Below are 230,686 nucleotides of genomic sequence, written 5' to 3'. Positions count from 1 at the left end.
AGCGGCCGTACCGGCGCTCGATGCCAATGATCCATCACTGGCGACGCGCAACGACTTGCCGCCCCAATCGTCATCGCTCTCGAGCAATGGATTCTGGGCGACAGCGGTGGCAACTTCCTGTTGCAATTCCAGCGTCGACAGTTGCAGCAATCGAATGGATTGCTGCAACTGCGGCGTGAGCGCGAGGTGTTGAGAGAGGCGTAACTGGAGGCTGGCTTTCATAATATCGCCAACCATTGTAGTGGCTTTGCTGACGCGGCGAAACCACTAGATTGCGTTTGATACGTAACATGGCCCGGTAATTGCAGCGCGCCCCGGGCAACGTAGGTCGACCGGGGCGCGGGAATGTAGAAAAAGCGATGTGACGCGGTTGACGGATCGGTTTTTGGCCGTGTATTACATCCGGAAATGTTCGCCGAGGTACACCCGCCGCACGTTTTCGTTGGCGATGATGTCGGACGGCGCGCCTGCGGCGAGGACATGCCCGTCGCTGATGATGTAGGCGTGATCGCAGATACCCAGGGTTTCGCGTACATTGTGATCGGTGATCAGTACGCCGATATTGCGGCTTTTCAGAAACCTTACGATCTTCTGGATCTCGATCACCGCGATCGGGTCGACGCCGGCGAACGGCTCATCCAGCAGAATGAAACCGGGATCGGTCGCGAGTGCCCGTGCGATTTCCACGCGTCGCCGTTCGCCACCAGACAAGGACAGTGCCGGATTTTGACGCAGATGCGCAATCTGCAATTCTTCGAGGAGCGCCGTGGTCCTGTCTCCCAGTTCCTGGCGCGACAATTTGCGGCCGTCCGGGTGATGCTGCAATTCCAGCACCGCGCGGATATTCTGCTCCACGCTCAACTTTCGGAACACGGACGCTTCCTGGGGCAGATACGACAGGCCCAGCTTTGCGCGCAGGTGAATCGGCAGCTTCGAGATAACCTCGTCGTTCAGCTCGATTTGCCCAGCGTCCAATGGCACCAGACCAACGATCATATAGAACGATGTCGTTTTGCCCGCGCCGTTCGGACCAAGCAGACCGACGACCTCGCCACTTGATACGTCCAGGGACACGTCCTTGACGACGGTACGCGCACCATAGCGTTTTTCCAGGTTGCGCACTTTCAGCGTGCGGCGCTCGCCGGCATGCTGCAATAATCCGCTGCTTTCGTGCGCTGTCGCCTGGTCGTTCATTGCTGCGATGACCGTGTCCGTCATTGTGCATCCTCCAACTGACGCGCGGGTTCCAGCGGCGTGGCGCCCGATGTGGTGGATGCGCCGTCCGTCGCCGCCGGCGACAGGTTGCTTCGCGCCTTGCCTGTCGTGGCGGGGGGCGGCGTTACGTCGCTGCCATCGCTCGGCGTCAACACGGCGCCGCCCGACGTATTGGTCGTCGGTGCGATCATGCCACGCACGCGACCACCGGGCGTACCCGTCTTTGTGCCGCCATTCGATTGCGCCGTGTAATAGCCCGTCTGACCATCGTAGCGGATGACACTGCCGTGTACCTCGTCGATAGGCGTGGTCAGACCTGACAGGCGTCGCGCGACGGCCTGGCCAGTCAGTGTCGAGACGTCGTTCTTGCCGTCATAGTCGATACGCTTGCCCTGTCCCTCGAAGTATTCATTGACCCCATCGCGCTTCTCCCGGATGTAGGCGAGCCCCTTGTCGGACGTGGCCGTGGCGTAGGAATAGCCTTCCGGGTCCTGGTGAATTTCAGCCCGGTCGCCGCGAACGATGATCGTACCTTTCGTCAGTTCGACATTGCCGGTCAGGATGGTCGTCTGTTTCAGGTCGTCGTAGGAGAGATGGTCAGCCGAATAGACCAGCGGCTTGTTCTTGTCCGCTTGCTCGGCATGCACGGTCGACGTGATCAACCCGCTCAACAGGGCTGTGATCGTTGCCAGCGCGGCCGTCACGCGCCGCGCGAGGATACGAGGCTCTTGATACATGAATGTCATCTGGTCGTTCTAATTCAGCGCGACCCGCCGTTCAATTCCTGTGCCGCGATGGAACCGCGTACATTACCGAACAATTGGGCCGCGCGGGTCGTGTTGATATATGTCATGCCTTGCGTGGACGTCGCAACCGACGGGCCGCGGGTCAGCTTGACGGGTTTTTCTGTCCGAATCGTGTCGTCGTTCACCAGTACTTCGAAATGAGATGAATCGGCTTCCATTGGCGGGTCCGCGGGCCCTGGTGCACGGACGATCTTCGCATCATCGTACAGGTTCACGATGGAGCCATCGCTATTGACCACGCCCCATTTGGACGTGGCGGTGATGATCGGCGAGCCCGGCTTGAACGAGCGCAACGCGGGCTCGGTCAGGAAGCTCGTCTGGTCGTCTTCAAAATGCTTCATCGTTTTCGCATTGAGCCGGTACTGGACGTTGCCGGTATCGTCCAGCATCGTCACGGATAGGTCGTTGCCAAAATAATCCGGCGTATGTTCAAGCTTCTTCGTGACCGTTTCTTCAGCAGGGCGCAGCGATGTCTGAAGCACCCAGTACGTCCCGGCAGCCAGAATCGCCATGATGATGATCGGCAGGAACGGCGCGACGCGCTGTGTCCATTTCACCTGATGCGCACGGCGCGGGCTGGGTGGCGGTGGCGGGGTGGGCGTGCCGCCGGCGGAAGCGCTGGAAGTCATCACATCAGCTCCGGCATTGCTGTGCCAGCAGCGCGTCGTAATGTCCGGTGGCCCGCAGGATCAGATCGCACACTTCCCGTACCGCACCCTCGCCGCCACGCGCTTGCGTCACGACATGCACACGTGCCTTGACGTCCGTGTGCGCGTTCGCCGGCGCGCAGGCAAGACCGACACGGCATAGCACCGGCAGATCCGGCCAGTCATCGCCCATGTAGCCGATGTGCATGTCTTGTAACTGCAATTCGGCCCGCAGCGCCGCCAGGACATCGTCTTTTTGCTTGACGCCCTGGAATACGCGCGTGATGCCGAGTTCGCGCGCCCGGGAGGACACGATGCCGGACTCCCGGCCCGTGATGATGGCTACCTCGATGCCACACCGGGCCAACTGCTTGACGCCATGGCCATCGAGCGTATGGAACGCCTTCAGCATTTCACCATCGGCCCCGTAGTAAATCTCGCCGCTGGTGAATACGCCGTCTATGTCGAACGCCATCAACCGGATACCGGCGGCGCGGCGTGCCACGTCGTCGGCGTCGAATGGCGCAGGAAGCGGCGCTGCCGCATTGGCGAGGGCGGTCTGCCGGGTCATCAGATTACCTTCGCGCGGAAGAGGTCATGCAGATTCAACGCACCAACCAACGTGCCGGCGGGTTCGACCACCAGAATCTGGGTGACGCGGTGTTTTTCCATCTGGCTGGCGGCTTCGCTTGCCAGATGATCCGGCGCGATGACTCTCGGCGATGGTGTCATCACATCGCGGATCGGCAGCATATCCAGATTCGAATGGCTCTTCAGCACGCGCCTCAGGTCACCGTCCGTGAAGACGCCGATCAATTTGTCGCCAGCCTCGGTCACCGCGGTCATGCCCAGCCCTTTCGCCGTGATTTCGAACAAGGCGTCATGAACGCTCGCGCCTGCCGAAACACGGGGGACGGCGTCACCGACGCGCATGATGTCGCGAACGTATGTCAGCAGGCGACGACCCAGGGCGCCTCCAGGGTGCGACCGTGCGAAATCTTCAGGGCCAAAACCGCGTGCGTCCAGGACCGCGCAGGCCAGCGCGTCACCGAGGGCCAACGCGGCGACGGCGCTGGCGGTGGGCGCGAGATTCATCGGACACGCTTCTTTTGTGATATGCCCGTCGAGATGCGCATCGGCTAATCGCGCCAGGCTGGACTGCGGATTGCCGGTGATAGCGATCAAGCCGGTATCCATGCGTTTCACCAGCGGCATGATCCGGAGCAACTCATCGGTCTCGCCGGAATACGAAATCACGAGAAACACGTCGTCCGCGGTAATCATGCCGAGATCGCCGTGAACCGCCTCGGCCGGGTGGACGAAGAATGCCGGCGTGCCGGTACTCGCCAATGTGGCCGCGACCTTGCGCGCGATATGGCCGGACTTGCCGATGCCGGAGACGACCACCCGTCCGCGGCAAGCCAGCAGCAACTGGACCGCGTCGACGAATTGCACATCCAGACGCTCCGCGACGCCGCGCACGGCGTCCGCTTCGATGGCCAGGACGTTGCGTGCCAATGACATGGCACGGTCTTGATTGATTTTCGCTATCATTCGCGGAGTATAACAAAAGGCCTGTAATCGGGTATTTCGGGCGCCCGCCGGGAAACGCATTTCCGTTACCGTTCTGTGACGGAACATTACCGGCCGACGACGGAAGGGCACGCGTCGATCTGCCATCGAATTCAGCCTGTTGCAGGCGCTTCCCCGTGGTGAATGTTGGTAGGAAGCGACAGTGTTGTCACAAGATGATGCTATTTTCGAGGTGGTTACCTTTCCTCTTCGAGAGATATGCCGTGCTTGCGGCATCGCCGTTCTGTTTTCTCCTGTTCTTTGCCCGCTGCGCCACCTTATGCCTGATGCCGGATGCCGGATGCCGTGGGCGCCGCGCATGCCTGCCGCCGATGTGTACCGGACCGATCCGGTTCCGTATGGCGACGCTTGACATATTCGATGCGCTCACCGTAGTGCCCGTTCTTACCTGACTTTCCACGAGCAAGACCTGACGATGACGACACCGCTGGAGCTGACCTTGATGCTGTTGCTGGCTGCCGTAGCCGGCGTGGTCCTGTTCCGCAGCTTGAACCTGCCGCCGATGCTGGGGTATTTGACCGTCGGCATTCTGGTGGGACCGCATGCGTTGGGCATTGCGTCCGATGCGTCGCGTGTTGAATATCTGGCCGAGTTCGGGGTTGTCTTCCTGATGTTCTCGATCGGTCTCGAATTTTCGCTGTCACGATTGCGTGCGATGCGTCGCATCGTTTTCGGCTTGGGCGTGGCGCAGGTGGTGGGTACGATCGCCGCGTCGATGCTGGCAGGCGCGGCTATTAATGCGTTCGCGCATTTCAGTTGGCAATCGTCTTTTGCCCTGGGCGCGGCACTGGCAATGTCGTCCACGGCGATCGTCAGCAAGATGCTCGCGGAGAAGCTGGAACTGGAGTCCGAACACGGGCGAAGGATCATTGGCGTCCTGTTATTCCAGGATCTCGCGGTGGTGCCTTTGCTGATCATCCTCGCCGCGCTCGGCCAGAATGCACGGGATCTGGCGGTTTCGCTCGGGCTGGCCGCGGTGAAGATCGGGGTCGCACTGTCGTTGCTGTTGTGGCTCGGACAGCCGTTGATGCGTTTCTGGCTGACGTTGGTCGCGCGTCGCCGTTCGCAGGAACTGTTCATGCTGAACCTGCTGCTGGTGACGCTGGGCGGTGCTTTCCTGACCGAGGAACTGGGTCTGTCGATGGCGCTCGGCGCGTTCATTGCCGGCATGCTGATTGCGGAGACGCAGTATCGGCATCAGGTGGAAGAGGACATCAAGCCGTTCCGCGATGTGCTCCTCGGGCTGTTTTTCATCACCACCGGCATGCTGCTGGACCCGATGATCGTCTGGCACCATCCGATTGCCGTCCTCGTGCTGTTTGTCGTGCCGATGGCGTTGAAGTTGGCGTTGATCACGGGTCTGTCGCGGCTTTTCGGTGCAACGCCCGGTGTCGCGTTGCGTACCGGGTTGGGCCTCGCGCAGGCCGGCGAGTTCGGTTTTGTCCTGATGAACCTGATCAATGACAAGCACCTGCTGGACCCGGTGACCAGCGAGGTGATTCTTGCAGCCATGCTGTTATCGATGATCGCTGCGCCGTTTCTCTTGCAGAACATGAATCGGATCGTGATGCGCGTGTCCTCCAGCGAATGGCTGGTGCAATCGTTGCAGATGACGAAGATCGCCACGCAGAGCATGAAGAACAGCGGTCATGTGATCATCTGCGGTTATGGTCGCTCCGGGCAGAATCTGGCGCGCATGTTGGAACAGGAGGGCGTCGACTACGTCGCGCTCGATCTGGACCCGGATCGCGTAAACGCCGCCGCGTCCGCCGGGGAATCGGTCGTGTTCGGTGATGCCTCCCGGCATGAGGCGCTCACCGCCGCCGGCCTGCAACGCGCCGCGGCGGTGGCCATCACGTATGCGAATGTATCGTCGGCATTGCGGGTGCTGGCGCATGTGCAGGAGTTGAATCCAGGGTTGCCGGTGATCGTACGTACCATCGACGACGCGGCATTCGACAAGCTGACGGCCGCCGGCGCGACCGAAGTGATTCCCGAAATCGTCGAGGGCAGTCTGATGCTGGCGTCGCACACGCTCGTGGTGGTGGGGGTGCCGATGCGGCGTGTGCTGCGGCGCGTGGAACAGATGCGCGACGATCGCTATGGCCTGCTGCGTGGCTATTTTCGGGGTGCCGATGATCCCGACGATGAGAACGAGGACGAGCAGGTCAGGCTACAATCCGTCAAAATCGAACCGCATGCCGATGCGGTGGGCCGGACGCTGGGCGATTTGCGCCTGCGCGAGATCGGTGTGGAAGTAACGGCCATCCGGCGTCGCGGCATTCGGGGAGGGGAGCCGGATGCCGCGGCCAAGGTGATGATAAACGACGTGCTGGTGCTGCGCGGCACGCCTTTGGCCCTGTCGGAGGCGGAGGAAAGGCTGCTCCGCGTGAGCGCCCGCGTGTAGTCCTGTTTGCCGCGCCCGCCGTGCGATGTGGCGCGATCGCGCGGCAGACCAGGGTGGCGGGGCAGGACTGCACGTCAAACGACCTGTCGGCCGACGAATCAACAAGGGTATCCAGTGGATTTTTCAACAAAGACGTTGCCGGCTCCCGGTGATCGGGAGGCCGTCGCCGCCTATCTGCGCGCGCGTGTCAGGACTGTTCCCGACTGGCCGTCGCCAGGTGTGCAATTTCGTGACATCACGCCATTACTGGCCTCCGCCGCGACGATGAACGTCATTGTCTCGGCGTTTGCCGCCCGCTACCAAGAGCAGCGCATCGCGCACTTTGCCGGACTTGAGGCGAGAGGGTTCATCCTCGCGCCACTGCTCGCCCATGCCTTGGGCGCGGGCTTTATTCCATTGCGCAAGCAAGGAAAACTGCCTTACAAGAAGATAAGCGAATCGTACAAGCTCGAATATGGCGAGGCAACGCTGGAAGCCCACATCGATGCGTGCCAGCCTGGCGATCGGGTCGTATTGGTGGACGATTTGATCGCGACGGGCGGTACGTTGCTGGCCGGGCGGGCGTTGTTGCAGCGCCTGGGCGCCGAGGTGGTCGAAGGGGCGGCATTGATCGATTTGCCCGAGTTGGGAGGATCGACGCTGCTGCGTAATGCCGGGTTGCCGTTGTTCACGCTATGTACGTTTGAAGGACATTGATCGGGTGCTCCCGGCAAACCTGGCTTCGCGACCTATGGGGATGGGCGGCATGAATATATCGGACAATACATTGGACGCGGCGCGGGAGCGGTTGACGGGCGGCCCGACGGGTGCGCCGGCATGCATCGCGGACGCGCGTTACTTCGATCCGAGCCGTTTCTGGCGATTCGAGATCAACGGTGTCCGCGTGGGCTGGGTTCGTCACGATGACGTCGCGCGTCTGGCGCGCTGGCCAGGGTATTTCGCTTTCGTGCCGGGGCGGCGTGCGATCGACGGCGGCGCTGAACCGACGCGCGGTGCGGACGAAGGGGGCGCCGTCTTTGACAATACGCAAGGCGCGGGGGTCGTGATGCTGGCGCCGTCGCTTGCCGACGAGCCTGCGCGCACGCGTGCGCTGGGCGAGGTCATTGCCACCTTGCGCGACGACGGCCGAATCACGGGTTGGCGTGACGAGATTTTCGCGATCCGCAATACGTTCGATGATCCGCCGCTGGCATTCATCGAGCGGGCCGCGTCGCGGTTCTTCGGCACGATGACGTATGCGGTACATGTCAACGGGGTGCAAGGAACGCTAGCCGACGAAGCGGGTATGTCGATGTGGATTGCACGGCGCAGCAACGCGAAGGCCGTTGATCCAGGGAGGCTGGACAATTTGGTGGGCGGCGGCATCCCGTGGGGCTGCAGTATTGCCGAGGCCCTGGTCAAGGAGTGCTGGGAGGAGTCGGGTATCGCCGCCGCATTGGCGGCCACCGCAACGCCTGGTGGCATACTTCACGTCTTGACCGAAATCGACCAGGGCGTGCAAGCCGAGCAACTGTTCGTTTTCGATCTGGCGTTGCCGTATGATTTCGTGCCGCATGCCGAGGATGGCGAAGTGGCGGAGCATCTTCATGTCACGCTTGCCGATGTGCTCCTTGCTATCGCACGCGGCGAGATGACGATGGATGCCAGCATCGCCACGCTGGATTGTGCGTTGCGTCGGGGCTGGATCACGGCGCAGCACGCAATGGGATTCGGTGCGCTTTATAGCGCGCCACTATGATACGTTTCAATTTAATCAAGCAATAGTAGAGAGTTGAGGGAAGCATCCTATGTCAGCGCGCCACGATTACATATTGACGCTGGGTTGCCAGGACCGCCCGGGCATCATTCACGCCGTGACAGGGTTCCTGTTCGAGCGTGGCGCCAACGTGCTGGATTCCGCGCAATTCGGCGATGCACACACCGGGCGTTTTTTCATGCGTGTGCACTTCGAGGAGATTGGCGTGGAGGCCGGGCATGCATTGTTGCTGCAGGCGTTCGCGCCGCTTGCCGAGCGTTTTGGCATGCAATGGGAACTGCATGCGATGGCGCACAAACCGCGGGTCATGTTGATGGTGTCGAAGATCGGGCATTGCTTGAACGATTTGCTGTTTCGCTATCGGACCGGTCAACTACCGATCGAGATTCCGGCAATCGTGTCGAATCACAAGGACTTCTACCAGTTGGCGGCGTCGTACGATATTCCGTTTTATCACTTCCCGCTGATGAACGCGACGCCGGAAGGAAAGGCGGCGCAGGAAGCGCGGATCATCGAGGTGCTTGAAGAACAGCAGATCGACCTGGTGGTGTTGGCGCGATACATGCAGATTTTATCGCCGGCACTCTGCGAGAAACTCACCGGGCGGGCCATCAATATCCACCACTCGTTCCTTCCCAGCTTCAAAGGTGCGCGGCCGTATTTCCAGGCGTTTGACCGGGGTGTGAAACTGATCGGCGCAACCGCGCATTATGTAACGACGGATCTGGACGAGGGCCCGATCATCGAGCAAGGCGTGGAACGTGTCGATCACAGCATGAACGCGGAACAACTGACCGCGATCGGTCGCGACGTCGAATGCGTGACCCTGGCACGCGCCGTCAAATGGCACGTCGAGCACCGCGTGCTGATCAATGGGCATAAGACGATCATATTTTCGTAGCAGCACGGCAATCGGCCGCAGCGGTTGATGGCCGTAAGCGCATTATTTCCACCGAAATCGTCCATTCGATCGCCTGCCTTTTGACGCGGCTCGATTCGATTGCCTGACAGCGTTTGGCGGATTGCCGGATGTTGGCCGTGTTCGACCCCGTGGGGCCAAGGTACGCCTGCTTGAACGGCGTGGATGCACCGGCGAGACGTGTGAGGATTGGCCGAATGGCGGAGCCTCGCCTGGGTGCGTCAAAGCAGCAAGTCTGCGAAGCTTTCTGCTTGCACACATTCGGATTCTATCGTGAAAGCCTTGCTGAGCATCGACGCTGCGAACCAATGGACGGAGCGCGCAAGACGCTTGCTCGTTGATGCCGCATGCGATGGGGGACTCCTGGAAGGGCAGGGCGAATCTGTGACTCCGGCAGGCGCTTCGGTGCCGTTGGTTGTTGGTGAGATGCTCCGGCGCACGCGTGATGTCGCGATGCCTGCAAGCGCACCGATGGCGATGACGGAGCGAATCGTCGTGCTCTTGAGCAACGATGGCGTCAGTCAACGTACAGCGGTGAAGGAAGTCATCAATAGCGGGGCGACTTGGCTGGTGGAGGCGCCTGACGGGCAGATCACCGATGCGCTCCGGGTATTTCAGTGGGTGCCGGGCACGGAGGATACCGTGTCGGTCACGCGCCGTTTCGCGCAAGAGAGGCCCGTCGCGCGTAAGCTGGCATCGTCGCAAGCATGGCGAGAACCACGGGTTTGTCGCTTGCTTAACGGGCAATTTCAGAGCGTCTCCAGATCGTGCTACAAGAAAATGTTGTCCGGGACGGATATCCCGTTACGCCTTTATATCGTTGCGCACGGCACGACGCGAGGCGAGTCCGCAGCGGTGGGCGTACGTCGCACGCTGGATCGTGTGGACGCGCCCGACCTGGTGGGTTTCTTGATGCGCAACGTGTTCAGGCATTTGCCGGGCAAGGGAAAATCACACACATCCGGTGTAACCATCGATATGGTGGCATGCGCGTTGTCTGTTCCTGGGGAGTGCTTGACCGATGCTTCCTCCTTCGTGGGTTGCTTTCTGAAGGCACTGGCGGATTGCGACCCTTCGCTGGCGGAGCGATCAACTATTGTCGCCAGCACATTCAAGATCGGCTATCCCGCTCATGGCTTCGAACGTGCGCAGCAGATCACGATCAGCGGGCGCGATTTGATCTTTCCAGAATCCATGTTGACCCAATTTGGCATTTCGCATCGCTTCATGGCGATATTGCCGAAGGCCAGCCTTGGCCGCCGGGAACCGATTCGCATTTCCTTCGTGCAACATGATTTCTTGCAGCAAGAGTTCGTCGTGCTGGATGCCTTCGTAGCCGCGTATGAACATTGGCAACGCGTTGAAGGTTGGCATGCACATGAGCTGTCGAGTCGCTTTGTGCTGTTTGAGTTGATGGCCGATCTCACTTTCACCCTCGATCATCCGTCTGACATCGCCATCGTGCGGACGTTTGTCGAACGGCTGATGATTCGCCGGACGCCATCGATGTCAGTGCCGAGTGAGGGGACGAATGCCACGGTATCCATCGAGGGTGGGACCACGGAAGGGGTTGCGCCAATGAGCGAGGTCTTAAGCGGAGCGCATGATGATCGGTCCGTGTTCGAGCGTACGACCTCATTGCGGATCGACGGGGGAGTGATTCGGTTGTTCGCCGATGCCACCAGTCAAACGCCGCTAGCCGTGTTCGATCTCAAGGATGATATCGGCTTGTTCGGTATTACGCTTTTCAAATATGCAACGTCCACGCATTTGATTGATGAGTTGTCGGATGCGGAGCGACAGACCTTGCGCAGGTACTTGCTGACGCAGGTGCGGTTGTTGGATAACGGTATTTATCGGTGGATCGGGGTCCCCGAGACGGGTCGGGAGTTTGTCGCGCGTTGGCGTGGCCGGTGGGCGGCCGCGCCAGATGACCAGATGGCGCGTACACCGCCTGGTTACATGGGCGGTGAACTGTTCAACGCACTTCTGAAAACGGCGTGGATACACGGACGTACCGATGACGTGCAAGCGCTCGCCGCGCTGACATTGCCGGGAGGGGTGTTCGATGCGTCGTCGGCGGTGATGCGCCTCAACGGGTTCAACGAGCAGGCGGGTCTTCACATCGGACGCACGGGAGGCTGGTACGTACATGCCCGGCATGATGGTGTGCAGGGCTGCCGTGCCATACCCCGATCAGCTGAATGGGAGGTCGTCTTTGGCGAGATTGGGGCGGCGGTAGGTAGCATGATCCGGGCGGACCTGATGAAAGCGGATGATCTTCGGTGGCGGCTGCTGAAGATGGCGCGCGATACCGTTGCAAGCGGTCACCCCAATCCTTTGCTGTCACGGAATGACGGCCTGAGCGTGTCGACGTCCGCAAGTCATGCGGGATCGACGGGGATTGATCCGGCGCTCAGCGCATCGAGTGTCTGGCAGCGCGGCTTGTCAGGACGCGCGTCCTATTTTCCCTGTACGCCGGCACGGCGGTGATTTTTAAAGTCGCGTGATTTCATCGGGACGCATACGTTCCGATGGCAGGGCGTTGGCGGAAATGTCTGCGTTGCGGTGTGCGCGATTTTCTTCGCCAGGCGCGATGGCGAAGTGTGCGTTGCCTTCCTCCATCCGTGCTATTGCGGCGTTCGCGTTTTGTGTTGTTGTATCGTTCCCATTGATTTCCGTTTTTGGTGCTTCAGAAATAGAGAGGCTTGCCGCATTTGCACGTTTCAACATGGCGGAATGGACTTTCTCCGTTTCGAGTAGCGCACCGAAAAGGCTGTTTATGGGCCAGACCCACGTTGCCACGCCATTGTTCTGGGGCATACTGAACCCGAGAAACTTATCGATGCCCAGGTTCGAGTACAGTTCGGCATGCCGTGGCATGGTTTTCATGTAGCGCATGCGCTCACGCGCGAACGCGCTAAACGAGGACCATCGATAGCGGGCGCCGCGGTAGACGAAACTGGCCCCGGCGATACCGTTGCCACCGAGTTGCAGTAGCGGCATCACCCCCCCGAACGCCATCACTTCCGTGAAAGTCTTTGCCGCCCACCTCGAGAAAAACCATGGCACGGCCTGCATGTGCGCGTTCTCGATTGCAAGGAACAATCCGGCACGGGTGTAATGCATCCCGATGAATGTGGTGAAGATCACCGCACACCACGAGAGCACGGTGCGACGCGACGCATTCCCTGGACCGCTTTCACCGGTCAGACCACAGGTGATCAGCATTTCCCACACCTTGTCGACGATGAACCCGACGACTTTCCCCACGGTGCCGGCGCGATCGGCGAGCACGGATAATCCGACACCGAGAGCGTATAAGCCCGCATAGACGGCGTGCTTCAACGGGGTGTCGCGGACGCGATAGTGCCGCAAGTGTCGGACGGCATACATGACCGCGACACACATGCAAAAGATGGCCGTCAACCATGGAAGATGGGGCGCCGCGGAAAAGGGTATCAGATCCCATAACAAGAGCAACGCGCCAGCGCTGATGTTCCGCAAAGCGGCGAGTGCGGCATTGCCGCGCATGGCGGCCCACAGATTGTGCCGATTCAATGGCTGGACGATATTGGCTTCGGTGTCCTTGGCGACGGTTTCATTGGTGTTCTCGGTGGCGGTATCCTCGGAGCGGCCGGGCCGCCGCGATAGCCACTTTACTGCGCTACGTGCCGACGTCGCAAGGCGATGCAAACCACGGTTCACGGCATCCGCGACTGCACCGAGGTCATCGTATATTCCCTCTCGTCCGATGCGCGTATGCAGCGGGCTTTCGCCTTTTTCGGGGCGCGAGAAATCGTGGATCCGGGCGGGGGCGATCGGTTCCTCCACGAACGCCTCGCGGTCGAGTCCTTCGAAAGGCGAACGTACGTCCTGAACGGGTGCGTTTGATATGCGATTGACGGGATTGCGTGCGATCGGCGCTTGCAGGTGCGCCCCATGTCCGCGCTGGGCGACGTCAGGAAACGCATGCATAACGCGGATTTCGATCGGTGGCGGCACATATTCGACGGCATCGCCTTGATCCGCCACTCCCATTGGCGCGACAGGATCACCCTCGGGACGCGTGTCGAAATGGGCCAGGGATGCGACAACTGACTGGAGCAACCCTTCCACCGTGGCCTCGACTTCCGTGGTGAACAACGCATTCGCGGCTGCCGCCATTCCAGGGTCGACGGTAATCGAGGCGCGCATCGGTGTCTCGCCAATCACGGATGTACGGTTTATGGCGCGCGCGACAGTCGCGTGGGCGTCACCGCCCGTTGCCTCGGTTGGCGACGAATTATCTCCATCATGCGATGCCGGGTCTGTCGGCGAAACCATTTCCCACGCATCCAAATTCGCCTTGTCCAGGCGTGCCGTGCCAGGCACCGATAGCGGTTGGTGCCAGCCGCGATGCGCGCCGGTCCGCGACATCTCACGGGCAGGTATCACGCGCTCCAGGTGCGACGGGGTATCCCCCGACAGCGCATCAAATCCTCGCATTATCATCGTCTCCGGTCGCGGGAAAACACGATGCACTATAGCGATGGCGGACAGGCGCGGGCAGTTGGCCAAAAGGCCTTGCCGCGAGATGGCGAGCGCGTGTCGTCTTGGCGATGACGCGCGCCAGCGGCGCGCCGTGCCGGGATCAAACGAGTTGTTTCAGCCGTAGCTCGCGCTTGAGGTAGGCATAGAAGATGGGGGCCGCCACGACACCGGGCAGGCCGAATGCCGCTTCCATCGCGATCATCGCCAGCAGCAGTTCCCACGCTTTGGCTTCAATCTCGCCACCGACGATGCGCGCGTTCAGGAAGTATTCGAGTTTGTGGATCGACACCAGGAACACGAAGGCCGCGATGGTCGTCGGCAAACCGACCGATAAACCGGCGACGATGATCAACGTATTCGAGATCAGGTTGCCGATGACGGGCAGCAGTCCGACGATGAAGGTCACCATGACCAGCGTTTTCGACAAAGGCAGGCGCGTATGAAACAACGGCAGCAGCACCAGCAGGAACAGTCCGGTGAAGAGGGTATTCAGCGCGGAAATCTTGACCTGTGCAAACACGATGCGGCGGAATGCGTCGGCCAGACGCGCGAAGCGCGTCATGAGCAGGGCCGCCAGCGGGCGTCGCGCCGTGGCGTCGGACGCGTCCACGGCAATGATCGCGCCGATGATCATGCCTAGCACCACATGCGCGAACGCACGTGCGACTTCGCGTCCCGCCAATTGCAGCGTTGACATGTGCTCATGCAGCAAACTGGCCGCCGCAAGGCGAATGTCTTCGATATCGTCCGGTAGATAGCCATCGACCCATTCGGGCAAATGATCACGCGCCTGATCGATGACCTGCATTGTCTTATCGAGCAGGTGCGGCATCATGCTGGCGTCCGCCTTGAAATGCGCGATGATCATGAGCGTCAGAACGGTCAATGCGCCGACGATGGCCGCCGACAAGACAGCCAGCGCGAGCAGGCGTGCGCGACGGCCGGACACGCGCCGGGCAAGGACGGGGGCCAGCGTATTGATCAACTGGTAGACCAGCAGGCCGGCGAGCAAACCGCCAAGCAGGTGCAAGAGCAGTACACCAAGCAAACCGGCGCCGACCAGCACGAAACTCACGGCTTCCAGCCAGCGTATTGGTGGTTGAGCAGTAGGCGTTGCGTGCCCGCCGAGGGAGGAATGCATCGGCGCGCCCGCGCCATGACCGCCCTTGGGTCCCGAGCCGGATGTTCCTTTTGGTCCCGCCGTGCCGCGCTTGCCGTCCACTTGTACTATTTCCTTGCCAACAGCGATGCCAGGTATTTACCGGTAAAACTGGCCGGTGTCGCCGCAACCTGTTCAGGCGTGCCTTGCGCGATGATCTGACCACCACCGGCCCCGCCTTCCGGGCCCATGTCGATGCACCAGTCGGCGGTTTTGATGACGTCCAGGTTATGCTCGATGATCACGATCGTGTTTCCCTGCTCGCGGAGGCGATGGATCACCTCGAGCAGTAGTGCAATGTCGTGGAAGTGTAGCCCGGTTGTCGGCTCGTCGAGAATATAAAGTGTGCGGCCGGTATCGCGTTTGGATAATTCCAACGACAACTTCACGCGCTGCGCCTCGCCACCGGATAACGTCGTCGCGGATTGGCCGAGTCTTACATAGCCCAGTCCGACTTCGAGCAGCGTCCTCAGCTTGCGTGCCACCACCGGCACCGGCTTGAAAAAGTCATGCGCCTGCTCGATCGTCATTTCCAGCACGTCGCGGATATTCTTGCCCTTGTATTGAATCTCGAGCGTCTCACGGTTGTACCGGGCGCCGTGACAGACGTCGCAGGGCACGTAGACGTCGGGCAGGAAATGCATTTCCACTTTGAGCACGCCATCGCCCTGGCAGGCCTCGCAACGGCCGCCTTTGACGTTAAACGAGAAACGGCCTGCTTCGTAGCCCCGTTCCTTTGCCGCGGGCACGCCGGCGAACAATTCCCGGATCGGCGTGAAGACGCCGGTGTACGTCGCCGGGTTCGAGCGCGGGGTACGGCCGATGGGAGACTGATCGACCGCGATGACTTTGTCGAAATGCGACAAGCCTTCTATGGCCTCGTGCGGCGCGGGTTCGGCGGCCGACCCGTAAAGATGCTGGGCGATGGCGTTATAGAGCGTGTCGTTGATCAGTGTCGACTTGCCCGAGCCGGATACGCCGGTCACGCAGGTCAGCAGGCCCACCGGCAGGTCCAGGGTGACGTGCTTCAGATTGTTGCCGAATGCATCGACGATACGAAGCTGGCGTTCGGGGTCGGGCGCGCGCCGGACCTTCGGCACGGGAATGCCTAGCTTGCCGCTCAGGTAGCGGCCCGTCGTGGAGTTGTCGTTCGCGACAATTTCGTCAGGGGTGCCGCGTGCCACCACCTGACCGCCGTGGACCCCGGCGCCAGGGCCCATGTCAACGACGTAGTCGGACGCGCGGATCATGTCTTCGTCGTGTTCGACGACGATGACCGAATTACCGAGATCGCGCAGGTGCTTCAGTGTCTCGATCAGTCTGTCGTTGTCGCGCTGATGCAGGCCGATCGACGGCTCGTCCAACACGTACATGACGCCGGTCAGTCCGGAGCCAATCTGCGAGGCGAGCCTGATACGCTGCGCTTCACCGCCTGACAAGGTGTCCGCACTGCGTTCCAGTGACAGGTAATTCAGGCCGACATTATTCAGAAACGACAGGCGTGCGACGATCTCCTTGATGACCTTGTCGCCGATATCGCCCTTTGCACCTTCCAGATGCAGTTCCTGGAAGTAGATAAGGGCATCGCGCAACGGCATCGCGCCGATACTGTAGATCGCACGGGCCTGGTTGCCTTCTCCCACGCGGACAAAGCGTGCCTCGCGCCGCAGGCGCGTGCCGTCACAGCTTGGGCACGATTGGATGTTCTGGTACTTCGCCAGTTCCTCGCGCACGGCAGTCGAATCCGTTTCCCGGAAGCGGCGTTCCAGGTTCGGAATAATGCCTTCGAACGGGTGCGAGCGAACGGCGGCCTTGCCGCGCTCGTTGATATAGGAAAAGGGAATGTCTTGATCGCCCGATCCATGCAACAACATGTCGCGGATAGCGTCCGGCAACTGGTCGAACGGCATCTCGATGTCGAAATCATAGAACGCCGCCAGGCTTTGCAGCATCTGATAGTAAAACTGATTACGACGATCCCACCCCTTGATCGCGCCGCCTGCCAGCGACAGCGACGGATGGGCGACCACACGCTTTGGATCGAAGAACGTCTGTTGGCCCAAGCCGTCGCAGGCCGGGCAGGCGCCCATCGGGTTGTTGAACGAGAACAGCCGTGGTTCCAGTTCCTGTAGCGAGTACGAGCAGATCGGGCAGGCGAATTTCGTGCTGAACACGTGTTCGCGGCCACTGTCCATCTCGATGGCCAGCGCGCGGCCATCGGCCAGCCGGACGGCCGTCTCGAACGACTCGGCAAGCCGTTGCTTGATATCCTCGCGGACCTTCAACCGGTCAATGACGACGTCGATCGAATGTTTTTCGGTTTTCTTCAGCTTCGGCAGGTCGTCGACATCGACGATGCGCGCTTCGCTGTCATGCACCGCCCCGCCGCCCGAGCGCACGCGGAAGCGGACAAAGCCTTGCGCTTGCATGTCGTCGAACAAGTCGGTGTGCTCGCCCTTGCGGTTCGAGACGACCGGTGCGAGGATCATCAGCCGGGTATCCTCGGGCAGCGCGAGCGCTGCATCCACCATCTGGGAGATGCTTTGTGCCCGCAACGGGACGTCGTGGTCGGGGCAGAACGGTGTACCGACGCGTGCAAACAACAGGCGCAGGTAGTCGTGGATCTCGGTGACGGTGCCCACGGTGGATCGCGGGTTGTGAGACGTGGCCTTTTGCTCGATCGAGATCGCGGGGGACAGGCCTTCGATCAGATCGACGTCCGGTTTCTCCATCAATTGGAGAAACTGGCGCGCGTAGGCCGACAGGCTCTCCACGTAACGGCGCTGTCCTTCCGCATAGAGCGTATCGAACGCCAATGAGGATTTGCCAGAGCCGGAGAGGCCGGTGATGACCACCAGCCGGTGCTTCGGCAAATCCAGATCGATGTCCTTCAGGTTGTGCGTGCGCGCACCGCGGATGCGGATTTCTTCCATGAAGCTGGTCAGATCTCGGAAGGAACAAACCTGCTACTATAGCGACTTTTCCGGCACGCCGTAGCGGGATGGTCGTCTCGCGTCTTTTGCCGCCCCTGTTTCGCCGACGGCGCCGTTTTCAGATCAGGGGTGCCCGCGCCCGGATGGCAACGCTTGCGACTGGCTGACAAGCCAGCTTGCAGATGGCTTTCCCAGGGGCTTGCGCGCCTGGCTGGTAACCGCCAGAAAAGAAGAAAGCGATAGCGCCCCACGCTTCCCATAGAGTCAATACGCGACAAATCGTCACCCGGCCATGGACGGCCAGGTGACGTAGCATGCCGATGTACGGTGAGATCATGCCGACGCGCGGCGCCGCGGTCCTGGTTGCCGCCTTGCCCTTTGTGTCTCGCCGTCCCGCGTCATGCAGGCTGTAGACGGTGCCACGGAGGCGAGTCTGTGCGTGGCGTCTCGCCGGTGCGCGCGGGGGCGTCAGCGTCTTTGCCCGCGTTGGTGCGCCTGGAGCCTGGGGCGCCGACCCTTGCCTGAATTGCGGAATTTCCGATGTCACACTCACACGCATCATCCACCGGCATGACCGCGCTGGAACGGCGCGCGACGTTGTCGCTTGCCGCGATCTTCGCATTGCGCATGCTTGGGCTGTTCATGATCATGCCGATCTTCTCGATCTACGCCAAGACGATCCCCGGCGGTGACAATACCGCGCTCGTGGGCCTGGCGATCGGCATCTATGGCCTGACCCAGTCGTTGTTGTATATCCCTTATGGATGGCTGTCGGACAAAATTGGCCGCAAGCCTGTCATCGTCGCCGGGTTGCTGGTGTTTGCGCTGGGTAGCGCCATCGCCGCGCTGGCGCCAAACCTGGAATGGATCATCGTCGGTCGCGCCATCCAGGGTGCCGGTGCCATTTCGTCCGCCGTCACCGCCTTTATCGCCGATTTGACGTCCGAAGCCAATCGGACCAAGGCGATGGCAACGGTGGGGGCCAGCATCGGCGTGTCGTTCGCGGTCGCGATCGTGGCCGCGCCTGTGGTGTATCGCTGGATCGGGATGGAAGGGCTGTTCTCCGTCATCGGCCTGCTCGCGATCGTGGCCATCGCCGTCGTTTTGTGGGTCGTGCCGGATGCGCCGAAGGGGGCGCCGACAGTCCGCACGCCGTTCTCCGAAGTGTTCCGCAACAGCGAGTTGTTGCGAATGAATTTTGGCGTCTACGTGCTGCACGCAACCCAGACGGCGTTGTTCGTGGTATTGCCCCATATGCTCGTGTCGACGGGGCTGCCGGTGTCTTCCCATTGGATGGTGTATCTCCCCGTAATGGGGGTTGCCTTCGTTCTGATGGTGCCGGCGATCATCGTCGCCGAGAAGCGCGGCAAGATGAAGCCGGTGATCAACCTCGCGATTTTTCTTGTGCTGATTGGTCTACTGGCAATGTTATGGGTGCCTGATACGATCTGGTCTATCGCGATCGTGTTGCTGGTGTACTTCACCGGATTCAATATCCTGGAGGCATCGCAGCCGTCGATGGTATCGAAGTTGTCGCCGGGACCGCGCAAGGGCGCCGCCATGGGCGTCTACAACACCCTCCAGGCGCTGGGCTTGTTTTCCGGCGGTGCGCTGGGCGGCTGGCTGGTCAAAAGCCATGGCGATCATGCGGTGTTCCTCGCAACCGGTACTTTGGTTCTGGCATGGCTTATCATTGCAAGCAGGATGAAAGCGCTGCCGGCGACCTCGAAGACACCGGTGGGGCGCGCTTGATCGTTGCCTCGGCACAATTGAGGTGGCACTCAGCCTTTTGAAGCTTGTCGATACCGTTCGACCTATGTATTAGTGAATCAGTGGCATCGATGCGCGACGCCGCCGCCACGCCGGGCTTTTCAGGCCTGGACGTGGCGGGCGGCGTCGTCGCACATCGGGCCCAACCGAACCGCAAGGAGAAAGCATGGCATCGGTCAATAAAGTCATCATCGTTGGCAATCTCGGTGCCGATCCGGAGGCGCGTTCGTTCCCGAACGGCGGCAGCGTGACCAATATTCGCGTGGCTACCACGGAGCGCTACAAGGATCGGGACGGCAATTTCCAGGAAAACACCGAGTGGCATCGGATCTCGCTGTTCAACAAGCTGGGCGAGATTGCGAGCCAATACTTGAAAAAAGGCTCGTCGGTGTATATCGAAGGACGCATTCGTACGCGAAAGTACCAGGACAAGGATGGACGTGACGTGTACGCCACGGAAATCGTCGGCGACCAAATGCAGATGCTTGGTGGCCGGAGCGGTGGCGGTGGTGGCATGGGCGGCGATGAAGGCGGCTATGGCGGTGGCGGTGGCGGGGGAAGCTATGGCGGCGGCCGGTCCGGCGGCGGTGGCGGCGACGGCGGCTTTTCACGTGAGCCGGCTGGCGGTGGTGGTGGTCGGGCAAGCGGCGGCGGTGCCGGCGGTCGCTCGGGGGGATCGGGCGGCGGCTACAACTCGCCGAACCCGGGTTTTGATGCCGATGACGACATCCCGTTCTAATAGCTGAAACGCGTATTTTTGTTGACTGAAGCCCGTCTGCCTGGTGCACGCGGGCTTTTGTTTTGCCATCGCCACCCGCGGCGTTTCTCGGTCGCATCGACGTTTGTATAAGCAGAAACCCGTACTAAAAAATCATGTTATTTTGAAAGAGTAAGAAAAAAATGAGTTAAAAAACGTTAAAAGGGCCTATCTTCTATGGATACTTCCGCACAAACGCAAAGCAATGCTCTGGCGCCGAACGTGTACATGGCCATGGTGGCTTCGGTGTCCGCAATCGCCGGTGGGTTGTACGGTTATGACACCGGTATCATTTCGGGTGCCTTGCCTCAGATCGCGCATGATTTTCACCTGAACTATCGGCAGCAGGAATGGGTGACGGCCGCCATCCTGCTCGGCGCGGTGATCGGAGCGCTCAGCTCGACGAATTTGTCGGCCCGTATCGGCCGTCGCCGCACGATCATGATCGTATCCGCCATCTATTGCGTCGGCGTCGTGGCTGCGGCGCTAGCCCCTAATGTGAGCAGCTTGATGGTGGCACGCCTGGTACTGGGTTTCGCTGTCGGCGGCTCCACGCAAATCGTCCCAACGTATATTGCTGAACTCGCTGAGCCGGAAAAGCGCGGCCGTCTGGTCACGTATTTCAATGTGTCGATTGGTATCGGCATCTTGTTGGCGGCCATTGTCGGGGTCGCGGGGCAGCATGTATTCAACTGGCGCTGGATGATTGGCGTGGCGGTCGTGCCCTCGCTTGCCTTGCTGCTTGGCATGACGAAGTTGCCCTTCAGTCCGCGTTGGCTGGTGACCCAGTATCGGATGGAGGATGCAAAGGTCGAACTGTCGAAGGTGCGTGAGACCGAGCGGGCGGTGCGTCGCGAATTGGACGACATTCGGTCGCTGGTGAAGAAGGAAGAGCAGAACGACGTGAGGGGCTGGCGCGCACTCGGTCAGCCGTGGGTGCGTCCGGCGCTCGTTGCGGGCCTGGGAGTGGCGGCTTTTACCCAGTTGAGCGGTATCGAGATGATGATCTACTACACGCCGACCTTCCTGAAAAATGCGGGCTTTGGCGCGTCGTCGGCGCTATGGGCGGCCTTGGGCGTGGCGTTGACGTACTTGGTGATGACCTGGCTCGGCAAGATGTTCGTCGACCATATCGGCCGCCGCCGGTTGACGCTGTGGATGATGCCCGGCGCCGTGATTGCCTTGCTCGTGCTGGGCGCCGTGCTGCATTTCAATCTGATGGGTGCGGCGCAGTCATGGTGGATCGTGGCATGCCTGATTGTGTTCATGATCTTCAATTCGGGCGGCATCCAGGTGGTGGGATGGCTTACCGGTGCCGAAATCTATCCCGTGGCCATTCGTGACGCGGCAACCGGCGCGCACGCCGCCATGCTATGGGGCTCCAACCTGTTGCTGACCGGCACGGCATTGACGATGACGCATTGGCTCGGCGTGGGGGGCGCGATGTGGGTCTACGCCGGCTTGAATGCAGCAGGCTGGTTGTTCGTCTATTTTCTTGTGCCGGAGACGGGCGGCAAGAGTCTGGAGGATATCGAGCGGGCCTTGAAGCACAACACCTTCCTGCCCGGCCAGCGTACAGCGTGATCCACTCGGATAGCGCTTGTATGCGGCGGTGATCAATCGATAATGCATGACTCATGACTCATGACTCATGACTCATGACGCATGACGCATGACGCATGACGCATGACGCATGACGCGGGATAGGCAAAAACTCCCTGCTCGCTCGTCAGCTCCGCGTCATGGGCCGGCCTTTGCCACTATTTCAACGCGGTCTGCCAGCACTTGCGGCTGTCTGCAGCGCATCCTGGATGCGCGTATCGACGCTGACGAGGCGCGCGAGCGCCAGCCACCGACCATCCGTTTGGGGCAGCGCCGGGCGCTGCGGTGGGGTGAAGTCCGCTTGCGTGCCTGCCGGTGCGCCATCCCGCAACCAACGCGCCGCCGCCCGTAGCATGGCGGCAATGTCATCGGCGTAACGTCGAAGCGCGATGTCATGCTCGTTGGCCGGCGGTACGGCATCGGGCCGGCGCCACGGTTGCAATTCGAGGACGGTCGCGGCAGCGGTCAACGCTTTCATTGCTTCCACCAACGACGCACAGAGGACCAACCGCCGATCGCGCTGTAGCGGCGTCTGACGCAATGCACGCAGCAATACCTGTGCATTGTCGGCAGCCACGCAGGCCTCGCGCCGCAGTCCCGTCGACTTGAGCGCCGAGGGGCGCGGCGGTGGCGTGCCGTCGCTGCGATCGAGCATGCCGCGCAAGACGTCGAGGACATAAGTCGCATGCCGATCAAGCGCATCGGCCACCACGCGGGCGAGCCGTTCGCCACCGCGTTCGGGCCATAGCAATTGGCCGATCGCCAGCCCGAGCAAGCCGCCGTAGATGCTGTTCAAGGCGCGTAACGCGGCCAGTCCGAATTCATGCGCGGCAGGCTGCTGTATTTCCGCGACCAGCACGAACTGCAAGGTGACGAAGAAGGTGAAGAGCGCGTAGTGGACGGTGCGACCGACGAAGGTGCCGATCGCGATAGGCAATACCGCGAGGCCTACCGCCAATGGCGATGGCAGCAGAATGCCGACCAGCGCTGCGCCCACCGCACCGATGACACTGCCGGCGATGCGATCGAATGCCCGCTGCCACGTGGAGGTTAGATAGGGCTGCAGCACGAAGACGACGGTCAGCGATATCCAATAGCCGTGATTCAGCGCGAGGCTCTTACATAGCGCCACCGACAAGGTCGTGGCAATGCCAACACGTAACGCATGACGCGCGATGTGCGTGCGAGGATGCAGCTCGCGACGCGCCACCGCTAGCGCATGTCGCGACATCTCGCCCAATCGCCGCCATAACGCCGGCCCCATCCCCTGATGCCCGGACTGCGGCGCATCGGTATGGTTGGCGTGGGTCGAGGAAGGGGGCGTCGCACGCGATGTACGGTCCGTGCCGCCCCCCTGGATCAGGACGGCAGTCGCGGTCGCGCCGGCATCGAGCAATTGCGTCAGCAGATGCAGGACCGTGTGCAGCGTCGGATCGTCGGCCACGCTGAGCGTCCGCGCGGACGCATGCGCCTGTCGCACTGCTTGATCGACCAGCGCCAATGCCTGTTGCAGGCGTTGGCGTTGTTGCGCGTTGGTCAGGTCGGAGACTTCGGCCACGCCGTCCGCGCATTGCCCGAAACGATAAAGCACCCGCAGGATGCTGGCGTCGGCGATCCGTTCCTGCGCGCTGACTGGCATGTTGCGCGGACGGGCGGCCAGCGTATCCGAAAGCGCCACCAGGACGACGAATCCGGCTTCGGCCGCGTCCAGCAACGCCAGCAGTTGCTGACCGCGCTCGCCCCGCGAGGGGCGGCTGCCCAACACTTCCCGGACGCGGGCTCTCGCGGCTTCGATTCGCGCGCGCAGCAATTGCCGGTGTGTGATGCTCACATCCCGTAGCGCGACGTCGTCTTCGCCGACGATGCCGTCAGCCGCCACGTCGTGGGCGCGGTGTGTGCCGTCCTGAGGCGCGCTTGCCGACGTGGCCGCGTCGCGTGCCTTGCGCCGGGCGTCGCGTCGCGCCTCGCGGGCCGGCGATGGCATATAGCGCAACCCTAGCGCATGCGCGTAATCACCCAGTTCCACAAAGCAGCCCGCCACGGCGGCGGTCGCGTGGCGCCACGGTCGCCGGCGCCACACCAGTGCGGTCATGACGATGGCCCACACGCCGCCGCCAATGAAGAAGATGGCGTACGCCGCGCTCTCGCGAATGTCATGCGTCGGTAGTTCAGTCGAGACGACGAATCCGGCGCAAACCAATGCGCCGACAATGGCATTCGACGGACCGGTCAATTGCGCGAGGCTGGCGATGGTACAGCAGAGGAAGGTCAGCGGCAGCAATAACCACAGCACGTGCTGGGCCGCGCTGCCGAGAAAGCAATAGAGCGCCCCCACCAGTGCGACCGCGGCCATGGTGCCTGTTCGACGCGGCAGTGGTCCGCCCGGATCGGCCAGGCAGGCCCAGAACGCGGCAATCGCGCTCCAGCCAAGGCGCGGTTCACCCAGAAGCACGGCCAGGATGACGGGGACGGCACTGACCACGGCGGCGTGGCCGGCATCGGCCCATGGCAGGCTGCGCCAGGCGGCGCGAGCAGGAAGTCTTGCAGCTGTCCTGGCGCGGACGGAGGAAAAACGCATTGGCGCAAAACGGATTATCGTATCGAGGAGAGGTCATTGTATGCGCCCGGCGTGCCGTTTTAGCGTGCGCGGGGGCGACTTTTTACTTATTTCGCCAGGAGACGTGCTGTGTCAGCAAAACGCAAACTGGGCCGCCAAGGCCTGGAAGTCTCGAAGATCGGCCTGGGTTGCATGGGCATGAGCCAGTCATACGGACCCGCGGATGAAGCGGAGGCTATCGCCACGCTACATCGCGCATTGGATCTGGGGATCACCTTCTTCGATACCGCCGAAGTCTATGGACCTTTCACGAACGAGGCGTTGCTCGGGCGTGCGTTGAAGCCATATCGTAGCAAATGCATTCTCGCCACGAAATTTGGCATGCGGATCGAGGATGGCAAGACCACGGGTCTCAATAGTCGACCAGAACATGTGATCGAGGCGGTGGAGGGGTCGTTGCGGCGCTTGCAGACCGATCATATCGATTTGCTGTACCAGCATCGAGTCGATCCAACGGTGCCGATCGAAGACACCGTTGGCGCGATGGCGCGATTGGTGGAGCAGGGCAAGGTTCGCTTTCTAGGCCTGTCTGAAGCCGGCGAGGCGAATATCCGGAAGGCGCATGCCACCGCGCCTATCTCCGTGCTGCAAAGTGAGTATTCGCTGTGGGAGCGGAATCTGGAGCCGCGCATCATCGGCGTGCTGCGCGAACTGGGTATCGGCCTCGTGCCTTTCAGCCCACTGGGTCGCGGCTTTCTGACCGGAACGGCCAAGCGGGCCGAGGAATATCCTGCCGACGACTTCCGGCATGACGATCCGCGTCTGCAAGGCGATAACTTCGATGCCAATATGCAAGCGGCATCGGTGGTCCAGGATATTGCGCGACATAAAGGCGTGAAGCCGGGGCAGATCGCCTTGGCCTGGGTGTTGCATCGAGGAGATGACATTGTCCCGATCCCAGGAACGAAGCGCCGAACCTATCTGGAGGAAAACGCGGCCGCCATGTCGATCACGCTGTCGGTCGATGAACTGCAGGCGCTGGATCGCGCGCTGCCGCCGAACGTTGTTTCCGGGGCCCGCTATAGCGAAGCGCGGATGAAGTCGATCGATCGTTGAGGGAGGGCGCCGGTGGTTGGCCGAGGTGTTAAGACAGGCGGCGCGGAAGGGGGTGACGATGGGAACTCGGGGCGTGGGCCGGTTACTGAGCGGCTGTGCGGGAACCCAGAGCCGTCCTTTTTCCCGCTTACTCACTCGAGGCCGGAATGAATTTCACCGAATTGCTGGAAGCGCTCAGCGCAGAGACCAAGCTCGATCTAAAGGATGTGAAAAATGGGGAATCGTGCTCGATACGTTTTGATGACAAGGTAGACGTCACCCTGGCGTCCGCGCCGGAGGGCGTGGGCGTCAATTTGTTCGCTGTTCTCGGTACGGTGTCGCAAGAAGATCGGTCGATCTTGTTTCCGGTGTTGATGCAGATCCATTTGCTCGGCCTGGTAACCGACGACGCCTACTTCAGCTTTGACGAAGCCGCGAGCCAGGTCACGCTGTTTCGCACCGTCCAGCTTGCGGGCATGGATCGCGCGGCCGGCATGAAAGCGGTCGAGTCTTTCGTCAATCAAGCCATGCGATGGTCCGCCGCCCTGCCGGATCTGAAAAATATTCCCCTGCATGCCGCCGTCAACGACATGGCGGGCAGTGGCGATCCTGCCGCCGGCTCCGTGTTGCGCCCAGGTGCTTCCACGACGCCCACGGGTTCCGGGCCGAATGCCGCCGGTAATGGCGCGCCTTTTGTCATGCCGGTATAAGGGGATAGAACATGATGCAATATCGCGATCTGCTGCTGGCGTTGGGACTGCAGGAAAAAATCGATATCGACCAGGTTCTGGAGACCGGAAGTTGCCTGGTGCGGATGGACCATTCGGGCGGCAAGGCATTGGAATTGACGCTTGAATGCGACAATGAGCGGCAGGTGGTCTGGCTGTATGCGCCACTGGGACGCGTGAAGGCGGAGGCCCGCGCAGATGTATATGGCATGCTGCTGCGCATGCATCTCTTTGGCCTGGCGACCGGGGGCGCGTATTTCGGTTTCGATGCGCAACGCGATACGATCAACTTGTTCAAGTCGATCCGCCTTGCATCGGCCGTGGCGCCGGACGCGGCACGACAGGTGAAGGCCTTCGTCAACGATGTACAGGCAATGTTGCAGACGCTGCCGGTGGAGCCGGACACGGCCATGACCGGGGCAGGCCTGAACCACATGACGCTGCTCACCGGATCATCGGCGGGCGCTGGCGGCATGGCGTCGCCGCAACAGGTTTGACGTTTGCCAGAACATCGTGACGCATGTGAGGAGCAGGGATGCAGTCGACAACCGGGATGTCGGGGTTGGGTGCGGTGCCAGGCCTGGCGGGGTGGCACGCGGTAAATGTGACGAATGCCGCCGGAGAGGTCGCGTCCGCGTTGGTCACCATGATTCGCGGTGCCCGGGTCAATGCCATGTCGGACGCAGTACGGCAGCACTTCCTGCATGGCGCGCTGATGGCGGGCATATCGGCGATGTCGACCGCGGAAGGCGCGCTGGATTTCCAACGTCGTATCGCTGATCGCCAGGCACGGGAAGTGTCGCCGCGCGAAGGCCACGATGCCGGATTGCGCGACCGCGTCGACCGCGCCAGACGCAGCGGTGCCAACGATGGTGTTGGCGCCGCTTCCGCCGAGCAGGATGGGGGCAGTGCCTTGCACTGGCATGACGCGGACCGGGTGGTGACATTGGGCGCGCATGCCCTGCGCCACCATGTCTGCGTCGCATTGGATGATCTCCAGAATCGGTATGCCGCGGACCAGGGCGAGACCACGGTACCGCTTGCGCTCGCCTACTTTCAGCAGGATCAGGATCTCACCCCGGACGCGGCATTGGCCGTGTCTTTGGCCGCGGCGGCAAGCCCTGCACCGCGTAGTGACACGCTGAGCGATGCGTTGGGCCACATGCTGTCGCTGTCCGCGTCGACGACCCCTGCCACGCGCTCAATGTTGCGCCAGGTGGATGATGGCCGTACCCCTTTCTGGCATGAAGGTGTGGCGGACGCGAGCGCGGTCGCGCACCGGACCTTGCGGCGTGCACTGCAATTGCTGACGGAGCAGCAGGGGTCGGTGCCTGCCGAACGTCATACGCCTTTGCGCGAGGTCTGCGCGGCATTCGACCCGTCGAGAATCGCACCGTTCGAGGGTGGCGTGCGTGTCGGCCTGGCACGCCACTGGAGCGGTACGATCGCGGCGGTGCGCACCGCCTCCTCCTTCACCGCCACGGTGACGCCCGCGGAACACGCGGATCCATTTTTGAGAAATATGCTGGAGCAGTTGCCGCGCGACGCGGCCGCTCGAAGGTCGGCGGTCGGTGGGGGAGCGTTATCACGACGGCTCGATCCGGCATTCGTCGCTGAAGCGGCGTTTGCATCCATTGGCATCCGCGACGGCCAGGATGCGAGGTCTCCGGCGACGTTCGATGCGTGGCCGCCGTCATCGCAGGCGATCGCCTCGCCGATATCCGCCGGGGCGGTGGACGCTCGTGCATCGGCACTGTTTGCCCGACTGCTCGCGCTCTGCGGCGGCGACGAGGCCGTGCTGCAGGTGCTGAGCCATCGCATGCATCAGAGCAGCCTGTTGGCGGCGACGTCGCCGGTCCTCGCGCAATATGCCCATGGTGACGACCCTCAGGTCTTGTTGCTGCCAGGGAGTAGTGGCCCTGGGCGCGATCAATTCGTTGTCCTGGGCGATGCACCGCTGTTTCACGTCGATGTTTGGGCCGATGCGGCCGGTGGTGTATGCGCCGATGGCGAAGTCAAGTGGCCGATTACGCAATATGGTGCGGCGGAGGATGCGTACGGCGCTGGGGCAGGGCGGCGCGCCGTTGTTCCGGCGCTGGCCGAATGGCACGTGCCCAGCGCGCCGAGCTGGCTGCAGATCCGCCGGGTTGTCCATGCAGGGCGTGACGAGGAGCCGGAGGGTATCGCGGCAATGCCGTCCGCCGGCGCGGTCCGCCTGACGTATGGCGTATCGCACATGGTATGCGAGATCGCACACCATATGACGTTCAATGCCGACACCGGCGCGCTGGTCTGAACCCACGGATATCATGGGCCGGGTCCGCGGTATATTTGGTCAGTTGGCGTTTTGCCGGACGACGGGGCCAGTATGCACGTCCCTGCGCCAGATCATCGTCACATGCTTCAAGTCGTTTATTTTTGCGATCAACGACGCCGGTTGCGTGATCGGGATCGGCAACCTGGCATATAAGGTGACGACACCGGTGTCGCGATGCTGCCCGAGGGTGCAGCCACCGGTGCCCGCGCCGTGGTGATTGCCTTCCAGCAATTGCCGGTTCAGTGCAAGGATGTGTTCTTGCAATGGCTTGCCCAATGCGGCGTAGAGGAGGATGTCTCCGTGCGTCGGGTCGCCATCGCACATCATGCCGATGGGCAACCCGTCCACTCGCAGTTCCTCCTGATTCCAGAGTTGATCCACCGTCATGCCGAGCGAGGGGCCGTGCCGCATCAACGCCATGCGCAGCGTGTCATAGGTCCAGGCAATGTCGGAACGGGCCGGCACGACAGGGTCAGTGTGTGTTGCGGGTATCGGGGTCACGATGAATATTCCCATACCAATCGCTTGCAATCGCGTGAAAGGCATCAAGGGCATTTTGCAATGCGTCGGCATCCAGCAGGTCGAGTGGCAAGCGCGCGTAGATGCTGACATTGCCCTGTGCGCTGTCACGTCCCAGCGTACATCCGGATGTTCCAAGTCCCAGGTGATTCGCTTCGAGCAGGCGTTTGTCGACGTCGGCGTCGCGCTCGGGGTGAGGGCGGCCCAACGACGCTGTCAGCATCACCTGGTCGTGGCCGTCATCGGCTTCGTGGAGAATATCGATGAGAAGCGTACCGTGACGGGGGCGAGCGGTTGCACAGTGGTTTTGAATGACGATCTCCATCGAACGGTCATGCAATTGAAGCAATGCGTGCAAAAGGTCGACGAATGCACTGGTCACGGTGTTACGGATACCTCATCGAGGAACAACAACAGGTTCGACACCGTGTCATCGCGACACACCGCCGCGATCACCTGTTCGACCTACCATGTTCAAGCCATCTTCTGGACGATGCCGCCGAAGGCGTCGTACAGATTCTTGATCAGCGTACTGCTCAGGTTCGACATCAGTGACCATTTGCCGATCAGCCCCTGGAATTGCAGCAGTTGCGACGTGCTCAGGTTGGGTTGCGTGATGAAGGTATTCATGTCCGCTTCGGTCGCCGTCAACGTCGAGCCGAGTGAGTTGATGATGCCGTCTGGCGAGAAAGTAGCCATGAGATTGCCTGTATCGGTTTGAATACGGTTGTGGAAGAAAGATCATATTGAGTGACGGAGCGTGCCGTGCCGTTCCGTTCACCCCGTACCGCTTTTCATCAGGCGGTCGTATGCAATGCGCCGGCTTCGTCGCGGACGTCACCGGTTCGGTTTCTCGCGATCCGGGGCCGCCCCATTGGTGTTCGCCGTGGCATCGCCCTCCGATCGTAATGCGGGTGGCGCAGCGGATCGGACGTGCAGCGCATGCGCGGTGTCCGGGCCGATTGACACGCGAAGCGACGACACAAAAGACAGGCCGGCCTCCAATGCCCGCACGCACGCTTGTGCCTTTACGAAGGCATCCTGCGGCAAGCCCGCGACGATCTGGGCGCGCAGGCGTTCACGCATCGCCGTGAGTCTTATCGTCAGCGCATCGCATTCGGCGCGCGTTCGAGGCGCACCGAAGTTGCCGTTCGCGCCATGGGGCGGCACATCGGCCGCGCCGCTTTGCGGCTGGCTGTCGCTTTTGGGCGCGATGCCGGGCGTGGGTGAAAGTGGCGGGGCAGGATGCATGGTGTCGACTCCGATGGCTTGAGCGATGCTTAGCGTTGCAAGACGATCCGCTGTGGTGGCGATGGCGGCGGCGCCTGCGTGCTGGACGCTGTGCGGGCGGTGCCTTGTTGCGCGCGTTGTGGTGGCGCCGTTTCCCGATCAAAGACAACGGTGGCGTCATCGACGAATATCAGACGGAAGCCGCGATACGCGCCACCCGGCAGCAGGCGCACATTCCCATCCACCACCACCGACGGCAGGGGGCCGCTGCTGATCGAGACGATTGCGAACGGCAGCAAGGTTGGGGTGAAACTGGCCCGGCTACCGCCGATCAGTGTTCGAACGGGGACGCGGTCGCCATAGCGCTGGTGGAAGCTGTCGAGCATACTGCGCAGCCGTCCGGCATCCGTCGTGGGGGGGGGCATCCAGCACCAGTTGGCCGAGGCTTTGGGCCGCGCTCGTGCGGGCGCTCGCGACAGTGGGGGCGGTGGCGCCGGCCGGGGCCCAGTGAATGGCGGCTCCGGGCAAGCCCACCGCGCGCATCGCGTCTTCGAGCGCCGTCACCGCGCCGTCGGCGGTCAGCAACGCGGTGTCGGCCAGCGTTGCGTTCGGCACCGCCGAGGCGAAGGCGTCACGCAACATGGTGCGCAGCGATGTCAATGCGGGATCGGTGTCAGTGCCGACTCCCGCTGCCGTTATCGAAGGCATCGCGGACGTTTCCGTCGATGCCTCGGACGCCGTCGGGGATGCTGGCGGGACGATACCGAGCGCATCGGCATCGGACGGCGGCAGGATGACGCCGCGGATGCGTATCTGGCCGCTATTACCGGCATCGACGCTGAGGAAAGGGCCGAAGTGACTTGCCATGTCGCGTGCGGCCTGCACGGCCTCGGCGATGATATCGATTCGCATCGCGGGCATCGGCGTCAGACGCGCCAACGCGTTGGAGAGGCGATCTCGTGCCCCGTCGTCGGCTACCCAGCCGGAGACAACCACGCCGCCGAGCGGATCGCGCTCCGCGCGGATGGCATCGCTCCATCCCCCGGCGCGCAACGCTTGTCGCACCTGCGCGAGGATGTCGTTTGATGGCGGGGGGGAGGGCGTCACCGGGGGCGGTGCGTGGCGCGGCAGGATGACGAACAGCGCAAACAAGGCGGCGATGATCGACAGCGCACCGGCCACCATGATCCAGCGGGTGGGCACGCCCCCCGCTGATGCGGCCACGGGGGTAAGCGCCGTTGCGTCCGTTGCTTCGGTACGGCCCGGGGCACGATGGATATGGCGGCGTAGCGCCCCCCAGGGGCCGCGTTCCACCGCGCGGGTCGGTTGGTTCGTCACAGTGGGTCCCGAAGCTTTCGCCGTCACTTCTTCCGCGTCCACTCGCGCATCGGTGTCCACCGGGTCCAAGGGAGATGCATCGTATGCGTCCGGCGTCGACCCATGGGTTGCCATTGGGGTCTCGATCGTTCCGTCCTGTCCCGAGGGCGTCGCCATATCGCGTGACGGGGATGCCGATAGCGCGGCGCCCAGCTCGGACAGGGTCGCGTCTTCCGGCAGATGTACGGCGGGCCAGGGAGCGTCGGCATGCGCGACGGTCACCGTCAATTGCCCGATGTCGATCGGTGTGTCGATCGGCATGACCGCGTCGTGATCGCGCGTGGCGTCGCGGTTGCCGCCGCCGCTGTCGTTGACGGAATCCGCGTGGTGATGCGCGTCATCCGCCTCATCGGCGCGCGGTGGGTTATCGGCGCCGTCGCGATGATCGTCCTGGTCGCGATCGGCTTCGGCGTCGGTGCGGTGCGATGCGGGACGCGCGTCTTGACGACGCAGGCACCAGCCGGTGACACGGCCGTCTGATGCTTGTGCCAACCGTACGCGCAGCGTCAAGTGAGAGACGGCGTCATCGGTCAGCATGATGTCGCAATCGTCCTGCCCGCCGACACGCAGGGTTTCACCCGGCCCCACGGCAATCTGCGCGCCTGCATGCCAGCCACGCAGTATGCGAAGCGCGAACCTGGCAGGTCCCTGCGATGGCGCAATATCGTGCGGCGCTGAGAAATCCTGAGGTTTCATCGTCTATCTATTTTTAGGATATGAGGCGCAAAGCCCGCCACTGAGGTGGCGTTGGCGGCACATTTGCCGCGACAAACCGGAAACCGAACCATGCAGATCGATCAAACGGAACAAGATGGCTGGCAGGTCATGCACCTCAATGGCAGACTCGACGGGACGGGCGCGCCGCTTCTCGAGCACGCGATCGATGCCTACCTCGGCGACGGGGGGCGTCATCTTGTGCTCGACTTGTCGCGGCTCAGTTACATCAGTTCCATCGGCTTGCGCGTCCTGCTGATGGCGGGAAAGCGGCTGGCGCGTCCGGGCCCCGGCAATACGACGTCCGACGCGCGGCAGTCCGCTTCGGTCGCCGCCGCGGGCGGCGAGGTGACAGCGGAGCGCGGCGCCAAGGGGCAACTCGTGCTGGCTTCGCTTAAGGCGAACGTACGGGAGGTACTCGAGATGAGCGGCTTCATCGCGTTGTTCCCAGTCATCGACGACCTCGCGACCTTGCAGCCGGCAGCGGCGTGATACCGGCACGTCATCATGCAAAAGACCTTCAGGCGCACCGACGGGTTGGCGTGCCTGCCTGTGCTGCCGTGCGTGCATGATCGGCATGGTCCTAGAGCACGATGCGGTCGAGCGGCTGAACATTGATCTCGGGCGTCAACTCCTGGTACGACAGCACCGGCAGTTCGTAAAAGTCGCTCTCGATCAGCTTGCGCATATAGCGCCGGATATCCATCGACGTCAACATCACGGGGGGATGGGCACCCCCGCGCAGATCGCCCACGACGAGCTTGATCGCCGCGATCAGTGATTTCGAGACGGCGGGATCGAGGGCAAGGTAACTGCCGCCGGACGTCTGCCTGATGGCGCTGCGCACCGTATCCTCGATAGCGGGTGCCAGCAGATACGCGGGCAGCACGTTGTGGTTGCTGGCGAACTTGTAGCTGATCTGGCGCTTCTGGCTGATGCGGACATACTCCGTCAGCAAGACGGTATCCTTCTCTTTCTGACCCCATTCGATCAATGCCTCCAGAATGCCACGCAGGTTACGCACCGAGATGTCTTCCGAGACGAGGCGCTGCAAGATCTCCGCGATCTTCTGGATCGGCATCACGCGCATCGTCTCCTTGACCAGGTCCGGAAACCGGCCTTCCATCGACTCGATCAGGAAACGTGTCTCCTGGATGCCGATGAAATCCGCGGCGTATTTTTTCAGTACGAAGGCGAGGTGGTAGGTCAGGATCTGGCTCGGGTCCATCGTCGCGATGCCGACGTTCGTCAAGGTACCCCGCAACGAGGCGTCAACCCATAACGTCGCGATGTTTGGCAGGAAGGGCACATCGGGTTCGAACGGCACTTGCAATGCTTCAAGGTTGCGCTGCGTGTCACGTACCAGCAGATGTGCGGGTCGCAGGCGTCCGCTGGCTACCGGTACCTCGGAGAGCAGTACGCTGTAGCGCTCGTCGGCCAGCGCGTTCGTGAAGCGCAACGCGATGCCAGGGAAGGGCACGCCCAGGTCGGCGTACAGCGCGCGTCGGATCTTGATCAGTTCGCTATTCAACACATTCGCGCTGAAGGTACTTCGCAGTCCCGTGGCCACGTCGACACTCAACGGAACCGTGGGCGAGAATTCCGTATGTTCCTGAGCGGTTTCGGGCGTTTCTTCCCCTTGTCCCGCGGCCCGCAGGCCGGGGATTTCAGAGACCGTGCCCGTCTTCGCGTCCACGACCCGTCGGGTGGAACGCAGCAGCACGAAACCAATCAGGCCGGCGGGAATCGCCAGGCAGATGAACACGGCCATCGGCATGCCCGGAATCATGCCCATGCCCAGCGCCACGCCCGCGCCGATCAGCAAGGCCCGCGGTTGCGACAGGATCTGCATGCCGATGTCGCGACCTACGTTCGACTCGCCTTCGCCGGTTTGGACACGCGTGACGATCATGCCCGCGCAGATGGCGATGAATAGCGCCGGAATCTGCGCGATCAAGCCATCGCCGATCGTCAGGACGGAATAAGTGCTGACCGCCTCCGCCATCGGCATGCCGCGCTGGACGCTGCCGATGATGATGCCGCCGAGCATGTTGACCGCCACGATGATGATGCCGGCGATGGCGTCGCCCTTGACGAATTTCATCGCGCCGTCCATCGAGCCGTACAACTGGCTTTCCTTCTCTACGCGTGAGCGGCGTTTGCGCGCTTCGGTCAGGTCGATGGCGCCGGCGCGCATGTCCGCATCGATCGACATCTGTTTGCCCGGCATGGCATCCAGCGAGAAACGCGCCGCGACTTCCGCGACCCGTTCGGCCCCTTTCGTGATGACGACGAACTGGACGATGGTCAGGATCAGGAATACCACCAGGCCGACGACGAGATTACCGCCGACGACGAAGTTTCCGAATGTCTCGACGATATGGCCCGCATCGCCTTGCAGCAGGATCAGGCGCGTGGTGGATATCGAGATGGCCAGACGAAACAACGTGGTGACCAGCAACACCGACGGGAACGACGAAAATGACAGCGGTGAAGGGAGATACATCGCGACCATCAACAGAATGGCCGACAACGTCATGTTGATCGCGATCAGCGTGTCCACCAGCCAGGTGGGCAGCGGCAGGATCATCATGAACACGACCCCGACCAGGATGAACGCCAGCAGGATATCGTTACGGCTGGTGGCCAGCGCCACCGCGCGTTGCAAGGTCTGGTACATGATCGGGCGTGTGAAGGAGGGTTCGGGGGTCAGGCGTCCGGCACGAATGGCGCCGCATCCTGTGCAGGCAACGGGTCCGCCGCGCGGGCAATCGCGAAGGCCTGCATGGCGCGCGCCGCTTCTTCATGGCGTCCGAGCGCGGACAGGATCTGGGCACGTAACAACTGGTAGGGTGCGCTTACCTGTACCCGCACCGGAATAGCCGAGAGCGTCGCCAACGCCGCCTTCGGCTTGCCGGCGCGCAATTGCGCCAGCGCCAGTACCCCGCGGATCGGGTCGTCGGCGGCGGCATCGTGTGCCAGCAACGCGAGCAGTGCGGCGGCGCGGTCCGCGCGCTCGTGTGACAGGAACAGAAAGGCAAGCTGTTCGATGAAGGCGCGGTCATCGTGGTCGGCCAGCAACATCCGTGAAGCGGTGGGCGTCTGACGCGCGGCGGGTGGAGACGAGGTGTCCAATACGGCGGAGGCCATCTCAACCCGCCACTACCAGGCCGCGATACGTTGCCAGCTCCTGCCGCATTTCACGGGTCGACACGAGCACGCGGTGCGCCGCCCGCATGGTCCTTGCCCCGGTGTCATTCGTCGCGTTGACGTTGTCCGTCCGTCCTGCGTCCTGGCGCACCGCCTTTTCGCGCGCGGCCAGTCCGCGTTCAAGCGATTGACAAGAACGATCGAGTGCTTCGCCATAGCTTTTCGGCGTTGCAAAGGCGCGGGTGGATGCGGCTATTGATGCATCGGCGGGGGCATGTTCTGGCGCAGTACTGCTTTTAACCCCGAGCGCGGCCAGCAAATAAACGTCGAGCCCTTGTTCACGAAACAGCTTTTGTAACGGGCCGCCGGTCGGCGTATCCGATGGCAGGAGCGAGGCGGGTCCGGTGGGTAAGCGCGGTCGATCCGCGGCATCGAGTTGGCTGACGTTCGTCAGGCCGTGGTCCAGTCGATATGGGTGCAGTTCCATCTTTCTCGATCAAAGCGTTTCTTCAGTCCATCGAATGCGGTTGCCACCCGTGCAGGTAACGCAGCGCCGCTTCAGCCTCATCGAGATGCAGCGCACTGCCGTGCAAACGCACCATGACGATCAAGGCGTCCTCACGGGCATGCGCGTCCTGCACCGACTGGGCCGCAACATGTATCGACCAGTGCGGATGCGGCGGATGCAATGCATCGGTGGCGTGGGACGCGTCGCGGTTCCGTCCGCCGAGCATTTCCCGCGATGTGGCGGCCAGACGCTGCATCGCGTCCAGCACATGACTTGGCAACTGCGACGCCACCGGGAAGATGGCTTGCAGCAATAACGTTTCATCAAGCGGTTCGATACCGATCCGCGCGCCGGACGCGAGGCGCAACACCGTGCGCTGACGGCTTTGCGCGGGCTCGGCGGCAAAGCCAAGTCGCACGGCCAATGCTTCCACCAGCGCCTTGACCGCATGGGCGGCATCTGATGAGCCGGATGCACCTACGCCGAGATCAGACATGCGCGTTTTCCTCGTCTATCAGATCGTCCAGCGCATGCTGCACCGCTTCGCGGGCACGCATGCGTTGTTGATCGTCCACGAATACCCGCTCTGGCATGTCTCGCAGCACGGCGCTGAAGCCATGCAGGAAGGGAATGGCGCGCGCCAGTACGACAGGAACGCCTTCCGTTCCGGGCGTCGCGTCGGGGGCCGACGGATCTTGCTCTTGGCCAGCCATTGTGCGCGCGAAGGCCACGAACGCTTCCGGTGTAAAGTACGATTGATCAGTCAGATCAACCGCTTTGCGCATCGTCTGCAACGCAGCCGCGCCCGCATCGGCCGGAGAACCCGGGTGGAGTACTTCGGCCAACGAGTCGCACTGCTGCAGCACGGTGACGGCCGTGGTGACGTGCGATTTTTCCGTCAGCAACGCGTGCAGGTGCGCCCGATCGACCGAGGGACGCAGCGAGTCGATATCGCGCCCCACAGCCAGGATGAATCGTTCGAGCACTGCTTGCACCACGCTACCCGCGGCCTGGGGGGATGTACCGTTCTCCCCTGCTGCCGTGCCGGCGCGGGCAGGACTGTCGAGCAGGGCGGTCACGCCGTCCAGTACCCGATGCAGCACCGAGGCAATGCGCGTGTCGCCTTCCACCAGCGTTGCATAGGACGCTTGCAGCGACACGATTTCAGCCGCATCCAGTCGCCGTCCGTCTCCGGGCGTTTGCCAGACGCCACCGGTATTCAGGTCCGCACGAATCCGCGTGCCGTGCGAGAACTCCAGTTCCTGCGTCATGTCGGCGAGCCGTTCCAGGATTGCCTCGGTGTCTTCACGCCGTCCGCCTCCGCGTCTGCCCGCGCGCTGTCCGGCATCGCTGTCCTGATCCTGATCCGACCCCACCGCACCACGGCGCAGCGCCCCCGCGGCCTGCTGCAACGACACGAAGAGTTTTGTCGGATTGTTGTCGCATCGTTCGCGCAACAACTGCAGCATCGTGTGCGGTGCGCCTTGTTGAAGATCGGCGACCAACGCCTCGCGTGTGCGCTGCGCATCTTCATCCTGCTGCAATGTCTCGGCAAGGAACTCGGCCAGCGCTTCAGGATCGATCCATTCGTGCGTCTCTTCCTCCCGCAACGCGCGATCAGCCTCGTCTTCGCTATCCATTTCGGCCGCGATGTATTCCGCCAGGGCATCGGCTTGCTCGGCCAGACGTTCCCCGTGCTCGATGGCGAGGAGCGCATCGTTCTTGAAGATAGGGGCCGCGCCGTCATGGCTTTGTCCGCCGGGCCGCGCCGTGGTATCAGCGCGCGGGCCGACGGAATCGAACGTACTTGGGGCTTGTTTCATGGGGGTGGAGCCGATGTGAAAAGCGGTCATGGCGGTGCACGCAGGTAAGCGAAATAGCGAAGGAACGAAGAAGCGCGAAGTCATCGGTGCTGCGCGATGTCGATGCATGGTTTGATGGATCGATACAACGCCTCGGTTATTCGTGGTCCAGGAACGTGGCGCCTGTCGAGACGCGGCGCGGCAGCCCGACTGTCTGCTTTTTTTACCGTAAGGAAAGGTTGTCGGGATCTGCTGGTGCACAGTAACGCGGCAGGGGACATGCGTTCCCCGCGCGCGCTGAATTGCCGCGCGGGGTGGTCGCCAGATCGCATGGGTCGGCAAACAATGTGACGGGCGGGCGGGTCGTGCATTCGGAAACGCCGGATTGGCAAAGGGAACCCGAACGAGCCGGAGGGTACAGAGTTGGGACGCCTATATAAAGTCGAACGCGGATCGCGACGATGCAGCCCGCACGAGGGGATTGGGCGACGTTTTCATCTTTTCATATGAAGGAGGGTTTGTGTCCACGCATTCCGAACCTGATGACCGCCATGTTGATACTGCAAATGCGCCGTCGCCCGACGTTGGCAATGCCACGTTGACCCCTGCCGATATTGAATTGGATGCCCGTATCGCCGCCTACCTTGAGAGCGGCGCGGAGACGATCGCGCAAGCCGAGGCGTTGCTGATCGAAAGTCAGGCGCTGTTCGATGAGAGTGGTTTGGATCTGGCGTCCGTCATGTCGCGGTTGTCGCCTGCGGAGCGGGCGCAGCTCAACGAAATGACGGCGGAAGACGAGGCGGAAATCGAGAAAGCACTAATGCAGGCCAAGGCGGCGCAGGCGTTTTCCGTGGCGGATCGCAAGGACGTCGGCGGCATGGCCGGCGCGGTGCGCCGCGGGCGCTTGTTTATTTGATGATGTCGGTTTGCAAGGAGGAATGATATGAGCACTCCCGTTTCTGGTGTCGGCGGTGTAACCGATTTGACCGGGAATTTTGAGACCGATTTGAATCTGGTGATGGCGGCGCGTTTATCGGTCAGTGAGCAAAGCATCCAGGGAAAGCTCACGGCGATGAAAGCGTCCACCACGCAGATGCAGAAGTTGAACGAACTTTCGGGTTCCCTGTCGCGTCTGGCGGCCAGCATGCAAACGAGCAAATCGGAAGATAAGCTCAAATTGACAAACGCCGAGCCGCAGAAAAGCAATATCGAGGAAATCAAGACGCTTTGTAGTCAGACCGGCCTGGATGTGACGTCGATCCTGGGTAATGCGGATTTATCCCAGGTGACGCTTAACCAGTTGACCAGCGCGGCGACATCGGTACGCCAGAAAGCCGACTCGATTGGGAGTACGAGTCAAACGGATCAGCTCATGACGCAGCAGGCGATGAGCAGAATGGGGCAGATTGTCGATCAGTGGTCAAACATGATGTCGAAGATCGCGCAGGCAAAGCAGACCCCCATCTCGAATATGCGTTAACGACCATGAACGATGCGGCCGAAGGGGTCAACGAAAGCAAGGCCACGCCGGATGTCCAGGTGGTCGGTGGCCGATGGGTGGAATGGGTCGCGCAAGGCGGTCTGACGCGTGACTTCGTCGGTATCGATGAGCGGGAAATGGAAACGGCTTATCACTACGCCACGCAGCTTTATCAACAAAAGCGCTATCAGGATGCATCGGTGCTGTTTTTGTTCCTGAGCGCGCATAACCAGTGGGAAAGCCGTTATCTGCTCGGGGCGGCCGGGTGTGCGCAGATGCTGGGCCGCTTCGAGGATGCCCTGTCTTCGTATGGCACGGCCGCCAGTCTCCAGATGTCGGACCCGATGCCGCAATTCCGCATTGCGGAATGCTTGATCGCATTGAACATGCGCGAGGAGGCCGTGGAGACATTGCGCTTTGTCATCGATCTTGCCGATGCGCCAGAGCACGTCGCGCTTCGTGCCCGCGCACGGGCGACGCGGGAGTGGTTGCTGCAGGAGGCCAGGCCATGAGTGATACAGCGTTGCCGTCGAGCGGCGCGTGGTCATCGACGAACGAGACCTACGGGGATGGCCTGGACGGTGGTAACGCCGCGAAGCCCGGTGGCGGTCGTGCGCCGGGGGAGCCGACGTCGACCACGGGCGCGCCGGCCGGCGCACCGCGCATGAACGTGGGCGTTGATCCGACGATAGATCCCCTGCGCGCGCTTCGCGATTACCTTCGTACTTCCAGCGTGTCGGGCGGCAGTGGCGACGACGATAACGGCGCACCCGCGCTGGCGCCGTCACACCTGAGCGGCAACGTCGAGGATATGGCGCTCGCGATGCATTTGATGCAAGCGAGTTTTTCCAATGCCCAGGCTGGCACGGCGCTCGCGGAGATCAAGAACAATTCGGTGAAGCTAAAGGCCAGTCAGGCCGAACAGAATGCGCACTACAAGAAGGCCGTGGAAAGCGGGCGAGAAGCGGAAGCCAAATCGGGCGGCGTGCTCGGATTTTTCAGGAAACTTTTCAAGGCGACTGCGGCGTTGGCCGGCATCGTGTTGTCGGCGATCGCCGTTGCCGCGACCGCGGGCGCCGCGGCACCCTTGCTCGCGTTCGCCGTCGCCGGTGCGATTGGCGCGACCATCAGCCTGGCCAGCGAAATCAGCCAGGCGGCGGGCGGCCCCCCGATTTCCCTGTCGGCGATGCTGACAAAAATGGGTACGGCACTTGCCCTGGCCTGTGGGGCTTCCGAAGAGGATGCGGAGAAGATCGGCAAGGTCGCGGGAAATAGCATGGGTGTCTTGCTGGCCGTGATCGACCCGTCGATATTGGGGGAACTGGCGGGGGGCATCGCTGCGCTGTCGGGCGCTAGTCCCACGGTGATGGGGATCATTACCGTGGTGGCGACGCTCGCGGCCGTCGCATTGACGATGGCGGGGACGAATGCGCTGCTCAAAGGAGTGGAAGGCGGTAACAAGCTCGTTGGTGTGCTCGCGAAAATGGCCGGCTTGAAGTACGGGTTGATGGTCACGAAAGGGGTGGCCGAGGGCGCGGGCGGCATCGTCGGTGGGACGCAGGGCATTCTGGTCGCGCGCAGCCAATTCGAGGTCGATACCGCTCGCGCCGATGCGAAGGCGGCGTCTGTACAGACCATGAAATTGCAGAAGCAGATGGACGATCTCCTGGAAGAAGTCCGCCGGTTGTTCGAGCGGGTAGAGGATAGCTATAGCGGCGCCACGCGGATGTTGGGCCGCGCATCGCAGTCGTATCAACTGCTTGCCCGCAACATGGGCGCCCGAATGGGCGCGTGAGTACAAGCGCGTAAGTTCGAATAACGCCGGGCCTGATCGAAGGCATGAGGAAGGAGAAAGTCATGGTGGACACGCAATTATCGGCTAAACGAAACGATGCCGGCGCGATCGGCAACGCTTACGCGTCGGAACGGCAAGGGGCAGCCGCACGATCGGTCGAAGATATCGAAGGGTTGGTCAGCCGTCTGCGGGAGGGACTGTCCACGCTTTCCTTGACGTCGCGCTATACGCGCGACGAATTGGACACGATCTATGCGTTGGGCTGGTCACATTTGTCGCGTGGGCAGGCAGACACGGCTTTGCGTCTTTTTCTGTTCCTGACGGACTACGCGCCAACCGCCCCGACCTATTTGACGGGCTTGGGCGTTTGTCTGCAGCAGTGCGATCGATATGAGGAAGCGCTGACCGTGTTTTCCTGGGTCGGCACGCTTGACGGTGAAAACGTCGAGGCTACCCTTCGCAGCGCTGAATGTCTGCTCGCGCTCAAGGACCGGACAGAGGCGGAACGCCTGCTGGATCTCATCGTGACGGATTCGATGGTTTCTTCTGGAAAACGGACGCATGTGGCCTATCGTGCGCAAGCCTTGCTCGATGTGCTGCGACGCGGCATCGAGGGCAACGGCGCGAGTTCCGTTAGCGGGCGAAGGACCGCAAGCGCAGCGGTTGACAGCGGTCCGGTATCGGCACCGTTCTGACGGTGCGCGTGTACCCGACCGTGGAACCGGGCGCCGCTGGCGGGTTACACAGGTAATGGAATAGATGACGACAGTATTGAGGAGAAGGAACGATGGTTGACGGAATTCGCGGTGACGGGGCCGGGATTACCCAGTCCGTGGTCAACGAAGGCGCAACGAATACCGCGGGTGCGTCGTTGGCAAAGCCGGGCGCTGCCGGGGCGTTGTCGTCGCAAACGTCAACGCCGGTTACCGCCGATCATCCGGGCCTGGCGTTCGACGCAGCGGCGAAAGCGCCAGGGGCACCGATGCCGTTGCCCGTGCCGGATGCCGATGCGTTGTCGAAACCGCGAGTCGGGCAGGCAATGACCGCGATCATGGGGGGCGGCGATGACGGCGGCGCCGCAGCGGTATCCGAGATCGATATCAATCAGTTGATGTTGATGATGTTCGAAATGTCACGCAGTCTGCGTGATACCGCGATGAAGCAACGCGCGATGAGTCAGGAAGCGAATATCGCCAGCCAGTCGGCGGCGATCAACGCGATGCGGGATGCGGCGGCGCAACGCTTGGCCAGCGCCATCATTGACGGTGTGAGCCAGTGTGCGATGGGCGCGCTGGCACTGGCTCAGGCCGCAGGCACGGCAAAAGCGTCGTTCGCGGCGGAAACCGCGAAGGTGGAGTATGCCGGTGCGAAGGAGCTGTCCAAGCAAGGTAACGCCGCTGCGCCCGGGATCGGCCCGATGCGTCCTACTCCCGCCGACGTGCGGGCGGTAGGGGCGCGGTTCGCGGAAGCGAAAGTGGCAGCCAACACACTGGCGGCCCGCAACGACGGCTACCAGAAGATGGGCGCGGCGATTGGGAAGGCGACCAGCGCCGTGACGACATCGTTTGCCGACGAGGCATCGATCACGCAGCGCCGGCATGAACTGGATGCAAGCCGGCATGATACTGCGACGAATTCCGCCGCGGAAATGGCCGGCGTGATGCGCGACCGCGCGAATGAAACATTGCAAACGCTGCGTGCGATTCACCAGTCGCTGGCGGATGCGTCCAACGCGATCACGCGCAATCTGTGATGTCCGCCCGACCCGGCACCGCGCACGTGGCCGATACCGCTCAGGGGCCTGCCGGATCCCTTCTCGACAGCGGCGAAATCAATCTGCTGAACCGCCTGGGATACCTGGCGGCGGAGCGGGGTGATCTGAAGCATGCCGAACCGATCCTGGCCGGTGTCATCGCCATGCGGCCGAATCGCGCCGCGGGCCATATCGGCCTAGCGTTCGCGGCCATGAGCGCGGGTCAGGGGTCGCGCGCGATAGCGGTGTTCGAAAACCTCCGGCCGCCGGTGCCCTCGCTGTCGGCGCTCTGGCGGCGCACGGCGGCCCCCGACGACACCGCGGCGGATGCGCCCGACCGTTTTGCGCCCCATGAGCGCGTGGCGCTTGACGTGCATCACGCGGTGATGCTGCACGCGGTAGGTCGCCAGGCCGAAGGCGAGCAGATCGTGTCGGCCATCCAATGGGATAACGTGCCGGCACAGGATGCCGATGGCCAGCCGCTCGATCCGGCGTTACGACGACTCGCCGATGTCTTGACGAATAAGACAACTGCAAACGCAAGGAGCAGGTGATGTTGGAGGCACTGGCACAAAACGCGGCGGGCATACCCGCTGGCGCTGGATCGGGTGGCGGCGTGCGCGGCGCGGCCGATCCCGCCGCAGTCGCGCGTTTCAACGCGGCACTGCAAGGCGAACCGCTCCCCAGGAGTATCAGCGACGGTGCGTTGCAGGCGGACGGGCAGCCGGTGCCCGCCCTTGTGGCACCAACCTCCTCGACCACCGCATCCCGTTTTGCCAACGACGTGAAAGGCGCGCTGCGAGGTGTGTCGCAATCGTGGCATGAGGTCATGCATAACGTCGCGGCGACCGATGACATGTCATTGGCCACCTTGACGCGCCTGCAGATGACCACGCTCGGCGCGACGTTTCAGATCGACCTTGCGACGAAGTTGATCTCGAAGCCCCCTCAAATTATCGATCAGTTGGTAAAGACACAATGATGCGCGCCGGATGCATGGGGGCGGTGCTGCTGTGCCTGTTGCTGGCGGCCTGCAACTCGCGGGTGGAGTTGATGTCGACGGTCCCGGAGGACGAGGCGAACGACATCATGTCGACGCTGCTAAGCGACGGTGTCCAGGTTACCAAGACGGTAGTCAAGGGTGGTTCATCCTTGTCCGTGCCGAGCGATCAGGTCGCCGTCGCGCTGGAAGTGATGCGCGCGCATGGGTTGCCGCGCGAGCGTTTCACGGGTATCGGTAATGTCTTCCGCAAGGAAGGGCTGGTGTCCTCGGCGCTCGAGGAGCGCGCGCGATACGTTTTCGCGCTGTCGCAGGAGCTGGGGCAGACGCTGTCTCAGATCGATGGTGTCGTCTCCGCGCGCGTGCATGTGGTATTGCCGGAACGTGGCGGCATCAACGAGGTCGCCACGCAGGCAAGCGCGTCGGTTTTTATCAAGCACAAGGCGGGCGTCAGCCTGGATGCGCTGATGCCACAGATCCGGACCATGGTCGCCAACGGTATTCCGGGTCTGAGCGTGGCCCGGGTGACCGTGTTCATGGTGCCGGCGCAAGCGGTGCCCCATGGGGACGCGGTGCCGTGGGTACGTGTGGCCGGTTGGCATGTCGCGCCGAATTCGGTGTCGGGATTGCGCATCGTGATCGGCGTGACCTGCGCCCTGGCGCTGGCGATGGCCGCCGGTCTGGCCGGAATGGGCTGGTGGACATGGCGGATGCGCGCATCGTTGCGTGACGCTATCGCGGCGTCGGGCGCGAGCTCGCCGCCTGCTGCAAAAAGTCCCGGCCTGATGGCAGTGCCAGGCGGACAGGCTGCCGTTGGGCCTGGCACTGAGGAAGCGGGTGATGAACGTGCCAACCCCCGTTGACCCGGAGAACCGGTGGCAGTTGCCCGCGCCGCTGGCCGAGCGCCTGGATGACTTCACGCGCTGGCCGTCGCGGAACCTGCACGCCAGTCGCCAGGAACCGTCGGACCGGGAGACGCTGACGCGTCTGAGCGCGTTTGGCCCCTCGGCGGCGGTGTACTGGCACCGCGTGAAGTCCGAGGCCTTGTCCGCGACGCATGGTCTTGACGATCTGCCAGTGCCGGCATTGCCTGCCGCATTGGCGCGCGTGGTGCTGCTGGATGCAAACGAGTTAACCGCGCTGGCCAGCTTGTGTGGCGTTACGTTGCAGGCACCGTGGGTCCGCTCGGCAATCCGGCGTGAAGAGGTGGCGCAATGGCGCGAGGCGCTTGGCGATTCGCTCTACACGTTCGCGCTGCGGCAGGCGCATCGCTTCCACCCCCTTGCATGCATGACGCCGCACATGCTTGCCATGGAAGCGGGTGAAGCGTTTGCCGATACGTTGCTGGCCGGCCCCGCCATGACGAGCGAACCCGCGCCGGTACAGACACGCGCCGCGCTGCCCCAGGGCGCCGTTCTCCTCCCCGGTGCCTTCGATCGCGATCATCTCAGCGTACTTGGCACGCCGCGGATGCGGCAGACGGTCGATGCCATCGGCTGGCGGGTGCTGGCCACCCTCGCGCTGCGCACGCCGGATGCAATCGGTCGACGCCTTGCCTTGAAGCTGCCCGTCGACGCGATTGCGGCGGTGGTGCCGGATCGCTTTCCCGGGTCGCCGCTTTTGGCCGCGGGACAGGTGCGCGCGGCGGCCTCGCTGCGCCCCACCGTTTTGCCGGCCGCACCGGCACTGACCGCCTTCGCCGACACGGACTTGCTGACGTTTGTCGCCTCTTTGACCACCTGCCTGGATGCGCCATGGCTTTCCACATTCGACACGTTGCCGTGACCCCGCAGCAGGCCAGTGTTCACCTCACGCCCGGAACGCGGGTGGTGAAGGCGTCCGCATCCGCGGCATACGTCGCCGCCGACCGGCTGCTGGCAGAGGCAACACGAAAGGCACAAGCGATCATCGACGACGCCCAGCGCGCCCATGACGAAGAAAGTGCCCGAGGCTATGCAGAAGGGCGCGAGACGGCGCAACTGGAGCAAGCGGAGCGCATGATCGAGAACGTTGGTCGCGCGATCGACTATTTCGCGCGGGTCGAACGCGACGCGGTGGATCTGGTGATGTCCGCCGTCACGCGCATCATCGATGATTTCGACGACCTCGCAAAGGTGACGATGGTCGTGCGCTCGGCGCTTGCCGCCGTGCGCAATCAGAAGCAGGTGCTGTTGCGCGTCCATCCGGAGCAAGCCGCGTCCGTGCGCTCGCGTCTCGATACCATTTTGTCGGGTTTTCCATCGGTCGGTTTTGTCGATGTGGTGGCCGATGGCCGGCTTGGACATCACGCCTGCATCCTGGAAACCGATATCGGCATGGTGGATACCAGCCTTGATGGTCAACTCACGGCAATCCGCAACGCGCTTGGCGCCGTTCTAGGGGAACGTTCGGAGCGGGACGGTCACGCGCGACCCGCGAGGCGTCTTACGCGCGGCGAAGACGTACATGCCCGTGGCTCGGAGGATTGACGCGCCATGCGCACATTCGACTACATCACCGACATGATGCAGGCCGCGCTGCAGGATGCGCGGACCGTTGAGGTCAAGGGGCGTGTCACGCAGGTGACCGGCACGATCATTCGCGCGGTGGTGCCCCGGGTGCGCGTAGGCGAACTCTGTATCCTGCGCGACCCGGACGGCCGTTTCGAGATGCGCGCCGAGGTGGTGGGTTTTGTCCGCGACGCGGCCTTGCTGACGCCGCTCGGCGACATGTATGGCCTGTCCGCGGGCACGGAAGTGCTGCCCACCGGACAGTCGCATCGCGTGCCGGTGGGCGACGAATTGCTCGGCCGCGTATTGGACGGCCTGGGACGTCCGCTGGACAACCTGGGCGAGACCGATAAGAACGGCGCGCCCAAGCCGTTGCGCACCGGCATGTACTACCCCGTGTTCGCCGAAGCGCCGGACCCCCTGACACGCCGCATCATCGATCGGCCTTTGGCGCTCGGTATCCGAGCGCTGGATGGCCTGATGACCTGCGGCGAGGGGCAGCGGCTCGGTGTATTCGCCGCGGCGGGCGGCGGTAAGTCGACGCTGCTAGGCATGCTTGTCAAGCACGCGGACGTCGATGTGACGGTGGTGGCCCTGATCGGCGAGCGCGGGCGCGAGGTTCGGGAATTCATCGAGCGCGAACTCGGACCCGAGGGGCGCCGACGCGCGGTGATCGTGTGCGCCACGAGCGACCGCTCGTCGATGGAACGCGCCAAGGCCGCCTATGTCGCCACGGCGATCGCCGAATATTTTCGCGACCAGGGCAAGCGCGTGCTGTTCCTGATGGACTCGGTGACGCGTTTCGCGCGCGCGCAGCGTGAGATCGGCCTGGCCGCCGGAGAACCGCCTACACGGCGCGGTTATCCGCCGTCGGTATTCGCCACGCTGCCCAAGCTGATGGAGCGGGTGGGAACGAACGACAAGGGTTCGATCACGGCGTTGTACACGGTGCTTGTGGAAGGCGACGACATGACGGAACCGATCGCGGACGAAACGCGTTCTATCCTGGACGGGCACATCGTGCTGTCGCGCGCGCTTGCGGCGACGAACCATTATCCAGCGATCGATGTGCTTGCGTCCACGAGCCGCGTGATGAATGCCGTCACGTCCCCGGAGCATCGCGCGGCGGCCGCGCGCGTCCGTGAGCTGATGGCGAAATACGACGACGTCGCGTTGCTGCTGAAGATCGGCGAATACCAGCGCGGCGGCGATCCCGTTACGGATGAGGCGATTGCAAAGCGGGACGCGATCGTCCGGTTTCTGCGGCAAGGGGTGCATGAGCACAGCACCTTCGAGGAGACGCTGGGGCAGTTGATCGCATTGGCGCGCTGAACGATGGAACTGATCGACGAGTTGTTGAAGATAAAGGAACTACGCGAGTCGCGTGCGCAACTCGCGTTGACGCGCGAGCAATGGGCATTCGCGAAGACACGGCAGGAGCGGGACGATGCGCTGCAGACCTGGGAAGCGCAGTGCGATGAGGCACGCGAACGCGAGACCACCTTGTTCGGCGCGATGATGGGCGCATTGCGACGCGTCCGGGAAATCGAGGACACCCGCTGGGAAGTCCAGTCGATGCGGCAGGAGTCGGACCGACTCGGCGACCTGGCGAGCCAGGCCGAGCTTGCATTGACGCAGGCGCAAGCGCGGCTCGATGAGGTCAGGAACACCGCACGCCGCGCCGAGCGCGCCAAACAGAAGTTTGTCGACCTGGCACTGCGATACACCCATATTGCGGCGCGCGAGGCGCAACGGGTGGAGGACCTAGAAATGGAGGAGGTCGCCGCGCAAGGCAAGGCCGGGGCGGATCGCGCGGACCAGGAAGCACGGGAAGAATGGAACGCCGACCACCCTCCGGGTGACTGAGCGGCAAGAAAACCGCAGTGCTCACCCGGTAAGCTGGTTAAGGAAAGCATGTGATGACAACAACGCGAATCACCGGTGGCGATGCCGCCTACGATACGACGCGCGCGGGGCGGGATCGGGTAGCGGGGGGCGCGCGCGGCGCATCGGCGCAGGTCAAGGCGGGGGTGGGCGGTGACCGGGGGCGGAACGGCGCGCATGGCGATACGCGCGACACCGTGACGCAGGCACGCGCTTTCGCGGCGGCATTATCGCGTCATGCTCCAGAGAAGTCGGTCTCACCTTCACCGCGACGGCCTGAACCATCATCGACCGGGTCTTTATACGGACGCACGGATGTGCGTGATGGTGTGCAATCGCGCCATGCGTCATTCCATGGCATGTCCGACGCCGATCGACAGGCTAGCTGGTCGGACGAACATCGCTCGTCCGGCAACGAGGCGGACGCGTCGCCCCGGTATCCGTCAAGTAATGCGGCGGCGGAGGTCATTGCCGATGGCAATGAAGCGGACGATGTGGCAAACGCACGGTTGCAGGCCGACGGTGACGTCGAACGCGATGTTGGCGACGAACGTGGCGGCCTCGGGGAAGAAGAGGGGGAATCCGTCGGCAACCGCGAGGGCCTGGCCGGGCATGGCATGTTGTCGACATCACATGCCGGTTCCCCGCCGCCAAACGCGCGACGTGGCGATGGCGAGTTCGCGGGCGGCGAACGTGACGGCGAGGGAGGGGATGCGAGCGACGGGATGGCACGGCACGCCCAGGATGCCGTGTTGGCGGCACTGACGCGATCCGGAGCAGGCGCGTTGCAGGGCGCGGTGACGACGTCCCTTCCAACACGCGGGCAGGTGTACGCGTCGCCGCTTATCCCGGAGCTGGGGCCGACCAGCGCGGAGATGGCCAAGGCCTTGTTACGCGAGATGGTGGATGCGATCGACGCGTTGCGGGTCGATGAAGAAGCAGGGCGCGGCGTGGAGATGGATATCGCGGTGCCGGGAACGCGCGGCGTCACCGTTCGCGTCGAGGAGCACGAGGGGTGTCTGCAGACCACGCTGTCCTGCCGCGAGGCGAACGACGCGGCACGTCTGCAATCCGGTATCCAGACGCTCGCCGATCACCTTGCCACGCGTTTCACCCGCGCTGCCCGGGTTCGGATTAGGACAGCGGAAGCCGAGTCTGAAAGCGTGGCTGAGGCATTCGCACCGTCGCCGGCCGGGGAGTCGGTTTGATGGGGGATTTGCCACCACCAGTCCAGCATGAACCCACGCTGACATCGTCGGCGTTTTCACCCACGCTACAGGTTCCGGGCGAGGTCGTGCCGGCGATGTCGCCACCGCTTGCGACGGGGCGCGCACGGCCGGCGCGCGTGGCATTACGTCGCCTGTCCGCGGACGTGGCGCAGTCGTTGACGTTGCTCAGCCATCGCGGCATCGACTGCTTGATCGACATGAAGGCCGGCGCGACGCCGCGTGGCTGGCGGCTCAGCCTGTCCACGGGCGTGGCGCAACCGCTGCGCGATGCGTGCGATCGCGAGGCCGTCATCGATTGGTCCGGCGCGCGCATGCGCTTGTTGTATCGCAATGCGGCGACGTTGTCCTGGCTTGCGGCCCGTCTGAATATCGATGGCGATATGCCGCTTGATGATGCTTCGGCACGGTCGCTGCGTGGCGCCGCATTGGACGATTTGATCGGCCGCCTGGCGCTGACCGGACTAGGCATGCCGCATATCGTGCACGACCGGGCGCTGTCCGCCAGCGCACGTGGCACTGCGTCCGGGGCGTTTTCCTTTGTCGTGTTGCTGCAGGCCTTGGATGCCGCCAAGCCAACGATTCTCGCCGCGCTGGAGGCCGACGCGTTCGGCGTGAACGTGTTGGCGGCCTTGCTGCAAAACCGTCCCGAGCGGCCGCGTGGTAGCGCGCGGGACGACACGTTGCCGCATGTGCATACGACAGCAGGCGAGGACATGGTGCCGCCATGTCCGGTGCATGTATCCATGCCGATCGTCGTGCGGGCCATCCTGCCGCCCGCGTACTTGACGCTCGCCGAACTACGCGCGCTGGCGGTGGGCGACATCGTGTTGCTGGGTGTGCCATGGACCGCCAGGCCGCATACGTCTGGAGAGGGACACGCGCCGTCTGCCGCGCCGGGGGGGCAACACGGCCTGCGCGCGGTTGGCGTTGAAGCAATCGACGACGCGGCAATGCCTGTCTTTATCGAAATTGCCGGCCGGGTGTACTGGCGCGTTGTGGCGAAAGGCGGAACGGGGGCGGCGGCGGACGGCTGGTGCGTACGCTTGATCAATCGGGAGCGCGGTGTGGTGGACGACGGGATGAATGACACGAATGGCGGCGGGAGTCGGATGGACGGATCCCCGGTAAGCGGCAATCTCGACGGCCGCGATGGTGCGTCGTGGACGGATCATGTCGCCGTGCGCGTATCGTTTGAACTCGGTGGGAAAACGGTCCCGCTCGCGGAACTGCGGCAGTGGCGCGAAGGCGGCATCCTGACGTTCCAACCGTCATTCGTGCCGCAGGCAAACGCTACTGCCTCCGCTGGGAGGGCGGCCCGGCGCGACGAAGACGATGAGGCGGACCTGGATATCGACGACGACATCGAGGCCGCGCTGGAGCGGCACGACACACATGAGATGGGCGAATCGGCGGACAGTATCGCGCCGGATGCCCCGCCGTTGGTGCGGGTGCGCATTCGTGTCAACGGCGCGCCCGTGGGCGTGGGTGAACTCGTGGAGATCGACGGTCAACTGGGCGTGTCGATCATGACCTTGTTCGCGGACGGGGCGTATTCGCGGACGCACCCGGAAGAAGAAAAGGCGGATGAGACCGGCGGCGTTGAAGCGGATGGATCGCGGTGAGCAATCTCGATCCCATCGCACTGGCACTGATCCTGGCGTCGCTGACCTTGGTACCCACGTTGGCGGTGGTATCCACTTCCTTTCTGAAAATCTCGGTGGTGATGCTTCTGGTCCGCAACGCATTGGGTGTGCAGCAGGCGCCACCGAACGTCGCCATCTATGGCATGGCATTGATCCTGTCGGCCTATGTCATGGCGCCGGTTGGCGCGCGCATTTACGATGCGGTCATGACGACATTGCCGGCGGGGACGGTCACCGCGTTCGGTCCGGCGGCGCCGGCCGGCATGGGCGCCAATGTCACCGATCCTCGCAACGTCGATGCGAATGGCGGTAGCGCACCGTCGATGTCGGCGCCGCCGCAGACCGTGAACGGCTATGGTGCCGCGAGCCCGCAACGCGGCCGCCAGGGCGGGGCGCAAGGCATGGCACCCGGTGTGTCGCGTCAGGCGACCTCGTCGCAGGGCACGGGCATATCGCTGGATGGTCTGATGCGGGCAGTGGCGGCCGGCTGCGCGCCGTTCAAGGCTTTTCTCATTCACAACAGTCGGCCGGAACATCGCACGTTTTTTTGTCGATACCGCGCGCCGGATGTGGACCGGTACGATGGCGGCCGATGTTGCCGAGGATGATTTGCTGGTCCTGATTCCCGCCTTCGTTCTGTCCGAGATGGATGCGGCGTTCAAGATGGGTTTCCTCCTTTACTTGCCGTTCGTGCTGATCGACCTCATCGTCTCCAACGTGCTGCTGGCGATGGGCATGATGATGGTGTCGCCGGTCACGATTTCCCTGCCATTGAAGCTCTTTCTGTTCGTGATGGTGAACGGTTGGACCCGGTTGATCCAGGGCCTGGTTCTTTCGTACTTATAGGCGCCGGGGCACATCATGCAGACCGTGGACCTGGTTGGATACCTGAAGCAGGCGATGATGCTGACGCTCTGGTTGTCGCTGCCGCCCATCGCGGTGGCGGCTGTCGTCGGTACCCTGTTCTCCTTATTTCAGGCATTGACGCAGATCCAGGAGCAGACGCTGTCGTTCGCGGTCAAGTTGATTGCCGTGATCGCCACGCTCATGCTGTTGGGCGGATGGATCGGCACGGAGCTATACAACTTCACCGTGGTGTTGTTCGAGCAGTTCGGCGATATCGTGCGATGAAGCGGCGTGGCGACGTGGTGCGCGCCGGGGGCGGTCGGAGGCTGCAATGTCGACAGCGATAGCCGGTTTCGACACGGTCGCCTTCGAGGGGCTGCTGCGCATGATGTGGGCCTGGCTCGCCACGCAACCGCGAATGCTGGCGATGTTCACCGTGGTGCCGCTTTTCGGAAAGCAGGCGATTCCGATGACGATGCGCATGGCGATATCCGCGGCCTTCGGCTTCGTCGCGATGCCGGTATTGCTGGCCGGGGCGGCGGACGGATCAAAGGCACCCCCCGGGCTCGATGGCGTGGCGTTTCTGTTGTCCGGTGCCGTGGGCGTGTCCACGGGCGACGTCGCCGGCTTTGTCGTCTGGGTCTTCAAGGAGGCATTCATCGGGCTGGTGCTGGGCTATGCGTTTTCAGTGCCGTTCTGGATTCTGGAGGGCGTGGGGTTTTTCATCGACAACCAACGCGGTGCCGGGCTGGGCGCGACATTGGATCCGTTGACCGGCAACGACTCCTCGCCGCTCGGTCAACTTTTCCTGCAGGCCTTCGTCGTCTTCTTTGTCATTGCCAATGGGCCGCAAATGATGCTGACTTGTATCTACGACAGTTTTCATTTGTGGCCACCGGCGTCGTGGTATCCGTCCCTACGCGGCGACAGCGTGCCGGCGATGCTGGATATGCTGAGCAATCTCGTGCGCACGGCAATCCTGCTTGCCTCGCCGGTGATGATCGTGATGTTCATGACCGAGGTGGGCATTGCGCTGATCAGCCGGTTCGTCCCGCAGCTACAGGTGTTTTTCATCGCCATGCCGGTCAAGAGCGCGGTCGCCTTTTTCGTCCTCGTGCTGTACATCGGCACGTTGATGCAGCAACTCGAAGGGGTGCTGACGGAACTGGGTGGCCTGCTGCGGTTCCTCAACGCGCAATGGTGAGGAAAAAGCATGAGCAGCGAAAAAACGGAACAGCCCACGCAAAAGAAACTCAGGGATGCCAGAAGGAAAGGCGATGTGCCGAAGAGCAAGGATTTCACGCAGACCTTGCTGATCCTGTCGTTGTTCGGTTACTTGATCGGACGGGGAAAGGCGATGTACGAATCCCTTACCGGCTTGATCCTGGTGCCGCCGACGCTGATGGACATGCCGTTCGATTCGGCCGTTTCGGCGTTTACGCATATGGCGGCGAAGGAGGTGGCGATGATCGTCGCGCCCTTTCTCGTGATCGTGCTGGCAGTGGGCATTTTCGGGGAGATGATCCAGTCCGGCGTACTCCTTGCGTTCGAGAAACTGAAGCCCAGCGGGAAGAAGCTCAATGCACTGACGAACCTGAAGCAAATTTTCTCGAAAAAGAACTTCGTCGAGTTCCTGAAATCGACGCTGAAGATCGTTTTCCTGTCGGTGCTGGTCTACAAGGTGCTGATGAATGCATTGCCGCAATTGTTCACATTGCCGCGTGCAGGATTGGAAGGGGTGTTCAGTGCGATCAGTACGCTGATGCTGACGTTGCTGATCAACGTGGCGCTGGCCTATCTCGTCATCGGTCTGGCGGATCTGGCCTGGCAACGTTTCCAGCATCGCACCCAGTTGAAGATGAGCAAGGACGAGGTCAAGCGCGAATACAAGGAGATGGAAGGAGACCCGCATGTGAAGGGTATGCGCCGTCGCCTGCAGCGCGAGATGGCCACGGAAGGCTCCGTCAAGCGTGCGCGCAATGCCACGGTCGTCGTGACCAATCCCACGCACGTGGCCATCGCGCTGTACTACAAGCAAGACGATCCGGACTCGCCATTGCCTTTGGTCCTGGCAAAAGGAGAGGGCGCGGTGGCGGAAGCGATGATCCGCGAGGCCCGGGACGCGGGCGTACCGATCGTACAGAACATTCCGCTTGCACGCGGCATGCTCGCGGACGCCACGGTGGATGAATACATTCCCGAAGTCTTCCTGGAGCCGGTGGCGGAAGTGCTGCGTTTCGTGCGGGAAATGTTGGGGCCGCACGACAGGGGAGACGGATCATGAAACAGGACGGCGAGGCTGCCGCGCGGCGGCTGATCGATGCCTATCTGCTGCGCCGCGGACTGCCCGGTGAGGTGCGTGCGGCGCAGGGCGCGTCGAAGACGCGGGTCGTCGTGTTCGATCAGCGGTATCGCGTTGAAATGATCCCGTGCCGGGAAGGCAGCGTGTTGCTTCGTGGACGCTTGACGCTGCTGCCTTCTCCTGGGACGCAGCGTGACGCGGTGTTGTTGCGGCTGGGCCGCCTGGCATTGTGGTCGGCGAACCGGTATCGCGCATATTGTGTCGTGGACGCGGCGGCACGTGCGGCATGGCTGCAGCGCGTCGTGGACATGGCGGAGCAAAGTGGTACGTCAACCGGCGTCCATGTCGACACGTCCTACGGTCCGTCGCGGCGGGAGGCGCTTCGGACGCCGCACGTCGGCCAGGATGACCTGGATGTCTTCGCTCGCACGCTAGGTGACTTCGTCAATGGATTCGCTGCGTGGCGCACGCTTCTGGCGCGTGCCGAGCGGATCAATGCCGTGCAGGCCCCTGCACGGATGCCCGTTTTTTTCATACCCGCGTGATGGCGTCGGCAATCGTCGCGCGTCGTGATGCCGTTGCGTCTTGCGAGGCAAACGCGGATGCAGATCGTTTCATCTTCTGGCCCTCCCCCACTTCCAAGTCCGTCATGCGCCTTTCAAAGCAGTCTGCCTCTCTCGTCGGGCACGCCCACGCCGCCCCGGTTCCGGTGTATCGCCTGCGGTCCGTCGTCATCGCTTTTGCATTGGCGGCAGTCTGTGCAACGGGCATCGATAGTGCTGCGGCGGCGCCGCGCTGGGACGATGCACCGTTCACGTATTACGCGAACAATGCGCCCGTGACAAAAGTCCTGCAGGACTTTGCGCGCAATTTCAGCCTCCAGCTCGATCTCGACGGCGTCGCATCGGCCCGCGCTGATTCACGCCTTGGTGCACGGGTAAACGGCCGCTTCAACAGTGCGAATCCCACCGCCTTTCTCGATCAGATGGGAAGCGTCTACGGTTTCTCATGGTTCAGCTATGCGGGCGTGCTGTACATCAGCGGTGCATCCGATGTCAGCACCCGCGTGGTGGATGCGCGTGGCGGGAGCATCGGCGGCCTGCGCAGCGCGTTGTACACGCTCGGGGTACTCGACCCCCGGTTCGGATGGGGGGAGATGCCGGAGCGGGGGGTTGCGCTGGTGTCCGGACCGCGACGTTATGTCGAGCTGGTCGAGCGGCTGGTCGCGCAATTGCCGAGTGCTGCGGGCGCGCAGGAAGTGCGGGTGTTCCGGCTCAAGCATGCATCGGTGCTTGATCGGACGATTCAATACCGGGACCGGCAGATTGTCACGCCCGGATTGGCCACCACGCTCCGTGCGCTGATCGAAGGGGACGGCAGCGGCAACGGCGGGGGGCGTGGCAGCAACGAGGTCATGTCGGCATTGACCGCACCCTTGCGGGCGAATCCGCCTTCGTTTCAAGCGCCGAATCTACCGCCATCGTATTCACCGTTGCAGGGCGGCGGCACTGGATATCCCTCATTGACGGGCGTGGCGGGCGGCATGCCACCACTGCCGCCGATGGGGCTGTCGGCCGGTGCCAGCGTCTCGCCACCGAACGGTCTGGGCCAGGCGCTGGCGGCGGGGGGGGCCGGAAACGGCAATGCCGTTGCGGCAGGCACTGCCGGCGGTGAGATGGCGCTCCAGGCCAACCTGCCGCGCACGATTCAACCTTCGATTCGCGCCGATGCCCGGTTGAACGCCATCATCGTTCAGGACGTACCGGACCGGATGCCGATCTATCAAAAGCTGATCGACGAACTGGATGTTCCCACCGCCATCGTGCAGATCGAGGCCGAGATCGTTGATGTCAGTAAAAACCGCGTGCAGGAACTGGGAATCAACTGGAGCGCACGCACGGGCAATGTCGGCATCGGTTTAGGGAGCACCACGGCGACCGCGGCAGCCAGGGGCGGCGCATTGTTGGGCGCAACCGCCGGCGCCAGCGGCGTGTTGTCATTGGTCGGCAATGCAGGCAACGCCTTCGCATCCCGGTTGACCCTGCTGGAGGCGGATGGTGACGCACGCGTGCTGGCCAGTCCGTCGATCTTGACACTCGACAACCTTGGCGCCGTCATGGATCTGTCCGACACCGTCTATATCAGAACGACCGGCCGGGACGTGGCAACGGTCACGCCCGTCAGCGTGGGGACGACGTTGAATGTGACGCCGCGGTATGTGGCAAATGCGCCGTTGGGTGAAATCGAGTTGACGGTAGACATCGAGGACGGCACGATTCTGGAGCTGGATGACAGCGGCCTGCCGCGCATACGCAAGACCACGATCGGGACACAGACACGCCTTTCCGAAAATGAAGCGCTGGTGATCGCGGGGTATAACAGCAGCAATGAGCGGCTGGCGTTGCAGCGTACCCCCTGGCTGAGCAAGATTCCGCTGCTGGGCGCCTTGTTTCGCAGCCGCCAGACCAACTCCGCCAATACCGAGCGGATCTTCATCATTCGGCCGCGAATGATCAGTATTCCCGATGGCCCGGCCTATCGTCCAAACGGCAATCCCGTGCCGAACGGCGCGACGAGTGGCGTAATACCAACGCCAACGCCAACGCCAACGCCGGCTCTGGATGGGATGACCTCGATCGACCGGGGCAGGGCTCCGCCCGGTAGTACCGTCAGCCGTGATGCATTGGGGATCACTACGATCACCACGCCGCTACTGCAGCCTCCTGGCGTTTCAACAGTGCCGGATCGCCCCTAGCCAAAAAAAAACCAGCCTCCGTTTCAAGCGAGGCTGGTATCAATCGGTATGGTGTGGCGTGTGCGGGCAACAAGCGCCGCCTGTTCGCGCCCCATGACGTAAGGGCCGGGTATCAAAGCACGATGCCACGCGCCGCGAGTTTCTCGGAGAGCGCTTTGCGCGCGCGTGAGAGCCGGCTGCGTACGGTACCGATTGGAATCGTCAGCATGACGGCGGCTTCTTCATAGGACAACGCCTCCACGCCGACCAGAATCAACAGCTCGCGCATATGTACCGGCAATTCCGCCAGCGCGATGTCCATTTGCGCGAACAACTGTGATTGCGCAAAACGTTGCTCGGGGTCATGCACGGTACGCCCCGCGATCTCGCTTTCCGGCATGTCGTCGAGTATCGAGTCGTCCGTCATATGATGCCGACGATGCGGTGCGCGAGAAAGGTAATTGCGCACCAGATTCATCGCGATGCCGTACAACCAGGTAGACAATTGTGAGTCACCACGGAAGGTGCGGTATGCCTGCACGGCTTCAACGAATGTCTGCTGGGCCAACTCTTCCGCATCAGACGCGTTGCCGATATGCTTCAAAATAAAACGATAGAGCCGCGACGCGTGGCGATCGATTAATTCCTTGAACAGTGCGTTCTCGTCGACGTAGCCGGTGAACGGCATCGTATGGACGATTGGTTCCACTCCTGCGGACTGCGCTGCCGGGGACTGCAATAGCGCGCACGATTCCAATCTGGATGCCGGCGCCGGTTCGCCCTCGACATCCAGCGATGTCGTAGTAATTGTCTCATCGAACGCGCCATCGGTAAGCGCATCGTCCTCATTTACCTCCGGATGGCATTGCGTCGCATCGACCGACGTAAGGCTGACCGATATCTTCGACAGCGATGCAACATGGTGAAAGTGATCAGTACTACATATCATGTCTTTCATTTTATTTCCCCGGAGGCGATATCCGCCGGCATGCGTGCGGCTTGGCGACGAACGCAAACGTTGATAGGCAAATTTTCACAAGGGGCGCCTGCGGCACGCGCAAACCCGGTCCGTTGACTGTCGACGATTATGAAAACCGTTCGTCCCGCGGACAGCGTACGCCCTGTCTTAGGTGTTAAAGCGCAGTGCCGAGAGACGCCTTGATGTGTAGCGTCTGCATGAATGCCACACCTTCCAGTGATGCCTTTGCGCTTTCAGCCATCTCTATCGCGTTCTGTATCAGCGACGCTGTCAATGGCACACTCCCATACGACGTCAGATTCAGCTCACGGGCGGTATGCTCCGCTATCCGTTTGCCAAATGCGTTACCTAATGACGACACAAAATGCGCCGCCGTGTCTTCGTTCGCTCGTAACCAGGCCACACTCCGGGCATCAGGCGTCAACCCGACAGCGATTACCTTGACACTAGTGCGGTCTCGCACGACAGCTACAGCGGACCCGCATTCGGCACGTCGACGGAACTCGGCAAGATTCAAGGCCGCGATACCAGGGGTCGTGCTCGATGCGTTGCGAAAACTCATCATGTCGCTTGTGCTCCTTCGGGTAGCTCCGGAGGTGGGTAACCCCTGGCAACCGACGGTTCCGCCAGGGAGGATCGCCCCCGGCGAATACACGTGCTATGAGATAACGATTGATTACATTAGAAACGATCTTTCTCAAAAAATCGATACCTGGATTTAGGTAGTTTTCGAATTATCCCTAAAAAAAGTAGCTGGCGTTGATTAAGGGTTATCGAAGTTCGTTTTGAATTATTATTTTTCGGGTTTTTCTGTGTTTTGCAGGTAGGTAATTCCCTAGAGCATGGATTTTTTATTGGTGATACGGGTGTTTTAACTTGTGTCAAGATAAGAAATGTTGAAATTCATGTATCTAACAACAGTAGTTCGTGAGCACATCATGTAGATGATAGTGTAAATCAAACGATCGTTTAGTCATTTTTTCAAACGATCGTTTTAACAAGTATAAAATACATTCAAAGGAATTTGCGTAAAGGGTTTTACGTAACTAATTTGAATCGTGGTTTTTACTTCTGGCGATGGAAAATCAATTTCAATACCGGATGAAGATCGTTGAGAGACATCTGGCATTCGCGAGGATTCACGTCGATATACTGCCAGATACGCAAGGTTTGTTACGCAACTTTTAAGAATTTACGGACATGACAAGAGACGTTTCTGATAATTGGAATGCTGTTCGGTAAGCATCTCACGGGGTGCTTCGGTGAGACGAGCAGCTTGGCCTGAGCTAGGGCAAGACGAGGATGAAAAGGCGATTTTCTCCGTTTTGCACGTGATAATGCGCCGCGTGCAACAACCGCTTCACCAGCACCAGTCCCAAGCCCCCCATCGGATCGTCGAGTGACGGCGGGGTCACGCGTGCCGGCCGCGCCGTCAGCGGATCGAAGGCGATCCCATTGTCATGAAGCCTGATCGCGAAACCCGTTCCCATGGGGGTCACCCAGAGCGCGAAACATGTGTGGTTGCCCGGGTCATCGTCGGCGGATCGTTGTCCGTGCATTGACACATTGTGCAGCAGCTCGTCGATGATCAACGCGGCGTGGAACCCATGGCGCGACCCCGGTGACCTAGCGTCGAGCCATTCGTGCAATGCGCGGATGCAGCGTGCCGTTTCGTCGATCGTTGCAACCGTGCACAGATGAAAAACCGGGGCGCAGGGCTGGATGCTTTCGGCCGGTAGGAACGGAAAGGGCGGAATCGGGTCTTTCATGTCATGTCACCATAGCATCACGCGGCCGCGCCGCTTCACGTTCATCGACACCACGCATTTTTTCTCCTCTCGACGCGCGGTGCGCGTTCTGGCTGGCTGGCTGGCGCTGTTCGGTGTGCCGTTGCTGTGCGCCGTCACGGCGGTGAGTGTCATGTCGGCCATGTTGCGTTCACACGATCAAGGTGTACTGGAGGCGACGGCACAGGCACGCGCGCGGCTGACATTGGCGTCCGTGGCCGAGCGTCTCGGTCGCTTCACGGCATGGGACCCGATATTCACGTCGATAACATCGTCGACGCCGCCCATGCCAGCGACGGGAAAGGCGGGGGCGGTGCATGCGGTCGAGCGCCAGGACATGCCTGTAACCGATCCATCGGCAATGGATGCGGACAATGCGACGTTCTCGCGAGTTCCGGCGGTGCTGGCCCGGGCGTACGAGGATGAGACGTCACTGCATTGGATTGCGCTGGTGGACTTGCAAGGCGTCATCCGTGCGGGAAGTGATACCACGGGCACGGGCGGCATCTTGCCCGCGCCCGTACGTGATGCGATGCACGGAGGTACGGGCGGCGATGCGGGCACGATGGAGTGCATTCTGACGAGTGGCCGCGCCTCGGTGGGACAGGTGCCATGCGGCGCGGCGCACGACGATGTCTACCGACGCTCGCCGGAGGCGTGGGCCATATCGCCGTGGTCCATCGTGCATGCGGGAGAGCGCCTGATTGGCGAACCTGTACGCGATGCGCTCGGCCGGGGCGTGGCGTTCGCCGTCATCGGTGTGGATACGGCCGAAAGTGGCCTCTGGCATGAGGCGGCGAGCCTTCGTGACACGGACGGCGCGGCGTTCATCCGCCATTGGCGTTGGGTGATCCGATACCTTTTAGCGGCAGGCCTGCTGTCATTGGTCGTGTCCGCCGGCGCGTGGTGGCGTGCACGCCGGCAGCAGGTGATGACCGATGGATGGCGCGCCGCGTGGTCGCGCGCATATCGGCGCCAACATGCGTTGGCGCATGCAATGGTGGAACTACCGGGCGTCACCGATGATCCCCTCTGATAACCGTGCCTTCACCCGGGCACGCACCGGCCGTTGGCAGGGCCTTGCCGTTGCCACGTTTGTGACGGCGGTGTTGGCGTTGGGGACGGCGATCGCGATACCGGTACTGATCGACAGCGCGGCACAGCGCCGTATCGGCTTGCAGGCGCTGCGGCAGCATCGTCTCGAAGCGGTGGTGACCGCCGTGGCGCGTGAAAGCATGGTGGCGTCGCGGATCGCGCCATTGGGCGAAATCGCGGGACTATCGATGCAATTGCGGGAGCGGGTCCAGGATCAGCCCGGCATGACGATACGCATCGTCGATCCGGCAGGTGCGGAGTTGGGATCATCCTGGCTATCCGACGCGCCGAGGATGCCGGCCTCGCCGGCATTTGTCGTGTCGATGCCGGTCGATGACGCGGGGGGGCATGTCGTTGCATATGTGCAGGGAAGTTTATCGCCGATGCCTGTGCAGGGTGCCGGTGCGATCGTGCTATCGGCGTTGCCGCGTGACTGGACGTTTTGGATGCCGCTGTTCTGGTTCGGCGGCGCAATGGCAATCCTGTGTCTCGCCGCATGGCGTTATGCGTGGTGGTCGGGCCCCATGGTGCGCGACGCGGTTACGAGCCGGATGATCGATGCGCTGCTGCACGACGATTATCGGACGCTCTGGCGCGTGGGAGGACGTGGCGGGTTCCTGGCCGCGGTATCCGCGGACGCGGCGGATGATGTCGATCGGGCGCGTATTGCCGCGCGTGCGGTACAACGCGTCACGGCGCGTTGGCATACGCTACGCGAACGATCCGGCATCCTCGATCGCACCGAGACAGACCCCGCATGGCCTCCCCTTCGCGCGGCGTGTCTTTCCAATGCGGCCGGCGGCGCGGCATTCGCGCAGGGAACGGTCACCACGCGCATCGTGGTACCGGTTGGCGCGCAGACGCGATGGTTCGCCCTCCTATGCGGCATTGGCGCGGGCAGTCTGGCTGGCTTGCTGGGACAGGTCGGCGCGTCGGTTATGTTCGGCGCGTACGCGGTCGTTTGCCTCGCTGCGGGATGGGGGCTGCATCGGCTATGGGCCGTGGACCGGACCGTGCACGACGTTTCCCCGATTGAGGCGCTCCTTCAAACGACGGCGTTGCCGGCACGCGCGACACCGGATGTCGAGGCCGGCGCGGCGTCATTCGGCATGCATGCCAGCGGGATCGCGCTGTGGATCGGCGTGGCGGTCGCGTCGTTGATGGGTGTGCGTATGTGGCCGGCGCTGTTGGATTGGCCCGCGGCGCTTTTGCCAGCAACGATATTAGTCATGGTGGGATACCTGTTGCGCGAGGCCGTGTCCTGCACATGGTGCGTACATGACATCACGCGGCATGACCCGGTCTACATTGACGTTTGTGACGTGCGTGACCTCGAGGATGTGGCGTCCAGGCCGTACCCGCATGCGGGAAAGGACGCATGCGGCACGTCGTCTCTTTTCCCGCGTGCCGGAGACGGTGGTTGCAAGCCACGGATGCGGGCGAGAATAAGGGCGAGGCGAGATGTGATCGCGGCTGTCGCGGTGGGCGCGCTGATCGTTGGACCGGGCTTGAGTTGCATGGTGGTATCGGGCTGGCCATTCGCGGTGACCGTGTTGGCACTGACGTGTTTGCCGATGATGGCGGCTGTGCAGGCGTGGCGTTGGCAGGCGGTCGCCAGTCCGTGGCAGCGCGCGGCTCGCCGATCGATTGCTTTGCGCCCGCGTGCGCCAGTGCGTTGCACGTCCACACCCGTCTACGACGGCGATAACGGTGACGGTAACGGTATCCATTCGGGGCCACCATGAAGGGGCGATCACGGGCATCCCGCACGCGTATCGAACGCGATGTCTTTGCCGTGACCGGCATCGCCTTGCTGGGCGCCGCATGGATGACAGTGCTGGTGATCGGCTTCTGCCTTGTTGTTTTCGGCAAGTTTTCCGCGGCACCGGTATTGCGCGGGGCTGGCGTGGCGCATGTACGGGAAGAGGGCGCCGCAGCCGGCGGGCCGCTGCCGTGGCGCCGGCTTGCGGACTGGGGCGCATGGCACGAGACGGGCCACTTCCCCACCTGGTCGCAAATCGAGGACCGGTTGACGGGGCAGGATGCAGGTGACAGCGCGGTGTTGCTTGCGTTGCTGGCACGTCGCTGGCATGACGAACGTGCGACGGCCGCCGAGGCATTGGGCTGTACGGGTCCCGCGTTACTGCGTGCGCTTGATGGTGCACATTATGGGTGGTCCGACTGCATCGATACCGGCCCGATGTCGTCATCGTCCTTGCCGGGATCGCCACCGCTCGCCGCCGTACGAGACGTGGCGACGGTCGTGTCGGCCGCCCCCGCCTTGGAACGATTGCAACGCGGCATAGGTGGAGACGTCGCATTGGTGAATCTCCATGGTGGCGTGGTCGAGCGCGCCGCTGCCGCCATGGGCACCCAGGAAGCGCAGCCTGGTGACGATGCCGTCCCGTCGGTGAGTGCGATGCGCGGTATTCGCGGCGCGCCCCTTTCCATCGCGATGCGTCCTGGATGGCCAGCGGACGCGCAATGGCCGGTGATGCACCGTGACCGCGCCGAGGTCCGGCGCGTGACAGTCGATGGGCGTCATTATTGGCAAACGGCGTTGCCGGTGACGGGTGCCGACGACAGGCAGATCGGCTGGCTTGTCTGGCGCACGGGCGGGGCGGCGCTCGCATCGGCCGATGTCGCGCCAATCGATACCGGCGCGATCGTCGATGACGACCCGATTTCCCGTGTCGACCGATATCGGAGCAGTGCGTTCGGGATGGTATTTTTCATCGCGGTCGTGTTGGTGACGATCGGCTTTGGGGTGGGATTGCGCGGATCGTTTGCCGTGATTTTCGCGCCGCTGCGACGGGCCATGACCGGCTTGCGACGCGTGGCCGATGGTCGAAGCGATGTGCATCTCGATGATGTCGACCGCGATCGTGATGACGAGGCCGGCGTCATCGTGCGGGCCGCCACCGCCTTGCATGCCGAGCTGGCGGCGTTGCAGACGTTACGTGATGAACGCGCGCGCGCCGTTGCGCAACAGGGCCAGTTGATGCGGGCGCAACTGCGTACGCTGGCGGCAACGCTCGACGAGGGGGACCGCGCGGCGATCCTGCGGACCCTCGATGCGCTGCAAGCCCCATCGGATTCGCTGATTGACCTTGCCGCGGTGCTGACCCAGATGACGCGTCTGGTGTGCGAGCAGCATCAACGGTTGCGTGGCCTGCTTGCGGAGCGAGAGGCGGCGCTGGTGCAGGAAGTGCGATTCGCCGCATTGCGCCAGGAACTGCTGATCGCGCAGCAGATGCAGATGTCGATACTGCCACAGCGACTTCCCGCCGCATGCGGTCGCGCCGGACTGGCGCTGGCGCCGGCGATTCAACCTGCGCGCGAAGTTGGCGGCGACTTCTATGATTACTTCATGCTCGACGACCGGCATCTGGCGATCGTCATTGCCGATGTATCGGGCAAGGGCGTGCCGGCCGCGTTCTTCATGGCCGTCGCGCGATCCTTGCTGAAGAACATCGCGGGCCTGACGCCGGAGCCGGCTGCCGTGATGACGCGGTTGAACGCATTGTTGTGCGAAGACAATCCCCACTGCATGTTCGTCACGCTGTTCTTCGGCGTGTTGGATCTCGAAACCAGGACATTCGATTATGCCAATGCCGGGCACAACTTCCCGGTGTGGCTGAACCGTGCGGTGCCCGATGAGGCACGCTGGCTCGATCAAGGCAGAGGAATGGCCCTGGGCGCGTCGTCCGAGGCGTGCTACACGCAGCACCGGGAGATCCTTGACCGGCGCGACATCGTTTTCTTTTACACCGATGGCGTTACCGAGGCATGCGACCACGCCGAGGCCCTATATGGTGACAATGCCTTGCGGGATACGGTGATTGCGGCGGTGGGCGTTGCACGACTCGTGGATGCGTCCGTTCTTGACAACGTAGCCGCAACCGGTGGCGCGCCGCCGTCTTCGGCGATGCGCGTTGCGGCCCATGTCACCGACGCCGTGTTGCGATCGGTTCATGCCTTTGCGGACGGCGTGCCGCAAGCCGACGATATTACGTGTGTCGCCCTCGCCTGGAACGACGAGGAGGCGCGATGATGCGTTCGGTCCCATCGCGGCGTGGCAGCCACTGGTGGCGTCGCATGATGATCACGCTGGCTGGCGCGGTGTTGTTGATTGCCGGCGTGTGGTGGAAACTGGCGCCGCCTGTGGCATGGGTCGGGCTGTTGCAAGAGATGCCACGCTTGCTGCGGCCTGGCGTGGCGTTGTTATTCCGGCAGGGTGCCGTGCCGGCATTACGTCGGGAGGACAATGGATCAAGACTGTTTGACACGTCGCGCGCGGCGGCTTTTCCGACGGTGATGATCATTCGACCGGACAGTACGGCGGCCGCGGCCAAGGCGCAGGCCTTCCATGATGCGTTGACCGATGCCAATTTCTTTCCAGAAGTCGATGCGGTATTGCTGCCCACGAACGATCGCGAAGCCGGTTGTGACGTGACGGTCACCAACGCCTTGCAGCGGCGCGGTACGCAGCCCGCCGTGGTCTATACGATAGGTGCCTGCGCGACCGGTGCTGTCAGCACGGTAATGCAGCGTGAGGCGGCCACGCAAGGTGACCGGGCCAATGCGTCGCCGCGCGGCGACGTCCGCGTTGTCTTCAGCGACGTCGACGAGGTCACGGCAAGGCGTGTCATCGATAAGGCGCGCGAGACCAAGGCACACTACGCGATCGGTGGTGTCATCGCAGGTCCGTCCGAAGCGATGCAATGGCAGTGGGCGCGCCGCTACCTACCGCATCAGGCGCCGCTGCGCATCGGCTATTGGCGAGGGGAACCGATGACAGGCATCGGCGTTTTGCAGAAGAGGTCATTGGTGGGAGGTAGCACATCGGGGCAAACGACATCGGCGTTGGGCATGCTTGCGGATGCGACGGAGGGCATTGAGGTCGTCATGGCGGACGGCGCGCTCGACAGCGCCGTGGCGTACTGGCGTGCAAAGGGGGTGCGTTTGCTCTATGTCGATGGGCGGACCCCGGAGACAGTGACCCGTGCCGCCCTGGCCGCCGGCATTGGGACGTTTTGCGCGGCGGATGCGTTGCCGCGCGAGGCGATGCCGGGACGATGCCTGTTGCGCGTGATGCCGCTACCCCAGGCCGCAGCGGCGATGGCGGCGCGGCTGGCATTGCAGATGATGCGGGAAGGGCAACCGTCGCCGAGCGGGGTGATGCCGCTGCATGCCAACGCGCGGCAAGCCGCGTGGCAGGCGTTGCCGCAAGGGCCATTGCAGTTGGATATCGCCGTGGCCCGCCGGCTTCGGCAGATACCACCATTATCTTTATTGGACGACGTGCAGATCGTGGATGACGGCGCCGACGGGGTGGACAATTCAGGGCTCCACGGTACAACGGATCACTGATCGTAGCGACGCCACATGGTGCCCGGGGTCGATGACGATGGCACGTTCACTTATCACCGTACCGCGGTGCGCGTGACACACTGCACATCGGCACATCGGCACATCGGCACATCGGCACATCGGCACATCGGCACATCGGCACGCGCCTAGTCGTCCAGCGATTCATGCTGGTTGCTGGCGCCGTTGCGCCAATAGCTTGCCGCCCGCACATGTTGTTTGTCGAAGCCGCGCGCGTCGATCAGATGATGACGCACGGCGCGGGCCGCACCGGACTCGGCCGCGACCCAGCCATGCCCGACCCCCTTTGGCAGCGGCGTGTCGCGAACAGTCCGCAACAATACATCGCTTGTACCGGGCGGGGCATTGCCGCGCAGCGCCGGCACGACACGCACGTTCGGCCGCGCGGGCCACTGCGGTATGTCCTCGAGCGTGCTCGCTTCTACAAAGACGAAAGCCTGGCAATGTCCCGGCAATTCGTCGATACGACGGCCGATGGCGGGGAACGCCGTTTCGTCGCCTGCCAGCAGGTACCAGTCAAACGTGTCCGGTACGACGAAGGAGCCGCGCGGTCCCGCGATACCGAGCAGGTCGCCCGGCTTCGCCTGTGCCGCCCACCGTGCAGCCCGACCCTCGTCGGAAACGTGTGCCGTGTCCGCATGGTCGTCCGTGTCATGTCCGTGATGCAGAACGAATTCGATATCGAGCTCGTTGGTCGCCGGATCGTAGCGGCGCGGCGTGTAATCCCGGGCGATTGGACGTTGCGTGGGATCGTCGCTCCGCCGTTTCAGATCGCTCAGATCGGGCATGCGGGGCGTGTCCTCGCCTTCGCGCGGAAAAAAAGCCTTCACGTGATCGTCGAACGATGCACTGACGAAGCCTGGCAGGTCATCCCCCGTGAGCGTGATGCGTACGAGATGCCGCGTCACATGTGTCACGCGTTTTACCTGCAGCAGGCGGCGCGACAATGTGTGCCTTACCCGTTGCGGGAGGAAACGGTCCGCGGGGACATGGGGCGCCTCGGCAGCAGGGTCGGCAGGGTGATCGGCGACAGGCTCGGCGGGCCGCGCGGTCGACGTGTCGAGGGCTGCCGTCGTGACGGTCGTTGATTCGCCGATGGCCGATGCGGTTCGGCTATGCAACGGCGAGCTACCCGGGTCGACGATGAATAATGCAGCGCGTTCGATTTCCGCCGCGACGCGATCGGCCTCGGCATCGTCCCAGCGTGCGCCGGGCGCGAGTAGCGCCTGTTTCAGTGTTTCCATCGCTTGGCGCACCCGGGGCGGCAGGGATTCGCGGGCCCGCATCCGCGCCACCATGTCCAGGCGTGCGAACGCGCCGCGGATCAGGCCGTCGTTCGCCGTGGCGTGGATCCGCCCCGACTCGGTGGCCAGGAAACGCCGCTTGCCGGTCTCGTCGGCGCCGAGTCCCGCGATCCACAATTGTTCTTCCAGCATTGTCAGCGTGGGATAGACCACCCCTGCGCTGGGTGCGTAACCGCCCCGCGTGCGTTCTTCGATGATCCGAATGATTTCATAGCCGTGACGCGGCGTATCCACCAGCAGCGCGAGCATCACCAGCGGCAGCTCGCCACGTCCGAGTACACGACCACCTTCGCCATGCCGCCCGATTCGACCGCCGCGTCCCTCGGCGTCCTTGTCCTTGCGCCACGCATCATCGTCGCGGGGGCCATGCCGCCCGCCGTGTCCATGGTGACCGTGATGTCCGCCGCCATGCGGCATGTCCGCCGGTGAAAAGGTCGCGCGCTCGATACCGTCCGCGCCGTCGAGGCGCGTGGTACGGCCTCGACGGCCGCGACCCCCGAGGCCGGCCCCGTGCGGGCGTAAGTCACCCGCGCCGCCGCCAGGAAAATCATCCCGGGCGCGTACCGGCCCCCAGGCGCGAAAAAAGGGGTGAAGGAATGGTTTCATTTCGATATATCTAAAGAGGATATCGAAAAGATATATCGATAACATTGCAATGTCAACGAATGCGTTATCAACGGGATGGTCAGAAGGGACTTTATACGCGCCTAGGGCGCGCAAACACGCTAGACTTACGCCTCGCGCACCCATCAGAGAAACGGAATGTTCCAGCACGTCGACGCCTATGCAGGCGATCCCATCCTGTCGATGATCGAAACCTTCGAGCGCGACACGCGCGCGCGCAAGGTCAATCTGTCGGTGGGGCTGTATTACGATGCGGCTGGCCGTATTCCCGTGCTGGACTGTGTGCGTGAGGCGCAGCATCGCATTGATGCGCAGCCGGTACCGCAGGTCTATTTGCCGATGGAAGGGCTGGCCGGTTATCGGACCGGGGCCCAACGCCTGATTTTCGGTGCCGACCAGCGCGCGCTGCGGGAAGGGCGGATCGCGACAGTGCAGACCGTTGGCGGTTCCGGCGCATTGAAGATCGGCGCCGATTTCCTGCGGCGCTATTTCCCCGAGAGCCATCTATGGGTCAGCGATCCGACGTGGGACAACCATGTCGTGCTGTTCGGCGCGGCGGGCTTCAAGGTCCATACCTATCCGTACTATGACGCAGCAACCGGTGGTCTACGTTTCGATGCGATGTTGGCCACGCTTGCGGCGTTGCCCGAGAAAAGCATCGTGTTGCTGCATCCGTGCTGTCACAACCCAACCGGCGTCGACCCATCGCCGGTGCAGTGGGCGCAGGTCACCGACGTATTAAAGGCGCGCAACGTCATCCCTTTCCTGGATATGGCTTACCAAGGCTTTGGCATGGGTATCGAGGAGGATGCGGGCCCGGTGCGGATGATGGCGGATGCCGGCTTGCCAATCGTCGTCGCGCAGTCTTTCTCGAAGAACCTGTCATTGTATGGCGAGCGGGTAGGCAGTTTGTCGGTCGTGGCCGAAACCCCGGTGGCAGCCGATGCCGTGCTGGGTCAACTGAAGGCAACGGTGCGCGGCAATTACTCCAGCCCGCCGCGACACGGTGGCACGCTGGTGTCGACGATCTTGAATGACGCGGCGTTGTTCGCCGGCTGGATAGCCGAGGTGGCGCCGATGCGTGATCGGATTCGCGCAATGCGTGACAGGCTGCATGCCGAGTTAAAGGCGCGATTACCGGACCGCGACCTCAGTTATTTCGTGACGCAGAACGGCATGTTTAGCTATACCGGCCTGACGGGGGCGGAGGTGGACCGTTTGCGCGATGAATTTGCGATCTACCTGATCCGTTCGGGCCGGATGTGCGTCGCGGGCCTCAGCGAAGACAATGTCGGTTACGTGGGCGAAAGCTTCGCGCAGGTGTTGCGCGATCGGCACGCCTGAGCTGCGGCCGGTGCCATCTGTTGTATAAATCCCGCGCCATGGCGTTGTATCGGTGTTGAACTGACGGTGAATGGATAGAGGCGGTGCATCTTTCGCGGCTCAGGATGCGCCAAAAGAATCCGACAACTTGCAATGTGGCGGTTGACTGACTAGACTAGGGGTAATCCCTAGGTAATATCCCTAAGTCAGAGGATGCCATCATGACCGCCATTGCAAAATTCCTGATTCGTGAAAATAACGTGTTCGCCCGTAGCCTGGCCTACGTAGGCGCGCAATCGCGCTTGGCGCTGCGGCAACATCTCCAACTCTGCCAGGTTGTTGTGGATGCGATGGCGCAGCAAAGCGCCAAGCGTTGATCGACACGGGCCGCGCCGGAAGCGGCACGCGGCGGATGCCGCATCAGCACGGGTCGGGTAACACGTGGCGTTGCGAAAAAAGGGGATGTCGCCTGCCGACAAGCCCCTTTTCTTTTTTTACGGCTGCGAAAAAAAAGCGCGGCCGTCAGGCCGCGCCAAAGGACCGGACACCTCCTCAAACGGAGGTCTCCTTCTCGCCTGCATATTGTAGAAGCTTGCCGCGGCCCATATGCCGTGAGATTCGGAAACGAGCCATTGCCTGAAAGCGAACAGTGCGGCAATGCTATCGTCTTGCATGGCGCGCGGCGGCGCCGTCGCGGGTGACCGTGGCGGTGAGGGCCGGACAGTGCGGTATGGATGCCGATCGACGAGCAGGGCGAAAAAAAGGACGGTTGTCGCAATGAGTTGGCAGAACGGGCTATTGAGTTGGTTTTTGCGTCGCCGCGTGCGCGCGTTGCGACATTCCCCGCTGGACCCGGTGCGCGTGCGGCAAGGCGCTGAAAAGATGATCTGGCCGGCGCGACCTGCCACTGGTTGGGTGATTCGTGAGATGGAAGACCTGACGGTCAAGGCGTCCGACGCGGCGTCAACGCCATCTCGGGTATCGTCGTCGACCCCTGCGGACGGTTTACCGGCCTCGGCTCCGAAGGCCACTGCACCGCCGGCTATCGCGACTGCACCGGTCCTGTCCACGCCAGGCCGCGTGCCTGGTGAATGGATCACGACGGCATCGCCCCGATTGCTGAAGACCACACGTCGCGTGGTGCTGTACCTGCACGGCGGCGGATATTTTTCTGTTCCCCGCGAACCCACCGCGCCATTACCTGTACATTGGCGCGCCGCGGATTGGCGCGGGTGTGTGCGCCAGATTATCGACTGGCCCCGGAGTATCCGGCACCCGCCGCGCTGGATGACGCCTTGCGCGTGTGGCACGCCTTGCGCGATTCGGGAGAGCCGGCTGATCAGATTGTCGTAGCGGGAGATTCCGCAGGCGGGGGGTTGGCCTTGGCGCTGTTGCAGGCGTTGCGTGATGCGGGCGAACCGATGCCGGCGGCAGCGGTATTGTTTTCGCCGTGGACCGACCTGGCATTGACCGGTGCGACGCTCGAATCGCATGCCGGCACCGATGTCCTGATGGATGCCCAGGGCCTGCACGATGCCACGGCGCTCGTGTTAGGTGCCGGGGGCCTGGATGCCCGTGATCCGCGGATTTCCCCGCTATATGGTGATTTCCATGGCTTGCCGCCGCTACTGATCCAGGCGAGTGACGTGGAGATGCTTCTTGATGACGCGCGTCGCGTGGCCGAGCGTGCGCGGGAGGCGGGCGTCAATGTCACGCTCGAGATCACGTGCGGCGTGCCCCATGCCTGGCAGATGTTTGCGCCGGTGCTGCCCGAGGCGCGTCGCGCATTGGTGCGCGCCGCGCAGTTCATCCGAGGTCATACACATCCGAATAGGCAAGCCTGACGGCCTCTTCACCGTATTGCCGCTCCAACGCCCGCACGGTGAAGTGTGCATGCGCCATGTCCTGGAAATGTGCGATAAAGATCGTGTTGATGGCCGCGCCGAACACGGCGCCGACCACCGGGACTGCTTTGGCGGCGGCTTGTTCGCTGACCTGCGCCGAAAACCGCGCGGCGACCGAGTGCAACAGCTTGGTAACCAGCGCCGAGCTGTGACCACCGGCGCCGCGGGCCGCCAGTTCCGCGGTGGCGGCCGCCACCTGCTGCGCCATCGCGCCACGCACCATGAAATAGCCATACGACGCATCGTCGTCGGCTGCCGTCGGGCCGCCCATGGCCAGCACCGTCAGGCATTGCAACTGTACTTCCGCGCGACGGATGTCCTCGCCGTGCCGGGCGGCGATGTCCCCGATCGAGCGGAACATCAGGGTCGTGGTAACCGGCAACTCGATTGGCAGCGAGATCATGCCGAACGCGCCGCCCGCCGCCCCGGTGGCGGCCACCGCGAGTTGATGCAGCCGACGACTGCGCTTGCCGTCCCGTCCATTCCCGTCCGTCACCACTTCGGTCGGCACGACAGGCGTCACCGTATTGGTTTCATCGATGGTGAAGGCCAGTTCTTCAGTGCGCGGCGCACGAATCGTACGGATCGCGAGTGACAGGCAAGTTTGCAACGCACGGCTGGTTGCGTCGTTGACGACGCGACCGGCGAACCTTGGCAAGCGGCCAAGCAATTTTTCTATGGGTGCTCCCATCGCCGAGGCAAGTTTGACCGCCAAGCCAGGATTTTCTAGCGTCTGGCGCGCGGCGCGCAGTTGTGCCAGATCGGCGGGTGCGAGCGCTGTGGGAAGAGGCGAATCCGATACCGAATCAATCATGACGTGTCCGTACCATGGGCATGTTTGCGAGCGCAACGTGCGTGCGACTCTCTCGATCATACTGCGTGTTCATCACCACGGCCTGTCGTCCTTACGGTTAGACCGGACATCACGATCCCTGGCTTCCGCCGTCTCGTTGACGCCTTCGGGGCGTCACCCGTTTTCGCTGGCGTCGATCGCAAATACCGCCATCATGCGGGTGGCGTTCTTTCAAGGGGGCTTCGGTTCGCCGCCCGGAAATGCGGGTGCGCTTGTCACGCCATTGGTTGTCTGTATTACAGTAGGCAGCATCACGAACAGCCGGATCGTTACCCGACTAGAGCTGCCCGACCGCGTCGGATGGCACGGGAACGTAGTCAGTTGGCGATGAATGATGTCAAGTGCATGGCAATGTATATGTTTCCTGCGTCATTGATGAGATATCGGCATCTGGTAGTTAGCTAGCGATGTCGAGGAGACCGGCGCAATAGTCCACTCTGCAAATTTTGGTGGATCAAAAAGATGAGACTTGGCTGGTCGCGCAACGGTTGCGGGCTGGGCATAATGGTCCGGTAATCGAACCTGTCTTTACCGCGTCGAAAAGCGTTGAGCATGTCCGATGCGTGTGTGGTGGTGACCGGATAACAGGGCCGTGGCGGACGTGTCGGGTCATCTCTTTTTAATCGTTTTCTTGAAGGATAAGAAGGTCGGCTTCCGGCATGGCATTGCCAAGGCGTTATCTGATGCCGGCCGCGACACACACGTGATACGACGGTTGCGCATGGTGTTGATATGTCTTTGGCGACATGAGCGTGCTGCTGGTAGCGGCAACCGCTGCCGCAGTCACCGGATGGCGACAGTGCTGTAATGGATGTCGTGGAATGGTCGCGAAATGTCAATCAGACAATTCGGATTACATAATAATTTCCAGGATGACGAATTAAAAAGAAGGTGCGCCCGCTTTATGCGAAGCGCCACCGGAGGCGGCTTTGTGCGGTGAGGATAAGGGTTGGTAGGGTCAAGGCGGGCCGATGGGTTTGGTGGCGCGCCGGCTGGTCCGGAAATCGGGATAGGAGACAGGAAACGTGAGTGGAAACTTTATCGGCGACGTAATCGATGCGCCAGGGCGCAGTATTTTCGATGGAATGAACCGTATGCAGCAGCGTGAGGATGAAACCGCATGGACGCCGGCACCTGTGGCGGCAATTGCCCGAAAGTCGCTGACATCGGAGCAAATCGATGCGTTGAACGCTGCCTTCGACACCATTTCCGGCATTGTCACTGACCAGTCTGGTGATGCGGCCGAGGGGCGGCGTCCCGAAACTGTCGCCAACGGTGTGTCTGATAGCGGTGTCAACGAAGGGGAGCGGGCCGGATCGATCGATGCGGTTGCCGTGCGCCGGGAGGCATTGGCCCGTGGGTCGATCGCGCTGCAGGACGTGATCGAGCTGGCGCGGGGCGTGATCCTGGGCACCCGTGCCGCGGATGCCAGGACGGCCGCGGAACCTCCTGTGGAGACCGGTGTTGCACGGGCGCTTTCGTTGGACGAGTTGTGCAACGACCTCGCACAGGCCTGCAATCGTTTGAGCCGCGACTATACCACCGGCTTGTGCGGCCATAACGAGCAGAAGATTTCGGCACCCGAATGGCGTGTGCTGAAGTGCATGTCGGACTGGAAGGACGAGCACCCGCAGAAGCTGTTGGTCAGCACGCTGGGTATCGACGCCGGTGCATTGACGCGCGTCTGTCAGGGCTTGGAAAACGGACGCGGAGCGATCAATCGCGAGCCGGATGCGCGGGACAACCGGTTGAACAACCTATGCCTGACGGATCAAGGCCGCAAGTTGATCGACGATGCCACGCCCCAGATCGCGGCGTTTCATCGTCGTCTTCAGGACGCGGTGGCAAGCGGTCCGGTCCTCGAATTCCTGTTCTTGCTGGTGAATCAGGTTGAGCACCGCTTTGCGCAATGGTCGAGCAGCGACCAACGGGCGCGCGTCAGCGCATCGAAGAATTGACGGAGGACCATGGATGAGGAATCGCGCATTCTGGAAGGGCGATTCCTTGCGCCGCGCAGATGGCGGTCAGCGTGGACTTAAGCTTATTGACGCGCAGTCCGGGCGTTGTCCGGTACCGGCATATTGAAGTTGGTCCGGAAAGGATTGATATCCAGGCCGCCCCGACGCGTGTAGCGCGCATATACCGCCAGTTTGACCGGGCGGCATTGTCGTAGCAGATCGAGGAATATCTGTTCGACACATTGCTCATGAAAGCCGGTGTGCTCCCGGAATGACACGATATACCGCAGCAGTCCGGCCTGGTCGATCTGTGGCCCCGCATAGTGGATTTGCACGCTGCCCCAGTCCGGCTGCCCGGTCACCGGGCAATTAGAACGTAGCAGATTCGACACCAGCGTTTCCTCGACGGGTGCTTCATCGAAGCGCGCTTGAAGAAACGACGGGTCGGGCGTGTAGACTTCGCAATCCAGATCCAGGCGGTCCACATCGGTACCTGACAACTCGTCGAGAGTGAGTCGACCGAACGCATGGGGCGGCGTTAATTGCACACTGACGCTTGCACCGCAGACGGCGCCGATGTCGTGCCGCAATGTATCACGCAGGATCTCGATCGATTCCTGGCGCGTTTGCGCAAATGATCCCAAATACAGCTTCAGCGATTTCGACTCGACGATGCAAGGCGCGTCGGCTGGAACGATCAGCGTCAGCACGGCGATCTGCGGCTTGCCGCGGCCATTCAGCCAGGACAATTCATACGCGTTCCAGATATCGGCGCCGAAGAACGGCAATGTTGCGCCCGGCGCGATGCCGAGCATGGTACGACCTTGGGCGCGAGGAATCGGGAAAAGCAGGGAAGGATCATATCGATCCGTGTATCCAACGCTTTTGCCGAGAGATGATTGTTCCGGGGTCATGTTTGTAGCCTGCGCCTTAGCGCGAAGCGGCGCCGGGCGTGCGCGGCGTCGGCAGGGGCGGGTCGGCGAGGAATAACCGGTAGGCCGGATTGGCCGTTTCCTCTTTATAGGGATAACCGATGCGTTCGAGGAAAGCGGCAAACGCCGTACTGTCTTCGGTGGGGACCTGCAGGCCCACTAGCGCGCTGCAATAGTCCGCACCCTGGTTGCGATAATGGAACAGGCTGATGTTCCAATTCGGAGACATTGACGACAGGAAACGCATCAGCGCACCGGGCCGCTCCGGGAATTCAAAGCGATAAAGCAGTTCGTCGTGCGCATTCGGCGAATGGCCACCGACCATGTGCCGCACATGCTGCTTGGCCAGTTCATCGTGCGTCAGGTTGATCGTCGAGAAACCCGCGTGTTCGAATGCATCGACCAATTCCCGGCTCTCTTCACGACTGCGCGTCTGCACACCGACGAAAACATGCGCGGAACGCGAGTCGGCGATGCGGTAATTGAATTCAGTGACCGAGCGTTCGCCGACGATCTCGCAGAAGTGCCGGAAACTGCCGCGCTCCTCCGGAATCGTGACGGCGAACACCGCCTCACGCGCCTCACCCACTTCCGCACGTTCCGCGACAAACCGCATCCGGTCGAAGTTCAGGTTTGCACCGGAGTTGATCGCGATCAAGGTGCGATCCGTCAGGCCGTCGCGCTCCACCACGCGCTTCAAACCGGCCAATGCCAGCGCCCCCGCCGGTTCCAGCAGGCTGCGTGTGTCCTGGAAGACATCCTTGATCGCGGCGCACAGGGCGTCGGTATCGACACGAACGATTTCATCCACATGCATCTGACATAAGCGGAATGTTTCTTCGCCCACCAGTTTGACCGCCGTACCGTCCGAGAACAAGCCGACGTCTGTCAGCGCGATACGCTCGCCGGCGGCGAGCGACTGGGCCATCGCGCAAGAATCTTCCGTCTGCACACCAATCACCCGTGTTTCCGGCCGGACGGCCTTGACGTACGTCGCCACGCCCGAGATCAACCCGCCGCCCCCGATCGGTACGAAGATCGCGTCGATCGGGCCCGGATGCTGACGCAGGATTTCCATGCCCACCGTGCCGGCGCCGGCGATGACGTCCGGATCGTCGAACGGATGGACAAACGTCAAGCCGCGCGCTGCCTGCAGCGTGAGCGCATGGCCGTAGGCATCGGAGTAGGACTCGCCATGCAGCACCACCTCGACGAATGCGCCGCCGTGCGCGCGCACCGCGTCCACCTTGACCTGCGGCGTGGTGGTCGGCATCACGATCACGGCTGTGCAGCCCATGCGTGCCGCCGCCAGCGCGACGCCTTGCGCATGGTTACCGGCGGAGGCGGCGAGGACGCCACGTCCCCGTTGCGCGTCGTCCAACCGCGCCATCTTGTTATACGCGCCGCGCAGCTTGAACGAAAAGACCGGTTGATTGTCCTCGCGCTTGAACCAAATGCGATTGCGAATGCGCGCGGAAATATTGGGCGCGAAGTCCAGTTCGCTTTCGCGCGCTACGTCGTAGACACGCGCATTTAAGACTTTTCGCAGATAGTCGGGGGCTGACATGATGCCACGGGCGGAGAGGAAAGGGCCTATGATATCGCGATTCGTTACCCGTTCCGGCTGATAAATGACGACAAAATGGCTGTCTTGGCGCTTTTTGGGCAGCATTGCCATTATTCGCGCCATGGCGGGTCTGACGCTGTTCGCGGCGGTGGCGGCCAGGGGGGACAACATCACGTCGTCGCCGACGGGTGATCGACACGCACCGGCAGTGCGGGCCGACGTCGGCACGCAGCCTGTTGGCGCAACGCCTGCGAGCGACGCCCCGGCGTCAAACGGACCGCGGCGCCAAGCCCTTGCCCGCATTGTCGCACGCTGCGTCGCGGCGGCGGATCATCAGCCATGCCTTGTATATGACCCGGCGGGCGACGATGTCCTGATCAAGGATATCCGCGGCCGCGCGCAATTTCTGCTGATGCCGATTTCGACGATTTCCGGCATCGAGTCGCCGGCCGTATTGCGTCCGGACGCGCCGCCGTATTTTTACGAGGCGTGGAGCCGGCGTCGTTATGTGATCGCCGCGCTGGGCAAACCGGTCGACGACAGCGAGATCGGGCTGGCGATCAATCCCGCCAACGCGCGGTCGCAGGATCACCTGCATATCCACATCGATTGCGTGCGCGCCGATGTGCGCGACGCGCTCGCCGCCGCGCGCATCACTGCCACGTGGTCCGACCTCGCATTGGGTGGCAGTCGATGGAAGGTGCGGCGTCTCTCGGTCGACGCGTTACGTACGGGCAATCTGTTCGCGATGGTGGCGCGGGATATGCCAGACGCCGCCAATGACATGGGGCGCAAGACGATCTTCGTCAGCGGCGCGCCCTCCGCGACGCACGGCGCGGCGGATGCAACCGAGGTCTACGTCGCCGTACGCCATGTCGCGATGCCGCTGATCGGGGGAGCCTCCGCGGAGGACTTGCAGGATCATGCCTGCGGTGTGGCGTCGCGGCTGAGCATCGGGCCGGGGGCGCGTTCGTCGTGACCGGTGCCCATCGACGGCCTGCCGTCAGCCCAGGTCTTCCGGGTGGTCGATATCGCGTAGCACACCCGCATCGCCCGTTTCCACGGTGATGAAGCCGGACGCCTTGAACCAGCCACCGGCGCCGCGATCACCGTCCAACGCCAGCAGCGCGGCCAGATGACCTGCGCCAATGCCGGCCGGATGGCCACGTTGCCCTTCGTATACCGGGGCGACGAGGGCGAGCGGATCGCCTGCGGCCAGCAGTGCGCCGGCTACTTCCTGCGTGGTCGCGGGAGCGATCATCGGCATATCGGCCAACGCGATGACCCAGCCGGGCGGTGGCGTGCCGCCGGCAACGGCTTTTGCGTCGGCGCCCGTTGGCGCGGCGGGGGCTGTCGCAGGGGGCGCCGATGCCACCGCCGGTGCCGCTGCAAGGCTTGCCTGCACGGCGTCGGCAAGGCTGGCTCCCATGCCGAGTCGGGCGCGTGGGCTGGCAATCACCTCGCAGCCGGCCTTGGTCAGCCAGTCGCGCAGGGTGCGTTGGTGCGCCGCCTGTGCCGGCGTCAGGTCTGGATCACCGTCGATGACGGCGATCACGCGCGGCAATGCGTTACGCAGGCGGCGCGCGGCGACGAAGGCGACCGGAAGACCGGCCTCGGCGCCCGTCGGCAGCGTTGTCAGCAACTTGTTGTGGGCCCCGGAGGGGTCGAAACGGCTGCCGCGGCCGGCCGCGAGCAAGATGCCCACCGGCTGGGAGGGGACAGGGGGTGAGGGCGCGTGGACTGGTTTCATCGGCGTATTGTCACGGTTTTTTCGGGCAGTGGCTACGGGCGCGCCGGGATCAGGCGCCACGCGGCGGACGGCCTGGCATTCGCGCGGCAAGGCAACAGTCCGGCGATGTCCCCGCTTCCGGGCCGGTGCGCGTTGCCCGCGCGCAACGAGGCGTTGCAGTACAATGCGCTACTTTCGAGGCAGTGATATCGCCGAATACCGCGCCTCGCGGCGGCTGTAAAAGCCGGTCCGGCGGCATGCCGGACACGACCTCAGTTGACAATGAACGCTCCCCAGATATTCGATCAGAACGGCGTGCCTGTTGCCGTTGGCAGTGGCGTCGACGCGCATGGCGAATTGCGCTTGCGCGAAATTCCCTACAACTACACGTCGTTCTCGGATCGCGAAATCGTGATCCGGCTGTTGGGCGACGAGGCTTGGCAAGCGCTGTCCGCGTTACGCGAAGAACGCCGCACCGGCCGTTCCGCACGCATGCTGTACGAAGTGCTGGGCGACATCTGGGTGGTGCGGCGCAATCCCTACCTTCAGGACGACTTGCTCGACAACCCCCGTCGTCGCCAGCTGCTGATCGACGCATTGGAGCATCGGCTGGCCGAGATCGACAAGCGCCGCCGCGCGGATCTGCGTGACCATGGCGACGAGCAAGGCCGTGAACGCGCGGCGCGTGTCGAGCAACTGATCGCGGCCGCGCGTCGTGCCGTGAGCGCCTTTGCCGACGAGTTCGGCAAGATGGCCGACCTGCGCAAGCAAGCCGCGCGTCTGCTGGGCAAGCACACGCAGAAGGACAATATCAAGTTCGACGGCCTGTCACGCGTATCCCATGTGACCGATGCGACGGACTGGCGTGTCGAATATCCGTTTGTCGTGCTGACGCCGGACACCGAGGAGGAAATCGCCGCCTTGATTCGCGACTGTTTCGCGCTCGGCTTGACGGTGATCCCGCGTGGCGGCGGTACGGGCTATACCGGCGGTGCACTGCCGTTGACGCCGTTTGCCGCGGTGATCAATACCGAGAAGCTGGAGCAACTGGGAGAGGTGGAGAGCACGATGTTGCCGGGGCTCGGCGCACCGGTCGCCACCATCTTCTCCGGCGCCGGCGTGGTCACGCGCCGGGTCACCGAGGCGGCCGAGAAGGCCGGCTTCGTGTTCGCCGTCGACCCCACATCGCTCGATGCATCCTGCGTGGGCGGTAACGTGGCGATGAACGCCGGCGGCAAGAAGGCCGTGTTGTGGGGCACCGCGCTTGATAACCTCGCCTGGTGGCGGATGATCGATCCTAATGGCGACTGGCTGGAAGTCACGCGCCTCGAGCACAACATGGGCAAGATCCATGACATTGCCGTGGCGAAGTTCGAATTGCATTGGTTCGATGGCCGCCATGCGCCCGGCGAGAAGCTGCTGCGCAAGGAGACGCTCGATATCGAAGGGCGCCGTTTCCGCAAGGAAGGACTGGGCAAGGACGTTACCGACAAATTTCTGGCGGGCTTGCCCGGCATTCAGAAAGAAGGCTGCGACGGCCTGATCACCAGTGCGCGCTGGGTGCTGCACAAGATGCCGGCGCATACCCGGACTGTTTGCCTGGAATTCTTCGGCCAGCCGCGCGACGCGATCCCGTCGATCGTCGAGATCAAGGACTACCTGTTCCAGACCGCGAAAGAAGGCGGCGCCATCCTGGCCGGTCTTGAGCATCTGGATGAGCGTTATCTGCGCGCCGTTGGCTATGCGACGAAGTCCAAGCGCAATGCGTTTCCAAAGATGGTGTTGATCGGCGATATCGTAGGTGACGATCCTGACAAGGTCGCCCATGCCACCTCCGAGGTGGTCCGCATGGCCAACGGCAAGAGCGGCGAGGGTTTCGTGGCGGTCAGCGCCGAGGCGCGCAAGCGATTCTGGCTCGACCGTTCCCGCACCGCCGCGATTGCGAAGCATACGAACGCCTTCAAGATCAACGAAGACGTCGTGATCCCGCTGAACCGGATGGGCGAATACACCGACGGTATCGAGCGAATCAACATCGAACTGTCGCTGAAGAACAAGCTGCAACTGGTTGAGGCGCTCGACGCGTTCTTTGCGCGCGGTGACTTGCCGCTTGGCAAGAGCGACGACGCCAACGAGATCCCCAGCGCCGAACTGCTGGAAGACCGCGTGACGCATGCGCTGGACCTGCTCGCGCAGGTCCGCGCGCGGTGGACCTATATTCAGTCGCATCTGGACCAACCGTTGTCCGAGGCGGCGCCGGCACTGCGCAGCCTCGGTCTGGCGCACCTGGACGACGCGTTCACGAACCGTCTCGCCACGCAGCCCGACGCCACGTTATTCGACGTCGCGCAGGATCGCACGGTGCGGATCTCCTGGAAGCAGGAAGTTCGCGCCGAGCTGCGCAAGATTTTCAACGGCGGTGAGTTCAAACCGATCCTCGATGAAGCGCAGGCGATCCACAAGCGCGTGTTGCGGGGCCGGGTATTCGTCGCGCTGCACATGCATGCGGGCGATGGCAATGTCCACACGAACATTCCGGTGAACTCGGACAACTACCCGATGCTGCAGGACGCCCACGCGGCTGTGGCGCGGATCATGACGCTGGCGCGTTCGCTCGACGGCGTGATTTCCGGCGAGCATGGCATTGGCGTGACGAAGCTCGAGTTCCTGACCGAAGCGGAAATCGCGGAATTCCGCGCGTACAAGCGTCGCGTGGATCCCGAGGGACGCTTCAACAAGGGCAAGTTGATGGAGGGGGCGGATCTGCGTAACGCCTATACGCCCAGCTTCGGCCTGATGGGGTACGAGTCTTTGATCATGCAGCAGTCCGACATCGGCGCGATTGCCGACAGCGTCAAGGATTGCCTGCGCTGCGGCAAGTGCAAGCCGGTGTGCGCGACGCACGTGCCGCGCGCGAACCTGCTGTATAGCCCGCGCAACAAGATCCTCGCCACGTCGTTGCTGGTGGAGGCATTCCTGTACGAGGAGCAGACGCGACGCGGCGTCTCGATCAAGCATTGGGACGAGTTCAATGATGTAGCCGACCACTGCACGGTCTGTCACAAGTGCGTGACGCCGTGTCCGGTCAAGATCGACTTCGGCGATGTCACGATGAATATGCGCAACTTGTTGCGCAAGATGGGCAAGAAGAAGTTCAACCCGGGCTCCAGCGCGGCGATGTTCTTCTTGAACGCGACGAATCCGAACACGATCAACGCCACGCGCCAGGTCATGATGAACTGGGGCTACAAAGCGCAACGCGCCGGCAATGACCTGTTCAAGCGACTGGCGCGCAAGCAGGCCGCGCATCCGCCGGCTACGGTTGGCAAGCCACCGTTGACCGAGCAGGTCGTGCATTTCGTCAACCGCAAGATGCCGGGCAATCTGCCGAAGAAGACCGCGCGGGCCTTGCTCGACATCGAGGATAACAAGATCGTCCCGATCATCCGCGATCCGAAGGGAACAAGCGCGGATACGGAGGCGGTGTTCTACTTCCCGGGTTGCGGTTCCGAGCGCTTGTTCTCGCAGGTCGGCCTGGCGACGCAGGCGATGCTCTGGCACGCCGGGGTGCAGACGGTGCTGCCGCCGGGCTATCTGTGTTGCGGTTATCCGCAACGCGGCGCGGGACAGTTCGACAAGGCCGAGAAGATGATGACGGACAACCGCGTCATGTTCCATCGCGTGGCGAATACGCTGAATTATCTCGACATCAAGACGGTGGTCGTGTCGTGCGGCACCTGCTATGACCAGTTGGCCACGTACGAATTCGACAAGATTTTCCCCGGGTGCCGGATCATCGACATACATGAATTCCTGTTGGAGAAAGGGATCAGGCTCGACGGCGTGAAGGGCACGCGCTACATGTATCACGACCCCTGTCATACGCCGATCAAGACGATGGACCCGGTAAAGCTGGTCAATCAGCTGATGGGCAGCGAGCGCGACGGTTACAAGATCGAAAAGAACGACCGGTGTTGCGGCGAGTCTGGCACGCTGGCCGTCACGCGCCCGGACGTATCGACACAGGTGCGTTTCCGCAAAGCCGAGGAAATGCGCAAGGGCGAGGCGCGGGTGCGCCAGATCCCGGTGCCGATCGCCGCCGCACCTGTCCAAGGCGACGCATCGGCGGATCCGGCGCTGTCGGTCACGCGGACATCGGCCGAGCCGGCGGCGTTCGACGGCAACGTCAAGATCTTGACCAGTTGCCCTTCGTGTCTGCAGGGCCTGTCGCGCTATGGTGAAGACGTGGACGTCAGCGCCGACTATATCGTCGTCGAGATGGCCCGCGCGGTACTGGGTGAGAATTGGATGGTCGAATACGTCGACAAGGCAAACGCCGGCGGCATCGAGCGGGTGCTGGTATGACGCGCGCAGCGGACTGTCCGTTATGCGAGAGCGATGGCGGAGTGGTGGTTTGGCGCAATGCCGCGCTGCGCGTCGTCCTCCCCGACGAGCCGGACTATCCGGGGTTCTGCCGTGTGATCTGGGAGGACCACGTCGCGGAATTGAGCGACCTCGATGCGCCGTCGCGTGGCCAGTTGTTCGATGCGATCGTTGTCGTCGAGCGTGTCTTGCGGGCGCATCTGGCCTGCGACAAGGTTAATGTGGCGAGCCTCGGTAATATGGTCGCGCACCAGCATTGGCACGTGATTCCGCGATTTCGTGACGATGCGCATTTCCCGCAGTCCGTGTGGTCGGCGCGCCAGAGAGAGGTTGCGCCGGATGTACTGACAGCACGCCGGGCCCGCGCGGCCACCGTGGGCATCGCCTTGCGTGATGCATTGGACAACGCCTTTGCGCCGCGCCCCTGAGCATCGGGAAGGTGTCCGGTACGCCAGGCAGGCACACGTGCTGGATGATGCGGAAACGGAACAGGAGCCTGAGTGATGGCCGGACTTGAAAAAGATACGCCGATTCCCACCGGACTGGTGCTCCATACGGCATCCGGGGTACTGGAGGTGCAGTATCCGGACGCGCGATATCGACTGCCGTTCGAGTTCTTGCGCGTGTATTCACCGTCCGCGGAAGTCCGGGGGCATGGCATGGGCCAGGAAATACTGCAAACCGGCAAACGTGACGTACGCGTCACGCGGATCGACGGTGTTGGGCATTATGCGATCCGTTTGGGTTTTTCCGACGGCCATGACACGGGCATTTACTCGTGGGATTATCTGTACACGCTGGCAACGAGGCAGGACGCACTATGGCAGGATTACCTGACCCGGCTCGAGGCCGCGGGCGCAAGCCGTGACGGCGCGGTGCCCGGCCAACCGGTCGAGGCGTGAGATGACGGACAAAAAAGACGCAAGAGGACGCGAGGCATGACGCGATGAGCAAGACCCATTTCGGATTCAGCACGGTGGACGAGAATGAGAAGGCCCGGAAAGTAGCGGGCGTTTTCCACTCGGTCGCGCAGAAATACGACGTGATGAACGACCTGATGTCCGGTGGGTTGCATCGCGTCTGGAAGGCTTTTACGATCGGCCGTGCGAACGTGCGCCCCGGTCAGAAAGTATTGGACATCGCGGGTGGCACGGGCGACTTGGCCGCCGCGTTCGCGAAGGCGGCCGGCCCGCATGGTGAAGTCTGGCTGACCGATATCAACGGCTCGATGTTGCGTGTCGGCCGTGACCGCCTGCTGGATCGCGGCATCGTCACGCCGACGTTGCTGTGCGACGCCGAGAAACTGCCGTTCCCCGACAATTATTTCGACGTGGTCACCGTGGCGTTCGGCCTGCGCAACATGACGCACAAGGATGCCGCACTGGCCGAGATGCGCCGCGTGATCAAGCCGGGCGGCAAGGTCATGGTGCTGGAATTCTCGAAGGTCTGGGGCCCGCTGACGAAAGCATACGACATGTACTCGTTCAAGCTGTTACCCTGGCTGGGTGAACGAATCGCCGGTGATGCCGAAAGCTATCGTTATCTTGCCGAGTCGATCCGGATGCACCCGGATCAGGAGTCGCTAAAGGACCTGATGCATGGCGCGGGCCTGGAATCGGTCCAGTATTTCAACCTGACCGGCGGGATCGTGGCGCTGCATCAAGGTACGAAATTCTGATTTACTTCGGCACCTTTCGGTTGTATGCTAATTGAAAGGTTGCGCATGATAATGGCGCAACACCGCGCTATCGTCGACTTTGCTTCGTGCGTGCGACGTCAGGCGGTCAATTCAGCATGTCAATCGTGAGGGACGTATGTCTACAGCAGGAATGGAAGCGGTCCGGTCGTTCGGCCGTTCAATAGTACGTTCGCTGCGCCGCGTGAAGGTGCCGGCGGTGAAGGTGGGGGCGCTGTCAATTGTCGCGGTAGTCGCATTTGCCGCGATGACTGAGCATGCCGATGCGCGCCGGATGGGAAGCAGCCGCAGCATGGGTCGTCAGTCGCCGATGGTGTCGCAGCAAGCCCCAACGCGTCCTGCGACACCGGCGCCGTCAGCGGCCGCCAAGCCTAATACGCCTGCACCCGCGGCCGCGCAACCGGCGCGTAATCGCTGGATGGGTCCGCTCGCGGGTCTCGCCGCCGGCCTCGGTATCGCCGCGCTCTTGTCGCACTTTGGCCTGGGCGGTGCCCTTGCCGGCGCGATGGCGAACATGATCGTGATCGCGTTGATCGCCTTCGTTGCCATCTGGCTGATTCGTAAATTCATGTCGCGTCGTCAGCCGGCAGCACCGACGCCGGCCTACGCGGCGGCGGGTACGGGCCCCTCGTCGGGCTTGGGCGGATCAGATCGGGATGCGGGTAGTCGTTTCGATGGTGTTACCTCCGCGCAGACGGCACAGTCCGGTTCGTCTGGCCGTTGGAGCGATGCACCAGGGTCGGCAGCTGGTCTTGCGGGCGGTGCATTCGGCGCGGCCACGCATGCCGCGCAAGCTCAGCCGGCGGCGGATGTGCCCCACCAGCAGTGGGGCGTGCCCGGTGATTTCGACCAAACGACATTCCTGCACAACGCAAAAGTCTACTTCGTGCGGATGCAAGCGGCGTGGGATGCGTCGGATCTTGACGATCTACGTGATTTCACGACACCGGAGATGTTCGCCGAGTTGCGTCTGGATCTTCAGTCGCGTGGTGAGTCAAAGAACCGCACCGATGTGGTTCGCGTTGATGCGGAACTTTTGGGTATGGAAGACACGGCGACCGATTATCTGGCCAGTGTGCGCTTCACCGGCTTGATTCGTGAGAATGAAGGGGCAACGGCGGAAGAGTTTGCCGAGGTATGGAATCTGATCAAGCGTAAGAAGGAGCAGTCTGGCTGGTTGCTGGCGGGGATTCAGCAACTGCATTGATCGAACTGCCCTACAATAGGAGCCCGCTGCACGAATTCCGTGTGGCGGGCTTTTTCCTTTTGTGCTCTTTGTGCTGATGCGCGTCGCTCCTTTTCCTGTTCCGTCTTTTCAAGCGGCGGTCAATCACTTGTTGCGCCGTGAGTCGTGGGCGCGGGCCCAACTCCTTCCGTACGCGGGTCGTCGTGCCCGTCTGCACGTCTCGGCCTTCAGCTTCGACGTGCTTGTCGCGCAGGATGGTCTGTTGGCGCTGCCCGCGACATTGCGTGATGCGGCACCTGTGGCCCGTGCATGGCGTGCCGCCGCGACGTTCGTCCCCACGATGCCGGGAGGCGTTGGCGCCGTCATGACGGCCGCGGCGGCCCAGGCAGGCAGCGCCACCGGTCTCGCGGCTGCCTCGGGCAATAGCGGCGGTGCTGCTGCAGGTGATGTCGCGGATGTCGAGATCACCGTTTTGCCGGATGCCATGCCGGCACTATTGCGGTATGGTCCGTCGGTGTTGATGAAACATGTGCGCATCGAGGGCGATGCCGAGTTCGCGCAGGCGCTTGGGCGATTGGCCGAGCATTTGCGGTGGGAGCCGGAGGAAGACTTGGCCCAATGGATCGGTGACGCAGCGGCGTTCCGGATGATACGAGGGGTGCGGCAGGTCGGCGCACAACTGCGTCAACTGGCCGACGGCGCGCTTGGACAGGTCGCGGAATACTTGCTCGACGAACGGCCGCAACTGGTTCGCACCCGGGTGAACGAGGCCTTCGCCGCCGATGTCGCCGCAACGGCGCAACGCATTCAGGCGCTGGAGGCGCGCATCGCGCGGCTTCAGCAGCAACGCACGGGTGGGGCGGGACGCATGTCACCCTCACCCTCGTCAACCAAGCACACCGGAGCGCCGCGATGATGCGAACTTTCCGGTTATGGAAGATCATTTTCACGTTGATCCGATTTGGTCTGGACGAAGTCGTCCTGTCCGGCTTCCAGCACAACCGGATACGGTTGCTGGTCCGTCTGATGACCATTGGCCGTAAGCTCGATTCCCCGCGTGGCGTCCGATTGCGCCTCGCGCTTGAAAGCCTCGGCCCGATCTTCGTCAAGTTCGGCCAGATGTTGTCGACGCGCCGTGACCTGCTGCCCGCCGACATCGCCAACGAACTGGCAAAGCTACAGGACCAGGTGCCGCCATTCCCGTCCGATGTCGCCGTTACGTTGATCGAAAGGGCATTGGGGCGGCCTGTCGAGGATCTGTTCGATGCGTTCGAGCGGGTGCCTGTTGCCAGTGCATCGGTCGCACAGGTCCATTTCGCGAAGTTGAAGTCCGGCGAACACGTCGGCAAGCCAGTTGCCATCAAGGTGCTGCGTCCCGGCATTTTGCCGGTGCTGGAAAGCGATCTGGCGTTGATGGCCGACGTCGCCACCATGTTCGAACGCTTCTGGGCGGATGGCCGGCGCTTGCGGCCGCGTGAGGTCGTGGCGGAGTTCAACAAGTATTTGCACGATGAATTGGACCTGATGCGGGAGGCGGCGAATGCCAGCCAACTACGCCGCAATTTCGCGGCCACGGACCTGTTGCTCGTGCCGGAAATGTACTGGGATTACTGCACCTCCACCGTGCTGGTGATGGAGCGGATGGTGGGCGTGCCGATCAGTCAGACCGACCGATTGCGGGCCGCCAAGGTCGACATCCCCCGGTTGGCGCGCGAAGGCGTCGAAATCTTTTTCACCCAGGTTTTCCGCGACGGTTTTTTCCATGCCGACATGCATCCCGGCAATATCCAGGTGAGCCTGGATCCGAACACGTTCGGCCGCTATATCGCGCTGGACTTCGGCATCGTCGGCGCGCTGTCGGACTTCGACAAGAATTATCTCGCGCAAAATCTGCTCGCGTTTTTCAAGCGTGACTACCATCGTGTCGCCATGCTGCATCTGGAGTCGGGATGGGTTCCGGCCAAGACGCGCGTGGAAGAACTCGAAGGCGCGATCCGCGCGGTGTGCGAGCCGTACTTCGATAAGGCGTTGAAGGACATCTCCCTGGGTCAGGTGTTGATGCGCCTGTTCCAGACGTCGCGTCGTTTCCAGGTCGAGATCCAGCCGCAACTGGTGTTGCTGCAGAAGACGTTGTTGAACGTGGAAGGCCTGGGTCGCGACCTTGATCCGGAATTGGATCTCTGGCAGACGGCCAAGCCTTACCTCGAGAACTGGATGCTGAACCAGATTGGCTGGCGCGGCTGGTATGACCGGTTGAAGGTGGAGGCGCCCCAGTGGAGCAAGACGTTGCCACAGGTTCCCCGTCTGGTGCATGCATTGCTCAGCGAGCATCAGCGCGCGACGCAAGGCCGGCGCGGAGACGACTTGATGCTGGCGCTGGTCAAGGAGCAGCAGCGTACCAATCGCATGCTGCGTGGGGTCATCCTGTTCGGCGTCGCGGTGGGCATCGGCGTCGTCCTGACCAAGGTTTGGCTCGCAAGCACCTACGGGATACTCTGAACGTCAGTCCCAAGCCACGGTTTTGCACGGTAAAGGGACGGTTTGCAGCTATAATTCAACGCTTTGCACATTGCAACACGTATTCAAGAGGGTATCGGATCATGCCGATCTATGCGTATCGCTGTGAATCCTGCGGTTTCCAGAAAGACGTCCTGCGCAAGATGTCGGATCCGCCATTGACGGATTGCCCGAGCTGCGGCAAGGCCACGTTCCAGAAACAAGTAACGGCGGCCGGGTTCCAATTGAAAGGATCGGGTTGGTACGTGACGGATTTCCGCGACAACGGCAATAAGTCGTCCGGAACCGGGGCCGCGTCCGATGGCGCGGCCGAGGGTGCGGCCGCCACCGGTGGGGACGCCAAGAGCGGCAGCAGTGGGGACACGTCCGGCAGTGCCGCCGCAGTGCCGGCACCTCCGGCTGCGCCGGCCGGCGGTAGCGGTGCGAGCCCGGCCGCGCCGACGTCGAGCGCTGCCTGAGTATTGCCGCGGCCTGCGTTCCAGGGCGGTCGCCACGGAATCGCCGACGGAAAAATCGATGACAACGAAGAAGACGCTAAAAACCTATTTCCTGACCGGTTTGCTGGTCCTGGTGCCGCTGGCGATCACGCTATGGGTGCTGGGTCTGGTCATCGGTACGATGGATCAGACGTTGCTGTTACTGCCCGAGTCGTGGCAGCCGGATGCCTGGCTTGGCGTACACATACCGGGCATCGGGGCGTTGCTGACGCTGGCTTTCATCTTCGTCGTCGGTTTGCTGACGCAGAATTTCATAGGCCAGACGCTGGTCAAGTGGTGGGATTGGTTGTTGCGTCACATTCCGATTGTGGGGCCGCTGTATACGAGCATCAAGCAGGTATCGGACACCTTGCTGTCGAGTAGCGGCAATGCCTTTCGCAAAGCGCTATTGATTGAATATCCGCGTAAAGGGTCTTACACGATCGCGTTCCTGACCGGCGTGCCGGGCGGGGATGTGGCCGACCAGCTGAACGGCGATCATGTCAGCGTCTATGTGCCGACGACGCCGAATCCGACGTCAGGATTTTTCCTGATCGTGCCGCGCGCGGAAGTGATCGAACTTGATATGTCGGTGGATGCGGCATTGAAATACATCGTGTCGATGGGCGTGGTGTCGCCGGTCGGTCCGCCGCGGCGTGTTCCGGAGCCACCGCAGGTCGTCGAGCCGGGCGTCGACACGTCGGGCGAGGCATCGGCAGGTCCGCCGGACGGCGTGCTGAACGGCAAGTCGGCCGAGAGCAACCACGCCGCTTGAAAGAATCACGCGATGCCTGGCGACGGGCGGGTTCTGCCCATCCGTCGCGCTGCGGACCCGCAGCCTTGCGCGCATTGCCATTACTGAATGAATGACAGAGTCAACGATATGACCACTTCGATGAGAACCGAATATTGCGGCCGCGTGGCCGAGCATCTACTGGGACAAACGGTGTCCCTGTGCGGCTGGGTCAGCCGCCGGCGGGATCACGGGGGCGTGATCTTCATCGATTTACGTGACCGTGACGGGCTGGTCCAGGTGGTGTGCGACCCCGACCGCGCGGACATGTTCAAGGTCGCCGAAGGCGTCCGCAATGAATTCTGTGTTCAGGTGAAGGGTCTGGTCCGCCCGCGTCCCGCCGGCACCGAAAATGCCGGATTGACCAGCGGCAAGATCGAAGTGCTTTGTCACGAACTGACCGTATTGAACGCGTCCGTGACACCGCCGTTCCAGCTCGACGATGACAACCTGTCCGAGACCACGCGTCTGACGCATCGGGTATTGGATCTGCGCCGTCCGCAGATGCAGCACAACCTGCGCCTGCGTTATCGCGTGGCGATGGAAGTGCGTAATTACCTGGACCGCCTCGGCTTCATTGATATCGAGACACCGATGTTGACGAAGAGCACGCCGGAAGGCGCCCGCGATTATCTGGTGCCCTCGCGCACCAACGCCGGTCAGTTCTTCGCCTTGCCGCAGTCGCCGCAGTTGTTCAAGCAGTTGCTGATGGTGTCCGGCTTCGATCGCTACTATCAAATCACGAAGTGCTTCCGCGATGAAGACCTGCGAGCGGATCGCCAGCCCGAATTCACGCAGATTGATTGCGAAACGTCGTTCCTGACCGAGCAGGAGATCCGTGACCTGTTCGAGACGATGATCCGTAACGTGTTCAAGAATACGATCGACGTCTCCCTGGCGGACACGTTCCCGGTGATGGCGTACTCGGAAGCGATGCAGCGCTTTGGTTCGGACAAGCCAGATTTGCGCGTGAACCTGGAATTCACGGAACTGACGGATGCGATGACGGACGTCAGCTTCAACGTCTTCAGCAACCCGGCGAATGCGAAGGATGGCCGTGTGGTCGCCCTGCGCGTGCCGGGTGGCGCGGCGCTGTCGCGTGGCGATATCGACGCCTACGGCGAGTTCGTCAAGATCTACGGCGCCAAGGGTCTGGCATGGATCAAGGTCAACGACCTCTCCGCTGGCCGTGATGGTTTGCAAAGCCCGATTGTCAAGAATCTCCATGACGCGGCGGTTGCCGCCATCTTGGCGCGCAGTGGCGCCCAGAACGGTGACATCCTGTTCTTCGGCGCGGACCGGGCCAAGGTCGTCAACGATGCAATCGGTGCGTTGCGCTTGAAGATCGGCCATTCCGAATTCGGCAAGAAGAACGGATTGTTCGAAGCGGGTTGGCGTCCGCTGTGGGTGATCGACTTCCCGATGTTCGAATACGACGACGATAATGGCCGGTGGACGGCTTGCCACCACCCGTTCACTAGTCCGAAAGACGAGCACCTTGATTATCTGGAAACGGACCCGGGTCGTTGCTTGGCAAAGGCGTACGACATGGTGTTGAACGGTTGGGAGATTGGCGGTGGTTCGGTGCGGATCTATCGTGAAGACGTGCAAAGCAAGGTGTTCCGCGCATTGAAGATCAATGCCGAGGAGGCGCAGCTGAAGTTCGGGTTCCTGCTCGACGCGCTGCAATACGGCGCGCCGCCGCATGGTGGTATCGCCTTCGGGCTCGATCGGATCATCACGATGATGGCCGGTGCCGACTCGATCCGTGACGTGATTGCGTTCCCGAAGACGCAGCGCGCCCAGGACTTGTTGACACAGGCACCGAGCGAAGTCGACGAGAAGCAACTGCGCGAGCTGCACATCCGCTTGCGTCAGGAGCAGAAGCCGGCCTGAGTCCGGTGGCACGCATCACGGCGCGACAACGATGCCAGGGTCTGGAGAGCGGCGATGACACAGCGGTCTGCATCATCGGGGGTACCCACGGAGCAGTTGGTGTCGGCGCCGGTGCATGCGCAATCACGACAGCCTGAGCCGCGGGGACCGGCTGGTGCGTCGCCGATGCATGACCGCCCCCCGAAGATTCCCGAGTCGGTGCTCGTGGTGATTCATACCCCGCCCCCCGATATCCAGGTGCTCTTGATCGAGCGCGCGGACTTTCCCGGTTTCTGGCAGTCTGTGACCGGCTCCAAGGACCGGCTGGATGAACCATTGGCCGACACCGCCATCCGCGAGCTGGCGGAGGAGACCGGCATCGTCGTCGGTGGAGACCGGGTCGCACGCAGCGCGCTGCACGACTGGGGGCGCACCATTATCTACGACATCTATCCAGTCTGGCGGCATCGCTATGCGGCTGGTGTGACGACCAATACAGAGCACTGGTTCAGCGTCGAGGTCCCGCGCGACATCCCGATCACTCTCGCGCCGCGTGAGCACACCCACTACGCGTGGTTGCCTCTATCCGATGCGGCAGCGCGCTGCACCTCCCCCTCCAATGCCACCGCGATCCTCGCGCTCCCCGATCATCTCGCCGCGCGCTGAGTCATCGCGCGCGCGTCCCGGTGCGTCGGTGTCTCGTACGCGTCGGCTGCACGGGACATGGCGAAGCTGGCGTGCCACGCGCCTCACCTTCCTCGATTGCCCGGGCGCGACGCTGTTATCGGGCGGCACGATGCTGTTTCCCGCGATGATTCAGGCGATCGATGACGCGCATGAGACGGTACGCCTTGAAACGTATATTTATTGTCATGATGACGCTGGCCGCGCCATCTCCGCCGCGCTTGAGCGTGCGGCACGGCGGGGCGTGATGGTGCAGGTGATTACCGATGGCGTCGGCACCGCCGCGTTACCGTTGATCGCCGCGTGGCCTGCCCAAGGGATACGGCATCGGATTTTCAATCCGCATTGGTTCGGGGCGATGGGCGTGGCCCGTGATCATCGCAAGTTGTGCGTGGTGGATCAACGCGTGGCGTTTGTCGGCGGGATCAATATCGTCGATGATTGGATGAACGAGGGGATGAGGCTCGACGCACCACGGTGGGATTTTGCGGTCGCATTGCGTGGACCGGTTGTCCGTGACGTGACGCTGGCGTTCGACGTGCAATGGCATCGCGTCGATCCTGCGCGGCAACAGGGTTCGCTGTGGCAGCGACTCCGCGCCGCCATGGCCTCGCAACGTGACCGACGTCATTTGCGGCGCGAGCTACGGCGCGAGCGGGCCTTGTTATCGGCTTCCGCACAGGTTTCGTCGCCTCTACCGGGCGCGGCGGAGGGGACCGCCGAGGACAGCGCGCAGAGGATGGTTAATCACGGTGCGCGTGTCGACGATACGTCCGCCACGCATACCGATGCCCACTTGGCACATGGCGAAGGGGGGCGGCCCACCGCCTCGACGCATGCGGCGCAGGTCGCGTTTGTTGCCCGCGACAATCTGTTGAATCGGCGCGCCATCGAGCGCGCCTACCTGCAAGCCATTCGGCAGGCGCGGCGTCAGGTGGTGCTGGCTACGCCGTACTTCACGCCCGGGCGGCGTTTGCGGCGCGCGTTGACCCAGGCGGCACAGCGCGGCGTGGACGTGCGATTGTTGATCGGTCGCAAGGAATTCAGATTGCTCGATTGGGCGGTGCCTGCCTTATATGGCGGTTTCCTCAAGGCCGGCGTGCGCGTGGCGGAGTACGATCAGGCGTTGCTGCACGGCAAGGTGGCGGTGGTCGACGACGTCTGGGCGACGGTAGGGTCCTCCAATCTCGACGCGCTGAGTCTGTTCCTGAACCACGAGGCGAATGTCGTCCTGATGCACGATGCGTTGGCCGTCACGTTGCGCGAGGCAATCGAGAAGGCGTTCGACGCATCGCGTCAGATCGATCCCGGGCGTTTTGCCGCACGAGGGTGGATGACGCGCCTGTTGAATGGGACCGCTTACCTGGCGTACCGTTTCATGATGCGCTTACTGACCGCGGGCCGGTTCGAATGAGCGCCGCGACCCCGCTAGGGTTTCCGGCATGTGGGAGGCGCGTCCCGTACTGCAATGGCGTGACGCGCCGACGTAACAGGACAAACGATGATCCCGGTCGCCAGCCTTCGCTCCGTTTGGTATCCAGGACGGTCCCGAAGTCTGCATTAGAAAGTCATTTCTAATAAATTGCTTGTTTTGCGGAATGGCCGGCGCCAATAATAGTACGGCCGTTCGATTTTTAGAATCGGAAGAGAAGAGCATGCGCAAAGGTGAGCAGACGCGGTCGAAAATTCTCGACGCCGCGCTCCAAATGGCCAGCCGTGAAGGACTGGAAGGCTTGACCATCGGCTCGCTGGCTGAGCGGATGAGTATGAGCAAAAGCGGCGTTTTCGCGCATTTCGGCTCGCGAGAAGACTTGCAGGTGGCGGTGGTGGAGGAATATCACCGCCGTTTCGAGCAGGACGTGTTTTTCCCGAGCCTGGCGGCGCCGCGTGGGTTGCCACGGCTGCGGGCCATGGTGTTTTCCTGGGTCGACAAGCGGATCAAGGAAGAGATCGCCACCGGTTGTATCCTGATCAGTGGACCTGTCGAGTATGACGATCGCGCAGCGGACAGTCCTGTGCGCCAGCATCTGGAGCACAGTGTGATCAGCTGGCGAAAAGCATTGGAGACCGCGATTTTGCAGGCTCAGGAAGAGGGGCATTTGCGGCGGGATGTCGATCCGCAGATGATGTTGTTCGAGTTGTATAGCTTGACGCTAGGCGTGCATCACGACGCCCGGTTCCTGCGACTTCCGAACGCGATTCCGCTTGCGCGGGCCGCGCTCGAGAAGTTGATCGTTTCATATCAGGCATAGCGCGCCGGCGTATCCCTGGCTCCCGTCACCGCTTTGCCGCCCCGCGCGACCGCGCGGACGCGGACAAGACGGCACGGACGGCAAAGGCGGTATTGGCGGCGCGTCGGAGGAGAGACACTCATGGCAGAGTATCGCGCGCCGTTGCGAGATATCCGGTTTGTATTGCATGAACTGCTGGCCGGTGAGCCGGCACGGCAGGCCTTGCCGTCGCACGCGCAAATAGACGCGGACACGATCAATCAATTGCTTGAGGAAGCGGCCAAGTTCTGCGAGGACGTGCTGTTTCCGTTGAACGCGTCCGGCGACCTTGAAGGGTGCGTTTTCGACAAAGGTACCGTCACCACGCCGTCGGGCTTCAAGGCAGCCTACAAGCAATATGTCGAGGGTGGTTGGCCGGCGCTGGCCTGCGACGAGGAATATGGCGGCCAGGGCCTGCCGGTCAGCCTTAACAATACGCTCTATGAGCTGTTGAACGGCGCGAACCAGGCCTGGACGATGTATCCCGGTTTATCGCACGGGGCCTATGAGGCGCTGCGTGCGCATGGTACCGCCGCGCAGAAGACACAGTACTTGCCTAAGCTGACCTCGGGTGAATGGACCGGCACGATGTGCCTGACCGAACCGCAGTGCGGCACCGATCTCGGCATTCTCCGGACCAAGGCGCAACCGGCACCGGATGGCGACGGTTTTTTGATCAGCGGCGAAAAAATCTTCATCTCCAGCGGCGAGCACGATCTCGCCGACAACATTGTCCATCTGGTATTGGCACGGCTGCCTGATGCGCCGGCCGGCACGAAGGGCATCTCGTTATTTGTCGTGCCGAAGTTCCTGTCCGATCCATCCGGCAAGCTGGGCGCACGCAACCCGGTCCGTTGCACCGCGATCGAACACAAGATGGGCATTCATGGCAACGCGACCTGTCAGATTCTGCTGGACGGTGCACGTGGCTGGCTGGTCGGCGAGCCAAATCGGGGCTTGCAGGCGATGTTCGTGATGATGAATACGGCGCGGCTGGGCGTGGGCATGCAGGGACTCGGGCTTACTGAAGCCGCCTATCAACAGTCGCTGGCCTATGCCAGGGAGCGCTTGCAAATGCGCTCGCTCACGGGCATCAAGGCGCCGGACAAGCCTGCCGATCCGATCATCGAACATCCGGACGTACGCCGGTTGCTGTTGACGCAAAGGGCGTACGCGGAAGGCGCCCGCGCGTTCACCAGTTGGCTGGCATTGCAGATCGACGTGATGCACGGTCACCCGGACGCGGCGGTACGCAAGACGGCCGAAGATCACGTGGCGTTGCTGACGCCAATCGCCAAGGCCTTCCTGACGGATAACGCGTTCGAATGCACGAATCATGCGGTACAGGTGTTTGGCGGTCACGGCTATATCCGCGAGACGGGCATCGAGCAGTACGTCCGCGATGCCAGAATCAACATGATCTACGAGGGAACGAATGCGGTGCAGGCGCTTGATCTGCTGGGCCGCAAGATCCTGGGTGACATGGGGATGAAGCTGAGCCAGTTCGGTCAACTTATCATTGGTTTCGTCGAGGCGGAGCAGGCGTCGCCGGAGATGGCGGAGTTCATCAGGCCGCTGGCCTTGCTGGGCGAGGAGGTCAAGAAGTTGACCGCCGAGGTGGGCATGGCGGCGATGCAGAATGCCGACGAAGTGGGGGCAGCCGCCGTGCCATACCTGCGGGTGGTCGGGCATCTTGTGTTCGCCTATTTTTGGGCGCGGATGGCGCGTACGGCATTCGACGCGCTGCAAGGCAAGCATGATGCGTTGACCGATGAAGGCGGCGCGGCGTTCTACCAATCCAAGCTTGCAACTGCCCGGTTCTATTTCGCGAAGCTGCTGCCGGAAGCCCTGACGCAGGTGGCATTGGCGCGCACCGGTGCGGAGCCGATCATGACCGAAGGCACCGCGGCGTTCGGCGCGGACGGTACCGTGACGAAGGCGTTCGATCGCGTCAGCGCATTGTTTGCGCCGTCGGCCGAGACGAAAGGCGCATCCGCCGCCGCGATCGCCACACCGACTTCCGCGACGGGAGCGGGTGGCCCTTCGCGTGCGCTCGCCGACGCGCCGGCGACGACGCCGTTCGTCGCCGCGCAATGGCGTGTGCGCAAGGTCGCGGTATTGGGTGCCGGTGTCATGGGCGCGCAGATCGCCGCGCATCTGGTCAACGCGCGCATTCCCGTGGTGCTGTTCGATCTGGCGACGAAGTCCGACTCGGAGGCCGCCGGAAAGGGCGGCGCCGCGCCGCGTAGCGCGATTGCGCTGCAGGCCATCGAGCGGTTGAAGAAACTGAAGCCGGCGCCATTGGGCAATCCGGCGGACGCGGGCTATTTGCAGGCGGCGAACTACGACGACGATCTCGGTTTGCTGGGCGAGTGCGATCTGGTGATCGAGGCGATTGCCGAGCGCCTGGACTGGAAGCACGACCTGTATCGCAAGGTAGCGCCGGCGTTGGGCGCGCAGACGATTTTCGCGTCGAACACGTCCGGCTTGTCGATCGCCTCGTTGGCACAAGGTCTTGAAGGCGCGGCCGCCTCGTTGGCGGAGCGGTTCTGCGGCGTGCATTTCTTCAACCCGCCGCGGTATATGCATCTGGTCGAGTTGATTGCCACGCCCTCAACGCGTCCAGACATCCTGGAGGCGTTGGAGACGTTCCTGACCGGCGTGGTGGGCAAGGGCGTGGTCCATGCAAAGGACACGCCGAATTTCATCGCCAACCGGGTGGGCGTCTTCTCGATTCTCGCGGTGATCGCGCGCGCCGCGCAGTACAAACTGTCCTTTGATCTGGTGGACGACCTGACCGGCAGTCGTCTGGGACGTGCGAAGTCCGCCACGTTCCGTACTGCCGATGTCGTTGGATTGGACACGATGGGACATGTGATCAAGACGATGCAGGACGGCTTGCGCGATGATCCGTTCGCTGCTCACTATGCCACACCCTCGGTCCTGCGCGCATTGGTCGAGCATGGTGCGCTTGGTCAGAAAACGGGGGCGGGTTTCTATAAGAAGGTGGGCAAGGACATTTTGGTGCTGGACGCGGAAAAAGCGGCAGCTGGCGCCTCGGGTGACGCCGCCTACAAGCCTTCCGGCGCCAAGGCCAGCGATGAGATCAAGCAGATCCTGAAGTTGGCGCCGGCCGAGCGCTTCGCCGCTTTGCGCGATGCCGCCGCGCGCAATGACCCGCAAGCGCAATTTCTGTGGTCGATTTTCAGTGACGTGTTCCATTACGTCGCCGTGCATCTGGAGACGATCGCGGACAACGCCCGCGATGTCGATTTCGCGATTCGCTGGGGCTTTGGCTGGAACGAAGGCCCGTTCGAGTTGTGGCAGGCGGCAGGCTGGCGCCAGGTCGCGCAGTGGGTGCGTGACGATATCGCCGCCGGCAAGTCGTTGTCGTCGGCGCCGTTGCCGGCATGGGTGCTCGACGGCCCCGTGGAGACCCATGGCGGCGTGCATTCGCCGGACGGGTCTTGGTCGCCTGCGCGGAAGCGGTTTGTCCCACGTAGCACGCTGCCGATCTATGCCCGGCAAATCTTCCCGGCACGGGTTTTTGGCACGCAGCGCGATGCCAATGCCGATCCGGCCAAGCGTGGCACCACGGTGTTCGAGAACGCCGGCGCACGGCTATGGGTCGACGATGTGCCGGCTGCGGACGGGTCTTCGAATCCGGACGTGCTGATCCTCTCGTTCCGCTCGAAGATGAATACGATCGGCCCGGACGTCCTGCATGCCATCCGCCACGGCGTTACGCTCGCCGAGGAAAGCTATCGCGGCCTCGTGATCTGGCAGCCGACGTCGCTGACGCTCGGCACGCCGGGCGGGCCGTTCTCGGCGGGCGCGGATCTCGCGTCGGCGATGCCGAAGTTCATGATCGGAGGCGCCGCCGGGGTGGAGCCGTTTATCGCGGAATTCCAGCAGACAATGCAATGCGTGAAGTACGCGCAGGTGCCGGTTGTCGTTGCCTTGTCGGGTATCGCGCTTGGCGGTGGCTGTGAGTTGACGCTGCATGCGGCGCGACGTGTGGCGCACGTGGAGACGTATCTGGGTCTTGTCGAGATTGGCGTGGGCGTCGTGCCGGCGGGCGGTGGTTTGAAGGAAGCGGCCATTGCGGCGGCGCGCGTGGCGGGTCAGTTCGATAGCAAGCGCTATCTCGATTTCCTGACGCCGCGATTCAAGTATGCGGCTACGGCGCAGGTATCCGCATCGGCGCACGAAGCATTGCACATGGGCTATCTGCAGCCGTCGGACCCGATCGTCTTCAATGTCCACGACTTGCTGGGTGCCGGCATTCGCGAGGCGCGGGCGTTGTCGTTGTCCGGGTATCGTCCGCCGTTGCCGAATGTATTGGTGCCGGTGGCGGGACGTTCCGCCGCGGCGACGATTCGTTCGCAATTGGTGAATATGCGTGACGGCGGTTTCATCTCCGCGCATGACGCAGAGATCGCCACCCGTATCGCCGACATCGTGTGCGGTGGCGACGTCGAACCCGGCACGCTGGTCAGCGAACAATGGCTGCTCGATCTGGAGCGCCGTGCGTTCGTCGACCTGCTGGGCACGGCAAAGACGCAGGCACGGATTGCCGGTTTGCTGCAGGGCGGCAAGCCGCCGCGAAACTAACAAGGTGGAGCGAGACGAATGACAACCTTCAATCAACAACGATCGGGCGGCGCGCGCCAGCTGCAGGATGCCTATATCGTCGCGGCAGTCCGCACCCCCATCGGCAAGGCACCACGCGGCGCACTGCGCTTCACCCGGCCTGACGACCTGCTGGTGCATGCATTACGCAGCGCTATCGCACAGGTGCCATCGCTGGACCCGCAAGCGATCGAGGACGCGGTCGTTGGCTGCGCGATGCCGGAAGGCGAACAGGGCTTGAACGTGGCCCGATCGAGTGTGTTGCTGGCGGGCCTCCCGCAACGGGTGGGCGGCATTACGGTCAACCGTTTCTGCGCCTCGGGCTTGAGCGCGCTGGCAATGGCGGCCGATCGGATTCGCGTGGGGGAAGCCGATGTGATGATCGCCGGTGGTGTCGAGTCGATGAGCATGGTGCCCATGACGGGCAACACGCCATCGATCAACCCGCAGGTCTATGTGCGCGATGAGGATGTCGCGATTGCCTACGGCATGGGCTTGACGGCCGAACGGGTGGCCGAGCGCTGGAACGTCAGTCGCGCGGATCAGGATGCGTTCGCGGTGGAGTCGCATCGCCGTGCATTGGCCGCGCAGGCAGCAGGCGCGTTCGAGCGCGAGATCGCGCCGATCGATGTGGTGACCCGGTCCCCGGAATTCGAGGGTGCCACGGTGCGGCTGGATACCCGCGTCCTGCGCGCTGACGAGGGGCCGCGCGCCGATACGTCGCTGGAAGGGCTGGCGAAGTTGAAGACGGTGTTCGCGGCAAAGGGCTCGGTGACCGCCGGCAACAGTTCGCAGATGTCCGACGGCGCGGCCGCGCTGGTGTTGGTATCCGAGCGCGCGTTGAAGCTGTTCAACCTGACGCCGCTGGCACGCTTCGTCGGCTTCTCCGTGCGCGGGGTGGCGCCGGACGTGATGGGTATCGGACCGAAGGAAGCGATTCCCGCGGTATTGCGCGCCACGGGGCTGGCGCAGTCCGATATGGACTGGATCGAGCTGAACGAGGCGTTTGCCGCGCAAGCGCTGGCGGTGATACGGGACCTCGACCTGGACCCGACGCGCGTCAATCCACTCGGCGGCGCCATCGCGCTGGGGCATCCACTCGGGGCGACCGGTGCCGTGCGCGCGGCAACCCTCGTTCACGGCTTGCAGCGGACGAAGCAACGCTACGGGATGATCACCATGTGCGTGGGAACCGGCATGGGCGCCGCCGGCATCCTGGAGCGGGTTTGATGACTACCGGGGAGGAAGGTATCCGCGTCGAGTCCGACGCGGCGTCGGCGGGTGCGGTGCGCGTTTTGCGCTGGCATCGCCCGGCGAAGCGCAACGCGATCAATTTGGCGATGTATCGCGCGATGGCCACGGCGCTGCGCGAGGCAGAAGCCGACGAGACGGTCAAGGTCGTTGTCGTGGCCGGTTCCGAGCATGACGGCACCGCGGCGTTCACCGCGGGCAACGACCTGTCGGACTTCGCTGCCCGGGGTCCATCGAATGGGCCTGATGCCCATCACGCCGTCACCGCCGCGGATGCATCGGACATCACGGTCGGCTTGCAGCCGGTGCTTGCTTTTCTGGATACGTTGAACCGGATGCGCAAGCCGTTGCTGGCGGCCGTACGCGGCCCGGCGGTGGGTATCGGCACGACGATGCTCCTACATTGCGACATTGTATGTGCTGGCGATGATGCGCGATTTGCGCTGCCTTTCACGGCGCTTGGCCTATGTCCTGAAGCGGGCGCCAGCCTGTTGCTGCCGCGACTGGTCGGGTATCAACGCGCCGCCCGGTTGCTGTTGCTGGGCGAACCCTTCGATTCGGCTCAGGCGCTGGCATATGGGGTAGTGAGCGAAGTGCTGCCCGCCGATACCGTGGAAAGCCATGTGCTGGCATTGGCGCGTAAGCTCGCGATGCTGCCCCGGGAGGCGGTGCAGGCAACGAAGGCGCTAATGAAGCCCTGTGAATCGGACGCTCCCGCCGGCGTTGCCTCAACCGCGCGGCAGATCACGATCGAAGCCGATGTGTTTGCCCGGCTGCTCCAGACACCTGCGGCGCAGGAACGCATCCTCGCCGCGAGCGGCGGGAAAGCCAGACGTGCCTGACCAGAAGGCCGCTCAGTCCCGCGCCAGAGTGACGCCGGCCACGGTGGTATAGTCCACGAAGCCGTCATCACGGCAGAAGCTCGCCAGCCGCACGCCGGCCTGGCGGGCGATCCGTACCGCCAACGTGGTGGGCGCGGAAATGGTCGCCAGCATCGGGATCCGCATTCGCGCCGCCTTACGGACCAATTCGTAGCTCCCCCGGCTCGATAGAAACACGAACCCCGACCCGAAATCGACGCGATCGAGCGCCAGTCGCCCGATCAGCTTATCCATGGCGTTATGCCGGCCCACGTCCTCGAATACCGCCAGCAGCGTGCCTTCCGGACTGCACCAGGCGGCGGCGTGTACCCCGCCCGTGCGGTGCATCAAATGCTGATGCGCACGTAATGCGGCCGCCGCACATTGGATCGCGGCGTCGGTCACCATGTCTGCAATCGGGGCCGCCTCGGCGGGCGCCGCGGCATTGGCCGCGTGGCCATGATGACGTGGTCGGCATGCGTCTATCGGCTCCGGATCAAGGTCCAGCAGGTCGAGGCTTTCAACGCCACAAATACCGCAACCGGTCCGGCCGGTCATCGCGCGCCGCTTTTCCTTCAACTTGACAAAGGCCGACTGCAGGATGTCGATGCGGATCTCGGCGCTGTCTTCGTAAAACGTGGTGTCAATGTCGCGGATATCCGCGACGTCGGTGATGATGCCTTCGCTCAGTGAGAAACCGGCCGCGAACGCCTCCAGGTCGCGTGGCGTGGTCATCATGACGGCATGGGAAATACCGTTGTATACCAGCGCGACAGGCCATTCCTCGGCAATATCGTCCCGTGCGGCAACGCTCGCGCCACCGCGATGACGCGCGACGTCCAGCGCGCGCCAGCCCGCGCTCGGGGATGGGTCGCGTTCGCTCGGATCTGATTTGATCATGCTGCCTGTCTCGGGTGCGGGAAGGGCTGGTCGATGGCATGCCATCGACCATACGCTATCATGCAACATTCCCAATCCAGCGGGATAGTGGCCTCGAGCAAGCAATCACTGTACCGCCCAGGCCCCACGGTACAGTGTGGAGTGGGACGATCATGCTATCGTGGGAACATGAACAGCCACCGTCACTCGGATCACCTCGCCGGCGCGCCGCAGCTATTCGCGTTCGAACAGCCATCGTGCGAGGATTTTACGTATATCCCGCTGAGCGTTCGCTTTCACCTGGACCGCTGCGGCTGGCGTTTGTCGCTCGCGCAGTGGCAGGCGTTTCCCCATGCCGACCGGGTGACGCTGGCAACTTTTCCGGTGCTTGCCGATGCGCCCGCCGATGTTGCCGCCGCGCTTGCGCACGAGGGTGCCGCGCCGGACGCGTCGTCCGCGGCATTCGATACCGCGCTCGTGGCCCTGGCCGCGCGACACTTGCGCGAGCCGATCGAACGCACGCCACCGATGCGGCCCATGCCGGGCGACGACGTCACGGCTGTACCCGAGGCCGTATTGGCGCAGTGCGGATTAGCTTCTGTCCCGGAATTGACCTTGCAACAATGGGGCGCGTTGTCGCGATTCCAGCGTTATGCGTTGGAAAAGCTGTCGCGCAAGCCAAAATCCAACCATGATTTCTTGCCCGCGCTACGGGAATTCGGCCTGGCGTGAGTGTTTAGAGCGGCGGGATAGGGCGAGGCCGCCGGTCGTCACCGGTTGCGACAAACGTCAGGCTGGCTTCCGTCACGCGCACGACGTTGTTCGGAGCATGCATCCGTTGCGCGAATACCTCGACATCGATGGTCATCGACGTTCTGCCCGTGCGCACGACATCCGCGTAAAAGCTGAGCAGATCACCAACGAAGACCGGCTGCTTGAAAACGAAGGAATTCACCGCAACCGTCACCACACGCCCGTTTGCGCGGCGAGCCGCGACCAGGGAAGCGGCGATGTCCACATGGGACATGATCCAGCCGCCGAACACGTCACCGTAAATATTGGCATCGGATGGGCGGGCCATGACCCGCAGGGTGGGTTGGCTGGTCTCGCGATGCGCGGGGAAGCCGTGCGTCTCGTCGTTGCCGCTGACAGGCACCGCATTGCCGCCCGAGGCGGGTGAGACCCCTGTCTGGCCCGCGCCGTCGCCGGCGGAAGCGTTGTATTGTTCGGTCATCGTTGTTTTGAATGAAAAGCCGTTCTGTAAGATGCGGGCTGTCAGTGACAATGACGGACCGTACGCGAATGTCCGCTATTGTAAGTCCGCTCCATTCTTTCGTTCTCGATGCGTCGTTCTTCTACTTTCTCCCCTGATGCCGCCTCGCTGGCCGATTCGTCGCGGCGCGATTTCCAGACGCTGCGCTCGCTGCTGCCCTACCTGTCGGGATTTTCGCTTCGCATCACGCTGGCGTTGAGCTGCCTGATCCTGGCGAAGGTTGCAAACCTTGGTGTGCCGTTGTTGTTGAAGTCGATCGTCGATAGATTGTCCGCCTCCCATACGCTGGTTGCCGTGGGGCGGCAAGCGCATGCGCCGCTTATCATCCTCGCTGGCGGCATCGGGCTGCTGGTCATCGCCTACGCGGTGGTACGACTCTCCACGTCGCTGTTCACCGAATTACGCGAATTGCTGTTTGCTCGCGTCACCGAGCAGGTTGTTCGCGATATCTCGCTACAGGTCTTCCGGCACCTGCATGGCCTTTCCTTGCGATTCCACCTGGATCGGCAGACGGGCGGCATGACGCGCGACATCGATCGCGGGACGCGCGGTATCCAGCAGGTGCTGCAATACTCGTTGTACAGTATTCTGCCGACGTTGATCGAAATCACGCTGGTCATCGTCATCTTCATCACGCGCTACGAAGTGTATTACGCGGCGGTGACGTTTTTCGCATTGCTTGCTTACGTCGTATTCACGATCAAGGTCAGCGCCTGGCGCACCGCGCTGCGTCGTTCGGTTAACGAGCTGGAATCCAAGGCGAGCACCCGCGCGATCGATTCCCTGTTGAATTACGAGACAGTGAAGTACTTCAACAACGAGGATTTCGAGGCGGCGCGCTACGATGCGCACCTGCGTCAATATCGCGCCGTGGCGGTCAGATCTCAGAAAACGTTGTCGATGTTGAATTTTGGACAGCAGGTGATCATCTCGATCGGACTCGTGCTGATTCTATGGCATGCAACCGGCGAGGTGATGGCGGGACGCCAGACGCTGGGCGACCTTGTCCTGATCAACACCTTCATGTTGCAACTGTATGTGCCGTTGAATTTTCTTGGCGTCATTTATCGCGAGCTGAAACAAGCGTTGGCGGACATGGATCGGATGTTTACGTTGACCGCCGAGCAACGCGAGATCGCCGATTTCCCGGATGCCCCCGCATTGGCATTGCATGGCCCCTTGGGCGCGACGGTCGTGTTCGATCACGTCCGCTTCGGTTATCAGTCCGACCGGACGATACTGCATGACGTCTGTTTCACGGTGCCGGCGGGAACGACCACGGCGATTGTCGGACACAGCGGCTCAGGAAAATCGACGCTGGCGCGGTTGCTGTTCCGTTTCTACGACGCGGAGGCGGGTACCCGGATCACCGTCGATGGCCAGGATATCCGGACGGTCCGGCAGCAATCGCTGCGTGCGGCCATCGGTATCGTGCCGCAGGATACCGTGCTGTTCAATGACTCCATCTACTACAACATCGCCTACGGCCGTCCGAGCGCCAGTCGCGACGAGGTGATCGCGGCGGCGCGGGACGCGCAGGTCCATGACTTTATCGAGAGTTTGCCCAAAGGGTACGATACGCCGGTGGGGGAGCGAGGTCTGAAGCTCTCCGGAGGCGAGAAGCAACGGGTCGCCATCGCGCGAACGCTATTGAAGAATCCGCCGATCCTGATTCTTGACGAAGCCACGTCGGCATTGGACTCTCGTGCCGAACGCGCGATCCAGCAGGCGCTCGATCGGGTCGCGCGCGGTCGCACGACATTGGTGATCGCGCACCGCCTATCCACGGTCGTGGGTGCACAGCAGATCCTCGTGATGGATGCCGGGCGTGTCGTCGAGCGTGGCACCCATGCGGATCTGCTCGCGGCAAACGGCCTGTATGCGCAGATGTGGCGGCTGCAATCGCACGACGAACCGGCATAACGTAACGCGAGACGGGACACGATGGAAACCAAATGGCTCGAGGACTTCATCTCGCTGGCGGAAACCCGCAGTTTCAGCCGCTCCGCGGCATTGCGGCACGTGACGCAGCCGGCGTTTTCGCGTCGTATCCAGGCCCTGGAAGCCTGGTTGGGCGCTGAGTTGATCGATCGCTCCGGTTATCCCACGCGACTGACCCAGGCAGGCAATATCTTCCATGCGCAGGCATTGGCGTTACTCAACCAGGCGCGAGAAGCCCGCACCTTGCTACGGGGGCAAGGTGTACTGAGCGCAACCACGCTTGATTTCGCCGTACCGCATACGCTGTCGCTTACCTTCTTTCCGCAATGGATTCAGCGTATCGATGCCTTGCTGGCGCGCGGCGTCGTCACGCCGAGCGCGCCAGCCGCCGATGGGAAGCCGCCGATCCCGCCGCCGTCCGGGCCGTTGCACGCGCGATTGCGTGCGCTGAACGTTCACGACGCCGTGCTGACGTTGACTGAAGGCGGCTGCGACCTGATCATGGGGTACCACCATCCCAGTCACCCGGTTGCGCTCGATCCCCGGCGTTATGCCCAGTTGACACTGGGCACGGAGACCATCGGACTGTTCTGTGCTGCCGGGCCGCCCGAGGTGTCCGCCTCGGTGGCCAGTGCAGGGGGCGCACGAACGGGGCGGCTCACACCGCGTTTTACGTTGCCCGGGAGTCCAACCCATCCTGTGCCGTATCTGGCTTATGCATCTGATGCATATCTTGGCCGCATGACCGAAGTACTGCTTTCACGGGCGACCCAGCCGTTGTATCTCGACCGGATATATGAGACCGATATGGCGGAGGGGCTTAAAGTAATGGCGGTCGCCGGACACGGTATCGCGTTTCTACCTCATAGCGCGGCGGCCGACGCGTTGGCCGATGGCCGGCTGGTGCCGCTGGGGGACGTTCCTGGCAACAGCAACGTGGCGGGCCCATGGACACTCACGATGGAAATTCGTCTGTACCGAGATACCCTTGCCGATGTCGACGGGCAACGCCGGGCGTTGCGCGACGCTGTCTGGGAGGCCGCTCAGCGGTTGCTGGATCACCCCGAGGGTGTCTGAAAGGTCGGAAATACAGATGAGATTTGCCGCGATCTGTGTAGAGTAAGGTGGGAGTTATCCTGGATTACGATGAAAATAAGGGATCTTGTCTGAAAGACTGATAGCAATGGCAATGCATCACTTGTCCGAAAAATGCGGGTGACCTGCTGTTTTGCAAAGCTTTTCAGGGGTTATGCAAAAAATGCATGGATAAATGACGCTTCGGCATTTGCAACGCGATTTCGTCGGTTCTAGAGTGCAGTCATCAACTACTTAATGCGGAGCAGCCGCCATGTCAGAAGGTCATCGCACCCCCTCGTATCTCAGCGCGGAAGATCTGGGTCCCTGGGGCAGTTATCTCGAGCAGGTTGATCGCGTCACGCCCTATTTGGGGACGCTGAGTCGATGGGTCGAGACACTGAAGCGGCCGAAACGCATCATGATCGTCGATGTGCCGATCGAACTCGACAACGGCACGATTGCCCATTTCGAGGGTTATCGTGTGCAGCACAATGTCTCGCGGGGCCCTGGTAAAGGTGGCGTGCGGTTCCACCAGGACGTGACGCTCAGCGAAGTGATGTCGCTGGCGGCGTGGATGTCCGTGAAGAACGCCACCGTCAACGTCCCCTATGGCGGTGCGAAGGGCGGTATTCGCGTGGACCCGCGGACGCTGTCGCGGGGCGAGCTGGAGCGCATGACGCGCCGTTACACCAGCGAGATCAACAACATCATCGGGCCGAACACCGATATCCCCGCGCCGGACGTCAACACGAACGAACAGATTATGGCGTGGATGATGGACACCTATTCGGTGAACCAGGGCCATACGGCGACGGGCGTGGTTACCGGCAAGCCCATTTCGTTGGGCGGTAGCCTCGGCCGCCGCGATGCGACGGGCCGTGGCGTGTTCGTTGTCGCCGGTGAAGCGGCGACGAAGATCGGCCTGGATCTGAACGGTGCGCGTATTGCGGTGCAGGGCTTCGGGAATGTGGGCGGCGTGGCTGCCAGGCTGTTCCAGGACGCCGGCGCGAAGATCATCGCGGTCCAGGATCACACAGGTACGCTGTATGCGCCGAAAGGACTGGATGCGCGTGCCTTGGCCGCGCACGTCGAGCAGCACCGCGGGGTGGCGGGTTTCGCCGAAGCAGCCGGCGCGGATGCCGGTATCGAAACGTTGCGCGAGCGTGAGGCGTTCTGGCAGATCGAGACCGATATCCTGATTCCGGCCGCCCTGGAAGGACAGATCACCGAGAAAAACGCGGGTCAGATCAAGACGCGCATTGTCGTCGAAGGTGCCAATGGCCCGACAACACCGCAAGCGGACGACATCCTTCGCGAGAATGGGGTACTCGTCGTGCCGGACGTGGTCGCCAACGCAGGCGGGGTAACTGTCAGCTACTTCGAATGGGTGCAGGATTTTTCGAGCTTCTTCTGGGACGAGGACGAAATCAATCAACGGCTGGACCGTATCATGCGGGAGGCCTTCTCCTCGGTCTGGCATGTAGCGCAGGACAAATCGGTGACAATCCGCACCGCGGCGTACATTGTTGCCTGTACGCGCATCCTGCAAGCACGCGAAATGCGGGGTCTTTATCCGTAATTTTCCGAAAGACCCCGGTGTCCGAACCATTGCGATACGTTATTTGGTGTTGCATCGGTGCTGCAGCCGCGTGTAGTTATCTCTGATATCGAAAGCCCGCGTGATGTGTTGAAACACATTGCACGGGCTTTTTCGCGGCATATTCTATGCGACGAGAATCTGTGAACTCGTTGCGGGCACGGCACGTGTTGTTATATAAATGCAGTGCATTCGTCAGCTAGCAGCAAGGCGGAGCAAATATGAACAGGTGTTTGACGTTGCGGCGCATGTGTCTGTGCATCGCCCGCGCGCGCCGCACATCTGTCAACTGACAGCAGAATCGACACACCGCAAGGAGATCAGGGCAATGAAAATCACGAAAATCGCGCTCGCATTGTGCGTTTTGGGCGCCATTACCGGAAGCGCGAATGCGCAATCCAGTGCCACGCTGGATAAGATCAAGAAAGACGGGATCATTACGGTTGGGCACCGCGAGTCGTCGATTCCTTTCTCCTACTACGATGACAAGCAACAGGTTGTCGGCTACGCACAGGACTTCTCCAACGCGATTGTCGCGGAGGTGAAGAAGGAATTGAAGTTGCCGAACCTGCAGGTCAAGCTGATCCCGATCACGTCGCAAAATCGCATCTCGCTGCTGCAGAACGGCACGATCGATTTCGAGTGCGGTTCGACCACGAACAATCTGGAGCGGCAGAAGCAGGTCGCATTCTCGGATACATTCTTCGTGATTGGCACGCGTCTGCTGACGGCCAAGGATTCCGGCATCAAGGACTTTGATGACTTGAAGGGCAAGAACGTGGTCACCACGGCCGGTACGACGTCGGAAGCATTGCTGCGCAAGATGAACGCGGACCAGAACATGGGTATGCGCATTATCAGCGCTAAGGATCACGGTGACTCGTTCCTGACGCTGGAAACGGGCCGGGCCGTCGCGTTCATGATGGATGACGCGTTGTTGGCCGGTGAACGCGCGAAGGCGAAGAAGCCGGACAACTGGGTAATCGTCGGCAAGCCGCAATCGAACGAAGCGTATGGCTGCATGATTCGCAAGGACGATCCGGGTTTCAAGGCGCTGGCCGACAAGGTGATTTCGAAGGCTGAGACCGATGGCGACGCTCTGAAGTGGTATCACACCTGGTTCGAGCAACCGATTCCGCCAAAGGGCCTGAACCTGAACTTCATGTTGAGCGATGACATGAAAGCGTTGTTCAAGGCACCCAACGACAAAGCCTTCCAGTAAATTGTTTTTTTGCTGGCGTTGCACGCAGTTTACACTCGTGTAAAGTTCCGCTTGCGGTGACGGTTGGCAATTCGGAAAATTCGCACCTATTGCGACCATGGTTTAACAGGCTGGATCATGGACAATGGAAGGGCCCGCGCGCTGCGGGCCTTTTGTTATATAGAGCGCGTGTTTTGTCGTGCAAGTTGCGTACGGTTTGCGTAGGCAACCGGTTTTTTTCTTGTTCTGGAGTTCACCATGGCTTATCACTGGAACTGGGGCGTCCTGGCGAGCCCGGTTTCTACCGGCGAGCCCACCACCTATTTTGGGTGGATGCTGTCGGGATTGGCGGTTACCGTGGAGCTGTCGCTATCGGCGTGGGTGCTGGCGCTGATTTGCGGATCGTTCTTTGGCGTCATGCGCACAGTGCAGGGGCGATGGTTACCTGCAATCGGTACGGTTTACGTGGCGATTTTTCGTAACATCCCGCTGATCGTTCAATTCTTCATCTGGTATCTGGTGATTCCCGAGCTGTTGCCAAAGGCATGGGGCGATTGGTTCAAGCAACTGGACCCCACTATTCAGTTCTTCTCGTCCAGCATCATCTGTCTTGGCTTGTTTACCGGCGCGCGTGTTTGCGAGCAGGTCCGCTCCGGCGTGCAGGCCTTGCCGCGTGGTCAGCGCAATGCCGCGTATGCACTGGGTCTGACCCAGCCACAGGCGTATCGTCATGTGCTGCTGCCGGTGGCGTTCCGCTTGATCGTGCCGCCGCTGACGTCCGAATTCTTGAACATCTTCAAGAACTCGGCCGTCGCGTCCACGATCGGGCTGCTTGAGCTGTCGGCGCAGGCGCGGCAGCTCGTGGATTACACGGCGCAACCGTATGAGTCGTTCATCGTCGTGACCGCCACGTATTTCCTTATCAATATGATCGTGATGGCCTTCATGCGCTGGGTCGAGAAACGGACGCGCCTGCCTGGCTACCTGGGAGGCAAGTAATGCATCACGAATTCGATTGGTCTTCCATTCCCGCGTCGCTCAACACGCTGTGGCATGGTGCGGTCGTGACGTTCGAGATCACGGTCTGCGCGATCGTCGTCGGCATCCTGTGGGGCACGGTGCTTGCGTTGATGCGCCTGTCGCCGGTAAAGCCCCTGGCCTGGTTCGCATCAATCTATGTCACGCTGTTCCGTTCCATCCCGTTGCTGATGGTGCTGTTGTGGTTCTTCCTGCTGGTGCCGCAACTGCTGCAGTCGGTGTTTGGTCTGTCGCCCTCGGTTGATATCCGTTTTGTGTCGGCGATGACGGCGTTCTCGCTGTTCGAGGCCGCTTATTATTCGGAAATTATCCGGGCGGGCGTGCAGAGCGTGGCGCGCGGTCAGGTGCAAGCTTCGTCGGCGCTCGGCCTGACCTATACGCAATCAATGCGGTATGTCGTGTTGCCGCAGGCGTTCCGGGCGATGGTGCCGTTGTTGCTGACGCAGGGGATCGTATTGTTCCAGGATACATCGCTTGTGTACGTGATCGGTCTGGCCGATTTCTTCCGTACCTCCACGAATATTGGTGACCGCGACGGTACGATGGTCGAAATGGTATTGTTTGCGGGCGCTTGCTACTTCGTGGTTTCAGTAATCGCGTCGACGCTCGTCAAACGGATGCAAAAAGGGGTAAGCAGATGATCGTAATGAAGGACGTGTCGAAGTGGTATGGCCAGTTTCAAGTGCTGACCGACTGTTCGACGGAAGTGAAGAAGGGCGAGGTTGTCGTTGTCTGCGGGCCGTCCGGCTCCGGTAAGTCAACGTTGATCAAGACCGTCAATGGTCTGGAGCCGATCCAGCAGGGCGAGATTCTGATCGACGGAGCATCGGTGACCGACAAAAAGACGAACCTGTCGAAGCTGCGTGCCCGTGTCGGCATGGTGTTCCAGCATTTCGAACTGTTCCCTCATCTGTCGATCACGCAGAACCTGACGCTGGCGCAGGTGAAAGTACTCGGTCGGGGCCGTGACGAAGCCACGCAGAAAGCGTTGAAGCTGCTCGATCGCGTGGGCCTGCGTACACATGCGGACAAGTTTCCGGGCCAGATGTCGGGCGGTCAACAGCAGCGCGTGGCGATCGCCCGAGCGCTATGCATGGACCCGATCGCGATGCTGTTCGATGAACCGACTTCAGCGCTCGATCCTGAAATGATCAATGAAGTGCTCGATGTGATGGTGGAGTTGGCGCAGGAAGGGATGACGATGATGTGCGTAACCCATGAAATGGGATTCGCTCGCAAGGTCGCCCATCGCGTGATCTTCATGGATCAGGGCTTGATTGTCGAGGACGACCGTAAGGAAGCGTTCTTCGATAGTCCGAAGTCGGATCGCGCAAAGGATTTCCTCGCGAAAATCCTCCACTAAGCATTAAGCAACCATACTGCGCGGCGTAAGGGCCGCGGGAGAGGAAGGGCCAGGTGCCCGCCCGTCCCGCGGCCCTTTATCATCAGGGGTCAAGCCGCGCAGCGCATTGATGGCGGAAGGCTGCGTCAGACGAGATCGCTGGGCGAATCGACGGGGCCACGGCTGCGTTAATAGCAGAAGCGCGAACACTGAGACGCGCCCACGAGCGCACCACCGACGACCGCGCCGGTCAGGAATGTCTGGAAATTCGTGGCACAGCCTTGTGTGCCCAGCGCAGCAACGGTGCCGATGATCAATACAATTTTACGCATGATGTTTCCTGCATCGTTGATTGCCCACGGCCGCGCGTGGCTACCGGGGCGTTACAGCAGCAGCGATACGATTCCACCAACGGTGATGGCCGCGCCTACCCATTTGCCCGCCGAGTACCAGGAATCAGTGTTCTCCTTGGCCTCTTCCGGGCTTTGCAGGCCCAAGGTGCCATAGGCGAGCGATTTCAATGCAGACCCATCCTTCGCGTCTGCCGCGGCATTCTCTGCTTTTTTCTCTTCGCTTGCGGCTGCGTCGTTTGCCGACTTCACGCCTACCGTTGACCCGGAGGCTTTGTCCACGGACTTTGCGGCATGCGCTTGTTCCGTTTCGTGGGCAGCTTTCGCGGCGGATGATAGCGACACCTTGCTGCTGGCCGCTGCCGACGTTTTGGAAGGCGTGTCCGAGGACCCGGCCGCTTTTGCGTCCGGGTCCTTGCGCTTGCTGCTGGCCACGCTGGCCGTACTGGCTGCGGGGGCGTTCGTCACATCCATAACTGCATCCTGTGCGATCACAATGAGCGGCATCGTCGGCATGCCTTGTAAGCCATAACGGCTTGCCATAGTCGGATCTTGAGGGAAAAGTGCGGTGATGGCGAAAAAAGGGGGGCGCACGATGGCATGGTGGCCCCGGTGTGGCGCCAGCGAGACAACCGGCACGGACTGCCGCATCGTGTTGCAAATAACCGCCACTGAACCATCGGTCATGCGTCAAGTCGGCGACGGAGATGGCCGCGCCTCGCCGCTAAGCGGTCGCGCGCATTGTCCATGCCAATTGGCGGGCGTGGATACGTTCAGCTTCCGGCGACGGCGCGATCATCCTGATCGTCGAGCGACAAGGCCGCGCGGAACGGCAGCATGGCGGGAAAGGTCATCGCCGCGCGGGGCAATGTCGCGGCTTCGGAGGGGTGGCGTTCACGCGGCCGTGCCGCAACTTCCAGCACCGCGGGGGGGACGGCAAGGCGGCGTGAGGTGATCCGCTCGCCGTCGCGGAACAGGAACAGATCGCCCGGCGAAAACGCGGTCCACACTTCGTTGTCGGTCAATGGCAATGTACCGATGACGGTTACACGGTCTTCCGGTGTAGTGTATTGCGCGAAATCGATCGACATGTCCTCGTCCACCAGATGGGCGGTCGAGAAGGGCCATTGGCGCGTGAGGTATTGCAGGTGCGTCGAGCAGTGCGCGAACATGGCCTGGCCGTTCGACATCAGGAAGTTGAATGAGCCATGCTGGCTGATACCCGCCGTGATCTCGGCAACCGCATCGAACACCTCATCCAACGGCGGCTGGTCGCCGGGAAAGCGCCGCCGCAATCCTTCGAGCATTTCGCAAAAGGCCAGCTCGCTGTCCGTGCCACCAACCGGTTGGTAAAATCCTGTCAACGAAGGCGCGTAGTCTTTCAGGTCACCGTTGTGCGCGAAGATCCAGTGGCGTCCCCACAATTCGCGCATGAAAGGGTGGCAGTTTTCAAGCATCGGCGCGCCCTGGGTGGCTTTACGGATATGCGCGATCGTGTTCTTCGACTTGATCGGATAGCGTTTTACCAATTCCGCGACAGGTGACTGACACGACGACTGGTGGTCGATGAACAGCCGACACGCTTTTTCCTCGAAGAAGGCAATGCCCCAGCCGTCCGCATGGTGGTCCGTGATACCGCCGCGCGCGGCAAATCCGGTGAACGAGAAGCGCACATCCGTGGGCGTCGCGCAATTCAGACCCAAGAGCTCACACATAAGGCTGGCGGCTCCTTCAGCCGCGGACAATCAAGTAAAAGCGGTCCATGGCGCATGGACCCAATCGGACGCCGTTGCGCTTGCCTGGGCTGACCGACGCGGTGAGACGTTGGTACAATAGGCGCGCTTTGTCTTGCCTCGGCGCCCGAACAAACGACGAGCCAAGCATAGCATTGCGACGATTGTCTTAAAAGTTCATAGAAAAGTAGTTGCGAGCAATCGCGGCAAAATGCGGCGGGGCGGCAACAGCGTCCCGGGACGAATCTTATCGCGCGATTGATCGCGCGGGTGGCGCCGGACGTTTGTCGTGCCCGGAACATCCGCATTTCGCCCGCGCCCGCCCGCCGTTCGCGATAAACGTGTCATCCAGCAAACAAGCCGATTTTTCCGACCGACGCCGCCATGACTTCTGCCGCTCCCACCATGCCTTCCGCTTCCTCGTCGACCGCTGCCCCGGTGTTGACTTCCCTGACGATCGCCCGACCCGACGACTGGCACTTGCATGTCCGGGACGGCGTCATGCTGGCCGAGGTTCTGCCGCATACGGCACGCCAATTCGGTCGCGCGATCATCATGCCGAACCTGAAGCCTCCGGTCACCACCACGGCGCTGGCCCAGGCTTACCATGACCGGATCGTCGCCGCGCTGCCGACCGGCGCATCGTTCAAACCGCTGATGACGTTGTATTTGACCGACAACACGCCACCGGACGAAATTCGCCGCGCGCGCGATAGCGGCATCGTCCATGCGCTGAAGCTCTATCCGGCCGGTGCGACAACGAATTCGGACGCTGGCGTGACGGATCTGGCGAAATGCGCAAAGACATTGGATGCGATGCAGGAAGCCGGCTTGCCGCTGCTGGTGCATGGGGAGGTCACGCATGCGGATGTCGACTTGTTCGACCGCGAGCGGGTGTTCATCGATGAGGTGATGATCCCACTACGCAAGCGGCATCCTGCATTGAAGGTGGTGTTCGAGCATATCACTACCCAGGAAGCGGCGGAGTACGTGCGGGACGCCGACGCGTTGCCCGGCACGCTGGGCGCGACGATCACGCCACAGCACCTGTTGTTTAACCGTAACGCGATCTTCACCGGTGGCGTGCGGCCCCATTATTACTGCCTGCCGGTGTTGAAGCGCGAAACGCACCGTGTTGCGCTGGTCGCCGCCGCCACGTCCGGTAATCCGCGTTTCTTCCTTGGTACGGACAGTGCGCCGCACCAGCAGGACACAAAGGAAAACGCGTGTGGTTGCGCCGGATGTTTTACCGCCCCACACGCGATGGAACTGTATGCGGAAGCGTTCGAGGACGCCGGTGCATTGGACAAACTGGAGGCATTCGCCAGCTTTCACGGGCCTGATTTTTACGAACTGCCGCGCAATACGGATAAGGTGACGTTGCGTCGCGAATCGTGGACCTTGCCTGCCGTTTATGGCAAGGATCAGAGCGCTGTGGTGCCGTTGCGCGCCGGTGAAACGCTACGCTGGAAGCTGTTTTGATCGGAGCGCCTGTGTCGCGCGGCAGGGCGATGACAAGGGGGCGCATGCTACACTTCCGTTCGCAAAGTGTTCCAGGCAGCCGCCGCCTGCGTTGTCTCTCATCGTCACGCGTTGACGGGGAAAGGGGGCAGGGGGAGGAAAGTCCGGACTCCACAGGGCAGGGTGATGGCTAACGGCCATCCGTGGCGACACGCGGAACAGGGCAACAGAGAACAGACCGCCGATGGCCGTTGCATGCTCGCATGCAACGGATCAGGTAAGGGTGAAACGGTGCGGTAAGAGCGCACCGCGGCTGGGGCGACCCAGACGGCACGGTAACCTCCACCCGGAGCAATTCCAAATAGGCAGGCACGGCGCCGGTAACGGCGTCACGACGGGGCCCCCGTCGGTCTGCGGGTAGGGAGCTCGAGCGCATCAGCAATGGTGCGTCTAGATGAATGGCTGTCGCGCGCTTCGCGGCGCGAACAGAATCCGGCTTATCGGGACACTTTGCCCCCATTCCGCGCCCCACGCTTCCTGCCGGAGACGTGGGGCGTTTTTCTTGCCGCGCCGGCCCGCGATCAGGGCGCGGCCGAATCGACGATGTCGAACGAATGCGTCAACGCCGCCGTGTGCGCCAGCATGACGGACGCCGAGCAATACTTGTCGTGCGACAGATTGATTGCGCGTTCCACTTTCGACGGATCGAGATGTCGTCCGCTGACGGTGAAGTGAAAATGGATTTTCGTGAAGACCTTCGGGTCTTCGCTGGCGCGCTCGGCGTCCAGTTTTACCGTGCAGCCTTGCACATCCTGACGGCTTTTCTTCAGGATCATGACGACATCGTAGGCGGTGCAGCCGCCCGTGCCCACCAGCAGCATCTCCATTGGCCGCGGTGACAGGTTTCGGCCGCCCCCTTCCGGTGCGCCATCCATCGTGACCAGGTGTCCGCTGCCGGTCTCCGCGGCGAACGCCATACCCTCGGGGCCCATCCAACTGATCTTGCATTCCATTATGACTTCACTCCTCTTAGATGCGCATTCTACCTCCGGAGAAATCATAGCTTGTGTAAGCCCTTGTTTTGTTCTCTGAAACGACAAAAACAAGTGATTGTTATATCAAATAGATGCCAGGTTTAATAAACAGTCGTGCTGCAAATGGATGAAATCGCGATGAATCTTTTCACATCGCTGCACTGCTTGATTTTTCGCCATGCGAAAGTAGTTTTCATATTATGAAAAGATGTTTGTAACGTGATATTTGCGCGTCTATAGTGAATCTAGCGGGCAATTGCCCTGCGATGCGGGCTCCTCGGATGATAATGCGCCGGGGCCGCCGCAATGCTGATTTACGACGTGCTGTCATGGCGCGGCGTCTGCCGTGGGCGTCGGGTTCCCCTGTCTCCTCCATCCGCTGCCGACTTCGTCGCGTGGATGGATTCGCCCGGAGGGCTTTCTTCCGGGCATTTTTTTATCTAATCGATGCAGGCAAGAGGGATGGGGTATTGCCGCGGTGATCGGTCCGAGGGGCCATGGTGACGTGTTGATCGCACGCTGTCAGGTCGATTGTCGGGTAAAAGCCGTCTCGCTACGCAAGAATTGCGTTATACTCGCAGGCTCTTCCGATAAAAGCTCGTCGGGGAGGACGGCCGCAAGGTCGGGCAGCATATGTGACATGTCGATGCCGACGCGGTATCGGCGCGGGGAAATCGATCAAAGGATTTCCGCCGTGCGGGGCAAGTTGGCGCGGCATGATGCATCGCCGCCCAGGCGCAGGGAAACGACGGTCAGACCTCTGGCCGATAAGAGTTCTACACACCTGGGACGGCGCCGTAAGAGCGCATTTTTTTATTTTGGATCAGTCATGAAGACATTTTCTGCTAAGGCCGAAACGGTCGTGCACGAATGGTACGTGATTGACGCGACGGATAAGGTTCTCGGCCGTGTCGCCAGCGAAGTGGCACGCCGCTTGCGCGGGAAGCACAAGCCTGAATTTACTCCTCACGTCGATACCGGCGATTTCATCATTATCGTCAACGCCAGCAAGTTGAAGGTAACCGGCAAGAAGACGACGGACAAGAAGTACTTCCGTCATACCGGCTACCCGGGCGGCATCTATGAAACGACGTTCGGCAAGATGCAGGACCGTTTCCCGGGCCGCGCGCTGGAGAAGGCCGTGAAGGGCATGCTCCCGAAGGGTCCCCTCGGTTACGCGATGATCAAGAAGCTCAAGGTCTACGCCGAGGGTACGCATCCGCATTCGGCGCAACAGCCGAAGGCGCTCGAGATCTAAGGAGCCTATACCGTGATCGGAAATTGGAATAACGGCACTGGTCGCCGCAAGAGCGCGGTTGCCCGTGTCTTCATCAAGTCGGGTTCGGGCAAGATCGTTGTCAACGACAAGCCCATCGAGCAGTACTTCTCGCGTGAGACGTCGCTGATGGTCGTGCGTCAACCGCTGGAACTGACCAACAACCTGTCGACGTTCGACATCAAGGTCAACGTCCATGGCGGTGGTGAAACGGGTCAAGCGGGCGCCGTGCGCCACGGCATCACCCGTGCGCTGATCGACTACGATGCGACGCAAAAGCCGGCTTTGTCGGCTGCGGGCTTCGTGACGCGTGATGCGCGTGAAGTCGAGCGGAAGAAAGTTGGTCTGCGCAAGGCACGTCGCGCGAAGCAGTTCTCGAAGCGTTAATTTGCATCGAGCGCGCGGGGAGGGCGGGAACGGTCTGCCGGATTTGCCCTCTACGCTAAGGAAAACGCCGTTGGATGCCTTTGGCACTTCCAGCGGCGTTTTTGTTTTTGACGTCCCGCTGTTGCTTTCCTGATGCCGCAAGTCCCTGTCGCTGGCAGGTGTACCCGCGCAATCCGCCGCGATGCGCCACTTCGGACTAAAATCGGGGTTATGCATAGGCCCTGCGCCACAGAACAAGCAGTATCCCCTGGAGAGATCAATGAATGCTGTGACAGACACGCCCGTCGCGGAAGCGGCCGTCGCCACCCCCCCAACGTTCCTGGTGTTCACCGACTCGGCCGCCGGGAAGGTGAAAGAGCTGATCGAAGAGGAAGGCAACCCGGACTTGAAGTTAAGGGTGTTCGTGCAGGGTGGTGGCTGTTCCGGCTTTCAGTACGGATTCACGTTCGACGAGGAAGTGAACGAGGACGATACGGTAATGGACAAGAATGGCGTTCAGTTACTGATCGATTCGATGAGCTACCAGTACCTCGTGGGTGCGGAAATCGACTATAAGGACGACCTGAACGGTGCGCAGTTCGTGATCAAGAATCCGAATGCGACCACGACCTGCGGATGTGGATCGTCGTTCTCGGTATAACGATACAGCGTCGGCGGTAATCGGTAAGGCCCCGGCACCCTGTGCCGGGGCCTTTATTCTTTTGCGTCGTCAAACAAGCATGGGAGGGCACCCCGGTGTCCCTTAGCGCGGATACAGAGCACCCAGGACGCGTAGGCCCCGTGCGCCGGTCACCGCAGGCAGATTGCCCGGCAGGCGCTCGACAAAGCGCATTGCCAGCCAGGCAAACGCCAATGCTTCCACCTGCTGAGCGTCAATACCGAGCGTATCGGTGATCTGCAGCGACGGCGGTGCGCGCCCGTCGGCGTCGAACACGGCACGCAACGCGTTTTCCAGCTCCGCCATCAGTGTGGGATTGCAGGCACCGCCCCCACAGACGTAGACGGCATCGCACGCGGGAGCATATCGGCCGATGTCCCGTGCAATAGCGATAGCGGTGAATTGCGTCAGCGTGGCTTGCACGTCGGCAGCGGCGGGTGGGGCGGCTTGCAGACGCGCATGATTTGCCAACTTGGCATCCAGCCAGCCGATGTTGAACAGATCGCGCCCGGTGCTTTTCGGGGGCGGGTGATCCAGGAACGGTTCCTGGAGCAATACGCTCAGCAGCGCTACGTCCACGCGTCCGGCGCGCGCGAGTTGCCCATCCACGTCATAGGGCGTGCCGATGGTGCGCTCGGCCCAGGCATCCATCAGCGCGTTGCCGGGCCCGCAATCGAAACCACGCGCCGCGTGACGTCCATCGAGAATCGAGACGTTGCTGATTCCGCCGATGTTGCAGATGACACGCGTGCGCCCGTCCACACCAAAGACGTCCGCGTGGAAGGCCGGCACCAACGGCGCGCCCTGCCCGCCGGCGGCAACATCCCGGCTGCGGAAATCCGCCACCACGTCGATGCCGGTTCGCTCGGCCAGCCGTGCTGGATCATTGCTTTGTCGCGTGTACCCCCGTTCCGGCCGATGGCGGATCGTCTGTCCGTGCGCACCGATGGCCGTGACGTCGCGCGCGCTCAGGCCGGTGTCGCGTAGCAAGATGTCGCAACAGGACCCGTACACGTCTGCCAGGACCTGCGTGGCGAATGCCTCCCGCGCGATTTCGTCCTCGCCGGGTGATTGCAGGGCAAAGAACGCTTCGCGCAATGCCGCGTCGAACGGGACATGTGCATGGCTAAGGATGCGCGGACTGGACGGGGCGGACAAGGGCCCGAAGGTGGCGATCACGCCGTCGACACCATCCATGCTCGTGCCGGACATCAGGCCGATGAAGTGGCGGATAAGCGGCGCGGGTGGGCGTGTCGATGATACGGTGTCGGTTACGCTGGGCATGGCAGGGCGGAGGGCGAATCGATGGGGCGGAAACAAGCCGATAGCGCGTGGCATCGGTGGCGGAGGAAACGGCTCGCTACCATGAACGTCGCGTCGTCGAGCGGTATTCTACGCGCCTCGTCTCGCCTCGCCGATTCCTGACGTCCATGCCATCGCCTCGCCCTGCGTACACGTCTCGCTGCACGCTGAAGTGTCCGTCCGGCGTTCTGCACGCCTTTGCGGCGATCGGGCGGGCCGACCTGCTTGGGCGATGACGCTCCCCGCGCCGGCCCACTTGTCCTGCTCCCAATGCGTGAGTGTCCTGAGCAAGGCATGTAACGCGGCTTTCATTTTCAAGTCACTTTGCCATTCGACATCGTCCGATCCGACGACACGTTCCGCGTTCGGTGATGTGTGACCGATCGAGAGACGATTGCGGCTCATATGGGCGAAGAATCGCGGCGGGTTCGGTACAATACGCGTCATCTCGCATCGATCGACGGGCATCGCGTCCAGGGTCTGAAGGTGTCACCGCCCGTCGGGCTGCACCTGCATCGACCGACCACCAGGCCGCGATCACGTCGATATGCCGTTTTTCGCGCGACTGTTGCGCTTTTTCGATACTGCCTGGCTTCGCATGAATTCTGACGCTCATTCCACCGACACGCTGTCCCCTCCCGCGCTTCCTGACGCGTTGCCTCTCACCGATACCGTGCGCGACGCGCTGGCCGAGATCAAGCGCGGCTCGGACGAGTTGCTGGTCGAGGCCGAATTCGCGCAGAAACTTGCGCGCGCGGAAAAAAGCGGCACGCCGCTGCGCATCAAGCTCGGTCTTGATCCTACCGCACCGGACATCCATCTGGGCCATACGGTCGTGCTCAACAAGATGCGCAAGCTGCAGGACCTTGGCCACACGGTGATTTTCCTGATCGGCGGCTTCACGTCGCTGATCGGTGATCCGTCCGGCCGCAACAGCACACGCCCGCCGCTGACCCAGGAACAGATAGACTCGAATGCGCTCACGTATTTCGAGCAAGCTGCGATGGTCCTGGATCGCGAGAAAACCGAAATGCGCAACAACACCGAGTGGTTGCAACCGCTCGGTGCGGCCGGCATGATCAAGCTGGCGTCGCAATCGACGGTTGCGCGGATGCTGGAGCGCGAGGATTTCACGAAGCGCTTTCAAGGTGGCGTGGCCATTTCGATTCACGAATTCCTGTATCCGCTGTTGCAGGGCTATGATTCGGTCGCACTGAAGGCGGACCTTGAACTGGGCGGCACTGATCAGAAGTTCAACCTCCTGATGGGCCGCGAGCTGCAAAAGGCCTATGGGCAGGAACCGCAGTGCGTCTTGACGATGCCGTTGCTGGAAGGACTCGATGGCGTCGAGAAGATGTCGAAGTCCAAGCACAACTACATCGGCATTGGCGAAAAGCCGAACGACATGTTCGGCAAGCTGATGAGCATCTCGGACACGCTGATGTGGCGCTACTTCGAACTGCTGTCGTTCGAGTCGCTCGGGCGCATTGCCGCGTTCAAGGCGGAAACCGAGGCAGGGCGTAATCCACGTGATTTCAAGGTCCAGCTTGCGCAGGAGATCGTTACGCGTTTCCACAGCAAGCAGGCTGCGGAAGGCGCGTTGGAGGATTTCAATCACCGTGCCCGCGGCGGTGTGCCCGATGATATTCCGGACGTCGCCCTGGGTGGCGCACCGCTCGGTATCGCGGCACTGCTGAAGCAGGCGGGACTGGTGCCGTCGACGACCGAGGCGAACCGGAATATAGAGCAGGGCGGTGTCAAGGTGGATGGCGCCACCATCAGCGACCGCGCCCTGAAGCTTGATGCGGGCACCTACGTCGTGCAGGTCGGTAAGCGTCGTTTCGCACGTGTGACGTTGTCGGCCTGACGCGCGATGACGCTGCCGTCCGCCGATACCTTGATACCTGACCCGACCTCGTCCGCTTCGTCATCGACGATCCTGCTGCTGATACGGCACGGCGAAACGGCCTGGAATAAGGCCGGACGAATTCAGGGGCATACCGATATCCCCCTATCCGATGTCGGCCTGGCCCAGGCGCGCATGCTGGTGCGGCGTTGGTTGCCGCCCGCGACGAAAGCCGGCCCTGTCCGGCAGGACGATATGCTTGCCGCCGGCGCATTGGGGCGGGGCTCTGGCGACGTGGTGCTCGCGGGTGATCCCGCGTCGTCGGTGCCGCGCGACGCATCGCCCTGGGTCCGGCCGTTGACGGCCGTGGTCAGCAGTGATCTGTCACGCGCGGCACAGACGGCGGCGCCGCTGCTGCAGGCTTTGGCACCGGATACGCCTCTCAAGGCCATCACGCATATGGCAGGATTGCGTGAACGCGCATTCGGTGTATTCGAACAGCAGGACAAGCAGACGATCGAACGGCGTTGGCCCATCGCTTATGGGCGCTGGATCACACATGATCCGGACTTCGCACCGGAAGGCGGTGAATCGCTGCGGGCGCTTTATCAGCGTGTGATCGGGACATTGGGCGAGCAGGCACGTCGCCATATCGGCGGAACGGTTGCTTGTGTCGCGCATGGCGGGGTCCTGGATTGCGCTTTCCGTTTCGCGCATGGCGTCCCGCTGGATGTGCCGCGCGCGTGCGTGTTACGCAATGCCAGTATCAATGTGTTGCGGTGGTATTCGGGGACTACGCCTGAACAGGACCGAGCCGAGGTGCTTGCATGGGGCGATGTCGCCCATCTCGCCGATATGGCCGCGGATGAGGCCCGTGACGATCGGGTGTGACCTACCCGCCATCACCTGTGGCAACGCGTGCCCGGGCGCGTTTCGACACACCATTGGTCAGCGCCCAACGCATGACCTTCGCCACGCCATGCACACTCGGACGCAAGACCATTCTACGTAGTACGTCGCCCCGCTGAAGTCCGAACATTTCCTTCGCCCAAGGCGGCAAGAGATCCGGTCCCGCGTGCAGCAGCAAGCGGGCCGCGGGCCACGTCGCCAGGTTAGGTGCCGGCGCGTGCATCAGCACGTCCAGTACCTCGCGTGTACGTTCATCACACCGCAGCAAGGGTCGCATCCGGGTGATATAGCCATCGACCTCGGCGCGATTGCGCGGCACGCCGCGACCGCCCAGCATTTCGGTAACCAGCGCGGTTTCGGCGTAGTAACGATCCTGCTCCTCGCCGGTCAATGACGGGTTTACATAGACGGTGTATGCGTGCAGGAAGCAAGACATCTCGGCAACGTGTACCCACGTCAGCAGGTCCGGGTCGTCTGCGGCATAGGGGCGGCCATCCGGTGCGATGCCGGTGACGCGACGATGAATCGCCTTCACGCGCTCGATCATCGCCAGCGCATCGGCACGGCCGCCGAACGTGGTGGCCGCAATGAATGTCGCGGTACGTCCCAGGCGACCGTGTATGTCTTCGCGAAACGTCGAGTGATCCCAGACGCCCGCCAATGCCAACGGGTGCAACATCTGCAGCAGCAAAGCCGCCACGCCGCCCACCAGCATCGATGTGAAATCGGCATGGACCTGCCAGCAGACCGTATCCGGACCATAGAGGCCTGGATCACCAGGCGGTTGCGTATAGTCGATCCGCAGGCGAGCGTCGGTGGTGACCTGATTTACCCCTTGCACGATACGCTGTCTAAGGAACTCGCTCGCCGACATCAGTCCTCCGTTGCCGGCGGCGTGGACGGTTCCAGCGGCAGCGTGCCCGAACTATCGGGCATGCCCACGCCGAAGTGCCGATAGGCGAGCAATGTCGCCATGCGGCCGCGCGGTGTGCGTTGTACATAGCCCTGCTGAATCAGGTAGGGCTCGATGACGTCTTCGATCGTGTCGCGCTCTTCGCCGATTGCCGCCGCGAGATTGTCCAGTCCTACCGGACCGCCATCGAATTTCAGCAGGATGGCTTCCAACAACTTGCGGTCCATCAGATCGAAGCCGACCGGGTCGACATCAAGCATCGCCAGGGCTGCGTCCGCGATTTCCGGCGTGATGCGCCCGTCGGCCTTGACTTCGGCATAATCGCGCACGCGTCGCAGGAGCCGATTGGCGATACGTGGCGTGCCCCGCGAGCGCCGTGCGATTTCGAATGCGCCTTCCGCGCCGATGCCGGCGCCGACCAGGCCCGCCGAACGTTGCACGATGCGCGCCAGTTCCTCGGCGGTATAGAACTCCAGGCGGGCGACAATGCCGAAGCGGTCCCGCAGCGGGTTGGTCAACATGCCGGCGCGCGTTGTCGCGCCCACCAGCGTGAACGGTTGCAGGTCGAGCTTGACGCTGCGGGCGCCGGGACCTTCGCCGATCATGATATCGATCTGGTAATCCTCGAGCGCCGGATAGAGGATTTCCTCGACGACGGGAGACAATCGATGGATTTCATCGATGAACAGTACGTCGTTGGGTTCGAGGTTCGTCAGCAGCGCCGCCAGGTCACCAGCACGCTCAAGCACGGGGCCGGAAGTTTGTCGAAGGTTGACGCCCATCTCCCGCGCGATGATATGCGCGAGCGTGGTCTTACCCAGTCCGGGTGGCCCGAACAGCAGCACATGGTCCAGCGCCTCGCCGCGGTTGCGCGCGGCCTGGACGAAAATTTCCAGCTGGCCGCGCACCTTTTGCTGCCCGACATAGTCGTCGAGCTGTTTTGGCCGCAGCGCGCGTTCATACGCCTCTTCGCGCGCCGATACCGGCGCGGCGGAGATCAGTCGGTCACCCGAGAGTTTGTCAGTTTCGATCATTCAGGCATTGTACCGCCCATCGATCATGCCTTCGACAAAGTCTTCAGCGCCTGACGGATGCCGTTCGAGACATCCGTATCCGGGGGCAATGCGCGAATGGCCGCGGCGGATTCCTTTTCCGAATAGCCGAGTGCGAGGAGGGCCTGCAGGATATCGCTGCCAGTATCACCAGCGGCAGGCACCGTGCTCGCACCCTGGCCCAAGGCGCCGAGATCGGCTCCCAGCTTGCCTTTCAGCTCAAGCAATAATCGCTCGGCGGTTTTTTTGCCAATCCCCGGGATTTTCGTGAGGCGCGCGACTTCCTGCGCCGTCACCGCCTGAGCCAGCTCGTTTACGCTCATGCCTGACAACACGGCCAACGCCATGCGGGCGCCGATGCCGCTGATCTTCAACAACTCGCGGAATGCGCCACGTTCCTGCGCGGTCGCAAAACCAAACAACAGGTGTGCATCCTCGCGCACGATCTGCTGTACCAGCAGTACCACCGGTTCGCCCAGATGCGGCAAGTGATAGAACGTGCTCATCGGTACCGATACCTCGTAACCGACGCCCGCACAGTCGACCAGAATGGAAGGCGGATTCTTTTCCAGCAGCGTGCCAGCAATACGACCGATCATGATCAGCGGGAATGAGAGGAAAGGGAGGCAAGCGCCGGACAGCGCGTTACCCGAAAAGACGCGGAAAGACTGTTTGACGGCGGCATGGCCCGTTGAAGAGATGTTGCTACCGGGCGAGGCGCCATGTGCCATCGCGGCACGAATGCAGACCGTCCTGCCGCGATGCGTCGACACCTCACGATTCGACCAATCTGCCACGCCGTACGCGCATGCCGCGTCCCGCCAATTGCGGTGCCAATGTGCGCAATTGCCCCAGCACATCACCGGCATGCGCATGACAGATCGCCACGCCCAAGGCGTCGGCCGCATCGGTTCCCGGCAGACCGGAGAGACTCAACAGCCGTGCGACCATTTCCTGCACCTGGTCCTTTTTCGCGCGGCCACTGCCCACCACCGCCTGCTTTAACTGCAAGGCGGTGTATTCCGCCACCGGTAGATTTGCGGTAACGAGGCCGCATATGGCGGCGCCGCGGGCCTGGCCAAGCAGCAACGTCGATTGCGGATTCACATTGACGAAGACTTTCTCGATGGCGGCGCAGTCCGGCTTGAACTGCACCGCCAGTTCGCGCACGCCTTCGAAGATGATCTTCAGGCGCGAGGGGAGATCGCCTTCGCCGCTGCGTATCACGCCGCTGCTGATATAACTGAGCACATGCGCACGCTGTTCGATCACACCGAAGCCGGTCACCCGCAAGCCCGGGTCGATACCGAGAATGCGAGTAGGCACCGCGGCTTGCGCGGTACCGGGGGTGACCAGCGGCGCGGGGGCCATCAATGACGGAAGTGGCGAATGCCGGTCATCACCATCGCGATGTTCTGCTCGTCCGCGGCGTCGATGACTTCGCTGTCGCGCATCGAGCCACCTGGATGAATGACACACGTCGCACCGGCCTTGACGACCACGTCCAGACCATCGCGGAACGGGAAGAACGCATCCGACGCCACGGCGGAACCTTGCAGCGTCAATCCCGCGTTCTGCGCCTTGATCTCGGCGATGCGTGCCGAATCGATCCGGCTCATCTGGCCGGCGCCAACGCCCAGGGTCTGGCCGTTCGCGCAGAACACGATGGCATTCGACTTGACGAATTTTGCCACGCGCCACGCGAACAGCATGTCGTCCATTTCCTTCGGCGTCGGTTGGCGGCGGGTGACCACGCGCAGTTCTTGCGGCAACACGTTGCGGCTGTCCGCCGATTGCACGAGCAAACCGCCACCTACGCGTTTCAGATCCTGTACGTTATGCGCAGCGACGTTCCTTGCCGGCAAGGCGATTTCCAGCACGCGCACGTTTTGTTTCGCGGCCAGCAACGCCTTGGCGGCGGTACTGAACGCAGGCGCGATCAGCACTTCGACAAACTGCTTGCTGACGGCCGCGGCAGCCGCTTCGTCCACTTCCTCGTTGAAGGCGATGATGCCGCCGAATGCTGACGTCGGGTCCGTCGAGAGTGCTTTCTGGTATGCCGCTTCCGGGGATGCCGCGACGGCCACGCCACAGGGATTGGCGTGCTTGACGATCACGCAGGCCGGAACATCGAAGCTCTTCACGCATTCCCATGCCGCGTCGGCATCGGCGATATTGTTGAACGACAATTCCTTGCCCTGCAGCTGCTTGTACGCCGCCAGCGCGCCGGCCGGCGTGACGAGGTCGCGGTAGAACGCGGCACCCTGGTGCGGATTTTCGCCGTAGCGCAGGTCCTGCACTTTCTCGAAAGACAGGTTCAACGTTGCGGGGTAATCATTGCGGTTGCCGTGCTGGCGGTCGTCCTTCAGGCTCGTCAGATAATTCGTGATCGCGCCGTCATACTGCGCCGTGTGCGCGAAGACCTTGGTAGCCAGGCGGAAGTTTGTCGGATAGCCCACGGTGTTCCGGTTGACGCGCATCTCGTCGAGCACCACGGCGTAATCGGCCGGATCGACGATCACGGTTACATCCCGGTGATTCTTTGCCGCCGAACGCAGCATCGTCGGCCCGCCGATGTCGATATTCTCGATGGCCTCTTCCAGTGTTGCATCCGACTTCTCGATGGTCTCGCGGAACGGGTACAGGTTCACCACGAGCAGGTCGATCGTCGGGATCGCGTGTTGCTCCAGCGCGGCTACGTGGTCGGGCAGGTCGCGGCGCGCGAGAATGCCGCCGTGGATCTTCGGGTGCAGCGTTTTCACGCGGCCGTCGAGCATTTCCGGAAAGCCGGTGTAGTCGGCGACCTCGGTACAGGCGATGCCTTCGGCGGCGAGCAGTTTGGCGGTGCCGCCGGTCGACAGGATCGTCACGCCCAGATCGGCGAGTGAACGGGCAAAGTCGACGACGCCCGACTTGTCGGATACGGAAATGAGCGCTTGCTTGATCATGTCAAAAGAACGGCAAAGGAAAACGAAAGCGGTGGAAAGGATGTCACTGCATGAGGCGGTGGCTGCGTGGCGCGGGGTGTTGCACCACATCGCTCGCACCGCATTTTTCACGACGATCCGGGTGCTCACGGCGTGCGGGGAAGCGGTGCGGTGCGACGTGGCCGATACGCCGCTTATCGATGGCGTACCGGCCCCGCGCCTGGAATCACTTGATTAAACCGTGATCCTTCAATTTCTTGCGTAACGTATTGCGATTGATGCCCAGGTATTCCGCGGCCAGCGACTGGTTGCCACTGGCACGTTCCAGCACCACCTCAAGCATCGGTTTTTCGACGCAGGAAAGGATCATGTCGTAGATCTCGTTCGGGTTCGATCCGTCGAGGTCCCGGAAGTACTCGTCCAGGCTCTCGCGAACGCACCGCTCGATATTATGTCGGCTCATGCGGCAAGGGGTTGCGAATTGTCCGTATGGCCCGTCTCGTCGTAGACGAGGCGGTCCGACAACAACTTCTGTTCTTCGAAAAACGCGTTGACCGCAGCCAATTGTTCGCGCGTGGTATCCAGCGTGTTCATGTGGTGGCGGAACCCGTTCGCGCCTTTCAGCGCCTTCGTGTACCAGCCGATATGCTTGCGCGCGGTGCGCACGCCGGTGAATTCTCCATAGAACGCATAATGATCTTCCAGATGCCGGTTCATCACGGCCTGGATATCGTCGACACGTGGCGGTGGCAAGATTTCGCCGGTTTCCAGATAGTGCGCGATCTCACGGAAAATCCACGGCCGACCTTGCGCCGCGCGACCGATCATCACCGCATCGGCGCCCGTCAGACGCAGCACGTCAGCGGCCTTCCGGGGCGAATCGATGTCGCCATTGGCCACCACCGGAATGTTGATCGCCGCCTTGACCGCGGCAATCGTCTCGTATTCGGCATCACCGCGATACAAATCCGCGCGGGTACGGCCATGGATCGTCAGCATCGCGATGCCTGCCGATTCTGCAATCCGCGCGATACGCAAGGCATTCCGGTTCTCGGGATTCCAGCCGGTGCGAATCTTCAGTGTCACCGGCACGGCATCCGGGCCGATGCCCACGGCCCCGACCACTGCCTCGACGATCCGGGCAACCAGCGCCTCGTTCTGCAATAATGCCGAACCGGCCGCCACGTTGCATACCTTCTTTGCCGGGCAGCCCATATTGATATCGATGATCTGCGCGCCGTTCGCGACATTGTGCCGCGCGGCGTCGGCCAGCATCTGCGGGTCCGCGCCCGCGATCTGCACCGATATGGGCTCGACCTCGCCGTGATGATTCGCCCGCCGCAACGTCTTCTCGCTTTTCCACAACAGCGCGTTGGAGGCGACCATCTCCGATACCGCATAGCCGGCGCCCAGGTGTTTGCACAACTGGCGGAACGGACGGTCCGTCACGCCCGCCATGGGTGCGACAAACAATGCGTTACGCAGCGTGTGCGATCCGAGTCGAGGTCCGGTAGGAAACATGCGAGCGGGCCGATGGACGGCGAAACAGGGCAAATAGGGAGTCAAAAAACTGGGCGGAACGAGGCAAACAGGCGACACATGCCGTGTCCGCGCGCCGGGTCCGCCTGCGCACCGCATCGGCATGCCGATTCAATGACAGCGATGCAACCGCGTCCGTCCCGGTCACGTCGCTGCCGAAAGCACAAACGCGTATTGTATCGCAAGCGCCGTAGGCAACGGTAAGAAGCTGTGCACAAACGACGCGCTCGTGCTGCAGTGCAGCGTTCCAGGCGTGGCCTGATCAATCTGGCTCATGCACGCCGCACGCCGCAGTCAAGTGCGTTGGCCGAACATCATTTGCCGAGCAAGCCATCCTTTCACGCCAGGCAGGCAATCGAGCGCGGCAAGGGCCACGCCCCGCAGATGGGCGAGCGGCGGAAAGGGATGGGTAAATCCCCGCGCCAAGGCATCGGTCAGCCCGATCGTCAAGCGCCGATCCCACGAACGGCTGGTCGCGAACGCTTTCAGAGCCGCCGGTGTCGTGCCATGTCGGCCGATGGCGAGGGCCAGCGCTTCGGCGTCGCGGACCCCCAGGTTCAAGCCTTGGCCGGCCACCGGGTGAAGCGTTTGCGCGGCATTGCCGATTGTGGCGATGCGACCTTCCGCGAGCGCGCCACTGGCACGCAGGTGCAGGTCGAACGTGGCGCGTCCGCTGATGCGCGTGAAACGCCCGAGGCGGTCGCCGAAGGCTTGGTGCAGATCGGCGAGGAAGGCATCGTCGTCGAGTGCGATACGTGCCGCTGCGCGCTCCGGTGATTGACACCAGACCAATGCGTAATCGGCGGGTGCCGCGGCACCATCGCCCGGCATGCCGGGCGTGGCGCTTGCAGCAGGTGGACACTGCACGCCCGATTCGGCCAGCGGGAGTAACGCCAGAGGGCCCTCGTCCGTGAATCGTTCCCAGGCAACGCGAGGGAGCGGGGCATCGGTCCGCACCGCGCCGACGATGGCTGTCTGCGTGTAATTGCGCACCCGATCCTGTGCCGTGTTCGCTCGATTTGCGCCCGGACGTGTTCCTTCCGCATGAATCACCAGGCGCGCGCGTAACCGTGAAGGTAGGGCCACCCCGGCGCGCGCGGTGTCTATCGGCGTGCTCGCGGGCGAGGGCGCGCGCATCGGTTTGGCATTCTCCCTCGGTCCGGGGGCGGTGCTTGCCAGCGTGAGCAGGACGCCATCGGCATCCTCGGCGATCGCCGTTGCCGTGCATTGTTCGAGCAACGTCAATGCCGTTCTCGTCGTGCGGCCCGGCCGTTCGGCGAGCCGCAGAACGCCCGCGCGCAGCGCGCCGGCAATCGCGCCGTAGCGTACGACATAGCCGAGCGCCGGCAGGTGGTGCGTCTCGTGTCGAATCAGCGCACGGCCCAGATAGCCGCGCTGCGAGACGTGGATAGTCTCAATCGGCGTCGCCTGTTCGGGCCAGCCGATGGGCGCGAGCAACGTACGGCTGCCATGTGACAACGCCAGCACGCGCGGGTCGCTATCCGCGGCGGCACTGTTTCGGGCATCGATCAAGGTAATGGACAGACCAGCGGTGGCGCTGTGGCGCGCCAGTGCACCGGCCAAGGCCAGTCCGACCGGACCGGCACCGATGATGGCGATGTCGACCGACACGCCGTCGGCATCGGGCGCGGCGGCGGCAGGGCCAGGGGCGGCGTCGGGGGGCAACGAATTCATGCTGCTGGATAGGTGGGGTTCCGGACAACGCGCGCCGATCAAGCGGCGCGCATCAACGCCTCGATCTCGTCGGCGGCCACGGGCACGTCCCGGGTGAGCAGTGCGCAGCCGGCGTCGGTCACCACGACATTGTCCTCGATGCGGATGCCAATGTCCCAGTATTCGGAGGGCACGTCATCGGCACGCCGTACATACAATCCGGGTTCGATCGTCGATACCATGCCTGGCGTCAGCAAGGTGGACCGCGGTGCCTGCGCCACGTTGTCCGCGTCCGGGCCGGGACGCCCGTTGGCATCGACCGTGGCGGCAGTCGGCGCTTCAACATAGTCGCCGCAATCATGGACGTCCAGGCCAAGCCAGTGCCCGGTGCTATGCATGTAAAAGCGCGAATAGGCTCGGTCCGCAATCACATCCTCGACGCTACCGTGGTCGTTTGCCCGAAGCAGGCCTGTATCCAGCATCCCTTGCACCAGCACGCGCAGGGCCGCCTGGTGTGCGTCATCGAACCGGGCGCCGGGCCGGGTGGCCGTGATGGCCGCGTCATTCGCCGCGAGCACGATGTCGTACAGCGTGCGTTGCGGCCCGGTGAAGCGGCCATTGGCGGGAAACGTCCGCGTGATGTCCGACGCATACCCATCCAGTTCGCACGCCGCGTCGATCAGCACCAGATCGCCGTCTCGCAACACGTAGTCCCCGGCCGGGTAATGCAGTGTGCACGCGTTGGCGCCCCCGGCGACGATCGACGTATAGGCCGGGGCCTGGGCACCGCTGCGCCGGAAGTGATACAACAGCTCCGCCTCGAGCACGTATTCCGGCATGCCGACTCGCGCGGTCTGCATCGCACGGATATGCGCCTGTGCCGAAATGCGACCCGCCGTTCGCATCCGGTCGATCTCGTGCGGGTCCTTGATCTGGCGCATTGGCTCGACGATGCGTGCCAGATCGAGAATGCTGCCGGGCGTGACGACGCGTCGGCGGCCTCGCGCTTCCCGAAGCCAGCGCGCGATGTCGGCTTCCAGCGCACCGTGGGTAAGCAACGGATAGGCCAGTACCGCGGCCCCTGTCAGGCAATCCGGCAGTTGCCCATCACGCGCGCTGTTGGGCAGCGCGAGATCAAATCCGAAGGCTTCCTGCGCGGCTAGCGGGCCATAATGAAATCCTTCCCAGGTTTCCCGCAATGGATCTTTTTCCCGGCAGAACAACGTCGACACCGGCTGGCTGGCGGTGCCACGGCCGCGGCTGTCGATGACGAGCAGCGCGTCCGGTTCGGCAAAACCGGTCAGGTAAAAGAAGCTGCTGTCCTGGCGATAGGGAAATTCACTGTCGCGGCTGCGCACGGGAACCGGCGCCGAGGCGATGATGGCAATGCCGCCGCCGGCCGCCCGCAGCGCGTCGGCAATCTTCGCGCGGCGCGCGGCAAACACGTCGGGCGCGAATGCGCGCTGCGGGGCCAGTATCCACTCGCCGTCCGCATGCGCGGTACGGGTGGAGAGAGCGGCGGAGGGGGAGAGTGGATTCGTCATCCCGCGATTCTAGCGCCAATGACGCGACGCGTCCCATGCCATCCGTCCGATGAGTGATCACCCTGCAGCACACGCGTCGCGTGTCAGCGACTGTCGCCCGCGGCCGACAGTCGCGCATCCAGTTCAGCCAGTTGCGCGGGGGTGCCGACATTGCACCAGTGCCCGTCGAAGCGCTCGCCCGTGACCTGGCCGGCTGCAATGGCCGCATGCATCATCGGACCAAGCGCGGCGGCCGGAATCGGCCGTTGTGCCGCCAGCGCCGTAAACATCCGGGTATCGTAGACGCCGATATTGCCGAATGTCAGTCGCACGCCGTCCGTGGCGCTCAGTCGACCATCGACGCGCAGGCCGAAGTCGCCCGCCGGATGAAAATCCGGATTGGGTACCATGACGAGGTGCATGCCCGGCGCGTCGTGCGGGACGATGGTATCGGTGCTTGTTGGTAAGTCCGCGCTAACTGTGCGCGGTTCGATCCGTACCGTATGCAGGCGGGCAAAATCGAAGTCAGAGTAGACGTCACCGCTGACCGCGACGAAGCGTTTACCTTCGGATGCGGGTGTCGCACCCAGCAACAACGGTAACGCGTTGGCGATACCCCCGGCGGTTTCCAGCGCATGATCGGATTCCGCCGAGTAATGCAGCGCGACGCCGAAGCGCGACCCGTCGCCCAATGCCGTTTCGATCATCCCGCCAAGCCAGGCATGATTGATCACGATCCGATGAAACCCGGCGCGCGCCAGCGCCTCGATCTGCCAGACGATCAACGGCTTGCCGCCTGCCGACAGCAATGGCTTAGGCATTCGGTCCGACAGCGGGCGCATTCGTTCACCGCGCCCTGCGGCAAAGATCATTGCGGTATTCATCGCCCCGACCGCCGGGGCTCCCATGGTCGGCATCAGAAGGTATAGCCCACTTGCTGGTTCCGATTCTCGTATTTGTCGAGCAGTCGCGCCAGCGGTCGTAATTCGCGGTAACGGTGCGCCACGCGGCTGGCGTACGCGAAGAAACGCGGCGTGTCGGCTAGGTAGCGCGGCTTGCCATCGCGATACTGCAGTCGTGCGAACAGGCCGAGAATCTTGAGGTGTCGTTGCAGTCCAATCCATTCGACATCGCGATAGAACAAGGCGAAATCGCTGTTGACCGGCAAGCCGGCAGCCTTGGCCTCGCCCCAGTACCAGGCAACGCAATCGATTTCGAATGCTTCGTCCCAGCTTAGGAATGCATCCCGCAGGAGGGCCGCCACGTCATAGCCGATCGGACCATGCACCGCATCCTGAAAATCGATCACGGCCGGTGCCGGGTCGCTCAGCATCAGGTTGCGCGGCATGAAATCGCGATGCACGAAGACTTGCGGCTGCTGCCGTGCAGCCTCCACGAGCAAGCGGCAGGTGTCGGCGTACATTGCCTTGTCGGTGTCGTCGAACGGGCGGCCCAGATGGCGGTCCGCATACCATTCGGGAAACAGATCCAGTTCGCGGCGCAACAGTGCTTCATCGTAAGGAGGCAGTATGTCCGGACGGGACGCCTTCTGCCAGCGGATCAGCGTGCGTAGCGCATCGCGCATCAACGGCTTGGCGCGGTCTTCATTCGTGCCGTCGAGGACATCGATATAAGCGGTGCTGCCCAAATCGGATAACAGCATGAAGCCAGCATCGACGTCGGCCGCATAGATTGCAGGCACATGAATGCCGGCCGCCTTCAACAGTTGCTGAACATCGCGGAACTCCCGGGATTTCTCTGGCGGCGGCGCGTCCATCACGATGGCGGTGTCGCCACGGGCGGTCCGAATGCGGAAGTAGCGTCTAAATCCGGCGTCGGACGAGGCAAGTTGTAATGTGCGGAAATCAAGCGGCAGCAATGAAGCCAGGTCATCGGCTTGCGGTGCCAATGCATCGGTTGGCGCGCCGGCTGACAGTCCCGAGAGCCACGCGATCAATCGCTGATGACGGGCATCGGCTGATTCGGCGGGCGTCGGCGGTCCGGCCGCGGCTACGGAGATACAAAGGGTAGGATCGGACGTCGCGGCGGACGGCGTGCCGGGAGGCGTGTTATTTACGGCACGGGAAGAGGGTAGCGGCATAATCCCAATCAATTTGGCGATGGGATTCCCATGCGCCCGGTCAGTTTGCAGACTTTGGCATATATAATACCCGACGAATTCTGAGACCCCGTGCAAGGTAAGACCATGCACGGGGACCGCCCGATGTTGCTGCTGTCGCGCGCGCGGAGACGTGGTTACGCGGATGCGCGAACGCGCGAATGCATGATTGCACCGGCGCCTGGCAGGTTAAAGGGATACGCCTGAGTTCTCGCGCGGATGGTTTCGGGGGAGACCCCTGTTCGAGCGCTGTGTAGCGCCGCTGTCCGTTGTAAGCCGCGCCTTGTTGGCGCGATCCGATCCAGTCAGCCCTTGCTTATAGCTCGCTTTTAGCCCGATTCATGCCGCCTAGACCGCCAAACCGTTTGCTTTCCCCTCGTTCTCGCGCCCAGGCGCCGCAGCGCGTTACCCGGATCGCCGCCGCCTTGCTGACGGCCGGCCTGACCGCGCCGTTGCCCGGCTTCGCGCAATTGACGGGCGATGCCGCGCAACCGATCCCGTTGGACCGGGACTGGGGCTTCTCGCTCGCGCCGCAGATCATCGAGCGCCAGGTGCCGCAGGGCGTCACCCCCGGTACCTTTTCCTCGGGGGACAATGCCAGCGCGGACGGCAGCCAGACGACGCTGACGGGTAACGCCGAATTACGGCGTTACGGATCGATCATTCGCGCTGACAAACTCCATTACGACGTCGACACCGATACCGCCGACGCGTATGGCAGCGTCCGGATCAACGATCACGGCAATCTGTTCGTCGGCCCGCGGGCGCAGATGCAGTTGGAGGCGCGGGTGGGCTACATGCTGAGCCCGACTTATCACTTCAATGCCACGGGTGGAGGGGGGCGTGCGGATCGTGTCGACATGATCGACGATGAGCGTACGCGCTTCACCCACGCGACTTATACCGCATGCAATTGTGAGCGGCCGGCGTGGTACATCAAGTCCAGCCGCTTCGATGTCGACCAGGGTGAGAATGTCGGATACGCGCAAAACGGTATGGTCTTCTTCCAGGGCGTGCCGATTTTCTACAGCCCCTGGTTGACGTTCCCCCTGTCGAACGAACGCAAATCGGGCCTGCTGCCGCCGACGTTCTCGCTGAACTCGACGAGTGGTTTCGATACGACGATTCCGTATTATTTCAATCTCGCACCGAATCGTGACCTGACGTTACGGCCACGGATCATGCAGCAACGCGGCGCGTTCCTCGGCGCTGACTTCCGTTACCTGGGCACGGCCTATCGGGGCACGCTGACCGCCGAGTACATGCCGTGGGACCAGAAGGCGAAGCTGAGCAACCGCTACGCGCTTTACTGGCAGCATAACCAGGACCTCGGCAACGGTTTCGGCGCCTATGTGAATTACAACCGGGTATCGGACAAGACCTATACGTCCGATCTCGCGAGCAGTGAGAACATTGTCTACAACGGTGCGCAGTTGCTGTTCCAGCAGGAAGCCGGGGTGACCTATAACCACGGCCCCTGGTCCGTGCTGACCCGCGTCCAGCGTTGGCAGGTCCTGCAAAACGATGTCGTGCCGCCGTATTCGCGTGAACCGGAAGTGCAGGTTAATTACGCCAAGTACGACGTGGGCGGTTTCGACTACGGGGCCATGGCGGATTTCACGCGGTTTCAATCGTCTAACTCGACGATGCCGGAAGGCAACCGCGCGGTACTCGATCCTTACATCAGCTATCCGATTATCCGGTCGGGGTGGTTCTTCATTCCGAAGGCGCAGTACCATCTGGCGTCGTATGACATGACGCGGATTCCGTCGCAGATCAACAGCATGGAGCCGAGTACGATCGCGCGTACCTCCAACGTGGCGATTCCCACGCTGAGCGTGGACTCGGGATTGAAGTACGAAAGGTCGATCTCGCTTTTCGGTACAGACTACATCCAGACCCTGGAGCCGCGCCTCTACTACACGTACACCCCGTATCGCGATCAATCGCAGATTCCGGTATTCGATACGGCACCGTCGGACTTCGGCCTGGCCGAAATCTTCACGACGAACACGTTTGTCGGTGAGGACCGGATCGCGGATGGCAGCCGGATGACCGCGGCATTGTCCACGCGTTTCATCAATGCCGGCAGTGGTGACGAGCGGGCGCGGTTCCTGGTGGCGCAGCAGTACTATTTCCGCAGCCAGGTCACGACGATGCCGAACCAGTCGGTCAGCAATGCCGCCCGTTCGGATCTGATACTCGGCGCGTCGTTCAAGCTGTCGAGTACATTTGCCACGCAGAATGCGTTGCAATACAACACTGACAATGGCAAGGTGGACCGCTTGAACACCGGTTTTGCCTGGTCGCCGCAGGACCGTAAGGTGATCAACCTGGCGTATCGCTATACGCGGCCGGACCCGACCGACACTGCCAGTACTTATCTGACCACCGGGGTCAAGCAGATCATCGCCTCGGCACAATGGCCGATCACACGCAATGTGTATGCGGTGGGGCGCATCAACTATGCATTCGATTCAAAACGCTTGGTGGACGGCTTGCTCGGCATGCAGTACGACGCGCCGTGTTGGGTGCTCGGCGTGGCGTTCCAGAAGTACGCAAGCGGGATCAACAGCAGTGGCGAGCCAGCGTCGGGTACGCGCTTCCTGGTCCAGTTGACCTTGAAAGGCCTTGCAAACGTTGATAACGGGCTGGTGACCGCGTTCCGTAATAGCGTGCCGGGCTATGTCTCGCCGCCGCCGCCGGAGCCCCCCGTGTCGCGATTCTCCGACTACGACTGACAAGCGTGATACTCTCGCGATTTGATTTTTTCGCCGAATGCGGTAACCCCAAGGAGTCGACGTTCGTGATGGTGAAGACTATACGGCTAGCGTGGCTGGCCAGTGCAACGATGATGGCTGGCGTGCTCGGCGTGACCATGCCGGTTCACGCGCAGGCGTTGAAGGGCGCGACGTCGCAGACCGTACGTCCCACGGGGCCCGGTGTCGAGGTGGATCGCATTGTAGCGATCGTGAACAACGGTGTGATCACGGAGCGGCAACTCGACCGGCGTATGCAGATGGTGAAGAACCGCATGCAAAGCCAGGCGGGTGTGCAAGTGCCGCCGGACAATGATTTGCGTCAGCAAGTGTTACAGCAGATGATCATGTCCGAGATCCAGATGCAGCAGGCGGAGCAGGATGGCATCCAGATCACCGACGCCCAGGTGGACCAGACGCTGGAGCGCCTTGCGCAGGCCAATGGTCTGCCGCTGCCGGAATTCCGGGCGCGGGTGGAAGCGCAGGGTGTGCCTTGGGATACGTTCCGTAGCGATGCCCGCGACGAAATGACGTTGAACGAGCTGCGTCGCCGCGAGGTGGACAGCAAGATTACCGTGTCCGATGGTGAAGTGGCGAACTACATCGCGAGCCAGCGCGGTGTAACGACGACACCGCCTGACTTGCACCTCGCGCACTTGTTGGTGCCGGTGCCGGCGAACGCAACCGATGCGCAGGTACAGGCGGCGCAGCAGAAGGCGGCCGGTTTGATCAAGGACGCGCGTAGCGGTGACAATTTCGCGCGCCTGGCGCGGTCGAATTCCGCGGCAAACGATGCGAAGCAGGGCGGCGACCTGGGTTTCAAGCCGCAAGCCGATCTGCCCCCGGCCTATGTCGAGGCGGTATCCCGTCTGGCGCCGGGTCAGGTTGCCCCGGAGCCGATTCGCACGGCGGATGGCTTTGAAGTGGTGCGACTGGAGGCGCGGCGTCCGGCAGCCCATGCGCAGGACAAGATTACGCAGACGCACGTGGCGCATATCCTGATCCGCGTGGAGGATGGCGGGAACGAAGGGGCGGCATTGCAGAAGCTGCAAAGCGTGCGGCAAGCGATCGAATCCGGCAAGGGTAGCTTCGCCGACTTTGCCAAGACCACGTCGCAGGATGGTTCCGCCGGCAACGGCGGCGATCTGGGCTGGGTAAATCCGGGTCAGACGGTGCCGGAGTTCGAGCGCGTGATGAACACGTTGCAGCCTGGGCAGATCAGTAATCCGGTGCGTTCGCGCTACGGCTATCACTTGATCGAGGTACTGGGTCGCCGCGAGATCTCGGCATCGCCGGCGGAACAGGAAGATGCGGCGCGTCAAGCGGTGGGCTCGCGGAAATCCGAGCAGGCGTATGGTGACTGGCTGCGGCAGTTGTATGATTCGGCGTACGTGAAGGTCATGCTGAACGGGCAGGACAACTGATCCGAGCGTTGCGCACCACCGGGTTGCACATGGCGGGGCGGCGCAGGCGCGACATTTGAGCAGGGTCTGGGAACCAGGGGGCGATATCGGCATGAAGCCGGGGATCGCCCCCTGGTTCTTTTGGTTTTTTCAGAGAAGCACAGGTACCGAGAGGATGGAGCGCAGCGATGGACGCGATAGGCGCTGACGAACCAGCAGGGCGTGGCCAACCGCTGACGCTGGCAATTACGACGGGCGAACCGGCGGGCATCGGCCCCGAACTGACGCTGGCGGCGCTTGCATATGGTGAGCGGACGCGCCGTTGGGGGGACACCCGTTTCGTCGTCCTTGGCGATGCCGCCATGTTACGCGACCGTGCCCGTGCGGCGGGGCTGGATGTGGCAAGAGGGTACGGCCGTGACGCCGATGGCGGGACGGCGGGTGCGGAGGTGGAGGTGGAGGTGGACAGAGCGGATGCCGGGCTCGGGCGGTCGGCGATGGGCGCGCGTGGCGCGACGGCCGCGCCCGAAAGGTGTTGCTTTACCGTCGACGGCCCTTCCGTGGATGCGCCCGTGACGCCCGGTGTGCTTGATCCGCGCAATGGCCCTTATGTATTGCGCTTGCTGGATCTGGCGATCGATGGTGCCTTGTCGGGAGCCTATGATGGCATCGTCACCGCACCGTTGCAGAAGAGCACGATCAACGATGCCGGCGTACCGTTTACCGGTCATACCGAATACCTGGCGGAGCGCACCGGCACCGAACGTGTGGTCATGATGCTGGCGGGGCCCGTGTCGTCGTCGATGCATGCGGCGGTATTGTCCACGGCCACCGTTTCCCCGGCAACGGCGCGGCTTGCCGCCTCGTATATGTTCCGCGTTGCGTTAGCGACTACCCACTTGCCGTTGTCGCAGGTGCCGCAGGCGCTCGACATGGAGATGCTGGTGCGCACGCTCGAGATCATCGATGCGGATCTTCGCCGCGACTTCGCGATCCCGCATCCCCGTATCCTGGTGACGGGATTGAATCCGCACGCGGGAGAAAGCGGCTATCTGGGACGTGAAGAGATCGACGTGATCGCTCCCGCGTTGGCACGCGCACGGCAGTCAGGTATCGATGCCCGCGGGCCTTATCCCGCGGATACGTTATTCCAGCCGCGCCATCTCGCGGACGCCGATTGCGTGCTGGCGATGTATCACGATCAAGGGTTGCCGGTGTTGAAGTACGCGACATTCGGTGAGGGTATCAATGTCACGTTAGGATTGCCGATCGTGCGCGTCTCGGTGGACCATGGTACCGCGCTTGATCTGGCCGGCAGCGGGCGCGGCGACCCGGGCAGCATGCTGGCGGCCATCGACACCGCAGTGCAGATGGCGCGCAACCGGCATGTACACGCCGGCAAGGAAAAAAGCGTGCCGCGTGGCATGTCTTTCGACGATGTCTCCGGAGAGCACCGGCCCGACGTTTCAAAGTAGAGTTAATCATGAGTGGATCACATCGTGGCCCGGTGCAAGGGCACTTCGCGCGTAAGCGCTTCGGGCAGAACTTTCTCGTTGACCAGGGTGTCATCGACGGCATCGTCCGGTGCATCGCGCCACGCGCGGGCGAAACGATCGTTGAGATCGGGCCGGGTCTTGGCGCATTGACCACGCCGTTGCTGGAAACGCTGGAGGCCGGCAAACGTAACGGTGACGGTGCCCTGACCTATGAGCCGTTGCATGTGGTGGAGTTGGATCGCGATCTGATCAAGCGGCTGCATGCGACATTCGGCCAGCGCTTGATCGTGCATGAGGGCGATGCCCTGAATGTCGATTTCACTGCGGTTACCGGCACCGGCGGTGAGGGTGACGATACGTCGTCCTCACCGTTGCTGCGCGTGGTGGGTAACCTGCCCTACAACATCTCCAGCCCCTTGCTCTTTCATCTGATGCGTGTGGCGCACCGGGTCATCGACCAGCACTTCATGCTGCAGGACGAGGTGGTGGAACGGATGATCGCGGAGCCGGGTAGCAAGGCGTATAGCCGACTGAGCGTGATGCTGCAGTATCGCTATTCGATGGAAAAGCTGATGGACGTGCCCCCGGGGTCTTTCGATCCACCGCCGAAAGTCAATTCCGCGATCGTCCGGATGTTGCCGCATCCGGTGGAAGACCTGCCCGACGTCGATCAAGGTGTGTTCGCGGCGGTGGTCACGGCGGCATTTTCGCAGCGGAGAAAGATGCTGCGTAATACGCTGGGCCCTTATCGCGAAGAGATCGATTTCGATGCGCTGGGTTTCGATCTGTCACGTCGCGCCGAGGACGTGCCGGTGCACGAATACGTTACGGTGGCGCAGCATGTGCAGGCATCACGCGCAACCACGGGCGCTGCGTAAACAGCCAGGCTATCGCGCATTGCCTCAGTTGCAATGCCGATGTCGCGCACTTCGCCTGCCGCTTCGACGCAAGCGCGGCGCAGTGCACGTGATCATGCGCGTTCAGTCCTTCGCGCCTTGCGCGCCAACTTTCTTCTGGATCAACTCGATCTTATAGCCGTCCGGATCTTCGACAAAGGCGATGACGGTGGTGCCATGCTTCATCGGACCCGCTTCGCGGACGACCTTGCCACCGCGTGCGCGAACATCGTCGCATGCCTGGGCGGCGTTATCCACTTCCAGCGCGATGTGCCCATAGGCGGTGCCGAGTTCGTATTTTTCGGTGCCCCAGTTATAGGTCAGCTCAATAGCCGATTCCTCGGATTCGTCACGATAGCCGACAAAGGCGAGTGTGAACTTGCCTTCCGGATACTCATGCTGGCGCAGCAGTTTCATGCCAAGCACTTTCGTATAGAAGTCGATGGACCTGGGCAGGTCGCCGACGCGCAGCATTGTGTGCAGGATTCTCATGGTGTTTTCGGGGACCGGTAAGTGAGGTACAAGCACACGATTTTACCAATGCGGGCGACATCGTGCTTTGGGCTGGCGGGCAACGCCTCGCCACGCTGGTGACGTTATCGATTACATACGCTCGTTCTTTCGCAGATCACAGACATGCCCGGACCGCTCAAGGTTGTATTGTCGCTAAGGACCTATCTTGCTACGTGCCAATATGACCTGCGTCACCTCTCGATCGTGTCGGGCGGCGATACGAACGTCATCGGCTCGGATGTGAGTGGCCAGCGTGTGTCGGCTGAAGTTGGCGGTAATTTGAACGTTTATAGACGCTGGTCGCCGCAGCAAAGTGCGGCGAAACGGCGGCGTATGCACCCCAATACCCCAGAACAATGCGTCAGTCATGAGACCATCTACGCGGCGATCTACGCGCATCCGCGAGGCGGCCTCAATCCGGCGGTTCACTCTTCGCTTTTCTCAAGGTCCGGATACGACGTTGTCAGCTTGAAATGTTTCATGACTTCGCGGACGTCGGCGTTTCCGTTTAGATCGCGTTGGTCGTCTGCAGTCCGTAAAACGGTCACGGATCGGGTTGTGACGACCGGCTTATAAAAACGGGCCGGCAGGTCATCCATTGAAACCCTGGTGTCTTCTCTTAATGGCCTATCCTTCTGCCGTATTGACGTCCCAATAGGAAAACTGAATGTGCGCTTTACCGTAACTTGTCGCCCCGGTTTCAATCTGATCGCCGGAGGCGACCGCGGTGCCTCGTTTCGCTTTGCATCGCCGCGATCTTTGGGAAATACCACTGTCAGTGGCAGTATCGAACTGGCTTTTTGAACGGTTGATTCCAACGCTTTCCTTGCGCCTTGCAACATGTCCCGACAGGTTTTCCGACGCGCCAACATGTCGCCGTCCGTCCCCGGGGCGTCAGCGAGCGGTGCTTTCAATCCCGGCTTGCTGTCAGTCTGATGAGCCTCGTAGCGCGCTACACGCGCCGTTTTGTATTGTTCTATTTTTTCTGAACATAGCGCTGTCACGTCGTTCATCTCCTGCGAGATGGTTTCCAACGATGTATGCAGGCAGAAGAGCATGATCGGATAACTGGCATATCTCGAACTCGTGGACGCGGGTGCCGCATTCCCTGCTTCATCGACGCCCGTCCTGATACGCGCCCGGAGGTCGACATCCGGACTGGGGCGCGGAATCACATGAGAATCGGCGCCAATCATCATATCGATCAGCGCGTCGACGGTGGGCTCGGGGAGTCCGATAGTGCGTAAATCAGCGTCGTCGTCCGCTGCGTGATCCGGTGCCAGACCAACCACCGCGTCATCGGCGCCGCCGATCGCATATTTTCTATCGTTCAACGCACCAGGCGTATCGTCGAAATCGAACAATGACAAGGCGGTCGAGACCTCATTGCTCACACGATTCTGATCAGCGCTTTCCAAGGCCGCCATATCGAACAAAGCGTCGACCGATTGGACATTTTTCTTGCTGGATTTAATGTCTCTTACCGTGTCACACAAACGAGAAGGAGCTATGTATCCCATCAGTGCAGGTCAGCTATGCAGCATTCTTCCATAAGAAAACGAGCGTCCATTCTTTTAGATGCTTTTTCGATAAAGGTCAATTTTGAAAAGGTCATTTTCAACAGGGGAAAAGCGATAAGTATTGCTTTGACGACAGGAAAAGACCATGCCCTGAACGGCTATCTCAAGACTCTAAACGCTTAGTGACGAATCGGCTAGGTACCGCTGAGGTTCGAGCGTCGAGATAATAAGGCGTTATAAATGCATAAATACGAAAAAGGGAACCGGTAGATGTTCGCAACAACCACACTCAACTCGGCCAAAAACGTCGAGGTGCCAAGAAGCACGAGTGCATTGTGTCCTGACCATCGACATAACGCTGCTGCCATAGAAGGAGCATCGGTGGGTTTTCGAGCCGTAAATATCGACTTTGGTGGTCGCTGCGACATGTCTACGCCGAACCGGCTATCTGCCATACCTACCCATGTTGAAGACACTGCCGCGGCGCTCAGCGCAGTGGCACGGCACCATGTTTTAGAAGCAGTCAAAGAAGCCTTAAAGCACGGAAAAAGCACCGGTAACAAGGTTCTCGATGGCATGCTAAACGCTCGCGCTGTGGCACCACCCACTCAGATTAATATCGTTTTCCAAGCGAGCAAAGACGCACAACTCCGTGACATCGCAGTGAAAGAAGCGGTGAAAAGGCCCGGCTCTCTATTGCTTTTATCCCACGAGGAGACGCCACATTCAGTGCGCTATGGTTTTGAATGGCGATGGCGGGAACACGCACCCTCTATCGATAAGAGGTCGGCGGTAACGCCGACGGGAAGCATGTATGCCGTGCCGCTCAACGCATGGGCCGAAGCATCACACATCACAGGCCGCCATGTGCGTGTGTTTGTGGTTGCACATGGTGCGCAGAGATCAGAGAAAGACGGATTCATCCGACGCGAGATAAAAGGCTACAACGCGCATGAAATGGCGGCATACTTGGATCGAGAGATTTTTTCACTATTTCGCTTTGACGACGACATCTTCGCGGTCAACTTTATCAGTTGCGCACTGTTAGGCTATGCCGAGCGCCCTGGCGAACCGGAGAGCTATGTAGGGCAATTTTGCCGCGCGCTCCACTCGCGCATACGTACGGCCAGGACTACGTTAGACATCAGCGCGTCTCCCTACAAGCTGACTTACAGGCCTTCGTCTTTCACGAAGTTCAGACAGGTGTCGTCGTTTGATCCGACCGATTTGGCCGCACCGGAGGCACTCCATGGGCTAAAGCTCCCTAATAAAATGCGATGGCAGTGGACGTCAAACACACGGGCCCCTGCGATCGAATGGGATTGGGCAGTCGTCGACGCGAGGGCTCCTGTATTACCCGTGGACGCCACGCATACAATCGACCCGACAGTTTCAACCGTACAAAACGCGACAGTACCGGTCATACCATTACCCCGCACAGATCCACAAAGTCCGCTCCGATCGATGCATTTGGACTACGACGAACGGCATCGGCTGAATCGGGATCACTACCGCTTCGCGGCCTTGAGGCGTCAGTTTTTTGAACCGCTCGCTCACGGTATCGATGACTCGAACGCAACGCTCCTTATCAAATTTTCCCAAGCGATGCGCTCACCACACATTGCCGGTACCGCGTTGTTCGCGCTTTATGAGTTGGCAGTAGAGTCCGACGCGGGTACCGCGGCGGACCTGCTAGCTAGCATAGTCGCCTCCGCCATCGGACCAACGATTTTCCCAGAGGCAAGTCACACCGACCGGACGCATTATTTGGCCAGCACTGGGCGTCTCGCACGCCATGAATCACGCTGGGTGAGCGGGACTCACTTGAACGGCGCGTATCGTATCCGCTATGTTGCGACGGAAGATCAGCTCATTAATGACGTTGTGTCACTCGCTCGACTAGCTGCCTTGTCTGCCGCCAGCGATTGTACCGTGGTCGGCTTTGAACAATTCGCAGAGCCGCACGAGATAAAGCTTTGGCCTGGTAACGGGGTTGAAGGAATTGCAAGGAACAGGCATATGACGCATTGAATCCTGCAAATTCTGATGAGGTTTGAATGGGGTCGAAGAAGGCTGCGCCGCAGGAAGATTTCTTCCGGCACCCGCTACGCGAACAGATCAACTTGAATCGTCCGCTGATGAAGCTCATTGAGCTGATTGATTGGGAGCGACTGCACGGCGTGATGGGCGCGAGCTTCGTATCTCAGCGCAGCAGGCCAGCAAGTTCCCCACGTTTGATCGCGGGCTTGCTGTATTTGCAGCATGCGTTTGACTTGTTTGATGAGGACGTGGTGTGGCAATGGGTCGAGAATCCGTACTGGGTGCGCCGGGAGACCGGCAAGGTGTAGGTGGTGAGAGTCCACTACGATGAAGGTATAGCGAACCACATCGCCCCCGAGCCGTGCGCGGGCATTCGCGAGGATGTCAGCGAAGCGTCGGTAGGGGAATGTGTAGGCCAGCCAGGGAGCCACGAAATGTTTTATATCCCGGATGCTGACGCGCTCCAGTACGTGGAAAGCAACAGGGGGCGGTGCGACAGCGCGAGTGCCGACCGATCCGGCGTGGTCGTAGAACCTGGCATGCACACAAGCGCCTTGCGCGGGAACCGGGAGATCTCACGTTTGACCTGGATCAGTATCATTGACCAGGCCCGCATCGGGAAGGTGAGGAGCCGAGGCCGATGATGTACGGACGTGAGAAGTCAGACCCCGCCATAGTCGCGACGAAGCCTGCGAACAACGCCGGGAAACTTGCTGCGGAGTGGGTGGAGCCAAGGGCGGTGACCGAAGGAAACGCGAGTCAAACTCACACACGCCGGGCGCAGAACCGGGGAAGTCCACCAGCACGTCATACCCGAGCCGAAGCTCAGTTCTTGTGGGAGATCTTCCCAAGGCACTCCCGTTTGCAGCACATACAAGATGCCATGGAAAGCCGCCCGATCTGAAATCTTTCGGCGGCCGACCTTTGTTCGTAAGTCGCATCACCGTCGGAATCAAAGGCTCAAGCGCCGCCCATACTTCATCGCTTACTTTTCGTCTCGTTGTGAACGACAAGATATGACCCATCAACTCACGCTGATATTAGACTCGCCTGATTAAGGTTAGCCACTCTTATTTATTTTTTATCTTTCTTTTGGAGGAAATTTAGCGCGCGCAAGGATGTCCTTGTAGAACGCATCAATTTTTTTATCCATAACTTTAGTTCTAGCAGATTTACTTCTATAGATTTTCACTATAGCGATTATTTCTTTATTTTGTTTAGATGTAAATTTTACTTCAAGTGGAAGAATAATTTTCTCTTTTCCAAAAGATTTACTAATTTTATTTAAATTATCGTAAGTTAGCCACGTGAGTCCTTCGTTTTCTTTTATTAAGGCTCGAAATTTTTCGATTCCTTGTTCCAGACCGTATCTTTCAGAAACATCATCTTGACTCATTTCAGGATTTTCCAAGCCCGTTGCCGCTGATGTAGTTTTATTTTTGAGTTCATTTATGAACCTGTCAATATCTTCTAACTGAGACAGAGTACCTGCTAAGTCCCACTCACCTCTTATGGTTTTGTCCACATTACTCGGATCGTTTTCTGTCACAGAATTTTCAGAAATAAGTTCCTGCTTTATTTCTTTCAAATTTTTTAGTGCTTTTTCAGCATTCAGTGCATACAGCGTTGATACGTGATAATGCCTTGTTGTCTCTCGATCTTTCTGTTGCTTTCGCTTGATTGCTCGAGAAAAAAAGAGTATCCCATAGGTGTCGTTATTGGTATTCCGAAGAACGCATCTCGCCCTACCCTCGGCAAGAACAGTGTACGGGTTGGTTCTTCCCTGCAAGCTAACATATCCCTTTTGTCTGGATTGCGCCGCGTCTTTAACGGCGGTTACTACCTGCTTGAAGGCTTTGGCATAATAGCGAATGCGGGTATCAAACGTGATATCCGGTTTGGACACATCCGGCATAAATTCCTCCATGTCGGTGAGGTGCCCACTTGCGCCTTCGTTACCAAAAGCAGCGTGTAAGGTGCCATATGCTCTCCAACGACCGTTCTGGTCCAATTCTTTTTCTTCAGCAATTACTGAATAGAAAGAATAATTTGTTATAGGACGATCTAGAAGCGGAGTGACAAATCCGGGCCTCGCTTTTATTTCAAAAAGGACAAGAAATTTCTCATAAACTTCATGCGTTTCTGCTATTCCTTCATTTCTTTCCAATTCTTCCACTATTATTTTGTTAAGTTTTCGCTTATCTTCAAAAGTCATTTTAGTGAGCAATTTCTTCGATTTTTTAATGTCTTTCTCTTTAAGAAGCTCCTCGACATTATTAGATGTGCTTGAAGGGTTTTTGGGATATTTTTCAAGGCTCTTTAGAGCTTGGCTTAATTTTTCAGACATTGCATTTTCGGAAAGCGCGTCTGCGGATATATTGTCTATATCAGAGAACTCTTCGCTATTTCCAATATTTAAGTTTAGATCCAAAGGTGCATTATTAAGCGACGGTCCGCTAAATTTGTTCGATGATGCGTACACAAAATTCTCCTATTCAGGTCAAGCGTTTTGTCATGCCCCTGAAATAAATCATCCGCGAAAAGTAATCTGTCTCTGAAATATTTAATAAATTAAATATAGGCTTATCGAAATAAAAAATCGATAGACCCAATGGCAGAGGGAATAATCATAAAATCGAAATATGTACATCAAAATATCGACAGAGCATCGATATCAAAAATATTAAGCTATTGATTTTTATGGATTAAAAAGTACAGAATGATAACTAATCGACGTCATTCGTAAAATAACGTCACATGGTCACATTTTGTGTGCGCGAAAATGTAGACCATGGAACGTACGTGGTCGTACCCTAAACAATTCTCGGAGCCGCGTGGGGCGAAGCGTTTGGGATGCGACCCATGCGGTGACGTGCAGCGCGAGCCACAACCCGCGGAGTGGAAATAGGAAGACGGCGGTGTATTGGGAAATAATTGCATTGATCAACCGGCAACACGGTCGAAGACATTAAGCGGCGGGAGACGATTCTGCGACCGATGTACGCTGCTTATACGCCCATACGATTGTGCCAATACCAATTAAAATCATCGGAAAGGATAACCACTGCTCCATCGACAAACCGAGCGCCAACAAACCAAGAAAGTCATCCGGTTACCGCGTCATTTTAACAAGGAGTCGCGCAATACCGCAGCCAACGATAAACAAACCGGTCACTGCGCCCATCGGCCGCGGCTTGCGCGAGAACAGCCACATCACAATGAACAGCACAAACCCTTCCAACGCCATTTCATACAGCTCGGATGGATGACGCGGCAGCAAGCCGTGGATCGAGTAGACCGACGTCAATCCTTTCGCGATGGCTTCGGCGGGATACGCAATCCGTTTTAGGTGTTTTGACGCGTCCGTTCAGAAGAACCGGTACGCCGCAACGCGGTCAAGGCACTGAACAGGCGTCTACGTCCGCGTCACCGCCACGGACCGCTAACCCAAGACTTCAGCGATCTTTGGCGCTAATTCGTGAGCAAGCAGCGGACATCAGCGCGGGGCAGGAGCCACACGGTCCCGAACCACAAAGTCGTGCGAGCGGCAGTGTCGCTCCTGAACCCTCAAGGCCGAGCCGCGCCGTACCGCCGGCGGCAGCGCACCGTTTTCCTGTCCCCAATTCCGCCTTGCGCGTCAACGAGATCATTACGCAACTCCGGGATGCCAACGTCGACCTGGCCGATGTGCATACCATGTTGTCCAATACGATGAACGGGTATACCGCCCGTTATGACAGGACGGCGGAAAGTGTTCTTGATCGGCATTTCCCAAATTTCGTGATGCTTGGTGTCAGTGATCACGAACCCCTTGCGATTGCACTCCGTGAGGCCCTTGCACAATTTGCGCCTTCCTCCTCACGCGCGGAGCCGCCGTCCGGTGCAATACGTGACATACCGCGGCGTGCCCCTATGTTCTCTCGCGGAACAGGTATGAGTGTGCGCAACACCGCAGGCGGTGCCTCGTCTGGCGATGCACCGCCTGCGGCACGCGCCACAATCCCTCGTGACGCACCACGCGCGCGCGGCGTTGCGCAACAGGGCGCATTGCCGCGAGATACAGGAAGACGTAGAGAAGAGGTACGGCCTAGGCTCGTGATTCCGAGGCGAGGCAATGCGGAAAGCAACGTTCAATTTGCTTGGAGAATTCGTACCCAAAATCCTGCCGCCTCAACGGAGGATATCTTGTCGGCCGTAGTTCCGGAGAGAGGCAATCGCCAAGCGTTAGAGGCAGCGCTGCAACAATATATCCAGAACTACAACAATATCTGCGCGGCATTCGACGAGTTGCGTGTGATCTCGAAAGCCGATGCCGAAGCCATGGGGTTCAAGGATGCAGAGGACTGCCAGGGGGAATCTGATCGGGACCAGGCAACGGCCTGCCTTTTCGGAGAGGACCTGTCCTTGAGTAATCGGAATCAGCAGGTGATCGGGTTGGCACAAGTTGCCTCTAGCACGCCGCAAGCCTATCAGGCCGATGTCAACAAGGACCTCGTGTTCATGGACATGAAAAAGCTTGCGGAATATCTTGTCAGCAAGCCAAAGCATCCAATGAACAATATGCCGCTTACTGTCGATAATATCCGCAATTTTGCTTTCAAGATCGGCTGACATTGTCGGCCAGACTTGCCATCGCCGGATTGTCGCGGACGCATGACGATATCCGGTAATGCATTTACGCACTATTTTCTTGGATAACGTGATCGGGAGACCCAACGTAAATTTCTGGGGCAATCCATCACCAATGCGGCAACCAGTCCGCATTGGGTCCCCTCAAGCGAGCGCGCCGTTCACTGTAATCTGGCATCTCCTGCGACACAATCGCCCAGAAGCGGTCGCTGTGGTTCATTTCTCGCAGATGTGCCAGTTCATGGACGACGACATAATCCAGCAGCGTCATGGGCGCATGCGCCAGCCGCCAGTGCAGTCGAATCTGTCCGGTGCTGGAGCAACTGCCCCAGCGTGTGCGTGCCGATGACAGGCCCAGGCCTGCGTAGCGCACGCCCATCCGCGCCGCGTAATGATCAAGGCGCTCCGCGAACACGCGCCGCGCTTCGCCTTGCAGCCAACGGAGCAACGCCAGTCGCACCATCTCCGCATCTGACGGGTCGCGGACCATCAGCGTCAACGTCCGCGATACCGGTTGGGCAATGACTTGTGTCGTCCGCCGTCCGGTCGCCAACGCGACGATCCGTAAATGATATGGCTCCCCGAAAACCGGGAATAGCATGCCGTCCTGCCATTGAATCGGACCGGCCGGCTCGGCGGCAAACTTGGCCAGCCAGTTGTCGAGCTTGCCGATGATCCAGCTTTGCTTCGAGACAATCGCTTCATCCAGCGTGGCCAACGAAAGCCGCAACGGTGCCGTGATTGTCAGCCCCTCCCGATCGATTACAAAGCCGACGGTGCGGCGCGACGAACGCTTCAGGGTGTAATCGATGCATCGATCTCCGAGCATGATCTGGCGTTTCTGCACCAGGCGCGTCTGAGGCGGACGGGTCGTCCCGGCTTTTGGCGGAGTACCATGAGCTGTGCCCCCGGAAGCCGGGTCCGGATGGCGCCGGAACAGATCAAGAAGTCGCATCGACGGGTGGGTTGCCGGCAGACGGGGAAACGCGCGATGCCGCGTCCTGCTGCGCTGCCGGTGATACGGTTGCCGTCGACGCGGCAGGCGCGGCGGTGGCACTCGCCGTATCGATCGCAGCCGAGGCACCCGTGACTTTCTCCGACGCATATGCGGACGCATCGATTCGGCGCATCTCCGCTTCGATCCATCCAGCCACTTCGTTATTGACGTCGTCGGTCGTGCGACCGGCGGTGCGAATCACCGGCCCGATGGAGATCGTCACCAGGCCCGGATGCTTAACCAGGGTGTTACGTGGCCAGACGCGTCCGGCGTTATGGGCGATCGGTACGACATCGGCGTTCGTCGCCAGTGCAAACCGCGCACCGCCCGACTTGTAGACGCCCGTCACGCCGGTAGGGGTGCGCGTGCCTTCCGGGAACATCACGACCGACGACCCATCGGCGATCCGTTCCTTCCCCTGGCGGATCACTGACGCAAATGCCCGGGGCCCCTGCTTGCGGTCGATATGGATCATCTTCAGCAGACCCAGCGTCCAGCCAAAGAACGGAATATAAAGCAGGGACCGCTTGAAGACGTAGCACTGCGGACCGCGCAACAACGCTGGGATGGCGATGGTCTCCCAGGCCGACTGATGTTTGACGAGTACGACCACGGGCCGGTCCGGCAGGTTTTCCTCGCCGATCACGCGATATCGGATGCCGCAAAGGGCGCGCGCGCCATTGATCGAAAGTCGACACCAGACGCGGACCATCGACCAACGCTGGTGCGCATTCAGCAGCACGAAGACCAGTAGACAAGTGATCGCGTAAACCGGCGTCAGCAAAGACATATACAACAGGAACAACACGGAACGCAGCAGGCGCATGACCCCAGTCCTTAATCCACGTGATGCGCCAGGAAATCCAGCGCGAATTGCCGCAGGTCGTCGTGAATACGCGTCCCGGGCGGCAGCGCGTGGTCGGCGCCTTGCGTCTCGGCATCGGCCAGTGTCTTGGCGCCCTTGCCGGTCTTGACGAGGTGCGGGACAAAACCCGCCGCCGCACCGCTTTGCAGGTCGCGCAACGCATCACCGACCATCGGCACCTTGGAGGCATCGGCCACGTCGTAGCGCTCCACGATTTCGTGCATCATGCCGGGCAGTGGCTTGCGGCACAGGCAGGCGTCGCGGTTGGTATGGGGGCAGAAGAACACCGCTTCGATCCGTGCACCGGCCGCGGCAGCGGCACGATGCATCTTCTCGTGAATGTCGTTCAGCATGGCGGTATCGAACAGGCCGCGACCAATGCCGGACTGGTTCGTCGCCACGACAACCCGGTAACCGGCGCGATTCAGCCGCGCAATGGCTTCCAGGCTGCCGGGAATCGGTTGCCATTCATCGGGTGACTTGATGAACGCGGCCGAGTCGTGATTGATCACGCCATCTCGGTCGAGCACGACCAGCTTGCGGCCGTGTGCCGTGCCGCGCTGTCCGTCTTGATTGCCGTATACACCCATCGTTTTCTCCGCCGCCATCCGGAACCCGGCCGGGTGCCGTCAGCTCGCCAGTTTCGAGATATCCGCGACCGCGTTCATCGCGGCATGCAGCTCGCGCAGCAACGCCAGTCGATTGGCCCGCAGGGCCGGGTCCTCGGCGTTGACCATCACGTCGTTGAAGAAGGCGTCGACGCTTCCACGCAGACCGGCGAGCACCGTCAGCGCCTGTGCATACTCGCCTGCGGCGCGGTGCGCGCGTGCCGCAGGCGCCACGCGTTCCAGGTCTCCGTACAACGCTGTCTCCGCGGCTTCCTGCAACAGCGCCGGTTGCACACCGTACTCGACGGTCATGCCCGATGCCACCACGCCATCTTCGGATTTCTTCAGGATATTGCCAATCCGCTTGTTCGCCGCGGCGAGCGCGTCGGACTCAGGCAGTGACGCAAAGGCACGAACGGCATCAAGGCGCGCGATGACGTCATCGAAGCGCGTGGGCGCATCAGACAGCACGGCTTCGATTTCGTTCGATGCATAGCCACGGTCACGCAGCAACGGGCGCAGTCGATCGAGGAAGAAACCGTACAGCGCATCCACCGGGTCCGTCACGGTCGCCATCGTTGCAAACGGCGCATAGGCGGCGTGCAGCAATGCGCGCAGGTCGAGCGGCAACTGTTTTTCGATCAGAATCCGCAGCACGCCCAGCGCTTGCCGCCGCAGCGCGAACGGATCTTTCTCACCGGTAGGAGCAAGGCCGATACCCCAAATACCCACCAGCGTTTCCAACTTGTCCGCCAACGCCACCACGGTGCCGGTCGCCGTCGTCGGTAACGTATCACCGGAGAAACGCGGTTGGTAATGTTCCGAACATGCGAGTGCGACTTCCGCCGCCTCGCCGTCGTGGCGGGCGTAGTACGTGCCCATCGTGCCTTGCAGCTCGGGGAATTCGCCGACCATGTCCGTGATCAGGTCCGCCTTCGCCAATCGTGCGGCGCGTGCCGCCAGTGTCACGTCCGCACCCATGCGCGGCGCAATGACTTCGGCAATCGCGACCATCCGTTCGGTGCGTGCCAACTGCGAGCCCAGCTTGTTGTGATAGACGACATTGCCGAGTTGCGCAACGCGATCGGCCAGCGGTTTCTTCTTATCCTGCTGAAAAAAGAAGCGAGCATCTGCCAGGCGCGGTCGGATCACGCGGGCATTGCCTTCGATGATGTCGTGTGGTGTGTCGGTATCGATGTTCGACACGACGAGGAAGCGCGAACGCAGCTTGCCGGCGGCGTCCGTCAGCGCGAAATACTTCTGGTTCGTCTGCATCGTCAGGATCAGACATTCCTGCGGTACTTCCAGGAACGCGTCATCGAAATGGCAGGCGTAGACGCGTGGCCATTCGACCAATGCCGAGACTTCATCGAGCAGGCTGTCAGGCATGATCACCTGATCGTCTCCGGCGATGTCACGCAGTTGGCGGACGATTGATTCGCGCCGCGCGGCCTGGCTTGCCACCACCCGGCCTTGTTGTCCCAGGACATCGGTGTACGTATCTGCATCGGGCAGTGCGATCTCGCCATCCGACAGAAAACGATGGCCAAGCGTCGTGCGCCCCGCGGGCAGGCCGAAGGCCGAGACCGGGACGATCGCATCGCCGTGTAGTGCCGTCAAGCGATGCACCGGACGCACGAAATTCACCACTTCCACCTTGCCCGGCGTATATCGCTGGTAGGTCATCATCTTCGGTACCGGCAGTTTCGCGAGCGTCTCCGTCAACGCTGATTGCAGCGCGTCGGCCAACAACGCACCGGGGGCCGTGTAGTTCAGAAACAGCGCCTCGGTCTTGCCATCCGGCGCGCGCTCCAGTGCGTCGACGCCGATGTCGGGAAATCCCAGCGCCGCGAGCTTCTTTGCCAATGGTGGCGTGGGCTGGCCGTTTGCATCGAGCGCCACTTGTACCGGCAGCACTTTCTGGCGCACGCGTTGCTCCGCTGCCTGTGATCGCACACCGGGAAGCAGTACGGCAAGGCGGCGCGGCGTGGCAAACGTGGTGAAGACCGGCGCGTTGCCTGTCGTGACGGTATCGATCAGATTGTCATTCGCCAGGCGCGTGGCGATACCGCTGGCAAAGGCGTCGCCAAGGCGGGCCAGCGCCTTCGGCGGCAGTTCCTCGGTCAGGAGTTCAACGAGTAGCGTGGCTGTGTGCGTCATGGTCATTCAAGATTCGATCCGGGACTGGAGCAAGCCCGTCCATTAATCCGTGTTGCAGCGGTTTTTGCTGCAGGCGTTCACCCGCTCCTGTGCCCGTGTGTCCTAGCGCGGTGCGTGCGACATGGCATGGGGCAGGGTCAGGCTGCCTTAGTGGTTGCGGCGGGCGGGGTCATCAAGGCCCGTGTTTCCGGCGGCGCCATCGGGAAGCCGAGTTTCTCGCGGGAGGCGTAATACGCTTGCGCCACGGTTCGCGCCAGCGTCCGGATTCGGCCGATATACGCGGCACGCTCGGTCACCGAGATCGCGCCGCGGGCATCGAGCAGGTTGAACGTGTGTGCCGCCTTCAACACCATTTCGTAGGCCGGCAGCGCCAGCGGCACTTCCATCAGCCGCTTTGCCTCGGATTCGTAGTGCGTGAAGAAATCGAACAACATCGGCGCGTTGGCATGCTCGAAGTTGTAGGTCGATTGCTCTACTTCGTTTTGGTGAAAGACGTCCCCGTATTTCAGCACGCGACGCTCGCCGTTTTCTTCCCATTCGGTCCAGACCAGGTCGTAGATGTTCTCGACCTTCTGCAGGTACATCGCCAGGCGTTCGATACCGTAGGTGATCTCGCCCAGCACCGGCATGCAGTCGATGCCACCCACCTGTTGGAAGTACGTGAACTGGGTGACTTCCATCCCGTTCAGCCAGACTTCCCAGCCAAGTCCCCAGGCGCCGAGCGTCGGGTTTTCCCAATCGTCCTCCACCAGGCGCACGTCGTTCTGCTGCAGATCCAGGCCCAGCGCCTTCAACGATCCAAAGTACAGCTCCAGGATATTGTCCGGGGCCGGTTTCATGACCGTCTGGAATTGGTAATAGTGCTGCAGGCGGTTCGGATTTTCGCCGTAACGTCCATCCTTCGGCCGACGCGATGGCTGCACATAGGCGGCGCGCCAGTGTTCGGGGCCGATTGCGCGCAGGAACGTGGCGGTGTGCGAGGTGCCCGCGCCCACTTCCATATCGTAGGGCTGGAGGATCGCACAACCTTGCTTGTCCCAATACGACTGCAAGGTCAGGATGATTTGCTGGAAAGTGAGCATGGAAAAACGAAAAGCGTCAAAAGCGGTCGAGAGCGGCGGGACGCGGCTCGGAAACCCTCGATTCTAGCCTCTTTCATCGGGTCCCGGCCTGGGATTTCCTGCCAATGACGCCAGGGAGCCTAGTCCCGGCGCTTTCGCCCGGCGGCAAAGGCACCAAGCAGGATGACCAGCGCGGCGACCAGCACCGGTACGTTGCCAAATCGGATATACGGCGTGGTGCCTTGCATCCCTTGCACGGTGGCGTCCAAGGCGCCCACCGTTTCCGCGGGCAGGCGCGCTTGCACGTCACCGTTGGCATCGATCGCGGCGGTCGTACCGGTATTGGTCGCGCGGATCACAGGGCGTTGCATTTCCAGAGCCCGCATCCGCGAGATTTGCAGATGCTGGTCCAGCGCGATCGAGTCGCCGAACCACGCCAGGTTCGTCGAGTTCACCAGCACGCCTGCCGGCATTGCCTGTCCGCGCAGATTGGCGGCAATTTCCTCACCGAACAAGTCTTCGTAGCAGATATTGACTGCAAAGCGCTCGCCCTTGACGATGAACGGCGGTTGCACGGGCGCGCCGCGGGCAAAATCACCAAGCGGAATCTGCATCAACTGCACGAACCACCGGAAGCCCCAGGGCACGAATTCGCCGAACGGCACCAGGTGGTGTTTATCGTAGCGATACAACAACGACTGCCCCGGACTCAGACCGAATGTCGAGTTCGTATAGGACAGATGCCCGTCGCGGTCCGTCACGCCCGCCGCGCCGAGGAGGAGCGACGAGCCCGTGCGATCGACAAATGCCCGAGTCGCCTGGGCAAAACGTTCCGGGGTATCGTTAATCACGATCGGCAAGGCCGTTTCCGGCGTCACGATCAAGTCCGCGGCTTTCGCGGTGATCAATTGCTGGTACAGGGCCAGCGAATGGTCGAGGCCGGCTTGGGAGAACTTGATGCTTTGCCCAATGTCGCCTTGCAACAGCCGAACGGTCAGGGGGGCGGTATCGGGATGGGTAAAGTGCAGCCAGCGTCCCCCCAGGCCAAGCGCAACGAGCACGAGCGCCGTGCTGCCGCACACCACACCGGTGAGATTGGCATGCCGGCGAACACCAAAAACACATTGGGTGAGCAGTGCCGCGCAGGTGGCGGTAATGAATCCAACGCCATACACGCCCACGAGCGCGGCAAACCCTTCGAACGGGCCATCCACCTGGGCATAGCCGATCGACAACCAGGGAAAACCGGTGAACACCGTGCCGCGCAACCATTCGCCCAACGCCCACGTCGCCCCGAACAGCACCGCCGACAACAGCAGTCGCCCGATGCGGCGCGCGCGCACCGGGCGGCTCGGTGTGCGATCCAGGCGCAGGGGGCGCCAGGGCAAACCTCGGATGGGTGCATTGAACGCGGAAAGGTCCGCTGCCGACACATCGGATGACGTCGCGTGAGCGGCGGCGCTGTTGGTCACCGCATCGGAGCTGGTGATCCGCAGCGGGCCGACCGAGGCAGGATCGTTCGACAGGGGGGTGGCGACAAACCAGGCGCCGCAGGCCAACGCCGGGTATAGGGCCAGGTAGGCGGCAAACAGGACGACAGCGGCGCCGGCCATCACGGCCGGCATGCCACCGTAGTGGTGCATGCTGATATAGAGCCAGTATAGGCCGCTGACAAAATTGCCGACACCGAACAGGAAACCGGTGATCAACGCACTAAGCCGATTGCGCGACAATGCCAGCAGTCCGAACAGCACGGCCAGCAGAGGCAATTGCAACCATCCGCCTTGCGGTACCGGGGCAAAGGTGAGGGTGGATAACACGCCGAGGCCGAGCGCGCTGGCGGTGCGCCGCCAGCCGATCGTGCCAAGGGCTGCGCCCATGCGTGCCAGCCGTCCACGGCGAGCGGCCGCCGATGTGTCGATACCGGTTGGTCGCTGGGCGCGGTCGGTGGTCTCGTCGCGCATCAGTTGTCGTGCGTCGAGCCGTCACCGTCCTGTAGCGACGGTTCGGGTAGTCGGGTGACCAGCAGTACGTGCAGTTGCCGGGCGTCACCGCGCAGGATCTCGAAAGAGAAGCCATCGATATCGATGGCTTCTCCACGGTGCGGCACGCGACCGAAGCGGTGCGTTACAAGGCCCCCGATCGTGTCTGCTTCGTCGTCGCCATAGGTTGCGCCGAATACCTCGTTGAATTGGGCGACCTCGGTCAAGGCGCGCACACGGTAACGGCCATCCGGCGCGGCGATGATATTGTCCTCTTCCTCGTCGAAATCGAACTCGTCCTCGATATCGCCGACGATCTGCTCCAGCACGTCCTCGATCGTGATCAAGCCGGCGACACCGCCATATTCGTCAACGACGATGGCCAGGTGATTGCGATTGACGCGAAAATCATGCAGCAGCACGTTGAGGCGCTTCGATTCAGGAATGAAGACAGCCGGGCGCAGCATGGACCGGACATCGAACGTCTCGCGATGTTCCGGGGCATCTTCCTTGTAGAACTGCAGCAGGTCCTTCGCCAGCAGCACGCCGATCACGTTGTCGCGGCTGCCTTCATAGACCGGATAGCGCGAATGGGCCTTATCGAGCATGAACGGCAGGAAGGTGTCCGGCGATTCGTCGATATTGATGGCATCCATCTGGGCGCGCGGCACCATTACGTCGCGCGCGCTCATCTCGGCAACCTGGAAAACTCCTTCGATCATCGACAGGGAGTCGGCATCGATCAGGTTGCGCTCGTGCGCATCCTGCAGGATTTCGAGCAACTCGGCCCGCGAATCCGGTTCCGGAGAGATCAGGTCGGTCAACCGTTCGAGCAGGGAACGGGGTCTATCGGTGTTGCGTCTACTAGGATATGGGTCGTTCATGGTGGAGCGTCGCCGTCGGCGGCACGTCTCGGCGCGAGGCCACGCCTGAGCCAGCCGAGACATGCCGAAAAGGCGGCAGGCAGGCAGGCGGACGCAGCAGCAGACGGACGAAGGCGGCCGGGGTGTCTGGACGCAATGGTGACGTTCAAGATTGGAAGCATACACTATCGGCGGGGATCGGCCAGAAAAGCCCGGCTACCATGGGATGGCACGGCCTTTCAGTCAGGCAAGCGGTGGCGTTTTTTGCCGACTCGACTATTTCATCGACGATTTGTCATTGTCCCGTCATCATCATGTTGGATCGACGCAGCGCGCGAGCAGCCGTTCCAGGTGCGGATCTGGAATACCGGCCGCCCGCAAGGCGGCAACGGTTTTCTCGACGTATTCGCGTGTGGTTCCGTAGATGCCGCTGGCCTGCCGCATGACATGGCGCAGCACCGCGTCCGGCAACAAGCCGGCGTACGCCGCGGAATCGCGGCGGATGACAAAGCTGAGCGCACGGACCTGGCGCCCATCGGTCAGCCGGCAGGAAAGCCAGGCAGGGCGGTAGGCGCCGAGTGACATTTCCCGTTGCCATAGCGTTTCCAAGTGCGGCGTGCTTCCGGCGAAGGCAAGCCGGAAAGCCATGCCGGAGCAGGAACCGCCGCGATCGATCGCCAGGACGAGACCGGGTTGTTCCGCGGTGCCGCGATTAAGCCGGGACCACATGAACAAGCCGCGGTGATAGCCATGGACGCGGGCGCGTACCGCTTCCAGGACGGGCAAGCCGGGGTTCCAGATCAGCGAGCCATAGCCGAAGATCCAGATGTCGTCGGCTTCGGCGTGCGACGCAAATGCCTGCCGCCGTGACGCCGCAAGGTCCGCCTCTGATAAATGGACAACCGCGCCGTTCGGAGGAGGGTAAATGCCAGCGAGGCTGTCGCGTTCATCAAGATTCGACATGGGGCGCCTTCAATGCAGCACGCGGGGGGCGGCTGGTTCGGCGCCATCGTCGTCTTCAACATCGTCCGCGTAAGGATCAGGGAAGCCCAGGCTTTCGAGCAACTCGGTCTCGATGGCCTCCATTTCCTCTGCCTCTTCATCGTCTTCGTGGTCGTAGCCCTGCGCATGCAGCACGCCGTGGATGACCAGATGCGCATAGTGCGCCAGCAGCGGTTTGCCCTGCTCGGTCGCTTCACTTTCCACCACGGGGCAGCAAAGGACGATATCGCCGGTCACGGGGTCCTCTTCCGATTCGGCGTAGGCGAATGTCAGCACATTCGTCGCGTAGTCTTTGCCACGGTAGGTGCGGTTCAATACCTTGCCTTCGTCCGAATCGACGAAGCGCAGTGTCAGTGCCGCGTCGTCGAAGATTGCAGCCCGCACCCACTCCGTCAGTACGGGCTTCGTCAGCAGTTTGCGATGCGCGGCAAACGCAGGGGCGGCGAACTGCACCTCAAGCGTCAGTTTTGGCGGCTCGGAGGATTGATCGTCGTCGATATCGTCCGCGCCCGGGGCGGCGTCTTCGATTGTCATGGCGGTAGGTGGGTGTGTTGCGTAGGGTGCGGCTGCCGGATCACATCAATGCGGCGATAGAAACGCGCCGCGGTCACTGCCATCCTTCTGCTTTGCGTGGGCCTCATACGCATCGACGATCCGGCCGACGAGCGGATGCCGCACGACATCGACGCTTGTGAATTGCGTCATCGCGATACCCCGTACATTGGCTAGAATCTCTTTCGCGTCGAGCAGGCCGCTGCGGTGGCCGCGCGGCAAGTCGACCTGGGTCGTATCGCCGGTCACCACTGCTTTCGACCCAAAGCCGATCCGCGTCAGGAACATTTTCATCTGTTCCGGCGTCGTGTTCTGCGCCTCGTCGAGGATGATGAACGCGTGATTGAGTGTCCGGCCTCGCATATAAGCCAGCGGCGCGATCTCGATCATCTGTTTCTCGAACATCTTCGCCGTGCGGTCGAAGCCGAGCAGGTCATACAGCGCGTCGTACAGTGGACGCAGGTAGGGATCGACTTTCTGCGTCAGGTCGCCGGGCAGAAAACCCAGCCGCTCGCCGGCCTCCACCGCCGGCCGCGTCAGCACGATACGCTTGATCTGGTCGCGTTCGAGCGCGTCCACCGCGCACGCCACCGCCAGGTAGGTCTTCCCGGTACCAGCCGGGCCGATGCCAAACGTGATGTCGTGCGACAGGATCGCTTTCAGGTAGGCATGCTGTGTCGGCGTGCGGCCACGCAAATCGGCCTTGCGGGTATGCAAGACGATGGCGTCCGGTCCAAGATGCGTTGGTAGCGCATGCGGATCCGCGTCGAGTGCCGCTGGCGGCGCCACGTCGCGCGCGCTCAATTCGACCATGGGTGGCAGAGCGGGGCCGGTAGGGTGCCGCAGTGGCCCCGTGTGCGTCGCACTTTTCCCCGTCGCGGTGGATGATCGGCTTTTCGTCGCCGAGCCGGACTGTCCCGCGCGGGCGGTGCGCCCCGTATGCAGTCCGATCACGGTGCCGGTATGACGCGCCTCCACCAGTCCGAGTTGCACATCTTCCAGGGACAGCGGCACACGTGCGCGGTTATAGAAGCTTTCCAACGCGGTAACGGCGGCCTTGGCATTCCGGCCTCGCACCGCGATCCGGTGTCCTCGCCGGGCCAGCGTTACGTCCAGCGCCTGCTCGATCTGACGCAGGTTCTCATCCAGCGGGCCGCACAAGTTGGCGAGACGCTGATTGTCGTCACGCGGGGCGGCGAATTCTTCTTGGGCGATTTTCAACGCGAGACAGCCATCCTTTCCAGATAAAGAGGTGCGCGGGCAGCGGCGCGCGGTGTCTAACAGCAGTGACCAGACGGTTCGTCCTGAACAAATGGCCGCATGGCTCAATCGGGCAGGGTTCCGGACGCGGCCGGTCAGTGCTTCCGGCCCCGCAGACCCTGGCTGCGTTTGCATTATTACACCGTGCTGCTTTGTCTGCCCGATTTTGGCCGGTATGGGTCAGGCAACCGCCTGCGTATCGTCGGCGGTGACGATACGGCCCCGCAGCGAGTGGGGAAATGCCTGATCGATATATACATCGATCATTTGGCCGGTCAGGCGTGCGTGCGATCCGGGAGGTGCTGGAAAATTGACCACCCGGTTATTCTCCGTACGACCGTGCAATTCGTTCGGATCTTTCCGCGATGGCCCTTCCACCAGAATGCGCTGTACGCTTCCAAGCATGCCATCGCTTATACGGCGCACGTTGGCCTCAATCGTGGCTTGGAGGTGCATCAACCGCTTCAGCTTGACGTCATGGGGCGTATCGTCGTGCAAATTGGCCGCCGGCGTGCCGGGGCGCGGGCTGTAGATGAACGAATAGCTCGTGTCATAGCCAATATGCTCGACCAGTGCCATCAACTTGTCGAAATCGTCTTCCGTCTCGCCAGGAAAGCCGACGATAAAATCGGTCGACACCGACAGATTCGGGCGAATGGCGCGCAGCTTGCGGATGACCGATTTGTACTCCAGAACCGAATAGCCGCGCTTCATCGCCATCAGAACCCGGTCGGAGCCGTGCTGCACGGGCAGGTGCAGGTGATCGACGAGCTTCGGCACTTTTGCGTAGGCATCGATGAGGCGCTGCGTAAATTCCTTCGGATGCGATGTCGTGTAGCGGATGCGCTCGATGCCAGGGATATCCGCGACCAGTTCGATCAGACCGGCGAAATCGATCTTGTCTTCGTCGGCTGCGTCGGCCAGGTCTTTTGACAGCGGTGCCAGGTAGGCATTGACGTTTTGCCCCAGCAAGGTGACTTCGCGTACGCCCTGGTCCGCCAGTTCGGCGATCTCGGTCAATACGTCGTCCAGCGGCCGGGAGACTTCCTCGCCGCGCGTGTAAGGCACCACGCAATAGCTGCAGTACTTGCTGCACCCTTCCATGATGGAAACGAACGCGCTCGGTCCTTCGACGCGGGCTGGCGGCAAATGGTCGAACTTTTCGATCTCCGGAAACGAGATATCCACCTGCGAGCGGCCCGTGGCACGCCGCGCGTCAATCATTTTTGGCAGTCGGTGCAGCGTTTGCGGCCCAAATACGACGTCGACGTAGGGCGCGCGCGAGACGATCGCCGCGCCTTCCTGGCTGGCCACGCAACCGCCCACGCCGATGATCAGGTCCGGATTGTTCTCCTTCAGCACCTTGACCCGGCCGAGTTCGGAAAACACCTTCTCCTGCGCTTTTTCGCGTACCGAGCAGGTATTGAAAAGAATGACATCCGCATCATCAGGTGTCTGGGTTTGCACCAGACCCTGGGCCGCGCCGAGCACGTCAGCCATTTTGTCGGAGTCGTACTCGTTCATCTGGCACCCATATGTCTTGATGAAAATCTTTTTCTGACGTGGTGTACTCGGGCTGGCGGCCGTATCGGCCGGGCTGGCCGGGGAGAGGGACATCGTGTCCGACAAGGTGTGGTTTTCGGTAGTCATCGTGGGGGCGCCGATCGCAGTGGTTGACCTGGGGGCGTTTAGTAGGATGGAAAGCGCGCTACGTGCCGTTCCGGACGGATGCGGAACCCGGATTCCCGGGGCGGTGGTCCGCAAGGCATGCGACGAAAATTGAAACAGAAGATTATAACCGGTCAGGCAGCATGAATCGATAGTCGGTCGTCTCCATGCCGGCGCGACACGTGCATGATGCGAATAGGCATAAGTTATGCTTCTATCAGCCAGTTTCGTTGCCTGCATTGCCCTGTATTTCACGCCATGTCCATGGCGGATGGATGTGGATGACTCATTGAAGCAACGCGTCAATCCAGTGAAACGTCGCGTATGTCGCCGATTGGCTCGTGAGGCGCGAGATACGCCGCTACCCAATCGTGCCAATATGCCGATTCACCATGTACTATCTGGCAGATTTTACAATCATGCTTTTCTAACAATATGCTTACTATTTCTTACGCGTAATTGACGGTAGATAAGTGAAATTCCGACACGGTTATCAACTATTAGAAGGGGTGTACGTCATCAGGTGTAACGCGCATTCGTCCAAAGTTCATTATGATGGCGATGATGGGCCATATGGCAAGCTGATGAAACTCGCCGCGGCGATGGGACCGGCGATTACCTGCAGGTCTATCACGCGACGGTTGGCGCCGTCAGGGGGAATCAGAAGGTTAGGTTAGCCAGGATTCACCCGGGATTTTATCCATACACACCATTCCACTCGCAGGCCATGCGGACGGACTGAGAAAAGACATGCAAGACATGGCTCTCGGAGGCAGCAAAGTGCAAACCGGACATGTTCCAACGCTACCGTGGCGACTCGAGGATATCGACTTTGCGTCGATACAACCCGAGGTGGTCGCCCGTAATGAGGACCTCGTCGCGCTATTGTGCGCGTCATCGTTCATCGAAAGCGGCTCGGACCTTTACAGCAGTAATCTGGCCGAATACTTCGCGGGCGATACCGAAGTCGAGGATTGGCTGAACACGAATTGGGAAGCCGAGGAGCTTCAACACGGCCGTGCGTTGAAAGCGTATATCGCCTACGTCTGGCCGGATTTCGATTGGGATAAGTCATTCAAGAGTTTTTTCGACGAATATTCCAAGACGTGCAGTATCGAGGAGTTCGAAAAAACCCCGGCGCTTGAAATGGCCGCCCGCTGCGTGGTTGAAACAGGCACCGCTACGTTGTACCGTGCCATCAACGAATGCACCGATGAGCCGATCCTTAAGCAATTGACCTCCAATATTCGCGCGGATGAAGTGCGTCATTACAAGCATTTCTTTCAGTATTTCAAGCGCTATAACGCGACTGAGAAGAATAGTCGCTGGAAAGTGCTGGGTGCGGTGGTCCGGCGCGTCATCGAGATCAAGAGCGAGGATTCCGATATCGCCTTGCGGCACGTATTCGCCGAGCGCTATCACACGGAGCCGCGGGACACGCCGCAGTACCGTGCGATGAGCCACCGCGTGAATCGGCTGGTCCGCCGTAACCTATCGGCGGACATGTGCTTGAAAATGCTGATGAAACCGCTCGATCTGCCAAGGAAATTGCAATCGACGATTCAGCCGCCCCTCGCGGGGGTGCTGCAACATGTCTTCTTCCGGTAAGCCGGCAAGGGAACGCGCCATCGTCAGTACGCTGGACGTGCTGGCGTCCGCATTGCGGTTGGCGATGGCCGATGTTCCGGGTAACGAGGATGTCACGGGTGTCCACCCGGCGGCATCTGACATGCATCCGCAGGAAGCGACCTCACCTCAATTCACCCTTTCATTATTGACTACCGGCGTCGATGGATGGCCTGTGACATCGCTGCTTGGCCCGGGCGAAGTGGTGGTTGTCGGCGAAGTACAAGTGCGTATCGCGTTATGGCCGACGGCACGGGCCAATAGCAACATCGTGCGCGAGGAACGGGCGACGCTCGATTTCGTCTTCGACGGACACTTCCACCAGCTACGACTGCGGGCACTGCGCCGCGCCCCCTTGGTCGTTGACGCGTCGGCACCGACGCTCGTGTGCCATGAGTTGCTACTGGTGGAGGGGGAGGCGCAGAAGGTACCGTATGCCGAATTAACGTCGGGTATCCGGTATCGGCTGACTGGCGATGCAGCCTGCCGGCGGGAAACCGCCGTGCGCTGGCGTGTTCAGCAGGCCGCCCTGACCCGCTTCGCCATGCCGTCCGCGGAATAACGCCACAACAAGAAGTATCAGGACCGGTCGCCGCGGGCACCGCGCGACAGCAATGCGGCATTGCGTGGCGCGTTCGCCAGGCCGCCGGTGTTGCCGCCCGGACGGGATGTCCGCGATTGACCGCGATCCGCACCTGAATCCGCGTGCACGCGTGGTGCGCTGGCCGTATGGCCGCTGTTCCCATGTGCTTGCCGTGGCCCGCGCCCGGCCGGGTTCTGCGGCTTTGGCGCACCGCCATGGCGCGGCTTGCCGTCGCCGGCCGCGTGGCGCGCGGGGCGATCTGCTACCGGACGTCGCGCATCGTTCGCGCCCTGTCCCTGGCTGCCACGCGATCCCTGTCCATCGCGATTCGCGTTATCTCGCCCGCCAGCGTGGCCGCTCGACTGTACACCATCGCGCTGTCCTTCACGGCTCCGTTGTGGGCCGCCGCGTTGCGCGCCGCCTCCGCCGCCCCCACGCTTCTGGATCGGCTCGGGCTTGATGGACGGATCGGGTTCGAAGCCGGCGAGGATTTCCTTCGGCAAGCTGCGATTGATGAGCTTTTCGATATCCACCAGCAACTGCTTCTCGTCGATGCAGACCAGCGACCAGGCTTCCCCCGTCGCCCCCGCGCGGCCGGTGCGACCGATCCGATGAACATAGTCTTCCGCGACGTTCGGCAGGTCGAAGTTGACAACGTGCGGCAATTGGTCGATATCAATGCCGCGTGCGGCAATATCGGTTGCCACCAGCGCCTGCAGCGTACCATCCTTGAATTCGGCCAACGCGCGCGTCCGCGCCGACTGGCTCTTGTTGCCATGGATCGCCAGGGCACGAATGCCGTCGCGATCGAGCTGTTCGGCCAGACGATTGGCGCCGTGCTTGGTGCGGGTAAAGACCAGGACTTGATACCAATTGTTGTCGCGAATCAACTTTGTCAGCAGTTCGCGCTTGCGCTCGCGGTCGACCAGATAGACACGTTGATCGACGGTCTGGGCTGTCGTGTTGCGACGTGCAACCTCGATCGTGCGCGGTGCGTCGAGCAGGCCTGCGGCCAGTGTCTTGATTTCGTCGGAGAACGTCGCGGAGAACAGGAGGTTCTGGCGCTTCGGTGGGAGTGCGGCCAGCACCTTGCGGATATCACGGATGAAACCCATATCGAGCATCCGGTCCGCTTCGTCAAGGACCAGGATCTGCACGCCGGACAAATCGACGGTGCCTTGCGACAGGTGGTCCAGCAGCCGGCCAGGGGTGGCCACCAGGATATCGACGCCACGGCGCAGTTGATCCATCTGCGGATTGATCCCCACGCCGCCAAACATCATCATCGACCGCAGTTTCAGGTATTTCCCATAGCCGCGTACGCTTTCCTCGACCTGCGCCGCGAGCTCTCGTGTGGGGGTAAGAACCAGTGCGCGGATTGTCGCCTTGCCCGGCTTGGCCGGTAATCGCGTCAGACGTTCGAGCAGCGGCAAGGTGAAGCCGGCGGTCTTGCCGGTACCCGTTTGCGCACCGGCGAGCAGGTCGCCTCCTTCGAGAACGGCGGGAATGGCTTGCAACTGGATGGGAGTGGGCGTCGTATAGCCCAGGTCCGTGACGGCGCGCAGAATAGGTTCAGATAAGCCGAGTTCGGTAAAAGACATGAATTTTCGTGTTTCGCCGGTTCGTCGCAACGCGTGCGCCAATCTGGAACCGGTCGAATGGTAGGTCGCGCCACGCGCGCTGACTGGAACCCGCGAGTGGCGAAAAAATAGGGCGTCGCAAACGTCCTCCGGCAACGCGTCGGAAAACGGTGTCAAAACGGCGCATGTCCGGTCAGGGCGCATCGTTGGAATACGCGCTGACGCGAACGAGCAAATCTCACTGTATGACGCAGTGGCACTCCCCTGGTGCGAGGTAAAGCAAGACAGGACGCCGCAGAACAAGGCGCACATGCAGGCGGAACAAGCACCATGCTTATCACCGCTGCCGTGTCCACAAGCGCGGCGAGGGCATTGGATAAGGGTGGTGACGACGCGACCCAGGGGGCCTCAATCCAACGCGAGTCGAATGCGCGTGGGTTTCTCGCCCGTCTTCACCGCGCTGCCAACGGTCCTTGTAGCGGACGTATGCCGCCTGCCCCTTGTCCCGCGTCGGCACACGATGCAACAGTGCTTGTCACGGCCATTAGAGTAGCAGTCAGACCCTATGAAGCGCAACCGATAAGGTGGGGCATTGCACGATTAACCGGCGTTTCCAAGCGATGCCGCCACCGTTCTTCCATCCATTCGCAGGATTGATACGGCCGTTTGCTTATCCGTTCGTCGCCCCTGATGCATGAGGGCGAACGCGTGTCGCTGCACTGCGCATCGCTTCACGGCCTCATCCAATTGCGACAAAGGATCAGACTTTTCTGATTTCTTCGATGCCCGCTTGGATTGGTGTATCGCGGTCGCGATAATGTCACGGGCAATGATTCTCCTCCGGTTTGCGAGAGGTGATACAACCAAGCGACGAGGGAACGATGAATATCGCTCGAGAAAGCGCAAAGGCGCGCGCATGGCGCGTCGTGCTTGTAGATGATCATCCGCTGGTTCGTGAAGCGTATGGCACTCTCATAGAGGCGCAGCCGGACATGACGGTGCTGGCGAGTCTGGGGGACAGTGCCTCGCTGACCAATGTGCTGCGCCATGGTGGCGCGGACATCGTCCTGCTGGATCTGCAATTGTCCGATGATGATGTAGATGGCATTGCCTTGATCCAGCGCTTGCGTGTGCGTTTTAACGGTACTCGGATATTGGTGTGTTCGGCGCTGGATGATCCCATCACCACCGATGCTGTATTCAATGCGGGGGCACATGGCTTTCTGTCGAAACGCCAATCAGTGATGGAGATGATCGATGCGCTTTATATCGTGGCGGCCGGCAAGCGCTATCTCTCAGAGCGGACAGATGACGGTCGTGATATCGGCAGCAATGGCTTGACTGGCGTGCCCGCCTTGGCAAAGGATACGGCGCTTAACGCGGACCTGACGACAAAGGAATATGACGTGCTGCGCTGTTGTCGACAGGGACTATCGCCAACGCGCGCCGCGGCGAAACTCAAACGAAGCGTCAAGACCGTCAGCGGCCACAAGATGATGGCTTTTCGCAAATTAGGCTATGCAACGGAGGTCGCATTGCACCATGCAACCCCACGCGCAAAAGACCGTTGATCAGCGAAGTGGTCGATGACTGCATAAGACTGTGATCCTTTATTGTCTGTGCTTGGCGTATTTGCTGTTCCGAAAGTGTTGAGGCTTGTCATTGTCGTCTCAAGGGGATCGGGTTTTCACCGCATTGAAAACCCGCATTGCGTATCGGCGTGGCGCGTTACATAACCAGCATTTGCCACGCTGGCCGGACTGGCCCGCATCACCATAATGGAGACAGCAATGGACCATGCAAACATGCAATTTCTAGGTGTTCCCTTCCCATTCAAGTCGCAATATCAAAATTTTATCGGTGGGGCCTGGGTACCTCCGGTTGACGGCGTCTACTTTGATAATGTGTCTCCAATCACTGGCCAGGTCTTCACGTCAGTGCCGCGCTCCAGGGCAGCGGATATCGAATTGGCGCTGGACGCCGCACATCGCGCCAAAAACGCATGGGGACGGCAATCGGCGGCGGATCGCGCCGCTGTATTGCTGCGCATTGCGGATCGGATGACCTTGCATTTGTCGCAATTGGCCTTTGCGGAATCGATTGACAATGGCAAGCCTATTCGTGAGACACGCGCCGCGGATATTCCGCTGGCGATCGATCATTTCCGCTATTTCGCAGGCTGTCTTCGTTCTCAGGAAGGGTCAATCAGTGAGATCGATCGCGAGACAATCGCTTATCACTTTCATGAGCCATTGGGGGTGGTGGGTCAGATCATTCCTTGGAATTTCCCGATCCTGATGGCGGCGTGGAAACTGGCCCCGGCGTTGGCGGCGGGTAATTGCGTCGTATTGAAACCGGCCGAGCAAACCCCGGCCTCCATTCTCGTGTTGGCCGAATTGATCGCGGACCTGTTGCCGCCGGGTGTGTTGAATATCGTCAATGGGTTCGGTCCGGAGGCCGGGCAGCCGTTGGCGTCCAGTAAGCGGATCGCGAAAATCGCTTTCACCGGTGAGACCACTACCGGGCGGTTGATCATGCAGTACGCGAGCCAGAACCTGATCCCGGTCACGTTGGAGCTTGGCGGCAAGAGCCCGAACATTTTCTTTGACGACGTGATGGCGCAGGACGATGCATTCTTCGACAAGGCCCTGGAGGGGTTTGCGATGTTCGCGCTCAATCAAGGAGAGGTGTGTACCTGTCCGTCGCGCGCGTTGGTCCAGGAAAGTATCTATGACCGGTTTATCGAACGGGCGGTGGCCCGTGTGGAAAAGATCCGTCAGGGACATCCGCTCGATGACAAGACAATGATTGGCGCGCAAGCGTCAGAGGAACAATTGGACAAGATCCTCTCGTATATCGAGATAGGGCGAGGCGAGGGAGCGGACTGCCTGACCGGCGGGGTACGTGCGCGGCTTGATGGCGAGTTAGCGAGCGGGTACTACATGCAGCCGACGATCTTTCGCGGCAACAACAAGATGCGCATCTTTCAGGAAGAGATCTTCGGGCCTGTGTTGTCCGTGACCACGTTCAAGGACGAGGCGGAAGCGCTCGAAATCGCGAATGACAGCCCCTTTGGTCTGGGGGCCGGTTTGTGGACGCGCAATGTCCATCGTGCCTACCACCTGGGCCGCGAGATTCAGGCGGGCCGGGTCTGGACCAACTGTTACCACGCCTATCCGGCTCACGCGGCTTTCGGTGGCTACAAGCAGTCTGGGATTGGTCGCGAGACCCATAAGATGATGCTGGAGCACTATCAACAGACAAAAAACCTGTTGGTTAGCTATGGCACATCGGCGTTGGGTTTTTTCTGAATTGTAAAGCGGCGATTTGCCAACGAGTATAATGGACGGTTAAAGTCAATTGCGTCGTCAGTTGTTTCGGCGGGGTGGCCATCTACCCTTCCGTAATCCGGGCGGTTTCCGGCGCATGCGCGCCGAACGCGTTCGACGGTTGCGGAGGGAGAGGAGCATAGGTACGTATGGAAGAGCAAAAAGATCTGCTGGTCGTCGACGATAACGTTGATTCGGCTGAGAGTTTGGCCATGTTGCTCGAAATTCATGGTTACTCGGCCCGCGTGGTTCACAACGGCCACGCGGCATTGGCCGCTGTCGCGGCACGTGTACCGGAAGCGGTGATCCTGGACATCAGCATGCCCGGCATGGACGGCTTCGAGGTCGCTCGCCGTTTGCGAACGCAATTCACGAGTGCGCAATTGAAACTCATCGGGCTGTCCGGCTATGGTGACGAGGGCAGCCGCCGTCAGGCGCAGGAAGCAGGCTTTGATCAGCTATTGGTCAAGCCGATCGACGTGGAAGGTGTTATTGCTACGCTCTGACGCCGCGTGTAGGCGTCAGCTTCTTCCAACAACCATTCTCTAAACAACTGTAGTGCCGCATTGTGGCGCGCTTCGGTTGGATAGACGAGATAATATCCCGCTGCTTCGCCATCGCGCCCCTCCGTGGCGTCTCCTGTTTTTCCATCTCTGTCTGACTTGTTTTGTTTTCGTGCCTGCGCGACTGACCGTTCGGCGAAGGGCATCACCAAGCCGGGATCGTTACACAGTTCCTCCAGAAAGAAACGCGGCACCAGGGCGATGCCCAGTCCCGCGCGCGCACCGCTGATCAGCATCGTGAACAATTCGTAGCGAACGCCGCGCATTGCGCGTGGATCATCGACGCCCTGCTGCAGTAGCCAATGATGCCAAGCGTCGGGGCGCGTGGTGGAATGAAGGAGCGGGAAATCGAGCAGCCCCGACGGATGCGTGGGCGCTTGCCCGTTTGACGATAATAATGTCGGCGAACAGACGGGAACGACTTCTTCCCCAAAAAGGCGATCCGCCATCGTGCCAGGCCAGTTGGGTGCGCCGTAGTGAATAGCCGCTTCGAAATGCGTATCGGAAAAGGAAAACATGGCAGTCTGGACACCCAGGTTCACGCGCAGCGAGGGGTGTCGCGCCGACAAGCCCGCCATGCGCGGTAGCAGCCATTGCGATGCGAACGTTGGGAGTACCGCCAGTTCCAACGCGTCGGCGCCGCTGCCGTGCGCGATGATCGCCAACGTATCGCGTTCGAGCGTATCCAGCATGCGCCGGACCTGTGTACTGTAGAGTGCGCCGGCACGGGTCAGAATCACCCGCTGTTTCGCGCGAACGAACAGTCGCACTCCCAGTTGCTGCTCCAACGCGCCCACCTGACGCGATACCGCACTCTCGGTCAATGATAGCGCGCGGGCCGCGGCGGTGAAATGCTCATACCGCGCGGCGGCATCGAATGCGATCAACGCACCCATATTGGGAAGACGGCGGCGGCGCGTGGGCATGGAGTTGATTCCGGAAACGCATCATGTGCCGATTTTATCGCGCTTTACGGCATCGTCCCAGGGGCCAATAATCGATGGAACGCGCGTGAGGCTACGAGGAGACGAAGATGAAACGCAATGCGAATATCGATGCCCTGTTGCAATCCCTGCTGGGACCGGAAAAGACCGCGATTTTGTTTGAAACGCTCAATAGACCGTCCGTGCTGTCGCACTGCGAGCCCGGCATTGTCAGCCGGACCGAGCTGGCGCAAGCCATGAACATGGCTTTGTTCGACGGGCTGATTGCCCGTTCCGCGAACGGCCGTCATTACACCACCCGGGCTTTGGCCACGGCACGCGAGCGCGGCCAGGCCCACGGTGGCGCGAGTGGACAGCAGGATCAGCCGATATCCGCGGTGTGTTTCGATCATGGTGCACTGCGCACCGTGCGATGGTCGCGCAACGGCGCGTTGCCGCCTGGTGAAGCGGCCTTCGCGCGTATTCTCGTGCCATTGGGCTTCGAATTGCGCAATCGTTATCCGCTCGACAAATTGGGCATGACCGGGCGGGCGTACGCGCATCGCGATGCGCCTGAAGAGATTGCGCAATTCTTTGTCAGCGAACTGCACCCGGAGCGTTTTTCACGGGATTTTCAAGAGGCGGTGACGCGCATCGTGTCTAGCTCTGTCGATCCGTTGACGCCCAATGCCACCGCGCTGTTATGGGACCTCCATCGCGACGGTAGCCTGCCGTTGGCCTATGCGCAGGAACTGCTGCCAATCATCGTGGGTGCGTTTGCCCGGCAGCATGCCGTCCCGCATGAGCGCGACTATGACACCGTGCTGCGCGAATCGGCGGAAATGGCGTGGATCGCGACCGAGGGCAATGCCTTTAATCATGCAACGGACCGGGTGGTCGATGTGTTTGCGTTGGCCGATGCCGAGAAATCGCTCGGCTTGCCGATGAAGCCCGACGTCGAATGTTCGCGATCAGGGCGTGTTTTTCAGACGGCCTACCGTGCCGACCTGGTTGAACGGCCTTTCGTCGATAGCGAGGGTCGGCAGATCACACGAACGGTACCGGGGTCATTTTACGAATTCATCACGCGCAAGCATGAATTCGACACAGTCAGCGGTCGTTGGCGGTTGGACCTGCGCTTTGACGCCGGCAATGCGCAAGGTATTTTCAAGATGACCGCCGGTGTGACAATGTGAAGGTTTCCGTCAACGCGTCGCGAAGACGGTATGTGGGCAACGAGGAGAGCACATGAATATCGATGCTGTTTTGGCGGAACTGGGCCTGGCGCATCTTGGCGCGCATGCCGTCCCCATCGATGGCGTAGCGTTGTCGGCAGGGCTGGCGGTCCATTCCCCGATCGATGGCCGCCGTATCGGGGTGGTGCCGACGCATGACGTCGAGGAGGCGCCAGCGGTCATGGCGCGCGCGCAGACCGCTTTTCTTCGTTGGCGCGGTGTCCCGGCGCCGCGGCGTGGAGAGCTGATCCGTTTGCTGGGCGAAACGTTGCGCGCAAAAAAGCAGGCGCTAGGCGCCCTCGTGTCCATGGAAGCCGGCAAGATTTTGCAGGAAGGGCTGGGCGAAGTGCAGGAGATGATTGATATATGCGACTTCGCGGTGGGCTTGTCGCGTCAGTTGTATGGTTTGACGATCGCATCGGAACGGCCCGGACATCGAATGGCGGAGACGTGGCATCCGATGGGGCCGTGCCTGGTGATCTCGGCATTCAATTTTCCGGTGGCGGTGTGGTCGTGGAACGCGGCGCTTGCACTCGTGTGCGGCAATAGCGTGGTGTGGAAGCCGTCCGAGAAGACGCCGTTGAGTGCACTCGCGGTGGACGCGTTAATGCGCGATGTGCTGATCGCGTTCGGTGACGCACCGCCCGGACTGGTACAGACGGTGATCGGCGGCCGCGATATAGGTGCGCGCCTGGTCGGTGACGCGCGCGCGGCCATCGTCAGTGCCACTGGCAGCACGGCGATGGGTCAGGCGGTGGGCATTGATGTTGCACGGCGTTTCGGTCGTGCCATCCTCGAGCTCGGCGGTAATAACGCAGGCATCGTGACGCCATCGGCGGATCGCGAACTGGCGTCGCGCGGCATTCTGTTCTCGGCGGTAGGCACGGCGGGTCAGCGCTGCACGTCGTTAAGGCGTCTTTTTGTACATGACAGCATCTACGACGACACGGTCTCGCGTCTGAAGGCATGGTACGCCAAGGTGCCGATCGGCAATCCATTGAAGGAGGGCGTGTTGATGGGACCGCTGATTGACGCCGGGGCATTCGATGCCATGCAGCGCGCGCTGGATGAAGCGCGCGAGCAGGGCGGCCGCGTGACGGGCGGCGAGCGTGTGCGCCCCGACGGTGAGGCCGGTAGTGATGCCGCGTATTACGTGCGGCCGGCACTGGTGGAAATGCCGACGCAGACACAGGTCGTATTGCGGGAAACGTTTGCACCGATTCTCTACGTCATGCGCTATACGCAATTCGACGATGCAATAGCGGCAAATAACGCGGCGGCACATGGTCTTTCTTCGTGCGTGTTCAGCAACGACCTGCGCGAGGCGGAACGCTTTATCAGTGCGGCCGGTAGCGATTGTGGCATTGCCAATGTCAACATTGGACCAAGCGGTGCCGAGATTGGTGGCGCATTTGGCGGCGAGAAAGAAACGGGTGGTGGACGTGAATCCGGCTCCGATGCGTGGAAGGGTTATATGCGTCGCGCGACCAATACTGTCAATTACTCAACGCAGTTGCCGTTGGCTCAGGGTATCCGATTCGATTTCGACGCGAGTTGACGTGGTCTTGCCTTCCTTGGCGTCAGCGTTGTTTTCGTTGTTGCAGTTGCCGTCCTTTTTTTCGAGATGATATGAGCACCACGCAATCCGACCTTTCCAGCACGGCTTCTGGATCCGCGAGCACGCGTTCCGTGACGGGTAACGCCATGAACGTGTCTTTTTTCGCGACACCGTACCGGCATGCGGCCGGATCACCAATCCGCGCATTGTTTCCGTATATGAGCCGACCCGGGATGATCTCATTCGCGGGGGGCATGCCGGATCCCGCGCTGTTCGATCGGGATGGCTTGCAACGCGCGCATGAGAAGGCGTGGTCGAATCCATCCGCGTGTTTGCAGTACGGTCCAACCGATGGCTTGCCGTCGCTGCGTGCGGCCCTCGCGGCTGTGATGCGGTCGCGTGGGGTGGCGTGCGACGACGGCGACATCATGGTGACCGCCGGGTCCCAGCAGGGCCTTGATTTGTTGTTGCGCGTAATGGTGGATCCGGGGGATGTCATCCTCGTCGAGCAACCGGCGTATCCGGCGACGCTGCAGGCCATTCGCCTGGCGCAGGGCCGCATCATACCGGTGGCGGTGGATGCCGATGGGTTGGACGTCGATGCCTTATCGGAACAATTGGCGTGCTGGGACGACAGGCTATCCGAACCCAAGGCGTTGTACACGGTGCCGACGTTTTCGAATCCCAGCGGCCTGACGATGTCGCGCGCGCGGCGGGTGGCGTTGCTCGAACTCGCGGTCAAGCATCGACTACTGTTGATCGAGGATGACCCTTACAGTGGGCTGCGTTTCGCTGGGGAGGCACAGCCGTCATTGTTGGCGTTGGCACAGGACGTGCCGGGTGCGCGCGACCTGATCGTGCATTTCTCCAGCTTGTCGAAGATCCTTGCGCCGGGAATGCGGGTTGGCTGGATGCTGGCGCCTGCTGAAATCATGCGCCGATGTTCGATTGCGCGACAGACGGTGGATCTCTGCGGTCCGGGTTGGATGCAGGCCGTGGCCGCGGCGTATCTGGAGGGCGATACGTTTGCGGCCCATCTCCCGAACATCATCGCCAGCTACCGCGCGAAATGCGATGCACTGGCAAATGGACTGTCCGAGTCATTGGGCGAGCAACTAACGTTTGCCCGGCCACAGGGGGGGATGTTCCTGTGGGGGCGTTTCGCGCAGGGAATCGACGCGGCGGTGGTGTTGAAAGCGGCAATTGAACACGGCGTGATGTTTGTGCCGGGCGAGGCTTTCTACGCCTCGAACGCCGATGCTAGCGCTGTTCGGCTTTCGTTCGCGACGCCGACGCTGGAACAGATTGGAGAAGGCACGAAAAGGCTGGCGCAGGCGGTGTCTAGCGTTGCGGATTGAGGCGTGCGGTAATCGCTGTCAGGGCCGGGCGCGGCGGCTATACCCGATTGGCATACGGGCCCGTATGCGTTTGCACAACCGTTGTTACCCTTTGCTGTCACGCTACGACGAAGCCAAACGTGGTCATGATCTGTGCGGCTTGCTCGTGAGAGATAATGGCACCTTGCAGGAGCGTGGCTTGCGCCAACGACAGTTCGCCCAACTCGCAATTTCTGAGATCGGCGTCTTTAAATCTACAGTCTTTGAACGCGGCGCCACGCAACGAGCCACCCTCGAAAATCGCTTCCCGGAAATCACAGCCGCGCAGGTCCGCGTCTGAAAAGTCGAGATGGTCAAGCGTCATTTTGCGCATCGACAGTCCGATGATCGTGGCGGCCACGAGACGCGTTTGCGCAAAGGTCGCGCCGATCAGGCCGATATCGATGTTCAACTGTGCGCCGGTCAAGCGGCAATCCGAAAAGGACGCCCCATCGATACGTGCGTTTCGCCATTCGGAATTTGCCAGATCGCATGCAGTGAAAGCGGCTCCTTGGGCCTTGATGCCATCGAAGCGTACATGTCCCATTCGGCAACGTTGCCAGTGCGTTTCTCGCAGATCGGCATGACGGAGTGCCACGCCGGCCAGATCGCAATCTTCGAATGTGCAGCCACTGAGATCGAGATTCGATAAATCCGCATCCGCGAAGGCGAGTTTGACATAATGGCGCCCGCCTTCACTGACAAGGGCACGTAACGCGCCAGGCGTCTCGCAGGTAATCGGCAGGGTCGACATGACGCGAAAAGGAATGGCGGGAACGGATTGGCATTATAGCGGGCAGTACAACGGCAACAGCACGATGTCATTGCCGATGTTGGTAGGCCTGCTCGGGGGGGTATGGCGGACGCTCGCGCACAATGCCATGTCATGCCGCGCGCTGTCACCGTGACGGCGACAGCGCCTCGCGGCCACAAATAGCCGCGCTGGCCTGCATCAAATATCTACCTCGCAGTACCCAACAGCCATCCCGCACCATCCAGCGCCGTGCGGGCTGGTCCATGCTTGTAAATTGGATCTGTTCCATGGCGCAGGGCAAGTGCGTGAACGGCGTGCGGCCTTTGAATAAATTCCGGCTAGGCATCTCGTTCGGCATCACCGTTGCATCGCTTGATTGGCCGTAGGAGAGAGGTTTAGAGGCGATCTTTTCATTGTCTGCTTTGCTATTCTGGGCTTCCTTCATGGCTAGACGAACGAGACTATGCAACGCCGCGAGCTTGCGCCGACATCGGCATCACTTTCTTTGACGCAAGCATCAAGACGATGCGTTCAAGGAGAGGTGGACGATGTGTCGGCGGATGTGGATGGGCCGGCATTATCGCGCGTTGCCGTGGCGCATAGTCGACCGGGTGCGATGTCGTCGGTGTTGGGGCGTATCGGTCAATGGGTTATTGCATCGGGGCGGATCGGGACGCATGCGCAAGGTGAATCGGCATCCGCGCCGGAAGGCGTAGGCCATCTAAGCGCGTATGCGTGCAGTGTCCCGATCCATCATCGCAAGGTATCGTGGATCGAGCGGCGCCTGGCGCGATTGCCGCATGCGTCTCGTCTTGCCGCGGACATCGAACCGCTCAAGGCGTTCAATGACCGTAGCCGATCGTGGTCGGCGACCACTGCGTTCACACTGATCCCAGTGAATAAAGTGCGTAACGCGCTACGCACTACGGGTGTTCCACAATCTGGTCGAGCGGCGCACGTCATGACCACGCCGCTTGACCATGACCATTTCCGCTCGCAGGTGAGCAGGGCGCGCCAGTATGCGGATATGCTTATTCGCCCACCCGGTGAAGCTTGTGCGGGTGACGTAGCGGAGAGTATGAGAATGTCCGAGCAACAGCGGCACAACCTTATTTCCCTCTCACGGTTCGCGTCCTATATCGATGATGCGTTCAGGGCGAAGGGGAAACCGAATGAGCGTTTTTTCGCCCTGGTGCGCAAGGAGGACATCGGTTTTCCAGGGCGTCCGATTTACGCGGTGGCATACACGGAATACGTGCCAGGGGAAGATGACTTGGTGATAAAGGCCGTTGCGGCCCATCCATTTACCCATTTTTCACCCGGGACGACGTCCGCCGATATCGATGCACTACTGCAACGGAACATGGGTGCCCATGAATGGGAAACGTATTTCGACAACGACGAACATCTTAATGTGTTGGGCGCTGATTTCCGCCTGCGGAATATTGCCGGCTATTCGTCGCTGCAATCGGTAGTTGCCAGCATGCGTGACCACACAATACGAAGCATCACCGCGCACCCCGTCAATCCCCGGACAAACCATACGGCTAGCCGCCTCGGCATGAACGCGACGGAGCAGGCGCCCGCGCCATGAAAAAAGGCCTGCTCCGAAGAGCAGGCCTTTTTTTGCGGATAGACATCCGCTAAATCCCGTTGGTGCCCGGGGCCGGAATCGAACCGGCACGCCTTGCGGCGGGGGATTTTGAGTCCCCTGCGTCTACCAATTTCACCACCCGGGCCGTCTGTGGCTCGGTGATCCTTGATGGTGGCGATACAAACTGCCACCAGGAAAATGCTGTAAAGCACACACCGAGACAAACAAGAAGCGGGATTATGGCGGAAAATGTTCAGCGAGGCAAGCACTGATCGCCATTTTCTTAATGGCCCGCAGGCTACAGCTCGTATCGCTCGCCTTCGTTGCCGCGTAGTGCTTGATCCAGCAGCTTGCGATCGGTCTGCGGCGAGAGCAATTCGACCAGCGTATAGATATAGCTTCGAAGATAGGCCCCTTGCTTCAGCGCAATCCGTGTGACGTTTGATCCGAACAGATGTCCCACGGACATGGCTTTCAGTGACTTGTCTCGATCCGCTTGATACGCCATATCGGACATGATCCCCACGCCCAGTCCCAGCTCCACGTAGGTCTTGATCACGTCCGAGTCTATCGCTTCCAGCACGATGTCCGGCGTCAGCCCGCGACGCTCGAACGCCTGGTCGATTTTCGTTCGCCCCGCGAAGGCGGACCCGTAGGTGATCAGCGGATACTGGACCAGATCTTCCAGGGACAACTCACCGCGTGACGCCAGCGGGTGATCATGCGTGACGATGGCCACGTGCATCCATTGGAAACAGGGCACCGTCGTCAACCCTGGGTAATCGGCAATGGCTTCCGTCGCCACGGCCAGATCCGCCTGGTCACGCAGCACCATCTCGGCAACCTGCGTTGGATTGCCTTGCAGGATCGACAGATGCACTTTCGGGAAGCGTTTGCGAAAATCCGCCACGGCGGCCGGCAGCGCATAGCGCGCCTGCGTGTGGGTGGCCGCAATGGTCAGATTGCCTTGGTCCTGGGCGGCAAATTCGCTCCCCACCCGTTTCAGACTTTCAACCTCCTGCAAAATGCGCTCGACCGATGCCAGAATCAGGCGTCCAGGCTCGGTCAGCGAGCGTACGCGCTTGCCGTGTCGCCGGAAGATTTCAACCCCCAACTCCTCTTCCAACTCGATAATGGCCTTCGAAACGCCGGGTTGTGACGTGAATAGTGCTTTCGCCGCTTCAGTCAGGTTGAAATTCTGACGCACGGCCTCGCGGACGAAGCGGAATTGATGCAGGTTCATGATGAGCAGCAAGTCCCGAAGGGCCAGTGCCGGCAAAGGCCCCTGGTCCGGTTTAATGAGTACGTGGCGCAACCGCGCGGGTGCCGCAATGGCGTCTTCAAAACGCTGCCGCAGGCCCCACGGGGCGACTTCGTGACGTGCGGCGCCCGAAGGACAACCCTGTCGCGAAACAGGGTTAGCGCGGTGCTGACGCGATGTAACATACCGCCGTCTGGCCCGCCGACGCGCCGTAGCGCCCCGTCTGGCGGGCCAGACCGGGCTAATAACCCTGCGGTATAACGTACTAATTTTTTAGTCGTTTGAAATATAAAGCGAGTTTATTACGATTTCCAGTCCCAATGCCACCGTTCCGCGGTAGTAAAGCGCCCCCGGTTTAGCGTTTGAGGTGCCTACGTCGCAGTCTGTAAGCTGCTCATGGCTGCTCTCGGACTCAGCGGAGCGCTTGGCGAAGAGTGGCGAAATACGCGAGTTCCCCTATGTACCAATACGACCAGTACGATCAGCAAATCGTTGACGAACGCGTGGTGCAGTACGCTGACCAGGTGCGGCGTCGCCTGAGCGGCGAACTGGATGAAGAAGAATTCAAGCCGCTACGTCTGCAGAATGGTCTCTATATGCAGCGGCATGCCTATATGCTGCGCGTCGCGATTCCGTACGGCAACCTGAGCAGTACGCAAATGCGTATGTTGGCGCATATCGCGCGTGAGCACGATCGTGGATATGGTCACTTTTCCACCCGCACGAACATCCAGTACAACTGGATCACGCTGGAGGAAACGCCGGAAATACTGCGAAAACTGGCATCGGTCGAGATGCATGGTATCCAGACGTCCGGCAATTGCATTCGCAACATTTCCACGGATCAGTTCGCAGGGGTTGCTGCCGATGAACGTGTCGATCCGCGCCCCTACTGCGAGCTGATGCGGCAGTGGTCGACGTTCCACCCGGAATTTGCTTGGCTGCCGCGCAAGTTCAAGATTGCGATCACCGGCGCCGACGAGGATCGTGCGGCAACGCTGCTGCATGATATCGCCATCCATTTGAAGCGTGACGCCAACGGTGATGTGATTGCGGATGTGCTCGCCGGCGGTGGCATGGGCCGTACGCCCATTCTCGGCAGTGTGATCAAGCGTGATTTGCCATGGCAACATCTTGCCTCGTACTGCGAGGCAGCGCTACGGGTCTATAACCGCTATGGACGGCGCGACAATATCTACAAGGCGCGGATCAAGATCCTGGTCAAGGCATTGGGGGCCGAGCAGTTCTCCGAGCAGGTGGAGCAGGAATGGGTCCACCTGAAGGACGGTCCCGCGACGTTTACCGTCGAGGAGCGCGATCGTGTGGCGTCTTATTTTGTGCCGCATCCTTATGAGACGCTGCCGGCAATCGATCGTCAGTACGAGCAGCATCTGCGGGACGACCGCGCGTTCGCGCGCTGGGCCGAACGCAATGTTCGTGCGCACCGTCAACCGGGCTATGCCAGCGTGACGCTGTCGCTGAAGCCCCACAACGCGCCACCGGGTGATGCGACCGATGCGCAGATGGAAGCCGTCGCTGATTGGGCCGACCGTTTCAGCTTCGGTGAGATCCGCGTGACGAAAGAGCAGAACCTGGTTCTGGCGGACGTCAGGCAAGCGGATCTGCACGCGTTGTGGCAACTGGCGCGCGCCGCGGGTTTTGCCACGCCGAATATTGGCCTGTTGACCGATATCATCGCCTGTCCAGGGGGCGATTTCTGCTCGCTCGCCAATGCAAAGTCGATCCCGATCGCGGAAGCGATCCAACGCCGCTTCGACGATCTGGACTACGTGTACGACCTCGGCGACGTGACGTTGAATATCTCCGGCTGCATCAATTCATGCGGTCATCATCATATCGGCAACATCGGCATTCTCGGCGTCGACAAGGACGGCAGCGAGTGGTACCAGGTGTCACTGGGCGGCGACCAAGGCCACGCGGCGCGAATCGGTCGCGTGATCGGCCCTTCGTTTTCGGCGGAAGAAGTGCCGGACGTCGTCTCGCGGATTATCGATACCTTTGTTGCGAACCGCGATGGCGAAGAGCGCTTTATCGATACCTATGCTCGTATTGGCGTGACGCCTTTCAAGGAATACGTCTACGCATCCCGGCCGAAGGCCGTCGCCTGACAGGGGACCCACACCATGGCATTGATCATCAAGAACCGCGAGGTCGTGGAAGACCGCTGGCACACCGTGCGTGCGGATGCCCAAGGGCAAGTGCCGGCGCCGCAAGATCTGCCGCACGGCGCCGTTATCGTGCCGTTCACGTATTGGGCCGAACATCGCGACGCGTTGACCGCGGCGCGGAGCAAGGCCGACCTGGGCATCTGGCTGGCGCCGAATGACGAGCCGGCCGCAGTCCTGGATGACATCGATTCGGTCACGGTCCTCGCCGTCGATTTTCCGGCGTTCAAGGACGGCCGGGGAATCAGCATCGCCCGGCTGTTGCGCGAACGCTATGGCTGGAAGGGGGAAATACGGGCGATCGGCGACGTCTTGCGCGACCAGATCGGTTATATGTCGCGTTGCGGAATCGACGCGTTCGCGGTCCGTGCGGACAAGGACATTCATGATGCACTGCATGCGTTCGACGAGCTGACAGTGCACTACCAAGGCGCTTTCGATGATCCGCGTCCGTTGTTTCGTCGAGTGCGGCGCCACGGGGCGACAGCGGCGGCGCACGCAGGCGACGTGGCTTTGGCCGCGGCGAATGCACTTTCGTCGTCTGAGTCCTGAACGGAGCACGCACCATGGCAACGGAAACGGTCCCCCCATCGGCAACGGCGCTGGCGCATGTTAACGCGTCGATTGCCCGCGCCGATGACGGTGCCGGCGAGACCGATACGGTCAGCACCATCAGCATGCGCCCGATATTGTCGGGCCCTCGCCGTGACGGCCCGCGCTCTCAACCGCTGGACGCCCTGATCGCGGAACTGGACGGGCGCCTCGATGGTATCGCCGCCGCGCACCCGGGGCACCGGGTCAAGCTTGCGAGCAGCCTGGCGGCGGAAGACATGGTGCTCACGCATGCGATCCTTTCGCGGCACGTCGATATTGGCATCTTCACGTTGCAGACCGGACGGTTGCATGTGGAGACGGTTGGGATGCTCGACACAGTGGAAAGCCGTTATGGCTATCGGATCGAGGCTTTCGAGCCGCGTCCCGAAGCCGTTGCACGATACGTCGACGCGCACGGTTTGAATGCGTTCTATGAAAGCGTCGATCTACGCAAGGCGTGCTGTGAGATGCGCAAGGTTGAACCGTTGAATCGGGCACTGACTGGTGTGGATGCCTGGGTAACCGGGCAACGTAGGGAACAATCGGTAACGCGTACGGAACTGCCGCATCGTGAACACGACGGCGCGCGCGATATCGCGAAATACAACCCGCTGGCCGATTGGACCGAGGCCGATGTCTGGGCCTATCTGGATCGGCTCGATGTCCCGGTCAATCCGCTGCATGCGCGGGGCTACCCGAGTATAGGCTGCGAACCCTGCACGCGCGCGGTACGGGCCGGCGAGGACAGCCGGGCGGGTCGGTGGTGGTGGGAGTCGCGAGACACGAAAGAATGCGGATTGCATCAGAACGTTGCAACATCAGACAGCAAGCAGTGACATGGATTGGAGGCAATGAGCAACATGAACAGCCCTTTTGACTTGGATAGCGATGCCGCCGGTGTGAGCGCTGTGCCAGCCGATGGCGCGCTGCCTGCGGGCGGCATGGACCATCTGGATTGGCTCGAAGCCGAATCCATCCATATCCTGCGTGAGATGGTAGCGGAGTGCCGCAAGCCGGCGCTGCTGTTTTCAGGGGGGAAGGATTCGGTCGTCGTACTGCATCTGGCATTGAAGGCATTTGGCCTCGGTCCGAATCGCAAGACGGCGCTGCCTTTCCCCCTGGTGCACATCGATACCGGCCACAACTTCGACGAAGTGATCACGTTTCGCGACCAGCGGGTCGCCGAACTGGGCGCCGAGTTGATCGTCGGGCACGTGGAGGATTCGATCCGCCGTGGCACGGTGCGTCTGCGGCGTGAAACGGACTCGCGCAACGGAGCACAGGCGGTCACGCTGCTGGAAACCATCGCGGCGCACCAGTTCGACGCATTGATCGGCGGAGCCCGTCGTGATGAGGAGAAGGCACGCGCGAAGGAACGCATCTTCTCGTTCCGCGACGAATTCGGTCAATGGGACCCGAAGGCGCAACGCCCCGAGTTGTGGAGTGTGTATAACGCACGGCTGCATCAGGGAGAGCACTTGCGCGTGTTCCCGATCTCGAACTGGACGGAACTGGACGTCTGGCAATACATCGGACGGGAACGGTTGGCGTTGCCGTCGATCTATTACGCTCATACGCGCGAAATCGTACGACGCAACGGCCTGCTCGTACCGGTTACCCGGCTGACGCCGCCGCGCGATGGCGAGGTCGCGGAGGAAGCGCTGGTGCGTTTCCGGACCGTTGGCGACATTAGCTGCACTTGCCCTGTGGCGAGCGACGCGACCGATGTCGCGGCGATCGTCGCCGAGACGGCGGTGGCCGATGTCACCGAGCGCGGGGCGACGCGGATGGACGACCAGGCATCCGAGGCAGCAATGGAACAACGCAAGAAGCAAGGCTATTTCTGAGCGGGGCGGACCGATTATGAGCACACCATCTCTCAACGCCGGGCATCCGGCGAATGCGGGCCTGTCACACGCAAGCGACGGCCCGGTGGCCGACCTTGGCGTATTACGCTTCATCACCGCCGGCAGCGTCGACGACGGCAAGAGCACGTTGATCGGCCGGCTGCTGTACGACAGCCGCGCGGTGCTGAGCGATCAGCTCGGTGCGCTGGCCCGCGCGAAGAACAAGCGGACGGTCGGCGACGAAATCGACCTCGCGCAACTGACGGACGGCCTGGAGGCTGAGCGCGAGCAAGGCATTACGATCGATGTCGCTTACCGCTATTTTGCGACTGGTCGTCGCAAGTTCATCATTGCCGATACGCCGGGGCACGAACAATACACGCGCAACATGGTCACGGGCGCGTCTACGGCCCACGCGGCCATTGTCCTGATCGATGCCACGCGCGTGACATTCGATGGCGACACGACCACCTTGCTGGCCCAGACCAAGCGACATAGCGCGATTGTCAAGTTACTCGGCATCCAGCACGTGATCGTCGCTGTCAACAAGATGGATCTCGTTGACTATAGCGAAAGTGTCTTCGACAAGATCCGGGAAGCCTACGCCGCGCTGGCACGGCGCCTCGGCCTGCGGAACGTGCGATTTGTCCCGGTATCGGCATTGAAGGGCGACAACGTCGTGACCCCGAGTGAACAGATGCCGTGGTATGGCGATGGTCCGCTGTTGTCGACGCTCGAACTACTGCCGGTGGCGCAACGGCTTGGCGCATTGCGTTTCCCGGTGCAATGGGTTGCGCGGCAAGACGGTTCCCAAGCGGATGACTTCCGCGGCTATATGGGGCGAATTGAATCCGGGGGGCTGAGCGTCGGGCAAAAGGTTCGCGTGTTGCCGGGGGGCATCGAGGCCGAGATCGCCGAATTGATCGCACCGGTGCCGGGCGGTACGGCGGCGGTACGGCAGGCGCATGCCGGGCAATGTGTCACGGTCCGGCTGACCGCCGATGTCGACGTGTCGCGCGGCGACATGTTCGTGGAGGCGTCGAGCACGGCGGATGCGGCGCAACAGCAGGGCAGCGGTATTGTCGCGCGCAAGCTCGAGGCCGATATCTGCTGGCTGGGGGAGGAACCATTGTCGCCGCTGCGCAAGTATCTGCTGAAGCACACGACGGCAACCGTATTCGCACGCGTGTCGGCGGTCAAGCATACGCTCGATGTCCATACCTTGGACCATACCCTTTCGGACAATAGCGGCGCCGCGGTCACGGTGAAGATGAATGATATCGGCGCGATCTCGTTGAATCTGCAAAAACCGATCGTCTGTGATACCTACGACAGCAATCCGGCGACGGGAGCGTTCGTGTTGATTGACGAAGCGACGTATCATACGGTTGCTGCCGGAATGATTCGGCAATACAGTGCCTGATTGCCTCGCTGCCCGGACCCTTTGAATGTGGAAGTGCGACGCGGTGTATAGAGGCAAGGCGGCATGCAATCCACACGCATCGTCCGGGAACATGGGCGGCGTAATGCGGCAAAGGATCCCCGGCAGGGGGAAAAGATGACAGCAAAGGTTTATCTGATTGGTGCGGGACCAGGCGCTGCCGACTTGATTACGGTCCGGGGTGCGCGCTTGCTGGCGCGTGCGTCTGTGGTGCTGCATGACGCGTTGGTCGAACCGGACATGCTGGCACTCGCACCGAATGCGCGTCTGATCGCCGTCGGCAAACGCTGCGGCAGGCATTCGAGTGCGCAGCATTTCATCAACAAGCAGTTGGTGGATGCGGCACAAGCGCAGGATGACGAGCAAGTGGTCGTGCGGCTGAAAGGCGGCGACCCCATGCTGTTTGGTCGCGCCGATGAGGAAATGCGGGCGCTTGAGGCCGCCGGTATCGATTATGACGTCGTGCCGGGTGTAACCGCGTCACTGGCCAGCGCAGCCAGCCTGAAGCGTTCGCTGACGTTGCGCGGCGTCGCCCGCAGCGTGGTGTTGGCCACGCGCAGCCGTGCCGCCGATTCGGATGAGATCCAACGTCGTGCCGATGCGGATTCGCTAGTGTATTACATGGGTCGGGATCAGGCCCCGGACATCGCACGGGAAATGATCGAAGCGGGGCGAGATGCCGCCACGCCAGCGGTCGTGGTTGAAGCGTGCTCGACGAACCGCGAGCGTAGCATTACCGTCACCCTCCGCGCGCTGGCGGACGGCGCGCTGGCTGATTGGTTCGACGCGTCGCAGCCCTGTACATTGCTGATTGGCGACGCGTTTCGGCAGAGGGCGATACGGGCCGAGGCGCCGGCTTCAGCCGAAGCATCGGCTGCGTCCAAACACGAACAGGGCGTGGCTGCCTAAGCGCGGGTGCCGGCGGCCAGGCGATTGCGAGGCGGCGCGCACATACCCTCGCTACGCCCGTAGCGCGTATGCTGCGAGCGCGTCCAGCACCGCGTCATCCTCGCCTGCCGCCTGGGTGCAGAGGAGGGTCACGTTGGGCCGCGTCAGTCTGCATTGATCCAGCAGCACGGGCAAATCCCGACGTAAATGGGCGCCCTGGCCGAAAAACACCGGCACGACCTTGATCGTATCGCACCCTTCGGCGACCAGTGCGTCAATCGCGCCCCCCAAATCCGGAGACATCAATTCCAGAAAGGCCAGTGATACCGGTGGTGCATCGGGCACGCCGCGCAACCGCTGCGCCAGGCGCTCGAAAGGCACCGCCCAACGCGGGTCGCGTGCGCCATGACCAAACAAGATGATACCGGGGCGTGACATCAGTTTCGATTCATCCATTTAAGGCCGACCATCCCCATCACCAAATAGATCAGCGAGGGCAGCGCCGCCGTCAGAGGCGCCGGCCAGGTATTCAGGTTGCCGATATGGGAGAACAGCGTGTTGATCAACTGGAAGCTCATACCCAGCATGATGCCGCCGAAAACCTTCATCCCGACGACACCGGCACGGCTGTGCAGATAGGCAAAGGGCAGGGACAGCGTTAGCATCACGAATACCGCGAACGGATAGAAGATTTTCCGCCATAGTGCGGTAAGGTAGCGCTGGGCATCCTGGCTGTTTTCGCGCAAATGGCTGATATACGACGATAGCGCATAAATCGACATCTGGTCTGGCGGTACCAGCAGCACCGCCAGAATGCGCGGCGTCAGTTCGGAGCGCATCAACATTTCTGGCTGCACCTTCTCGGTCGCCCGGTACAGTGGATCGAGGGAATTCAGATCCGCCACTGGCTCATCCGTGAGCCGTTGCAGGTCCATTTCCGTTACGTCATGCAGCTGCCATTGGTTTGGCGGAACGAACGTCCCGCTCTTTGCCTCGCGGATGCTGTTCAGCCGGTATTGCGAGTCGAATTCATAGATCTTGACCGCGCTGATCGATGAATCCGAATTCAATTTGCCAACATTGACGAAACGCGTGACGCTGGCCTGGTCGTTCGCCGCGCCCTTCGTATTGGCCGTCACCGTGTCCTTCAGCCAGACGCCCGATTTGAAGCCGGATGAGACCGACGAGCCCAGCGCACCCAAACGAACTTGCTCGGCCAATTGATTGGCGTAGGGGCCGACGAATTCCCCTATCACGAACGTGACCAGGAGCAGCGGTACACCGATCTTCATCAGCGTGCCGAGCGCGCGACGCGGCGATAGTCCGGCGGCGCGCAAGATGGTGAATTCGGACGTTCCTGCCATCTGGGCTAAGACATAAATGGCGCTGATCAGGACCGCGACCGGGATAATCTCGTAGAAATGCGACGGCTGCTGCAACGCAACCGTCAGCATCGCATACGCAAAACTGTAATTTCCCTTGCCGACCGAATCAAGTTGGCTGATCAAGTCAAAAAAGAAGAACAGCCCTGAAAACGCGAACAGGATGAAAACAAAGGTCAGGTAGATCTGCTTCCCGATGTATCGTTCGTAGGTACGTAACATTTATTTTGCCCGCCGCAGCCGAAGAGTGAAGAGGGGGCGGTTTTGAATCCGGCGCCACAACAGGAAGGAGGCCAGGCAAGCCACGATGATATGGAGTGCCAGCAGGCCGAATGCGAACGAGATCTTGCGCTGCTCTATCCAGTTTTGCATCAGGTTCTGCAGGTTCGAGTACGTCAGGTACACGAGAACGGCGAACACCATATTAATGGTGCGCCCGCGCCGCGGATTCTGATAGGCCAGCGGGATGGCAAGCAGCATCAGGGTGATGCCGGTCATCGGCAACCCAAGCCGCCAGGCCAGTTCTGCCAAGTTATCCGGCGAGGGGTTTTGCAGAAGCGCCAACGACGGCGTGCCGCGCGTGGATTGCGTGTCCACGGTCGGTTTGTCGTCCATTTTTACCCCGTAGCGTTTGAACTCGACTACGCGGAAATTGGCATGTCCGGGCTCGCCGTCGTATCGGCGGCCATTTTCCAGGACGACAAAGCGATCGCCGTTCGGTTGGGTCTCGATCTGTCCTTGCTTCGACACGACGACGAACAATTTTCCGTTCTCGGTGCTGGTGACGAAGACGTTCTGCACCTGGGCTTGATCGGCGGAGAGTTTTTCGACGAAAAACACCCGGTGATTGGTGGCCGACTCGCGAAACTGTCCGGCCAGGATCAACGAGAGATCGTCGCGCTGCTGGAAGCGCGCGGTAATCTTCTGTTGCTCGTTACTGGCCCAGGGCCACGCCACCAAGGAGCAAAACGCAATGGCAACGATGATCGGCGCCGAGAACATCGCGACCGGCGGTATCAGTGCCGTCAGGCTCAGTCCGGATGCCTGCCACACAACCATCTCGGAATCCCGATACCAGCGCGTCAGCACGACCAGGATGGAGACGAAAAGGGTGACGATCATCATCACGGCGAGGTAGCCGACCATTGTCAGGCCGATCAATACCAGGACGTCGTGAGGGTCGATCTTGCCGACGGCGGCCGATCCGATCACCCGGATCATCATTGTCGTCAGCATGATGGTCACCAGCACCATGAAGACGGCGCCGGCGGTTGCCGCGAGTTCACGCTGCAGTGAACGTTGAAAAATCATGTTGTCAGAATGAGAGAGCGCCGGAAACACGCGATCCGCTCAGCAGGATAGCGCGAAGGAGGTCCTGATAGCGCTGGCGGACTTGTTTCGACGCATTACACGCATCACGTTAGCGGGTTCCGTACACCGCGTCAGGGGAGCATGACGCGCAGGCCTGGAACACGTTCAACTGCCGCTCGCTGCCGTTAGGCGGAAAATAGCGGATAATCGCGCTTGAACTGTCACCAGGAATGAGCGCGATGGACTTTAGCATAAAAGCCTTCGGATGGACCAAGACGGCCGGCACCGCCGACGGCGTTACGGGTACAAAGACCGATTGTATCGTGGTCGGCGTATTCGAGGCGACCGGTCATGCTGCTTTGAGCCCAGCCGCCGCGTATGTCGATGCCGCGACTGACGGCCTGTTGGCGCGCTTGCTGAAGACCGGGGACATGGAAGGCCGCGTCGGTGCGACGTTGCTGTTGCACTGCGACGCCGAGGGGCCCGCGCCGCGCGTGCTGGCGGTGGGCCTTGGCAAGCCGGACGCCTTTGGCGCCAAAGCCTATTTGGAGGCGACCCGCGCCGTCGGCCGTGCCTTGGCGTCGGCCAAGGCCGCGCACGTCTTGCACACGCTGGCGCAACTGCCCGTGCCGGAGCGCGACGCGGCATGGGCGCTGCGCACGGCGATCGTCAGCCTGCGCGAGGCCAGCTATCGCTTTGCCGGTCGTCGGTCGCGTGCCGACGCACCCCCCGCGCGAACGCTTAAGAAAGTGCTGTTCAGCGTCAACGCCGGTGAGGACAAGACCCTGAGGACGGCGCTCCAGGCGGGTGTGGCGTTGTCTAACGGGATGGACCTGACTCGCGATCTCGGCAATGAAGCCCCGAATTTCTGCACGCCGCGCTTTCTGGCCGACACCGCGCGCAAGCTGGCGCACGATTGGAAGCTGAAGGTCGAGGTGCTGGAGCGCAAGCAGATCGAGGCGCTGCGCATGGGTTCGTTCCTGTCCGTGGCCAAGGCGTCCGTCGAGCCGCCACAATTCATCGTGCTTCGTCATAACGGCGGCGGTGCGAAGGATGCCCCAGTGGTGCTGGTGGGGAAGGGGATCACGTTCGATACGGGCGGCATCTCGTTGAAGCCGGGCGAGGCGATGGACGAGATGAAATACGACATGTGCGGTGCCGGCACCGTGCTTGGCACGATGCGCGCCGTTGCCGAGATGAAGCTGAAGCTGAATGTCGTCGGCATCATTCCGACCTGCGAGAACATGCCCGGTGGCAATGCGCTGAAGCCGGGTGACATCGTCACCAGCATGTCGGGTCAGACGATCGAGGTGTTGAACACAGACGCCGAAGGGCGCTTGATCCTGTGCGATGCGCTGACCTACGCCGAGCGCTTCAAGCCGGCCGCCGTGGTCGACATCGCCACGCTGACGGGTGCCTGCATCATCGCACTCGGCCACCACAACTCCGGCCTGTACGCGACCGACGACGCGCTGGCGGCGCAATTGCTGGACGCGTCCAAGATCGCCGCGGACGCCGCATGGCGGATGCCGCTCGACGATGCCTACCAGGACCAGTTGAAGTCGAATTTCGCGGACATGGCGAATATCGGCGGCCGTCCTGCCGGCAGCGTGACGGCGGCATGCTTCCTGGCACGCTTCGCGAAGGCGTATCCATGGGCGCATCTGGATATTGCCGGTACGGCATGGAAGAGCGGTGCGGCAAAGGGCGCGACTGGCCGTCCGGTTCCGCTACTGGTGCAATTCCTGTGCGAACGGGCGGACGGACCCGCAACCACGTTGGTGGACGAGGCGGCGAAAGCAGGCAAGCCCGCTGCCCGGAAAGCTGGCACCACGCGTGTCACCGGCGCCGGACCGGCGGCGCGCAAGGCGCCTGGGCGCAAGCCCGCCGTCAAGGCCGCGAGCGCGGCCTGAGCGCCATGTTGTTCGCGGAACGTCTCCGTAACCACCGCCGCGCGTACATCGTCGGGGCCGGCTTATGACGCGTATCGATTTTCACACCGGGGTGCCGGACCAGATTGGCTATGCCTGTCGGCTGGTGCGCAAGGCGTACGGGGCCGGTCAACAGATTGTCGTCGTAGCGGAGCCGGGCACGCTGGCGGCGTTTGATACGGCCTTGTGGACGTTCTCGCCATTGGACTTCATTCCACATTGTGGCGTGGACAGTCCACTGGCGGCGCAGACGCCGGTGGTGTTGAGCACGGAGCCTGCCAGGGCACCACATCATGCAGTGCTCGTGAATTTGGGTGCGGCCGTGCCCGATGACTTCGCGCGTTTCGAGCGCTTGCTGGAGATCGTGGGTGCGGCGCCGGAAGCCGTGACCGCCGGCCGTGATCGATACCGCTTCTATCGTGACCGTGGCTACCCGTTGACCAATCACGTCGCCGCGTGATTCGTTGGCGGATGGCGGGAAAGGGCGACGCCGAAAGCCGGTGGGCCTTCCCTTCTATTTAGCGTGGCCCGGTCCCAATGGTCTGCCAGCCAACGCCCCCTTCTTGTAGTGACTTTAGTTCCGCGCGCGCACGTTGTGACTCCAGTTCGATAAATCGCGCACGATTGGCGAGCGTGATACCGAACTGTGTCGGGACCGTCCCATCAGGAGTGCGATAAAAAAGGGGTACACCGAGTTCGCTCTCGAGGCGACTCAAACTCTTTGATAGTGCTGGCTGGGTGATGCATAACGCCAGTGCCGCGGAGGTCATTGTGCGATGCTCCAAAACCGCTAAAAAGCATCGAAGCAGGTTCGTGTTCAGCATTGCACGCACCTCCCCGGATAACGCTTAGAATTTATGCACGATACCCGCGATGAATGCGGTCAAGTTTCCACCTGCCTTGACGGGAATGCCTGCACCGGAAGCGTCATTCATAGAGAACGTAGCGGCACTGTGATTGCGAATTTCGGAAACCCCTGCGTATAGGCCGGTTCGCCTCGACAGACGATAGTCATAACGCACCGCATAGGATGAGGCATCACCGCTACTCCCAGCGCTCAGGCGATACTGTCCCACGCTGACCAAAACCGTCCCATGGGCTATATCTCGGACAAGGAAATTAACCTCGTAGAAATCGTGGTTGGGATTTGCATAGGTGCTATTGACTGCCGCGGTGACGCCAGTGGCATTGCGGTGCATTTGATACAGCGCGGCCGCCTTGACGCGTCCCCAGTCGTAAGACGCCGCGAAAAGATAGTAACGTCCGGTTGCCACCGGGCTGTTCTGGGTCACAACGGCGGTTTGTGCAAAGCGCTGCTGCAGATAGTCCGCGTCTGCTGAAAAATTGCCATGTACGTAATTGACGCCGGCAGACAAGGTATCGCCTAGCGAGGGCGGTTGGCCGGCGGTGCCATTTGTGCCACGCGCGTACAGCAACCTCACCAATGCCCCACCAATCGGTGCGCTAACGAAGCGCACCGAGTTTGCAGTTCTGGCAGAGGGTACAAACGCAAAATTATTGGTGGCATTACCCCATCCAAGGGTATTCAGCTCCCCCATCGAATAGTTTACGTAGGTAGTGAAAAGCGGGGTGTAGTTGTTGCCCAACTGCACCTGACCGAATTTCCCCCGTAAGCCGACCCACGCTTCCCGATTGAATTCCGCACCGTTGCCGGCAATCGTCCCGTTATTGGTATTAAAGCCATTTTCCAGCCGGAAGACCGCAGACAAGCCACCTCCCAGATCTTCGCTGCCCTGCAAGCCCCAGCGAGATGGCGCGACGCCACTTGAATCCAGCCGCGTTGTGGTTGTTCCTCCAGTACGCCCCACCTGGATGGCGGCGTCGATGATGCCATACAAGGTGACGTTCGATTGCGCGTAAGACATCGATGCCCAGGCACTCGCCGCCAGCGCTACAGCTAACTTCAATCTTTTCACAATGGTCCCCACAGTCGAGCCTGAAGCTCAGGTTTTTATAGAAGTGTCTGCGGAGCGTAATGAAAATTAAAGATATACAAAATAGGAGGAAACTATTATTCCTGTACAAAAAGTAGAAAATGTAGCGAAACGCACACTGCGGGTAAACCTGCGTGGTGCGAGTTCATCGCGGTCATTTACGAGCAAGGCATGGCGATCCGATGCAAAGCCTGCAAGCGCTCGCAACAAGGCGCATACGCGCATTTGATTGATATGTGGACGCACGCGAGGCAAGTGCGGTCCGGCCTTTTGGAGGCCGGCATCGCGATCGAGAAAGCGAGCGGTGGCTTTCACTGGAAATGCCACGTGATGAAGGTAACCGTGCAACAGGTGTTTGGCGGCGCTACGAGGCAGCCAGGCGGAAAGTACGGAAGAGGATGGAAGTTGCCGAGGTCTTAATCGGAGACAGTCGCGCCTTCTCCGGGAAAAAGTTCGGCGTCCGCGAGAATGATCTCGGCAGTGGTTTCGTAATGCGCCCTCAACAATCCAACGACCCTATCCACATCGCCTTCGACGAGCGCATCGAGCATGGCTTTGTGTTCTTCCCGCTCGTGCCGTTTTGGATAGACACGCCGGACGGCAAGCTGGCGATAACGATACAGTTGATCGCCCAACTGGTCGCAGAAATTGATTAGCCAGCGCGATCCGCAACCACTGATCAGGCATCGATGAAAAGCACGATGCAGCCGCTCCCACTCGGGATTTTCCTGGTATTCCACTTCAGAAAGAGACCGTACCACCTTCGACAATCGGTGATAAGCCAATACCACTTGCTCCTCCCATTCTGGAGAGTTCGCGGCAAACCCTTCGCGGATCGCGATTTCTTCCAACCAGCATCGCGTTTTCGTTATCTCTCGAAGATCGGCTGCGCTGACACCGGCCACGACAAAGCCCCTCCGGTCACGCCGTTCCACCAAGCCGTCGGATGTCAGGCGATTCAACGCCTCCCGGATCGGCGTCTGCCCTGATTGGTACTGCTCGCTGAGGTTCTCTATTTCCAACTTCCTGCCAGGCGTCAATTTGCCGTCGAGCAAATCGGCTCGCATCCGATCATAGAGATTGGTTGCCAGGGTAGCAAAAGACGGTGTCGTTTGGCCTTGCGCTGCACCTGCAGGCTGCGGCAAAGAAGGAGAAGACATGGCTGACCTGGAGAGGAACAAGAACGATCCGAATAATTTCGTAAGGACAAGTATAGCTTATCAGGGAAGAGGGGCGAATAGCGCCAAAACACGGGTTTTCCCTATTTTATATACAAAATCATATGAACTACAATTTTGTATATCTTGAGAGATGCAAGACCGATTGCAACGTGGAGTAGGACATGCCCGCTTTAACGCTTACCTTGGCAAGCAAGATTACCGACGCGGCCATTGCCGCCGCGCGCATGCAAAAGTTTGCGCCCATGGCGGTGGTTGTGGTGGACGCCGCCGGTCATGTGGTGACGCTTCAAAGGGAAGATGGCGCGACGATGATCCGCGTTGACATTGCGCTTGGAAAGGCCTGGACAAGTGCTGCAATGAGCGTGCCGACGCGGGATCTGGTGGGGCGCGCCAAAGACAATCCAGGCTTCTTCAATGCGCTGATGGCGACAGGCAAGGGGAAGTTTATTCCGCAGACCGGTGCCGTGCTCATTAAAGATGGCGACGGTGCGATTATCGGCGCGGTAGGCGCCAGTGGCGGTACAGGCGACCAGGATGAGCAGATCTGCTTGACTGCCCTGGCGGAAGTCCTTGACGGAGCGCATTGATATGCAAGGACGCCCGCTAGCGGCCCAATGTCGGTGTGCGATGGGCGGCGTGGATATCCACACCCATTTCGTGCCGTCGGATTTCCCCGCTTATATCGGAACAAAGATTCCCGTTGACTGGCCGTCGATGGCGCCCGCGGACGCCTGTCATCGGCACGTCATGATCAAGGAGAAGGTCTATCGGACCGTGTCCGACCTTTGCTGGGATGGTGAGAAACGGCGTCTTGATATGGACGCACAGGGTATTGGCCTTCAGGCCGTTTCTCCCATGCCCGAGCTATTGTCTTACTGGATGGATAAAAACGACGCTCAGGTCCTGTCACGCTATCTGAATGATCAGATCGGCGACATGGTGGCTGCAAGCGACGGACGCATGATCGGATTGGGCACCATACCGTTGCAGGATGTTGATCTGGCCATTCGCGAACTGACCCATCTCATGCGGAGTAATGTATTTGCGGGTGTAGAGGTGGGAAGTAATGTGAACGGCGTACCTATCGGCGACTTGCGATTTGCGCCTTTTTTTGAAGCGGCGGAAGCGTTGGGTGCGGCGGTTTTCGTGCATGCGCTCAAACCCACCGGGCAAGACCGATTGATCGGGCCTAAACCTTTGCTGCAGGCCCTGGCCTATCCTACCGACGTCGGCTTGGCGGCAGCATCGGTTATCTGCACCAATGTATTGACGAAATTTCCGAAACTACGCATCGCGTTTAGCCACGGCGGAGGAACGTTGGGCTCGCTTCTTCCGCGATTAGATCAGGCGTATCGCGTATTCGGAGTCTTGAATGACAGCATGCATACGGCGCCTGCTGTTCAGGCGCGCCAATTTTTTTACGACACGCTTGTTTTTGACGATGCGACGTTGCGCCATTTGATCGACCTGTTTGGTTCGACGCAGTTAATGATCGGCACGGACTACCCCTTCGCTTTCCGCGAAAACGACCCGCGTGCGCGGGTTGAAGCCGCGAGTGCCGACCAGCATCTACGCGATCTTCTTCTATATCGCAATGCTGAAATATTCCTTGGTCTTCATGCTGGGAGCGAGATATGACCTATCCGTTTGTTACCGCCTTGCGCGGTATTGACATTGGTGTGCCGGATATATCGGCGGCCACGCGTTTCTATACCGAGACATGGCATCTGGATGTCGTTGCGCAGACCGACGACGTTGTGTACCTCCGTGGTACGGGCCCTGCACATCACATACTCTCGCTGCATCGTGCGCCACGTTCGGAAGTACGGGCGGTCGTTTTTAATGTTGCGTCGTTGGAAGCGTTGTCGGAGCTGGCACGAACGATCCCCGAGTCCGGCGGAACGATCTTGGCGGGTCCGTCGGACGTAACCGGTCCGGAAAAGGGACGCGAACTCGTGGCAGCCGATCCGCAAGGACGCATCCTGCGTTTCGTGTATGGCGATATCCGGCATACCGATATCGATGCGGTGAAAGACCGTCCCGTCAAAATCACGCACGTCGTACTCAACAGCGAAAACGTCGCCGTCGCGCAGCAGTTTTTTGAGAAAGCATTGGGTTTTCGTCTATCTGATCGCACGCGAATCATGGCGTTCATGCGATGCAGTACGGACCATCACAGCATCGCGCTTGCCGACTCGCAAGAGAACAGTCTGAATCACATTGCCTTCCTGATGCCTGATCTGGATTCCGTGATGCGTGGCGGCGGACGCATGCGTGATGCCGGCTATCCCATCGAATGGGGTGTCGGGCGACACGGGCCGGGTAACAACGCATTCGCCTATTTTCTGGGGCCGTTTGATTTCGTCATCGAATATACCGCCGAGGTCGAGCAGGTTGACGATAGCTACAAGACAGGTGGCCCGGACGACTGGACATGGCCGCCAGGGCGAATTGATCAATGGGGCATTGGACAGCCGCCGTCGGCCCGCTTGAAAACAGCCCAAAAGACGATTTTTTTCGCGCGATAACGCGCACCGCCTGGTGAATTGCCGCCGTGCGTTGGCCAGGTTCCATCACTGAAGAGCATCGCGAAAAAGAGGGAAATGCACCATGAAGCTGCTGACATTCAAATCGAACGACGGATACCGTCTGGGTGTATTGGACGGTGATGAGGTCATTGATCTTGCTCGGTTCGATAGCACAGTGCCTGCCGATTTGCGCCAGGCATTGCTCGCTGGCGTTGACCTCGTCGCTGCCGCGAAGCGCGCTGTCGCCTCGGCCGCTGATCATCGCGTGCCGTACGGTTCAGTGAAGTTGGGTCCCGCGATCCCGGCGCCAGGCAAGGTGGTGTGTCTGGGTCATAATTTCTATGATCACGCCAAGGAAGGCGGCAACGATAAGCCGGTTTATCCCCTGATCTTCTTCCGCGGCGCCAGCTCGTTGATCGCGCACGGCGATCCGATCATTCGTCCGCAAGTCTCCGACAAGCTGGATTACGAAGCCGAAGTCATGGTAGTCATCGGCAAGCGTGCGCGTCATGTCAAGCGCGAAGATGCGTTAAGCCATGTTTTCGGTTACGCCTGCTTCAATGACGCATCGGTGCGTGACTATCAAAAGCGTACATCGCAATGGACGATTGGCAAGAATTTCGATAACACGGGAGCGTTTGGTCCCTATGTGGTGACAGCGGATGAACTGCCGCTTGGCGCGGAAGGTCTCGCGGTCGAACTGAGGTTGAATGGCGAAGTGATGCAACGCGCGAGTACGTCCGACATGATCTGGGGCGTCGCGGAAACAATCGAGCTGCTAACCGAATGTCTGACACTGGAACCCGGTGATGTGATTGCCATGGGAACGCCGGCAGGCGTGGGCTGGGCTCGCAAACCTCCGGTCTTTATGAAGGACGGAGACCGTGTTGAAGTCGAAGTCGAACGAATCGGCCTTCTGCAGAACAATGTGCAGGATGAAAGCCTGGCCCGGTGAAAGAAATGAATGCCCATTATGACGTTTTGATTGTCGGATTCGGTCCTTCCGGCGCGGTGGCGGCGAATCTGCTGGGTGCGGCTGGTCTGAGAATTCTTTGCATCGACGCTAGCCGGACGGTTTATGAAAAACCGCGTGCCATTGCGGTCGATCATGAAATCATGCGTGTTTTTCAGGAGATCGGCATTGTGGACGAGATCGCGGAGCATATCGCAGTCTTTCCACCGTCGGAGTTTTATGGCGTTGATGGGCAATTGATCAAACGTATCCATCAAGTTCCGGAGCCCTATCCATTAGGTTATATCCCCACGATGGTCTTCACGCAGCCGCCCGTCGAAGCTGCGTTGAGAGCGCATGCGGCGAAAAAGCCGAATGTCGAGATCGCCCTGGGGACTCGGCTGGTCGAATTTGATCGCGGGCAGGATGCCGCCATTGACCACGCGGGCGACGACGTTGGCACTCGCCCTGGCACAGCAAGCGGTGGCCGAACGCATGAAAAAATCACCGCGCATTTACGAGACGATACCGGGGTCGAGCGCACGGTGACGGCGGAGTACATGATCGGTTGCGATGGCGCATCCAGCACGGTCCGGAATCAATTGGGCATTCGCTACGAAGATCTGGTCTTTGACGAACCCTGGCTTGTCATCGACATGATGGTCAATGAATCGGGGCTGGCAAAACTACCTTCGACGGCGGTCCAATACTGTGAGCCGAGCCGTCCTGCGACGTACATCGTCGGGCCGGGTCGTCATCGTCGTTGGGAGATCATGCTGCAAGAGGATGAGGATCCGAAACACATGCAGCAAGAGGCACAGGTGTGGCAGTTGCTATCCCGGTGGCTGGCGCCTGAAGACGGCGTACTGTGGCGTGCGGCCAGCTACCGATTCCATGCGCTGGTGGCGAAGGAATGGCGTAAGGGCAATGTCTTTATCGCCGGTGATGCAGCGCATCAGCAGCCGCCCTTTATTGGTCAGGGCATGTGCCAGGGCGTACGGGACGTGGTCAACCTGTGCTGGAAGCTCAAGCAGGTCATTCGAGGCGAGGCACGAGATACCTTGCTGGATTCCTATCAGATCGAGCGCAGTACGCATGTTCGAACGCTCACTTCGCGGATCAAGGCGTTGGGGCAGGTTATTTGCGAACGTGATCTTGAAAAAGCCCGCCTAAGGGATGCGAGGCTGCTGGAAGAAGCGGGAGGGGTGATCAAGACGGTGACGCGTCAGGAAATCGTGCCACCGCTGCAAGCTGGCCTGCTATCAACGACGGATCACTTGGCGAACGGCACCTTGTTCCCGCAACCGCGTATCCGGCACGAAGGCAAGACGGCACTTTTTGACACGGTGATTGGGGACGGATGGCGGGTGGTGCTTGCGAACGATGAACCATTGCCGGCGTCACTGCGTACGTTGCTCTCGCAAAGGCATATTCGAATCGCGCAAGTATGCAAGGAACGTGAAAAGGTATCGGTCGAGGTGGAGGGTGAAACGCGTCGCGTCGTTGAGCTGGATCGTGTCTTGGAAAACTGGTTTGCCAAGCATGCCTGCACTGCGGCGATTGTACGCCCTGACCACTACGTTTATGGCGTTGCCGAGCATCCGAACGAACTGGTACCCATGCTTGAAGCGCTGTCATCCGTTATGTAGTTAGCCTTTCACGAGCGGCGCGCAGACGCCGCGAGAGGAACCGCTCCCGAGGAGGAGACAAATGGCTTTAATCAACGCGCGCGAAGAGCTTGCTCAAGCGCCCATAGGTGTCTTTCACTACAAGTTTGCAATACTTGTAGCCTTCATCATGTTTTTCGATGGCTATGATCTTTTCAATGCCGCGTATGTCATTCCGCTGGTACGCCAAACATGGCATCCGTCCGCGACATTGATCGGCATCATGTTATCGAGCGGCATTGCCGGTTTATCGATCGGATCCGTATTGCAAGGACTGCTTTCGGACCGATTTGGTCGCCGCAAGATCATGATCCTGGCGCTGTGGCTGCTTACTGTAGCAAGCCTTATACTCGCCACGATGGTAAGCGGTGCAATCGAGTTTGCCATTGCGCGACTCGTTTTAGGCACGGCGCTGGGGATGGTTACCCCGCTGGCCTTGACGTGCATCAATGAATGGGCGCCGCGCAAACAAGCGAATACCTATGCCACGTGGGTTTTTCAGTTTGGCTTTTCGGCTGGCGGCATTTTTGCAGGCATTGCCGGCATCACCTTGACGCATCGGTTCGGTTGGCAGTCTCTTTATTATATCGGGGGATTGTCGGCACTGGTCGCGCTCGCCGCAACGGCTTGGCTGCCAGAGTCGATTCAGTATCTGCTGCTTCACAACAATCCAGAGCGCGTGCGTAAATGGCTGACTATCGCGAGGCCGGATCGTAAGGATTCTTACGCCAATGCGGAGTTCTCGGTTATTAATCCTATTAGCCGGATTGGCTCGATTACGGATTTGCTGTCTCCGCTATATCGCCGCAATACTATCGTCCATTGGCTCGTGGGGTTTCTGAGTCTCTTTTGTATCCATGGGCTAACGGGCTGGCTCCCGTCTCTGGTGATTGCAAGTGGCGCCGGGGTGAACTCCGCATTCGGTTACGGCACGCTGACGATGATCGCTTCCGTGTTCGGCGGTATCGGCATGGGATGGCTTGCCGATCGCTTGGGAAGCCGTATCCGCGCCATGATTATTGGCTATGTGATGGCTGCGGTGTCAATGGGTGCTCTAGGTTTTGCGTTGGGCCACGGCTTTGTCCTGCCAATGGTGGCGGCCACGGGGTTCTTCATTTTCGGTGCGCAGGCCGTGTTGAATAACTATCAGGCCATGAGCTATCGCACGGAAGTCCGCGGCACCGGGATGGGGGTTGCCGTGGGGTTGAATCGCGTCGGCGGTATTCTCGGCCCTGTGATCGTTGGTGCGATCGCGACGTTTAATTCGAGTGCGTGGATCACCTTCGCCGTATTTGCTCTCGCGCTATTGCTGGCTGCCATTATCATCTCATTGGGCAAAATTGAAATTGCCTCGCTGCCTTCCGATCAGATGGCCGTGGCGGCGAAAGCAGTCGCAAGCACTGATGCGACGCAGTCGACGGAACGCCACGACGCTACACCCGGTTGGAGAGCGGGTCATTAATTGAAGAAGTAGATAATTGCGGACGGGCGCCCAGGGTTGAGGTTGGCTGTGAACGGCGCTTGGTTTTTGAATGCGCTACGGCCTTTCGTTGTCAAGACCTCGTTATGAACACAAGACCTATTCCTAACGTCGCAGAGGCAATCAGCGCCGCCGCGCAGTAATACACCAGTGGCAAGCTCTGCTGTCCTAAACTTATCGGAAGCGAAAACGCGAAAAGAGCCGCGCCTTGCGTCAGCATATTCGCGGTGCCGCGCGAATGGCCAAGTGATGCCTGAGGCGCGAGTATTAGAAATCGCGCTTCTCCTCTCATTCGCACGATGGAAAAGGCGATACCTAACAGCCAATGTATCGCTGCCAAAAGCACCAACATTGTTGTAACTGGAACCAAAGCTAACAATACAGCCATTGCAAAAAGAACCGTGAGGTCAACAAAAACTGACGTCGAAGAACGTGACTGGCGGGCCGCAAGCCACGTGCTCGCTATTATCGAACCAACCGACCACGCAATTTCCAGCAACGAATATGACCATGCCTCGTTTCCACGTACAGCAACTCACGCTGCCTTTTGCATAGCCTCGTAATCGCACGGCCTGCAATATTCAATCGACGAATGGATGCGTTGACGATTGTAGAAGCCTTCAATCCAATCCACTACATCCAGCTTTGCTTGCCCCCGTGTTTCGTATCGATGTCGCGACGTTTGCTCCACTTTTAACGTCTTGAAGAAGCTTTCCATCGCCGCATTGTCCCACGCGTTTGCTCGCCGACTCATCGACATCGTTGCGCTAACTCCCGATAACGCCAGCTTGCGTAGTGGCTCCCGCTATCGGAATGCAGAATCAGCCCCGCACCGGGACGACGCTGCCAGTATGCCGCACGCAGCGCATTGCAAACAAGCTCGGCGTCGATATGCTCGGACATCGACCAGCCGACTATCCTCCGACTTCCCAAGTCCAATACAGCGGCCAGATATAACCAGCCCTCGCTTGTGGGCAGGTACGTTATGTCCGTTGCCCAAGCCTGATTCATATCCCAACCATCAAATCGGCGTGCCAGTACATTAGGTGCCACGGGCAGCCGGTGGGCCGAGTCCGTCGTTACTTTCCATGCTCTCTTGTACACGGGCCTTCGCCCCTGACGCACAAGGCTTCTACGCACTCGCTCAGCACTCGTTTTTATGCCGCTTGCGGCCAGCTCTTTCACCAGCCTGGGGCGACCGTAGGTGACGCGACTTCTCGCGTGTAGCGCCGCTATTTTCGCATCCAGCGCGGCACGTCGCCGTGCGCTTTTACTAGGCGCTCGCACACGCCATTGGCAGTATCCGCTGCGCGAGACGCTCAACACCCGACATAGCCGGCTGACATCGTATTGGTCGCGGTTAGCGTCGATCCATGCATACTTCACCGCGACCCCTTCGCGAAGCATGCCGTCGCTTTTGAGAGGATCTCCACATCGAGTTTCGCGCTCGCCAACTCTTTGCCAAGCCGACTGATCTCGGCTTCCAGTTCCGATACACCTGGCTTGGCGCGACTCGCCAGCGTTGGTATGCTAGTCCCTGACGCAGCCCCTGCACGCTGCTGCTGACGCGCCCAGTTGCCGATCGTCGCAACCGGTACCCCAAGGCGACGCGCCGCCTCGTTATGCCCGACAGAATTTGCCAGCCTTACCGCTTGCGTTCGGAACTCCTCCGTGTAGCGACGATTCGGTACAGTCTTTTCGCCCATCTCGACCTCCGTTCAACAGATTATCTAACGTTTCTGCTGTACGTCGTTTCGAGGCAAGGTCAGACTTATGGTTGATTGCTGTTACTGAAGCGGCGTTTGCAGTGGGATTACTGGTGGGTAGCCTGTCACTGGTCAAGTGCGCCAACCATCGCCGGGGCCGACCAAACGTGGTGTTCGGAGGATTCCTGCTGGTGGGGTTCACCATGTCTGCCTGCGGCATCTTTAGCGATTTCTTCCACACCGAGCCGCGGTGGTTCGCCAGCGTGACGGTACTGCTGCTGTTCATCGGCGGTATCGGTCTGGTCATGGTCACAGTCAATACGTCCACCGTGCGGATGCTGGCCACACCAGACCATTACAGAAACCGGATTGGTTCGGCGACGTCTTTCATCTCCGGGATGGTCATTCCGTTTGGGACCTTGGTTGTTGGCGCGTTTTCAGGGGTGTTAGGCGTGAGCTACGCCATGGCGGTCCTGGGCCTGCTCATTATCCTGGCCGTTGTCCCGTGCATGTTCAGCGCGGTGCTGGTGCAGGTTCTGGGCATGCGTGATGAGCAGATAAAGAACGTCTACAAGGACTTTTACCCTGATGCTTTCCCGGGGACTGAAGGAGGTAACGATTAGTGACTGCCTCGACCGCCGCACCCATCACCGTAAACAACGCTCCGACGGTTCCCGCTTCTTTTTGGGATCACTTTGTTCGCCTCGCGCAAGACAAATCGCAGCCGGTGGTAATCGAGAAGGGCGCACTCGAACTGTTGATGCTAGAGGACGTTTTTCAACTGGCGAAAAACGTCGTTGCTTCGCAAGAGTAGGCATGTTCAGCCACGGCACTGCCTGAGACTTCTGTGAAAGCCCGATCAAGGTTTTGATGGCGTCAAAAGGCGGGCAGCACAGCGGTCCAGTACCGTCTTCAAGTCGCTGTACGAGGTTGCGCTGCCGATGCAAAGCGGCACTTTTGCTACCCCATCACCCCAGCAGCGCTGCCGCGATCTGCTGCGTAGGCACATCGGCCGCTAGCAGCAACCGCAGCAATACCCGCGCTTTTTGCGGGTTCAACCGTCCGGCGGGTAGCCCTTCCGCATGCGGCGTTACATGTCCGCCGCCGGTTCGTGTGGTGCGTACCACCGGCACGCCGGCATCGATCAATGCCGCTACGCGCGGCTTCCAGGTGTTTGGCAGCGAGCCGTTCCCCACGCAGGCAATCACCAAGCCAGCCGCGCCGCCTTGGACAGCCGCATCGATAAGATCGGTGCTCATGCCTTGATGGCCATAGAGAATGTCGACGCGCGGCAGTGGCGGCAATGCGTCGAGGTTAAAGGTCACCAGACCGGCCGGCCGCGCCGCTTCAAAGAAGAAGTGAGGGCGCAGGCCGATAAAGTAGCCGAGATACCCCGCCTCGCCACCATCGAAGGCGTCGGTCTGGTTCGCGTGCCGCTTGGTCGTATAGAACGCCGAGCCAATGCGGTCGGCCAGCACGATCATCGGTCCTCGTCCTGCGGCGTGAGGACTGGCAGCCAATGATACGCCCTGCAGCAGGTTCATTGGTCCGTCGGCGCTGACCGCTGTAGCAGGACGCATGGCGCCCACCAATACCACCGGTTTTGGTGATCGCACCGTCAATGCAAGCAAGAAGGCCGTCTCCTCTAGCGTGTCCGTGCCATGCGTGATGACCACGCCGTCCAGCTCCGGATCGGCCAATGCGCCATCAATCCGTTGCACGAGCTGCGTCAACTGCGCATCGCCGAGGTCCTTGCTGGACACATTGGCGAATTGCTCATAGCTGACGTTCGCCACGTCTGCCAGCTCCGGAATGGTTTCCAGCAGCGTGTCGATGCCCACGCCAACCGTGTAGCTGGCGGTTTCGGTGGCCGATGCGGCGCTGCTGGCGATGGTCCCACCGGTCGCGAGCACCAGCACGGCGGCACGACGCGACGGTGATGATGCCAACGCACTGTCGCTTTCTATGGCCGGTGGCATGTCGGCGGGGTAGGTCGCTGGCTTCTTGGACGCTGTGGCGCGCGAAGTCCGGCGCGGAACGGAAGGCTGCGCCGGCATGGCGATCCGGGTCGGCGCATTTGACGCCAGCACCGTCGATACGGCGTCACCGGTCACCTTCTTCTTGCCACTGCGTGTGGACGGGGCCTTGACGTCGTGCTTTCGATCCTTCGCTTTCTTGGCTTTCTTCTTCTTTGATGACATAAGTGGTTCCGATTGCCCGCCTTGCAAGCCCGCATCCTCGTCAGGCATGGTGATGGCGCGTTCGATGAATGCGTCGACAGCGTTGGGATGCAGATGGCCCCGTATTACCCAAATGCCGACCGCCCGGTTGCCGCGATCGACACGGAGGGCCGAATCGCGATCATATTGCCACGTCGTACCCCGGGCCATGCCGCCTTTAAGCCAGCGCCAGCGCTGCGGCGTTACGAATGAACGGCTGCAGCGCGCCAGAGTAATCACTGGTCAACCCATAGTCCAGTGCAATTTTTCGCGCATCCATTGGACGAGCATTTACGCGCGATCGATATCGACCGCTCATTGCCCCTCGGCCCTGGCGTCTGCATGTCTTGTCTGTCGCGCTTGGATAGCGCGATGTCCTTTCGCGTGTTCCCGGTCGCGGATACCCCGCCGGATCGCCGACGGGGAACGTGCCGCATGCGTTCGACCGCCCTGGATGAGGGTTTTATGACATCATAACGGGCTATTATCGGGTGCCCGGGATGTGATTCCGTCGAAATTGCGTCAAAAGCGGACAATTGCAAGGTGTTGTCGGCTGAACGTCAGCAATAAGGCGGCGCTTGCCGAGCCATCCATCTCATCGATGCCACCCCGGACACGATTCTTACCCTGACGAAGGCTGCTATGCTGCTTCATCCTGATTTCAATCCAATCGCGATCCAGCTCGGGCCGTTGGCAATCCGCTGGTATGGCCTGATGTACTTGCTGGCGTTCGTCCTCGGCGTGGTCGTGTTGCGGCTTCGTCTGAAGCAGCCGCAAATAGCGTCCCAGGGATGGGATAAGCGCGACATCGACGATCTGCTGTTCTATGCAGTGTTGGGAGTGATCCTCGGCGGCCGGATCGGCTATATCTTGTTCTACAAGGCTGATTATTATTTCGCGAACCCCGCCGCGATTTTTCGGGTGTGGGAGGGCGGCATGTCATTCCACGGTGGGTTCCTTGGCGTTGCCCTGGCCATGTGGTTGTTCAGCCGGAGCCGGAAGCGCCCGCTGCTGCAAGTGACCGATTATTTGGCGCCGGCCGTGCCACTTGGCATTGCGGCGGGGCGTTTCGGCAATTTCATCAACGGTGAGCTATGGGGGCGGGTGACAAGCCCGTCCTTGCCATGGGGCATGATGTTCCCGCAGGCAGCGGGGGAAGATCGTCAATGGATGATGACCCACGCGGCCGAGGCGGCAGCGAAAGGGCTGAACGCGGTCTATCCGATCCACGGCTTGCTGCCGCGTCATCCCTCCGAATTGTACGAAATGGCGCTGGAAGGCTTTATCCTGTTTGCCGTCATGTGGCTGTTCTCACGCAAGCCGCGCCCCATGGGCGCGGTGACTGGCGTGTTCATCGTCGGTTATGGCATTGCACGGTGCCTGGTCGAGTTCACGCGCCAACCGGATGATTTCCTCGGATTGCTGGCACTTGGTCTGTCCATGGGGCAGTGGTTGTCCATCCCGATGATCTTGTTCGGTATCGGCATGATCATCTGGGCTTTCAAACGAAATAAGCCCCTTCCTGCGGGTCAGTCCGTTTAAGCGGGCAGCGGGGAGCGCGATGCTCCACCGCATCGGCTGACGTGACCATTGTGGAATGGGCGCTGCTGGTCAAGGGCCTGGCGTTTCACCGCGCAGCGCTCAGGGCACCATCTGAACACTCCCGTTGACGTCCACTGTCACCGTGGTCGTCCCTGCCTCCACCGGTACCGCACTCATCTTTGCCATCGGCGCTGCCGCCATCGACATCATGGCGATACGCGGTTGGCGGATGTTGCCACTATGCCCCAGTTGCACCTCGCGGATCGAGAACCCGTGATAGCCGAAGGCCTTAGCGGCCGCCTCGGCCTTTTGCCGGAATGCAGCGATGGCGACGTCCGTCAGTCGGGATTCGGCTTGCTGCCGCTTGGTGCGCGACAAAGAGAACGACACATCTGCAACCTGCATCTGGTCACCGAGATCACCCGCGAGCTTTGATGCCGCGGCAAAGTCTTGGGATTCCAATATCAATTCGCTTCGTCCCCGCCAGGCGACAATTTTGCCGTCACGATCAGTCGATGGGGAAATGGAAAACGAGCCGGTGCTGACCTTGACGGATGACTGCGACCTTGACGTGTCAAGCGCTGCCTGCGTTTGCTGATTCAACTGCCGTGCAACGGTGGCGGAGTCATTGCCCTGTCGTTCCGAGAACAAAGTGATGCGGATTTCATCGGCGGGCACGTCGTCACTGGCCGAGGCGTCAAGCTGTAGTACCCCCGACGGTGGCGATTGCAGGGTGGACTGAGCATGTGCAATCCGCGGCGCCGCGAGCAGTGCGATACTTATCGCGCCGATACCAGCCATTGCACACAGCGCCGTGGCGATGCGGGACGCGCTGACGGTATCCATCGCCTTGTAGACAGGAACGGACAGTGCAGCCGACGTGGCTGCCGGCGCCTGTGGTCTGATGGGGGAACGCGATGCGATCATGGATTGTCGTCTCCTGTATGGATGGTCCATGATAAACCGCCTCGTGCAAATCGACCTTCGGGTTTTACGCGAAAAAGTAAGGACTACGTATTAATTGCTAAAAATAAAAGCGGCATGAGCCAACGCTCATGCCGCCACCAGAGCGCGATATCGATAATCGATCGATATCGCCAATAAGATCCCCGCCTTAGCCGCTTGGCCGGCATCCTGAACCGGAGTTCAAGATCGGCCGCAGTAAGAAACGCTTCGGGTTCGTCAGACAGAGTGACGCTCACGCCCGCATTTCAATGTCCCGCGACCTGTGCTGAGTAAGCATTGGTTCAAGGAATTTATGACCATCGCGAACCAGGCAGGGAAACCGTAAAATCTGTGTTGCCACGCAGATGAGCACTGTTGCTGTTCCTCTGCGTTTCATTCATTAACCGCTTTTCATCGTCGTTTGTCAACCTCCGTGCAGCCTATATCGACGATTTCTTCAAACCGATGCTACATCGTCACAGAACACACTTTTAGCGTCCAAAGTACGTAAATTTATCGCGACCACAGTATGGATCGACAAATTCATTGTGCCATAAGCGAACGTTCGATGCATGCTGAGCCCCTGACTTCAGGCCATTGTGCCGATCCGTTGCAGGCATACATCGGCAGCGCAACGTGCCGTGCTTGCCTGTCAATGTCCCGCATCTCGTATGAAGATAGGCGCTGATCGGCGATGCCGCAAGGGCCGATCGCGAATATATTTTCGATGTCCGGGTGCAGGCCGCCGTTACGTTATTGCATTGCCGCGCGGGACACGGCGTTATCGATGTCGGCGTTCATCCGTTCCAACGCCGCACGGATCTGCTCCGCGGGAAACGCTTCGCCGTGTCGCACGCTTTCTTGCAGATTCATCAGCTCGGACGCGATGCTTAGAGCGGCCATCACGGCCAATCGGTCCGTGCCGCGGATGGCGCTGTTTTCACGCACTTTGTGCATTTCCGAGTCGACCCGTGCAACGGCGGCACGCAAGATGGGCTCCGTTTCAGGTGAACAGGCAAGCCGGTAGCTTTGCCCCAGGATCTTGACTTCGATCTGCTTAGCGGCCATAGGATTCTCCCTCCACATGCGGCTCTTGTTCGGCCATTACCTCGGCGCCTGCCGCGTCGTGATGGTGCGTGTTGCCGTCCGCTCGCGCGTCGGCACCATCCTGCTGCGCCGCGTTCCGGTCTCGGGGGGGCGGCAGCTTTTCGAGGATGGCGTTTAATTTGACCTGCGCATCCTCGATCTTGGCGAGCAACGTGTCCCGTTCCTGTCGCAGGGCGTCGCGCTCGGCGCGCAACGCATGATTGGCGGTCAGGGCCTCATCGCGTTCGACGCGCATGCGGTTTAACTGTGTCTCACGGTCTCCTAGCGTCTGGCGATTGGAATCGACCAGACGCAGAAGTCGCGTAATTTTCTCGGATAGTGAATCGAGTTCGTTCAACATGGTGAGCGGGTCCTCAGAATTCCGGGCATTTTAACCCGGAACACGGACCATACCGAAACACGGTTGCAGGTTGTTTCGAATTGTTCTGTCGGATGGGGCACCGGGGGTATCCGAGGCGTCCTGTTTCCCCTCACTCACGGGTGGGGAGCCGCCGTTTCTGGGGCGAACCAGGGGATCGGCGTCCCTCTCACGTTTTCTGCTCCAGGCAGGCGACGGGACACGCCCATTAGCCATTACCCTCGATTGCACGGGACGACCATGCACACGACTGTCCACTTCAACGATAATAGGGTTTCGTTCGGACTACGGGAGACGTCATGTCGGTCATTGCGGTCGTGAATCCTAAGGGCGGAGCAGGCAAAAGTACGTTGGCAACAAATTTGGCGGGCCATTTTGCGGCAAACGGCGAGTGGACGGCCTTGGGGGATATAGATCCGCAACGCTCGTCTCACGGCTGGCTCGACATACGCTCTCCCATGCTGCCTGCCATCGAACGGTGGGAGCTGGATGTCGACGCGCCGGCCCGCCCTCCGAAAGGCATCGAATTTGCGGTACTCGATACGCCCGCGGGTCTAAGCGGCCCAGTTCTGCATCAGGTGGCAAGCATTGCCGACAAATTGATCGTGCCGCTCCAGGCGTCGATTTTCGATATCTTCGCGACGCAGGCTTTTCTGCAGACGCTGGCGGAGGATAAGACGCTGAAACGGCGTCACACGCAGATCGGCATCGTCGGCATGCGCGTGGACCAGCGCACAAAGGCCGCCGACGAGTTGCATCGCTTTGTAAAGGGCCTGGGCATCACGGTGCTGGGAGATTTGCGCGACACGCAGAATTACGTGCAGATCGCGGCACATGGCCGGTCTATTTGGGACGTCGCGCCCAGCCGCGTCGAGAAGGACGTTGCGCAGTGGACGTCGATCATCGACTGGGTACGCGCTAAAAGCGCCTGATCACGCCCAAAATGCCTCGATGGATCGGGGAAGGCCCGTGATTGGTGCAAAAACGCGATGTCGATCCAAAGACGGCCGGCAGATCACCGTTGATCAACCGGGCGCCGATTGGAGCGGCACGTGACCGCGCGTCTCCTTGATCTTGTTGTCCGCGTCGACAAACACCAGATGCGGTGTGACGCCGGCTTGGACGTCTTTCTCATGGATCATGGCAAACGCGGCGATGATCACCAGGTCGCCAATTTCCGCGCGCCGCGCCGCCGATCCATTCAGCGAGATCATGCCGCTACCGCGTTCGCCACGGATGGCATACGTCGTGAAACGTTCGCCATTATTGATGTTCCAGATGTCGATCTGCTCGTTTTCGGCGATATTGGATGCTTCCAGCAAGTCTTCATCGATCGCGCACGACCCTTCGTAATGCAGCTCGCACTGCGTGACGGTGGCACGGTGGATCTTCGACTTCAACATTGTACGAAACATGTTGGTTCAGATTTCCAGATTGTCGATTAAACGGGTGCCGCCCAATTTCGCGGCCGCGAGCACCACCAGGGATTCGGCCGTTGCCGCATGTGCAATGTCATCGGTCTGCGGGGCCCTCAAGTCCGCACGGCGTCGGATGGCGATGTAGTCCGGCTGCCAACCGGTGCCTTGCAACGCCGTGCGTGCCTTTGCCTCGAGCGCCCCCAGGTCTTGCTCGCCCGCCCGCACGCTGGCGCGTATTTCGGAGAGCAACGCGTACAGGCGCGGTGCCTCGGCGCGGTCCGCCGCGCTCAGGAAGCGGTTACGTGACGACAGCGCCAGACCGTCGATGTCGCGTACCGTCTCCGCCGCGATGATATCGGTGGGCAGCGCGAACTGCTGTGCGAGCTTGCGTACGATCATCAGTTGCTGGTAATCCTTCTTGCCGAACACCGCCACACGGGGATTGACGCAACTGAACAGCTTCATCACGACCGTGCAGACGCCGGCAAAGAAGCCCGGACGGAACTCGCCTTCGAGAATGCCGCCGAGATCCGACGGCGGATGCACGCGATATTCCTGCGGCTCTGGATACAGGTCCGACTCGGTGGGGGCAAACAACACGTAGACGTTCTCGCTTTGCAGCTTCTCGATGTCTTCCTGCAACGTTCGCGGATAGCGGTCGAAATCCTCGTTCGGGCCAAATTGCAGCCGGTTCACGAAAATACTGGCGACCACGGGGTCCCCATGCTGGCGTGCCTGACGCATTAGCGTCAGATGACCTTCATGCAGATTGCCCATCGTCGGCACGAAGGCAATGCGCGTCTGTCCGCGCAAATGGTCGCGCAATTCGTGAATCGAACTAATGACTTTCATGGTGCGGCACGGTCTCCTAGCGTCCGGCGCGATGCCTGCGGCGACATCGCGGTCAATGGTGTCTTTTCAGCCTTGTCAGTGTGGTACAACACACCAAAACACGGAAACGCCGGTTTGACGTATCGCGCGATTGTAGTGCATTCAGCCAAACTAGACAGGCGATCAGGCGCACCACCGACTCGCGCCGGTATCAGAGACGGGTTTCGAAGGGGGGCGATTAGCTCGGCGCGTAGGCCAAGCGTACGTAAATCGGGGCGTACGGTGCGGCTTGTGTCACTTGTAACAACGATTCCCGAGTCAATTCCAACATGGCGATGAAATTGACCACCACCACCGGCACGCCTTCCTGAATATCGAACAGCTCGGTAAATTCCATGAACTGGCGATCTTGCAGCTTGCGCAGCATCAAACTCATATGCTCGCGAACCGATAGGGCTTCCCGTGTGATCTTGTGGTGAGCGACCAGGCGTGCACGCCGGAACAGATCACGAAATGCGGCTGCGAGGTCGTCGGCATCGACGTCCGGCCAGCGCGTGACCAGGCTTTCCTCGACATAGACCTGCGCCTGACGGAAGTCACGTCCGTGCTGTGGCAATTGATCCAGCTGGTGCGCCGCCAGCTTCATTTGCTCGTATTCCAGCAGGCGGCGTACCAATTCCGCTCTGGGATCGGCTACTTCTTCATTGCTGTCGGCCTTCTTCACCGGAAGCAGCATGCGCGATTTGATCTCGATCAACATGGCGGCCATCAGCAGATAGTCCGACGCCAATTCGAGGTTATGTTTGCGGATTTCATCAACATATCCGAGGTATTGCCGCGTCACGTCGGCCATCGGAATGTCGAGCACGTTCAGGTTCTGCTTGCGAATCAGGTACAACAATAGATCCAGCGGTCCTTCGAAGCTTTCCAAAAACACTTCGAGGGCTTGCGGCGGGATGTACAGATCCTGAGGCAGTTTGAACAACGGCTCGCCGTACAGGCGCGCGAAGGCCACGCCGTCGATCACGTCGGGAGTGGAGTCGGTCGCGCCAGGCGCTACCGCCAGCGGACCCGCTGCCGCGGCATCCCTATCCTGCGATGGTCGGCTGCTGCTGCCGGGCGCGACCGGTCCACCGGACACCAGGTCCGGTGGGATCGATGCCGTCATGTCAGATGTTCTGGTAGTACACGTACGGCGTCTGCTTCACGCGCGCATGTGTATCAGCGGCGCGTTGCGCCAGATCGATCGGCTTCTTGTCCCACAACAAGGCGCGGCCGGTTTGCTGCTCCTTGTCGAGTTCGGGATGGGTTGCCTTCAATTCGTTGAGGAATTCTGTGACTTCGGACTTGTACATGGTCGATACAGGATGCAGGCCTGAGTGGCGGGCGCGGCGGCCCGGGGCGGCAAAACGCCGGGGCTTTCGTGACACCCGAGTATGACCGTATTTTAGCCTAAGCGCGGGCATTATCGCCTTACGCTGGCGGGAAATGCGCGCTGTGCATTGATTGCCCGGCCGGTTGCCGCTGTCGGCCGCTCCGAATATGCTGGTTGGACACGTCGTGAAGGGCGACAGTGGTGTCCGGTTTGTGGTCAAATAATCGCGAGTGAGATGCGCTGCCGTTGTCGGGGCGTGGCAATGACGCAGCAATGCAGCAACGGAGGGTGTGTTTGGGGGGGCGACGACAGTGGATCACCGCGGCCATGTGGCCATTGCCCGTGCGCCTGGCGCCGTCTGGCTGGGCAGCGTGCGTCTGGCGACGGATCAGGCCGAGCGGTCGCGCGTCTGACGCGGGGCCGCGGTCGGGCGTGAGGGGAGTCCATATCAGGTTGCTGGCCCTCTGTTTCGCTTACGCTCCGGCTGCCTGGGCAAACTACGACGTTGACATCGTTGCCCCGCATTCGTTGAAAAAACTGCTGAAACAAAATCTCAACTTATCGCGATTTTCAAAGCGCAAGGACATTGACGCCGAGCAACTGCGTTTCCTGGTCACCGCCGCGCCGCAGCAGGCTCGTGAGCTGGTGCAGACGCGGGGTTACTTCACGCCGGTCATCTCGACGGACTTGCGCACCGACGACGGCAAGTCGTCGGTCACCTTGCGCGTGGCGCCGGGACCGCAGACCACCGTATCCGAGGTAAACCTGTCATTCACTGGAGCGGTGCAGACGGAGGCGCCTGATCGTGCGTTGGCCGCCCGGGTGGCATGGCCCCTGAAACCGGGCGATCCGTTTTCCCAATCGTCGTGGGACGATGCCAAAAAGGCTTCGTTGACGGTGCTGCAGGCCAAGCGGTACCTCGGCGCACGCATCGTGCATTCCGAAGCGAAGATCGATCCGCGGACTCATACGGCGGTGTTGAACGTGGAGTACGGCAGCGGGCCGACCTTCCATCTTGGCCCGATCAAGGTGAACGGCGTCAAACGCTATCCGGAATTCATCGTCGACCACGTGAATCCGCTGCACGAAGGTGAAATCTACGATGCCACGCGCATCCAGACGCTACAGCGTCAGATTCAGAACACGCCGTATTACGCCAGCGTGGCCGTGGATGTCGCCGCAGATCCGGCGCAAGCGGCCGCGGCGCCGGTGTCGGTCAGTCTGAATGAATACCAGTTCCATAGCGTGCGTGCCGGCGTTGGTTATACAACGGACCGGGGGGCGCGCGTGGAGGGCGCCTATTCCTATAACAACGTCTTCAACCGGGCGTATGTGTTCACGATCACGGGGCGCCTGGAGCAAAAGAGCCAATACGGCTCGGTTCAATTGTCGATGCCGCCGGACAGTAAGGGGTACACCAACAGCGCGCTTGCGTCCTATACCCGTACTGATACGGAAGGGACGGTGATCTACAGCTTGCGCACGGGTTTCCAGCGGACCCGGTCGCTGCAGTTTTATGACTATTCCTATTCGTTGCTCTACTACCAGGATCGGTTGGAGCAGAATTCCGGTCCGCCCACGGTCAGTCGGGCGCTGTTGCCCGCGTGGGCCTGGGCGCGGCGCAACGTCGATGATCCAATGTTCCCGCGAAGCGGTAACCTGATCGGCGCCGAGGCGGGTTTCGCGGTCAAGGGGGCGCTGTCCGACGCCACGTTCCTGCGCCTGTACGCGCATGGGCGCCAGTATGTCCCACTCGGAAGGCGTGATCTGTTGCTGTTTCGGGCGGAGTTGGGCGGGGTATTTTCCAATGCGCCTTCCTATCGGATTCCGGCAACGCTGCTGTTTCGCACCGGTGGCGCCACCTCGGTACGGGGTTATGGATACGACAGCATCGGTAACGATGTGGCAGGGAGTGTGCTGCCGACGAAATACCTGATCACCGGCGGCGTCGAGTATCAACATTGGTTCTCGCACGATTGGGGCGCGGCCGTGTTTTACGATGTCGGCACGGCAAGCGATACCTGGGACGAGCGGCGTTTTTACCAGGGGGTTGGCATAGGCGCACGCTGGCGCAGCCCCGTCGGACCGCTGAACGTCGACGTGGGATACGGCATACAAAACCGGAGCATCCGGCCTTACCTGACGCTTGGCGTCGCGTTCTGAGGGCGCAGCATGGAACCGACGACAGCACACGCAGCGCACCCGAGCACGGTGCCACCGCCTGACGGCAATGCGGCAGGGAGCGCCGCTTCGGTCGGCAGCCGCTTGCATGGCGGCAACGAGGCGATGGACCTGAATGCGGCAGGTGAGGGTGCGCGTGTCGCGCAAGCCGCGCCTGCAGGTGGGCAGGGCGGGGGCAATGGGGACGGGAGCGGCAAGCCGCCACGTCGTCGGGGCTGGCAGCGCGGCGGGCGGGTGCTGCTATGGCTGGTCGCCGTTATCTTCATCGTGGTGGTGGCGCTGGCGGGCACGCTTGCGTGGGTTGTACACACCGATACGGGCACCCGAACGGCCTGGCGCATCGCCACGTACGTGCTGAAAGGCCGTCTGTCCGGCGTCCTCGATGGCGGCGCGCTGCAAAACGGCATCCGCATGCATGATGTGCGCTGGCATAGCGGTGCGACCGACATCCGGATCGATCGATTGGCGGGCCGCTGGAGGCTACACCGTGTCGCCGACGCCCCGGCATTGCCCATCATCGCTGCGCCGCCGGTGCCCGCACCGATGACGGCATCGGGCGTCGCGACGTCCGCCGCCTCATCCGTTGTCGCCGCATCGACCGCAGGAGCGCCGTCTACCAGCGGCGACACGGCATTGTCCACGGGGGACGGTGCATTCCCAAAGGCGGCGGGGACGGCATCGCCGGGTCATTTGCCACACTGGCGTTTCACCGTCGATTACCTGCGGGTGGGTACCGTCGATGTGCGGACCGGACCGTCAAGCGGCGACGCCTCCTCCTCCTTGACGATGCCGACGTCGCTGCGTTCTCCATTGCAGTTCGAGGTACGGGATGTCCGAGTGGAACGGATCGCGCTGCATGGCGGTGGGGACGAGACCGACATCGACGAACTGGCGTTGCAGGGTGCCAGTGATGGTCGCCACCACGCGATGGTCTTGCAGGGCGTTCGTACCCCATACGGTACGGCGACGGCGGGACTGGCGATCGATGGTGTCGCGCCATTCGCATTGCACGGTGATCTGCGCATCGCCACGAATGTGAAAACACAGGCCGTGACGGCAAACGCAACTCTGTCCGGCAACCTGGAAGCACTGAAGGTTCATCTCGACGCGACAGGCTATAAACTGGCGGCGCGTGCCGATATCGAGGCCAGTCCGTTTGCGGCGGTGCCGTTCCGGACCGTGTCGATCGCCGCCGACCATATCGATCCCTCGGTGCTCAGTGCCGGTGCCCCATCCGCTGATCTGCGCGTCCGTGCGCTATTGTCGCCAGTAGCGTCGGACCCACCAGCAGGACCAGCAGCATCGGGCGCGGCAATCGGCGCGGCGGCCGCGGCACCGACAACCGCGTCGACGGTGGCGTCTAACGCAGCATCGCCCGTGGCGTCGGCAGTGACGCCCAACGTGGCGTCTAGCGCAGCGGCCTCGCCGGCAGCGCGTCGGGCGGCCGTGTCAGGGCTCGTCGTGGCGGGGACGATCGATATCGACAATGCGATCCCAGGTCGAATCGATGCACAGCGCTTGCCCTTCGTCAGCGCGCATGCCCGCGTGCAGCTCGACGCCACGCGGCAGGTCATCGACGCGCTGCGCATCGCATTGCTCGATGACGCATCGATCACTGGCAGCGGCCAGTATGCGCAAGGCAAGGGGCAACTGGACCTGCGCGTGTCCCGTCTTGATCTGCATGCGGTTCATTCCGCCCTGCGACGGACAGCACTTGGCGGCGATATCGGTGTGCGCCTCGACGGCGCGCAACAAAACGTGACACTGCAACTCGCGGACCCGCACGCGCGCATCGCGTTGCGAGGGACGGTCAAGGCCACGGCGACGCAGACGATGTTCGATGCCGTGCGGCTCAATGCCGGCGATGGCGAATTGCGGCTTGATGGCACCCTCGGCCGCGATGCCGACGCGAAGTTCGCGCTAAAAGGCACGTTGCATGACGTCGATCCGCTGGCCCTGCTCGACGATCGCGCCACGACCCAGGGTGCAACGCCCGCGCGGCGCGCGCGGGGAGCCTCCGGACGTGTCACCAACGGCGACACCGGTATTGCGCGTCGCGGCGACGGCACGGCCAAGACCGCGAGTGAAAGACAAGGGGATTCGACGACGCGTGCTGCCCACCGAACGACGACTGCGGCAAAAACCACCGCGCCGATCGGCACATCCGTTTCAACAGGGGGGAAGCGCATCCAGGCCCGGGTGTCCGGTAAATTCGACGTCACCGGCCGGCTTGCGCCCACCCTGGCGGCGCGAATCGCCTTTGCTCTGGGCGACAGCGAGTACAACGGCTTGCCGCTCACCGGCGACGGCACCGTGCAATTGGCGGGTTCCCGTCTGTTGCCGAGTCGCGCCCATCTCTCCGTGGCAGGCAATCTGGTGGATTTGAACGGCAGCTTTGGCGCGCGGGGCGATCGCCTGGCCTTTCGCGTCGACGCCCCGGATATCAGCAGGCTCGGTTTTGGCCTTTCGGGCGCGGTGCAGGCACAAGGTGATGTGACGGGTTCGATCGCGCATCCCGATGTCACCGCGCGCTATGATGCGTCCCATCTGGTTTTCGGTACCATCAGCGCGCAACGGGCCCATGGACAGGCGGAGTTGCGTGATGGCGCGAATGGCGCATTGAACCTCTCGGTGGACGGTAGCGATATCGATGCACCGGGTGTGACGTTGCAGACGTTGAGCGCACGCATTGCCGGTACGCGTGCAAAGCACACGATCGACGCCACGATGCACGGCTCCGTGCATGGCAATCTCATCGATGCCAGCATCGCCGCGCAAGGTGGCCTGTTCGATGCGGCCCCCACACGCCAAGGCAAGGCGACGCCTGCGCGTCGCGACGCGCAGGACAAACCGACGGAAGGGACAGCCCGTGCGGCCGACACGTCCGTATCCGCGTCGTCATCCGGCGGCGGGATGGGCTGGCGCGGCACGATCAGTCGACTCGAGAATCGGGGCACGCCGGCCATTGCCCTTGCGGCACCTGTCAGTGTGGTGGCCGCACCAGGCGACATCGAGTTGGGGCGGACGCAGATGACGCTCGAAGGCGCCACCATCGACATTCAAAGCCTGTTCTATCGTGCCGGCCAGATCCGCTCGGCCGGCCGTGTCGCCAGTATCGATGTGGGTCGATTGCTGGCGTTGCAGGCGCAGATGACTGACCAGCCAGCGCCCCAGAATCTCACCGACCTGGTCTTCGATGGCGATTGGAACCTGTCGCTCGCGGATACCGCCAGCGGCTATCTCCAACTCCAGCGTCGTAGTGGTGATATCCAGATTACGACAGGACAAGGTCGTGCCGGGCTGGGCCTCGAGCAACTGCGCGCTCGCGTGGATTTTACAGGGGCGCGCCAGGCGCACTTGACCGTTCAGGCCAACGCCGCGCGCATCGGGCAGGTGAGTGCCGACTTGCACGCCGGTCTCGTGGTGGAAGACGGCATGCTGACCGTGGGACCGGACTCGGCGCTATCGGGCACCGTGACGGGGGATGTGCCGTCGTTGCGGACGACCGGCGGCCTGCTTGGACCCGCCTATCTGTTCGATGGTGCGTTGGCGTTGCGGCTGCAGGTTGCCGGCACGTTCGGCAGGCCCCGGTTGTCGGGCTCGCTGAAGGGCAGCCAGTTGAACGCCCAGTTGCTCGACCAGGGTGTGCAATTGCGCGATGGCGTCATCGATATCGGTATCGACGAGAATCTGATGACGTTCCGGCAAGTGGTCTTCCACGGTAGCAGCGGCACACTGCGGGCCACCGGCCAGGTGCGCCTGGACGCGGATGATCCCACGATCGCGGCGAAGATCGTCGCAGACAAGCTCGAACTGTTCGGAACACCGGATAGGCAACTGCAACTGTCCGGACAGGCCACGCTTGAAAATGCAGGTCCGGAGGGCGGCGTCGCGGTTGATGGCAAGTTCGTCGTCGATCACGCCCTGTTCGATCTGCCGGAATCATCGGCGCCTTCGCTGGGAGACGATGTGGTGATCGTCCGGTCGAACGGGCAGCCTACGCCCGCGGTCCCGAAAAAGGGCGTGCCGGGCGCTGAAAAACCGGTGGGTAAGTACGCGCCACGCGCCAATATATCGATTGATCTGGGGCGTAATTTCCGATTCCGAGGTGAAGGCGCGGATCTCGGTTTGACGGGCGGCCTGACGGTGGTCAGTGCGCCAAACGTTCCGCTGTCCGCGCAGGGATCGGTCAATGTGGCGAACGGCTCGACGTATACGGCATTTGGCCGGAAGCTGAATATCGAGACAGGCTTTTTTACGTTCAACGGGCCGATCGATAATCCGTCGATCAACCTGCTGGCGATGCGTCGGAACCAGGAAGTGGAAGCGGGCGTGCGCGTGCGCGGAACGTTACGGGCGCCCGATGCCCAATTGGTGTCGGAGCCGAGTGTACCCGACAACGAGAAGCTCTCCTGGCTGCTGTTCGGCCATGGCACGGACTCCGGCCAGAATCTCGGTCAACAGAATACCGTCGACGCCGCGCTGGCACTGCTGGGTAGCGCCGGAGGCAAGCGGATCGCGCAGACCGTGGGCCTCGACGAATTCACGATCGGGTCAAGCGATTCGGGCCTGACCGATGCCCAGGTCGTCCAAGTCGCGAAGGCCTTGAACGAACACTTCGTCCTGGGCTACGAGCAGGCGCTGCAATCCACGGGGTCCCTGTTCAAGTTGACTTGGCTGTTAAGCCGCAGTTGGTCCGTGGCCCTGCAGGCCGGCACTTACAACGGTGTCTTCCTGCTTTACGTTCACCGTTTCGACTGACGGTGCGGGAGGCGAGACAGCAGCGCGATGCGTCGACGCCTGTTCATTGGCCGTATCGAAGTATCGCGCCCGGTCCCGATCAGCCGATGCGCATGCCCGGCTGCGCGCCGGAATCTGGTTCGAGAACCCACAAGCCGCGCCCTTCAGCCGGTTGGTCCTTGCTGCCCGCCGCCGAGAGCACCATGCCTTCGGACACGCCGAACTTCATCTTGCGCGGCGCCAGATTCGCAACGACCACCGTCAAGCGACCAACTAGTTCTTCCGGCTTGTAAGCGGACTGGATGCCGGAGAATACGTTGCGCAGGCGACCCTCGTTCAGGTCCAGGGACAGTTGCAGCAGCTTCGTCGATCCCTCCACGGCCTTGCAATCGACGATGCGCGCCACGCGCAGGTCGACGCGGGCAAAGTCATCGATCGTGATGTACGCGTCGCCTTGCTCACCGCTATCGGCGGATGGTGCCGGTTTGGTCTTGTCGCCGTTGCTGGCGGATTTTGCCTCGGACTTCGCGTTCTTCGCCGACGTTGTATCTGTCGCCGCACCCTCGGACGTCAGGGAATCCCGGTTGGCCGCCAGCAACTTCTCGATCTGCTTGATGTCCACGCGTGTGGTCAGGTGCTTGTAGGGCGACACCGGCTGCGATGATGACAGCGGTTGTGTCACCGCGGCCCAGGTCAGCGGCGCCACGCCGAGCATCTGCTCGACCGCGGCCGCAATCGTCGGCACCACCGGCTTTAAACCGATCGTCAGCAGCCGGAACGCTTCCAGGCTGATGCTGCAAGTCTCATGCAACGCGGCGGCCTGCGTTTCGTCCTTTGCCTGTTCCCATGGTTTCGCGCCATCGACGAAGCCATTGACGGTATCCGCCAACTCCATGACCAGACGGATTGCGCGGCTGTATTCGCGCGCTTCGTAATGTGTGGCCACCTGTGGAATGCCGGCGCGCAGTTTTTCCAGCAAAGGATGCGACATCACCGTGTCGAGCACCTTGCCGTCAAAGCGCTTGACGAGGAAATTCGCGGTACGGCTGGCGATATTGACGTATTTGCCGACAATGTCGCTATTGACACGGGCAATGAAATCTTCGAGGTTCAGGTCGATGTCTTCCACCGCGCTGTTCAGCTTTGCCGCGAAGTAATAACGCAGCCAGTCCGGGTTCAGGCCCGTATCGATAAAGCTGCTGGCTGTGATGAACGTGCCGCGCGATTTCGACATCTTCTGGCCATCGACAGTCAGAAAGCCATGGGCGAACACATTGGTCGGTGTGCGATGGCCCGAGAACTGCAGCATGGCGGGCCAGAACAGCGTATGGAAGCGCAGGATGTCCTTGCCGATAAAGTGATATTGCTCGGTAGTGCTGTCCGGGCGTACCCACTCATCGAAGTTCAGACCGCGCTGCGCGCACAGATTCTTGAAGCTGGCGTAATAGCCGAGCGGCGCGTCCACCCAGACGTAGAAATACTTGCCGGGCGCATCCGGAATCTCGAAGCCGAAATAGGGCGCGTCACGAGAGATATCCCAGTCGCCGAGCTTGTTGTCGCCATCCTCGCCGAGCCATTCGCGCATCTTGTTCGTCGCTTCGGGCTGGGCCAGCTTGCCGACCCATTCACGCAGGAAGGATTCACAGCGCGGATCGGACAGCGTGAAGAAGTAATGGGTCGATGTCTTGCGTACGGGCGTGGCGCCCGAGACCACGGAGTACGGGTCTTTCAGTTCGGTCGGGTCGTAGGTCGAGCCACAGACTTCGCAAGAGTCACCGTACTGGTCCTTCGCCGCGCAGACAGGGCAGGTGCCCTTGATGTAGCGGTCCGGCAGAAACATCGCGCGCACCGGATCGAAAAATTGCTCGATGTCCCGCGTCTGAATCAGGCCGGCATCCCGAAGCGCCAGATAGGTGCGCTCCGACAAGGCCTTGTTTTCCGGGGAGTCGGTCGTGTAGAAATTGTCAAACGAGATACCGAAGTCGTCGAAATCGCGCTTGTGCTCGGTCCAGACCCGCTCGATCAACTGCTTGGGCGTCAGGCCTTCCTTTTCCGCGCGGAGCATCACCGGCGTGCCATGCGTGTCGTCGGCGCCGCAGTAATAGACCTCGTGACCATGCATCCGATGCATCCGGACCCAGACATCGGTCTGGATGTATTCGACCAGATGGCCGATATGAATCGGGCCGTTGGCATAAGGCAGAGCGGAGGTGACGAGCAGGCGGCGGGAAGCGTTGGCTGACATAGGACGTTGGAAAGAGTTCGGTACAGGCTAAGCCCCCGATTCTAACAGTCCGCGCCAAAAAGACCGGGGCAGAACGCCCCGGAGCAACAACGACAAGAGGAGAATGGCACGCTACGGTCAGGCACCGTCACATGCCATCAAGTCAGACAGGCGCAATGCCAGAGAGTTCGCGGTTTTTCTTAAAAAACTACGTTGACCTCTTTCTCGCTCTATGTCGCGCAACGTCGGTTAATTTGTGGCTTACTGTCCGTGCTGGCGCGTGGCGCGGAGAAAGATTTCGACGCGACGATTCTGCGCTCGGCCGGCTTCGGTTGAATTGTCGGCAATCGGCTGGGTCTGGCCGCGTCCTTCGGCAGCCAGGCGATTGGCTGCCACGCCATGCTGCACCAAATAACCCGCAACGCTTTGCGCGCGGTTCTGTGACAACGTCTGGTTATAAGCAGGGCTGCCGGTGCTATCCGTATGGCCGACGACCTGGGCCACCAATTCCGGATTCTCGGTCATCGATTGGGCAACCTGATCGAGGACTGGCGCGAACGACGGCTTGACCTCGTAGCTGTTCGTGTCGAAGGACACCGAACTCGGTATATTCACCTTCAGCGAGCCATCCTGTTGCTCGGTGATCTGTGTGCCGGTACCCTTGCTGGCGCCGCTCAAGCGCGATTTGATGGCGCCCCAGTTATAGCCAGTGATGCCGCCGGCGGCGGCCCCCAGCGTGCCCCCGATGATCGCGCCGGTACGATTGCCCAGCAGGGCGCCGATGCCGGCGCCCACCGCCGCGCCGGCGCCGGTGCCCACGGCGGTATTGGTCTGCTGTTGATTTGCGCACCCGGTGAACAGCATTGCCGTGCACAACACGCCGATTGCTGGCAGGACGGACAGCCGCACGCCGCGGCGAGCTCCAGTGCGGTGAGCGGCGCGGTGCGGGGTGCCGGCCAGGGGTTGACGGGCGAGTAGGGTCTTGCGATTCATCTGAAACTCCTATTGCGGACACGGATACGATGGTCCTGGCAGCGCCAAGAACTGCGCGTTGCCAGGCAACGGAGCCGACTGCGCCATGATGCCGTCGGGCATGCCGCGCAGATCGGCTCGGAAAGAATGGCCGGCTCGACATACAATGCTGCGATCAACCGCGGATGCGAGGCTATGCGGTACATCGAGGGCGGCAACGGCCGCAAAGACGTCGGTTGCTTACCGGGTTTTCCTTACGGGGTCTATCAGACCTCGCACGCCCGATGCGCGACCATGTGCGTAGATGCGGCGGGCTTTTATCCTATCAGGAGCTTGCCGTGCTGCGCTTGCATATGCAATCGATGTAACAGTGCCTTGCAAAATAATCGCCGCGAGCAGGCAGGAGAACAGGATGGTGAACCAGCAAATCGTCGAGGCCGCCGTGGCGGCAGTGCTCGACCCTTATACCGGCGCGCCGCTCGGTGCGGCCAAGGCGGTGCGAGACGTCGTCGTCACCCCCGAGCGCATCACGCTGCGCGTCACGGTCGGCTATCCGTCCGTGTCGGCGGCGCCGACGCTGCGGGCACGCGTGGAGGACGCCGTGCGGGCGGCGATCCGGACGGCGGGAGGGGCTGACGGACAGGACGGCGCGTCGCCTGACGTGCAGGTGGCAATCGACCATAAGATTGTCGCGCACGCGGTGCAGAGGGGGGTGAAGCTGTTGCCGAACGTGAAGAACATCATCGCGGTGGCGTCCGGCAAAGGTGGCGTGGGCAAGAGTACGACGGCGGCAAATATCGCCTTGGCGTTGGTCGCCGACGGTGCGCGCGTAGGGGTGCTGGATGCGGACATTTATGGTCCGTCGCAGCCGTTGTTGCTGGGCATTTCGGGGCAGCCGGAGACGACCGATGGCAAATCGATGGAGCCCATGACCGGTCATGGCCTGCAAGTCAATTCGATCGGTTTCCTCGTGGCGCAGGATAACCCGATGGTCTGGCGTGGTCCGATGGTGTCGTCTGCGCTTGATCAGCTTTTGAACCAGACGAATTGGCAGGACCTCGACTACCTGATCGTCGATATGCCACCCGGTACCGGCGACATTCAGTTGACGCTGGCGCAGAAAGTGCCGGTGACGGGCGCGGTGATCGTCACCACGCCGCAAGACCTGGCGCTGCTGGATGCGCGCAAGGGGCTGAAAATGTTCGAGAAAGTGGGAATCCCCATCCTCGGCATCGTAGAAAACATGAGCATTCATGTATGCTCGAATTGCGGCCATGCCGAACCTATCTTCGGCAGCGGCGGGGCCGAGCGGATGTGTGGTGACTACAATGTGGATTTTCTCGGCGCGCTGCCGCTGGATATCGCCATCAGGCAGCAAGCCGACGCAGGCGTCCCGACGGTCGTGGCGGCGCCGGATGGTGCGATTGCCGGTGCGTATCGGGATATCGCGCGTCGGATAGCGGTGTCGGTTGCGGCGAAGCATCGCGACATGTCCGCGAAGTTCCCGACGATCGTCGTGCAGAATTCTTAGGCAGCAGGGGAGGATAGATGACCGAATGCAAGCAAGCGAACCGTGGCGATGATCTGCATGAAAGACGGCAGGTTGCGGCCCCGCTTGCAGGGTCGGATGCCTTGGCGGGCGTGCCGGCGAAGGGCGCGGCGATGAGGTCGGGTAGATGGTGGCGCCATGCGCGGGCGGCGTGCATGGCCGGCGCTGCCAGCGTGGCGCTCGGCGGGTGCGCCGTTTTTGTGACCCACCCCCTGCGCGCCGATGCGACATTGCGTCCCACGCCTGGGCATACGGCACGTGGCACGGTGGCGCTGACGCAGCGTCCCGAGGGCGTGCAGGTGACATACGACATCGTCGGGCTGACGCCGAACACCGCCCACGCGTTTGCCTTGCATCAGGGGGGCGATTGTGGCGGCCCCGACGCCGGTCACGTCGGGCCGCGTCTGGAGCTGGCCGATATCGTTCCGCCCGGCACGGCGCTGGCGCGCCAGCGGGAAAGCAGCGGCGGTGTCGGGTTGACCCGCGACGCGATCAGTCCCGCCTGGCAGGATGACGCGCTGACACGGATATGGGCGGATGCCACCGGCACGGCCGTGGGATTCTTCGTGCTGCCGGAGATGTCGTTGGACGGCCTGCGGTCCATTGTCGGACGGACCCTCGTCGTGCATGAGGGGTATGTCGATCGCGCGAGCCTTGCCGAGGAGCAGGCCAGGCAGCAGGCCAGGCAGCAGGCCGGCGACGCCGCGGAACGGTCGGCGGCGAAGCGGTCCGGAAAGCCCAGTGGCAAGAAAGGGGCGCCGTCATCCGGCAAACGCAAGCCGGGTGACGCGGATCTGCCGGGCGACTCTCCGGACAGCGTCCATCTGCGCTGGCCGGTACCACCCACGAAGGACCCGGCGGGAGGGGTGCTGGCCTGCGGCGTCGTGCATCGTTGAGCGGCCCGCGACACCGCAGTGGTTTGCGGGTATCTGCTCCCTCCCCCGCAAGCAACGTCTTTACCGCGTGGCAATCGAGTAGAATGCCGCTTTTATCGATCCTGCCGTGCGGTGCGTCCGCGCGGTTGCTCAAGACGCCTGCCCCGAGATGACGATTAAATCCGATAACTGGATTCGCCGCATGGCGGAATCCGACAAGATGATCGAGCCGTTCGAACCCGACCAAGTCAGGGTGGGCGAGCATGGCCAGAAGGTCGTGAGCTATGGCACGTCGAGCTACGGCTACGACATCCGTTGCGCTGACGAATTCAAGATTTTTACCAATATCAATTCGACGATCGTCGATCCGAAGAATTTCGACGAGAAGTCGTTCGTCGATTTCAAGGGCGATGTCTGTATCATCCCGCCGAATTCTTTCGCGCTGGCACGTACCGTCGAATATTTCCGCATCCCGCGTAACGTGCTGACGGTGTGCCTCGGCAAGTCGACCTATGCGCGTTGCGGCATCATCGTCAACGTGACGCCGTTCGAGCCGGAGTGGGAGGGGTATGTCACCCTCGAGTTTTCGAACACCACGCCGCTGCCGGCCAAGATCTACGCCAATGAGGGTGTGGCGCAAGTGCTGTTTTTTGAAAGCGACGAGGTCTGCCAGACTTCGTACCGGGATCGTGGCGGTAAATATCAGTCGCAGGTAGGCGTGACCCTGCCGAAGACCTGAGCGGCGTTGGTTTGGCCCGGAGCCGCCGGCACAGCCGAGACGGACGGCACCGGATCGATCCGGTGAACGGCGCGTGTCGTGGCACCCGCCCGGGTCGCATCGTGACATGGCTTTGCTTTTGTCGCACGGGCTTCACATTATTCGTCCAGGCTTTCTCGTTCTTATTTTCGTCGGGCGCACGTGGTGGCCGGGTTTCTTCGGTATGCCACGCTTTCCTTGACGCGTTTTTCGTCCATCCCGAGTGGCTTCGCTTGCCATCGGCGCTTTCGACGGAGTTCTCCGCATGAAATTTCGCTTTCCCGTCGTCATTATCGACGAGGACTTCCGTTCCGAGAACATCTCGGGTTCCGGCATCCGCTCGCTCGCCGAGGCGATTGAAAAAGAAGGCATGGAAGTACTCGGCCTCACCAGCTATGGCGACCTGACATCGTTTGCGCAGCAGGCGAGCCGGGCATCCTGCTTCATCCTGTCGATCGACGATGACGAATTTGGTCTGGTGGACGACAACGAGGCCGGCGAACTGGCGCACGCGATCGTCGCGTTACGTGCATTCGTGGATGCGGTGCGCCGTCGCAATGCGGACCTGCCGATTTTCCTGTATGGGGAAACGCGCACGTCGCGGCATATTCCGAACGATGTGTTGCGGGAGTTGCACGGCTTCATTCATATGTTCGAAGACACGCCGGAGTTCGTCGCGCGTCACATCATTCGCGAGGCGAAGACCTATCTCGACTCGCTGGCGCCGCCGTTTTTCCGTGCCCTTACGCATTACGCGGCCGATGGTTCCTATTCGTGGCACTGCCCGGGCCACTCGGGTGGCGTGGCATTCCTGAAGAGTCCGCTGGGGCAGATGTTCCACCAGTTCTTTGGTGAGAACATGCTGCGTTCGGACGTCTGCAACGCGGTGGACGAGCTTGGCCAGTTGCTGGATCACACCGGCCCGGTGGCACGCTCCGAGCAGAACGCCGCGCGGATCTTCTCGGCCGATCACCTGTTCTTCGTCACCAACGGCACCTCGACGTCGAACAAGATCGTCTGGCACGCCACCGTGGCGCCGGGCGACATCGTGCTGGTGGACCGTAACTGCCACAAGTCGATCCTCCATGCGATCACGATGACGGGTGCGATTCCGATTTTCCTGACGCCCACGCGGAACCACTACGGCTTGATCGGTCCGATTCCGCTCGACGAGTTCCGCCCGGAGAACATCCGCAAGAAGATCGAGGCGAATCCGTTCGCGCGCGAGGCCTTGCAGAAGAATCCGTCGATGAAGCCACGCATTCTGACGATCACACAGAGTACCTACGACGGGGTGGTGTACAACGTCGAGATGATCAAGGACCTGCTCGGCGATCTGGTGGATACGCTGCATTTCGACGAAGCCTGGCTGCCACACGCCGAATTCCACAGCTTCTATAAGAACATGCATGCAATGGGGCATGACCGGCCTCGTACGCGGGCGCTCGTGTTCGCCACGCATTCGACGCACAAACTGCTGGCCGGCATCTCGCAGGCCTCGCAGATCCTGGTGCAGGATTCGGCGCAGTCGACGTTCGACAAGCACCGCTTCAATGAAGCGTATCTGATGCACACGTCGACCAGCCCGAACTACGCGATCATCGCTTCGTGCGACGTGGCGGCCGCGATGATGGAAGCGCCGGGCGGCACCGCGTTGGTGGAGGAGTCGATCGCCGAAGCGTTGGACTTCCGTCGCGCCATGCGCAAGGTGGGACACGACTACGCCGAAGACTGGTGGTTCTCTGTATGGGGGCCGGACTCCCTTGCGAACGAAGGGATCGGCGACCGGGAGGAGTGGATGCTGCGCCCCGGTGATCGCTGGCATGGCTTCGGTAACCTGGCTGACGGTTTCAACATGTTGGACCCGATCAAGGCGACCATCGTCACGCCGGGCCTCGACATCGACGGCGAGTTCGGCGAAAGCGGCATCCCTGCCGCGATCGTGACCAAATATCTGGCCGAACACGGCATCATCGTCGAGAAGACCGGTTTGTATTCGTTCTTTATCATGTTCACCATCGGCATCACCAAGGGCCGCTGGAACAGCATGGTCACCGAGTTGCAGCAGTTCAAGGACGACTACGATGCGAACCAGCCATTGTGGCGTGTGCTGCCGGAGTTCGCGGCTCAATTCCCGCAATACGAGCGAGTAGGGCTGCGCGATCTGTGCAACCAGATCCACAGCGTCTATCGTGCGAACGATATCGCACGGGTGACCACGGAGATGTATCTGTCGAATATGGAGCCGGCGATGAAACCGGCAGATGCCTTCGCGAAACTGGCCCACCGGGAAATCGATCGGGTACCCATCGACGAATTGGACGGACGCGTTACCAGTATCCTGCTGACGCCGTATCCGCCGGGCATTCCGTTGCTGGTCCCCGGTGAGCGATTCAACAAGATCATCGTTCAGTACCTGAAGTTCGCACGCGATTTCAACGAGCGCTTTCCAGGCTTCCATACCGACATCCATGGTCTCGTCGGCGAGGTGATCAACGGTCGCATCGAATATTTCGTCGACTGCGTGCGTTGATCGTTTCGCACACTGCACCGTCGGCGCTACGCTGCGCCGATGTCTCTTACGACAGCTGCGCCGTGTCGTTTTTTCACCGCATCGGCATTGTCGTTCCCTTCGGAAATCCCATGCAAAACCCTGCCGCGCCGTGCGTTTTCCGCACGCAGGCGCACCGCAGCGACGATCTTTGAGATACTTGTCTGAAATATTGATATTCGCGCCGGCGCCAGGCGCCGGTCTGCACCGCCTGGAACGACGATGAAATCGCCCGAAGACCTCACTGTTTCCGCGCGCGCCGCATGGCGCAAGCCATTCGTGTTCATGCACGGCTCGGCTCGGCGGTTCGTCGGTCCATTGGCGGCGTTGGCGCTTTGCGTGGTCTTGCTAGTGGTGTTCCAACATATCTTGCGGCGTGTCGACTACCCGCAGATCGTTCGCGAGCTCCGTGCACTGAGTCTGAATGTCTGGGCCGCCTCACTGGCTGCCACGGCGGTGAGTTATGTCGCGCTGGTGGCGCGCGATTGGGCAGGACTGCGCTACGTGGGCGCCACCGTCAGCCGCACGAACCTGTGGATCGGCGCGAGTGTCGGTTCCGCGCTTGGTAACGTGACCGGTTTCGGCGCATTGACGGGGGGCGCGGTACGCTTGCGCGTCTACGGGGCGAACGGCGTGCAGCCCGCCCAAGTTGGTCGCTTGACGGCGTTCACCAGCGTAACGCTGGCGCTGACCCTGGCAGTGATGACCGGTGCCGGCATGTTGTTCAGCGCGACCCACCTGGCACCGATGTTCCGTCTGCCGGCATGGATGCTCCGGATCATGGGCGGGATGATCGTGCTCGCCTTCGTCGCCTTGGTGATGGGCTGTGGCAAGGAAGCGCGGGCAGTGCGATTAGGCGCGACGCGCCGCACGGCCAACGCGGTCGAATTGGTGGGTGAGCCCATCGAGATCGTGGCGGGCTTCGATGGCGGCGCCGCACCCGCGGTCGCCTCGCCGGCGCCGTCATTGCCGCGCTGGATGCGATGGTTCAACGCGCTCGGCTTGTCGGTGCCGGCGCGTAATGTGTTGCTGGCGGAAATGGTGTTCTCGATCGCCGATGTCGTGACCGCCGGGCTCGCGCTATGGGTCATCTTGCCGCACGCCGATGTCGGCTTCATCAATTTCGTTGCGATTTATGCGGCCGCGCTACTGCTCGGCATGATCGGCCATACGCCGGGCGGTCTCGGTGTGTTCGAGGCCGCGATGGCTTTCGCGCTGGGCCGTAGTGTGCCGTTGTCGTCGATCGTCGGCGCGTTGCTGGCCTATCGGGTGATCTATTTCGTCCTGCCGCTGCTGCTTTCCGCGGCGCTGCTGGCGGTCTTCGAAGGGAGGATGCTGAAGTCGAAGCTGGCGCCGGTGCGAATCGGCTGGCTGGCCCCGGTGTTTCTCAGCACGCTGACATTCGCCGTCGGGAGCATGCTGGTGCTCTCGGGCGCGGTGCCGGCTTACAAGACGCGCTTGTCGGTGTTGAAGGACTGGTTGCCGCTCTGGGTGCTGGAAAGCTCGCAGATACTGGCCAGCTTGTTCGGCGTGTTGCTGCTGTTCGTCGCGCGGGGACTGTTGCGTCGGCTCGACGGTGCGTGGTGGCTCGCAACCATTATCGTGTCGATCAATCTCGCCTTGTCGGTAACGAAGGGGCTAGCGTTCTTCGAGGCCGGGGTGTTGCTGGTCATCCTCGCGTTGCTGCTCTTGTCGCGGCGGCAATTCAATCGATCGTCCTCGCTGTTCGCGGAGCGCTTCACGTTTGGCTGGATGGTGTCGGTCGGCATTGTCCTCGCGCTGTCCGTCTGGCTCATGTTTTATGCGTTCCGTAACGTGCCATACACGGACGACCTGTGGTCGGCTTTTGCGTTCGACGAACGCGCTCCGCGGGCATTACGGACCGTGCTGGGGGCGGTGCTACTTGCCGCGGCGTTGTCGGTCTGGCAATTGCTGCGGCCCGCGCGCGGCCGGTTTGTCGCGCCGCCGCTCTCGGATATCGCGGATGCGGGCCGCATCGTGCGCGCGCAGCCACGTAGTGATGCCGGCCTTGCCATGATGGGCGACAAGAGCTTTCTGTTTTCCAAGTCGCGAAAGGCCTTTCTGATGTATGCCAAGCGTGGCCGCACGTGGGCCGCGTTGCATGATCCGGTCGGGGCACGCGACGAATGGGCCGGGTTGATTCGCGAGTTCGTGGCGTTGGCGCATGCGCATGGTGGCCGCGCGGCGTTTTATCAGGTGCGGGCCGAGGCGCTGCCGTTGTATCTCGATGCGGGTCTGACGCTGGTCAAGCTCGGAGAGGAGGCGCAGATCGACCTGCATGCGTTCGAGATGACGGGACCGCATCGCGCCAATTTGCGTTATGCGATGAAGCGGGGTGAAAAAGATGGTCTTTCCATGCAAGTAGTGGACAAGGCGCACGTCCATGCGTTCGTGCCAACCTTGCGCCGTATCTCGGATACCTGGCTGGACAGCCGTTCGGCAAAAGAGAAGAGTTTTTCGGTCGCCGCGTTCACACCGGAATATCTGGCGTCGCAGAGCGTGATCGTAATTTCGCAAAATGGCCTGCCCGTGGCGTTCAGCACGTTCATGACGACCGATTTAAACGAAGAGGCGACCATCGGCGTCATGCGGCATTTGAATGAGGCTTCGCCGTACACGATGGAATACCTGTTCACGTCGCTGGCCTTGCATCTGAAAAAAGCGGGTCTGCGCACGTTGAGCCTCGGCATGTCGCCATTGTCCGGCATGACGCCCAGCCCGTTGGCCTCGCCGTGGTTCCGTCTGGGTGCACTGACGTGGCGATTCGGCGGGCGTTTTTACAACTTCCGCGGTTTGCGCGCGTTCAAGAACAAGTTCACGCCACAATGGGAGCCCCGTTATCTGGCCGCGTCGGGATCGGTGGGCGTGTTGTTTACGCTCGCGGACCTGTCGTTGCTCGCTGGCGGGTGGCGCTCCTGATCGCGGTGCGGCGCAAGGCACACAGGGA

General features: G+C 61.3%; 200 protein-coding genes, 1 tRNA gene, 2 other RNA genes and 12 pseudogenes (1 of these 215 cut by a window edge). 123 read left to right on the top strand and 92 right to left on the bottom strand.

The window, feature by feature from the left end; all coding sequences use genetic code 11:
- The 6 genes from WM40_RS01060 to WM40_RS01035 form a co-directional block, all read right to left on the bottom strand.
- Positions 1–222, bottom strand: the 5' end (the start) of a protein-coding gene (locus tag WM40_RS01060; protein WP_046152002.1) for an RNA polymerase factor sigma-54. 1,323 nt of this gene lie to the left of the window's left edge; the window shows 222 of its 1,545 coding nt (coding positions 1–222); the start codon lies at positions 220–222; the stop codon falls past the left edge of the window.
- A gap of 174 nt (positions 223–396) precedes the next feature.
- A complete protein-coding gene (gene lptB, locus WM40_RS01055; protein ID WP_024902526.1) occupies positions 397–1,218 on the bottom strand; it encodes an LPS export ABC transporter ATP-binding protein in 822 nt (273 codons plus the stop codon).
- Positions 1,215–1,952 carry a lipopolysaccharide transport periplasmic protein LptA gene (gene lptA, locus WM40_RS01050; protein ID WP_082102379.1) on the bottom strand — a complete coding sequence of 246 codons (738 nt, stop codon included), beginning with the start codon at positions 1,950–1,952 and terminating at the stop codon, positions 1,215–1,217. Before lptA ends, lptB begins: the two co-directional genes overlap by 4 nt.
- A 23-nt stretch (positions 1,953–1,975) precedes the next feature.
- Entirely contained in the window at positions 1,976–2,650 is a 675-nt protein-coding gene (gene lptC, locus WM40_RS01045; protein ID WP_081764819.1) for an LPS export ABC transporter periplasmic protein LptC, read from the bottom strand.
- Positions 2,651–2,654: 4 nt separating this feature from the next.
- Positions 2,655–3,143, bottom strand: a complete 489-nt coding sequence (locus WM40_RS01040; protein ID WP_046151998.1) for a KdsC family phosphatase — start codon at positions 3,141–3,143, stop codon at positions 2,655–2,657.
- A 95-nt stretch (positions 3,144–3,238) separates the two neighbouring features.
- Positions 3,239–4,222, bottom strand: coding sequence for a KpsF/GutQ family sugar-phosphate isomerase (locus WM40_RS01035; RefSeq protein WP_024902529.1), 984 nt, complete (start codon positions 4,220–4,222; stop codon positions 3,239–3,241).
- Positions 4,223–4,676: 454 nt separating this feature from the next.
- On the opposite strand from WM40_RS01035, the gene WM40_RS01025 reads away from it, so the two are divergent.
- The 5 genes from WM40_RS01025 to WM40_RS01005 all read left to right on the top strand — a co-directional run bounded on the left by WM40_RS01025 (position 4,677) and on the right by WM40_RS01005 (position 11,836).
- Positions 4,677–6,668: a monovalent cation:proton antiporter-2 (CPA2) family protein gene (locus WM40_RS01025; RefSeq protein ID WP_024902530.1), complete on the top strand. Its 1,992-nt coding sequence runs from the start codon at positions 4,677–4,679 to the stop codon at positions 6,666–6,668.
- Between the two features lie 114 nt (positions 6,669–6,782).
- Positions 6,783–7,364, top strand: coding sequence for an adenine phosphoribosyltransferase (locus WM40_RS01020; RefSeq protein ID WP_236693330.1), 582 nt, complete (start codon positions 6,783–6,785; stop codon positions 7,362–7,364).
- A 49-nt stretch (positions 7,365–7,413) separates the two neighbouring features.
- A complete protein-coding gene (locus WM40_RS01015) occupies positions 7,414–8,406 on the top strand; it encodes an NUDIX hydrolase (RefSeq protein ID WP_081764820.1) in 993 nt (330 codons plus the stop codon).
- A 49-nt stretch (positions 8,407–8,455) separates the two neighbouring features.
- Positions 8,456–9,325, top strand: a complete 870-nt coding sequence (purU, locus tag WM40_RS01010; protein WP_024902533.1) for a formyltetrahydrofolate deformylase — start codon at positions 8,456–8,458, stop codon at positions 9,323–9,325.
- 291 nt (positions 9,326–9,616) lie between these two features.
- Entirely contained in the window at positions 9,617–11,836 is a 2,220-nt protein-coding gene (locus WM40_RS01005) for a hypothetical protein (RefSeq protein ID WP_024902534.1), read from the top strand.
- A 3-nt stretch (positions 11,837–11,839) separates the two neighbouring features.
- Here the strand turns inward: WM40_RS01005 and WM40_RS01000 are convergent, their stop codons facing one another.
- From WM40_RS01000 to WM40_RS29820, 4 genes are all read right to left on the bottom strand, one after another.
- A complete protein-coding gene (locus tag WM40_RS01000; protein ID WP_024902535.1) occupies positions 11,840–13,831 on the bottom strand; it encodes a hypothetical protein in 1,992 nt (663 codons plus the stop codon).
- 145 nt (positions 13,832–13,976) lie between these two features.
- Positions 13,977–15,017, bottom strand: coding sequence for an AI-2E family transporter (locus WM40_RS00995; protein ID WP_046151997.1), 1,041 nt, complete (start codon positions 15,015–15,017; stop codon positions 13,977–13,979).
- Between the two features lie 86 nt (positions 15,018–15,103).
- Positions 15,104–17,968 (bottom strand): excinuclease ABC subunit UvrA, encoded by a 2,865-nt coding sequence (gene uvrA, locus WM40_RS00990; protein ID WP_046151890.1) that lies wholly within the window; start codon positions 17,966–17,968, stop codon positions 15,104–15,106.
- A 118-nt stretch (positions 17,969–18,086) separates the two neighbouring features.
- Positions 18,087–18,521 carry a hypothetical protein gene (locus WM40_RS29820; RefSeq protein ID WP_157684945.1) on the bottom strand — a complete coding sequence of 145 codons (435 nt, stop codon included), beginning with the start codon at positions 18,519–18,521 and terminating at the stop codon, positions 18,087–18,089.
- Between WM40_RS29820 and WM40_RS00985 the strand changes: the two genes are divergently transcribed.
- The 3 genes from WM40_RS00985 (at position 18,509) to WM40_RS00975 (ending at position 22,079) form a co-directional block, all read left to right on the top strand.
- Positions 18,509–19,720: an MFS transporter gene (locus WM40_RS00985; RefSeq protein WP_024902537.1), complete on the top strand. Its 1,212-nt coding sequence runs from the start codon at positions 18,509–18,511 to the stop codon at positions 19,718–19,720. The genes WM40_RS29820 and WM40_RS00985 overlap by 13 nt on opposite strands.
- 184 nt (positions 19,721–19,904) lie before the next feature.
- The gene (gene ssb / locus WM40_RS00980) at positions 19,905–20,477 is read left to right on the top strand and encodes a single-stranded DNA-binding protein (protein ID WP_046151889.1); all 573 of its coding nucleotides are present in this window, start codon (positions 19,905–19,907) and stop codon (positions 20,475–20,477) included.
- Positions 20,478–20,672: 195 nt separating this feature from the next.
- Entirely contained in the window at positions 20,673–22,079 is a 1,407-nt protein-coding gene (locus WM40_RS00975; RefSeq protein WP_046151888.1) for a sugar porter family MFS transporter, read from the top strand.
- Positions 22,080–22,260: 181 nt separating this feature from the next.
- On the opposite strand, the gene WM40_RS00970 is transcribed toward WM40_RS00975, so the two are convergent.
- The gene (locus WM40_RS00970; RefSeq protein ID WP_052738102.1) at positions 22,261–24,675 is read right to left on the bottom strand and encodes an FUSC family protein; all 2,415 of its coding nucleotides are present in this window, start codon (positions 24,673–24,675) and stop codon (positions 22,261–22,263) included.
- Positions 24,676–24,783: 108 nt separating this feature from the next.
- On the opposite strand from WM40_RS00970, the gene WM40_RS00965 reads away from it, so the two are divergent.
- The 4 genes from WM40_RS00965 (at position 24,784) to WM40_RS27560 (ending at position 28,773) form a co-directional block, all read left to right on the top strand.
- On the top strand, positions 24,784–25,770 hold the full coding sequence (locus WM40_RS00965) for an aldo/keto reductase (protein ID WP_046151887.1): 987 nt from the start codon (positions 24,784–24,786) through the stop codon (positions 25,768–25,770).
- Between the two features lie 146 nt (positions 25,771–25,916).
- Complete coding sequence (locus tag WM40_RS00960) at positions 25,917–26,459, top strand: type III secretion system chaperone (protein WP_024902542.1); 543 nt, start codon at positions 25,917–25,919, stop codon at positions 26,457–26,459.
- A gap of 14 nt (positions 26,460–26,473) precedes the next feature.
- Positions 26,474–26,974 carry a type III secretion system chaperone gene (locus WM40_RS00955; protein WP_157685655.1) on the top strand — a complete coding sequence of 167 codons (501 nt, stop codon included), beginning with the start codon at positions 26,474–26,476 and terminating at the stop codon, positions 26,972–26,974.
- 38 nt (positions 26,975–27,012) lie between these two features.
- Positions 27,013–28,773: a hypothetical protein gene (locus tag WM40_RS27560; protein WP_052738101.1), complete on the top strand. Its 1,761-nt coding sequence runs from the start codon at positions 27,013–27,015 to the stop codon at positions 28,771–28,773.
- Positions 28,774–28,812: 39 nt separating this feature from the next.
- Here WM40_RS27560 and WM40_RS00945 read toward each other — a convergent pair whose 3' ends face one another.
- The 6 genes from WM40_RS00945 to WM40_RS27555 all read right to left on the bottom strand — a co-directional run bounded on the left by WM40_RS00945 (position 28,813) and on the right by WM40_RS27555 (position 32,616).
- Complete coding sequence (locus WM40_RS00945; RefSeq protein ID WP_046151885.1) at positions 28,813–29,259, bottom strand: type III secretion system chaperone; 447 nt, start codon at positions 29,257–29,259, stop codon at positions 28,813–28,815.
- 7 nt (positions 29,260–29,266) lie between these two features.
- Positions 29,267–29,695 (bottom strand): type III secretion system chaperone, encoded by a 429-nt coding sequence (locus tag WM40_RS00940; protein WP_024902545.1) that lies wholly within the window; start codon positions 29,693–29,695, stop codon positions 29,267–29,269.
- 92 nt (positions 29,696–29,787) lie between these two features.
- The gene (locus WM40_RS00935; protein WP_024902546.1) at positions 29,788–30,012 is read right to left on the bottom strand and encodes an EscF/YscF/HrpA family type III secretion system needle major subunit; all 225 of its coding nucleotides are present in this window, start codon (positions 30,010–30,012) and stop codon (positions 29,788–29,790) included.
- Between the two features lie 138 nt (positions 30,013–30,150).
- Positions 30,151–30,564: a hypothetical protein gene (locus tag WM40_RS00930; RefSeq protein WP_046151884.1), complete on the bottom strand. Its 414-nt coding sequence runs from the start codon at positions 30,562–30,564 to the stop codon at positions 30,151–30,153.
- 29 nt (positions 30,565–30,593) lie between these two features.
- Positions 30,594–30,842: a hypothetical protein gene (locus WM40_RS00925; protein ID WP_046151883.1), complete on the bottom strand. Its 249-nt coding sequence runs from the start codon at positions 30,840–30,842 to the stop codon at positions 30,594–30,596.
- Positions 30,843–30,864: 22 nt separating this feature from the next.
- Positions 30,865–32,616, bottom strand: a complete 1,752-nt coding sequence (locus WM40_RS27555; protein WP_052738100.1) for a hypothetical protein — start codon at positions 32,614–32,616, stop codon at positions 30,865–30,867.
- A gap of 90 nt (positions 32,617–32,706) precedes the next feature.
- Between WM40_RS27555 and WM40_RS27550 the strand changes: the two genes are divergently transcribed.
- Positions 32,707–33,126, top strand: a complete 420-nt coding sequence (locus WM40_RS27550; RefSeq protein WP_157684948.1) for an STAS domain-containing protein — start codon at positions 32,707–32,709, stop codon at positions 33,124–33,126.
- A 91-nt stretch (positions 33,127–33,217) separates the two neighbouring features.
- On the opposite strand, the gene sctV is transcribed toward WM40_RS27550, so the two are convergent.
- From sctV to WM40_RS00880, 5 genes are read right to left on the bottom strand one after another with little or no spacing between them, the layout of a single operon-like run.
- A complete protein-coding gene (sctV, locus tag WM40_RS00900) occupies positions 33,218–35,314 on the bottom strand; it encodes a type III secretion system export apparatus subunit SctV (protein ID WP_046151879.1) in 2,097 nt (698 codons plus the stop codon).
- Between the two features lie 29 nt (positions 35,315–35,343).
- A complete protein-coding gene (locus WM40_RS00895) occupies positions 35,344–35,784 on the bottom strand; it encodes a tetratricopeptide repeat protein (protein WP_051504295.1) in 441 nt (146 codons plus the stop codon).
- Between the two features lies 1 nt (position 35,785).
- Positions 35,786–36,271 carry a hypothetical protein gene (locus tag WM40_RS00890; protein WP_024902552.1) on the bottom strand — a complete coding sequence of 162 codons (486 nt, stop codon included), beginning with the start codon at positions 36,269–36,271 and terminating at the stop codon, positions 35,786–35,788.
- Positions 36,272–36,293: 22 nt separating this feature from the next.
- Positions 36,294–36,788 carry a hypothetical protein gene (locus WM40_RS00885; RefSeq protein WP_024902553.1) on the bottom strand — a complete coding sequence of 165 codons (495 nt, stop codon included), beginning with the start codon at positions 36,786–36,788 and terminating at the stop codon, positions 36,294–36,296.
- Positions 36,781–38,115 carry a TyeA family type III secretion system gatekeeper subunit gene (locus WM40_RS00880; RefSeq protein ID WP_046151878.1) on the bottom strand — a complete coding sequence of 445 codons (1,335 nt, stop codon included), beginning with the start codon at positions 38,113–38,115 and terminating at the stop codon, positions 36,781–36,783. Before WM40_RS00880 ends, WM40_RS00885 begins: the two co-directional genes overlap by 8 nt.
- Before the next feature lie 499 nt (positions 38,116–38,614).
- On the opposite strand from WM40_RS00880, the gene WM40_RS00875 reads away from it, so the two are divergent.
- The 22 genes from WM40_RS00875 (at position 38,615) to sctC (ending at position 57,270) form a co-directional block, all read left to right on the top strand.
- Positions 38,615–39,010 carry a hypothetical protein gene (locus WM40_RS00875; RefSeq protein ID WP_046151877.1) on the top strand — a complete coding sequence of 132 codons (396 nt, stop codon included), beginning with the start codon at positions 38,615–38,617 and terminating at the stop codon, positions 39,008–39,010.
- A gap of 27 nt (positions 39,011–39,037) precedes the next feature.
- Positions 39,038–39,574, top strand: a complete 537-nt coding sequence (locus tag WM40_RS00870; RefSeq protein ID WP_024902556.1) for a hypothetical protein — start codon at positions 39,038–39,040, stop codon at positions 39,572–39,574.
- Positions 39,575–39,579: 5 nt separating this feature from the next.
- Complete coding sequence (locus WM40_RS00865) at positions 39,580–40,086, top strand: SycD/LcrH family type III secretion system chaperone (RefSeq protein ID WP_051504298.1); 507 nt, start codon at positions 39,580–39,582, stop codon at positions 40,084–40,086.
- A complete protein-coding gene (gene sctE, locus WM40_RS00860; RefSeq protein WP_036008450.1) occupies positions 40,083–41,369 on the top strand; it encodes a type III secretion system translocon subunit SctE in 1,287 nt (428 codons plus the stop codon). Before WM40_RS00865 ends, sctE begins: the two co-directional genes overlap by 4 nt.
- 62 nt (positions 41,370–41,431) lie before the next feature.
- Positions 41,432–42,064, top strand: a complete 633-nt coding sequence (locus WM40_RS27545) for a tetratricopeptide repeat protein (RefSeq protein ID WP_051504299.1) — start codon at positions 41,432–41,434, stop codon at positions 42,062–42,064.
- Positions 42,065–42,156: 92 nt separating this feature from the next.
- Positions 42,157–43,122 carry a type III secretion system translocon subunit SctB gene (gene sctB / locus WM40_RS00850; protein ID WP_046151874.1) on the top strand — a complete coding sequence of 322 codons (966 nt, stop codon included), beginning with the start codon at positions 42,157–42,159 and terminating at the stop codon, positions 43,120–43,122.
- Positions 43,122–43,676, top strand: a complete 555-nt coding sequence (locus tag WM40_RS00845) for a tetratricopeptide repeat protein (RefSeq protein WP_046151873.1) — start codon at positions 43,122–43,124, stop codon at positions 43,674–43,676. The genes sctB and WM40_RS00845 overlap by 1 nt, the downstream gene beginning before the upstream one ends.
- Positions 43,676–44,104, top strand: a complete 429-nt coding sequence (locus WM40_RS00840) for an EscI/YscI/HrpB family type III secretion system inner rod protein (protein ID WP_046151872.1) — start codon at positions 43,676–43,678, stop codon at positions 44,102–44,104. The genes WM40_RS00845 and WM40_RS00840 overlap by 1 nt, the downstream gene beginning before the upstream one ends.
- A complete protein-coding gene (gene sctJ, locus WM40_RS00835; protein ID WP_024902563.1) occupies positions 44,101–44,985 on the top strand; it encodes a type III secretion system inner membrane ring lipoprotein SctJ in 885 nt (294 codons plus the stop codon). Before WM40_RS00840 ends, sctJ begins: the two co-directional genes overlap by 4 nt.
- Complete coding sequence (locus WM40_RS00830; RefSeq protein WP_046151871.1) at positions 44,963–45,907, top strand: hypothetical protein; 945 nt, start codon at positions 44,963–44,965, stop codon at positions 45,905–45,907. The genes sctJ and WM40_RS00830 overlap by 23 nt, the downstream gene beginning before the upstream one ends.
- Positions 45,877–46,590, top strand: a complete 714-nt coding sequence (locus tag WM40_RS00825) for an HrpE/YscL family type III secretion apparatus protein (protein WP_024902565.1) — start codon at positions 45,877–45,879, stop codon at positions 46,588–46,590. The genes WM40_RS00830 and WM40_RS00825 overlap by 31 nt, the downstream gene beginning before the upstream one ends.
- A gap of 6 nt (positions 46,591–46,596) precedes the next feature.
- Positions 46,597–47,943, top strand: coding sequence for a type III secretion system ATPase SctN (sctN, locus tag WM40_RS00820; RefSeq protein ID WP_024902566.1), 1,347 nt, complete (start codon positions 46,597–46,599; stop codon positions 47,941–47,943).
- Between the two features lie 3 nt (positions 47,944–47,946).
- The gene (gene sctO, locus WM40_RS00815; protein ID WP_024902567.1) at positions 47,947–48,477 is read left to right on the top strand and encodes a type III secretion system stalk subunit SctO; all 531 of its coding nucleotides are present in this window, start codon (positions 47,947–47,949) and stop codon (positions 48,475–48,477) included.
- 53 nt (positions 48,478–48,530) lie between these two features.
- Positions 48,531–49,703 carry a hypothetical protein gene (locus WM40_RS00810; protein ID WP_046151870.1) on the top strand — a complete coding sequence of 391 codons (1,173 nt, stop codon included), beginning with the start codon at positions 48,531–48,533 and terminating at the stop codon, positions 49,701–49,703.
- On the top strand, positions 49,703–51,346 hold the full coding sequence (locus tag WM40_RS00805) for a hypothetical protein (RefSeq protein ID WP_024902569.1): 1,644 nt from the start codon (positions 49,703–49,705) through the stop codon (positions 51,344–51,346). Before WM40_RS00810 ends, WM40_RS00805 begins: the two co-directional genes overlap by 1 nt.
- Positions 51,343–51,975: an EscR/YscR/HrcR family type III secretion system export apparatus protein gene (locus WM40_RS32025; protein ID WP_269083070.1), complete on the top strand. Its 633-nt coding sequence runs from the start codon at positions 51,343–51,345 to the stop codon at positions 51,973–51,975. Before WM40_RS00805 ends, WM40_RS32025 begins: the two co-directional genes overlap by 4 nt.
- Entirely contained in the window at positions 51,902–52,213 is a 312-nt protein-coding gene (locus WM40_RS29815) for a hypothetical protein (RefSeq protein WP_330218149.1), read from the top strand. Before WM40_RS32025 ends, WM40_RS29815 begins: the two co-directional genes overlap by 74 nt.
- Before the next feature lie 15 nt (positions 52,214–52,228).
- Complete coding sequence (gene sctS / locus WM40_RS00790) at positions 52,229–52,498, top strand: type III secretion system export apparatus subunit SctS (RefSeq protein ID WP_024902571.1); 270 nt, start codon at positions 52,229–52,231, stop codon at positions 52,496–52,498.
- A gap of 46 nt (positions 52,499–52,544) precedes the next feature.
- Positions 52,545–53,417 (top strand): type III secretion system export apparatus subunit SctT, encoded by an 873-nt coding sequence (gene sctT, locus WM40_RS00785; RefSeq protein WP_096335532.1) that lies wholly within the window; start codon positions 52,545–52,547, stop codon positions 53,415–53,417.
- Between the two features lie 9 nt (positions 53,418–53,426).
- Entirely contained in the window at positions 53,427–54,497 is a 1,071-nt protein-coding gene (gene sctU / locus WM40_RS00780) for a type III secretion system export apparatus subunit SctU (protein ID WP_046151869.1), read from the top strand.
- Positions 54,494–55,060, top strand: coding sequence for a type III secretion system chaperone family protein (locus tag WM40_RS27535; RefSeq protein ID WP_024902572.1), 567 nt, complete (start codon positions 54,494–54,496; stop codon positions 55,058–55,060). The genes sctU and WM40_RS27535 overlap by 4 nt, the downstream gene beginning before the upstream one ends.
- A 104-nt stretch (positions 55,061–55,164) precedes the next feature.
- A complete protein-coding gene (gene sctC, locus WM40_RS00770; RefSeq protein WP_157685648.1) occupies positions 55,165–57,270 on the top strand; it encodes a type III secretion system outer membrane ring subunit SctC in 2,106 nt (701 codons plus the stop codon).
- 112 nt (positions 57,271–57,382) lie between these two features.
- Here the strand turns inward: sctC and WM40_RS00765 are convergent, their stop codons facing one another.
- From WM40_RS00765 to WM40_RS00755, 3 genes are all read right to left on the bottom strand, one after another.
- Entirely contained in the window at positions 57,383–58,207 is an 825-nt protein-coding gene (locus WM40_RS00765) for an RNA polymerase sigma factor (RefSeq protein WP_024902575.1), read from the bottom strand.
- Between the two features lie 175 nt (positions 58,208–58,382).
- Positions 58,383–58,790: a hypothetical protein gene (locus WM40_RS00760; protein WP_046151868.1), complete on the bottom strand. Its 408-nt coding sequence runs from the start codon at positions 58,788–58,790 to the stop codon at positions 58,383–58,385.
- 724 nt (positions 58,791–59,514) lie between these two features.
- Positions 59,515–59,997 (bottom strand): ATP-binding protein, encoded by a 483-nt coding sequence (locus WM40_RS00755; RefSeq protein WP_024902577.1) that lies wholly within the window; start codon positions 59,995–59,997, stop codon positions 59,515–59,517.
- Between WM40_RS00755 and WM40_RS00750 the strand changes: the two genes are divergently transcribed.
- From WM40_RS00750 to WM40_RS00735, 4 genes are read left to right on the top strand one after another with little or no spacing between them, the layout of a single operon-like run.
- Entirely contained in the window at positions 59,996–61,051 is a 1,056-nt protein-coding gene (locus WM40_RS00750) for a hypothetical protein (protein ID WP_046151867.1), read from the top strand. The two genes, WM40_RS00755 and WM40_RS00750, sit on opposite strands and share 2 nt — an antisense overlap.
- Positions 60,954–62,855, top strand: a complete 1,902-nt coding sequence (locus WM40_RS00745; RefSeq protein ID WP_157684950.1) for a hypothetical protein — start codon at positions 60,954–60,956, stop codon at positions 62,853–62,855. The genes WM40_RS00750 and WM40_RS00745 overlap by 98 nt, the downstream gene beginning before the upstream one ends.
- Positions 62,852–65,164: a SpoIIE family protein phosphatase gene (locus WM40_RS27530; RefSeq protein ID WP_052738098.1), complete on the top strand. Its 2,313-nt coding sequence runs from the start codon at positions 62,852–62,854 to the stop codon at positions 65,162–65,164. Before WM40_RS00745 ends, WM40_RS27530 begins: the two co-directional genes overlap by 4 nt.
- Positions 65,161–66,483, top strand: a complete 1,323-nt coding sequence (locus tag WM40_RS00735; RefSeq protein ID WP_046151866.1) for a hypothetical protein — start codon at positions 65,161–65,163, stop codon at positions 66,481–66,483. The genes WM40_RS27530 and WM40_RS00735 overlap by 4 nt, the downstream gene beginning before the upstream one ends.
- 146 nt (positions 66,484–66,629) lie before the next feature.
- Here the strand turns inward: WM40_RS00735 and WM40_RS31015 are convergent, their stop codons facing one another.
- Complete coding sequence (locus WM40_RS31015; RefSeq protein WP_046151984.1) at positions 66,630–67,448, bottom strand: siderophore-interacting protein; 819 nt, start codon at positions 67,446–67,448, stop codon at positions 66,630–66,632.
- A gap of 414 nt (positions 67,449–67,862) precedes the next feature.
- A pseudogene (locus tag WM40_RS31010) lies at positions 67,863–68,054 on the bottom strand (PadR family transcriptional regulator); the annotation flags it as partial.
- A gap of 513 nt (positions 68,055–68,567) precedes the next feature.
- Between WM40_RS31010 and WM40_RS00725 the strand changes: the two are divergent.
- From WM40_RS00725 to WM40_RS27520, 3 genes and pseudogenes are all read left to right on the top strand, one after another.
- Positions 68,568–69,773, top strand: a complete 1,206-nt coding sequence (locus WM40_RS00725; RefSeq protein ID WP_046151865.1) for an amino acid aminotransferase — start codon at positions 68,568–68,570, stop codon at positions 69,771–69,773.
- Positions 69,774–69,973: 200 nt separating this feature from the next.
- Positions 69,974–70,129 (top strand): hypothetical protein, encoded by a 156-nt coding sequence (locus tag WM40_RS29810; RefSeq protein ID WP_157685642.1) that lies wholly within the window; start codon positions 69,974–69,976, stop codon positions 70,127–70,129.
- A gap of 400 nt (positions 70,130–70,529) precedes the next feature.
- Positions 70,530–71,596 (top strand): annotated as a pseudogene (locus WM40_RS27520) (alpha/beta hydrolase).
- On the opposite strand, the gene WM40_RS00710 reads toward WM40_RS27520, so the two are convergent.
- Positions 71,559–72,470 (bottom strand): EcsC family protein, encoded by a 912-nt coding sequence (locus WM40_RS00710; protein ID WP_046151863.1) that lies wholly within the window; start codon positions 72,468–72,470, stop codon positions 71,559–71,561. The pseudogene WM40_RS27520 and the gene WM40_RS00710 overlap by 38 nt on opposite strands.
- Here WM40_RS00710 and WM40_RS00705 point away from each other — a divergent pair.
- Both WM40_RS00705 and WM40_RS27515 read left to right on the top strand, forming a co-directional pair.
- Positions 72,469–72,840, top strand: coding sequence for a hypothetical protein (locus WM40_RS00705; protein WP_046151862.1), 372 nt, complete (start codon positions 72,469–72,471; stop codon positions 72,838–72,840). The genes WM40_RS00710 and WM40_RS00705 overlap by 2 nt on opposite strands.
- Positions 72,841–73,534: 694 nt before the next feature.
- Positions 73,535–74,467, top strand: a complete 933-nt coding sequence (locus WM40_RS27515) for a MarR family winged helix-turn-helix transcriptional regulator (RefSeq protein ID WP_052738095.1) — start codon at positions 73,535–73,537, stop codon at positions 74,465–74,467.
- A gap of 83 nt (positions 74,468–74,550) precedes the next feature.
- On the opposite strand, the gene queF is transcribed toward WM40_RS27515, so the two are convergent.
- Complete coding sequence (queF, locus tag WM40_RS00695; RefSeq protein WP_024902588.1) at positions 74,551–75,381, bottom strand: NADPH-dependent 7-cyano-7-deazaguanine reductase QueF; 831 nt, start codon at positions 75,379–75,381, stop codon at positions 74,551–74,553.
- A 16-nt stretch (positions 75,382–75,397) separates the two neighbouring features.
- Positions 75,398–76,966: a threonine ammonia-lyase, biosynthetic gene (ilvA, locus tag WM40_RS00690; RefSeq protein WP_024902589.1), complete on the bottom strand. Its 1,569-nt coding sequence runs from the start codon at positions 76,964–76,966 to the stop codon at positions 75,398–75,400.
- A gap of 64 nt (positions 76,967–77,030) precedes the next feature.
- Between ilvA and WM40_RS00685 the strand changes: the two genes are divergently transcribed.
- The gene (locus WM40_RS00685; protein ID WP_082102349.1) at positions 77,031–77,945 is read left to right on the top strand and encodes a CDP-diacylglycerol diphosphatase; all 915 of its coding nucleotides are present in this window, start codon (positions 77,031–77,033) and stop codon (positions 77,943–77,945) included.
- A 24-nt stretch (positions 77,946–77,969) separates the two neighbouring features.
- On the opposite strand, the gene WM40_RS00680 is transcribed toward WM40_RS00685, so the two are convergent.
- Both WM40_RS00680 and WM40_RS31005 read right to left on the bottom strand, forming a co-directional pair.
- Positions 77,970–78,716, bottom strand: a complete 747-nt coding sequence (locus WM40_RS00680; RefSeq protein ID WP_046151981.1) for a nucleotidyltransferase family protein — start codon at positions 78,714–78,716, stop codon at positions 77,970–77,972.
- 49 nt (positions 78,717–78,765) lie between these two features.
- Positions 78,766–78,978: a hypothetical protein gene (locus tag WM40_RS31005; protein ID WP_157685640.1), complete on the bottom strand. Its 213-nt coding sequence runs from the start codon at positions 78,976–78,978 to the stop codon at positions 78,766–78,768.
- On the opposite strand from WM40_RS31005, the gene WM40_RS00675 reads away from it, so the two are divergent.
- The 17 genes and pseudogenes from WM40_RS00675 to WM40_RS00600 all read left to right on the top strand — a co-directional run bounded on the left by WM40_RS00675 (position 78,978) and on the right by WM40_RS00600 (position 101,300).
- Positions 78,978–83,060, top strand: a complete 4,083-nt coding sequence (locus WM40_RS00675; protein WP_046151861.1) for a DUF3683 domain-containing protein — start codon at positions 78,978–78,980, stop codon at positions 83,058–83,060. The two genes, WM40_RS31005 and WM40_RS00675, sit on opposite strands and share 1 nt — an antisense overlap.
- Positions 83,057–83,506 carry an HIT family protein gene (locus WM40_RS00670; protein WP_024902594.1) on the top strand — a complete coding sequence of 150 codons (450 nt, stop codon included), beginning with the start codon at positions 83,057–83,059 and terminating at the stop codon, positions 83,504–83,506. The genes WM40_RS00675 and WM40_RS00670 overlap by 4 nt, the downstream gene beginning before the upstream one ends.
- A gap of 75 nt (positions 83,507–83,581) precedes the next feature.
- Positions 83,582–83,980 carry a gamma-butyrobetaine hydroxylase family protein gene (locus tag WM40_RS00665; RefSeq protein WP_024902595.1) on the top strand — a complete coding sequence of 133 codons (399 nt, stop codon included), beginning with the start codon at positions 83,582–83,584 and terminating at the stop codon, positions 83,978–83,980.
- Positions 83,981–84,024: 44 nt separating this feature from the next.
- Positions 84,025–84,756, top strand: a complete 732-nt coding sequence (gene ubiE / locus WM40_RS00660) for a bifunctional demethylmenaquinone methyltransferase/2-methoxy-6-polyprenyl-1,4-benzoquinol methylase UbiE (protein ID WP_024902596.1) — start codon at positions 84,025–84,027, stop codon at positions 84,754–84,756.
- Between the two features lie 136 nt (positions 84,757–84,892).
- Entirely contained in the window at positions 84,893–85,981 is a 1,089-nt protein-coding gene (locus tag WM40_RS00655; RefSeq protein ID WP_082102348.1) for a Tim44 domain-containing protein, read from the top strand.
- A gap of 76 nt (positions 85,982–86,057) precedes the next feature.
- Positions 86,058–86,876 (top strand): ubiquinone biosynthesis accessory factor UbiJ, encoded by an 819-nt coding sequence (locus WM40_RS00650; RefSeq protein ID WP_024902598.1) that lies wholly within the window; start codon positions 86,058–86,060, stop codon positions 86,874–86,876.
- The gene (gene ubiB, locus WM40_RS00645; protein WP_024902599.1) at positions 86,876–88,459 is read left to right on the top strand and encodes a ubiquinone biosynthesis regulatory protein kinase UbiB; all 1,584 of its coding nucleotides are present in this window, start codon (positions 86,876–86,878) and stop codon (positions 88,457–88,459) included. Before WM40_RS00650 ends, ubiB begins: the two co-directional genes overlap by 1 nt.
- Before the next feature lie 101 nt (positions 88,460–88,560).
- Complete coding sequence (locus tag WM40_RS00640) at positions 88,561–88,935, top strand: FmdB family zinc ribbon protein (protein WP_024902600.1); 375 nt, start codon at positions 88,561–88,563, stop codon at positions 88,933–88,935.
- A gap of 58 nt (positions 88,936–88,993) precedes the next feature.
- Positions 88,994–89,728, top strand: a complete 735-nt coding sequence (locus WM40_RS00635; RefSeq protein WP_024902601.1) for a DUF502 domain-containing protein — start codon at positions 88,994–88,996, stop codon at positions 89,726–89,728.
- 108 nt (positions 89,729–89,836) lie between these two features.
- Complete coding sequence (gene aspS, locus WM40_RS00630; protein ID WP_046151979.1) at positions 89,837–91,642, top strand: aspartate--tRNA ligase; 1,806 nt, start codon at positions 89,837–89,839, stop codon at positions 91,640–91,642.
- Positions 91,643–91,807: 165 nt separating this feature from the next.
- Positions 91,808–92,287 (top strand): dihydroneopterin triphosphate diphosphatase, encoded by a 480-nt coding sequence (gene nudB, locus WM40_RS00625; protein WP_024902603.1) that lies wholly within the window; start codon positions 91,808–91,810, stop codon positions 92,285–92,287.
- A 28-nt stretch (positions 92,288–92,315) separates the two neighbouring features.
- On the top strand, positions 92,316–93,719 hold the full coding sequence (locus WM40_RS00620) for a phospholipase D-like domain-containing protein (RefSeq protein ID WP_046151978.1): 1,404 nt from the start codon (positions 92,316–92,318) through the stop codon (positions 93,717–93,719).
- 241 nt (positions 93,720–93,960) lie between these two features.
- The gene (locus tag WM40_RS00615; protein ID WP_024902605.1) at positions 93,961–94,557 is read left to right on the top strand and encodes a TetR/AcrR family transcriptional regulator; all 597 of its coding nucleotides are present in this window, start codon (positions 93,961–93,963) and stop codon (positions 94,555–94,557) included.
- A 120-nt stretch (positions 94,558–94,677) separates the two neighbouring features.
- Positions 94,678–96,408 (top strand): annotated as a pseudogene (locus tag WM40_RS29800) (acyl-CoA dehydrogenase C-terminal domain-containing protein); the annotation flags it as partial.
- Between the two features lie 267 nt (positions 96,409–96,675).
- The gene (locus tag WM40_RS00610) at positions 96,676–99,189 is read left to right on the top strand and encodes a 3-hydroxyacyl-CoA dehydrogenase/enoyl-CoA hydratase family protein (RefSeq protein ID WP_036008532.1); all 2,514 of its coding nucleotides are present in this window, start codon (positions 96,676–96,678) and stop codon (positions 99,187–99,189) included.
- Positions 99,190–99,207: 18 nt separating this feature from the next.
- A complete protein-coding gene (locus WM40_RS00605; RefSeq protein ID WP_024902607.1) occupies positions 99,208–100,437 on the top strand; it encodes an acetyl-CoA C-acyltransferase in 1,230 nt (409 codons plus the stop codon).
- Complete coding sequence (locus WM40_RS00600; RefSeq protein WP_046151860.1) at positions 100,437–101,300, top strand: enoyl-CoA hydratase-related protein; 864 nt, start codon at positions 100,437–100,439, stop codon at positions 101,298–101,300. Before WM40_RS00605 ends, WM40_RS00600 begins: the two co-directional genes overlap by 1 nt.
- A gap of 12 nt (positions 101,301–101,312) precedes the next feature.
- Here WM40_RS00600 and WM40_RS00595 read toward each other — a convergent pair whose 3' ends face one another.
- Positions 101,313–102,218 carry a formate dehydrogenase accessory sulfurtransferase FdhD gene (locus tag WM40_RS00595; protein WP_024902609.1) on the bottom strand — a complete coding sequence of 302 codons (906 nt, stop codon included), beginning with the start codon at positions 102,216–102,218 and terminating at the stop codon, positions 101,313–101,315.
- Between the two features lie 168 nt (positions 102,219–102,386).
- On the opposite strand from WM40_RS00595, the gene WM40_RS00590 reads away from it, so the two are divergent.
- Positions 102,387–102,929, top strand: a complete 543-nt coding sequence (locus tag WM40_RS00590; protein ID WP_024902610.1) for a nitrate reductase associated protein — start codon at positions 102,387–102,389, stop codon at positions 102,927–102,929.
- Between the two features lie 4 nt (positions 102,930–102,933).
- Here the strand turns inward: WM40_RS00590 and WM40_RS00585 are convergent, their stop codons facing one another.
- Positions 102,934–103,278: an acyl-CoA thioesterase gene (locus tag WM40_RS00585; RefSeq protein ID WP_046151976.1), complete on the bottom strand. Its 345-nt coding sequence runs from the start codon at positions 103,276–103,278 to the stop codon at positions 102,934–102,936.
- 261 nt (positions 103,279–103,539) lie between these two features.
- On the opposite strand from WM40_RS00585, the gene WM40_RS00580 reads away from it, so the two are divergent.
- The 7 genes from WM40_RS00580 (at position 103,540) to WM40_RS00550 (ending at position 111,687) form a co-directional block, all read left to right on the top strand.
- Positions 103,540–105,393 (top strand): ABCB family ABC transporter ATP-binding protein/permease, encoded by a 1,854-nt coding sequence (locus WM40_RS00580; protein ID WP_024902612.1) that lies wholly within the window; start codon positions 103,540–103,542, stop codon positions 105,391–105,393.
- A 21-nt stretch (positions 105,394–105,414) separates the two neighbouring features.
- Positions 105,415–106,488, top strand: a complete 1,074-nt coding sequence (locus tag WM40_RS00575; protein ID WP_024902613.1) for a LysR family transcriptional regulator — start codon at positions 105,415–105,417, stop codon at positions 106,486–106,488.
- A gap of 271 nt (positions 106,489–106,759) precedes the next feature.
- On the top strand, positions 106,760–108,067 hold the full coding sequence (locus tag WM40_RS00570) for a Glu/Leu/Phe/Val family dehydrogenase (RefSeq protein WP_036008519.1): 1,308 nt from the start codon (positions 106,760–106,762) through the stop codon (positions 108,065–108,067).
- A 346-nt stretch (positions 108,068–108,413) separates the two neighbouring features.
- Positions 108,414–109,307: a glutamate/aspartate ABC transporter substrate-binding protein gene (locus WM40_RS00565; protein ID WP_024902614.1), complete on the top strand. Its 894-nt coding sequence runs from the start codon at positions 108,414–108,416 to the stop codon at positions 109,305–109,307.
- Between the two features lie 237 nt (positions 109,308–109,544).
- On the top strand, positions 109,545–110,285 hold the full coding sequence (locus tag WM40_RS00560; protein WP_024902615.1) for an amino acid ABC transporter permease: 741 nt from the start codon (positions 109,545–109,547) through the stop codon (positions 110,283–110,285).
- Complete coding sequence (gltK, locus tag WM40_RS00555; RefSeq protein WP_024902616.1) at positions 110,285–110,965, top strand: glutamate/aspartate ABC transporter permease GltK; 681 nt, start codon at positions 110,285–110,287, stop codon at positions 110,963–110,965. Before WM40_RS00560 ends, gltK begins: the two co-directional genes overlap by 1 nt.
- Positions 110,962–111,687 (top strand): amino acid ABC transporter ATP-binding protein, encoded by a 726-nt coding sequence (locus WM40_RS00550; RefSeq protein WP_024902617.1) that lies wholly within the window; start codon positions 110,962–110,964, stop codon positions 111,685–111,687. Before gltK ends, WM40_RS00550 begins: the two co-directional genes overlap by 4 nt.
- Before the next feature lie 167 nt (positions 111,688–111,854).
- Here WM40_RS00550 and WM40_RS29795 read toward each other — a convergent pair whose 3' ends face one another.
- The 3 genes from WM40_RS29795 to WM40_RS00540 all read right to left on the bottom strand — a co-directional run bounded on the left by WM40_RS29795 (position 111,855) and on the right by WM40_RS00540 (position 113,731).
- A complete protein-coding gene (locus WM40_RS29795) occupies positions 111,855–111,998 on the bottom strand; it encodes a hypothetical protein (protein WP_157684952.1) in 144 nt (47 codons plus the stop codon).
- A 51-nt stretch (positions 111,999–112,049) separates the two neighbouring features.
- The gene (locus WM40_RS27510) at positions 112,050–112,703 is read right to left on the bottom strand and encodes a hypothetical protein (RefSeq protein WP_024902618.1); all 654 of its coding nucleotides are present in this window, start codon (positions 112,701–112,703) and stop codon (positions 112,050–112,052) included.
- Between the two features lie 86 nt (positions 112,704–112,789).
- Positions 112,790–113,731 carry a class II glutamine amidotransferase gene (locus WM40_RS00540; protein WP_024902619.1) on the bottom strand — a complete coding sequence of 314 codons (942 nt, stop codon included), beginning with the start codon at positions 113,729–113,731 and terminating at the stop codon, positions 112,790–112,792.
- Between the two features lie 423 nt (positions 113,732–114,154).
- On the opposite strand from WM40_RS00540, the gene pyrC reads away from it, so the two are divergent.
- Both pyrC and rnpB read left to right on the top strand, forming a co-directional pair.
- Complete coding sequence (pyrC, locus tag WM40_RS00535) at positions 114,155–115,231, top strand: dihydroorotase (RefSeq protein WP_046151975.1); 1,077 nt, start codon at positions 114,155–114,157, stop codon at positions 115,229–115,231.
- A gap of 63 nt (positions 115,232–115,294) precedes the next feature.
- Positions 115,295–115,726: RNase P RNA component class A (rnpB, locus tag WM40_RS27600), an RNA gene on the top strand.
- Positions 115,727–115,791: 65 nt separating this feature from the next.
- Here rnpB and WM40_RS00530 read toward each other — a convergent pair.
- Positions 115,792–116,223 carry an OsmC family protein gene (locus WM40_RS00530; RefSeq protein WP_024902621.1) on the bottom strand — a complete coding sequence of 144 codons (432 nt, stop codon included), beginning with the start codon at positions 116,221–116,223 and terminating at the stop codon, positions 115,792–115,794.
- Positions 116,224–117,073: 850 nt separating this feature from the next.
- On the opposite strand from WM40_RS00530, the gene rplM reads away from it, so the two are divergent.
- From rplM to erpA, 3 genes are all read left to right on the top strand, one after another.
- Complete coding sequence (gene rplM / locus WM40_RS00525) at positions 117,074–117,502, top strand: 50S ribosomal protein L13 (RefSeq protein ID WP_024902622.1); 429 nt, start codon at positions 117,074–117,076, stop codon at positions 117,500–117,502.
- 12 nt (positions 117,503–117,514) lie between these two features.
- Entirely contained in the window at positions 117,515–117,907 is a 393-nt protein-coding gene (rpsI, locus tag WM40_RS00520) for a 30S ribosomal protein S9 (protein WP_024902623.1), read from the top strand.
- A gap of 259 nt (positions 117,908–118,166) precedes the next feature.
- Entirely contained in the window at positions 118,167–118,547 is a 381-nt protein-coding gene (erpA, locus tag WM40_RS00515) for an iron-sulfur cluster insertion protein ErpA (RefSeq protein ID WP_024902624.1), read from the top strand.
- Positions 118,548–118,649: 102 nt separating this feature from the next.
- On the opposite strand, the gene WM40_RS00510 is transcribed toward erpA, so the two are convergent.
- Both WM40_RS00510 and WM40_RS00505 read right to left on the bottom strand, forming a co-directional pair.
- On the bottom strand, positions 118,650–119,849 hold the full coding sequence (locus tag WM40_RS00510; RefSeq protein WP_036008562.1) for an anhydro-N-acetylmuramic acid kinase: 1,200 nt from the start codon (positions 119,847–119,849) through the stop codon (positions 118,650–118,652).
- A gap of 108 nt (positions 119,850–119,957) precedes the next feature.
- Positions 119,958–120,314, bottom strand: a complete 357-nt coding sequence (locus WM40_RS00505) for a hypothetical protein (protein ID WP_157685638.1) — start codon at positions 120,312–120,314, stop codon at positions 119,958–119,960.
- Positions 120,315–120,465: 151 nt separating this feature from the next.
- Between WM40_RS00505 and tyrS the strand changes: the two genes are divergently transcribed.
- Positions 120,466–121,734: a tyrosine--tRNA ligase gene (gene tyrS / locus WM40_RS00500; protein WP_046151974.1), complete on the top strand. Its 1,269-nt coding sequence runs from the start codon at positions 120,466–120,468 to the stop codon at positions 121,732–121,734.
- A gap of 6 nt (positions 121,735–121,740) precedes the next feature.
- Complete coding sequence (locus WM40_RS00495; RefSeq protein WP_046151858.1) at positions 121,741–122,604, top strand: histidine phosphatase family protein; 864 nt, start codon at positions 121,741–121,743, stop codon at positions 122,602–122,604.
- 1 nt (position 122,605) lies between these two features.
- Here the strand turns inward: WM40_RS00495 and WM40_RS00490 are convergent, their stop codons facing one another.
- The 5 genes from WM40_RS00490 to purH all read right to left on the bottom strand — a co-directional run bounded on the left by WM40_RS00490 (position 122,606) and on the right by purH (position 127,535).
- Positions 122,606–123,496, bottom strand: a complete 891-nt coding sequence (locus WM40_RS00490) for an oxygenase MpaB family protein (RefSeq protein WP_046151857.1) — start codon at positions 123,494–123,496, stop codon at positions 122,606–122,608.
- Positions 123,496–124,569, bottom strand: a complete 1,074-nt coding sequence (ruvB, locus tag WM40_RS00485) for a Holliday junction branch migration DNA helicase RuvB (RefSeq protein ID WP_024902630.1) — start codon at positions 124,567–124,569, stop codon at positions 123,496–123,498. The genes WM40_RS00490 and ruvB overlap by 1 nt, the downstream gene beginning before the upstream one ends.
- A gap of 23 nt (positions 124,570–124,592) precedes the next feature.
- Positions 124,593–125,186: a Holliday junction branch migration protein RuvA gene (ruvA, locus tag WM40_RS00480; protein ID WP_046151973.1), complete on the bottom strand. Its 594-nt coding sequence runs from the start codon at positions 125,184–125,186 to the stop codon at positions 124,593–124,595.
- Between the two features lie 175 nt (positions 125,187–125,361).
- The gene (gene ruvC / locus WM40_RS00475; RefSeq protein ID WP_024902632.1) at positions 125,362–125,958 is read right to left on the bottom strand and encodes a crossover junction endodeoxyribonuclease RuvC; all 597 of its coding nucleotides are present in this window, start codon (positions 125,956–125,958) and stop codon (positions 125,362–125,364) included.
- Positions 125,958–127,535 (bottom strand): bifunctional phosphoribosylaminoimidazolecarboxamide formyltransferase/IMP cyclohydrolase, encoded by a 1,578-nt coding sequence (purH, locus tag WM40_RS00470; protein WP_046151856.1) that lies wholly within the window; start codon positions 127,533–127,535, stop codon positions 125,958–125,960. The genes ruvC and purH overlap by 1 nt, the downstream gene beginning before the upstream one ends.
- Positions 127,536–127,575: 40 nt before the next feature.
- On the opposite strand from purH, the gene WM40_RS00465 reads away from it, so the two are divergent.
- Positions 127,576–127,752 (top strand): hypothetical protein, encoded by a 177-nt coding sequence (locus WM40_RS00465; protein WP_157684953.1) that lies wholly within the window; start codon positions 127,576–127,578, stop codon positions 127,750–127,752.
- Here WM40_RS00465 and WM40_RS00460 read toward each other — a convergent pair.
- The 6 genes from WM40_RS00460 to WM40_RS00435 all read right to left on the bottom strand — a co-directional run bounded on the left by WM40_RS00460 (position 127,741) and on the right by WM40_RS00435 (position 134,351).
- The gene (locus WM40_RS00460) at positions 127,741–127,977 is read right to left on the bottom strand and encodes a Fis family transcriptional regulator (RefSeq protein ID WP_024902635.1); all 237 of its coding nucleotides are present in this window, start codon (positions 127,975–127,977) and stop codon (positions 127,741–127,743) included. The two genes, WM40_RS00465 and WM40_RS00460, sit on opposite strands and share 12 nt — an antisense overlap.
- Entirely contained in the window at positions 127,974–129,035 is a 1,062-nt protein-coding gene (gene dusB / locus WM40_RS00455; protein WP_036008554.1) for a tRNA dihydrouridine synthase DusB, read from the bottom strand. Before dusB ends, WM40_RS00460 begins: the two co-directional genes overlap by 4 nt.
- 312 nt (positions 129,036–129,347) lie before the next feature.
- The gene (locus tag WM40_RS00450) at positions 129,348–130,748 is read right to left on the bottom strand and encodes an FAD-dependent monooxygenase (protein WP_082102345.1); all 1,401 of its coding nucleotides are present in this window, start codon (positions 130,746–130,748) and stop codon (positions 129,348–129,350) included.
- A gap of 38 nt (positions 130,749–130,786) precedes the next feature.
- Positions 130,787–132,271 carry an aminopeptidase P N-terminal domain-containing protein gene (locus WM40_RS00445; protein WP_081764827.1) on the bottom strand — a complete coding sequence of 495 codons (1,485 nt, stop codon included), beginning with the start codon at positions 132,269–132,271 and terminating at the stop codon, positions 130,787–130,789.
- 83 nt (positions 132,272–132,354) lie between these two features.
- Positions 132,355–133,167: an N-acetylmuramate alpha-1-phosphate uridylyltransferase MurU gene (gene murU / locus WM40_RS00440; RefSeq protein WP_313905196.1), complete on the bottom strand. Its 813-nt coding sequence runs from the start codon at positions 133,165–133,167 to the stop codon at positions 132,355–132,357.
- On the bottom strand, positions 133,167–134,351 hold the full coding sequence (locus WM40_RS00435) for an aminoglycoside phosphotransferase family protein (RefSeq protein WP_024902639.1): 1,185 nt from the start codon (positions 134,349–134,351) through the stop codon (positions 133,167–133,169). The genes murU and WM40_RS00435 overlap by 1 nt, the downstream gene beginning before the upstream one ends.
- Positions 134,352–134,710: 359 nt before the next feature.
- Here WM40_RS00435 and WM40_RS00430 point away from each other — a divergent pair, with 359 nt between their 5' ends.
- The 4 genes from WM40_RS00430 to rsmA all read left to right on the top strand — a co-directional run bounded on the left by WM40_RS00430 (position 134,711) and on the right by rsmA (position 140,905).
- On the top strand, positions 134,711–137,110 hold the full coding sequence (locus tag WM40_RS00430) for an LPS-assembly protein LptD (protein ID WP_024902640.1): 2,400 nt from the start codon (positions 134,711–134,713) through the stop codon (positions 137,108–137,110).
- 68 nt (positions 137,111–137,178) lie between these two features.
- Positions 137,179–138,552, top strand: coding sequence for a peptidylprolyl isomerase (locus WM40_RS00425; RefSeq protein WP_024902641.1), 1,374 nt, complete (start codon positions 137,179–137,181; stop codon positions 138,550–138,552).
- A 167-nt stretch (positions 138,553–138,719) separates the two neighbouring features.
- A complete protein-coding gene (gene pdxA / locus WM40_RS00420) occupies positions 138,720–140,006 on the top strand; it encodes a 4-hydroxythreonine-4-phosphate dehydrogenase PdxA (protein ID WP_082102344.1) in 1,287 nt (428 codons plus the stop codon).
- 8 nt (positions 140,007–140,014) lie between these two features.
- Complete coding sequence (gene rsmA, locus WM40_RS00415) at positions 140,015–140,905, top strand: 16S rRNA (adenine(1518)-N(6)/adenine(1519)-N(6))-dimethyltransferase RsmA (protein WP_024902643.1); 891 nt, start codon at positions 140,015–140,017, stop codon at positions 140,903–140,905.
- A 102-nt stretch (positions 140,906–141,007) separates the two neighbouring features.
- Here the strand turns inward: rsmA and gloA are convergent, their stop codons facing one another.
- A complete protein-coding gene (gene gloA / locus WM40_RS00410) occupies positions 141,008–141,415 on the bottom strand; it encodes a lactoylglutathione lyase (RefSeq protein WP_024902644.1) in 408 nt (135 codons plus the stop codon).
- A 144-nt stretch (positions 141,416–141,559) separates the two neighbouring features.
- Here gloA and WM40_RS32390 point away from each other — a divergent pair.
- Positions 141,560–141,712, top strand: a pseudogene (locus tag WM40_RS32390) (hemagglutinin repeat-containing protein); the annotation flags it as partial.
- Positions 141,713–141,730: 18 nt separating this feature from the next.
- Positions 141,731–141,850: pseudogene (locus tag WM40_RS32720) on the top strand (IS30 family transposase); the annotation flags it as partial.
- Positions 141,851–141,861: 11 nt separating this feature from the next.
- Here WM40_RS32720 and WM40_RS30995 read toward each other — a convergent pair.
- Complete coding sequence (locus tag WM40_RS30995; RefSeq protein WP_236693346.1) at positions 141,862–142,830, bottom strand: hypothetical protein; 969 nt, start codon at positions 142,828–142,830, stop codon at positions 141,862–141,864.
- A 396-nt stretch (positions 142,831–143,226) separates the two neighbouring features.
- Between WM40_RS30995 and WM40_RS00400 the strand changes: the two genes are divergently transcribed.
- Both WM40_RS00400 and WM40_RS00395 read left to right on the top strand, forming a co-directional pair.
- On the top strand, positions 143,227–144,987 hold the full coding sequence (locus WM40_RS00400) for a hypothetical protein (RefSeq protein WP_157685636.1): 1,761 nt from the start codon (positions 143,227–143,229) through the stop codon (positions 144,985–144,987).
- A 26-nt stretch (positions 144,988–145,013) separates the two neighbouring features.
- Positions 145,014–145,277, top strand: a pseudogene (locus tag WM40_RS00395) (transposase); the annotation flags it as partial.
- Between the two features lie 518 nt (positions 145,278–145,795).
- Here WM40_RS00395 and WM40_RS30990 read toward each other — a convergent pair.
- From WM40_RS30990 to WM40_RS28450, 3 genes and pseudogenes are all read right to left on the bottom strand, one after another.
- Positions 145,796–146,021, bottom strand: a pseudogene (locus WM40_RS30990) (transposase); the annotation flags it as partial.
- Between the two features lie 56 nt (positions 146,022–146,077).
- The gene (locus tag WM40_RS00385) at positions 146,078–147,478 is read right to left on the bottom strand and encodes a hypothetical protein (RefSeq protein ID WP_157685634.1); all 1,401 of its coding nucleotides are present in this window, start codon (positions 147,476–147,478) and stop codon (positions 146,078–146,080) included.
- 486 nt (positions 147,479–147,964) lie between these two features.
- Positions 147,965–148,303: pseudogene (locus tag WM40_RS28450) on the bottom strand (prolipoprotein diacylglyceryl transferase); the annotation flags it as partial.
- An 878-nt stretch (positions 148,304–149,181) separates the two neighbouring features.
- Between WM40_RS28450 and WM40_RS30985 the strand changes: the two are divergent.
- Complete coding sequence (locus WM40_RS30985) at positions 149,182–149,607, top strand: hypothetical protein (protein WP_236693328.1); 426 nt, start codon at positions 149,182–149,184, stop codon at positions 149,605–149,607.
- Between the two features lie 127 nt (positions 149,608–149,734).
- On the opposite strand, the gene WM40_RS00370 is transcribed toward WM40_RS30985, so the two are convergent.
- The 12 genes and pseudogenes from WM40_RS00370 to miaB all read right to left on the bottom strand — a co-directional run bounded on the left by WM40_RS00370 (position 149,735) and on the right by miaB (position 162,592).
- Positions 149,735–150,580 (bottom strand): M48 family metallopeptidase, encoded by an 846-nt coding sequence (locus WM40_RS00370; protein ID WP_052738088.1) that lies wholly within the window; start codon positions 150,578–150,580, stop codon positions 149,735–149,737.
- Positions 150,567–151,448 (bottom strand): lysophospholipid acyltransferase family protein, encoded by an 882-nt coding sequence (locus tag WM40_RS00365; RefSeq protein ID WP_082102341.1) that lies wholly within the window; start codon positions 151,446–151,448, stop codon positions 150,567–150,569. Before WM40_RS00365 ends, WM40_RS00370 begins: the two co-directional genes overlap by 14 nt.
- An 11-nt stretch (positions 151,449–151,459) precedes the next feature.
- Entirely contained in the window at positions 151,460–152,077 is a 618-nt protein-coding gene (gene gmhB, locus WM40_RS00360; RefSeq protein WP_046151965.1) for a D-glycero-beta-D-manno-heptose 1,7-bisphosphate 7-phosphatase, read from the bottom strand.
- Between the two features lie 39 nt (positions 152,078–152,116).
- Complete coding sequence (gene glyS, locus WM40_RS00355; RefSeq protein WP_046151851.1) at positions 152,117–154,261, bottom strand: glycine--tRNA ligase subunit beta; 2,145 nt, start codon at positions 154,259–154,261, stop codon at positions 152,117–152,119.
- Between the two features lie 131 nt (positions 154,262–154,392).
- Positions 154,393–155,337: a glycine--tRNA ligase subunit alpha gene (gene glyQ / locus WM40_RS00350; RefSeq protein ID WP_024902654.1), complete on the bottom strand. Its 945-nt coding sequence runs from the start codon at positions 155,335–155,337 to the stop codon at positions 154,393–154,395.
- A 119-nt stretch (positions 155,338–155,456) separates the two neighbouring features.
- Complete coding sequence (lnt, locus tag WM40_RS00345; RefSeq protein WP_046151850.1) at positions 155,457–157,280, bottom strand: apolipoprotein N-acyltransferase; 1,824 nt, start codon at positions 157,278–157,280, stop codon at positions 155,457–155,459.
- Positions 157,280–158,182: an HlyC/CorC family transporter gene (locus tag WM40_RS00340; protein ID WP_024902656.1), complete on the bottom strand. Its 903-nt coding sequence runs from the start codon at positions 158,180–158,182 to the stop codon at positions 157,280–157,282. The genes lnt and WM40_RS00340 overlap by 1 nt, the downstream gene beginning before the upstream one ends.
- A 291-nt stretch (positions 158,183–158,473) precedes the next feature.
- A complete protein-coding gene (locus tag WM40_RS00335) occupies positions 158,474–159,124 on the bottom strand; it encodes a gamma-glutamylcyclotransferase (protein WP_046151849.1) in 651 nt (216 codons plus the stop codon).
- Positions 159,125–159,133: 9 nt separating this feature from the next.
- Entirely contained in the window at positions 159,134–159,697 is a 564-nt protein-coding gene (ybeY, locus tag WM40_RS00330) for an rRNA maturation RNase YbeY (RefSeq protein ID WP_024902658.1), read from the bottom strand.
- 45 nt (positions 159,698–159,742) lie between these two features.
- Positions 159,743–160,432 (bottom strand): annotated as a pseudogene (locus tag WM40_RS32385) (PhoH family protein); the annotation flags it as partial.
- A gap of 240 nt (positions 160,433–160,672) precedes the next feature.
- Positions 160,673–160,936: pseudogene (locus WM40_RS32380) on the bottom strand (PhoH family protein); the annotation flags it as partial.
- Between the two features lie 219 nt (positions 160,937–161,155).
- On the bottom strand, positions 161,156–162,592 hold the full coding sequence (gene miaB / locus WM40_RS00320; protein ID WP_046151963.1) for a tRNA (N6-isopentenyl adenosine(37)-C2)-methylthiotransferase MiaB: 1,437 nt from the start codon (positions 162,590–162,592) through the stop codon (positions 161,156–161,158).
- A gap of 1 nt (position 162,593) precedes the next feature.
- Between miaB and WM40_RS30980 the strand changes: the two genes are divergently transcribed.
- From WM40_RS30980 to WM40_RS00310, 3 genes are all read left to right on the top strand, one after another.
- The gene (locus WM40_RS30980; RefSeq protein ID WP_236693327.1) at positions 162,594–162,758 is read left to right on the top strand and encodes a hypothetical protein; all 165 of its coding nucleotides are present in this window, start codon (positions 162,594–162,596) and stop codon (positions 162,756–162,758) included.
- A gap of 644 nt (positions 162,759–163,402) precedes the next feature.
- On the top strand, positions 163,403–164,251 hold the full coding sequence (locus tag WM40_RS00315; protein ID WP_036008633.1) for a ferritin-like domain-containing protein: 849 nt from the start codon (positions 163,403–163,405) through the stop codon (positions 164,249–164,251).
- Entirely contained in the window at positions 164,235–164,831 is a 597-nt protein-coding gene (locus WM40_RS00310; protein ID WP_052738087.1) for a hypothetical protein, read from the top strand. Before WM40_RS00315 ends, WM40_RS00310 begins: the two co-directional genes overlap by 17 nt.
- A gap of 17 nt (positions 164,832–164,848) precedes the next feature.
- Here the strand turns inward: WM40_RS00310 and WM40_RS00305 are convergent, their stop codons facing one another.
- Positions 164,849–166,453 carry a DEAD/DEAH box helicase gene (locus tag WM40_RS00305; RefSeq protein ID WP_046151961.1) on the bottom strand — a complete coding sequence of 535 codons (1,605 nt, stop codon included), beginning with the start codon at positions 166,451–166,453 and terminating at the stop codon, positions 164,849–164,851.
- Positions 166,454–167,313: 860 nt separating this feature from the next.
- Here WM40_RS00305 and WM40_RS00295 point away from each other — a divergent pair.
- The 3 genes from WM40_RS00295 (at position 167,314) to WM40_RS00285 (ending at position 170,267) form a co-directional block, all read left to right on the top strand.
- Positions 167,314–168,003, top strand: coding sequence for a response regulator transcription factor (locus tag WM40_RS00295; RefSeq protein ID WP_036008650.1), 690 nt, complete (start codon positions 167,314–167,316; stop codon positions 168,001–168,003).
- Positions 168,004–168,222: 219 nt separating this feature from the next.
- Positions 168,223–169,743, top strand: coding sequence for an aldehyde dehydrogenase (gene adh / locus WM40_RS00290; RefSeq protein ID WP_046151847.1), 1,521 nt, complete (start codon positions 168,223–168,225; stop codon positions 169,741–169,743).
- A gap of 167 nt (positions 169,744–169,910) precedes the next feature.
- Positions 169,911–170,267, top strand: a complete 357-nt coding sequence (locus WM40_RS00285) for a response regulator (RefSeq protein WP_024902666.1) — start codon at positions 169,911–169,913, stop codon at positions 170,265–170,267.
- Here WM40_RS00285 and WM40_RS00280 read toward each other — a convergent pair.
- On the bottom strand, positions 170,216–171,250 hold the full coding sequence (locus tag WM40_RS00280) for a LysR family transcriptional regulator (protein WP_046151846.1): 1,035 nt from the start codon (positions 171,248–171,250) through the stop codon (positions 170,216–170,218). The genes WM40_RS00285 and WM40_RS00280 overlap by 52 nt on opposite strands.
- A gap of 107 nt (positions 171,251–171,357) precedes the next feature.
- Here WM40_RS00280 and WM40_RS00275 point away from each other — a divergent pair, with 107 nt between their 5' ends.
- From WM40_RS00275 to WM40_RS00265, 3 genes are all read left to right on the top strand, one after another.
- Positions 171,358–172,443, top strand: a complete 1,086-nt coding sequence (locus tag WM40_RS00275) for a DUF1338 domain-containing protein (RefSeq protein ID WP_024902668.1) — start codon at positions 171,358–171,360, stop codon at positions 172,441–172,443.
- Positions 172,444–172,495: 52 nt separating this feature from the next.
- Positions 172,496–174,040 (top strand): L-piperidine-6-carboxylate dehydrogenase, encoded by a 1,545-nt coding sequence (gene amaB, locus WM40_RS00270; RefSeq protein ID WP_046151845.1) that lies wholly within the window; start codon positions 172,496–172,498, stop codon positions 174,038–174,040.
- 152 nt (positions 174,041–174,192) lie between these two features.
- Positions 174,193–175,398, top strand: coding sequence for an aminotransferase-like domain-containing protein (locus tag WM40_RS00265; RefSeq protein ID WP_390173993.1), 1,206 nt, complete (start codon positions 174,193–174,195; stop codon positions 175,396–175,398).
- A gap of 97 nt (positions 175,399–175,495) precedes the next feature.
- Here WM40_RS00265 and WM40_RS00260 read toward each other — a convergent pair whose 3' ends face one another.
- Positions 175,496–176,170, bottom strand: coding sequence for a pentapeptide repeat-containing protein (locus WM40_RS00260; RefSeq protein ID WP_024902671.1), 675 nt, complete (start codon positions 176,168–176,170; stop codon positions 175,496–175,498).
- Between WM40_RS00260 and WM40_RS29780 the strand changes: the two genes are divergently transcribed.
- On the top strand, positions 176,169–176,324 hold the full coding sequence (locus WM40_RS29780; protein WP_157684957.1) for a hypothetical protein: 156 nt from the start codon (positions 176,169–176,171) through the stop codon (positions 176,322–176,324). The genes WM40_RS00260 and WM40_RS29780 overlap by 2 nt on opposite strands.
- Here the strand turns inward: WM40_RS29780 and WM40_RS00255 are convergent.
- Complete coding sequence (locus WM40_RS00255; RefSeq protein ID WP_024902672.1) at positions 176,316–176,615, bottom strand: hypothetical protein; 300 nt, start codon at positions 176,613–176,615, stop codon at positions 176,316–176,318. The genes WM40_RS29780 and WM40_RS00255 overlap by 9 nt on opposite strands.
- Positions 176,616–176,633: 18 nt before the next feature.
- Here WM40_RS00255 and WM40_RS00250 point away from each other — a divergent pair, with 18 nt between their 5' ends.
- On the top strand, positions 176,634–177,764 hold the full coding sequence (locus WM40_RS00250) for a hypothetical protein (RefSeq protein WP_046151844.1): 1,131 nt from the start codon (positions 176,634–176,636) through the stop codon (positions 177,762–177,764).
- A 60-nt stretch (positions 177,765–177,824) separates the two neighbouring features.
- Here WM40_RS00250 and WM40_RS00245 read toward each other — a convergent pair.
- Positions 177,825–177,909 (bottom strand) — tRNA-Leu (locus WM40_RS00245).
- A gap of 153 nt (positions 177,910–178,062) precedes the next feature.
- Positions 178,063–179,007, bottom strand: coding sequence for a CysB family HTH-type transcriptional regulator (locus WM40_RS00240; protein ID WP_024902674.1), 945 nt, complete (start codon positions 179,005–179,007; stop codon positions 178,063–178,065).
- Between the two features lie 476 nt (positions 179,008–179,483).
- On the opposite strand from WM40_RS00240, the gene WM40_RS00235 reads away from it, so the two are divergent.
- The 6 genes from WM40_RS00235 to cobA all read left to right on the top strand — a co-directional run bounded on the left by WM40_RS00235 (position 179,484) and on the right by cobA (position 186,002).
- Positions 179,484–181,154: a nitrite/sulfite reductase gene (locus WM40_RS00235; protein ID WP_024902675.1), complete on the top strand. Its 1,671-nt coding sequence runs from the start codon at positions 179,484–179,486 to the stop codon at positions 181,152–181,154.
- Positions 181,155–181,169: 15 nt separating this feature from the next.
- Positions 181,170–181,763 carry a DUF934 domain-containing protein gene (locus WM40_RS00230; RefSeq protein WP_024902676.1) on the top strand — a complete coding sequence of 198 codons (594 nt, stop codon included), beginning with the start codon at positions 181,170–181,172 and terminating at the stop codon, positions 181,761–181,763.
- Between the two features lie 14 nt (positions 181,764–181,777).
- A complete protein-coding gene (locus WM40_RS00225; RefSeq protein WP_024902677.1) occupies positions 181,778–182,641 on the top strand; it encodes a phosphoadenylyl-sulfate reductase in 864 nt (287 codons plus the stop codon).
- A 105-nt stretch (positions 182,642–182,746) separates the two neighbouring features.
- Positions 182,747–183,652 (top strand): sulfate adenylyltransferase subunit CysD, encoded by a 906-nt coding sequence (gene cysD, locus WM40_RS00220; RefSeq protein WP_046151959.1) that lies wholly within the window; start codon positions 182,747–182,749, stop codon positions 183,650–183,652.
- Between the two features lie 16 nt (positions 183,653–183,668).
- The gene (locus WM40_RS00215) at positions 183,669–185,075 is read left to right on the top strand and encodes a sulfate adenylyltransferase subunit 1 (protein WP_082102340.1); all 1,407 of its coding nucleotides are present in this window, start codon (positions 183,669–183,671) and stop codon (positions 185,073–185,075) included.
- A gap of 135 nt (positions 185,076–185,210) precedes the next feature.
- On the top strand, positions 185,211–186,002 hold the full coding sequence (gene cobA, locus WM40_RS00210) for a uroporphyrinogen-III C-methyltransferase (RefSeq protein WP_036008722.1): 792 nt from the start codon (positions 185,211–185,213) through the stop codon (positions 186,000–186,002).
- 51 nt (positions 186,003–186,053) lie between these two features.
- On the opposite strand, the gene WM40_RS00205 is transcribed toward cobA, so the two are convergent.
- The 3 genes from WM40_RS00205 to lptF are packed head-to-tail and all read right to left on the bottom strand — an operon-like array spanning position 186,054 to position 188,674.
- A complete protein-coding gene (locus WM40_RS00205) occupies positions 186,054–186,419 on the bottom strand; it encodes a sirohydrochlorin chelatase (protein WP_046151957.1) in 366 nt (121 codons plus the stop codon).
- The gene (lptG, locus tag WM40_RS00200) at positions 186,419–187,585 is read right to left on the bottom strand and encodes an LPS export ABC transporter permease LptG (protein ID WP_024902682.1); all 1,167 of its coding nucleotides are present in this window, start codon (positions 187,583–187,585) and stop codon (positions 186,419–186,421) included. The genes WM40_RS00205 and lptG overlap by 1 nt, the downstream gene beginning before the upstream one ends.
- Positions 187,586–188,674 carry an LPS export ABC transporter permease LptF gene (gene lptF, locus WM40_RS00195; protein ID WP_024902683.1) on the bottom strand — a complete coding sequence of 363 codons (1,089 nt, stop codon included), beginning with the start codon at positions 188,672–188,674 and terminating at the stop codon, positions 187,586–187,588.
- Positions 188,675–188,913: 239 nt separating this feature from the next.
- Between lptF and WM40_RS00190 the strand changes: the two are divergent.
- Positions 188,914–190,434: pseudogene (locus WM40_RS00190) on the top strand (leucyl aminopeptidase); the annotation flags it as partial.
- A 217-nt stretch (positions 190,435–190,651) separates the two neighbouring features.
- Positions 190,652–191,065 (top strand): DNA polymerase III subunit chi, encoded by a 414-nt coding sequence (locus tag WM40_RS00185; protein ID WP_024902685.1) that lies wholly within the window; start codon positions 190,652–190,654, stop codon positions 191,063–191,065.
- Positions 191,066–191,123: 58 nt separating this feature from the next.
- Here the strand turns inward: WM40_RS00185 and WM40_RS00180 are convergent, their stop codons facing one another.
- The 3 genes from WM40_RS00180 to WM40_RS00165 form a co-directional block, all read right to left on the bottom strand.
- On the bottom strand, positions 191,124–191,429 hold the full coding sequence (locus WM40_RS00180) for a LysR family transcriptional regulator (protein ID WP_024902686.1): 306 nt from the start codon (positions 191,427–191,429) through the stop codon (positions 191,124–191,126).
- 24 nt (positions 191,430–191,453) lie between these two features.
- Positions 191,454–192,542, bottom strand: a complete 1,089-nt coding sequence (locus WM40_RS00175) for a porin (RefSeq protein WP_236693325.1) — start codon at positions 192,540–192,542, stop codon at positions 191,454–191,456.
- Positions 192,543–192,976: 434 nt separating this feature from the next.
- Complete coding sequence (locus WM40_RS00165; protein ID WP_036008655.1) at positions 192,977–193,720, bottom strand: GntR family transcriptional regulator; 744 nt, start codon at positions 193,718–193,720, stop codon at positions 192,977–192,979.
- 182 nt (positions 193,721–193,902) lie between these two features.
- Between WM40_RS00165 and WM40_RS00160 the strand changes: the two genes are divergently transcribed.
- From WM40_RS00160 to WM40_RS00135, 6 genes are all read left to right on the top strand, one after another.
- The gene (locus tag WM40_RS00160; protein ID WP_024902690.1) at positions 193,903–194,328 is read left to right on the top strand and encodes a GlcG/HbpS family heme-binding protein; all 426 of its coding nucleotides are present in this window, start codon (positions 193,903–193,905) and stop codon (positions 194,326–194,328) included.
- Between the two features lies 1 nt (position 194,329).
- Positions 194,330–195,379 (top strand): amidohydrolase family protein, encoded by a 1,050-nt coding sequence (locus WM40_RS00155; RefSeq protein WP_046151843.1) that lies wholly within the window; start codon positions 194,330–194,332, stop codon positions 195,377–195,379.
- Entirely contained in the window at positions 195,376–196,269 is an 894-nt protein-coding gene (locus WM40_RS00150; RefSeq protein ID WP_046151842.1) for a VOC family protein, read from the top strand. Before WM40_RS00155 ends, WM40_RS00150 begins: the two co-directional genes overlap by 4 nt.
- Positions 196,270–196,351: 82 nt before the next feature.
- Complete coding sequence (locus tag WM40_RS00145; protein WP_024902693.1) at positions 196,352–197,224, top strand: fumarylacetoacetate hydrolase family protein; 873 nt, start codon at positions 196,352–196,354, stop codon at positions 197,222–197,224.
- 5 nt (positions 197,225–197,229) lie between these two features.
- Positions 197,230–198,870: a bifunctional 3-(3-hydroxy-phenyl)propionate/3-hydroxycinnamic acid hydroxylase gene (locus WM40_RS00140; protein ID WP_036008660.1), complete on the top strand. Its 1,641-nt coding sequence runs from the start codon at positions 197,230–197,232 to the stop codon at positions 198,868–198,870.
- A gap of 61 nt (positions 198,871–198,931) precedes the next feature.
- The gene (locus WM40_RS00135) at positions 198,932–200,350 is read left to right on the top strand and encodes an MFS transporter (RefSeq protein ID WP_046151841.1); all 1,419 of its coding nucleotides are present in this window, start codon (positions 198,932–198,934) and stop codon (positions 200,348–200,350) included.
- 553 nt (positions 200,351–200,903) lie between these two features.
- Here the strand turns inward: WM40_RS00135 and WM40_RS00125 are convergent.
- Positions 200,904–202,074: pseudogene (locus WM40_RS00125) on the bottom strand (IS3 family transposase).
- Positions 202,075–202,145: 71 nt separating this feature from the next.
- On the opposite strand from WM40_RS00125, the gene WM40_RS00115 reads away from it, so the two are divergent.
- Both WM40_RS00115 and WM40_RS00110 read left to right on the top strand, forming a co-directional pair.
- The gene (locus WM40_RS00115; RefSeq protein WP_046151838.1) at positions 202,146–202,697 is read left to right on the top strand and encodes an MFS transporter; all 552 of its coding nucleotides are present in this window, start codon (positions 202,146–202,148) and stop codon (positions 202,695–202,697) included.
- Positions 202,697–202,888 (top strand): hypothetical protein, encoded by a 192-nt coding sequence (locus tag WM40_RS00110; RefSeq protein ID WP_024902701.1) that lies wholly within the window; start codon positions 202,697–202,699, stop codon positions 202,886–202,888. Before WM40_RS00115 ends, WM40_RS00110 begins: the two co-directional genes overlap by 1 nt.
- A gap of 154 nt (positions 202,889–203,042) precedes the next feature.
- On the opposite strand, the gene WM40_RS00105 is transcribed toward WM40_RS00110, so the two are convergent.
- Positions 203,043–204,464, bottom strand: a complete 1,422-nt coding sequence (locus WM40_RS00105) for an asparaginase (protein WP_236693324.1) — start codon at positions 204,462–204,464, stop codon at positions 203,043–203,045.
- Positions 204,465–204,935: 471 nt separating this feature from the next.
- On the opposite strand from WM40_RS00105, the gene lgt reads away from it, so the two are divergent.
- Positions 204,936–205,835, top strand: a complete 900-nt coding sequence (gene lgt, locus WM40_RS00095; RefSeq protein ID WP_024902703.1) for a prolipoprotein diacylglyceryl transferase — start codon at positions 204,936–204,938, stop codon at positions 205,833–205,835.
- 99 nt (positions 205,836–205,934) lie between these two features.
- Here the strand turns inward: lgt and WM40_RS00090 are convergent, their stop codons facing one another.
- The 4 genes from WM40_RS00090 to WM40_RS00080 form a co-directional block, all read right to left on the bottom strand.
- The gene (locus WM40_RS00090) at positions 205,935–206,681 is read right to left on the bottom strand and encodes an SIMPL domain-containing protein (RefSeq protein WP_046151954.1); all 747 of its coding nucleotides are present in this window, start codon (positions 206,679–206,681) and stop codon (positions 205,935–205,937) included.
- Positions 206,682–206,937: 256 nt separating this feature from the next.
- Positions 206,938–207,121: non-coding RNA, 6S RNA (gene ssrS / locus WM40_RS28440), on the bottom strand.
- 412 nt (positions 207,122–207,533) lie between these two features.
- Complete coding sequence (locus tag WM40_RS00085; protein WP_046151836.1) at positions 207,534–207,848, bottom strand: cell division protein ZapA; 315 nt, start codon at positions 207,846–207,848, stop codon at positions 207,534–207,536.
- Positions 207,838–208,227 carry a hypothetical protein gene (locus WM40_RS00080; protein WP_024902706.1) on the bottom strand — a complete coding sequence of 130 codons (390 nt, stop codon included), beginning with the start codon at positions 208,225–208,227 and terminating at the stop codon, positions 207,838–207,840. The genes WM40_RS00085 and WM40_RS00080 overlap by 11 nt, the downstream gene beginning before the upstream one ends.
- Before the next feature lie 317 nt (positions 208,228–208,544).
- Between WM40_RS00080 and WM40_RS00075 the strand changes: the two genes are divergently transcribed.
- Positions 208,545–209,177, top strand: coding sequence for a ParA family protein (locus WM40_RS00075; RefSeq protein ID WP_024902707.1), 633 nt, complete (start codon positions 208,545–208,547; stop codon positions 209,175–209,177).
- A 93-nt stretch (positions 209,178–209,270) separates the two neighbouring features.
- Here WM40_RS00075 and panD read toward each other — a convergent pair whose 3' ends face one another.
- The 4 genes from panD to WM40_RS00055 all read right to left on the bottom strand — a co-directional run bounded on the left by panD (position 209,271) and on the right by WM40_RS00055 (position 211,849).
- Positions 209,271–209,660, bottom strand: a complete 390-nt coding sequence (gene panD / locus WM40_RS00070; protein ID WP_024902708.1) for an aspartate 1-decarboxylase — start codon at positions 209,658–209,660, stop codon at positions 209,271–209,273.
- Between the two features lie 6 nt (positions 209,661–209,666).
- Positions 209,667–210,515 carry a pantoate--beta-alanine ligase gene (gene panC, locus WM40_RS00065; protein ID WP_024902709.1) on the bottom strand — a complete coding sequence of 283 codons (849 nt, stop codon included), beginning with the start codon at positions 210,513–210,515 and terminating at the stop codon, positions 209,667–209,669.
- Positions 210,516–210,732: 217 nt separating this feature from the next.
- A complete protein-coding gene (locus WM40_RS00060; protein ID WP_082102339.1) occupies positions 210,733–211,662 on the bottom strand; it encodes a segregation and condensation protein A in 930 nt (309 codons plus the stop codon).
- Between the two features lies 1 nt (position 211,663).
- Positions 211,664–211,849, bottom strand: a complete 186-nt coding sequence (locus tag WM40_RS00055) for a DUF3460 family protein (protein ID WP_024902711.1) — start codon at positions 211,847–211,849, stop codon at positions 211,664–211,666.
- A gap of 347 nt (positions 211,850–212,196) precedes the next feature.
- On the opposite strand from WM40_RS00055, the gene WM40_RS00050 reads away from it, so the two are divergent.
- Both WM40_RS00050 and WM40_RS00045 read left to right on the top strand, forming a co-directional pair.
- The gene (locus WM40_RS00050) at positions 212,197–214,032 is read left to right on the top strand and encodes an autotransporter assembly complex protein TamA (protein WP_046151835.1); all 1,836 of its coding nucleotides are present in this window, start codon (positions 212,197–212,199) and stop codon (positions 214,030–214,032) included.
- A gap of 9 nt (positions 214,033–214,041) precedes the next feature.
- On the top strand, positions 214,042–218,811 hold the full coding sequence (locus tag WM40_RS00045; RefSeq protein ID WP_082102338.1) for a translocation/assembly module TamB domain-containing protein: 4,770 nt from the start codon (positions 214,042–214,044) through the stop codon (positions 218,809–218,811).
- 79 nt (positions 218,812–218,890) lie between these two features.
- On the opposite strand, the gene metG is transcribed toward WM40_RS00045, so the two are convergent.
- Both metG and WM40_RS00035 read right to left on the bottom strand, forming a co-directional pair.
- A complete protein-coding gene (gene metG / locus WM40_RS00040; RefSeq protein ID WP_024902713.1) occupies positions 218,891–221,035 on the bottom strand; it encodes a methionine--tRNA ligase in 2,145 nt (714 codons plus the stop codon).
- Positions 221,036–221,275: 240 nt separating this feature from the next.
- The gene (locus WM40_RS00035) at positions 221,276–221,878 is read right to left on the bottom strand and encodes an OmpA family protein (protein WP_046151951.1); all 603 of its coding nucleotides are present in this window, start codon (positions 221,876–221,878) and stop codon (positions 221,276–221,278) included.
- A gap of 520 nt (positions 221,879–222,398) precedes the next feature.
- Here WM40_RS00035 and apbC point away from each other — a divergent pair.
- The 5 genes from apbC to mprF all read left to right on the top strand — a co-directional run bounded on the left by apbC (position 222,399) and on the right by mprF (position 230,658).
- Positions 222,399–223,517 carry an iron-sulfur cluster carrier protein ApbC gene (apbC, locus tag WM40_RS00030; protein ID WP_024902715.1) on the top strand — a complete coding sequence of 373 codons (1,119 nt, stop codon included), beginning with the start codon at positions 222,399–222,401 and terminating at the stop codon, positions 223,515–223,517.
- A gap of 17 nt (positions 223,518–223,534) precedes the next feature.
- Complete coding sequence (locus WM40_RS27490) at positions 223,535–224,431, top strand: superoxide dismutase family protein (protein ID WP_052738086.1); 897 nt, start codon at positions 223,535–223,537, stop codon at positions 224,429–224,431.
- 148 nt (positions 224,432–224,579) lie between these two features.
- Positions 224,580–225,149: a dCTP deaminase gene (gene dcd / locus WM40_RS00020; protein ID WP_024902717.1), complete on the top strand. Its 570-nt coding sequence runs from the start codon at positions 224,580–224,582 to the stop codon at positions 225,147–225,149.
- Between the two features lie 283 nt (positions 225,150–225,432).
- The gene (locus WM40_RS00015; RefSeq protein ID WP_024902718.1) at positions 225,433–227,700 is read left to right on the top strand and encodes an arginine/lysine/ornithine decarboxylase; all 2,268 of its coding nucleotides are present in this window, start codon (positions 225,433–225,435) and stop codon (positions 227,698–227,700) included.
- 240 nt (positions 227,701–227,940) lie between these two features.
- Positions 227,941–230,658, top strand: coding sequence for a bifunctional lysylphosphatidylglycerol flippase/synthetase MprF (gene mprF, locus WM40_RS00005; protein ID WP_413783791.1), 2,718 nt, complete (start codon positions 227,941–227,943; stop codon positions 230,656–230,658).
- Positions 230,659–230,686: the final 28 nt, after the last annotated feature.

This window comes from Robbsia andropogonis, from assembly GCF_000970345.1.
Classification (GTDB): Bacteria; Pseudomonadota; Gammaproteobacteria; order Burkholderiales; family Burkholderiaceae; genus Robbsia; species Robbsia andropogonis.
The sequence above is the reverse complement of the archived record's forward strand: the minus strand, read 5'-3'. Positions and strand labels throughout refer to the sequence as shown.

Excerpts from the sequence above, each read along its gene's own strand:
- lptB (WP_024902526.1), bottom strand. The coding sequence starts at position 1,218 with ATGACGGACACGGTCATCGCAGCAATGAACGACCAGGCGACAGCGCAC.
- lptA (WP_082102379.1), bottom strand. The coding sequence starts at position 1,952 with ATGTATCAAGAGCCTCGTATCCTCGCGCGGCGCGTGACGGCCGCGCTG.
- lptC (WP_081764819.1), bottom strand. The coding sequence starts at position 2,650 with ATGACTTCCAGCGCTTCCGCCGGCGGCACGCCCACCCCGCCACCGCCA.
- WM40_RS01040 (WP_046151998.1), bottom strand. The coding sequence starts at position 3,143 with ATGGCGTTCGACATAGACGGCGTATTCACCAGCGGCGAGATTTACTAC.
- WM40_RS01035 (WP_024902529.1), bottom strand. The coding sequence starts at position 4,222 with ATGATAGCGAAAATCAATCAAGACCGTGCCATGTCATTGGCACGCAAC.
- WM40_RS01025 (WP_024902530.1), top strand. The coding sequence starts at position 4,677 with ATGACGACACCGCTGGAGCTGACCTTGATGCTGTTGCTGGCTGCCGTA.
- WM40_RS01015 (WP_081764820.1), top strand. The coding sequence starts at position 7,414 with ATGAATATATCGGACAATACATTGGACGCGGCGCGGGAGCGGTTGACG.
- purU (WP_024902533.1), top strand. The coding sequence starts at position 8,456 with ATGTCAGCGCGCCACGATTACATATTGACGCTGGGTTGCCAGGACCGC.
- WM40_RS01000 (WP_024902535.1), bottom strand. The coding sequence starts at position 13,831 with ATGCGAGGATTTGATGCGCTGTCGGGGGATACCCCGTCGCACCTGGAG.
- WM40_RS00995 (WP_046151997.1), bottom strand. The coding sequence starts at position 15,017 with ATGCATTCCTCCCTCGGCGGGCACGCAACGCCTACTGCTCAACCACCA.
- uvrA (WP_046151890.1), bottom strand. The coding sequence starts at position 17,968 with ATGGAAGAAATCCGCATCCGCGGTGCGCGCACGCACAACCTGAAGGAC.
- WM40_RS00985 (WP_024902537.1), top strand. The coding sequence starts at position 18,509 with ATGTCACACTCACACGCATCATCCACCGGCATGACCGCGCTGGAACGG.
- ssb (WP_046151889.1), top strand. The coding sequence starts at position 19,905 with ATGGCATCGGTCAATAAAGTCATCATCGTTGGCAATCTCGGTGCCGAT.
- WM40_RS00975 (WP_046151888.1), top strand. The coding sequence starts at position 20,673 with ATGGATACTTCCGCACAAACGCAAAGCAATGCTCTGGCGCCGAACGTG.
- WM40_RS00970 (WP_052738102.1), bottom strand. The coding sequence starts at position 24,675 with ATGCGTTTTTCCTCCGTCCGCGCCAGGACAGCTGCAAGACTTCCTGCT.
- WM40_RS00960 (WP_024902542.1), top strand. The coding sequence starts at position 25,917 with ATGAATTTCACCGAATTGCTGGAAGCGCTCAGCGCAGAGACCAAGCTC.
- WM40_RS00955 (WP_157685655.1), top strand. The coding sequence starts at position 26,474 with ATGCAATATCGCGATCTGCTGCTGGCGTTGGGACTGCAGGAAAAAATC.
- WM40_RS27560 (WP_052738101.1), top strand. The coding sequence starts at position 27,013 with ATGCAGTCGACAACCGGGATGTCGGGGTTGGGTGCGGTGCCAGGCCTG.
- WM40_RS00935 (WP_024902546.1), bottom strand. The coding sequence starts at position 30,012 with ATGGCTACTTTCTCGCCAGACGGCATCATCAACTCACTCGGCTCGACG.
- WM40_RS00930 (WP_046151884.1), bottom strand. The coding sequence starts at position 30,564 with ATGCATCCTGCCCCGCCACTTTCACCCACGCCCGGCATCGCGCCCAAA.
- WM40_RS27555 (WP_052738100.1), bottom strand. The coding sequence starts at position 32,616 with ATGAAACCTCAGGATTTCTCAGCGCCGCACGATATTGCGCCATCGCAG.
- WM40_RS27550 (WP_157684948.1), top strand. The coding sequence starts at position 32,707 with ATGCAGATCGATCAAACGGAACAAGATGGCTGGCAGGTCATGCACCTC.
- sctV (WP_046151879.1), bottom strand. The coding sequence starts at position 35,314 with ATGTACCAGACCTTGCAACGCGCGGTGGCGCTGGCCACCAGCCGTAAC.
- WM40_RS00895 (WP_051504295.1), bottom strand. The coding sequence starts at position 35,784 with ATGGCCTCCGCCGTATTGGACACCTCGTCTCCACCCGCCGCGCGTCAG.
- WM40_RS00890 (WP_024902552.1), bottom strand. The coding sequence starts at position 36,271 with ATGGAACTGCACCCATATCGACTGGACCACGGCCTGACGAACGTCAGC.
- WM40_RS00885 (WP_024902553.1), bottom strand. The coding sequence starts at position 36,788 with ATGTCTGATCTCGGCGTAGGTGCATCCGGCTCATCAGATGCCGCCCAT.
- WM40_RS00880 (WP_046151878.1), bottom strand. The coding sequence starts at position 38,115 with ATGAAACAAGCCCCAAGTACGTTCGATTCCGTCGGCCCGCGCGCTGAT.
- WM40_RS00870 (WP_024902556.1), top strand. The coding sequence starts at position 39,038 with ATGAGCACTCCCGTTTCTGGTGTCGGCGGTGTAACCGATTTGACCGGG.
- WM40_RS00865 (WP_051504298.1), top strand. The coding sequence starts at position 39,580 with ATGAACGATGCGGCCGAAGGGGTCAACGAAAGCAAGGCCACGCCGGAT.
- sctE (WP_036008450.1), top strand. The coding sequence starts at position 40,083 with ATGAGTGATACAGCGTTGCCGTCGAGCGGCGCGTGGTCATCGACGAAC.
- WM40_RS27545 (WP_051504299.1), top strand. The coding sequence starts at position 41,432 with ATGGTGGACACGCAATTATCGGCTAAACGAAACGATGCCGGCGCGATC.
- sctB (WP_046151874.1), top strand. The coding sequence starts at position 42,157 with ATGGTTGACGGAATTCGCGGTGACGGGGCCGGGATTACCCAGTCCGTG.
- WM40_RS00845 (WP_046151873.1), top strand. The coding sequence starts at position 43,122 with ATGTCCGCCCGACCCGGCACCGCGCACGTGGCCGATACCGCTCAGGGG.
- WM40_RS00840 (WP_046151872.1), top strand. The coding sequence starts at position 43,676 with ATGTTGGAGGCACTGGCACAAAACGCGGCGGGCATACCCGCTGGCGCT.
- sctJ (WP_024902563.1), top strand. The coding sequence starts at position 44,101 with ATGATGCGCGCCGGATGCATGGGGGCGGTGCTGCTGTGCCTGTTGCTG.
- WM40_RS00830 (WP_046151871.1), top strand. The coding sequence starts at position 44,963 with ATGAACGTGCCAACCCCCGTTGACCCGGAGAACCGGTGGCAGTTGCCC.
- WM40_RS00825 (WP_024902565.1), top strand. The coding sequence starts at position 45,877 with ATGGCTTTCCACATTCGACACGTTGCCGTGACCCCGCAGCAGGCCAGT.
- sctN (WP_024902566.1), top strand. The coding sequence starts at position 46,597 with ATGCGCACATTCGACTACATCACCGACATGATGCAGGCCGCGCTGCAG.
- sctO (WP_024902567.1), top strand. The coding sequence starts at position 47,947 with ATGGAACTGATCGACGAGTTGTTGAAGATAAAGGAACTACGCGAGTCG.
- WM40_RS00810 (WP_046151870.1), top strand. The coding sequence starts at position 48,531 with ATGACAACAACGCGAATCACCGGTGGCGATGCCGCCTACGATACGACG.
- WM40_RS00805 (WP_024902569.1), top strand. The coding sequence starts at position 49,703 with ATGGGGGATTTGCCACCACCAGTCCAGCATGAACCCACGCTGACATCG.
- sctS (WP_024902571.1), top strand. The coding sequence starts at position 52,229 with ATGCAGACCGTGGACCTGGTTGGATACCTGAAGCAGGCGATGATGCTG.
- sctT (WP_096335532.1), top strand. The coding sequence starts at position 52,545 with ATGTCGACAGCGATAGCCGGTTTCGACACGGTCGCCTTCGAGGGGCTG.
- sctU (WP_046151869.1), top strand. The coding sequence starts at position 53,427 with ATGAGCAGCGAAAAAACGGAACAGCCCACGCAAAAGAAACTCAGGGAT.
- WM40_RS27535 (WP_024902572.1), top strand. The coding sequence starts at position 54,494 with ATGAAACAGGACGGCGAGGCTGCCGCGCGGCGGCTGATCGATGCCTAT.
- sctC (WP_157685648.1), top strand. The coding sequence starts at position 55,165 with ATGCGCCTTTCAAAGCAGTCTGCCTCTCTCGTCGGGCACGCCCACGCC.
- WM40_RS00765 (WP_024902575.1), bottom strand. The coding sequence starts at position 58,207 with ATGAAAGACATGATATGTAGTACTGATCACTTTCACCATGTTGCATCG.
- WM40_RS00760 (WP_046151868.1), bottom strand. The coding sequence starts at position 58,790 with ATGAGTTTTCGCAACGCATCGAGCACGACCCCTGGTATCGCGGCCTTG.
- WM40_RS00750 (WP_046151867.1), top strand. The coding sequence starts at position 59,996 with ATGTCATGTCACCATAGCATCACGCGGCCGCGCCGCTTCACGTTCATC.
- WM40_RS00755 (WP_024902577.1), bottom strand. The coding sequence starts at position 59,997 with ATGAAAGACCCGATTCCGCCCTTTCCGTTCCTACCGGCCGAAAGCATC.
- WM40_RS00745 (WP_157684950.1), top strand. The coding sequence starts at position 60,954 with ATGGATGGCGCGCCGCGTGGTCGCGCGCATATCGGCGCCAACATGCGT.
- WM40_RS27530 (WP_052738098.1), top strand. The coding sequence starts at position 62,852 with ATGAAGGGGCGATCACGGGCATCCCGCACGCGTATCGAACGCGATGTC.
- WM40_RS00735 (WP_046151866.1), top strand. The coding sequence starts at position 65,161 with ATGATGCGTTCGGTCCCATCGCGGCGTGGCAGCCACTGGTGGCGTCGC.
- WM40_RS00725 (WP_046151865.1), top strand. The coding sequence starts at position 68,568 with ATGTTCCAGCACGTCGACGCCTATGCAGGCGATCCCATCCTGTCGATG.
- WM40_RS29810 (WP_157685642.1), top strand. The coding sequence starts at position 69,974 with ATGACCGCCATTGCAAAATTCCTGATTCGTGAAAATAACGTGTTCGCC.
- WM40_RS00705 (WP_046151862.1), top strand. The coding sequence starts at position 72,469 with ATGACGTGTCCGTACCATGGGCATGTTTGCGAGCGCAACGTGCGTGCG.
- WM40_RS00710 (WP_046151863.1), bottom strand. The coding sequence starts at position 72,470 with ATGATTGATTCGGTATCGGATTCGCCTCTTCCCACAGCGCTCGCACCC.
- queF (WP_024902588.1), bottom strand. The coding sequence starts at position 75,381 with ATGACCCCGGAACAATCATCTCTCGGCAAAAGCGTTGGATACACGGAT.
- ilvA (WP_024902589.1), bottom strand. The coding sequence starts at position 76,966 with ATGTCAGCCCCCGACTATCTGCGAAAAGTCTTAAATGCGCGTGTCTAC.
- WM40_RS00685 (WP_082102349.1), top strand. The coding sequence starts at position 77,031 with ATGACGACAAAATGGCTGTCTTGGCGCTTTTTGGGCAGCATTGCCATT.
- WM40_RS00680 (WP_046151981.1), bottom strand. The coding sequence starts at position 78,716 with ATGAAACCAGTCCACGCGCCCTCACCCCCTGTCCCCTCCCAGCCGGTG.
- WM40_RS00675 (WP_046151861.1), top strand. The coding sequence starts at position 78,978 with ATGAACGCTCCCCAGATATTCGATCAGAACGGCGTGCCTGTTGCCGTT.
- WM40_RS00670 (WP_024902594.1), top strand. The coding sequence starts at position 83,057 with ATGACGCGCGCAGCGGACTGTCCGTTATGCGAGAGCGATGGCGGAGTG.
- WM40_RS00665 (WP_024902595.1), top strand. The coding sequence starts at position 83,582 with ATGGCCGGACTTGAAAAAGATACGCCGATTCCCACCGGACTGGTGCTC.
- ubiE (WP_024902596.1), top strand. The coding sequence starts at position 84,025 with ATGAGCAAGACCCATTTCGGATTCAGCACGGTGGACGAGAATGAGAAG.
- WM40_RS00655 (WP_082102348.1), top strand. The coding sequence starts at position 84,893 with ATGTCTACAGCAGGAATGGAAGCGGTCCGGTCGTTCGGCCGTTCAATA.
- WM40_RS00650 (WP_024902598.1), top strand. The coding sequence starts at position 86,058 with ATGCGCGTCGCTCCTTTTCCTGTTCCGTCTTTTCAAGCGGCGGTCAAT.
- ubiB (WP_024902599.1), top strand. The coding sequence starts at position 86,876 with ATGCGAACTTTCCGGTTATGGAAGATCATTTTCACGTTGATCCGATTT.
- WM40_RS00640 (WP_024902600.1), top strand. The coding sequence starts at position 88,561 with ATGCCGATCTATGCGTATCGCTGTGAATCCTGCGGTTTCCAGAAAGAC.
- WM40_RS00635 (WP_024902601.1), top strand. The coding sequence starts at position 88,994 with ATGACAACGAAGAAGACGCTAAAAACCTATTTCCTGACCGGTTTGCTG.
- aspS (WP_046151979.1), top strand. The coding sequence starts at position 89,837 with ATGACCACTTCGATGAGAACCGAATATTGCGGCCGCGTGGCCGAGCAT.
- nudB (WP_024902603.1), top strand. The coding sequence starts at position 91,808 with ATGCATGACCGCCCCCCGAAGATTCCCGAGTCGGTGCTCGTGGTGATT.
- WM40_RS00615 (WP_024902605.1), top strand. The coding sequence starts at position 93,961 with ATGCGCAAAGGTGAGCAGACGCGGTCGAAAATTCTCGACGCCGCGCTC.
- WM40_RS00605 (WP_024902607.1), top strand. The coding sequence starts at position 99,208 with ATGACAACCTTCAATCAACAACGATCGGGCGGCGCGCGCCAGCTGCAG.
- WM40_RS00600 (WP_046151860.1), top strand. The coding sequence starts at position 100,437 with ATGACTACCGGGGAGGAAGGTATCCGCGTCGAGTCCGACGCGGCGTCG.
- WM40_RS00595 (WP_024902609.1), bottom strand. The coding sequence starts at position 102,218 with ATGATCAAATCAGATCCGAGCGAACGCGACCCATCCCCGAGCGCGGGC.
- WM40_RS00590 (WP_024902610.1), top strand. The coding sequence starts at position 102,387 with ATGAACAGCCACCGTCACTCGGATCACCTCGCCGGCGCGCCGCAGCTA.
- WM40_RS00585 (WP_046151976.1), bottom strand. The coding sequence starts at position 103,278 with ATGGCCCGCCCATCCGATGCCAATATTTACGGTGACGTGTTCGGCGGC.
- WM40_RS00580 (WP_024902612.1), top strand. The coding sequence starts at position 103,540 with ATGCGTCGTTCTTCTACTTTCTCCCCTGATGCCGCCTCGCTGGCCGAT.
- WM40_RS00575 (WP_024902613.1), top strand. The coding sequence starts at position 105,415 with ATGGAAACCAAATGGCTCGAGGACTTCATCTCGCTGGCGGAAACCCGC.
- WM40_RS00570 (WP_036008519.1), top strand. The coding sequence starts at position 106,760 with ATGTCAGAAGGTCATCGCACCCCCTCGTATCTCAGCGCGGAAGATCTG.
- WM40_RS00565 (WP_024902614.1), top strand. The coding sequence starts at position 108,414 with ATGAAAATCACGAAAATCGCGCTCGCATTGTGCGTTTTGGGCGCCATT.
- WM40_RS00560 (WP_024902615.1), top strand. The coding sequence starts at position 109,545 with ATGGCTTATCACTGGAACTGGGGCGTCCTGGCGAGCCCGGTTTCTACC.
- gltK (WP_024902616.1), top strand. The coding sequence starts at position 110,285 with ATGCATCACGAATTCGATTGGTCTTCCATTCCCGCGTCGCTCAACACG.
- WM40_RS00550 (WP_024902617.1), top strand. The coding sequence starts at position 110,962 with ATGATCGTAATGAAGGACGTGTCGAAGTGGTATGGCCAGTTTCAAGTG.
- WM40_RS29795 (WP_157684952.1), bottom strand. The coding sequence starts at position 111,998 with ATGCGTAAAATTGTATTGATCATCGGCACCGTTGCTGCGCTGGGCACA.
- WM40_RS27510 (WP_024902618.1), bottom strand. The coding sequence starts at position 112,703 with ATGACCGATGGTTCAGTGGCGGTTATTTGCAACACGATGCGGCAGTCC.
- WM40_RS00540 (WP_024902619.1), bottom strand. The coding sequence starts at position 113,731 with ATGTGTGAGCTCTTGGGTCTGAATTGCGCGACGCCCACGGATGTGCGC.
- pyrC (WP_046151975.1), top strand. The coding sequence starts at position 114,155 with ATGCCTTCCGCTTCCTCGTCGACCGCTGCCCCGGTGTTGACTTCCCTG.
- WM40_RS00530 (WP_024902621.1), bottom strand. The coding sequence starts at position 116,223 with ATGGAATGCAAGATCAGTTGGATGGGCCCCGAGGGTATGGCGTTCGCC.
- rplM (WP_024902622.1), top strand. The coding sequence starts at position 117,074 with ATGAAGACATTTTCTGCTAAGGCCGAAACGGTCGTGCACGAATGGTAC.
- erpA (WP_024902624.1), top strand. The coding sequence starts at position 118,167 with ATGAATGCTGTGACAGACACGCCCGTCGCGGAAGCGGCCGTCGCCACC.
- WM40_RS00510 (WP_036008562.1), bottom strand. The coding sequence starts at position 119,849 with ATGCCCAGCGTAACCGACACCGTATCATCGACACGCCCACCCGCGCCG.
- WM40_RS00505 (WP_157685638.1), bottom strand. The coding sequence starts at position 120,314 with ATGACGCGTATTGTACCGAACCCGCCGCGATTCTTCGCCCATATGAGC.
- tyrS (WP_046151974.1), top strand. The coding sequence starts at position 120,466 with ATGAATTCTGACGCTCATTCCACCGACACGCTGTCCCCTCCCGCGCTT.
- WM40_RS00495 (WP_046151858.1), top strand. The coding sequence starts at position 121,741 with ATGACGCTGCCGTCCGCCGATACCTTGATACCTGACCCGACCTCGTCC.
- WM40_RS00490 (WP_046151857.1), bottom strand. The coding sequence starts at position 123,496 with ATGTCGGCGAGCGAGTTCCTTAGACAGCGTATCGTGCAAGGGGTAAAT.
- ruvB (WP_024902630.1), bottom strand. The coding sequence starts at position 124,569 with ATGATCGAAACTGACAAACTCTCGGGTGACCGACTGATCTCCGCCGCG.
- ruvA (WP_046151973.1), bottom strand. The coding sequence starts at position 125,186 with ATGATCGGTCGTATTGCTGGCACGCTGCTGGAAAAGAATCCGCCTTCC.
- ruvC (WP_024902632.1), bottom strand. The coding sequence starts at position 125,958 with ATGGCCCCCGCGCCGCTGGTCACCCCCGGTACCGCGCAAGCCGCGGTG.
- purH (WP_046151856.1), bottom strand. The coding sequence starts at position 127,535 with ATGATCAAGCAAGCGCTCATTTCCGTATCCGACAAGTCGGGCGTCGTC.
- WM40_RS00465 (WP_157684953.1), top strand. The coding sequence starts at position 127,576 with ATGTCACTGCATGAGGCGGTGGCTGCGTGGCGCGGGGTGTTGCACCAC.
- WM40_RS00460 (WP_024902635.1), bottom strand. The coding sequence starts at position 127,977 with ATGAGCCGACATAATATCGAGCGGTGCGTTCGCGAGAGCCTGGACGAG.
- dusB (WP_036008554.1), bottom strand. The coding sequence starts at position 129,035 with ATGTTTCCTACCGGACCTCGACTCGGATCGCACACGCTGCGTAACGCA.
- WM40_RS00450 (WP_082102345.1), bottom strand. The coding sequence starts at position 130,748 with ATGAATTCGTTGCCCCCCGACGCCGCCCCTGGCCCTGCCGCCGCCGCG.
- WM40_RS00445 (WP_081764827.1), bottom strand. The coding sequence starts at position 132,271 with ATGACGAATCCACTCTCCCCCTCCGCCGCTCTCTCCACCCGTACCGCG.
- murU (WP_313905196.1), bottom strand. The coding sequence starts at position 133,167 with ATGCCGACCATGGGAGCCCCGGCGGTCGGGGCGATGAATACCGCAATG.
- WM40_RS00435 (WP_024902639.1), bottom strand. The coding sequence starts at position 134,351 with ATGCCGCTACCCTCTTCCCGTGCCGTAAATAACACGCCTCCCGGCACG.
- WM40_RS00430 (WP_024902640.1), top strand. The coding sequence starts at position 134,711 with ATGCCGCCTAGACCGCCAAACCGTTTGCTTTCCCCTCGTTCTCGCGCC.
- WM40_RS00425 (WP_024902641.1), top strand. The coding sequence starts at position 137,179 with ATGGTGAAGACTATACGGCTAGCGTGGCTGGCCAGTGCAACGATGATG.
- pdxA (WP_082102344.1), top strand. The coding sequence starts at position 138,720 with ATGGACGCGATAGGCGCTGACGAACCAGCAGGGCGTGGCCAACCGCTG.
- rsmA (WP_024902643.1), top strand. The coding sequence starts at position 140,015 with ATGAGTGGATCACATCGTGGCCCGGTGCAAGGGCACTTCGCGCGTAAG.
- gloA (WP_024902644.1), bottom strand. The coding sequence starts at position 141,415 with ATGAGAATCCTGCACACAATGCTGCGCGTCGGCGACCTGCCCAGGTCC.
- WM40_RS00400 (WP_157685636.1), top strand. The coding sequence starts at position 143,227 with ATGTTCGCAACAACCACACTCAACTCGGCCAAAAACGTCGAGGTGCCA.
- WM40_RS00370 (WP_052738088.1), bottom strand. The coding sequence starts at position 150,580 with ATGCGACTTCTTGATCTGTTCCGGCGCCATCCGGACCCGGCTTCCGGG.
- WM40_RS00365 (WP_082102341.1), bottom strand. The coding sequence starts at position 151,448 with ATGCGCCTGCTGCGTTCCGTGTTGTTCCTGTTGTATATGTCTTTGCTG.
- gmhB (WP_046151965.1), bottom strand. The coding sequence starts at position 152,077 with ATGGGTGTATACGGCAATCAAGACGGACAGCGCGGCACGGCACACGGC.
- glyS (WP_046151851.1), bottom strand. The coding sequence starts at position 154,261 with ATGACCATGACGCACACAGCCACGCTACTCGTTGAACTCCTGACCGAG.
- glyQ (WP_024902654.1), bottom strand. The coding sequence starts at position 155,337 with ATGCTCACTTTCCAGCAAATCATCCTGACCTTGCAGTCGTATTGGGAC.
- lnt (WP_046151850.1), bottom strand. The coding sequence starts at position 157,280 with ATGCGCGACGAGACCACCGACCGCGCCCAGCGACCAACCGGTATCGAC.
- WM40_RS00340 (WP_024902656.1), bottom strand. The coding sequence starts at position 158,182 with ATGAACGACCCATATCCTAGTAGACGCAACACCGATAGACCCCGTTCC.
- WM40_RS00335 (WP_046151849.1), bottom strand. The coding sequence starts at position 159,124 with ATGTCGAATCTTGATGAACGCGACAGCCTCGCTGGCATTTACCCTCCT.
- ybeY (WP_024902658.1), bottom strand. The coding sequence starts at position 159,697 with ATGACAATCGAAGACGCCGCCCCGGGCGCGGACGATATCGACGACGAT.
- miaB (WP_046151963.1), bottom strand. The coding sequence starts at position 162,592 with ATGTCCCTCTCCCCGGCCAGCCCGGCCGATACGGCCGCCAGCCCGAGT.
- WM40_RS00315 (WP_036008633.1), top strand. The coding sequence starts at position 163,403 with ATGGCTCTCGGAGGCAGCAAAGTGCAAACCGGACATGTTCCAACGCTA.
- WM40_RS00310 (WP_052738087.1), top strand. The coding sequence starts at position 164,235 with ATGTCTTCTTCCGGTAAGCCGGCAAGGGAACGCGCCATCGTCAGTACG.
- WM40_RS00305 (WP_046151961.1), bottom strand. The coding sequence starts at position 166,453 with ATGTCTTTTACCGAACTCGGCTTATCTGAACCTATTCTGCGCGCCGTC.
- WM40_RS00295 (WP_036008650.1), top strand. The coding sequence starts at position 167,314 with ATGAATATCGCTCGAGAAAGCGCAAAGGCGCGCGCATGGCGCGTCGTG.
- adh (WP_046151847.1), top strand. The coding sequence starts at position 168,223 with ATGGACCATGCAAACATGCAATTTCTAGGTGTTCCCTTCCCATTCAAG.
- WM40_RS00285 (WP_024902666.1), top strand. The coding sequence starts at position 169,911 with ATGGAAGAGCAAAAAGATCTGCTGGTCGTCGACGATAACGTTGATTCG.
- WM40_RS00280 (WP_046151846.1), bottom strand. The coding sequence starts at position 171,250 with ATGCCCACGCGCCGCCGCCGTCTTCCCAATATGGGTGCGTTGATCGCA.
- WM40_RS00275 (WP_024902668.1), top strand. The coding sequence starts at position 171,358 with ATGAAACGCAATGCGAATATCGATGCCCTGTTGCAATCCCTGCTGGGA.
- amaB (WP_046151845.1), top strand. The coding sequence starts at position 172,496 with ATGAATATCGATGCTGTTTTGGCGGAACTGGGCCTGGCGCATCTTGGC.
- WM40_RS29780 (WP_157684957.1), top strand. The coding sequence starts at position 176,169 with ATGACGCGAAAAGGAATGGCGGGAACGGATTGGCATTATAGCGGGCAG.
- WM40_RS00260 (WP_024902671.1), bottom strand. The coding sequence starts at position 176,170 with ATGTCGACCCTGCCGATTACCTGCGAGACGCCTGGCGCGTTACGTGCC.
- WM40_RS00255 (WP_024902672.1), bottom strand. The coding sequence starts at position 176,615 with ATGAAGGAAGCCCAGAATAGCAAAGCAGACAATGAAAAGATCGCCTCT.
- WM40_RS00250 (WP_046151844.1), top strand. The coding sequence starts at position 176,634 with ATGCAACGCCGCGAGCTTGCGCCGACATCGGCATCACTTTCTTTGACG.
- WM40_RS00240 (WP_024902674.1), bottom strand. The coding sequence starts at position 179,007 with ATGAACCTGCATCAATTCCGCTTCGTCCGCGAGGCCGTGCGTCAGAAT.
- WM40_RS00235 (WP_024902675.1), top strand. The coding sequence starts at position 179,484 with ATGTACCAATACGACCAGTACGATCAGCAAATCGTTGACGAACGCGTG.
- WM40_RS00230 (WP_024902676.1), top strand. The coding sequence starts at position 181,170 with ATGGCATTGATCATCAAGAACCGCGAGGTCGTGGAAGACCGCTGGCAC.
- WM40_RS00225 (WP_024902677.1), top strand. The coding sequence starts at position 181,778 with ATGGCAACGGAAACGGTCCCCCCATCGGCAACGGCGCTGGCGCATGTT.
- cysD (WP_046151959.1), top strand. The coding sequence starts at position 182,747 with ATGGACCATCTGGATTGGCTCGAAGCCGAATCCATCCATATCCTGCGT.
- WM40_RS00215 (WP_082102340.1), top strand. The coding sequence starts at position 183,669 with ATGAGCACACCATCTCTCAACGCCGGGCATCCGGCGAATGCGGGCCTG.
- cobA (WP_036008722.1), top strand. The coding sequence starts at position 185,211 with ATGACAGCAAAGGTTTATCTGATTGGTGCGGGACCAGGCGCTGCCGAC.
- WM40_RS00205 (WP_046151957.1), bottom strand. The coding sequence starts at position 186,419 with ATGTCACGCCCCGGTATCATCTTGTTTGGTCATGGCGCACGCGACCCG.
- lptG (WP_024902682.1), bottom strand. The coding sequence starts at position 187,585 with ATGTTACGTACCTACGAACGATACATCGGGAAGCAGATCTACCTGACC.
- lptF (WP_024902683.1), bottom strand. The coding sequence starts at position 188,674 with ATGATTTTTCAACGTTCACTGCAGCGTGAACTCGCGGCAACCGCCGGC.
- WM40_RS00185 (WP_024902685.1), top strand. The coding sequence starts at position 190,652 with ATGACGCGTATCGATTTTCACACCGGGGTGCCGGACCAGATTGGCTAT.
- WM40_RS00180 (WP_024902686.1), bottom strand. The coding sequence starts at position 191,429 with ATGCTGAACACGAACCTGCTTCGATGCTTTTTAGCGGTTTTGGAGCAT.
- WM40_RS00165 (WP_036008655.1), bottom strand. The coding sequence starts at position 193,720 with ATGTCTTCTCCTTCTTTGCCGCAGCCTGCAGGTGCAGCGCAAGGCCAA.
- WM40_RS00160 (WP_024902690.1), top strand. The coding sequence starts at position 193,903 with ATGCCCGCTTTAACGCTTACCTTGGCAAGCAAGATTACCGACGCGGCC.
- WM40_RS00155 (WP_046151843.1), top strand. The coding sequence starts at position 194,330 with ATGCAAGGACGCCCGCTAGCGGCCCAATGTCGGTGTGCGATGGGCGGC.
- WM40_RS00150 (WP_046151842.1), top strand. The coding sequence starts at position 195,376 with ATGACCTATCCGTTTGTTACCGCCTTGCGCGGTATTGACATTGGTGTG.
- WM40_RS00145 (WP_024902693.1), top strand. The coding sequence starts at position 196,352 with ATGAAGCTGCTGACATTCAAATCGAACGACGGATACCGTCTGGGTGTA.
- WM40_RS00140 (WP_036008660.1), top strand. The coding sequence starts at position 197,230 with ATGAATGCCCATTATGACGTTTTGATTGTCGGATTCGGTCCTTCCGGC.
- WM40_RS00135 (WP_046151841.1), top strand. The coding sequence starts at position 198,932 with ATGGCTTTAATCAACGCGCGCGAAGAGCTTGCTCAAGCGCCCATAGGT.
- WM40_RS00105 (WP_236693324.1), bottom strand. The coding sequence starts at position 204,464 with ATGGCCCGGGGTACGACGTGGCAATATGATCGCGATTCGGCCCTCCGT.
- lgt (WP_024902703.1), top strand. The coding sequence starts at position 204,936 with ATGCTGCTTCATCCTGATTTCAATCCAATCGCGATCCAGCTCGGGCCG.
- WM40_RS00090 (WP_046151954.1), bottom strand. The coding sequence starts at position 206,681 with ATGGATACCGTCAGCGCGTCCCGCATCGCCACGGCGCTGTGTGCAATG.
- WM40_RS00085 (WP_046151836.1), bottom strand. The coding sequence starts at position 207,848 with ATGGCCGCTAAGCAGATCGAAGTCAAGATCCTGGGGCAAAGCTACCGG.
- WM40_RS00080 (WP_024902706.1), bottom strand. The coding sequence starts at position 208,227 with ATGTTGAACGAACTCGATTCACTATCCGAGAAAATTACGCGACTTCTG.
- WM40_RS00075 (WP_024902707.1), top strand. The coding sequence starts at position 208,545 with ATGTCGGTCATTGCGGTCGTGAATCCTAAGGGCGGAGCAGGCAAAAGT.
- panD (WP_024902708.1), bottom strand. The coding sequence starts at position 209,660 with ATGTTTCGTACAATGTTGAAGTCGAAGATCCACCGTGCCACCGTCACG.
- panC (WP_024902709.1), bottom strand. The coding sequence starts at position 210,515 with ATGAAAGTCATTAGTTCGATTCACGAATTGCGCGACCATTTGCGCGGA.
- WM40_RS00060 (WP_082102339.1), bottom strand. The coding sequence starts at position 211,662 with ATGACGGCATCGATCCCACCGGACCTGGTGTCCGGTGGACCGGTCGCG.
- WM40_RS00055 (WP_024902711.1), bottom strand. The coding sequence starts at position 211,849 with ATGTACAAGTCCGAAGTCACAGAATTCCTCAACGAATTGAAGGCAACC.
- WM40_RS00050 (WP_046151835.1), top strand. The coding sequence starts at position 212,197 with ATGTGGCCATTGCCCGTGCGCCTGGCGCCGTCTGGCTGGGCAGCGTGC.
- WM40_RS00045 (WP_082102338.1), top strand. The coding sequence starts at position 214,042 with ATGGAACCGACGACAGCACACGCAGCGCACCCGAGCACGGTGCCACCG.
- metG (WP_024902713.1), bottom strand. The coding sequence starts at position 221,035 with ATGTCAGCCAACGCTTCCCGCCGCCTGCTCGTCACCTCCGCTCTGCCT.
- WM40_RS00035 (WP_046151951.1), bottom strand. The coding sequence starts at position 221,878 with ATGCTGTTCACCGGGTGCGCAAATCAACAGCAGACCAATACCGCCGTG.
- apbC (WP_024902715.1), top strand. The coding sequence starts at position 222,399 with ATGGTGAACCAGCAAATCGTCGAGGCCGCCGTGGCGGCAGTGCTCGAC.
- WM40_RS27490 (WP_052738086.1), top strand. The coding sequence starts at position 223,535 with ATGACCGAATGCAAGCAAGCGAACCGTGGCGATGATCTGCATGAAAGA.
- dcd (WP_024902717.1), top strand. The coding sequence starts at position 224,580 with ATGACGATTAAATCCGATAACTGGATTCGCCGCATGGCGGAATCCGAC.
- WM40_RS00015 (WP_024902718.1), top strand. The coding sequence starts at position 225,433 with ATGAAATTTCGCTTTCCCGTCGTCATTATCGACGAGGACTTCCGTTCC.
- mprF (WP_413783791.1), top strand. The coding sequence starts at position 227,941 with ATGAAATCGCCCGAAGACCTCACTGTTTCCGCGCGCGCCGCATGGCGC.